Consider the following 230686-nt stretch of genomic DNA (forward strand, 5'->3'; position numbering starts at 1 on the left):
TCATTACATACCTCCTAATGATGTTTCTACCTGATGACACTGATATTAGCTTATCGACAAAAGTTTTTGCCCTGATCTACGATAGTTTTTCTGAAGGGAATCAATATTTTCTTTGGATTACAAATGATGTAATGGATGAGTGCGTCTTCATTACTATCATTATCGGGGGACTACTCACCGGATTTTCTCGTGTTAAGCATGAAGATGAATATACCTATATGCTCAGGACAGAATCACTTGTATGGTCATTTTATGTTAATTTTGGTCTTTTACTATTCCTGACTATTTTTACCTACGGAATGATATATCTATCAATAATTACCTTTAACCTTTTTTCATGCCTATTGTTTTTTATTATCCGATTTCACTATTTACTTTATAAATCGAAAAAGACCTTGAAAAATGAAGAATAACCTTAAGGTACATCGCGCTATAAAAGATATTACCCAAGCTGAGTTAGCTGAAGAAATAAATGTCAGCAGACAGACTATCAATGCAATGGAGAAAGGCAAATATGTTCCTTCTACCGTACTAGCTCTAAAGCTTGCCCGGTTTTTTGAAAAACCAGTTGAGGAATTATTTATTCTGGAAGAAGAAGATTAAAAAAGGCTGCCAATTGGCAGCCTTTGTATTTATTTCTTATAATTTGATATTCCATCTTTAAGCCACGCTTCATAGTCGTCGACATCCGGAGTATATCCAACCGGATCATTCAGGTTGTTGCCATCATTATCTACAAGCACATAATATGGTTGTGCATTGGCTTTATATTTGGTAATCTGGAAATCACTCCATTTGTTACCGATCGTCTTAATATTTTTACCGGTTACATCAGAAACGTATTGTTCACTTTCAGGAAGCGGGCGTTTATCATCTACATATAAAGAAATAAGGACAATATCATTATTCAAAATATTTAAGATCTGATCTTCGCTCCACACGCGTTCTTCCATTTTTCTACAATTGACACAAGCATGTCCTGTAAAATCAATCATTACTGGTTTTCCTACTTCTTTAGCATAAGCCATTCCTTTATCATAATCAAGGAAAGCTACAATATCCTGAGGACCATGATGTGCACCTTCCGGAAGTTCTGCATGCGCAGCACCGCCACCTCCGGTTTTGGTAAATCCGACCCCATAAGGTGATTCACTATAATGCATTGGTGGAGGGAATCCACTTATTAATTTCAACGGCGCTCCCCAAAGTCCTGGAATTAAGTATATCGTAAATGACAATACCAACAACCCAAGACCTAGTCGTCCTACTGAAATGTGTTGCAAAGGTGAATCATGCGGTAAGCTGATCTTTCCAAAGAGATACATTGCCAACACTCCAAATACTGCGATCCAAATAGCGATAAACACTTCTCTTTCTAACCAGTGTAATTGTAATACAAGATCTGCATTGGACAAGAATTTAAACGCCAGCGCCAATTCTAAAAATCCTAAAAATACTTTAACTGAATTCAGCCATCCTCCTGATTTAGGTAATGAATTCAACCATCCAGGGAACATGGCAAACAACATAAATGGCAATGCCAAGGCTAAAGAAAATCCTAGCATACCTATGATCGGTGCTGCTCCCCCTTTGCTGGCTGCTTCTACTAATAAAGTACCTACGATTGGTCCTGTACATGAAAAAGAAACTATTGCCAAAGCCAAAGCCATAAAAAGAATTCCTATAATACCACCTCTATCGGCTTGTCTGTCTACTTTATTTGCCCATGAATTTGGTAATACGATTTCAAAAGCTCCTAAGAAAGATGCTGCAAAAACCACCAGCAGGATAAAGAATATAATATTAAACCAAACGTTGGTAGATAATGCATTTAATGAATCTGCCCCAAAAACAGCTGTTACGAGTGATCCCAGAAGAACGTAAATAACAACGATTGAAATCCCGTAAATAATAGCATTTTTAATACCTGCTGCTCTTGTTTTACTCTGTTTGGTAAAGAAACTTACCGTCATAGGTATCATTGGGAATACACATGGTGTTAAGAGTGCTGCAAACCCAGAGAAAAATGCAATTAAAAAGATCGTTAGCAGTCCTTTCTTCTTTTCTTTTTTATCCTTGGTCGCAACCTGGCCTTCATTGGCATCAGACTTTTCAGTAGCTGTTTTAGCGGCTACTTCAGTTGATTGCTCATCTACAGCATTCTCATTTACTACAAAAGACAGTTCCGTGCTATCAAAGATACAACTCTCATCATCGCAGGCCTGAAATTCAATTGCAGCATTAATGGTTGCTAATGAAGCATCCTTTAATTTGATTTTTTGAGTAAAAGTTGCCTCTTCGTCAAAATAAGACAGCTCCATCTCAAATACTTTATCATATTCTGTAATGGATGGGCTTTCTTCTGTTTTTCCAATTAATTCGTAACCTTCTCCCGCACCTTCAAAACTAAAGGTAGTTGGCAGAGCACCTCCTTCAGGCAATTCTTGCGAATACAAATGCCAATGAGGTTCAATAGCAGCTTTAAAGACTAAATTATACTCTGATTCTGATATTTTTTCAACCTCCGTAGTCCATTTAACGGGGTCTTTAATTTGGGCAGTAAGAGAAACTACTGATGCTAAGGTTAATAAAAAAAATAAGTAAAGTCGGTTCATGTTAAGTACTCTAATTTTAATATGTGTTTTGTTTTTGGGGTTACCTTAAATCTATCATCTAACCGATGGCTAATAACCCAAATTATTTCGTCTCCAGAACACAGAATCCATGTGTTTTCTTTAGCTACGATGGAAAACTTTTCATCCTTAAAAAATTTCGACAAAAGCTTCTTATTCCGCATTCCGAGGGGATAAAAATAATCGCCTTTTTTCCATTTCCTAATGATCAATGGATACTTTAACAAATCTTTATCTATATACGCTATTTCATTTTTTAGATCCCCGATTTGAGCAACATCACAAACATCTAGTTTTAAGGGTTTTACAATTGTTTTTTCATTTTCTTTCAGCTCATAATAGTCCTCTATTTCAATAGGGTTTATGGATGTTATTAATAGTTCTTTACGATTTTTTAACATTCGATGCGAATGGGAAAATATTCGTTTACCACTCATGGCAAAAAGCAAATTTTCTACATCATCCCAGGCTGTAAATCCAAATTCGTTAAACAATTCATACAGATAATCTTTTCTGGGATTTAGATTGATGAGTTCATCAATAGCAATACTTATTTGTTCTTTTTCTCTTTTGAATAAGACTGCCTTTAAATTGGCTATATGATGATTTACAATTCCCCGTGTCCCATTGAGGTGGGCTATTGTTTTATTAAAATTATCCATAAAGGTTGGATTCACCTCTTTAAGGGCAGGTAATACCTCGAGTCGTAGTTTATTTCTAAGATACTTAGCTTCCTTATTACTACTATCCTCCCTCCAATCAATTTTATTTTCAGTGGCATATATTTTAATTTGATCCCTGGTAAAGGGAAGCAATGGACGGACCACATTATTATTCACTTCTGGTATTCCTGTAAGCCCCTCAATACCAGTACCTCTTGACAGATTAATTAAAAAAGTTTCCAGATTATCATCTGCCTGATGTGCGGTGAGTACATAATCTATTTTAAATGCCTCCTGAAGTGATTTAAACCAATTGTATCTTAATTCTCTGGCTGCTATTTGGGTTGATAATTTATGAGAATGTTTATAAGCCTTCGTATCAAAACTTTCAATATAGACCGGAACATCTAATTTATCAGCTAAGTCTTTCACAAACTGCTCATCTGCATCACTTTCTTTACCCCTTAGGTTAAAATTACAGTGCGCCAGACTTAGGTTGAGTCCAATTTCTTTACACAAAGAAGTTAAAACTACACTATCTATTCCTCCACTGATGGCAATTAGAATTTTAGCTTTAACCAAAAAAGGGAAATTATCTTTAATATGTTTTTCAAACAATGCTACCATACCGCAAAAGTATCTTATAGTTTAGATTCCATCCAATTCGTTATGTAGTTCATCACTTCGTGCTTATCAAGGTCATTGTGTAATTCATGGTATCCTCCTTCCATTAGTTTTAAATCTGTATAATTTTCAGCTTGTTTAGCAAAAGCCTTACTTGCATAATGACTTGTTATATAGTCGTCTGTTCCGTGAAGTAATAAAAGGGGATGGTGAAATTTTGAAGCTAAACCAATAATGTTTTCACCTGCTTCGATAAACGGAAACGTAAAATTAGGGCTTACCCGATCATGAACTAATTTATCTTCTTTATAGCGTTTAACCTCTTTCTCATCTCGTGAAATATACCGGGCCTCAATGCCACTGGAGAAAGTAACATGGGGAGCAATTCGATAAAAAATCTTTCCTAAAGTCATTTTCCAAACCGGGGTAGGAAATGCAATTCTTAAAAAAGGACTGGTTGCCACGACCCCTGCCACTTCAGGATTTCTATGTGCTACGTAGTTCAGTACGACATTACCTCCCATACTATGTCCATATAAAAATTTTGGGTAGTCTTTAAAAAACTCGTCTGCCTTTTGGAAAATTTCAGAAACGCTATCAAGAACAGCTTCATATCCAGGACAGGTTCCTCGTTTTCCTTCAGAATGCCCATGTCCAAAGTGATCAAAACTTATTACCGCAAATCCCTTATCGATAAACTCAGGAACTACAAATGATGAGTAACGGCCACTGTGGGATCCCATTCCGTGAACCAACACAATCACCGCTCTTATTTCCTGTGGTTTCCACCACTGTCCAAAGAGCTTTTTCTCATGACAGTTAAAATAAAATTCGCTATGCTGCATTTTGAAGATTTAAGGTTCGTGTAAAGTTAAACTTTTTCGCCTTTATCCTTTCCTTCCAAAACTTCGCGCATCGCTTTTGCCTTAATAAGGCATTCTTCGTATTCATTTTCAGGAATTGATTCTGCTGTAATTGCGCCTCCCACAGAAAAGGATATGTACTTTTTACCAGCATTGTAAAGGATGCTTCTTATCACCACATTAAAATCGAAATCTCCCACAGGGGTAAAATATCCAACGGCTCCGCTATACAAACCTCTTTTGGTTTCTTCCAGTTCTTCTATGATTTTCATTGCGGATATTTTAGGAGCACCGGTCATGCTTCCCATTGGGAATGAAGCTTTTATAATATCGATGGGATTCATATCATCAGTTACAGTTGCTTTTACGGTTGAAATTAATTGATGTACCTGTTCGAAGGTATACACCTTGCACAATTCCTCTACTTTTACTGAGCCCTTGACGGCTACCCGTGAAAGATCATTACGCACCAAATCTACAATCATGATATTCTCAGAACGCTCTTTAGGATTATTTCGCAACGAGTTAACCAACTGTACATCGGCTTTTAAAAAAGGAGCGCGTTTAGCAGTTCCTTTTATGGGTTGTGATAGTATATTTAGTCCTTCTTTACGAAGATAACGTTCGGGAGAAGCGGACATCAAATACTTATCCCGAATTTTTAAAAACGTAGCAAACGGAGGTTTCGAGATTTCATTTAAATGCCTATAACTCTTTAAAGGAGCTAGTTCAGTGTTTTCGGCATAGAACTCCTGACAAAAATTAGCTTCATAAATATCACCCCGATGAATATGATCTAACATCTTTTGAACCTTATGAAGGTATTCATCTTTATGTATGCGTAATTTTATCTTTATGGCATTCTGTTCATTTGCGCGATTGGGATCATCTGTTGTAAAATTTGTAATTAAATTGAAGTCTTCCTCCACTTCATCATCTACCATGGGCAAGTAATGAAATTCTACTTTAGTCCCTTTTATTGTGATGATTTTTTTCGGTTGAAAAAAATACAGATCCGGAAATTCTAATCCATCATAATTATTTGATTCCAGACGCTCCACATCATTTTTAAGATCATAAGTCAGATAGCCAAACAACCAATCATGGGTAACTGACTGGTATTCTTTAAGTTTATCAAACGCATCAAACGCATCTGTTTGAATTGATGTTAAAGCATCGAACGCTAAGATACTATCAAAAGAGCTGTACCTGCGATTATAGTTATTACTGTCTAACCAGGTTACCTCTTCAAATTGTTGCGACCAAGACAATAGCTTATCTTTAAATATCTCTATATCCTTTGGTTCGAATACTACAGTTTTCCTATACATGCACAGAAATTAATAATTCATTGTTACAAATTTAACAAAGATTGGAGATTATAATTCATTTATATTTTCTAATATTGTACCCATAAAACAAAGGACAAACATTTATCAATAAAATGCAAAACAATCAAAACATACAATTCTTTCCAGGGCTAAAAGCTCCTAGGGTTGTTTTTGCGATTACTCCAGTTCGTCCTATTCGCCGCCGTCGCCCGTAAGGGTGCACAGTAGTTATTGGAGTTAGGTGTGTCCAACTCCCCCTTGAGAAACCCAATTGTATTTTAATTCAAGAATTTAATTTTTTTAGAACACTATGCAGGTAGTTATTGCCAACAACTCGCATATTCAATACGCACAAATTATTTGTGACACCATTGAAGATTCCGCTAAGCAGAGAGGAACAGGGATTGCTAAGCGAACCACTGAGTATATCGTTACCAAAATAGAAAACGGTAATGCTGTAATTGCTTTAGACGGTGAAACTTTTGCTGGATTTTGTTATATCGAAACCTGGGGCCATGGTAAATATGTTGCCAATTCCGGGTTGATTGTCCATCCTGATTACAGAGGACAAGGACTTGCCACAGAGATCAAGAAAAAGGTTTTTGAATACAGTAGAAAGAAATTCCCAGATGCCAAAATCTTTGGTATTACCACCGGATTAGCGGTAATGAAAATCAATTATGATTTAGGGTATGAACCTGTAACCTTTTCTGAGTTAACAGACGATCCAGCCTTTTGGAGTGGATGTCAGACCTGTAAAAACTACGACATTCTTTCCAGAACTGATAAAAAAATGTGTTTGTGTACCGGTATGCTTTATGACCCTGCGGTTAAGGAACATACTCATAAGCATAGTTACAACAAAAAAGTTTTTAAAAGATTAAAAAGTATTAAACAGAATATTTTCCTGAAAAAAGAAAAAAAGAAAAAATGAAGAAATTAGTTTTAGCTTACAGCGGTGGTTTAGATACTTCGTATTGTGCCAAATATTTAACGGAAGAAGAAGGTTTTGAAGTTCATGCAGTTAGCGTTAACACTGGAGGTTTTACTGGTGAAGAAATTGCTGAAATTGAAAAAAAGGCTAAAATTCTAGGGGTAACTTCTTACACTTCTATTGATGCCGTTCAAACTTTTTATGATGAAGTTGTAAAGTATCTTATATACGGAAATGTTCTCAAGAACAACACCTATCCTCTTTCTGTAAGTGCTGAAAGAATTGTACAAGCTATTGAAATTATTAAGCACGCTAAAAAAATTGGTGCTAAATATATTGCTCATGGTAGTACGGGTGCCGGTAATGACCAGGTACGATTCGATATGATTTTTCAAATCATAGCACCGGAGATTGAAATCATCACTCCAATCAGAGATAAGAAGCTTTCCAGACAGGAGGAAATTGATTATTTGAAAAATAAAGGAATCAACCAGGAATGGTCTAAAGCCAAATATTCTATAAATAAAGGATTATGGGGTACCAGTGTTGGTGGAGACGAGACCCTCACTTCTCAACTACCCTTACCTAATGAAGCCTATCCGAGTCAATTAACCAATATGGGATCGCAAAAGGTAAAACTGACCTTCAAAAAAGGAGAGTTAACAGCTATTGACGGGAAAAAGGGAAAACCTGTAGAAAATATTGAAAAGCTTAACAATATAGCTTCTTCTTATGCTATTGGGAGAGATATTCATGTGGGTGACACTATTATTGGAATTAAAGGAAGAGTTGGTTTTGAAGCAGCCGCTCCCCTAATAATCATCAAAGCGCACCATACACTTGAAAAGCATGTTCTTACCAAATGGCAACAACATCATAAAGAATACCTGGCAAACTGGTACGGAATGCTTCTTCATGAAGGGCAGTATTTAGATGAAGCGATGAGAAATATCGAGGCTTTCCTAATTGACTCTCAAAAGAATGTATCCGGAGATGTATGGGTAAGTCTTCACCCGTACAGATTTGTAATCGACGGTATTAAATCTGAGCACGATTTAATGAGTGCAAAATTCGGTGCCTATGGTGAAATGAATAAAGGATGGACTGCAGAGGACGCTAAAGGGTTTATTAAAATAATGTCGAATTCAGCTAAAATACACCAGGCGGTAAACAAGAAAAGTTATGATTAAAGTAGGTATTATAGGAGGCTCGGGATATACCGGGGGCGAACTAATCAGGTTATTGTTAAATCATCCGAAAACAAGCATCGACTTTGTATACAGTACAACAAGAGCCGGTAAGGCTTTGAGCGATGCACATGAAGATTTATTAGGGCTAACAGATTTAACCTTTACAGGAAATGTAAATCCTGAGGTAGATGTACTTTTTTTGTGTTTAGGACATGGTAATTCATCTAACTTTTTAAATGAAAATGAGTTTTCGACAAACACCAAAATCATTGACCTAAGTAATGATTTCAGGCTTGAAAATGATTCTAATTTCAACGGGATGGAGTTCGTGTATGGTTTGCCTGAACTGAACAAAGAAAAAATAAAACAAGCTAATTACATTGCGAACCCCGGGTGTTTTGCTACGGCTATTCAATTAGCATTATTGCCACTGGCTGCTTCAAAGAAATTACAGAAAGATGTACATGTTAATGCCATTACAGGTAGTACCGGTGCCGGTGTGAGTCCTTCAGCCACATCACATTTTAGCTGGAGAAACAATAACATTTCCTGGTATAAACCCTTTACGCATCAACACCTTGGAGAGATTGGAGAAAGCTTAAAGTCTTTACAGGGAGCAGAGACTTCTCTTATTTTCATGCCGCAGCGTGGAAATTTCGCCAGAGGGATCTTTGTAACGGCTTATACAAAATTTGAAGGAACTCTTGAGGAGGCGAAAAAAATCTATCAGGATTTTTACAAGGATGCTCCATTTACCCAAGTATCAGACAAGGAAATTCATTTAAAGCAAGTTGTCAACACCAACATGTGTCATGTCCACCTTCATAAACACGAAGACCTCCTGTTGATCACTACTGCAGAAGATAATCTTTTAAAAGGTGCCAGCGGCCAGGCCATTCAAAATATGAACTTACAATTTGGATTTCCGGAAACAGAAGGATTGAATTTAAAAGCAAGTTACTTTTAAGCATCAGGAATCTTTTAAAACCAGAACGTAACCATTAACACTTTTAAAATAATTTTAATAACCAACCACAATAATGAAAGTAGCAATCATAGGTGCAGGAAACCTGGGACTATCAATCGCTAAAGGATTGATAACCACCAATGCCATCACCACTTTGTATCTTACGAGGAGAAACAAGGAAGGCATTAAGAGCTATGAAGAATACAAAAATGTATTTGTAACTGATGACAATAAATTAGCTGTTCAGCAATCGGATATTATTATTTTCGCTGTACAACCTGCTCAGTTTGAATCCATTTTACTGGATATTAAGGATCTACTTCATCAAAATCATGTGTTGATTTCCACCATTACAGGTTTTAAAATTCCAAGAATGGAGTCCGTGATCGGTTCAGACCATTATATCATAAGAAGTATGCCTAATACAGCAATTTCTGTTGGTAAATCGATGACTTGTTTATGTGCCAATGAAAAAGGTGAAAAACGTATTGACCTTGCGAAAGCAATTTTTAACCGACTAGGGACTACCATTTCTATTCCTGAGAAACAAATGCAGGCTGCAACAGTGATTTGTGCCAGTGGTATTGCATTCTGGATGCGCTTAATACGAGCCACTACCCAAGGTGCTATCCAGTTAGGCTTTGATGCAGCTGAAGCCCAGGAAATGGCGATGCAAACCTGTTCCGGAGCTGCTAGTTTACTCATTCAGAGCGGAAGTCATCCCGAACAGGAAATTGACAAGGTAACCACGCCAAAGGGATGTACTATTGAAGGCCTCAATGAAATGGAACATCAGGGACTCAGTTCATCTTTAATTAAAGGGATTGTAAGCTCTTATGAGAAGATCAATCAAATTGCTAAATAAAAACATAGTATTTAAGAATACGTAATGTATAGCTGGCAGGATTCATATCATAAAGTTTTAAAGGGTTTATATAAACCTCATACCAGCTCATAACAATATAATATTTACATCTAATGAAATTATTCGACGTATATCCACTTTATAACACCACTCCTGTAAAGGGAGAAGACCTTTATATCTATGATGATCAAGGCATAAAGTATCTCGATCTTTATGGCGGGCACGCTGTTATTTCTATAGGTCATTCACATCCGCATTATGTAAAAATGATAAGCGATCAGGTACAGGCTTTAGGATTTTATTCTAATGCGGTTCAGAATCCGTTACAACAGGAACTTGCGGACAAGCTGGGTGCAATATCCGGTTGTGATGATTACAATTTATTTTTATGCAACTCTGGAGCAGAGGCCAATGAAAATGCATTAAAGCTGGCTTCTTTTGTTACAGGGAAAAGCAGGGTAATTGCTTTTGAGAATGGCTTCCACGGCAGAACTTCAGCAGCAGTTGCTGCGACTGATAATAAAAGCATTAACGCACCATTGAATAACCAGCACGACGTCTCCTTCCTACCTTTAAACCAACTTCACTCTTTAGATTATGAATTAGTCAAAGGGGACGTATGTGCGGTTATTATAGAACCTATTCAAGGTGTAGGTGGTTTGGATGAACCAACAACCGAATTCCTTCAGGGAGCTCAGGAACTCTGCAAAAAACATGGTGTACTTTTTATTTTAGACGAGGTGCAATCGGGATATGGTCGAAGTGGAAAGTTTTTTGCTTTTCAGCACCATAACATCAAACCTGATATAATCTCAATGGCTAAAGGCATGGGGAATGGTTTTCCTATTGGTGGAATTCTTGTTCATCCCTCAATAGAAGCCAAGTACGGTATGTTAGGCACCACCTTTGGAGGGAATCATTTAGCATGTGCCGCCGGAATTGCCGTTTTAGACGTCATTAAAGAGCAAAACCTGATGCACCATGCCCAGGAGATTTCTGCGTATTTTACAGCACAAGTAAAATCGATTCCACAAGTTAAGCAAATCAAAGGTCGTGGTCTTATGGCAGGGCTCGAGTTTGACTTTGAGGTTGGTGAGTTACGTAAAAAACTTATTTACGAAAAACGTATCTTTACAGGAGGTTCCAGCAATAAGAAGTTACTTCGAATCCTCCCTCCTCTTACCATACAGAAAGAACATATAGATGTATTTATCGGGGCTTTAAAAGAAGCTCTGGAAGAAATCTAATGAAGTTATCAAAAAAATAAAATTGAAATATTAAAATGAAACAATTTATAGATCTGGAAGATATTCCAAACGTTAACGAATTAATTAAAGAAGCCATCTGTTTAAAGAAAGAATCCCTTGAATATCAATACCTGGGGAAAAATAAGACGCTTGGATTACTGTTCTTTAATTCAAGTTTACGTACACGTTTAAGCACCCAAAAGGCTGCTCAACTTCTTGGAATGGAAACCATGATCTTAAACATAAATTCTGATAGCTGGGGACTTGAATTTGAGGATGGTACCGTAATGAATGCAAAAACTGCCGAACATGTAAAAGAGGCAGCTGCAGTAATATCACAATATGTGGATATTATGGCTATCCGCGCTTTCCCAACGCTAAACGATAAAGAGAAAGATGAGAAAGAACAGGTAATCAGAAGTTTTCAACAATATGCAACGGTACCGATCGTTAATATGGAAAGTGCTACAGCGCATCCATTACAGGCGTTAGCCGATGCAATTACCATAACGGAACAAAAACAAAAACCCAGACCAAAAGTGGTGCTTTCATGGGCTCCTCATCCTCGAGCATTGCCTCATGCCGTTCCCAATTCATTTGCTAAAATGATGCAATTGTTAGACGTTGATTTTGTTATCACCCACCCTAAAGGTTATGAGCTGAATCCTGAAATCACCAAAGACACACCGATTGAATATGATCAGGAAAAGGCGCTTGTTGACGCGGACTTTGTCTATGTAAAAAACTGGAGTTCCTATATAAATTATGGAGAAATTGAGTGCACTGATGAAAAATGGATGATGACCTCTGAAAAACTAGGTGAAGCCAAGTTTATGCACTGTTTACCAGTAAGAAGAAATGTAATCGTTTCTGATGAAGTATTAGACAGCGAACAATCATTAGTGATTGAACAGGCCAATAACAGAACCTTTTCGGCCCAGGTGATTTTAAAGAATATTTTAGAAAGTTTATAAAATGCAGGAAAAAGTTTCTATAGTAAAGATAGGTGGCAACCTTATCGAGAATGAAGCCGTTTTAGATGAATTTATTGAAGGGTTTTCTAAATTAGAAGGATTAAAAATTTTGGTTCACGGAGGTGGAAAGCTCGCCACGCAATTAGCGGAGAAACTGGGTATTGAAACAAAAATGGTTGACGGCCGCCGAATAACAGATGCGGAAACCTTAAAAATCATTACCAAAGTTTATGGAGGTTATGCCAATAAAACCATTGTTGCCAAATTACAAGCAAGGAATTGCAATGCCATAGGTTTATCAGGTGCCGATCTCAACCTTATACGTTCCGTTAAGCGTCCGGTTAAAACCCATGATTTTGGATTTGTAGGTGATGTGGAAGCGGTGAATGCAGCAGCATTAAAACTATTACTTGACCACCAAATAACTCCGGTATGCTGTGCGATCACACATGATAAAGAAGGACAGTTGTTTAATACCAATGCAGATACCATCGCTTCAGAAATTGCTAAAGCTATCAGTAAAGATTTTGAAACCCATTTATATTATTGTTTTGAGAAAAATGGTGTGCTCAGAGATATCAATGATGACACTTCTGTTATCGAAGAGATCGACACCAATTCATATCAAAAGTTATTAGAAGAAAAAATTATCGCCGATGGTATGCTTCCTAAACTTTTCAACTGCTTTAATGCCCTGGAGCACGAGGTAGCGAAAGTATATATTGGAAGCATCAAAATGATAACCGACCCGCAAACCAAAAAAACAACCATCACCTTATGACAACAAACGAGCTTTCAAATCAGGCTATTGAGCTCTTGAAGAACCTCATTGCGACTCCTTCATTTTCAACGGAGGAAGAAGGAACAGCAAAACATATTGAAAATTGGTTTCAATCTCATGATATACCGTTTAAGAGGGAAAATAACAACATTTGGGCTTTTAACAAGTATTTTGAGGAAGGTAAACCTTTACTATTGCTTAATTCACATCACGATACAGTAAAGCCCAATAATGCCTATACCAAAGATCCTTTCGATCCACATATTGAGGATGGAAAGCTATATGGATTAGGCAGTAATGATGCCGGAGGTTGCCTTGTTTCGTTATTGGCTACTTTTGCTCATTTTTACGATAAAAAAGATTTAAAATACAACATCGTTATTGTGGCATCGGCCGAAGAAGAAAACTCGGGGCCGAACGGTTTAAATTCGGTTTTGAAAAGTTTACCTGAGGTAGCTGTTGCTATTGTTGGGGAGCCTACCCTGATGAATTTGGCTATAGCTGAAAAAGGACTGGTAGTATTTGATGGAATCATAAAAGGAACTCCAAGTCATGCTGCCCATCCGAATGATGATAATGCCATTTACAATAGCATTGATGTTTTGCAATGGTTCAAAGATTTTGAATTTAAAAAGGAATCTGAGGTACTGGGCAAAGTAAAAATGACAGTGACCCAGGTGAATGCGGGGAAACAACACAACGTAGTTCCTTCTGAAGTAGCTATCGTGGTGGATGTTCGTGTTAATGATTGTTACAGTAATGGAGAAATTAATACTATTTTACAAGAGCAGGCACCTTGTGAAATGACTGCCCGATCACTCCGATTGAATTCGTCTTCAATACCAGCTGATCATGCCCTGGTAAAAGCAGGGATTGAAATTGGCAGAGAAACCTATGGTTCTCCAACACTTTCAGACCAGGCCGTATTGTATTGTTCATCATTAAAGCTTGGACCGGGCGATTCAACACGTTCGCACTCGGCAAATGAATTTATTTATGTAAACGAAATTCACCAAGGAATTGAAATTTATATTAAAATATTAGATAAAGTATTATAATGAGGTTGTCTTGAAGATCGAATATTAAGGTAAGAAGTCATCCAACTTTATATCTTTAAATGCTCGATCTAACAGGTTCAATGCAGGAAATATAATTTTAAAAAATCAGATCAAAAACAACAGAAAAATGAAACTCTGGGACAAAGGTTTTTCAACAGACAAAAAGATAGACATCTTTACCGTTGGTTCGGATAGAGAACTCGATTTAGTCATTGCCAAATATGATGTTATAGCATCAAAGGCTCATGCTAAAATGCTCGGTGAAATTGGATTATTGAGTGCAAATGAAGTTAACAACCTGGTTGATGCCTTGGAGGCTATAGGCAAAACGATTGAAGCGGGTACTTTTACTATCGAAGATTCATTTGAAGATGTTCATAGTAAAATAGAGTTCTTACTCACTGAGAAGTTAGGTGATACAGGAAAAAAGATTCATACGGCACGTTCCAGAAATGATCAGGTGCTCGTAGCTGTAAATCTTTATTTAAAGAATGAATTACAGGAAATAAAGAAGCAATCTAAGGAGCTTTTTGACATCTTAATTACGCTAGCCGATCAATACAAAGAGGTTTTATTACCGGGTTATACTCATTTACAGATTGCAATGCCTTCATCGTTCGGGTTATGGTTTTCAGCTTATGCCGAAAGCCTCATTGATGACTTATATTTTGTTGAGGCAGCTTATCGTGTTGTAGATCAAAATCCACTGGGAAGTGCTGCGGGATATGGTAGCTCATTCCCTATTGACCGAGAATTCACTACAAAAGAATTAGATTTCACGAGTCAGAAATACAATGTTGTCGCCGCTCAAATGAGCAGGGGTAAATCAGAAAAGGCCACAGCTATGGCATTGAGTGGTATAGCCGCTACATTATCTAAGTTTGCCATGGACATTTGCTTGTATATGAGTCAAAATTTTGATTTCATTACATTTCCGAACGAATTAACTACCGGTTCGAGTATCATGCCTCATAAAAAGAATCCTGACGTATTTGAACTTATACGAGGTAAGTGCAATAAGATACAGGCAGTTCCTAACCAGTTGGCCATGCTCTCTACTAATTTGCCTAGCGGATACCACAGAGATCTGCAACTAACTAAAGAAATTATTGTTCCGGCCATTCAGGAGTTAAAATCATGTTTGGAAATGATGAGTTTCTCTATAAAGAATGTTATTGTAAAAGACCATATTATTGAGGATCAAAAGTATGATTATCTCTTTAGCGTAGATACGTTAAATGATCTGGTTCTAGGTGGAATGCCATTCAGGGATGCCTATAAAAAAATGGGAGAAGAAATTGAAAACGGCACTTTTACACCAAAAAGAGATATTAAACACACCCATGATGGAAGTTTAGGGAATTTATGCCTCGACAAAATCAAAGAGAAATTGAATAATATCGACAAGAAATAGTCATAAAAAAAACGCCAAGTTTCAAATAAACCTGGCGTTTTTTTATTATGAATATTTTTTAACCTGCATTCCTTCGCAACACATTCAACTGTGTCAAGGAATCGGCTTGTCTTTGTTTCACAATACTTTTTAATCGTTTCACCGCACTGGATCTACTTTGCAAACGATCTCTATTTTTCTTTAAGGCATAGCACACCACACATAATAAAGCAATTGACAAAGCAAATACACCAATTAACTCGAGATAGCCTATTTCACCGGCCATTAATACGATAAAGGAAATAAATAAAAAGTTAAGTACACTTATAAAAAAGCTAGCTCTTCTGTGTGAGAGTAACAATCCGTCAATAAATAAATGATGGATATGATTTCTATCTGCGGAGAAGGGTGATCTTTTCTGTAGAAGTCGTACCGTAAAAACCCTTGCTGTATCAAACAGGGGAACGATCAGAATACTTATAGCTACAATTGGAGCATTTTCCATTATAAAAGGCAGTTCAGACATAGTTGAAGGATTCATAGCCAGCAACCTAACAGTTAAAGCACTGATGATAAATCCAACAATGAGCGAACCTGTATCTCCCATAAAAATTTTACGCTTAATGGAAAGATTATAATATAGGAAAGCAAGCAAGCAGCCTTGTAAAGCCAGGCATAGCAGCATATAGAAATGTTGATCTATAAGGTAAAAAATAGTTCCATAGGCTCCCAATATAACTAACCCTACCATAGAGGCCAGGCCATCAATTCCATCAATAAGGTTAAAGGCATTTATCACCACGATCATTAAAAACCCTGACAGCAGCACTCCCAACCACACGGGAATATCGTGAATACCTAAAAAGCCGTTAAGACTTTGAATTTGAAAACCACTATTGTACAAAATAAAGCCAATAGCACAAAGTTGTGCAAGCAATTTAGCTCTCGGACTAATGGAAACCAGATCATCTTTTAAACCTGCTATAAAGATTACAGTAAGCGCTGGAACAAAATAAATGGCTTCTTCAAATTGATCAAAATCCCGAATAAAAAATAACACGCCAATGAGTGCTAAGAAGAAAGACACACCACCAAGCGTTGGTGTTTTGGTTTCATGAGAACTACGACTACCGGGGTCGTCCATTAAGTTTTTGTGAGTAACAACTCTAATTATCTTCGGAACCGTCCAGATTGTTAATATAAAACAACCCAGAAAAACTCCTATAGCATACAGCATAAGTTATTTGTTTATTCTGTTAATTTCGTCTTTATCAAAGCTAAAGACATGCTCCTAAAACCACTTACGTTTTTTACGTAATTACACATCTGTTAAAAAAATTGCTATTCTTTTTTTACCAGTTTGGGGAAAATGTAACCTTACAAAAACTCATCAAAAGTATCCATAAAATATTTTCTATGCAAATTAGAAAAGTCTTTATTGGGATTAAGCATTCCATTCTTAATAATTTCTTATTAAACGGTACCTAATTTTAACATTTACATAATTTAATTATTTCACGGAACCTGTTGCTACATAGTAAACACCTAGTATATAAAACGTATAGGTGCATAGAACCTTTATCTTCTAGATGTTAATTTTTGTTAAAGGTTGCGTCGGAAAACCAATTTATATTCAGATAATACCATAACTCTATTAAATTATCCCACTAAATTACCACATTACCACACCTTAAATTGTTCCTGGTCTTCCAAATTTATTTATGAATTATCGATGAATAATATAACTACTTACCTCATGGTATGCATTTAGAATTAACTATTATTATTTTTCCAAATAAACAAAGAGGTAATGCATTACTGTAAATGACATTACCTCCTGTAATTATATTGGTTTAAGCCTGTATAATAAAATTACGCGAACCTACTGGTTTTTGTTATTTTTTAATTTTATTACTACAGGCCCGGACTCTTCCTTATTCAATTTAAAATTTAGACTATTCTACCCATGAACGGATCTGTTTTAGACGATTTTCCAGTTTCTACTCTTCCGGCATATCTCACACCATAGTCATCAAAACCGTCCACCTGAACTGAATAGTCATACCAACCAAAACTTTTAGCTGCCTCCAGTGTAATTAATTCTTCTTTATTTGCTGCAACCGAAATTGATTTAGTTCTGTTTTTATATGCATTATCTTTAATGGTAATCTTTTTCTTTTCTTTTGAAAAGTTGGCTATTTTGAGCGTCACATTACCCGTAAGCTTACTTAGTAAACGACCTTTGTACTCATAGGTACAATTGAGCTGAATTTCCGGATCATTAAGATTCCCTAAGAATTCACGATAGAACCCATTTGGTCCGTAAACCCTTAGATGATATTGTTTATTCTCAAAATGATCTACAGGCCAACTATTTGTGATCTCATCACCTGATTTTACTGCAAAAGCCCATGTCTTTACATCCTGGAAAGTATCGAGTCCGTTTTTATTTTTCTGAAGATATTTACCGGGAGCATAAACATTAAATGGAGCTCCCACCGCTCTTTCTCCAAAATACTCATTGGATGCTTCCATGGCTATTTTGAATTCCTTTGTTTTTGGATCTAAAATACCATCTACGTGTAATTGGTAGTTGAGCGGACATGAATTTTTAATTCCAACTTCTTGCCGCGGTAAAAATTCCAATGCTTCCTCACCCCGCTTTGCCAGTTCAATCTGACTATTTGACAATGCCTTGAAATTTGCAGGAGGTGCTTTAAAACTGGCATTATTAATTTCTTCCATAAACTTATTTCTATCAACAAAATCTGCAAAGATCAAAGCGGATTCTGTATAAGGTCTGAAAGCAGAAGTTAAATCGCCAGAAATGGTACGACGCCAGCTACTAATATTTGTTTCTTTAAGTTCCTTTCCTTTTTTATTACTTATAAATTTTTCCAGGAACTGTATCGTGGAAGTTATATCCGAAACTTCCGAATTCACCCAACCACCTCGAGTCCACGGTGACGCGACTATCAAAGGAACACGGTATCCTAAACCAATAGCACCCGCACGGGCATTCTTTGGATCTACGCCTTTTAAATTAATTTCATCATCCATGGTTACAAACTCTGTGGCTGTATCTATACCTTCAGATAGTGCATGCTTATTATTTGGATCAGGTGCAACAAATGGTGGCACATGATCGAAATAGCCATCATTTTCATCGTAGGTTAGAATAAAGATGGTTTTTTTCCAGATTTCCGGGTTTTTTGTGAGTATATCCAAAACTTCAGAAACATACCAGGCGCCATACCATGGAGCACTTGGATGATCTGAAAACTTTTGAGGGGCCACTAACCACGACACGGTTGGCATTTTCCCATTATCAACATCCTTCCTGAATTGGTGTAAAATGTCACCTTTAGGAACTTTCAATTCTCTTTTTTCACCTTGTTCATCGTATTCAAGGGTTTCTGTTTGATGATAATGAGGATCATCTATATTGGTTGTAAACGCTTTTTCGTGAATGTTTTTTTGAAACTGTGACAGTTTCTCATAATTTTCAGGATTCCAAAGGTTCAGCTCCTCCTCTATCTTTTGAAGTTGTTTTTCTTTTTTACCTAAAGTATTTCTCAAGTTTTGAGTTTTAGCTTTTGGTAAACGTACTATTTCTTCTTTTAACGCTGCTATTTCCCCTGGTAATTCTAATCGTCTTTTCTTGAGGAATCTTTGATGTCCTTTTGCGTATCGAATATTAAACTGAGAGAACCACTCCAGGGGATTATCTGTAAAATTCCCAAGTAAAGAGGTATCATCTCCTTTAAGGTCTGTTTGTATACTTACTTCATTCTGATAGATTCTCCAGGAGATATCCATTTCTTCAAGGCGTTCCGGGAATGTTTTCCAGTTTGCCTCCTTGTTGTAATATACTTCTGAGTTACGAACATTAGAAGGATCGTCTTTACTTCCCTTGTTTGATCCTGTCCAGAAATAAAGTCTATTGGTCGTAGTTCCGGTTAAAGCAGAGCAAAAATGCTGATCAAATACGGTAAAGGCATCAGCAAACGCATAATAGAACGGTATATCCTGGCGGTTATAATACCCCAGTGTAAAGGGAATATCCTTATATGCTTTTCTCCATACCTTTTTGGCTTCCAACCATTTGTCATACTTTCCATCATTCCTGGCATCTACCTGGTTTTCCCATGAATGCGGTAGATCTCCCATCCATGTGGCATTGGTATCTTTTATATTCAACCTGAATGGAGTAAAAGTCTGGCCTTTTTCATTGGTCTGTAACCAAACTGGATTTTTATCAGGCAGGGAAATTGCTCTCGGGTCATTAAATCCCCTGACACCTTTTAAGGTTCCAAAGCAATGATCGAACGATCTGTTTTCTTGCATCAGGAGCACTACGTGTTCTGCATCTTCAAAGGTAGAGCCTTCTTCCGGATTTATAGCTAATGCCTTTTTTATTGATGGAGGAAAGGCCATTGATACACCCAACCCGCCGCTTACCATTGCAGCTTTCTTTAAAAAATCTCTTCTATTGTCCATGAGTAATTTTGTGCTAACATATCAAAAGTTCGGGTGGTAAAAATTATTTACCACCCGCTTTTTATGAAATTTATTTCATAACTACATTCCTGGGGAATGCGCAATCAACCAAATAAACAAAAACTCTAAGGAGTTCATGTTATTTTATTATGAAGTTTATTTAGTCTTTTCGAAAACGATCAAACTAATTATATAATGCTCCTACCTGTTCAGCTGTTAATGCATGATTAAAAATAGTACTATTTGCCAGTTTACCTTCAAACCAATATCCGTAGCTATAATTTCCGGTACCATCCTGACCAAGTCGAATAGGGTATCCACTTGTAATATCACCAATACCTGACATATCTGCACTACCTACTTCTACACCATCCTGGTATGCAACAGCATCACCATCCCGGTCGAAGGTAACGACCAACTGATGCCATTCACCATCATTTACAGGACCTAATCCATTGATATCAATCCGGTTAGACCCATCACCAACGTTCAACTTCCAGGTACCACCGGTATATGCCAGAATAAAACCGGGGTTTCCTCCGCTTCCCCAATCTTTATCAGCAATTATTGATGGATCATCATTTGTAGAGGTTGTATTTACCCAAACGGATATTGAAAAATCTTCGGTTCCTCTAAAATCAAGGCTCGATGGATTGCTCCAGGTAGTTAAATCGTCTATACCATCATAAGTAAATACTGTTTTATTTCCTTCCATGGTAGTTACAACACCGCCATCATTAGTAACATTAATATTGGTAATCGCACCGTTTTCATTTGTTAATTGGGCTCCTGTAGGAAGTTCCGCATCGTATAATTCAGCTGCATCCTGACTTGTTAAAGCATAATCAAAAATATAAGCTTGTCCTAGCATTCCTTCATACCAGTAACCATAACTATAATTCCCTGTACCGTCCTGACCGAGATAAATAGGTAAGCTACTGGTCATATCACCTAAAGAAGACATATCTGCACTACCAACTTCAACCCCATCCTGATAAGCGGTAGCGTTTCCATCACGATCGAATGAAACTAACAGGAAGTGCCACTCTCCGTCATTTACCGGTCCTAAATCGTTTATATCAATACGATTCGATCCATCTGCGGCATTTAATTTCCAGGTTCCTCCGGTGAAAGAAAACACAAATCCAGGATTGGATCCACTTCCCCAGTCTTTATCAGATATGATAGCAGGATCACTAATCGAAGATGTTGTATTCACCCAAATACCAACAGAAAAATCTTCTGTTCCTCTAAAATTCAATTCGTTATTATTTAGGATACGTACTCTATCGTCTATACCATCAAAAGTTAGTATTGACCCTCTTTGCCCATCACTGGAAACTGAGGTTAATTCCTCCTCTACCAGTAAGCCAAGCGTTTCCCCTGTTGCTTTTTTGAGAAAAGTATAAAATGTTGACTGTTCAGCTGCCTCAGCGATTCTTTTCACTTCAAAGGTTGTCACCACCGGTGGTCCTCCAGGGTACGTTACCTTAAAGAATATCTTAGCTTTTTGATCCGGTTCCGTAAGTCCGAGTTCTTCTAATGAACTTTGAAAATTTCTGGCATGGAATACGCCATCCGATTCAGAAAAATCGGTAATAGTTTCAATTATTGCATCATTTTCTCCGACCACTTTTACCTCAGATGGCAAACTTGCAGAAACCAATGTTAAATCTACCATTTGTCCTTCAAGGTATGATTCCTTTTTTAGAGGGTCGTAGGTTAATTCCGTTAATTCTTCTTCGGTATAAGGGTTACCGGTATTTGGATTTGGATGTGAAACATACACATCTAAATTCACCAAATACTTTCCATCGTAATAATAGCTGTTTTCATCTTCTTTACATCCATTAACCAATACAAATAACAGGCCGAGAGATAGGTATAGAAGGTGTTTATTTCGAAAGTTAAATATACTTTTCATCTTTTTAATTTTTTGTAATCGTGTTTTTAAAACTTGAATCCAAACAAAACGTTGAATTATTTACAAGGTTGAGACTTACTGCAAAATCCACATTACTCCATTATTATCATCTGTCCCATTGTACTGCCTGTTCAAAGCCTCATCGAGATTGCTTTTATTGTAATCTACTTCATCAGAAGGGTACATCCAGCGTACCGGCAACTTATCTGATGGTATATTCTCATTACTTGCGGGATTAATTGGGAATTCCGGGTAACCTGTTCTTCTATTTTCGAAAAATGCATTGTTTAATGACTGTAAGAAGGTACTTAGGTATTTTTGAGTGATGATCTGCTCTATTTGTTCTTCAGCACTTGACAAAAACTGTACTTCAGGTCCTTGCAAATAATTATTGATATAGGCATCGTCAATAATCATGTTATGATGAAATATTTCTTCATCAGGAGTTTGATCGGCCACAAAGTGCATTGCTGCTCTTACACCTTCATTATAATAGGTTTCTGCATTTCCTGAGATCCAACCTCTAACTGCTGCTTCGGCAAGCACAAATTGAATTTCCGCGTAACTTAAAAGGTATACCGGTTCTCCTTCGGCTATTTCTTTATAGCGCTGATTTATATCTGAATAATCTTTTGAAGAAGCTATGGAGCTCACATCTGAATAAACTGCTGAAGGATCTACACCTACATAGGCGTCATATTCAGAGGCTGTATAGCCTTCATCGATCTTCACTTCTGAAGGTGCTGCGTAGTAAAACAATCGATAATCGTTATAGTTTTTTAGTTTATTAATGATGACATCAGAAACCATTGGGTAAATTACGAACTGATTACCCTCTTTAAAAAACGGATATCTTTGATTTTCCACATCCGAATACACTAAACTAAAGTTGTCATTATTGCTTTCAAAAATGGGTCTGTTATTAATGATTTGATTAAATCTTGCAATCACATTTAAATCACCATCTCCTGTCTTTTTATATAGGTTTATCAGCACTTTCAAGGCGAAAGAGTTGACCATTTTACGCCATTGCAGCGGGTCGCCTCCATAAATGATATCGCCATCAAATTGTGAAGCACTTGCGAAGAGTTGATCAGCTTGATCAAGTTCATTTAATACCCCGAGAAAAACTTCTTTTTGGGTATCATATACCGGTTTCACATTTCCATCAGATTCTCCTTTTAAAGCATCACTATATGGGATGTCTCCAACCTCCATGGTCGTTCTGAAAAAGGTATAAGCTCTTAAAAAGTGTCCCAAGGCTTTATATGCATTTTTTTCAGTTTCCTCTTTACCTTCTGTTAATTCAATCATTTTTTGAACATCAATAAGCCTGGTAAACCTTCCAAAACCTGTTCTTCCTAAATCATTGTACTGAGGACTTTCGGGAAATTCGCTCCACAAAATATACTTATTAAGCATATGTGGACGCATGAAGCCTTTGGTTCCACTTATATCATCCCTGGTTATATTAAGAATCAGTTTTGTTGCCAACATTTGTGGAGTGGCTGTAGTAATGCCATCAGGGTTGGTATTAATCTTATCGAGATCAGCACAACTATATATTAACAATATACTTGTAAAAGCGAGTATGTATCTTTTAAATAACTTCATAATTATCCTTTTAAATTATTTTGAGGTATTACCTGCATGAAACCTAATATTTAAACCAACAAAACGCTGGGAAGGTGACGACAGGTCGCTGTCAGAATTCCAATCAGGATCTGCAAATTCGAATTCTTTGGTCCACATAAAAACATTTTGAGCGGTTAGAGCAATACTAGCCCTGCTTAATCCGAATTTTTCACTAACATTCTTTGGCAGTGTATATCCTATTGACAATTCTCTTAGTTTAATAAAGGTTGGATCCTTAACACCCAAAGAACCATCACCGAATCGACGTGCATAAGTTTCATAAGAAACTGGAGTGTCATTGGCTTCATAGGTTCTGGTATCCTCTTCTATACGACCATATTCGTCGTAGGTTACACTACCAGAAAGCACTCGTACTCCTTTACCTATATAAGATGTATTTCCGTTTACCACCTCGTCATATCTCCATGCATTATCAGTATCGGGGTGTGCACCGGTATCCCACATCTTATAAGAAGTATAATTAAATAACTTCCCGCCAACTCTTCCATCAAAACTTAAATGAAGATTAAAGTTTTTATAGGTGAAATTATTGGTGAATCCCCATAAAAAGTCAGGATCGCTGTAATCTAAAAACGAAGCATAATCACTTCTAACAGGGAGGCCACCACTGCTGTGAATCACATTTCCATTAGGATCTCTTAGCCAATCATAGATTGTATAGTTATCTATTCTTCCTCCTGGTTTCGCCCATAAGTTATCTGGTGAATACACATCATCCAGTTCTTTGTAATAGGCGTGTGTTTTAGACCAGTTGATAGCTGCATCCCAGCTAAAATTCTCCTTTTTGATAATCCCCATATTCAAGGTTAACTCTAATCCTCTACGTTCTCTCGTTTCATCAGTATTAATCAAAGTGGAGGTAAAACCAGATGAAGAAGGGACTCTGGTTGAAACCTGGCGATTATAGGTATAGATGTTATAGTAGGCCACATCTAACATCAGTCTGTTTTCGAACAAGTAAGCTGCTGTTCCAACCTCCCAGGTTCTGCTTGTTTCAGGTGCTACAGAAGTGTTTTTTATAGTAGAAGGATATGCAGCAGTATTATAATCGTTCCAAACCCCCTGGCTCACGCTATAATTCACATTGGTTGCATAAACCCCTAAATCATCTTTAGACAAGGTCCATGAACCTCTTGTTTTCCATAGGTCTAACCATTTTGGCTTGGTAAATAATTCACTTAAAATTAAACTACCTGCCAACGACGGATAGAAATAAGAGCGTTCATCAGATGGTAAAGTTGAGCTCCAGTCATTACGTCCGGTAACATCAACGAAAAATGCATCTTTATAGGAGAATGACGCTAGCCCTAATAAACTATTCACCTGCTTTCTGGTTACATAAGAAGATACGTTGGGTCTTTCAACGGAATTGTTTAAGGAGTATATCCCAGGTACAATGATTCCACCCCTGGTCGAGGCTCCAATTCCCTGGTCTTCCCATTTATAAACGGATCCACCTACAGTAAAATCAAAGTCAAATCCATCCAGCAAGACATCTCTTTTGCCATATTTGAACAAAAGGTCTGAGTTTAAACTGTAACCTCTATATTGATTTTGACTGTATAATCCATTTACATTCCAACCTCTTGTAGAGTTTATTCCAGGAGGGTTTTGACTAGTTGATTCATTCGAATAAAAATCGTACCCCACCCTTGCGGTTAATTTCGCGTCTTTAAAAAGTTTATAATTGGCGGTTAAATTAACGTTGGTAATATTTTGCTCATCGCTTCTTAATTTTTCATGAGCTATTAAATATGGATTATCATACCAGGCCTTGTAATGCCAGTTTTGGGTTTCATTTGGCACCACCCAATAATCTCTGTACTTTCTTAGATCATATTCCGGTCCGGTCCACAGTAGTATTTGATAGATATACCCCTGATTACCATAACCGGATCCTGTAGTCTGAGGGGTCATACTTCGATTATATCCAAGGTTAGCCTGAAGATCGAAATTATCACCTAAATTCAATTTACCCGCAACATTTACATTAAACTTATTCTGCTTTAAGTTAGGGTACTGCCCTTTATTCATAATATGCGTAAATGAAGATCGGATGGAACCGATTTCTCCTGAACGAGCAAAGCTAATGTTGTTGTTTACGATTACACCTGGCTCAAGAAAGTTTTTAAAGTTGTTACTTCCTCTTGAGGTAAGCGGCATGTCTTCATAGGTCTTTGTTTCAGGGTTCCACTGTTCTGCTATGGTACCGATATCGAGTTTATCACCCCATACGTAATCGGTGGCACTATAAGTCCCTCCTAACCCGGCACTATAAGAGGACTGTACTTCAGGAAGCGAAAGATAGCCGGCAAAAAACATTTGATTGCTATTTACACTTACTCCGTTCCCTCCGCTTTTGGTAGTTATGATTACAGCTCCTCCACTACCTCTGGCACCATAGAGAGCCGAAGCTGTTGCTCCTTTTAATACATCCATACTCTGGATGTCATCGGAGGCCACATCACTCAATGACATATTTCCATAAGGTACGCCATCAATAACCAATAAAGGGTTTGAAGAACCTCCTCTTAATCGAATATCAGGAGCTTCATTAAACTCTGTACTATTTTGAATCCATAAACCTGCTACCTTACCTGTTAAAGAAGTAGCTACATCAACACCTTTTACGGCCTGGACTTGATCTCCCGATACTTTTTGAACGGCATACCCTAATGACTTTTCCTCACGTTTAATTCCCAGTGCCGTTACCACTACTTCATCCAACTCTTCAGTATCCTCAAGAAGTACAACATCAATGGATCGTTTTTGTCCTACTACCTGCTCTATGGCTTTAAAACCCAGGTAATTGAATGTAATAATTGCCTGCGAATCGGATACATTAATTTCATAATTACCATCAAAATCCGTAGTGACTCCATTACTGGTTCCTTTCTCCATAACCGTAACTCCCGGCATTCCGAGGCCATCGGAGGATGACGTTACTTTTCCGGTAATCTTTATACCTTGCTGTACTGTTCTTTTTTCAATTATATTTACATTGATTACATTATCAACCTGCTTAAATTTAAGTCCTAATTTTTCAGAAAGTTCCAGCAATACCTTTTTCAAGGAAGTACGATTTTTAGCAATAGAAACCTTTTGCTGGTCATTAACTATTTTATTATCGTAAAAGAAATTGAAATCGGTTTTTGCTTCAATTGTTTTAAAGACCTTCTTCAAAGAGCTGTTTTGCTCCTTTATGGAAATATAAATATTGTCTAAATCCATGTTGCCCTGTACATTTTTTATACCTGCATAGGCACAAACCTGAATCAGCAATAATGAAAGGAATATTCCTTTCCGAAATAAAAGATTTGTTGTGTTTTGCTTCATAGTTAATTATTTGATTGGTTAGTTTTTTAAATCGGTATAAATCGTTATTTGATTTTCTTTGATGGTATATTTTACTTTTCTGGCGAACTCAAGACTTTCGAGTACATTTTGCAGACTTTGTTTTTTGAACATTCCATTTATTTCCCAGTCATGATCATTTCTTCCCACCACACTGATATCTACATTGTACCATCTTTCCAGTTTACCTATAAACTCTTCTATTCCTGCATCTTTAAACACAAGGATGCCATCCTTCCAGCCAAACTCCTCGATGTAATTGAATTCGTCGACCAAAGAATTTTCAAACTGTTCCTCTACAATTATTTTCTCTCCGGGTTTTATAAAAATGGTTGTGCTATCTGATTTATGCAGTAAAGATTGAACAGCCACCGAACCTCGCTCCAGTGCAACACTCAAAGGGCCTTCATTGGGATATGCTTTAACATTAAAAGAGGTGCCGTGAACAACGGTAGCAATCCCATTGGATTTAACAATAAATTTTTTCTCAGGGTTGTGTGTGACATCGAAATAGGCTTCACCCACAAGAGTTACTTCCCTGGTATCGCCAGTAAAGTTTTCGTAATAAGACAAGGAACTACCTGCATTCAAAATCACCTTAGAACCATCTGGTAAAAACATGGCCTTTTGTTTTCCACGTTCAGCTGTTTTGGTTATTAATGCAGATTGCGTTTTAATTTCAGACTCTTTAACTCCTTCATTATTGTATTGATTAAGGAATGATACAGAAACTATCAATATAACTATGGCTGCCGCAACACCGCCATATACAGTTCTATGAAGTTTAAATATCCTTTTTTGAGGTTTTTCAAAAGAGATTTCTTTCGACGTAGAGTTTTGAAGAATTTTATTTAAGACCTCTTCCTTATCCTTTTCTGTTACGTTTGCCTTTTTAAAATCTATTCTTTCTATGGTAGCTTTCGCTGCATAGAAACTTTCTCTGCTCTGGGGATTATTTTCAATCCATTTTTTCCAAAAGTAGTTACTGTCAGGATTTGGATTCTTCACCCAAGTAACAAAAGAACGATTCGTTAGAAAATAGGCTATGTCGTGATTATCTTTTTTCAATGTATCTATAGTTTTCATCCTATAGACAACCGAAACATTAAAACGACATCAGTTTTTTTTAAAAAAAGTATAAAAAAGTTTGTTTGAGTTTCTTAACGATCTTATAAATCAGGTTCCGAGCCGACTTTACATTATCAAACCCCATTAGATCCTGAACCTCTTCATAACTCATTTCCTTGTAGAAATAATAATAGATCGCTTCTCGCTGTTTGGCATTCAATTTTCCCAGGGCCCTATTGAGTCTTTCAAGTTTTACCTTGTGTTCCTGATTCAGGATAATTGCAGATTCATGCGATACAGCTATTTCAAAAATATCCTCAGTAAGTTTAAAATTACTCTTTGCTGCTTTCTTATTGAGGTTAAACAAATGTCTTTTTAAGCACTGGAATAAAAATGGTTGAATCGAATTTTTTAATGCGGGTAATTGCGCTCGTTTAGTTCTTAAATGTATAAATACATCCTGGACAGCATCCTTGACAGTAGATAAAGCAGCGAATTGAATTCCAAAATCACAAAGGGATTCAAAATAATCATTATATATTTTTATAAAAGCTGTTTCATCACCTTCTTTAAAAGCCTCCCATAATTCAGAATCAGTCTGAAAACGCACCTCCTCTACAGTTGGATTCTTTACCGATACTGTAGTGGTATTGTTAAAATCTAAAGCTTCCGAAACAACTTTCAAGATATATTATTTATAATTTATGAATTCAACTTAAATTCTGAAATAATAACAAAACAAAGAAAAATTATTATAAATAAAAAACAAATGAAAGTTTTAAATTTTCTTTTTATTTAAAAATATATCCAGATAACCAACATGGTTTAGCACTTAACTAAAGACTACTAAAAATCTAACACTAAACCAATTACGGGGATAATAGTTCCTGAATCGGTGGTTATTTCTGTAAGTGTTCTCGGTGTAAGCGGTTGGCCAGATTCGTCTCTTGCCAGTCCATATTCCGGAGGTTGTGGCAAATCTTCGGCGAGCACATTCTGTACTTCAAAAAATAAATCCAGAGAGATCTTTTTAAAGTTCCATTTTTTATCAATTCTAATATCAAGTTGCGAGAAACTTTTCAGCTTTTCTTCACCTAATCTGTTGTAGTCATAAATAAGATCAGGGTAAGATGCTGTACTCGATTGGATATCAATAGGAACAAACGGTGTTTTTCCGCTAAAACGATAACGTGTACTTACCTCCCAAAGTTTTGGTAACTGATAACCTCCTGTGAAAGAGATCAAATGTCTGCTATCCCATACAGAAGGGAGATATTGACTTTCATCAAACCCGGTGAATTCACTAAAGAAATACGTATAAGAGAAAATACCATAGAAGTTTTTCGTAAGTTTTTGCTGGAACATCAATTCGGCTCCATAGGATCTGCCTTTACCCACGGACTTTACCGGTTCATTCCCTAAAACTTCAAATCCACCTCCCTTGTTGGCTAAAGAAACGCTATCTCTAACTGAAACCGGATAATCTGCATATTTTTTATAGAATGCTTCGACAGCTATACTACTGGATCCAGAAAGGATTTTTTCAATTCCTATCACATAATGATCTGATCGGGTATAATTAACATTCTTATTGATCAACTCCGAATCATTATTTCTAAAACCTAAAATCGTATAAGGAGGTAATTTAAAATATCTGCCTACGGTAGCATTCAATTTCCAGCTTGGCATGAATTCATATGAAACGGCCATTCTGGGTGAAAATGTATTCAATAAATTGTTTTCGGAAGTAAAAGAGTCATCATCCATTCTAAATCCTGCTGACAGATCTATGCGCCCTTCTAAGAATGATTTTGTAACATTCGCATAATACCCATATTTAAAGAAGTCAATTTCAGTAATATAGGCTGCATCATTTTTCAAATCGACCGTACTATTTTTATAATTGGATAGTTGCGTATTGATTCCACCCTCTAATTTCCATCCGTCAAAAAACTTATTATAACTAAACCGCAATTTGGTTTCTGCTTCCTTTGAATCGTTTATAAAAAAAGGATTCGACTGCGTTTCATTGTCCTCATACCTTGTAAAGTTATTTTCCAGGGTATTATTACTAAGGACTGTTCTGATATATCCTTTACTATTTTTAAAGCGATGTTTCCAGGATATACCAATAGTATTGGTCTGCTGTTCAATAAACGGTGTTTGTTCAAAAGTAGCTTGTTGCTCTTCATCAAAATCCTCAGGTGATTCTAATGAGAAATCATCAATACTTCCCAATCCCAGGATATTAATTTCATCATAATCCCCTATTCTATGCGTCAGTTTGTATTGATAATCCCAGTAATCAGGGCGAATTGGCAATCCAATAAATTTAAATAAAAACTGAAGGTAGCTTCGTCGAACAGATAGCATAAAACTGGTATTACTTTCTTCATTCCGGCCTTTAAATAAAGGACCTTCTACAGTGAGAGCCGCATCACTAGCGCTCAATCGAAAATTTCCCCTAAAATCTTTACGATTTCCATCGCGTTGGTTAAACTGTAAAACACCCGAGAGTGGATTATCGTAGACGGCTCCAAATGAAGAGGTGGCTAAATTCACGTCTTCAATAAATGACACATTCAACATTCCTACCGGACCTCCTGAACTCCCCTGTGTACTGAAGTGATTAATATTAGGAATCTCTACCCCATCTAAATAATACACTGTTTCGTTGGGTGCTCCACCCCTTATTATTAAATCATTTCTAAAGCCTCCAACCGAAGGTGAAACCCCTGGAAATGATTGAGCCACACGAACTACATCATTATTCCCCCCGGGATATGTGGCTATTTCAACCGCCGAGAGTTGCTGATATGACAATGGAGTTTCTTTTGGCCGTGATGTTGGTTGTTTCTGAACTATTACGGCTTCTAAAGTCTCCTCTTGAGTCATCAACGAAAAATTCAGTGGTACGGTTCCTACCGATTTAACCACAACATTATATATGGTTTCAGACTTATACCCTAAAAAGGAGGCCGTTACCTGATATGAGCCCGGCTGTAGATTTTCAAGACTATATTTACCATTTTGATTTGTTACCGTACCCTGAGAAGTTCCTTGTATTACAACCGTGGCTCCCTCCAACGGATACCCCAACATATCTGTTACATACCCTGTTAAGGTTCCTTTTGCTTGTTGGGCGAAAGTGTAGGAAATACTAAATAATAAAAGAATTACAATATGTATATGCCTTGTACGGAGATCTATCATAGCGGGATAATTGTTTAACAAAGGCAAAAATATATTAAACAAAATTATTATCATCCTCTTTTCAAAATAAATTTCAATATCCGATAATTTGTTATCCCGACTCTCCGTAAAAGGTTATTTTTGTGGTATCAATTCAATGTATCGATGGATTCCCTGACTCAAATCGTACTTGGTGCTTCTGTAGGAGAGGTTGCCTTAGGCAAGAAAGTTGGTAATAAAGCTATGCTCTATGGGGCTATTGGCGGTACCATTCCCGATCTTGACGTTTATATTGGTAAATTTTATGACACGGTAACCGCTCTGGAGATACATCGTGGATTTACCCATTCCATACTGTTTTCCATACTCTTTGGTTTGCTATTTGGCTGGTTAATTTCACTTTGGGAAAAGGGAGCCACCTGGAAAGAGTGGTCGAAACTCATGTTTTTAGCGTTGTTTACTCACCCATTACTGGATGCGCATACCACCTGGGGGACACAGCTTTTCTGGCCTCTGGATCTGCGTTTAGCCTATAAAAATATTTTTGTGATCGATCCGTTATACACCCTTCCTTTTATGGGGTTTCTTTTATGGGCTATGTTTTTCAAGAAAGACCATGCGAAACGAAGACGATTAAATAACATCGGTTTGTTTGTGAGTAGTTCTTATTTGGTTTTAACGATTATTTTAAAAGGAATCGTTTATACTAAATTTACCGAGGCTCTTGATCAACAACAGCTTAGCTATACACAAATTGAAACTCGTCCTAGCCCGTTAAACAGTATTTTGTGGACCGCCAATGTGGAAACCGATGATCATTATCTCATTGGGTATTATTCATTTTTCGACTCTAAACCTATACATTTTACGGCCCATCCAAAAAATCATCACCTACTGGGAGCCTTAAAAGATAACGACAAATTAAGGCGATTGATTAAAATCACCAATGGGTGGTACTCTATTGTGAAGAAGGATAAATTGCTCTATATAAATGATCTTAGGTTCGGAACCTTAAGTGTGGACCCCTCCAGCCAAAATTTTGTATTTAGTTATTTGTTAACTAAAACCGATCATACCATACAAATAACCGAGGTACCTAAAGACCGTAGTAATGCCAAGAAACTTCTGAATGATTTATGGTTACGTATTAAAGGGAATTGATAATTGATAGTTGATAATTGATAATGAATAATGAATAATGAATAATGAATAATGGATAATGGATAATGGATAATGGATAATGGATAATGGATAATGGATAATGGATAATGGATAATGGATAATGGATAATGGATAATGGATAATGGATTTATGATTATTCAATGGTTTTATATCATTTTTCCTATGTTTTAATTAGATGAGTTAAAACACAACAAACCTATGGTGGTACGGATATTACTAAATACTTTTGCAGTCATTTAATAAATATTAAAAACAGCTGCATATTTGAAACCAAAGATTATCCGCATTATCTCATTTTCATTAATTGCTTTTTTTCATCTTATATTCTTAGTGGCTTTAATTTTAGAAAAGAAGAATGCGTTCCCCATCAGTTTTCTGCTCATACTGTTCTTATTTTTAACTACAGTGACCTATTACAAAGCTCCCCTAATTCATGAAGAACATTTTATTGAAGATTTCATAGCAATTGTATTCGTAACCTTAGGTGCCATCTCCACCTACACTGTTACTCATTATTTAAAAACAGGCCCTGTATTGGCTGCAGGAATTATCGGCACCATGGCCTCATTTATTCCTACTATTAATCGTGACTCAAGATTGTTTAAGCTTGCTCCGGCTTCCATCTATTGTGGCTGTTTTGTCGGAATGTCTCATCAAGATGTAGCTCCGAATTATAGTTTCATCATAATTGCTGGTGTAATTACAGGATTATTTATGGTTATTTCAAAGGGTGTTTTTCACGGATTTGGCGGTAAATTAGGTACCATAGCTTTTGGTGGTGTTGCCTTCACTTCATTTCTCTTATTTTTGCTTTACTAATGTTTATAGAAAAACTTATCATCGTATGTTTTGGAATCATCGGAGCCCTGTTAACTTATATCATAAATACCAAACTTAAACAAGGTCCTGTTCGGGCATCGGCTTTATCGGCCCTATTGGTTGGTGGTTTCTTTTATTTATTCCCTTCTGTTTTAAGTGAGCACTTAACGAATAATATTCCAGTTGTTTTTATAGGCGGATCATTCATCGGAATGGTTTCTTCGCGTATTATTTCAAACTACTGGCTCATTACTTTTTCAGGGATTATTTTCTCATTTTTTTATATTAACACAAGTGACTTCTTTAACGGTTATGGCGGGGCATTAGGTACTGCAGCATGTATCTCCATACTTGCTACGCTATCTATTCCTATTTTAACTAAAAAGCGAAAAGTCACCAATGGTATTTTAATATTGAGAAAACTACTTTACAGGAAAAAATAGGTTGCCATACTACTTATACGGAATAAGCATACATGCTACAAAAATTATTCTGGCACGACTATTGAATGGACTTCAGTGAACATTAAAATTAAATCTTATGAAAGCGAAATTATTATTTATAGTCACTGTAGTCTTTTCCGCTCTTGTTGCCCATGGACAACCCCCTCATGCTAAGAGTCATAAGCATAAAAATAAAATACACAAGAAACACCACAAATGGGAAAAAGAGCGTAGAAAAGAGATTGCTAAATATAACAAGGAGCGTCGAAAGGCTGAAGCACATTATTATCGTGAAATGGCAAAAGCCGAAAGAGCATATTATAAAGTTTTAAGGGAGCGTGAACTTCAACATTTGGAAGCATGCAGAAGATGTAATCATGAATTTTACCACAATGATGATTACTATTACGAGGATGATGTATACTACTCGAGAAGAACTCGTAATCCCATAAACATTGATGCAGAACTTTTCTTTAGAAATGGTTCCATTAGAATTTCTATCTAAATTAAAAGAGGTTGTGAGTAGGTTCGCAACCTCTCTTGTTTTCAGCCATCTTGGTTGACCTTCATTACATCAGGGTTTTCATTTCAATAACGTGAATCGCAGATTATCGACTTATAATAAGTGAAGATTCAAGCCTCCCAATCGCCAAATATTCTTTTTAGAATTTCACCTTATTAAAAGTAGGCTGAATACTATGGACTTTAGGTTTAGGTATTTTGTTCGACTTCATAATTCACTAGGGTAATAAGGGTAATAAAAATCTCAACCTTCCTGCGATTATTTTAAGAATTCCCTAATAATTACCCTTGCGAAAACCTTTATATTGCAGAACTTTTAAAAAATCTATCCATGAAATACATAAAACTACTGTTTTTACTAGCAGTTTTCCCACTATTTGCGCAACAAGGTGGCATGTGGATTCCTTCTCTATTAGAAGGAATGAATGAAAAAGAAATGAAAGAATTAGGCATGCAGATGTCAGCAAAAGACATCTATGATGTGAACAATTCCAGTTTAAAAGATGCGGTTCCTCATTTTAATGGAGGTTGCACTTCAGAGGTAATTTCTCCTAAGGGGCTTCTTCTAACAAATCATCATTGTGGTTATAGTATGATTCAATCGCACTCCACGCTAGAAAACGATTACTTAACTGATGGCTTTTGGGCTAAGGACTTAAATGAAGAGCTTCCAAATCCGGGTACTTCCGTCACCTTTATTGTGAAAATTGCAGATGTAACCAAGCAGGTTCTTGAAGGAACTCATCACCTTAATACAGAAAGTGAAATACAACAAAAGATCCAGACGAACATTAGTCAATTGGTCAACAACTATCCCAAGGAAGATTGGCAAGAAAATAGAGTTAAGACTTTTTATGAAGGAAACCAATACATGCTTTTTGTGGTGGAAACCTTTAAGGATATCCGATTGGTTGGAGCACCGCCATCATCCATAGGTAAGTTCGGTTCTGATACTGACAACTGGGTTTGGCCAAGACATACCGGTGATTTTTCTCTATTTAGAATTTATGCGGATAAAAACAATCGTCCTGCTGAATATGCTGCTGATAATGTTCCTTATACACCAAAGCATTATTTACCCATTTCTTTAGATGGTATCGCTGAAGACGACTTTACTTTGGTGTTTGGTTTCCCGGGGCGTACTCAAGAATATTTACCTGCGGTTGCGGTAGAACAGATTGTGAACGAACTTAACCCTGCTAAAATAGCCATAAGAGATGCTGCCCTTAAAGTTCAGGATGAGTTCATGCGAAATGATCAACAAATTAAAATACAATATGCCTCTAAATATGCCCGTATTGCGAATTATTGGAAAAAATGGATTGGTGAAAATCAGGGCTTAACAAAGTCAAATGCCATTGCTGTTAAGAAAGCCCATGAACAGGTTTTTCAGGAATGGATCAAGAAAGCCGGAAAAGATGAAATGTATGGGCATTTGATTCCTGATTTTGAAAAATACTACGATGAAATCGGCCCTTATGCCCTAAGTAGAGATTACTTTTATGAGATTGTAAACAGGAACGTAGAATTATTAAAAATCGGTTATCAATTAGTCCAGCTTGAACTTGTTTTGAATAGCAAGGGTGAGCAAGCGTTCATGGCCAGGAAGGGTAACCTTATTAATCGCCTGGCAGCTACTTATAAAGATTACAATAAAAACGTGGATGAGAATGTTTTTAAAGCATTGATCGATATTTATGCCAAGGATGCCCCTAAAAATTTTCTACCTAACTCATTAAAAAACATTGATCCTTCAGCGCTTACTACTAAAGTATATTTAACCTCCGCACTAACAAGTTATGATTCGTTAAAAACCTTACTGGAAGGGAATCCGGAAGAAGTTATAGGTAAGTTACAAAACGACCCGGGTTATTCGCTGGTTTATGATATTGCCAAGACCTATCATATGCAGGTTGAACCTGTTTATAATCAATTAAATCTTGAAATTCAGGCCCTACAGCGTACTTATATGAAGGCATTACTGGAATTAAGCCCTCAGGACGCCAGAATATTTCCTGATGCTAACAGTACTTTGCGTGTTACCTATGGGACGGTAAAAGGATATAGTCCAAAGGACGCTGTTTATTACGAACCTGTTACCTATCTTGAGGGGGTAATAGAGAAATACGTACCTAATGATTACGAATTCGATGTACCTGAAAAGCTTCTTGAGTTATACAATAAGAAAGATTATGGTGCCTATTCGGAAAATGGAAAGCTTCCGGTATGCTTTATTGGGACTAATCATACTACAGGTGGAAATTCCGGCAGCCCTGCTATTGATTCGAATGGTAATCTTATAGGGCTTAATTTTGATCGTGTATGGGAAGGGACCATGAGTGATATCTATTATGATCCTGCTATTTGTCGAAACATTATGGTCGATATTCGCTATGTCTTATTCATCATCGATAAATATGCTGAAGCAGATAATTTAATCGCCGAAATGACATTGGTTCATCCAAAAAAGAATAAAAATAAAAAACGATCCAGGAAGCGAAATTAACCTGGAAATCTAAATATTCAAAAAAGCTGCTTGTTCTCAAGCAGCTTTTTTATTCAGTCTCATAGTTAAAGATTGTTCATTCCTATTTAAAAACGTAACTTTAACTACCTCCAGATCTGACTTTCATCTACTTAAGAGTATAACGACATGAAAAGTCAAATTTTAACATTAGGTTTTACGTTATTGATATCTATTTGTTGTCAAGGCCAAATTCATGAAATTGATAGCCTTAAAAATGTGCTACAGCAAACCCAATCAGATACTGCCAGAATCTTAATCTTAAAAAATATCTCATGGGCCTATTTGAATACCAGGTCTAATACTGATACTGCCGAAAAATATATAGATTCCGTGTACCTCCTCAGTAATGCTACCAACTTTCAGAAAGGAATTGATATCTCAAACTATCAATACGGAGTATTACATCGACAAAAAGGAACCTTTGATTCTGCGCTTGTTTTTTTTGATAAATATCTTAAATCGATAGCTCCAAAAAATGATTCAATTGCTATTGCCAATGCGCTTTATCAGAAGGCTATTGTATATGACTATATTGGGGACGTTGATAAAAGTCTTGAACTCTATCACACCATTTTAAGTATTTATCAGAATCAGAATGATCGCTATAGTATAGCCACAGTTTTAAACAGTTTAGGCCAGATCTATAAATTAAATAAAAAATATGACGAGGCTATGAAAAGCTATCAGGATGCTTTAAAGATTTACCAGGATCTTGAAATGACTTCCGATGTAGCTAATTGTTATTATAACATTGGTGATGCCTATTCACTGCAAAACGAATATGCAAAAGCACTGAACTATTTTAATCTTGCTTTAGAAATTGACCATAGTGAAAAAAACATGTGGGGAATTGCCTATGATTATGAGGCTATGGGAAAAGTTTACAGCAATCAAGGATTTCATGATGAAGCTCTTGAAGCCCACCTAAAAGCACTAAAAATCAGGTCAGAGCTGAACCAAAAAAAAGAATTGGCATTCAGTCATATTTTGGTGGCTATTGATTACGAGCGCACGAACCAAAGTTCTCTGGCTCTTGATCATCTTGAGAAGGCAGTTACGATAGCTGATGAAATTGGGGCTAAGGCTGAAAGTCAGCAAGCCTATGAAGAGCTATCGAAGATTTATAAAAAGAAGGGAGATTTTCAGCAAGCGCTTATCTATAAAGAAAGGGCTATTGTTTTAAAAGACAGCCTTTTCAACGAAACTAAATCCAGACAAATTCAAGAATTACAAACAAAGTTTGAAACTCAAAAAAAACAAGATGCCATTACTACCCTCCAAAAAGATGCAGAAATAAAAAACCTCAGATTAAAAAGACAGACAACACTAAGAAATATCACTATAGGAACTACCATTGGAGTCCTCTTATTTTTCCTGGTCCTTTTTAATCGTTACAAACATAAACAGCGGGCCAAACAAGAAGCCGAAGAAAAGAAAAGAATGTTGGCTGATGAGCGTAGAAAAACTGCCATTGAGAAACAGCGTGTCACCGAATTACAAAAAATAGATAAATTAAAAGATGAATTCCTTGCCAACACCTCCCATGAATTAAGAACTCCACTTAACGGAATCATTGGAATCACTGAATCTCTAAAAGATGGAGTTGCCGGTCCTTTATCGCCTGAAGCCATAGAGAACCTGTGTCTCATTGAAAACAGCGGGAAACGTTTAGCGCATCTGGTTAATGATATTCTTGATTTTTCAAAACTAAAAAACAAGGATCTCACCCTCTCCATAAATGCTGTTGACCTTTACCCTATTTCTAACCTGGTTCTCAAACTAATGACACCTTTATTGAATGGAAAATCGGTAGAAATAATCAATAAAATCAACAAGGAAGTTCCTTTAATCAACGCCGATGAGAATCGATTGCAACAAATTTTGTATAACCTTATCGGAAACGCCATAAAGTTTACGGAATCAGGGACGATCACGATAAGTACAGAGGAACGTGATAAATTTCTCGTCATCCATGTAGAAGATACGGGTATAGGCATACCCGACGACAAAATCAATACCATTTTCAATTCCTTCGAACAAGTAGATAGTTCCTCCGAGCGAAAATATGGAGGAACCGGATTAGGGCTTGCGGTTACCAAGCAACTGGTAGCATTACACGGAGGTGATATTTGGGTAAAATCGTCCTTAAATAAGGGGTCCCGTTTTTCTTTTACGATACCTATCTCTCCGGAAACTAAATCCCTTACCCATTCGACGGATCACATACAAGCAGACACCATCCAGTCGCAACTTTACGCTGATATCAAGGAAGAACCAGTACTCCATAGTGACCCTAAAGACACTAATTCGTCTAACGAACCTATAAAAATTCTTATTGTTGATGATGAAGTGATTAACCGTAAGGTTTTACATAATCATTTAAGTTTTGCAGGCTACGAAATATCGGAGGTATCGAATGGAACACAAGCCTTATCTGTTCTCGAAAAAGAAAAAGACTTTGATCTTATATTACTGGATATCATGATGCCCGGAATCTCCGGATATGAAGTATGTCAGAGAATCAGAGAAGAACATCTTCCGAATGATCTTCCCATTATCTTATTAACTGCCAAGAACAGAATCAGCGATCTTGTAAACGGATTTCAGGTGGGTGCGAATGACTACCTTACGAAGCCATTTTCGAAAAATGAATTATTGAGCAGAATTAAGACACACTTAAATCTGAAAGGAATTCACCGTGCTACATCGAAGTTCGTGCCAACAGAATTTCTAAAATCGGTCGGAAGAGAAATTATCACCGAAGTTAAATTGGGAGATCATATTCAAAAAAACATTACAGTCTTATTTTCAGATATAAGAGACTATACTACGCTTGCTGAAACCATGTCACCGAAGCAAAACTTTAAATTCGTGAATGCATATGTTGGCCGCATGGGGCCCATCGTTAAAAAGTATGAGGGTTTTGTCAATCAATATATGGGTGATGGTATTATGGCTTTATTTCCTGACAATGCCTCTTTAGCTCTTTCTGCTTCTATAGAGATGCAACGATGCATTATTGAATATAATAAAAGACGTGTACAAGAAGGCTTTAAACCTATTAGTGCCGGTGTTGGACTTCATACCGGACCTTTAATTATGGGTGTTATAGGCGACTCTCATCGTAATGACACTGCGATTATCGCGGATACGGTTAATACGGCTTCCCGAATGGAAGGTGTTACTAAATTTTACGGTGCCAAAATAATTCTGAGTGAAAATAGTTTACAAACCATTGAAAATCAAGATCAATTTAATTTAAGATACCTTGGTAAGGTGCGGGTAAAGGGTAAAATTAAAGCTATTGGAATCTATGAATGTTTTGATGGTGACGCAGAAGAACAAGTTGCGCTAAAACTAGCTACTCTCACCACATTTAATAATGGTATGCAACATTATTTCAACCAGGAATTTCCTAAAGCAACTTCTTTATTTGATGCCGTGCTTTCAGAAAATCCAAATGATCAAGTCGCTAAGTACTTTTTGACAATTTCTGCTGAATACACTATAAATGGAGTACCTGATAACTGGGAAGATGTTAATATCCTTACTGAAAAATAATATGAGGATACGACTTTATAAATGATGTATCGAGTCATATCCCCTTGGACTCATGTTATAAAACATAACTATGATTATTTAATATTGATGTACGTCGTAAATAATTCACATAACGTTGATCCTGCTGTCTTTGAAGTTCATCCACTAAGTTACCTGCGTCTTTATGCCTCAACAAATTGTCAAACCTACCTTCCATTTTAAGGTAATTTTCAATGGTTTTATCGGTGATCTTTGAATCTAGGATCATCGGGCTCTCTCCCAATTCTTTATTTCTGGGGTCGAATCTATACAACAGCCATTGGCCACTGGCGACTTTAGCCTTATGGTACTGGGATGGATGTTTCATATCTACTTCCTGGGAAACACTATGACAATAAGCTATAATTACTGATGGTCCATCATAGCTTTCTGCTTCTAAAAAAGCCTGTAAGGTTTGTTCCTTATCTGCACCTATCGATACGGAGGCTATATATACATCTTCATAAGCAGTTAGCATAAGTCCTAAATCCTTTTTCTTTCTGTATTTACCTTTACTGGCAAATTTTGCAGAGGCTCCGAAAGGAGTTGCTTTTGACATTTGTCCACCTGTATTATCATAGACCTCATTATCTAAAATTAAGATATTTACATTTTCACCTGAAGCCACTACATGATCGAGGCCACCATACCCAATATCATAGGCCCATCCATCACCTCCAACGATCCAGATAGCTGGCTTTAATAAATAGTCGGCTACCTTAAAAAGGTCTTTTGCCTGTTTACTTTCAATGGCCTTTAATGCTTCTTTTAGGTTACTAATTCGTGTGCGTTGATCCTGAACATTTTTATCTGATTGTTTTTGATCAGAAAGAAGGTCTTCTACAAGACCAGGATTTAACTGACTTTTCAGTTTTCTTAAAAGGTGTTCTGCCTTTTTCCTATTAAAATCATAGGTCAGTCTAAAACCTAAACCAAATTCTGCATTATCTTCAAATAAAGAGTTAGCCCAGGCCGGTCCTCTTCCATCATTATTTTTATACCATGGGGTTTGTGGTAAAGCTCCTCCAATAATAGAACTTGCTCCGGTAGCGTTTGCTACCAGCATACGATCTCCAAATAACTGTGTTAGCAACTTCAGGTAAGGAGCTTCACCACATCCCTCAACACCATATGGATACCTGAATAAGGGTTCCTGTAATTGTTGTTGCCCTAAGGACTCAACATCGATTTTAGACCTGTCAAATTCCGGGAGTTCATCGAACAGTTCCCATCGCACTCTTTCTAATTCAATGGTTTCTTTATCTGATTTAGGAATTAAGGCTTTTACCGGACAACTATCTATACAGTTATTACATCCATTACACTGATCCGGATTCACTTGAATAGTTAATTGAAAATCTTCTTCCTTCCATTCATGTACTGAAGGCTCTGCACTATTTAATTGCATGACCTCCATGGGGAGCTTTTCCGCTTGAAAAACTTTCATTCTCAATGCAGCCTGCGGACAACTCATAGTACAGGCTCCACATTGAATACAATCTGATGCCTCCCAAACAGGTATGAATTCAGAAATTCTGGGTTGTCCATATACTTTATCATTGATTTGATAGCTCCCATTTGCGGGAAAGTCGCCTACGCTAAGTTGATTTCCTTTATTCAATACAAGTGCCTTAGTGAGGGATAAATGCTGATGGTTTATTCCTGTAAAAGGGACGTCTTCTTCTGAAGGAGCTAAAGATATGTGGCTTAAGGTATCGGCCAAGCCCTCCTCCCAACCAGAGGTGTCGGTTGTTTTAAAAATTTCAAGAACCAGATGGTGTAAAGGAGTTAAGAAACCTTGCTGCAAATCATTTTCCGAAAACGAATAGATGGCAATATTGTTATCTATTATTAATTGTTTTTGCGAACTCGTTAGCCTTTGAAGTAATTCTTGTTCATCGAGTTTCGTATTAATAATTAAACTGGAGGCTTTGTGAAGTAATTCTATAAACCGCTCATTGCTAAAATGCTTTAAGGAGTCACATAAAATAACATCCGGATGATCTATGAGATAAGGAGCTTCGAGTTTGTTATCTGAAACCCGAAGGTGGCACACACTTTCGGTCTCACTTTTTTTATAACTACATTCAGTATAGGCCTGTATATTTTTACCACGATTATTCAATTCCTGAAAAAGCTGACTCAGGCTTTTACGATCTGTTGTTGATTTATCTTCATAAATAATGAATTCTTTAGCAAATTTTTGAAGTTGAAAACCGGTATCTGTTTTCAGGCTTAAATTCGTTACATCGTCATTTATTCCAACGGTAAAATTATTTATCAGGCTATTGGTTTCTAACGCCTTATAAATCGCATGTACCATAGCCGGATTAAATTCTTTTGAAGACAATCCATATCTACCTCCATATACCTTGGGAGGTTTTGTAAACTTTACTGTTGCTTTTTGAATTGTTAAAGCCTGTAATACATCCAGATACAAAGGTTCGCCAGATGCTCCCGGTTCTTTTGTTCTATCCAGAACCGCGATAGATTTACAAGTTGATGGAATGGCATTAACTAAGTACTCCGCACTGAATGGTCTGTAAAGTCTGACATTGATCAATCCGAGCTTTTTACCTTTTCTATTTAATTCATGTACAACCGCTGCAATAGTACTGGTAGATGAAGCCATCGATATGATAACGTGGTTTGCATCAGGATCTCCAATAAATTCGAAAGGCTTATACGAACGTCCTGTTAATGTTTTAAATTGCTCCATCAAACCTGAAACTATTTTCGGACATTCGTTATAATAAGTATTGATTCGTTCCCTTCCCTGAAAAAATATATCCGGCCCCTGTGCGGACCCTCTCACGGTAGGGTTATTAAAACTTAAAGCCTTGTCTTTATGAGCCTCAATAGCATCTGAAGGCATCATTTGTTTTATAACTTTATCTTCAATTAGTGAAATCGTATTGGTTTCATGTGAAGTTCGAAATCCATCAAAAAAATGAACAAAAGGTACCTTGGATACCAACGTCGCTGCTTGCGCAATTAATGCCATATCCATTGATTCCTGAACAGATGAAGAGCTCAACATTGCATATCCTGTGCTTCGAACGGCCATAACATCACTATGATCTCCAAAAACAGATAAGGCGTGAGTCGCAATCGACCTGGTGGCTACATGAATAACATTCGGCAATAATTGTCCTGCTATTTTAAACATATTTGGCATCATTAATAATAAGCCCTGGGAGGCAGTAAATGTTGTAGCCAGGGCTCCTGTTTGTAATGCTCCATGCATAGTTCCTGCTGCTCCCGCTTCACTTTGGAGCTGATAGACCACTGGAGTATTTTCCCATACATTTGTATATCCGGCAGCACTCCATTCTTCAGCTAATTCTGCCATACCAGAGGCAGGAGTTATAGGATAAATAGAGCAAATCTCGTTCGTTTTAAAAGCTATGCAGGCAACGGCCTGATTTGCGGTAATACTATTCGTTTGTAGAAGTGCCATGAGTTGTTCGCGTTTTGATTAAAAAGAAAAAGTCCATAAAGTGATTTATGGACTTTTCTGAGGTTTAGCGTTCAAATACAATTTGAACCGGTGTTGGATTAACGATCATGTCAAATACTGGAGAATATTTGGCTAATTCTTCCAATTGCTCATCAGTTGCTTCAGATTTTACTTTAATCTTAAATGTAATACCGTTAAATCCTTTTCGAACCTCGGGTTTCAGACCCAGGAACCCTTGAAGATCCATATCACCTTCCATGCTGGATTCTGCGGCATCGATATCTATTCCTTGAGCAGCAGCATGATATACCATCGCCCCGGTTAAACAAGATCCTAAAGCATGTAGAATTACCTCTGGTGGTGTTGGTGCCTTATCCTTACCCAGTAATACCTGAGGATGATCACACTCTAAGGTAAAAGTTTTATCACGGGTAGTATCTTCTTCTCCAACCCCATAAAAACTTTTAATACTGGAAACACAATTTCCTCCTTCGATCCAATTGTTTTTTGATCTGAATTTAAACTTTGCTAATTCAGGATTTCCTTGAACTGCTTCGATAGTAGCCATTAATTGATCTACGTTCACTCCGTTTTTTACATTTTCTGTAGTAATCATTTTAGTATGTATTTAGTTAAACATTTTTGATGTCTAACTTTATACACACCCCGTGCCAAAACTTATAAAACACTGTCTATCAAGTATTTATGAGGTTTATGCGATTTTAAACACTAACGAGATTTCGTTATAAAATGATTTTTCGTTGTAGAAAACACGAAATATAGTGATAATTATAGCGGACGTTCAATTTTCAGGCTCTTAATTTTGGAAGCTAAAGTCGTTGGCGGGATATTCAATAGCGCTGCAGCTCCGTTACTACCATAAATTTTCCAACGCGTAATTTTAAGCGCCTTAACAATGTTTTCTTTTTCCAATTCCTGCATTTCCTGAGTGGTATATATTTTCTGGTTATCCAGGGGTTTAGAGGCTTCTTCTTCCTTATTTTTCATTGGAATAATATCTGACCAATCTATTTTGCCATTCTTAGAAATTATCACAGCTCTTTCTATGAGGTTCTGAAGTTCTCTTACATTTCCTGGCCAGTCATAATTTTTGAAATAGATCTTATCGGTCTCGGACAGGGTTACATGATTCTTATTCAACTCTTTGCTGAATCTCTCTATCATACTTTGTGCAATAAGGCAAACGTCGTCTCCTCTTTCTTTCAGGGATGGCACGTTAATTGGAAATACATTCAAACGATAATACAGATCTTCCCTGAACTGTCCTTTAGAAATTGACTTTTTAAGGTCTCTGTGTGTCGCAGCAATAATGCGCACTTCTACTTTTATGGTTTCTGAACTACCTACAGGTTCAAATTCACCTTCCTGAATGACTCTTAAAAGCTTTGGTTGCAATTCGATAGGGAGTTCTCCGATTTCATCGAGAAATATAGTCCCGCCATCGGCTAGCAGAAAGCGTCCTTTTCTACTGGTAACTGCCCCGGTGAATGCCCCTTTTTCGTGTCCAAAAAGTTCACTTTCGATTAAATTGCCAGGTATCGCTCCGCAATTGACCCGTATCATTGGCTTATTGGCTCTATTACTTGAATTGTGAATTGCCCAGGCCACCAATTCTTTCCCAGTTCCTGTTTCTCCATGAATGAGCACAGTCGCCTTCGTTTGGGCTACTTGTTCAATTTGTTTCAACACTTGCATCATGCTTTGGTCGTTGGCTATAATTCCAAACGACCTGGTAAGCTCTTTTACCTCTTCTTCCAAATAGGCGGTTTGGGTTTGAAGGGCTGTAATTTTGTTTTCTGCAATAAGACGTTCTTCGATATTCCTGAGGATCAAAAGGTAAAAGTGTTCTCCTTCATGATCATAACTGCTAAGTGTTCCCTCATGATTAGATTCCTTTCCTTCAGAGCCAATCACCTTTATAACATCATCAATAAAAGTTTGTTTTTGAATACCCTCTTTGAGGAATTGATGAGACACCAGATGCTCAATTTTTGAAGCAGATGGTTCATCTAAAAAAAATAAAACGTTTCTTTTAAGGGCATCCTTATTCTCAAGAATTTGATGCGCAGAAGGGTTTGCCAAAATAATTTTAAATGATTTATCGAACATAATAATGGCATCGGTGGCTCCCATTATCAAACCATTCAGCTTATCATTAAGTTCCTGAAGTTCTTTTCTGGATTGCATTAATTGCTCCTGGGTTTCATCGAGCTTCCTATGCCTTTTGATCATTACTGATAAGATACCCTTTGCAAATCCAATGTCTGTTGATAATAGTTCGTAAAAATATTTTCGGTCTATTTTTAATACCTGGGTTTCCTCGAGCGCGGCAATGGCGGCAGATCGTTTTTTACTGTCAATAAGGGCATATTCTCCAAAACACTCTCCTTTTTCCAGGATGCCATAGGTATGATCTCTTTCGTATACCTTCACTTTTCCGTCAAGAATAACATACATGGAATCGCCGATTTCATCTTTTTCAAAAATCACCTCACCTTTTCTAAAAACTTCTATGGTTAATTTTGCCGCAAAATTTTTAAGTGATTTTTGACTTACCTCCGAAAAGAATAAAACTTCGGCGAGGAAGTCGACGATTTCGACCTCTTTAGATGTATCCATATCAATCTAATAATTAGCATCTTGTAATATAAATATAATGAATAATCTAAAGAGGTCGGCAATTTTAAATATCCATAGGGACTTCCATCAGAAGTACTTCAGCATCGGTATTTGCTTTTAAAGTGAATATATCCGTTTCCCAGATACCAAATCCATCTCTTTTGTGAAGCTTTTGATCTCCAATGGTTATTTCTCCTTCCAAAACAAATATATAAACCCCATTGGTATCCTTTTTTAAGTGATATTCCTGCGTATTATCGGTGTCGAGCTTACCAAGGTAGAACCATGCATCTTGATGTAACCATAAGCCTTTATCAAAACCCGGGGAAATGACTTCCTGTAGGGTATTATGTCTGTCATCATCATTTAAGGTCATTTGATCATATCTTGGTTCAACCCCTCTTTTATCGGGAAAAACCCATATCTGAAGAAACTTGACCTCTTCATCTTTATTCTTATTGTATTCACTATGATATACGCCTGTACCGGCACTCATAACCTGAATATCTCCCTTATTAATCACGCCGATATTCCCCATACTATCCTTATGCTCCAAAGCTCCCTTGAGGGGGATAGATACTATTTCCATATTTTCATGAGGATGGGTACCAAACCCCATTCCACCGGCTACCGTATCGTCATTCAATACTCTTAAAGCTCCAAAATGGATTCTTTCCGGATTGTGGTAATTGGCAAAACTAAAAGTGTGATAGCTGTTTAACCAGCCATGATCTGCATGTCCTCTTGTTTCACTTTTATGCAATATCGTTTTCATTGTTTATCCTTTCCAATAATTAATTATTATTTATGTTTCAAGCCATTTGTTTTTTCCGGAGGTAACGGCACTAAAGCTCCATCATCATTTGGAATTACCGGAAATCGCTCTGATCTCCAATCTTCCTTTGCTTTTTCGATGGTTTCCTTTTCAGAGGCGACGAAGTTCCAATAAATATGTCTTTCTTCGGGAAATGGAACACCTCCAAAAATGTAAACAGTAGTGTTGTCTGCCATTTCAAATTCGCAAAGGGTACTGTCTTTAGCGACCAAAATTTGCTTTGGTTCAAATACATTTCCTTCACTGATTACGCTTCCTTCCAAAATGTACAGTGCGCTTTCTCCAAATAAATGGTTCCCTATATTTATAGTTGAATGCTTTTTCGTTTTAATTTCAACAAAATAGAGTTCACTGTGTACCGGAACTGGTGATTCTTTATCGAAGGCTTTCCCTGCTATAAGTTTATAGTGCACCCCTTCGGAAGTCCATGCCGGCAGGTCTTCTTTTTCTACATGAGTAAAAGTAGGATCCATAAATTCCAGTGCTTTTGGCAAGGCCACCCAAATTTGTAATCCATGCATACTTTTCTCCGATGTCCTGAGGTATTCCGGGGTTCGTTCGGAATGAACAATTCCTTTGCCCGCCGTCATCCAGTTCACAGCACCAGGTGTTATTTCTATTTCAGTACCCAGGCTATCCCGGTGCATCATACTTCCTTCAAACAAATACGTAAGGGTAGACAAGCCGATATGTGGATGTGGTCCTACATCTATATTCTGGTGTTCTTTTAAAGCAGCTGGCCCCATGTGGTCGATAAAAATAAAGGGGCCGACCATTCGCTTCTTCCTGAATGGTAACAACCTACCTACCAGAAAATTGCCTATATCCGCAGCACGTTCTTCAATAATTAATTGAATATTAGACATGATTGCATGTATTAATGTTTTTAAAAAATCAAACTATTAATCTTCAAGATACCCAAATTTCCCCAGATTGAAGTCTTCAAAAGCCTGTAATATTTCAGCTTTATAGTTCATTACAAAGGGGCCATGGGCTGCGATAGGTTCATTTAGGGGCTCTCCGCTTAAAATCAGTATTTTAGCATCTTCTGATGCTTTAATAGTGAAGGTTTCGCCTTCATTTTCAAACAACACAAAACGGTCGGTTTCGGCCTGTTCCGATCCATTTACCATAATGTTACCTTCCAAAACCAATAACCCGGTGTTATAATGTGCGGGAAAGGAAAATTGAGCTTCTCCATTTTTGTTTAATGATACATTGTACATCTGTACCGGTGAAAAAGTAGTAGCAGGGCCTTTCACATCCATGTATTCTCCGGCTATTACCGCTACCTCCCCTTGATCATCCGGAAGTTGAAATCTTCCCATTTGGTCACTTTTAATCCCCTGATATTTTGGATCAGACATTTTGAATGCTGCGGGAAGATTAACCCATAATTGTACCATTTGGAAATCACCACCCTCCTTACTAAAATGCTCTTCGTGATATTCTTTATGTAAAACACCTGAGGCCGCTGTCATCCACTGTACATCACCTTCACCTATAACTCCGCTGTTGCCCGCACTATCGTGGTGTGCTACTTTTCCTTTATAAGCAATTGTAACAGTTTCAAACCCTCTATGTGGATGAACCCCTACTCCTTTCGGTTGATCGCTTGGTGGAAAGTAAAACTTAGAATTATAATCGAACATAATAAACGGGTCCATTCGCTGCATATCTAAATGGTATCCACCGGGTATAAAATTATGCACCCTAAAACCATCGCCAACGAAATGCGGTGCTGGTGGTGCTACTACCAATTCTACTTTTTTTGTCTTCATTATAAATCTCCTTTTAATTACACTGTAAAATTAAACTAAGGTAAGGGCCTATGCATTGATGTATGGTAAGAAGTATAAAAACCACAGGCGCATTGAGGAGATATTTACAACCTTGAAGTCAACGAGTTTTATGGCTTGAAATTCTTTTTTGCCAACTCCTTCCGAACCCTGCTTAAACTTTCGGGGGTAATCCCTAAATATGATGCAATCATCCACTGTGGTACCCTCAGGGTTAAATCGTAATGCATTTGAACGAAATCGAGGTATCTGCTTTCAGCAGATGCTCCCAAAAGCATGTTGATTCTTTTCTGAAGATGTCTGATGTGGTTATGTAAGAGTTTATTATTGTGTCTCCTAAAAGATTCACTTTGTTTTGACAAAGCATTGATCAGCTCTTTATCGATTAAAATAACCGTTGTATCTTCAATAGCTTCAATGAAATAATCTGCCGGTTCATTAAAATAAGCACTGCTTCGATCGGACATCAGCCAACTTTCCGGGGCAAATTGAATGATATGCTCTTTTCCTTGTTCGTCGACCGTATAAGATCTGAGGAGTCCTTTTTCGACAAAAAATGTATGATGGCATATCTCGCCAGGCCGTAATAAGTATGATCCTTTTTTAAAATCTAAGGATTTTACCGTTCTCGACAGCGCTTCACATTTTGACGATTCAATTCCCGATTTATCTACCAGGTAGGCTTTAAAATTTTCGAACATTAATGAGGTCGTTATATACACAGTAACTTAAAACTTAAATATAGTCAGTTTAAATCACAATATGTAGTCGTATTTTGTAATTTTGAAGATAGTAATAATGATCGAAATGAATCTTGAGAATGCATTAAATAAACATCAGATCAAACCTACTTCCATGCGGATCTTAGTTTTAAAGCAGCTTATATCCTCAAAAAGTGCTATGAGCCTAAGTGATCTGGAAGCCTGTTTTGATCGCGTGGATAAAACCACATTATATCGTACTTTAAAGACATTTGAAGAAAAAAAGCTTATCCATAGTATTGAAGACGGTACCGGTTCTTTAAAGTACGCCATGTGCGAAGAAAATTGTAACTGTGAACCGCAAGATCAGCATATACATTTTCACTGCTCTGTTTGTGAAGAAACCTTTTGCTTTATGAAGTCCAAGATTCCCTCCACCAATATCCCGTCTGGTTTTAAGGTTACGAGTGCCACCATGGTTTATACAGGGGTATGTCCTAATTGTGAATCTTAACTTTTGCAAATTGGTTGCATAAATTAATTACTATATTTACCATGTGAAAACGATAGCATTCATACTCGCAATTTTTCTAATCAGCTTATCCATGGCTCCCTGCTCTGATGCAGAAGTTAAGGCGGATTGTGAAATGCAGGTTGCCTCTGACCACAGTGATCACGAACAACATGTAGACTTATGTTCTCCGTTTTGTGTATGTCAGTGTTGCCATTCTCACACTACTTTTCCTACGCAACTTTTTGAAACCAAAGGTTCCACTATCATATTGTCTTTTACGAGTATTTATATTGACTTAGTGATGGACTCACACCTAAACAGGTTACTTCGACCACCACAGGTTTAATTCAATATTTTAAATAACGTATTATTTTATAATCTTCTGAAATACACAGACAGATTACCAATACCCTATAATTAAGTTGAATTAAAACCATAATCATGATTAACAGAATCATTGATTTCTCAATCAATAATAAATTTATAATTGGGTTGTTCACCCTGGCTATTATTGGAACGGGCATATGGAGTATGACCAAAGTTCCGATAGATGCAGTACCCGATATTACCAATAACCAGGTACAAATAATTACCCAGGCCCCTAATTTAGGTACCGAAGAAATTGAACAATTTGTAACCTACCCCGTGGAATTAGCAATGAGCAACCTACCCGAGGTGGAAGAGATACGCTCTATCTCACGTTTTGGACTATCTGTCGTAACCATTGTTTTCAATGATAATATGGGAACTTACCTGCCACGACAGTTGGTATCTGAAAAGTTACCCGAAATTCAGGAACAAATTCCGGAGGGATTTGGAAAACCGACAATGGGTCCGATTTCGACCGGGTTGGGTGAAATCTACCAATACACCCTTGAGGTAGACAGCTCTTACGCAGACCGATACAATGAAACCGAATTGCGCACTATTCAAGACTGGATTATCAGAAGGCAAATGGCTATGGTACCGGGCGTTATCGAGGTAAATGCCTTTGGAGGTAACAAGAAACAATATGAAATTGCAGTTAAACCAGATGAACTCAGGGCTATCGGACTATCCATTTCGGATGTATTCAAAGCGCTGGAAAATAACAATCAGAATACTGGTGGTGCATATATTGAAAAGAACCATCAGGCAAATTTTATCAGGGGTGAAGGTTTAGTAAAATCTGTTTCTGATATAGAAAACATTGTTGTCAAGAATGTCAACAATATTCCCATACGTATCAAGGACATCAGCAATGTTACTATTGGCAACGCCGTTAGATATGGAGCTCTTACAAAAGATGGTAAAGGTGAAGTAGTCGGTGGAATGATCTTAATGTTAAAAGGTGCCAACTCTAATAACGTCATCAATCATGTTAAGGATCGTATGCAGCAAATTCAGCAATCCTTACCCGAAGGAGTTTCGGTAAAACCATTTTTGGATAGAAGTGAGCTGATCAGTGAAACTACAGGTACCGTCACGAATAACCTGCTGGAGGGTGGTCTTATTGTAATTTTTGTACTTGTTCTTTTATTAGGAAATTGGAGGGGTGGACTTATTGTGGCTTCCACTATTCCGTTATCGTTATTGTTTGCCTTTATTCTAATGCACCTATTCGGGGTTTGGGCCAATTTAATGAGTCTTGGTGCCATTGACTTTGGAATTATCGTTGATGGTGCGGTGATCATTGTAGAAAGTACTGTATTCTTAATTGTCACTAAAGCCAACAGTAATAAAGAACTCTCAGAAAAGCAACGCGATAAAATCGCAGCATCTGCATCCAAAAAAATGATGAATTCTGCCTTCTTCGGCCAGCTCATCATCCTTATTGTTTTCATACCTATTCTAGCATTAGAAGGTGTTGAAGGTAAAATGTTCCAACCCATGGCTCTTACTTTTATATTTGCCATGGTGGGTGCTATGATCCTTTGTTTGACTTACGTGCCAATGGTCTCTGCCTTGTTTTTAAGGGGGTCAAAAACTCAGAAACAATCTTATGGGGATCGTTTTGTTCATTGGATTGAAAGTAAATATGAACCGATCTTATCAAAGGCTTTAGAAAAAGGTAAATACATTGTTGGAGGTGCGGTGGTTATTTTTGCTTTCATCGTTTTCCTTTTCAGTAGAATGGGTGGTGAATTCATTCCACAGCTCGATGAGGGAGATATTGCCTTTCACGCTATCTTAAAACCCGGCAGTTCACTTTCTGAGACCATTGAAACCACCACAAAAATAGAGCGCATCATTAAAGCTGATTTTCCCGAAGTAACATCAGTTATAAGCAGGATTGGTGTTGCGGACGTTCCTACCGATCCAATGCCGATGGATATAGCCGATGTCTTTGTTATTTTAAAAGACCCTTCCGAATTTGTTTCTGCACCTAATAAAGCAGCGCTGGTGGATCGAATAAAAGAGGCAGTTAGCATTGTACCCGGTGTAAATTACGAATTTACCCAACCTATAGAAATGCGTTTTAATGAGCTGTTAACAGGAGTACGTGAAGATGTTGCCATTAAACTCTTCGGTGAAGACCTGGAGGTACTGGCTGCAAAGGCCGAAGAAATCGGTAAACTCATTGCCAACATTCCAGGCGTGGCCGATATGAAAGTAGAAGCAACCACTGGTCAGCCGCAAATTTCTGTAGCTTATACCCGAAGTAAACTTGCACAATATGGCTTACAAATCAATGAACTTAATACCATTGTAGAAGCTGCTTTCGCAGGAGCTAATGCCGGGGTTATCTTTGAGGGTGAAAAGCGCTTCGATCTTGTGGTGCGTTTACAGAAAAACAGTCGTACGGATATTTCCGATCTCAAAAACCTATTTGTTACCCTGCCATCCGGTAGTCAGATTCCCTTGAGGGAGGTGGCGGAGATAAGCTATCGACCGGGTCCCATGCAAATAAGCAGAGACAACACTAACCGTCGTACCTATGTAGGGATTAACATCAGGGACCGGGATGTTAAATCGGTGGTAGAAGACATACAACAAAAATTACAAGAAAGCTTTCAGCTGCCTCCTGGTTATTATATTCGTTACGGGGGAGCCTTCGAAAATCTCGAGCGAGCCAGCAACCGACTACAGACGGTGGTTCCCATAGCACTATTCCTGATATTCATTCTTATCTATTTTGCGTTAAAATCATTTCCTCAGACTTTAATGATCTACGTTGCCATTCCTATGGCTACGATCGGTGGGGTACTCGCCTTATGGTTCCGCGATTTACCATTCAGTATTTCCGCTGGTGTTGGATTCATCGTGCTATTTGGGGTAGCGGTATTAAATGGTTTGGTAATGATTAGCGGATTAAATGAATTAAAGGAAGAAGGAGTTACCAACCTGAGAGAACGAATCCTGAAAGGAACGAAAAGACGTATTCGTCCTATTATGCTTACTGCATTTACGGATGTGCTTGGATTTTTACCAATGGCCCTATCTGCTTCGGCTGGAGCTGAAGTGCAAAGACCCCTTGCAACCGTGGTTATTGGAGGATTAATCACTTCTACTCTACTCACCTTATTCATTCTACCGATATTATATCATTGGGTTGAAAACAAATCGAAACCGATGAAAGTACCTAAGAAACAACTAGCTACCATTACAGCTGTTATCTTCATCATTATTGTTCCTAATAGCATTAATGCACAAAACCAACCATATCCTCAGATCGGTTTAGAAGAGGCTATACAATTAGCCGAAAGAAACTATCCGTTGCTACAACAGCAATTACTGGAAATGGAAAAACAGGAAGCATTGCAAGGCACGGCGTTCGACCTTGGAACTACCCAGGTTTTTACCGGAGGGGAAGAAATAAATGAGGAAGCCGGTATATATACGACCGTTGGTATCAGTCAATCGAATATTGATCTCCTTGGTATTTTTTCCAAAAAGCGACTGCAACAAAAAAGGATCGAATTGGCGGAAAACATTTATCAGTTAACACAACTGGAGGTTTCTACCGAAGTGAAAAAAGCATGGGCCCATACTTTGCAACAAAAAAGGAAACTTAATCTGTATGTTGAACTGGACTCCATTTATAAGAATTTCTCAAAAGCAGTTACCTTAAATTATGAGGTAGAGGCTATTTCTAAACTGGAATATTTAGCAGCGAGAAATCAAGCCTTGAAAATACAGAACCAATTAGCTCAAACGAAAAAGGATTATGAGATTTCCTTGCAGCAATTGAATCTATGGCTCGGTGCAGACACGGTATATACGGTTACTGATGATTTAACTATACCTGTTATAGATGTAAAGGAAATGCATCTTGAGAGTCACCCGGCATTTTTAACGAATGAGAAACGTGTCGAACTGGCTGAATCGAATTATAAAAATGCCAAGGCCGGGATGCTACCTAAATTTAATCTTCAGGGAGGGCTGCAGGAGGTTAATAATAATACGGGGTTTTATAGTTACCAGGCCGGAATCTCGGTGCCTTTTCTTTCGGGAAAAGATCGGGCTAAAATCAAGAAAGCTAAATATGATGCCGCTATTGTAAAATCGGAAGTAAATTATCAAAATCGAGTGATCAGATCTGAAATGGTTCAGGCAGTTGCCAATTTTGAAAAATGGGCACAATCGTGGGAATTTTATGCTAATGAAGTTTTACCTCTGGCCAAAGAACAACGATCCGGAGCCTTAATGGCTTATAAGGAAGGAGCCATTGACTATAGTGGTTTTTCACAGATGATCAAAGATGCTATTGCTTCTGAGGTTGCCGCTCAGGAAGCTTTGGCCAACTATTTAAACAGCATGTTTCAATTACAATATTTCAAACAATAATATGATGAAAAAGTTAATATATAAAAGCCTCTTTTTAATCCTGTCCGTCTTCACAATTGTCGGTTGTGGAACTAATAAAAGTGATAACGATGGTCATGGCCATGAACATAACGAAGATGCTGAACAGGAGACTCATAATGATAAAGTAACCCTGTCTAACAGTCAATTTGAAGCGTTACAAATGAAGGTAGACACACTTCATAACAGAAACATGAGTGGTTATGTTGAAGCCAATGGAACGCTTGAAGTTCCTCCTCAGAATGAAGCCTCTGTAACTGCCGTTATTGGAGCCAATGTTACCGATATCGAGGTTATTGAGGGAGATGAAGTTAAAAAGGGTCAGATAATAGCTTACCTGGCGCATCCAAACATTATAAATATACAGACTGACTATTTAAACGCTTTCAGCGATGGGGAGTTCTTAAAAAAAGACTACGAGCGACAAAAGAAACTATATGATGCGGGGGTCGGTTCCGGAATGAATTATCAAAAAGCTGAAGCCGCCTATTTAGCCTCGAAAGCGCGCATTAATGGATTAGAAGCACAATTAAAGATCTTAAACATTAATGCTGCGGCAGTGCGTAATGGAAACATACAACAAAAGGTAGGGCTGCGAAGTCCGATAGAAGGTTTCATTCAAAAGGTAGAGGTAAAAACAGGCCAATATGTAGCGCCGCAAACGGAACTTTTTGAGGTGGTAAATACGCATCATGTTCATGCAGATTTAATGGTCTTTGAGAAAGACGTTCAAAAAGTGAAGAAAGGGCAAAAAGTTCGCTTCCAGGTTCAGTCTTTACCTGATGAAGAGCTTTCTGCTGAGATTTACTCTGTGGGTAAAACTTTTGAAGAAAGTCCGAAGGCCGTCCATATACATGCTGAGATCGAAAATAAAAAGGGACATTTAATTCCAGGGATGTATATACAGGGTCGCGTAGAGATCGATAATACCCGAGTAATTGCCATTCCTACTTCAGGAATTGTTAAAGACGGGGATACATTTTATGCATTTACTGCAGAAAAAGAAGAAAACGGCTGGAGTTTCGCACCTGTAAAGCTCATTAAAACAGGTGAAGACCTGAAATGGAGTGCGGTTAACTTTATTGATTCTATACCTCCCGGTTCCAGGTTTGCGTTTAACAATGCTTATTATTTATTAGCGGAAATGAAAAAAGGAGAAGCAGAACATAGTCATTAATTATTCTTTTAATTAAATAATATATCAATGCCATGGAGACTAGCAATCATCATCATCACGATAAAGGAATTTTCGGAAAGCATACAGAGCTTATTTTTTCGATCATTAGTGGCGTTGTCCTCGGACTAGGGTTTACTTTGAGTTATATAGTAACTGTTCCTTTGTGGTGTAGTTTTGCTCTTTACCTGCTGGCATACTTCTTTGGTGGTTTTTACACCACCAAAGAAGCTATTGAAGCGGTTGTCAAGGGAGGGTTTGAAATTGACTTTTTAATGCTTGTAGCGGCAATCGGAGCGGCCATATTAGGTGAATGGGCAGAAGGAGCTCTTTTACTTTTCTTATTTAGTCTTGGGCATTCTTTAGAGCATTTCGCTATGCACAAAGCCAAAAGTTCGATCGCAGCACTCGCTGAGATCTCTCCTAAAACTGCCTTTTTAAAATTAAATGGAGAAACAACAGAAGTTGCTATTGATACCCTTAAACCCGGAGATATCATCTTCATAAAACCACATACTAAGATAGCTGCGGATGGTGTTGTCATTAAGGGTAATAGCAGTGTAAACCAGGCTTCAATTACCGGGGAGAGTATTCCGGTAGATAAAGTTGCTATGGAAGGATCGGTCAATGAATTGTTACAGGCGAAGACTATCCCTTTGGAACACCAGGTTTTTTCAGGAACACTGAACGGGAGTAATTCGATGGAAGTGCTCGTCCTTAAAAAGTCGACCGATACCACACTGGCCAAACTTATAACACTGGTTAAAGAGGCCCAAACGCAAAAATCACCCACACAATTGTTTACAGACAAATTCGAAAAATACTTTGTTCCATCTGTTTTAATTCTAGTGGTAGCTTTACATTTTGCTTTTTTAGTCATTGATGAAAGCTTCAGTGAGAGTTTTTATCGAGCCATGGCTGTTTTGGTAGCCGCCAGTCCGTGTGCCTTAGCTATTTCAACACCCAGTGCCGTGCTAAGTGGCGTAGCTCGGGCAGCCAGGAGTGGCGTGCTCATTAAAGGGGGTAAACCTTTGGAAGATTTAGGAGTTCTTAAAGCCATAGCTTTCGATAAGACAGGTACACTGACGGAAGGAAAACCAAAATTAATTGATGTACTTCCATTATCAGCAACTACTGAAAATGAACTGTTACAAACGGTAATTGCCGTAGAAAAGTTAAGTGATCATCCCCTTGCCAAAGCAATTGTAAAAGATGGATTGCAACGAATTGGCGATTTAAAACTTCCAAAAGCACAAGATCTGGAAGCTTATATGGGACAAGGAATAAAAGCTATCTTAAATAAGGAATCCGTCTATATTGGTAATATAGAGTTGTTTCAGGCTATTGACCTGGCCCCTCCGGAACATATTTCATCAAAAATAAACGCCCTGGCTAAAGAAGGAAAAACGACCATGCTTGTTTGTAAAAATAATTCTTTTATCGGCATTATTACTGTTATGGATACGCCAAGGGAAGAAGCCGGGGAAACATTAGAGCAACTCAAGGATATTGGCATTGAACAAATGATCATGATTTCGGGGGATCATCAGCTCGTCGCTAAAACTATTGCTCAAAAGATCGGACTCACTGACGCCTGGGGCGAACTATTACCTGAAGACAAAGTTACTGCAATTAAAAAGCTTAAAGAACAACATAGAAAAGTAGCTATGGTTGGTGATGGAGTTAATGATGCTCCGGCCATGGCACATAGTACAGTTGGCATTGCCATGGGTGCTGCCGGTAGTGAGGTGGCCCTGGAAACTGCTGATATTGCACTGATGGGAAACAAACTCAACAAATTACCTTTTGCCATTGCCTTAAGCAGGAAGGCAAAAAATATCATCAGGCAAAACCTTTTCATTAGTTTGGGCATGGTTGCAATTTTAATACCATTAACCGTTGCAGGGATTGCTACTATAGGTCCGGCTGTATTAATGCATGAGGGTTCAACTCTTGTTGTCGTATTCAATGCCTTACGTTTATTGAGGTTTGATTATAAAGTGTAAAACGATTAGCTATAATGGTGTTAGATTATTTTACAGATCTACCCCTGTATATATATAAGATAAAACTTACTAAAAATAAGGCTTTTTCCTTTTTTAACACATGCTTTTTCAATCATGATCTTTATTTTATATCTTCGAACGATCAAATCTATTTAATAACCTAAAAACAGGGTGTCATGAAACCAAAAAATATCTGGGCAAATTTTGGCGTAGCAAACACAGAAAGAACACAAGCCTTCTATTCTTCATTAGGTTTTAAACAAAACGGCTATGCCACTAAAGAATTGGTCAGTTTTTTATTTGGTGAGGATGAATTTGTAATTCATTTTTTTCATAGGGATCAACTGAGCAATAGTATTGAGGGGGCCATAGCTGATTTAAATGAAGGAAATGAAATCATGTTTACCCTATCGGTCGAAACCATGGATGAATTTATTACTTGGATTGATGAAGTAAAAAATGCCGGGGGCAAAATTTTCTTTAATTCGCTGAAGGACAGAAAGAAATTTTACGATGAAAATGGGTATTATGTTTGCGTTTTTGCCGATCCGGATGGACACAAATTTAATTTATTCTACAACGCTAACTAGATTCTTCTTTTATAACCACTCCTTATGAATTCTATTCGCTAATAAAAGGATATTTAAAGTTATCTTAAAGGTGATTTTTCTCCACTTATTTTTTTACATCTTTGTCTGACGACATGAAAAAACACACGAAATATATAAAGCAATTATTAAGAGGAGGCACCGCCCTACTCTTTTTTGTGTTGGTTTTGTTGTCTTCGTGTTCCCTACGCAAACCGGTACAACACTTTTTAGATCTCTCTGTTGCTAAACAGCTCAATGTTGGTAAATCAACTTTTAACACGGTAGCATCCTGTTATGATTATAGTGAAAAAGTCGCCTTAACCAAGTCTGGGCATTCCAAAACAAAAATAGTTCTCAGCCTTCCGTTTATTTCCCCTAACGAATTAAATTATCGTAGCCGGGAAGGTGAAGATATACTTCTAAAAGGCCATAATAAATCAGGATGGCCTGCAATGACGAAAATACCGGGCTATATTTTATTCAAAAAGCTTCGACTTCATCTGTAATGTTTTCGTTACATCAACAAACATAAGACTTGTAGTTCGAACCGGTACTACAGGCATTTTTTTTAAATAATCAATATTTAACTTATTAATTAAAATGGAAAACATTCAGTATAAAAATAAACTGGAAGCATATCAGCTATCCGGATTATTCACTACCGCCTTGCGTTTGGTTGTAGGGTGGACCTATTTTTCAGCTTTTTGGCGACGCCTGTTTTTAGCCAATAAACTCGATCCGAATACTACAGGCTATATCGGGGAGAAATTCAATCATTTTTTACCAAATGCATTAGGGATACAGGGCTTTATCGAGTATCTCGTTACGCATCCGGAAACTTTATGGTGGACCATGGTGATTTTTACCATTATAGAAGGGATTGTAGGCTTGCTGTTTATGTTTGGGTTTCTAACGCGACTCATGAGCATAGGCGTTTTTGGTTTGGCCATGGGTATTTTACTCGGTGCAGGATGGATAGGCACCACCTGCCTTGATGAATGGCAAATAGGTGTTTTGGGAATCGCTGCCGGATTTACCATATTTATGAGTGGTGGAGGTACCTTTTCATTGGATTCATTTATAATCCGGAACCATGCGTCGATTGCTCAAAGAAAATGGTTCTCACCGCTAGGATCAGGTATCCTTCCCGTTAAATCGAAAAAACTACCTCGAGTTGTTGCCATAGGTTCGGGAATCATCTTATTTATAACCTTGTTTACCAATCAATATTTCCACGGTGGTGTTTGGGGAGACCTCCATAACAAATCGGTAAAACCAAAAATTGAAATAGCAGATGCTCAAATTAATGAGAACCAATTATCATTTGAAATGTACAGAACCCAAGGGGTCGATGTATACGGTTCATTTTTAATTGGAATAAGCCTGAGAGATGAACAAAACCAAACCATTATTCATTTAGATGGGAAGGCTCTATCCCAAAAAGAATCTATTGAAATAAACAATCGTTATATCGCTAAGATAAAGCCAGGTGCACACAGCCTGATAGTTCCTTTGGGGGCAAAGGCAATTATAAACCTCCAACTCCCTGAATATCTGAAACATACAAACAAGGCCTATACGTTAATTCTTACGGATATCAGTGGTATAACATGGGAGCAGGTTATTCGTCCATAATATACGGTATGTAAAGAATGCTTATTTCTAACTTTAAAAAAGCATGGTTTTTCAACCATGCTTTTAAATTTTACTCTTTGACTACAGCCAGGAGATTTATCGTTATATTTTTATTCAATTTATCCTTGCTGAGTTTTAATTGATATTCGCGCTTTACAATATCATTATCGCTGTATTGATTGATATACTTATCAGCTACAATTGCCCAACCGGGATGTTCTTCGCAAACCATTTCCATTACTGCTGCCGGAAGTGCAATATTTTTAAAACGCTCAACGGCTGATATGATGTACCCTTCTTCGCTGTAAACGGCCTTAATCTTTCCGTGTGATCCATAAAACTCTACAGCAAATGGAGACAATCCATCTTTAAATTCTTCCGTATCCCTGATATCAAAACGAGCGGCTCGTTCTTGTAATTGCAATGCTTTCTTTGGAGTCCATTCATCGCGAACCGTGTTTAAATAATCCATGTTCAAGGGAGTAACTACCACATCCTCCAAAATAATCCCATCAAAAATACCATGATTAGACTGTGCAAATCCGAGGCTGGTCAGACCAAATAATAAAACCATTATTAAAGCTTTCATAATTCATTGTTTTTAAGGTTAAACATCTACTATTATTGTATTTATTGGAATACAATTCATATCTAAAACTTATTTAATGAGCGTTTTTGTGGAGTACTTATAGGTACTAGAAAAACCTATTCAAAATTGCAATAATTATGAAAGTTGCACTTAACAAGTATGTTGTAGAAAAATGTAATTTTTTGAAAAATTATGTTGCAGAGGGAATCAGGTTGCATGAGTGGTAACTTATGGTGCTATTGAATGTAGTTACCATCTTTATCGTAGTAAAATTTATATAATTTCTTTTTCTTCACAATGGCCTTAAAACGTGGGTTGTTCACATACTCTTTATAACAAGGTCTATATACGAAATAGTTATTCAGTAGATTTTCATCCAAGGCCTTTTCTAAGGTACGTATGGCCATTTCTTCATTTTCCAGAGCTGCATATAATTCCGACTGATATTGAGGGAAATTGGTTTTTGGTATTTGCCATTCCAAAAGTCCCTTATACCCACTAATTGCATATATACTGTCAATTTCTTTGGAATAATCAGCTCCAAAAGCAACTTTAGCATAGGCTTTTAATGCAACAACGGCTTCATGGTCATTACCAAAATAATGGTTGATATGACTTTTCCCTAACAGCATCCATGGTTGATTTTTATTGAGTTCTTCACATATGATCAGTTCTTCCATGGCCTTTTCATATTGTTCTTCGTTGGCATAAATAAAGGCACTAAAATGATGATTTAAAAAGGATAATGGATCGTATTTAATGGCTCTATCGATGTATAACCGAGCATCTTGCTTTTTCCTGGTCAAATACGAAAACTGAGAATAAGGTCTAAGAATTCTGGGATTATTAGGTTCTAAATTTATAGCCTTCATGTACTCAGTTGCAGCGGCTTTCCAGTTTTTTTCCGCTTCAAAACACTCAGCAAGAATAGCATACGCTTCACCTAAACTTTTGTCTAAAGACAAAGCTTTTAACGCCAATTCTCTTTTTAATTTAACATTAGGAACATAAGGTTCGGCGGGCAGCATGCTGTAAGCGTCAGCCAACCCTATATAAGCCCTGGCAAATGTTGAGTCTTCCTCGATGGCTTCCTTAAAATATGAAATCCCCTTCCCTACACTCTCGGTAGTCATTTTATCATGATGAAACCTCCCTAACTGATAGTGTTCCAAGGCCTTTAAATTCATAGTTCCAGAACTCGATAATTCTTTAGTTTGTTCAGGGGTAAGCACGAGGTGCATGGCAGAGGTTACCATCATCGCAATCTCGGTTTGGGTAGAAAATATATCATTGAGCTCCCTGTCATAAATATGAGACCACACTTGTTCATCATTTTTAGCGTCGTTCAGTTGAACGTTAATCCGAATATTATTGGCATCCCGCTGTACACTACCTTCTATTAAATAAGCGACCCCTAATTCTCGGGCAATTTGTGGTACTGTTTTGGTACCTCGCTCCCGATACAAATCTGATGAAGTACTGGAAATCACGCTGATACCTTCCACTTTTGAAAGTCTATTGATCAGATCGTCCACCAGGCCATCTACGAAGTATTGGTTGCTTGCATCCGAGCTTAAGTTTTGAAAAGGTAAAATGGCTATGGACTTTTCCAATTCAATTTCCCCGGTTGAACTTTGAGTGTTATCAGTATTCAGCAAGGTATATCCCACCCCAAAAATGATTATAAGAAGAATAACCACGGGATAAACAATTCTTGATATAATCCACGGTCTACCAGGCTTTACCACCTTTTGACTTTTTATTCTCTTATACAAAATGTCTGCAGATTGGTCTTTGGCGTCAGCAGGATGAAAGCCATAATATTTATAGAAACATTTGTGAAAATAGGAAGGACTGTTAAAGCCTACTTTATAAGCGATCTCAGATGCTGTATCGGAGCTATTTAATAAAAGTTCAAGGCTTTTTTCTAACCTGATTTCCCTAATAAAACAACTTATTGACTTTCCTGTTAGTTGCTTTAATTTCCTAAAAAGATTTGAGCGACTCATTCCGATATGTTCAGACAGCTGAGAAACTCCAAAATTCTCATTTTCCAGATTGTCTAAAACAATCTGTCTGAGTTTTTGGAGTAAATCTTCATGACCCATATCATATGCAGACTTATACATCTTCGCTTCCTCATTTTAGATCGCTCCATTTTTAATACGTTGTACAAAGATACAAAAGACTTAACCCTAAAAAGTTAAACAGTTAAAAATCAGTTAATTAAAATCTTTAAGATCTTAATAAGATTTATGGGTATGTAATCCTCCAGGCCTCCTAAAACTTTTTATTACAAAACTGATTGTACATGTCTATTCAAAGTCTCTATTGTTCCTGTTTTTAAAAGCATTCAGCTTTATTACGTAGTAGTTTTAAACTCATATAATAATACACTTTTAAGCGAAAAGCGTTACATCATTCCAACTTTCATCTGTTACAATTTCCTTGGAGTTTTCATAAAGTGCTGCCAGGCGGCTTTTGTCTACATCATAGACTCCTTTCATGATGCGCGGTAAGTAAAAGGTTCCATGATCGAGGATTTCCTTTTCCTTAATAATTTGTGCTTCCTGAGCCTGATCATTCTTAGATACTTCGGCATTGGTGATTGATACATAGCGCTCCAATATTTTAAGAAGATTGCGAGGAAGAAAATCGAATGGGCTCAAAATATCATACAAACTTTCCGGTCTGGAAAAGATGGTACAGGTTTCTGTGATATTAAAATTGGGATTCGTACTATTCAGGATCTTTGCACTCGGACTATGGTCTCTGACACCTCCGTCAAACAACAGCACCTTATCGTGGGCATTAGAAACTCCTTCGAAATCAGTTATTTTCGTATTGAATTTCACTCCGGGCGTAAATATTGGCAGGGATGCCGAAGCATTTACAAACTTCGGAAAGTCGTCGTAGCTCACCTCTTTAAGATTGATATAAAAACGTTTTCCCGTATAAAAATCGACAGCTCCGACAATACAAATGGGTAGATTATCAGCTGTCTTATAATGCTCAAACTCTTCTCTTGAAACTATTTGTTTCAATAATCTTTCAAGGTTCTTTTGTTCTCCCAGATAAGGTTTACCTGCTATTATCTTTCCTATGGCATTGAATAGTCTTATTTTACCATTTTCCTTAACGGGCGGTACATTAAAAAATGTTTTCAGATTAAAATCAAGAACCATTTCTTTTATCAAATCTCGTTTCCCCAATGCCAATGGAAGTGATAGCACCGCTCCTGCCGAAATTCCACTTATAATATCAGGTTGATATCCCCTTTCAAAGATGATGGATTCGGCGACTCCAAAAAGGCCTCCAATTTTAGTACCTCCGCCAGATATACCCAGATGTTTCATTGCCATAGATTTAAGGTTAATACGTCCCTCTTCTCAAATAAAGTTACAAAATCTAAAAGCGTAAAAACAGGGGTTTTTCACCCAATTCAGGCGGTATTATTCCGGATTAACTTTAATTTTGGAGTCCTTGCAGGCAGTTGCCTAAAATTTAATTTGAAATCGGGTAGCTCCATTATCACTACTCAAACGGTATTGAAACCCGTGCTTTTCGAGGATATCACGCACCATGGTTAGTCCGATTCCCTGTCCTTTAGGTTTGGTGGTAAAAAAGGGTGTGAAAAGTTCTTTTTGCAATTCTTCAGGAATTCCAATTCCAAAATCTGTAACGATTAACTGATTTTTAGTTAGTTCGACTTTTACTTCCTTTTGGGCTGCATTTTCCGAGGCATCTATTGCATTGAGTAATACATTAATAAGCACTTGTTCCAAGAGGGTCGCATCGATATATTGATACACTTTAAATCCTGGATTTATAAACCTCATCGAAACCCCTTTAGCTTCAGCTTTAGGCTTCATCAGGATCAATACCTCTTCAATCCAGGTCCCTAATTCTATTGGTTCTTTATGAGCTTCAGGAATACGAACCACCCTGGCAAAATTATTAATGAATTGATTCAGGGCCTTATTTCTTCGAACACTTATCTCTAAAAGGTTGGCCTCTTCGGTATCCAGATCATTCTTTAATTCCTCCAATATTGAGTTTACGGCTCCCACCGAATTCTTAACCTCATGGGCCATCATTCGTATCACCTTATCGTAGGCCTTTTTTTCGATAGCAAAGACTTCCTTACTCACTTCTTCGAGCATGATGATCTTTCTATGAAATCCTTTATGAACAAAGGTGTTTGCTATTACCCGGTAATAATTGTTCTGATATCTTTTTATCGGAAATGTTGTAGTGGCTTCCGTGCTATTTACAAAAGGTAATACTTTCGATATTGGAGCTCCTATATCGGTTTTCTCAAGATTAAAAAATTTAGATGCTGCAGGATTGTATTCGGCAATCTGATCGTCGTAATCTAAAATAAGGACCCCAATCGGGAGGCTCTCCAGTAATTGCGAGAGAAAGAAATGTTGTTCTTTTTGAAACCGTCGTTCATTCCTGATGTTTTCAATGAGTGAATTATAAACTTTAATCATCTCATCCACTTCTTTCATTCCTGTTTCACTGATCTTAACTGTAAAATCCTGATCTTTTATGGTATCGATCCCCAGATTAATCTGTTCGATAGGCAAGAACAATGACTTGAAGAGGTAAAATGATAAAACGATGAGCACGAACACCATGATTTCGGCTATCATTAGGTACAACAATCGATCGTGAAAGGTATATATCACCAGGGCGGTGAACAAAGAGAACACTACCCCATGATATAAGCGGTATCGCCATTTAAGCGTCATAATTTATATTGTATTTTTCGATTCGGCGATATAGGGCGCTACGGGTTATTCCGAGGGACCGTGCGGCATCGGTAATATTTCCGGCATAAAACTCTAAAGCATTTGCTATTAGTGTCTTCTCCATTTCATCGAGGGTAAGTTCGCCCACCTTTGGGAATTTATTACTTCCCCCAGGTTTTGCTTCTAAATGAGGTTTAAAATCTTTGATACCCAAACTATTCTTTGCAGTTAATAACACCGTCCGTTCGATACAGTTCTTAAGCTGACGAATATTACCCGGGTATACCTGCTTTTCTAACCATTCCAGCGCATGAGACTCTACTTTCACCTTTTTATTCTGAGTTGCATTGAACTGTTGAATAAAATGATTTACCAAAAGCGGAATGTCTTCACGACGTTCTGATAAGGCAGGGAGATGTATATGCAACAGGTTGATTCGATAGAACAAGTCTTCTCTAAAAGTTTCGCGTACCACCATATCTGAAAGATCTTTATGCGTGGCGGAGATGATGCGAACATCTGTTTTGATCGGTTTCGAACCTCCCAGGGGTTCAAAGGTTTTTTCCTGAAGGACCCTTAAAAGCTTTACTTGTGAGGCCAGGGCTAAATCTCCGATCTCATCGAGAAACAGGGTTCCCTTCTCAGCCAATTTAAAACGTCCTTCCCGATCAGAAACAGCCGAAGTAAAGGCCCCCTTTTTATGACCGAAGAGTTCGCTTTCAAAAAGAGAATCAGGAATGGCTCCCAGGTTGACTGAGACAAAAGCCTGATCTTGTCGTTTGCTAAGGTCATGGATGGCTTTAGCCACCAATTCTTTTCCGGTACCACTCTCTCCTGAAATTAAAACGGTAGCATCGGTGGGTGCAGCTTTAACGATCCATTCTTTAATTGCCTTAATGGTTTCAGAAGTTCCAATAATAGCATCCAGGCTGGAATGTGACGTTGGTCGATCTTCATTTTTACCTCTTAGCTGTAATTGTGTACGAATGGCAGCAATCAGGTTTTCATTATCCCAGGGTTTGGTTAAAAAGTCAGCAGCCCCCAGCTTCATTCCATCAATCGCTAACTGCATGCTCCCCCAGGCGGTAAATAAAATGACCGGTACCTCCTTCGTATGACTTTTAATTTCTTTTAATATCCCCAGGCCTTCCTTTCCATCGGTTCCCACTCTAAAGTTCAGATCCAGCAAAATCAGATCGGCAGGGTTATTTTTCAGGAAAGCCACTGCATTAAGCGGGTTGGTAAGTGTTTGCACCTCCCAACCCTGTTTGATAAACAAATATCGGAGTGATTGACAAACGGTTTCGTCGTCGTCAAGCACGAGTATTTTATATGGGTGTTTTGTATTACTCTTCATGTAAAGCTACCGCTGGCATAAGTTTAGAAGCTCTTTGGCTTGGTATAATACTACAAATTAACACCAAAATAAGAATTAAAAGCAAGCTCAAAGCAATAGATGTTATAAAAGTACTGTAATCGGTGATCAGGTTTCCAAATTCAAATATCTGGACAGCAGGAATCAAGGCTACGAAAAAAGCTAATATCATAAGTAATATTACCTCTCCGACTACCTGAAAACGAATATTTCTCGTGGTGGCTCCCAGTACTTTTCTCAATCCGATCTCTGATTTTCTTTTATTGATAGCATATCGCAGGGTTCCGAATAACCCCATTGCTATATTAATGATCAAAAACAGACTCACGCTGAGCATTCCTATCAATGGCACCCAAAAACGGTTATTAAACGTTTGCTTTAGGTCGTCTAAGGTGGTTAGAGAAAAGTTCTCGTGTTTGAGTTCTTTTTTAAGGATTTCATGCATTTCCTTTTGCACGGTTGCGGGCGTACCCGGTTTCATATCTATGACCAAGGCCGCCGAATTGCCCCAGCTGTAATTCAGCGGGTAAAAGGTAAAAGGTTCACCTTCCAAAAAGATTCCATTATATTTGAAAGCTTCGGTTACTCCAATTATTTCTGCATCCTCGCCATGTAGGGTAAGTACAAACCCCACCGGATCTTTTCCTTCCATAAAGGTATCCACAAATGCCTGGTTAACCACGATAGGCACTTTCTTTCTGATGTAATCTGCTTTGGTATAGAATCGTCCTGCCACCATATTCAAATTATAAGCATTAATTGCTTCTTCATCGACCTGGGTATAAGATGTTCTATACGAAAAGTTATCAGATTCATTATTGGTATACCATTCTGCATTTCCGTAGGGATATACATAATTAGAGACACTTACGGTCTCTACTTCCGGAAGGGATTTTAATCCTAATTTTAGTTTATTGGTAAGGTTAAAGAAGCCCGCAGAGTCTTTCAAAAGTTCTCTGTCAAATTGTATATTGGCAATATATTGGTTCTCGGAATCAAACCCCATCGGTTCATTCATGTATTTTACCTTATTCAAAGTATAGTGCAGTACTGCAATCAGAATAAAAAAGGTAAATACAAACTCCAGGAACAGAAGGGTGTGTCTTCTGCGACGTTTCCACAATAATTTTAAATAATGAACTATCATAATGAGGCAGTTTTTAAAGCGTTGGAAATAGCAATTCTAGAAATTCTGTAGGCAGGAATGATTCCTGACAGAAATGAAAAAACGATCATGATAACCAACCCGATAAAGGCAACCATCGGATTGATGGCCAAATGGGTTTCTCCCAGCCACTGGTTTGCGTTAAATAGTCCTAATAAGAGTTGACTAAGAATCAGGCCAATAAAACCTCCGATAAGGGTTAAGATCAGGTTCTCAAACAGGAACTGTACCAGCACATCTTTTGTTTGTGCCCCAAAGGCTTTTCGAACTCCGATTTCGGCCGATCTTTCAAGGACCCGGGTGCTATTCAGGTTGATAAGGTTAATAAGAGGAATGAGCAAAAAGAGTCCGAGGCCCGTGAAAATATACCCTAATAGTTTACTACCAAATCGTTGCGTTTGATTTCCTATAAAGCCCCAAGCGTACATATCCTCCAGCGTTTTTTCATTAAAAATGAACTCGTCGAAATCATCGACTGGCTGAATGTTGTTTTCCACCTTATCGAGCTCCGCAGATATTTTATCGAAATCATTATGGTTATGAGCCATCAGGACCACGTGACCGGATCCGAGGTGACCAAAGCTGTAGTTAAGGTCGTCGCTGTTGGTAAATGTAACCGGGAAAAACAAATCGACACTTACTGCTTCATTGGAGGACACGGATTTATCTACAATCCCCACTACCTTAAAAGTACCATTGGAACCCCAGGTAAATTCACTCCCCAGATAAGAATCCTTATTTCCGAAATAAGCTTTAGCGGCCTCTTTTTTCATGACCACTTCTCTAACCCTATTTTCTACAGCCATTTCGGAAAATGCTTTACCCTCGAGGAATTTAAAGTCAAAGATCTTCCAGAACTCCGCATCCACCAGATTAGCCTCTAATTCTAATTTGGCATTCGATGGATATACATTGATCGGTATTTTAGGAAAATATACTGATTTAAACCTGGGGGTCGTCATGGTTTTAAGTCTATCGTTAAACACCGAATAAGACAAGCCTGCATTCGATTCATTAACCACATTGGCCCTATTGATCTTGGTGGTGGTAATGGTATCTATTTTCAGGGTATCGTCTACCCAAATACTATCGTATTTTGTTTCTTTTTGTCGTTCGTACCCTTTGGCGGTCATACTCGGAATAAACATGAGTTTATCTGAGTTTGTCATGGGTTTATTGCTTCCTAATTCATTTTCCAGCACGGCCACCGCAAATATGAGTACCATAAGGGTAAAACTAATCCCAAAGAGGGTTACCCCGGTGTACAACACATTCTTCCGAAGGCTGTTTAGTGCTATTTTTAAATAGTTCTTTAACATCTCAGTAGTTTTTAGTTGACGATGTTTCCATCAAATAATCGTACAATACGATTGGTTCGCTGCGCAATGGCTTCATCGTGTGTAACCATTACGATGGTTACTTTTGAAGCGCTGTTGAGCTCCATTAACAGGTCCATTACCTGTATTCCCAATACACTATCGAGGTTTCCGGTAGGCTCATCCGCTAATAATACAGAAGGCTGACCGATAATCGCCCTGGCAATGGCCACTCGTTGTCGTTGTCCACCCGAGAGTTGATTTGGGTAATGATTCTTACGATGCAGCAATCCGACCTTTTCCAAAGCCGCCTCAGCCATTTCTTTGCGTTTCTTAGCATTTACTTTTCTGTAAAGAAGCGGGAGTTCCACATTATCAATTACGGACAAATCCGAGATTAGGTGAAAGCTCTGAAAGATAAAACCGAGGTGTTGGTTTCTAAACTCGGCCAGTTTCTTTTCCGGTAGGGCTTCCAGTTGCATTTGATTGATGAATATCTGTCCGTCGGTTGGTTGATCGATTAAACCGATCATATTTAATAAGGTGGATTTCCCGCATCCTGAAGGGCCCATTATTGAAATGAATTCCCCTTCAGCTATATCTAAATTGATATTTTGCAGTGCTTGTGTTTCCAGTGTATCTGTGAAATACGATTTGTTAAGGTTTTCTATCTTTATCATTGGTATAAATAATTAGATGTTTCAAAATTGTATAGCGTTAATTCTCTTATGGTGTAATAGAGGGTCCAATAGCTTTGCAAAAGGATAATATGATTGCGCCATGTGGTATCCCGTTCTGCAAAGGCCAGGGTTAGATCGGTTACGCTGATCCCGTTCAGGACATACCGTTGATTGGCTATTTCATAGCGTTTCTGTGCCAGATCTAAATTCTTCTGACTCCACTCCAGTTCCTCCTGGATCTCATTGAATTGAATGACCAATTGTCGTACTCTTTGCTTAAAACTTTGTTCTCTAAAGGTATTTTCGGCCTGGTTGAAGGCTAGCTGGGTTTTACGCTTTTCGATGGCGATACGGCGTTGCCCTCCGTCAAAAATAGGCACTTCCAGTCCTAATTGCACCAATACATCAGCTTTTGAGTTTTGATAAGCCGTACTTATATCCATTCCGGAACCTATTACCCCTACACTTCCGTAAAGTTGCATCTGGAGGCCACGAGTTTTTCTTTCTTGTTCCAAAACCATTTCCGCTTCCATAAGGGCCCGTTCATTTTCGAGTTGCTCCGGTCGGTTGTTCCATGCCAGAGTAACCGCTTTATCCGGATCGATAAAGAAATGGTTTACTTGTTGAGGAACCAGTACTTTGAATAAGTTATCCTGATCAGAGAATACATTCACTGCACGTCTGAGGGCGCTATCAGAACTTAATAACTGTCTTTTTGCACTGATCAACTGTTCCTCCGATTTATTCAATTGCAATTCCAACTGGTACAGATCTGCCTTCGAAAGCACTCCCAAACTATAGCGTTCTTTTGCGATGTTATAGATTTTCTCATTACTATCGCGATTGGTTTCTGCTATTTCGTGACTCACCTGGGCCAATAGTAAGTTAAAAAAACCGGAAACCACTTCGAGGGCTACCTTTTCCATGTTCACCTCTGAGTTTTTTAAGGCGATCTGATAATCGATCTGATTCAGTGATTTATCCCATTTAAACCTGTTAAAGGTATTGATTCCCTGTTGTATACCCACTCTAAAGGGCACACTATTGTAAAGTACCGCATCGGCCGTAAAGTTTTCATAGCGCTGCAGGTTCACCTCGGTAAACAGGCGGGTATTGGTGGGGCCTATTTGTTTAGACAGCTGCAATTGCAAATCGCTGTCATCCTGAGAGATTGGAAGGAAGCTAATACTTCCGTCCGGTTGTGTAACGGCTGAAGAACTTTTATAGAAATTAGGTAATTGTGCTTTCAGATTAAGTTGCGGTTTTAATGCAGCTTTAATCGCTTCATAATCCAACGCCGCTTCTCTAAGGGTAAGGACGGCCTCTTTCTGGCTCATCGCATTTCCCTGTGCCAGGTTGATAAGCTGTTCCAGAGTATAGTTGGATTGTTGTGCCAGTCCTATCCCGCAAATCAATAACATTATGCCTATTAAAAGCTTCTTCATCGGATATTGACTTTAGATTTATTCTTGTAATTTTCCATATCAGAAATAATTACCTGATCACCTTCTTCCAGTCCGCTTAAGATCTCTACTTTTCCATCGGCCTGTATGCCCAGTTCCACCTCTTTAGCTATTGCTTTATCATCATTTAACACAAAGACCTTTTGTGTTTTGGCACCTTTAAAAGCAGCTCCATCCGGCAAGAACAAGGTATTTTCCTTATTCCCGATTACCACAGAAACCGGAACAGAGAGGTTTGGTTTAAGCATATCCTGACTATTGGCTTCCAGTCGTACCTTAAAATTAACGGCATTATTTTCAACGGTTGGTGAAATTTGATCGATTTCTCCTTTAGCTACTTCACTGTTAACCGTAACCAGTACCGGTAATCCTATTTGCAATTGTTGCATATAGCGGTCAGAGATCCTGGCGGTTAAGATAAAGGAAGAAACGTTTGCTATTTTAGCCAAGGGTTCCCCTTCCTGTACTTGTACTCCGATGCGTTTTTCTACCCAGGTAAGCATTCCTGCCTGCTGTGCTTTTAAGGAAGCATCTTCGAGTTTCTTGCCGAGTTCTTCCAGCTTTTGACGCTGAATAGAAGACAAAATACTTTCGTTGGCCAACTCCTGTCCGAAGGATGCCTTTTTATATTCGTATTCACTCTGTAGCTTCTCTTTTTCTAAACGGGCAATCTCAAGGTTTTGTTTGCTTTCGTTTAAGGCCTCTTTGGTAGCACCTCCAATTTCATACAGGCGTTCCATACGATCTACTGCAGCTATAAAGTTCTTAACCTGCAGTTCTTTTATTTCGTTTTCTAATTTTATCTGGCGTAAATTCTTTTGAAGTTCAAGTCTTAATTTCTGTACGTTATTATCCTTCAATTTTAATTCGTCTTCCAGGCGCTTGTATTCTCTTGCCATAAACTCAGCATCGAGCTGAAGGATGGCTTGTCCGGAATCGATCACTGCCCCGGCTTCCCGGAACACACTTTTAATTTTTGCGGTTGCCGGACTTACCAGGACCACTTCACCAAAAGGTTCCACGATCCCTTCCGCAGAAAGCGTATTGGCAACGCTCCCTCTTTTTACTGTTTCTATAATTACTGCATCTCTTTCCAGAGAAGATCTGAAAAATTGTGGCAACCCTATCAGCAGGAAAATAACCACGCCTCCAATTCCCATAGGAACCTTAAGTCGCTTTAACTTATTAGTACGTTGACTTTTCTTATCAATAATTTTATCCATGCCAGGGTATGTGCCAATTGCATACCAAAGTCATAAACACCTCATAATCAAATCTTTATGTTTTATAAAGAAATAAGAATGTGTTCGATTTCGAACACTTATGTTCGTTTTCGACAAGTAACGAACATTTCGCTATCATACACATTTTCAACTTTTGGTCATGAAGGTTATGGGTTCTGGTATGGCAGGATCAATCGATTCTTTGAGGACTTGAGGCCGCTTTGCTCATTAAATAAAAAATGTTGGAATTGAATTGTTCTGTTCTTCAAACCACAAGTTTACTGGGCTTAAAATCTCAAAAAACAAAAATGTCATGGGTATTCAACGACCAATTCCCCGTTTTTTTAGCCATAAATCACGCTCTTTATATCACTAAAAACCACACCAATAAAACTGATAAACTTTTAAACTTTATCTATTATGAAAACATTACTATCAACAATTACTTTTCGCCTGCCCCACCTGATAGGTGCGGTCATTTTGTTTACACTGTGTTACGCATGCAGTGAATATGACACTTCGGAGACGTTGACCTACGAGCATTTAAAAGGTACTGAAGATCCTGAACCGGATTATCGTTCGGATATGCCTTATAACCTTAACGTGGTCTATTTTTATCCTAAAGGCACCCAGCCCCATCCAAAGTATCAGAAGCGACTTTCGGGGGTATTAACATTTTGGCAGGAACACCTGGCTGACGAATTAGCGAGTTATGGCTATGAAAGAAGAAAGTTTGGATTACTCAGGGATGTTTACAATGACTCATTGGTGAAAATCATTCCTATTGAGGGGCAGTACGAAGACTACCGTAGTGGTTCACAAAATATAAAATACATTGCAGAAGAAGTAAACGCTTATTTTGCGGAGCATCCTGATGAGAAAGCCGGTCCTCATACTGCCATTTTCCAACGCGGTACCGGCAACGGATCAGGCTGTGATTTTAATCCAGATCCCAAGCTCTTTTTCACAGGTATAAACAACCTGGCCTATTTAATAGATTACGAGAAGTTAGACATGAAATACTTTAGAAACGGAACTACTGAGGGCGATTGTTTAAAAGTGGGGTCGAATATGCACGAACTACTGCATTCCTTAAATGTACCTCATGATCGCGAGCGTTATAACGATCCTGATAATTTCAGAGAATGTATTATGAGTGGCGGTGGTGGCCGATTGTCGAGACAAGAATATGCGGGGAAGGTTCATATCACTAAGGCAGCTTGCGCTATCCTGGATAAGAACCCGATCTTTCAGACTACTGCCAGTCCGTACTATACCTCACCTGAATTTGGTTTGGACAATTTCGAATTCACTTCGGACGAGGAAAACATCTATATCAAGGCGCACCTGGCAGCTACCGGGGCCAAGCCGGCTCATTTGGCGGTTTATCACGATAAGTACCCTGCATGGGTGAATAACGATTACGATGCTATTAACTGGACCACCGCCTTCGATGAGAACGGTAATGCAGAATTAACGATGCCACTGGCCGGGTTTTACCCTGATATGCTTGAAGACTGGGCCTTTATCCGACTAAAACTTCGTATCGTCTTTGAGGACGGAACCCTGGAGAGTTTAGACAATTTCGGGTATTTCATGCTCAACGGGAAACCTCGTCTGGATATGCACTTAAATGAAACCATCAATGAAATGGATAAATCGGACTGGCAGGTGACCTATATAAAATCGGAACAAGCCGGCAAAGGAAAAGAAAACCTAATCGATAACGATCGTAATACCTTATGGCACAGCGAATGGTGGGGTTCGCCTCAGATCGGTAAGATTCCACAAGACTTTATTGTAGACCTCGGCGCTGTTAAAACGGTAAACGGTTTCACATTTGCGCAACGACAGCAAACCGACCCGAACAACAGTGGTCCGTTACAAGTACATATTAAAAATTACACCATCGAGATCAGTAACGACCAGACGAACTGGACGAAGTTAGGTGATTATAGCTTGCAGCAAATACAGGAGCGACAGATCAGAACTTTTGCCGATCCGCTCAGTCTGCGCTATGTTAGAATAACGATGAACAGTACCTACAATAAAGATGTGTGTGCACTTGCGGAATTCGGTGCCTTTTGAAAAGCAGGTAGCACCTCATCTTTAATCAGGCAACAAGCATATTGACGCTCTTATTTGAAAATAAGATCAGTTGATTAATTTGGTTGATAACCTCGCTCATTCGGGCGGGGTTTCTTTTTTTATTTACCCTTTCTCCCGCTATTTCCTTACCGATCGTATTAATTTTGGTTTATTTCCGTTTTACCGTTAACTTTAAGATTATTATTACCAATACTTTAGCAACCATCACTTATGAAAAAGATTGAAAAGAAAGACATCGACCAAAAGGTATTCGACTTATATGATGCCTATGCACACAATAAAATGGATCGTAAGGAATTCATTGAAAAGTTATCGCTGTATGCTGTAGGTGGCCTTACCATTTCATCGTTATTGAGCTTTGTGCTTCCTAATTACGAAAATACCATACAGGTGGCGGCGGAAAGCCAGGAGCTTCATACGGAGACCATCGAATACGAGTCGCCTAAGGGCGGTGGTACGATCAAGGCTCAATTATCGCGCCCCAAGGGTGCGACCGGGAAGTTACCGGGGATTGTGGTGGTACATGAAAACCGCGGATTAAATCCGCATATAGCCGATGTGGCTCGTCGTGGGGCACTGGCTGGATTTATCACCATTGCACCCGATGCGTTGTCGCCTTTGGGCGGTTACCCGGGTAATGATGATGATGGAAGAGCTATGCAGCGCAAACGGGACCGGAATGAGATGCTGGAGGACTTTATAGCTGCATTTGAGTATTTAAGGAATCATAAGGAATGTACAGGCCATGTGGGGGTTGTAGGGTTTTGTTTTGGAGGTTGGATCTCGAATATGATGGCTGTAAAGTTAAAAGACCTTAAAGCTGCTGTTCCGTTCTATGGAAGTCAGCCCCCACTGGAACTGGTTCCGGATATCAATGCCCCTTTATTATTACACTATGCTGAATTGGACGAACGTGTCAATGCCGGTTGGCCTGCTTATGAAAAAGCGTTGAACCAATACGATAAGGAATATATTGCTTATATCTATCAGAATACCAACCATGGATTTCATAACGACTCAACACCTCGTTATGATGAAGCTGCTGCCAAATTAGCCTGGAGCCGAACCATTGAATTTTTTAAAGAGGAGTTGGCTTAGAACCACTTGATTCATGATTTCAATAGGGTTATTTAGTCTGCTCATCGACATAATCTTTTATCGGCTTACTGACATTACGTTCATAAGCATCTTTGTCTTTGGCATGTTCCTTCCCTTCAAATTCAATAACGGTTGTAAGGTAGCGTACCACCAATTTTAAATGGTCGCTCGATGGTAAGAGGTTATGTAAGTTGATCATGAATAAACTACAAGCAATAGCGATCAGGATCATAAAGCCGTAGTACATCAGCGGTGGATAATCTTGTACCGACGGAATAATAGCCCATGAGATAAAGTAAAAACCAATAGACATTACGACAATGGATATTAATTGAAAGGTAGCTCTCAGCTCTTCGAGTTTATAGCTGATAAAATTGAGAATAAAGCCATAACAAACGGCCAGGACGGGAAAACCTATGGCAAATAAGAAGGACGACATTTCTTTAAATCCGAAAATGCCTTCTGCGTCAGAACTTGCATAGAATATATGTAAAAAGGGAGCAATAGCCCCTATAAAGGCTATTACTCCAATAAGAATAACATCTTTTTTAGCCTTGTTCTCCTTTTTTGATTGGAGGTACGACTTTGTCTTTATCGATTCCATAGACTTCTTGTTGTTTTCCTTTGTTAATCGGAGGTACGACTTTGTCTTTGTCAATTCCGTACAACTCCTGGGTTTCTTCATGCGATGTATCTGGGGTACATGCGTAGGTTAAAACTCCTAAAACTGCTACTAACAATAATAATACTTTTTTCATTTGTAAATGATTTATAAGTTAATAATTAATTAAAAACCTAAAAATACATCAAAAATGAGCATCCCACCTCACCATTAAACGATTATATAAGGTGGTTATCAGTGTGTTATCATCAGTAAACACAGGTAATAATATCCTTTTAAAATGGCGTATTATGGTGTGTTACAGCCATAAAACAATGAAAATTGACAAGCATTTTGATTGATTTGCTGCAATTTTCAGTGTTTGAAAATACTTATTTTTTTGGAAAATTATTGTAATTATAATTAGCCATTTACTTACTTTATTCATCGTTGTTCCATTTATTCCCAAGCAAAGAGGTATGGTTATAGGTATTTTTGGTTGCTCCGCCAAGCAGGAATCTCACTGAGAGGTGGAAAATAAAACTTGTTTTCCTGTTAATCTGTAATATATTCCTGAACGACTTCTTTTTTGATCCCCATATACAAAGCAAACTCATGAACCGTTACCATCTGATGGGGTTCTTTTTCAAAATATTCTCTTATCCTTTTATAGATCGCTCTTGAATTCCGGATACTTTTTCCGGTAATTCGCTGGATATCTTTTGGATAAATACACACTCTTTTAATTCCTCTCATACTTTAAATATAAAGGAACCCCCACTATACCCCCTAATTTTTAAGCCGAAAATCGACCAACTTCAAGGCCAAAGAAACATTTTAATACGATCTGTACGGATTTATACTTAGCGGCAAAAACCTGCAAAAACGGCTATTTAGGATGATCAGGGTTCTTCAAATTTTCGATCGGCTCATCTTTCCTATATGTTTGGACATGAAATGAAAAAGTACTGCAGGAAACCATTCATTTTCAATCGCTATGGGAAGGTCTCATAGGATTTTATTCTTTAAAAATTTAAATCATGCCACAACAAAAAGGAATCATTAAACTAAAAGGCACCATGGGAGGTATTACCTTTTATAAAACCGCCGACGGCTATTTAGCTCGTGAAAAAGGAGGAATTGAAAAATCCAGGATGGAAAGTGATCCTGCTTTTCAGCGTACCCGGGAAAACGGATTTGAATTTGGTCGGGCAGGTAAAGGAAGTAAACTCCTTCGCATGGCATTGCGCACCCTGATGCGTGATGCCAAAGACAGACGCGTAACCAGCAGGTTGTTAAAAATCCTTGTGAGCATCGTTAAAACAGACACTACGAATGCTCGCGGGCAAAGAACTGTACAAGATGGTGAATTAGCTCTTCTTAAAGGTTTCGATTTTAATATCAAAGGAAAACTGAATACTACCTTGTTTGTCCCTTATTCAACGAATATTGATCGTGCAGCAGGAAGCATGCAAGTACAATTACCTGCTTTAACTCCCTCTATTGGTATAGAGGCTCCTGAAGGGACCACCCATTTTAAGCTAATCATTGGTTTAACGGAGTTGGATTTTGAGAACGAAACTTTCATTTTCGACGGTAATGAAACCGGTATTCTTCCATGGAATGCAGAAGAAATCCCGGCTACAGACCTATCGGCTTCGGTAACCGCTAACAGCACCCTGCCACTATTTCAGGTAATGGGGATTAGCTTTTACCAGGAGGTTAACGGGCAAATGTACCCGCTTAAAAATGGTGCTTTTAATGCGCTTAATGTTATTGGGATCGATACACCTTAAGCAATGGAATTGGTTTTATTAAGAACCCATTTTAAAGAGAGCACCCTGGGTGCTCTCTATTACCGAGGGAATTTTATTTGTTTCACCATAGAATTGCCCTGGAAGGATAACCAGCGGAATATTTCATGTATCCCTGATGGAAACTATCTATTAAAGCATCGAAACACCTATAGACTAGGGCCTCATTTTCGGGTGGAACAGGTATCGGAAAGGGATGGCATCTTAATTCATCCGGCTAACAATGCCCAGGAAGAATTGCAAGGATGCATTGCTCCTGTAAGCCAGTTAACAGGGCTTGGGAAAGGGATTTTTTCTAAGAATGCCCTGGATAAGTTGTTTTTGTATTATGAACGATCTCGAAATCTAGAAGAAGATTTGTTTTTGAGAATTGAATCCAAGGATCATTCTGATGCACTTATGCCTTCATAATTAATCTTAAATATCTAAAATCATGAAAATTACAGAACGTTTTAGTAAACCTACCCCTAAGTTTTTCAGGGTATTACGAAATTTCGGAGTTGCCCTTGCTGCTGCCGGCGGTGCCATTGTTGCTGCGCCCATTTCGTTACCTGCTATTGTGGTTACCATTGCTTCGTACCTGGCAGTTGCGGGTACGGTGGCTACTGCGGTGAGCCAGGCGGTAGTTAGTGATGAAACTGAAATACCCACACAAACATGGCTAGAATAATGGACGGTAATACGGTTTATAAGCTTAGTTTTACCGGCGGTACCGTTTTCGGGATGATCCCGGGCATACGGTACGACGACCTTGTATTGACCCTAATTATGGCTACTACAGGTGCCATTGCCAGTTTTTTGGTTAGTTTATTACTGAAATGGGTGATGGAGCAGTTGAAGAAGTAATATGAAGGAGCCCGGCTGTGAGCCGGGTTTTTTTATAAATTGTTTTTTACAATTCAAAAATTGAGAATTTAATAAGTTATGCTTATATATGGAAAAGCAATAAAATATTACAACATAGTAATTAGCTGCCATTACCCTAATACCAAATTCATTTTATTTTATTTTATTTTATTTTATTTTATTTCCTTTCCTTTCCTTTCTTTTGCCTTGACGCAAAAGAAACAAAAAGTCAAGCCGGCATTAATTAGTATCACCCATTTCGCTTCATAACCTATACAAAAAGAACTCACACTGTTTAGCAACAGTGTTCAAACAGCTTTTTGTCCTTAACGGTTATTTCAGCTATGGGTACCCGATAAAATTAATGATGGCGGCTAAAGTGATACTATGAAAGCTTTTTAATTATTAAAGTAACCGAATGAAAAAATACAATAGGTAGTAAACTTAATTAATTGCCCAAAAATTTGCTAGTAAGAACCCGGTTGTGAGCCGGGTTATTTGAAATTTATCTCAGATGTCATCAATTTCAATTTATTAATTACAATACTGGTGTTCTCAATCCTTATCTTTTACCATCAAATATCCAATCACTAATTTATTCACTTCCTTCCCCACTCTTATGATCCTTTTAAATCCACCGGATTTCTTGGATTAAAATTTAGGCAGGTTAAAAATTAATATTAGTTTTACCCACCAAAAACTAAACTAAATCAACCCAAACTATGAGAAAATCACTACTAATTTTTTGTTTGATCGTATTCAGTCAATTCGGTATTTCGCAGGAATTTATATGGGATCAGGCAACTTACAAACCCGGTGTTTATAAAACATATGGCGAATTTATCACCAATGCTCCTACCCTGGAGCTCTCTCAATTTGATATCCAGGATAAAAAAGCTTCGCACGGACTTATGGGACTTGAAGGGCATCCGGTAAAACGTTTTAAGCTAAAGCGTAAGGAAGCAGAAAAGATCGGTGGCATCATCGGCTTCAGCGATGGGACACATGTCTATATCAATCCCGCTGCCATGAAAGAATTTGACTCTAAGACCAATTTCTATGAGGTTGAATTCTACGGTCAGTTCTGTTACCTGGAATTTCTTCAAAAATCTACCGTTCGAAACGGTTCTCACACCAGTAGTTCCTATAACAAAACACATGGCTTCTTTAACCTGGCCAATGGTAAGTTCATGGAATTGAACAGATACACCATGCATGATTTATTGGAGGCTACTGATCCTGAGTTACTGGAGAAATTTGAAAAGGAAAAGGGGAAAAACAAAAAGGTTAAAGACTACTTTATCGAGTTTGTGGAAAGAAGGGAAGCCCGGGAGACTTCGGAGAAGTAATATCCCGACAGGCTTTAATAGCTTATCCTGTTATGATACCATGCCAGGTGGTGGTCCGGGTACTATAAAATTATAAAGGCTAAAGAAAAGACCGAGATAAAGGTCCATAAAAACAGTGCGAGAACCACCGGTTTCATACCTGCCTTCTTCAGATCTTTTAAAGAAATAGTACTCCCTACTACAAACAGGCTAAATACCAGTAATCTTTTTGAGACCAAAACGATGGTAAGGGACAGCTCTGCCGGGATGATATGGTAGCTATTGGCTATGATGGCCCCTATAAACAGGAGTATAAAATATGGGAATTTAATCTTCTCCTTTTTGGTACGAAAATAAAACATGGAAAAGATCGCCATCGGAATTATCCACAGGGTTCTTGACAGTTTAACGGTGGTGGCAATTTTTAAGGCTTCATCTCCATAACTCATGGCAGCTCCTACTACAGAGCTGGTATCGTGGATGGCTATGGCACACCACATTCCGAATTGCTGTTGACTCAAATGAAACCAATGCCCTATTGATGGAAAAATAAATAAGGCTAAGGCATTTAAAAAGAACACGACCCCCAGGGCCATACTAATGATCCCGGCTTCCGCCTTGATTACCGGGGCAATAGCTGCAATGGCACTACCTCCACAAATGGAGGTTCCCGAGGTAATTAAATGCCCCAGTTTAAGGTCGAGATTCAATAGGCGTGTCAGCAATAATCCCAGGCCAACGGTTAGCACAATAGATAACAGGGTAAGCTGCAGTCCTTCCCCACTCACTTGGATCGTTTCTTTGATGAACATTCCAAAACCCAGGCCGATAACCGCTATTTTGAGGAGTACACTAACAAGGGTATGCGTATATTTTTTAAAAGGGTTCTCTAAAAAAACAGAAGATAAAAAACCTAGTACCAGGGCCACCCCACTATTGATAATACCGAAGAGGATCAATATTACCAGGGTTGTATAAACTAAAGGTGATAAAACTGCTTTCATGTTATTCATATGTACCTGCAAAGGTATGGTCGAACAATAACATTTAAGCACAGTAATTAGCTATGTTACATAACTAAAAGTTATAGTTGTTATGTATGAAATTTTCCAATGCATCCATAGTTCCTGACTGATAGCCTGTACGACAAACAAAATAGAACCATCGTTCGATCGCAATACCTTTAATGTCAATAACCTTGAGTTTATTATTTAGCAAGTCTTCTGTGACGGAATGTATCGATAGCAGGGCGTAGTCATTTGAATAATACAGGTAATTTTTGATGGCTTCGGTACTATTAAAACTCACCACCGTATGAAGTTGATCAACCTGATGGTCTCGTAAGGCACTTGCGATGATATCTTTTGTTCCGGAGCCGGATTCCCTGCCAACCATGTTGATTTCCTTTAAAGTTTCGATAGTGATGGTTTCGTTTTTAAAGCTTCGATTAGCCGCATTGGTAACCAGTACAATTTCATCTTTGATCAGCTTCTTGAAATGTAGTTTCGGATTGGTATTTTTTCCTTCCGTAATACCATAATCCAGTTGTTGGTTTAGTATTAACTGTTCGATGTTCTCCGAATTATCGGAGGTTATTTTAAAGTTTGTCTGAGGAAATTGAGTTTTAAATTTAGCGATTACGCCAGGTAAAATATAATTCCCCACGGTGGTGCTTACTCCCATTTGTATACGTTCGGGAAACAATTCTTTTTTGGTTAAAAATTGTTCTTCAATTTTAGCATAGACATCCAGTATTTTATTCACATATACTAAAAACGCTTTGCCTTCGTCGGTAAGCTCAATAGCGTTCCTGTTTCTAACAAAGAAGGTGGTTTTATAGGTGTCTTCGAGGGTTCGAACCGCTTTGGAAATGGCGGGTTGTGAAATGGACAATTGCTCTGCCGCTTTGGTAAAGCTATTGTAATGCGCTACTGTTTTAAAAATGTGTAATTTATTTTTCATCTGTATGTCGTAGGAACCAAAAAGACAAGCTAGTGATGCAGTGGCTTTTTGGGAAGCATGGTAAAATTACAAAATCAAAACCTGAAGACTGTAATGGTCTGCTAGTCTTTTATTCTCAAAGAAAAAGATTTGATACCATGATTCGCACTCATGATTCGATTAGAGTGTAAAGTTATCCGGGTCGAGTTTGTGGGCTCTGTTCTTGTCTTCCAGAGCCGCCGCGATATTTCCAAGTTTCATATGTACTTCGCTTCTGTAATGGTAGGCTGCCGCTTCCTCATCCTCCATTTCAATAAATTTATTAAAATCTGAAAGGGCGTCTTTATAATTCTTTCTAATTAAATGAATAAAACCTCTATAGTAGTATGCCTCCATACAATAAGGGTCTATATGTAAACAAGTATTTAAATCATTTAATGCCAGACTCGTCTCTTTACGAAGCAACATTAGCTTTGAACGTTTATAAAAAGCATCCGCATTTTGATTATTAATCAATATTGCCCTGTTGAAACATGCTAAGGCCTTTTCAGTCATAGTCAATTCCAGGTAAACAGCTCCTTTATTTACATAAGCAATATCATTATTCGGATTTAACTCCAATAATTGATCGTATACATTTAATGCATCAGAGTGTTTCCCTATGGTTGCTAGTAAATTTGCAAGATTCAAAATAGCAATGGCATAACAAGGATTAATTTCAATAGCTTTTTTATAATGATTTATGGCTATAGTGAACTTATTAAGTTCTTCATAGACAATCCCTTTTAAATAATAGAATAATGGTTTTTCAGGGGATAACATCAATCCTTTATTCAGGTGATCAAACGCTTTCTTATAATTATTATTGGCATACTCCCAAAAAGCCAGGTGTTTGTATACTTTGGGATAGTTCGGGTTAATATCAACGCAATGCTGAAGATGAAGTTTAGCCAAATCGTATTTATTTTTTTCTGTGAATATAAATCCCATTAAACTATAGGCCTTATAATACTTCGGATCAATATTAATACAGGTATTAAGATCTTTTAAGGCGCTCCTGTACCACCACAGTTTGCTATAACATTTAGCCCTGTGGTAATAAAGACTTGCATGACTTGGATTACTTGCGATTAATAAGGTATAGACTTGAGCAGCTTTTCTGAAGTTTTTTATTTTATAATATTGCTTAGCTCTGTTTATGTATGATTTTACACGAAACTCAGTTTGCATGTTGAATAGTTTTAAATTATTTTAAATTAAGATTGTCATTCTATGCTTCTTCAAAGGATATATTTACTCCTAAAAGTTGGGCAATCGCTTTTCTATCATGGAAATATATGCCTCCAATTTTAGTGCAAGGCAGGGTCCCGTTGGCTCTCATTTTACATAAAGTACTATGACTTATTCCGAGTAATTTCCGTACTTCTGCCGATTTAATCCAATTCGTGGTGGAAGTATGCAAGGCTTCCTTAACAAGCATTTTAACTTCATTAATTAATTCATCTTTAAATCCTTCAAGGTCTTCTGCGGTAAGTAAAATTTGGGTCATAGTTTTAATATTTAGTTTTACTGGTAAGTTTCTGGAGCTTTTTTCTATATGATGTAGGTGTTAGATTGGTTTTAGATTTAAAAAAAATATTGAAGCAGCTTGGATTCTTAAAGCCTAATTTCTCTGAAATCTCAATAATAGATAAAGAGCCGGATAATGCAATTTCCGCTCGTTGTAACAGGACTTCACTTAAATAATATTTAGCAGTTTTACCACTTATTTTTTTAAGTTTTAAAGACAGGGTTTGTGGAGTAACACAAAGGCGATCTGCATAAAACTGCACCTGATGTTCGCTAGAAATGTGTTGATTCACTAATTTTAAAAAGTCTATGAAAATTTGGTGATCAACCAGTATATAATGCTCTGAAACAGGGAGTATCTTTTCTACCTCCATAAAAAAGATTACAAAGGCCAACTGTTTCAAATTACTTTCTAAAGAATTAAATGTCTGTGAGTTTGATTTATACCATATATAACTCGTTAATATTTTTAATATGATATATGTTCTATTACTTAATCTTAAATTGAAGGACTTTTCTTTTTCAATCGAATGAAAATATAATTGAGCCAAGCCCGAAGCATTATACTTTCCGAGAACAGTTAAGTTAATTTGAATAAGCCAAGCCTTAAAATCGGTACCGACTATGTTTAAGGATACCGGAAGTTTAGTTCCGATTAGAAATAGCGCTTTTTGATGCAAACTAGAATTGACATACCCACCAGACACTTGTAGTATTCCATATTGAATAATGATCAGGTATAAATTACTTGTTTGTAACCTTATATGCTCCGATCTATCTATGGATCTCATATTGTAATCAACATCCATAACTTAAATCATCATTAAATAAAAGCTTCTTTAATTTAATTAAAAGAGAGGTGCCCTGTGAATGACCCCTCCCTTTCTCCGAGGTTTATTCGGGGATTATTTTAACTGTTGAATTAGTGTTTCTAAAGCTGCCTCCTCATTGCTTTCCAGGGCGCTATTAATCCAGGAAGCTATATGACCGACGGCTATATCCCAATCTTCATCTTCACGTTCTTCGTCATCGCCATAGGTTGTCAACATTGCCATATCTGAGGTGGTATTTAACACCTGTATATCATAGCTATTAAACTGGTTGTCTGTTAGTACATTGTATTGATATTGAATTAAATAATCATAAAGTTCAGGATCCGGTTGGTACTGGACCATCAATATGGTATTAGCAAAGTTTGACAAACTGTTTTTCGCGGCAGTACTTAAATCTGAATTCTCGATGAGTTGCCGAAGCTCCTGCCTGGTAATATCCTCATAACTAATTCTCAAAGAGATACCTGTATTAGTATAGGTGTTTAATCCATATTTATCCGAGAGTTTGTGAATTAAGGCACTTCTTTGCGCAGTGCTTAACGGACGATCTACTTGTTTTAAGTAATCGGCTTTAATTGATGTATAAAGCGATTTAGTTTCATTGGTTATTATAGATCTAGAGGCCTTATGTTCCGGATTATCAGTATAGTCTCCTTCATTATTGCTACAGGAAACAAAAAGAATGCATATAAAGTATTTGAATAAATTTTTCATGATTTTGATTTAATGTTGTTTTAATCTGTGAATCAGTTCAGTATTCCGGAAAAGTTGAACCAAAGCCCTGTTTATGGGCCTATTTGGCTTTTGAATTCGAATCAAAGCTAGAAGAGAATCATACATCAATCAAATGACTACAAATGCATTTTCGTAAATTTAAATACGTATTTTCTGTAAATAATTAATCTTTTTACCGCTATTTTTAGCAATAATTCAATACATTTATAAAGATTACAGATATAAGTAAATACCCTGTATTCGATATCATTTATTTTGAAAATATCAGTTCAAATATTACTTTATATACTGTTGTGGCCTTTACACTTCGTAACCGCCAGTGCACAAACACAGGGTCTAAACAACCTCGATAGTTTAGTGTCAAACGACTACGCTACCTTAGCTCATAAAATTAAACTTTCGTCCAAAGGCAGTATTTCACAGCAAGCGTATTTAAAGGCCTATTTAATGAAGGCCAGAGCAGAAAAAAACGATACTGAAGAATTTTATGCCTACAAATACTACCTCCATCGCACCGATCATGTTCAAAAAATCCGATTTTCAGATAGTATGCTCATGGTCGCCAAACGTATTCAAGACAGTAGTTTAATTGCGAGTAGTTACCTCACCCGAGGAATTGTTCATTATGGAGCGAAAGACCATACTGCAGCTCTTAATAGCTACCTCAAAGCAACAGAGTATCTTACCCTGGATAAAACACCCTATTTATATTACAAGAACCAATACCTCATCGCACAGGTTAAGTACTATCTGGGCTATTATATGGAAGCATTGTCATTACTCAATGAATGCCTTCCTTATTTTAAGCATCATAAAGAAAGAGCCTACCTGAACACCTTACACCAAATAAGTCTATGCCAGAATCGCATGGGAAATTACGGGGATTGTTCTGAGACTAACAAAGTAGGACTAGAAGCATCCAGGCGATTGGGTATGGCAACCATGGAAATCTATTTTAAACTTTCGGAAGGGGTTAATCAATACTCCAGAGACAATTACCACAATGCCCTTACCTTACTTAATGAAGTATTACCAGGTATTGCTAAAAGGGATGACTTCGCTAATAGTGCTATCGGGTATTTTTATCGTGGAAAAAGTTACTTGGCACTGGGTAAAAAGGATAAGGCTATGGATGATTTCAAAACCGTTGATGAAAACTTTAATGCGCATCATTATATCCGGGCAGACCTAAGAGAAAGTTTTGAGATCCTGCTAAAGCAGGCTATTTCTTCTGATGATACCGAGCAACAACTTTATTATATTGATCAGTTGGAGCGCCTAGATAGTGTTCTTAACCAACATAACTACTACCTCTACAAAAAAATATTCAAGGAGTACGATACCAAAGCACTGGAGCGCACGAAATCTAATTTGGAAATACAGCTCCGCAAGGAACACAAAAGAACAGGATACCTAACTGCAGGGTTGGGGATCGTTTTTTCGCTATTAGGTTTGTTTGTGGTTAGGCATTTAAAAATCAGAAAACGCTATGAGGAGCAGTTTAAAAAACTGATGGATGAGGAACCGAAGGAATCTGTAGTATCTCCTGTTGCCCCCCTTAACTATTCGGATCTAAATATTAGTGAAGATGTTTTGAGTACAGTCATCAAGCAGCTAAAAACTTTTGAGGAGAAGCAGCAGTTCCTGGATGAAAATTTATCTGTAAGTAAATTAGCCGCTCAACTTGATGTAAACTCCAAGTACCTATCTAAAATTATAGCTCGTTTCCGAGGTAAAAGTTTTGCCAACTACATCAATGACCTCAAAATAGATTTTATCGTGGCGAGATTAAAAAAGGAACCCATTTTAAGAAAATACACCAATGCTGCCCTGGCCAAAGAAGCTTGTTTTAGCACTACACAACGGTTTACGAGAGCCTTTAAATCAAAAACGGGGATTAGCACCTCCTACTTTCTCGAAGAACTTAAACGGGGTCTTTAATGAATGACTGTCTGTTTGGAACCATTTAATGTTCAATAAATGAATTTTAGCACGTTCAAAACCTCCTCCACTTGAATTTCAAAACATATAAAATCCAACTTTTATAGTATTCTTATCTATTTAAAGGTTTTTTAAAAGTGTCTATTCAATCCTTTGCAATACTTTAGCAATGGTTTCAAAAGCTACACTTACAAGGCATAATAATTAAAATATACACTACTAATGCCTGAAAAATGAAACTAAAAGCCACTATTATTGATATCATCTGCCTCTTCTACATCCTGTTGTTTGTATATGCTGCGGTAAGTAAGCTATTGGATTTTGAAACCTTCAGGGTGCAGTTGGGGCAGTCTCCCATGCTCACCAATTTTAAGGGGCTGGTGGCCTATGGTGTTCCTTCTATTGAACTTGCACTTGCGCTGCTACTCATAGTCAAAAAATTTCGCATCCCAGCTTTATATGCGAGTCTTGGTCTTATGATGGCTTTCAGTATGTACATCATAGCCATTTTAAACTTTAGTGACCATATCCCTTGTTCATGTGGCGGGGTGCTCGAACAACTGGGGTGGACGGAACACTTGGTATTTAATATAGTATTTATGTTTCTGGCAGTAATCGCAATAATCCTTGAATCAAATAATATCTCTACAATACATGAGAAAAATATCAAACAATACATAAAAACTTAATTGCGCAATTAAGGAAGGGGAAGCCGAAAACCTTAAAGAGTAGGCATTATTTAAAATTTATAAAAATGAAGACAAAAGTTTTTAAAACCGTCCTACCAGCCTTTGCTTTTTTAGTAGCAATAGGTATTGCATTTGCAGCAGATGCAAACAGTAGTAGTCAGATTGGTTATTACGACGATCCTTTTATTCCCGGAATTCAGCAAGTGCAAACTCAATGTTCGCCAATGGCAACGGGTGAATTATGTACTCATAATGGTTACCAATTGTACGACGAGCCATCACTGGAGAATCCTTTAAAAAGGGTTGAATAGTAGTTTATTTTAAATTAAAAGGCTGCCTTTTAATTTAAGGCAGCCTATTTATATTACACTTACTAATCTAACTCTAAATATTTACGTATTAAAGGTTCCAACCTTTCTCCCCTGGCATTTCTATCTACTATTCTTCCTTCTTTATCCAATAACCAAACTGTCGGCAAACTATTGATGTTATATAGTGAATGATAACTAACCGACACATTTGAAGCTTTATCTAAACGCTGCGGCCAGGTAGCCCCGGTTTTTTCCATAATCTTCATTATCTGTTCTCGGGATTCTTCTCCATTGGCTATAATCCCAATTACTTCAAACCCATTGTCTTTATACCTGTCATAAAGTTCTTTCACATGGGGCATTTCTTTAATGCACGGAGGACAGTAAGTTGACCAAAAATCAATTAATACCACCTTTCCTCTCAAATTCTTCAGGTTTACCTTCGTACCATCCATAGCAGTAAAACTCATTTCTAAAGCCTTTGATTTGGCATTATTATCGTTCATATCCTGGGTGTTTAGTGCCTTTATATTCTCAAGGGCCACTTTTTGCAATGCCTTTATTCCTTTATGCTTCGCTATTTGGTTTTCATTAGTAAATTCATAAAAGCGTTGCCAATAATATTTCCTAAGAGAAGGAACCTTTGAGTGATCTGTTACATATTTCACAAACCGATTTGCATAGTGAGTCATGGATTCCAATTCGGAATATTTGTAAAATAATTGTTCTATGCGCTGATAAATACTTTCCCAATAGAATTGATAAAATTGTTCCCAAAAATCCTCTTCAAGTGATTCTCTCTCCAATCCAACAAACCACCTATTGGCTATAAAAACATCCCGATTAATCAGTGACTGTTCGATTTCAAACTTATCCTGTGGCGAGGCATTTGATGCTAAAAATTTTTCTACATACTTGTTTCCTTTCTCCAACCACAACTCCATTGCGCTTTTGTTAATGGGTAGGACCCTTCGAAAACGGTCAGCTCCTTTCCATTTATCAGGACCATAGAATGCATTAAGAATTTCAAGTCGCTCTTTTTCTATAGTTTCCGGGATAAATACCGGTAAAAAGAATGCGCTTAAATACCACTGCAGTACCTCTTTATAATACTTCGACTCCGGGTAATTATTCATAAATTTTTCAGCCATAACAGACCTTTTGCTATACACTTCATCTTCATATCTCTTATATACCAATAAACTTGGGCTTTTGGCTTTAGCTTCCTGCTCCGGGGTATTGTAATACAGGAGCTTTAGTTCATTAAATTCTTTCCAGTCCTTTTCCTCCTGGCTACTTTGCGATTGAGGGTATCCCCTGTTATGCATCAGTATCAATGAAAGTATGATGAATAATATTGAATGTAATTTCATGGTCCTTTTTTATATTTATTTAATGAAATTGGTTTTTAGTAACCACTATTCTGTGGTTGTAGTTTCGGATTCATTTCCAATTCATTAATGGGAATTGGGAATAAAGTATCAGTACTTCTCCAATTAGGCTTCAGATTCTCAAGAACCTGATTGGCCTTCTTTAATCTTTTAAGATCGAACCAGCGGTGTCCGTGTTCTGTAAACAGTTCTACCCGCCGCTCCCTGGTAATAGCTTCTATGAGTCCAATTGAACTTCCAATATTCACTGGCGGTAAGCCTGCCCTTTCTCTAATCGTGTTCAAATCATTCTGTGCTCCCACTATATTATTTAAATGCGCCCTGGCCTCGGCGCGAATTAAGTGTTGTTCCGCCATTCGGAATACGATGGAGAATTCTAAAGATTCATTGGTAGTATTTATTGTTTGCTTGTATTTATATGGAAAATACAAGGTGATATCGCCTGCTGTACTTGAAATACTATTAACCCAATGAACTCTTCTTAAATCGTCTTGTTCGAAAGCAGCTAATAAATTGTTATGTAATGAATAGGATTGTCCCGGAATAAACTCTATAATTAACTGAGCTGCTTCATAGGTGTTTAACTGGATAATACCTTCAGGTTTAAACTGCCAGATGGTTTCCGGTGAATTCTTTAAAAATACTTTGTCGAGATCCTCCTGTAAATAATATCCTGTTGTATTAATTACTTCAGTGGCTATCGTTTGTGCCTGTTCCCAATTACCCCTATACATATGCATTCTTGAAAGCAAGGCTTTTGCCACTATTTGATTGGGGATCACTCGCTCACCACTCTCATCTTCAACGGGTAATAATTCAGAGGCCTTTTTTAAATCTTCAATAATATGCTCGTACACCTCATTTTCATCATCCCTTGCCACCTTGTTATTCAAAAGGTAATCGGTAGAAGTTATATAGGGAACGTCTCCATACATGGTTACCAATAAACTGTGAAGGTAAGCGCGTACAAAATAGGCCTGCCCCATAAATCTTTCTTTATCGTTTGAACTAAGTTCTGTTGCATTATTGACCCCTTCCAGGATATTATTTGCCAGGTAAATTATTTGATAAGCGTTACGCCACCATTCATCTACCAGGCCGTTCGAGGCGTTTACATTATGCGTATACATGGCCAAATAATCATTACTAAAGCCATAGTAATCGAGTTCATCGGAATAAATCCCCATAACGATACTCAAACCGTTCAGTCCGGAAACCATTCCTTGCTCACGCATTTGATAATACATATTTGCAATAGTGGAGGCTACCGTGTTAGGATCTTGAAAAACTTCCTCTGCGATCAATACATTTTTAGGGGGATCCACTTCGACGAACTTCTCACATCCTATCATTATCAGTGCCAACAGGCTGATAATTCCTATTTTTAATGTACTGTTACGATCCGGCAGAAAAACGCTTAGTATCCTGCTCTTTTTATTTATATATCTATGCTTTTTCATCATTCGAAATATTAATGGTTAAAATCTAAGTTGCCCCCCTAAGGTGATTTGTCTCAGCGGTGGTAAAATATAATTTCGGGGTTGTTCAGGGTCGGGTCCGCCATAGTTGGTGATGGTGAGCAGATTCTGACCCTGTATATATAATGTCACATCCATTACTTTACTAAGTGATCCAGGAAGTTGATAAGACAAGGTTACATTCCTCATACGAAGAAAAGAGGCATCAGAAACTGCTTTATTGCTATCACTTTGCCTTTGCCCTGCCTCCCAGACTCCGGGAAATTGACCGAATGTGGCTCGCTGAATCGAAGCATCATCACCTTCATTTCTCCAGCGATCGTATAATTCAACCGGCATATTATAGTTATACCCGGGGGTTGGATAAGATCTATAGAAATTATAGGCCTTTTGTTTCTTGAATTGAAAGAATACCTCTAAAGAAAGATTCTTGTAGGTAAAAGTATTCCCAATCCCCCCATAGAGTTCCGGTGCTAAATCCTCTATCCATTGTTTATCATCAATAGCATTGATAACACCATCATCATTAAAGTCTCTGAACCGATAGATTCCTGTTTGAGAATCCACACCCAGGGATTCATAAAGTTTAACAATGGTCAACGGTTTTCCTATCACATATTTATTGGCATAGGTAGAGGTAGCAAGGTCGGGAAACGCTACTAAATTGTTTTTAGGTAGTGTCAGGTTAAGTGTAGTTGTCCAATTAAAATCCTCCCCGGCAATATTTACCGTTCTTAGATCGAATTCCCAGCCTGTATTTTCAACGGTTGCTTGAAAGTTACCTGTCAAAGATTGAAAACCGGTAGTAGCTGCCAATGGTATTCCTACCAACTGATCGGAGGAGCGATTTTGATACCATGCTGAATTCAGTACAATACGATCTTTAAAGAAATTGAGGTCTAAAGCTAATTCAAGCTTTTTATTAGTTTCCCAACCAAAAACCGGGTTATATATACCTGTAGGGTATAGCAGGGTAATTCCATTGTAATCATTTCCCGATACCCCGAAGGTATTCAAGAACTTATAATCTCCAATATTATCGCTCCCTGTTGTCCCGTAACTCCCTCTTAGTTTACCATAATTCAGAAATCCATTTTCATCTAAGGACAACGAGTTACTAAAGATCCAAGCCAAGCCTAAAGACCAGAAATTACCAAACTGTTTGCCCGACCCAAACCTCGATGATCCATCTCTTCGACCGGTTAGGTTGAGGATATAACTGTTTCTCCAATTAAAGTTCAGCCTGCTAAAAATTGACTGGTAATGATATTCGCTTTGGCCATCATTTAAAATTTCTATGGTATTGGCGGCAGCAAGGTTTTCCAACATCAGATTATTAGGAAACCCTGTTGCTTTAAGCACCGTTTGATCGGTTGTTTGTTGTTGAAAGGTAGCCCCTGCCAAAACACCGAAACTGGCGTCATCCCATTGATGGTTCCAACTTAATTGCGGTTCTATGATCCAGGAAGTATTGGTAGCCCTTTTGCGGGTTTGAGAGGAATAATTCTCAGGGGTGAATCCATATTTCGGATTCCTGGCGGTACTAGGCATGAGCTTATACGAATCCATCTGATAGTTATTATAGCCAAGGTTGGTTTTAACCTGCAGTGCTGGTAAGATCTGATAAGACACCTGGGCATTCGCCATGAGGGTATTACTTTGTGTCTTGTACTTCTCTAATAACATGGCCAATGGATTATCCCAGGAATTATCCTCCCAGTTTAGCTGTCCTTCGTCGTCATATAACGCTGGGGCATTTGGAGCCAATTTGTAAGCGGAAAGGGTTAGGTCAGTACGAGGTAAATTGTTGGTTTCAACAGTATAGTTCGAGGTTAAGTTCAAAGCAAATCGTTTGTTCTTTGAACGGTGATTCAGGTTACTGTGTACTGCAGTATTCCGATACTTTGAATCTCCGGGAAAAACTGTAGTTTCATTTAAATGAGCACCACTGATCCGGAATCGAGTCTGATCACTACCTCCTGAAACTGATAGTTGTAGTTTCGTTCGATAGGCGGTACCCCCCAATAAGGTTTGTTGCCAATCGGTATATCGGTCCTGATCCCATGTTTTTAGATCGGGCCATACAAAATCAAAGGCCGGGTTTTCTAAAAAGCTACCAAATCCGTCATTCTCCACCCCTTCTTTCCTTATTTCCAGGTATTGTGGGGTATTCATCAGCTCGAGAAAATGAGAAACATGTCCCATGCCACTATTAATAGTTGCCTGAAACTGTGTGGGACCGGATTTTCCTTTCCTGGTGGTAATTAATACCACTCCATTTGCCGCTCTTGAACCGTAGATAGCGGTAGCATCGGCATCTTTTAACACCTCTATACTTTCGATATCTGATGGATTTAATGCATTAAGCGGACTCACATTACCATTATTGATACTTCCGGATACACTGGCTGATGCCAGTGAATTTGCATTGAATGGAACCCCATCTATGATGTATAGTGGATTGGTATTTCCGTTTATAAAATTCTTACCTCGTATCTCAATGTTATATCCTCCTCCGGGTACTCCGGTAGTCTGTTGAATATTAACCCCGGACATATAACCTTGCATGGCCCCGAGCGGATTGTTGACGGGCTGTTTCTCAATTACGCCTGATTTAATGGTACTGATACTCCCTGTACGCTCCTTTTCAGATACGGTATAATACCCTGCATTTACTGTAACCTCCCCAAGAGCGGTTACATCTTCGGTAAGGATTACATCGAGTTGTAATTGATTTTCTACCGGGACCTCTTCGGTTTTAAATCCTATAAATGTAAATACCAGGACATCATTGGGCGTTGCCGTAATATTATAAACTCCTTTATCATTAGTAAAGGTGCCATCCGTAGATCCCTTAATAATTACTGTAGCTCCCGGAATGGGTTTACCCTGCTTATCGGTTACGAGGCCGGTTATTTGTTGCTGGACTATAGGTAAGGGAGTCCTGGGTTTGCCAAAAGCGGTATAGCCTAATAGCATGATACATAAAAACAGGATAAGTAACAGCACGATCCTGGTCTTGTTCAAGAAATTATTTTCCATAATTTTGAATGGTTTAATTAAACTTGGTTTTAATTGAATTTACCCTCTGCCTCCACGCCAATGTTGTCAGAGGGTTTTTTAATTCTTTGTCATTCCGTACTTGTTACGGAATCCATATGTAATGGTGCTAACAATGTCTTACCCCTGCACCCCTAAAGGGGACATTGTTTATTACTCTCTTGTCATTCCGTACTTGTTACGGAATCCATATGCAATGGTGCTAACAATGCCTTTCCCCTGTACCCCTAAAAGGGCGACCAAGCGTTTAAAATTAGTCCAGTGGTCTGATTTAGCGATGGGGCGAGCTGGCGCGTTGGATGATTTGGATAAATTGATTTTTCCAATCTGTCATTCCGCGCTTGTTGCGGAATCCATTTACTTTGAGTGTTTCTTTCATATATATTTCATTTTTTAGTAACAATTCTTACTTTATTTGTTGGTTTAATTTTCATATCTTTATGATGAACATTATGATCAATGCTTAATTGTTCGTTTACCCAAACAAGATCTATCCCCTTGGGAATAGATTTTTTTAATCCGATTACAACCTGCCCTACGGCAGGTTTTTTTAGTTTATGAGTTCCTTAGTTTTCTCAAATAGTAACCAGGTGGACAAGCCTGCGGAACAATTAATTATCTTCTAAACAAACCACAGGCCTGGTTGACATCCATCGACTAACTCAATTATTTATTATGTTCATTTTTGTAAAGGCAAAAGATATTCACCCCATACCAAACATAACATTCGGACGGATCTATTGATTCATTTCTTATGCTCACGTTGTTATCCATTTTATACAAATACTCATGAATGCAATGCATTTGGACAAGCAAAAGAAATGAACAATAATTCAGTAAATAATCTATTTGAACACGCACAGCCGGATACTGTGTTATATGTAGTCGTCAGTTACAGGAGAAAAAGAGTTTCGAATTTCCGGGACACAGCATGATAAATTTCTGTATCTGGATTCTGCGACATACTGAAACGAGTTCAGCAAAAGGGTGCAGAATTATAGTTTAGCGTCACTCCTGTAACTATAATAATCTTAAACCGGGTTCTTCGGTTTCTTTTTAAATAATATATAAAATACAGTAAGCTGCAATTCATATACGGTAGTCATCCTTTGTTTTGTTTGTTGTTTCATCCTATCCTTTAATATTTTCCAAATAATCATTTCGACTAAGAATTAACATCTTAATGCAAAACCTCGAACGAAAACCAAGAAACCAAAACTTAGAAGTAAAGTAACACGGACTGTTTTAAACTGATGGGCGTGGAACTCTACCTACCGAACTGAGGTACTGGTATACCCGCACACGAATAAGTGAGCCCACACCCGGGTTGTGAGCTAATGTACTTATTGTCTTGTGTGCAAAAATTACCAGTTTTCAGTTCAAGACTCTAAGCAATTGCCTCTAATATTTTTCTTATAGAAGAATCGCAAAAATATGTAATACGTAGCTAATATAATAAATTTTCTTACATATTGTCAAACTTGACAATTATTTTCGATTAAAAGCCATGATCTTGTTGTTATGAAAGAACTAAAGGCTGCTTACACAAAGAAATTCGGAGAACATTTAAAGGAATTGATTCAACGCCATAATACCGATGTACAGACCGTTGCCTCTATTGGTAATATCGAAAGTAAACAAGTATACCGAATCATCAGTGCTGAAAATGAACCCAAGATCACTACCCTCCTACCCATCGCCAAAGGCCTGGGAATCGAAATGAAAGATCTTTTTGATTTTGATTTCGATTTTTCTGTGGAAGGTTTTGTTGAGGAATAACTTAATTTCTTATAAAATCAAAAAGCCATTCATAATGAATGGCTGTTTTTGGTTGAATTTTTATAATGTAATGACTTTGGCTTGATTCCAGTTTATTTGTTTATCTGCTTCGGATGCATGAATATTGGTAAAGCCGTCCTATTAAAAAGCTATTACTTCTTCTTCTCCATTAATCGCTTTAATGCTTCGGACTTTTCTTCATAGCGGTCCCTGTTCCTTTTAAGAGGAATGCAATACATTACCAATAAAAAGACGGTAATTATAAAAACAGGCAACAACCACTTATAGTTTAAATAATTAGCCAATACTACCATAAAACCTACAAATAACAAGTTGAGCACACTGATAAACAGACTGGCTCTTTTATGTGACAATAAGAGTCCGTCAGTAAATAAGTGATGTAAATGGTTTCTATCTGCAGAAAATGGTGATCGCTTCTCCAAAACCCTCAACACAAAAACTCTGGCTGTGTCTAATAAGGGAACAATTAATATGCTAACAACAATAATTGGTGTATTCTCCTTAAGAAATGGTAATTCCGCCACTTTTATAGTATTGAGAGACAATAACTTTATACTCAACACACTAATTATAAAGCCTAATAACAACGAGCCCGTGTCGCCCATGAAAATCTTACGGTTTACTGAGAGGTTATAATAAAGAAACCCTAAGAGGGAACCTAACAAAGCAAAGCATAAGAGCATAAAAAATGGAGCATCCACACTGTAAAATATATACGCATACACTCCTGAAATTACCATACCGACCATGGAAGCGAGCCCATCTATACCATCTACGAGATTAAAAGCATTGATGACAACAATCATAAAAACAGCAGCCAAGATCATTCCTAAACTAAATGGTATATTATCTATCCCCATAAATCCGTTCAGAGAATTTATTGATAAGGCCGGGATGAACAATATGAAAGCTATAGCGCAAAATTGAGCTAACAGCTTTGCCTTTGGACTTATAGATACCAGGTCGTCTTTCAAACCCGATATAAACATAACTGTAATTGCCGGCATAAAATAAATCGCCTCTTCATTAGGACCAAAAGACCTGATAAAAAACAGCGTCCCTATTAAGGATAAGTAAAAGGAAATTCCTCCCAGGGTTGGTGTTTTCCTATTATGGGAACTCCTCACATTGGGATCATCCATTAGGTTTTTATCCCTAACCACCTTAATAATTTTAGGGATGGTCAACAAGGTAAAAACAAAACAGCCTAGAAAGATTGCTATGGTGTATAATAGCATGTGGTTGTCTTGGTTAGGTTATTGGGGTAAATATAAGAGGATAATATTAAAATCTATTCTTTAAGGTTTTATAAATTAACGACCTTAACCTTATCCCAATTAATCTTCTTTTCTGCCGATGCTATATCCATAAAGTTGAAATCATTCAACCATCTTTGTAGTTTTGGTTTTGCTTGCTTTAAGCCATAATACGATTTGAACTTTCGCGTTAGAGACAACCCAGGCAACATAGGTTGATCAAAATCAAAATCACGTGGATGGAAATAAGTCATTACATAATCGGACTTTTGTGTAAAGCTTTTAATTGCCCCATATGGGAATAATCTAAAATACCCTCCTCCTGAAAAAACAAGCTTCTTTCCTCCTATTTCATGAGTATTAATAGGTAGTTCTTTTAACCGCATTCCGTTTAACTCAATATAAGCAGGTTCTGCATGTCCAAAAGAATTAAATCCTCCATGTGCACGTGATGCCGGAAATACAGAACAATCTATTTCAATGCCATTCTTCAATAAAGTCTCAAATGCCCAAGGAGTTTCAGAAGTTATTGAAAATCCGGGGGCTCTAAAACTTCTTACTTTTTGTCCAGAAGCATCTTCCAGGGTTTGAATAGAACGTTTTAAATCCTCTTCAAACTGTTTAGGCGATTGGTCATAAACTAACTGATGTAAATGCGTATGAGAACCTACCTCAAAACCTCTGCTTATAATTTCTTTAATTACTTCGGGATATTTCTCAGCTATCCATCCCACGCAGAAAAATGTAGCTTTTTGTTTAGAGTTATCTAGCAATTCAAAAATAGTATTCATATTTTGATGAATACGTGATTCGAAATTACTCCAATCCTTTTCAGTCTTGGTATGGTTGTTATCCAGGACGTGGAACCATTCTTCTATGTCGAAGGTTAATATATTCATTTTTTCCACGAATTTAATGACTTGCCAATCAGGACCTCTGTTTTCTCAATATCCTCTTTAAAAATTTCATTAAGCTGCTTTTTAAGCATATTGTCCAAATCATCTTTAGCATAAAAACCTTTCGCAATTTTCTCTAAAACGCTGCGTGGTATAATATTCATTACAGAATTCCTCACCCCATTAATAACTTTTGAATTTCTTGAGGAAATTAATTTAATTAATTTATTTTTTGGACTTCCAGAAGGGCTATACTTAACTGAAGTATCATAATCGTTATACGCTTCTATATCTAAAAACTGCTCAATGTCATTTAAAACTTTAGCTGGGTTTTCTTGTATTTCATCAAAGAGCACCACTTTAACTTTGGAAAAATTTTCCTGAAATGCCTTAATTCCTTCAGCATATAGACTGCCTTGAGTATAAGCCCACATCCAATCCCATCCTGCACTCGATCTTTCATCCTCTTTTTCTAAGGCTAAACTAAAAGAGAGGTTTTCTCTCCCATCTCTAACCAAATTATTATAGGCAGAAAAACTACGTTCTATAGGGTTTCGAATAGAGATAATAATAGGGACATCACCAAGCGTTCGCTTAATTTCTGGAATTGTATTTTTATGATAATAGAAATAATCTGAACTTGCTTCACCTAATAATGGAAAATCTTTCAGTCCATTAAATAAATTAGTGTAAGTGTTTAGATCCTTTACTATCTTATTATCAACAGTGGAATCACCAATTCCTTTCTGAGGAAAATTAATATGTAAACTACTAAAATACTTAGGTTCCTTTTTAACAGGAAAACCAATCTTAGGATGTTGATTTAAATAATGAAATAAAGAGGTAGTGCCACAGCGCGCCACACCCACAATTAAAAAATCCGGAAGTTGTTTTTGTTTCCCTCTCATTTTTTAATGGTTATAAGTCTTAAAGTAGGATATCTAAAAAAATATTTAATCATACTTTTTAAATTCATCAAAAAATGTTTACTAAACAATTTTCTTCCTTCGCGCTGAGCTTCATGTACTATATAAAAGCCAGGATTATAAATTAATTTCATTCCATATTTTCTTTTTGCCCTTCGACAAATATCTACGTCTTCATAGTACATAAAAAAACTTTCATCAAATCCTTCTAATTTTCTATATGATTCAGATTTAAAAATCATAAAAGCTCCACCAATCCAATCTGGATAAGCGATAATATTTGGATCCAAAGCAAAAAGTTTTACTTTAAATAACAACGAAACCAAAGGGTCTAATAATGCTGGATACTTTCTGTTATGCGAAGAAAAAGTACTTAAATCTATACTTTCATAAACCTTAACTCCAAAAATATCAGCATTACTATTTTCAAAGGTTGTCAAAAGTTCTTCAAACTGATCAGGTTGAATTGTAACATCTGGATTACATACAATAAAAATATCCTCGCTATCAGGAGATATTATCTCATAATTCTTATTGTTATTACCACCATAACCTCTTGTCTCCATATCGGAGTAATAATTAACATCATTTTGCTTACATAATGACTTGAATTGTGTTGACCCTAAATTATCTATTACATAAATATTTAATTTAAAGCCCCCGTATATCCTTGGTAATTTGAAAAAATTATCTATAATTAGTTCTTCATTATTATGGGATACAACAGAAAGGTGTACATTTTTCATATTATTATTTCTAATAATTCATTATTTTGGAATCCTCACTTAATTTTATATTTCTTTGTTTAGAAGTTATATTAGATCGGAATTTATTATTATTCAACTGTATCTGCCCTCCATTTCGAACGTCAAATCCTACATTATTGAGTTCATTATTTTTAAAAATTATTCGAACATTTGAAGGAATTTCAATTGAAGAATTTTTAATAAATACTCTCGCATTTCTCTTATCTATAATTCTATTATCATTAAATTCCATATAATTGTTTAGATATTCAATATCACTATTACCATCCCGTATAAACACAATGTTATTATGTTTATTATAATTTTCCATATATATATTGTTATGTTTGAAAATAACATTTTTTGACCCATTAAGAGTAACAAGAGCTCCACCACGAGAATTTTTAACCGTATTGTTATACATTACAACATCCTGACAACCTTCAACATCTAAAGCAACATCTTGATTATTTATCGTCAAATTGTCATAAACTTCTACATTTTTTGTCCTACTAAACCATATTGGAGAATATGTTTCTTCGATATGGTTATTATTTACTTTTATATTCTTCGAAAGAATATTATTTTTAGATAATTTATTCCCATTCCTGGATTTAGATGCTCCTCCATAACTCCAGATTCCAAACCTATAATTTGAAATAATATTAAACTCAATTAGCATATTATTAGAATAAAGCATGGTAATCGCAGAAATAGAGCTACCTCTAAAATTTCCTGAATAAAAGGTCTTATCACCAATACACTTATTATTCTTGATTTTTATATTTGACACCCAATTATTTGTGTTAATTGGTCCGGATTGAGCCCAATTCTCATATTCTTCATGTAATCTATTAAATGTAAATCCATTTTTAGGACCTATCCAAACTAACCCTAATTCAGAAACTGAATTATTTTCAATAGTTACATTCGTTTTATTATTTGGACTATCATACAAGGATTGTTGTAGAGATATAGCTGTAGCCACATTAAATTTACCAGTAAATGATATTTCATGTATATATACATCTTCTGGATTAATAATTTCAAAAATCGCCAAGGGCTTCAATGAATTAAATTTTGCATTACCAATACCTTCAATGACAGTTCCTTTCTCACCACATAATTCGATACTACCAGTGGTTTTCAACTTGTCATACTCTAAATAGTATTTACCTTTGGGTATAAATATTTTATCACTTTTTTCAATAGCATTTCTAAACACCTCTGTATGATTGGTGGTATTGCTATCTATTTCGATATAATAATAAACGGAATTTTGCCCTAACAAATTATTTGTTATCAAGATTAATAACCACATTGTGAAAAATTGTCGTATCATATCAAATTTTAGTTCTTACTTAGTCTTTCTATTAATTTATTAATAAAATCCTTGGAAGAATCTGCAACAGATAGGTAATCATTAGGTTCTATTCCTTCAGCTCCAACTGTTGTTGCAATTGTCGGAATTTTAGCTGTTATTGTTTCCAGTGTCTTAATTTTAATACCTGCACCATATCGCAAAGGCACGACTGCTACGCCTGATTTTTCAAAATATGGTTTCAAATTCTCGACAAACCCTGTTATTTTAATATTGTTAGATGCTAATCTTTTAATTTTATCTGGAACTCCTCCTCCAACAACATATAAAATTGTATTGGGATACTTAATGCATATTTCAGGAAAAATTTCCTTTGTGAACCACAGTATGGCATCTTGATTTTCCTCTCTGTGCATGGCTCCTAGAAAAAGAATTGTGTTTATCTCAGGTATTCTTTTTACCTTACAAATCCAATCATCTACCTTTGGATATAATACATGTGTATCTTTAATATTGGCCTGTTCCAGAAGCTTTTTATCTTTCCTATTTAAAGTATAAACTTTATTAAAGAACTTTAGGCTCTCTATTTCAAACTTTTTCATTCTTCTATATTCGAATTTATAAAAATACTTAAATAGTAAATTATTTTTCTTCGAAAGCCTCTCAAATGCTTGGTAAGTTACATCATGTTCAACAAACTCAATATTAATTTCTTTATATATATCTTTTACTTTTCTTGCATATAACATGGAAGATGTAAACTCAAAGAACATATTTTTTATTCCATAACGTTTTATTGTATTTGTAAGATCGTTCATTATATTATACTGAAAACGACCTGACACTTTTAACGGAAAATTAATGCTAAATAAATGATTAATCACCTTCCTGTATTTATTAAGTCTGTAAAAGTTCGTTTCTAAGCAGAAACTATAAATTTTAGGATCGAAAAAAGGCTCTTCTGTTTTATTAATGAAAGAAAACAAAATAATATCATATTTCTTAGATAATTCAGTGAGATGAGAATAAGCTACTTTTTGTCCAGCAATTGGGATATCTTTAGATGGTAACTGAGCCGAAAAATATAATAACAACTGCTTATTAGGGCTTTTATCTTTCATATTTAAATATTATATTATTTAAGGCCAAATATATCTACTGCTCTCTTTTTTTTGGTATGATATATTTAAAAATATTCCAAAATAAATACTTGAAACTATGAGAATTCCTTTGTCCAAAATTGCCGAATTTAAAACTGAATAAGGTAAAATTGTAATGATTAAAATAAATTGAGGAGAAAAGTTCTTATTTGATACATATATATATTTAATGCGATTTACTAACATAATATATGCAATAATTAAAATAATGAATCCTAAAGAGCCAAAATGTAATAATCCAATGAATATAGCCCCATCCGTAATAATATTTTGACTAATTTCCTGATCAGGAGAAATCCCCAAAATTGGATTTTCTAAAAAAGTATAATAGGCATTTTGATAGTCTTTAAAATGTTCCTCTGTTGAAGCAGATGCATATGTTTCTTCTCCAGTAAATCTATCAACCGCGTAAGTTACGTATCGGTTTTTACCGTACATCAATGCAATGGTGCTAAAAAATAATATTAATATCACAAGTGACCGCAAAACAGATTTTATAACTCCTTTTGTTAAGAGAATATTTCCATATATTAAACTAAGAGCTAAAAGAATATTTGCTCTTGAAAAAAGTAGAAATATCATCGACCCTAGAATAATTAGTTTTATTAACGTCTTTTTAGATCGTGTATTATTCCAAAAAAGTAACTCTATACTTAATAACAAATTTAAAAAATACCCCAAATTTATAGGATTACCAATTAGAGCATTAGGTCTATAAATAATAAAATCCTCTAATTCCCTTGTATATCGTTCAACTCCAGCTTCAATAAATAGGTTTGGAATTTCGGTAAATGCTTCAGGTAAAACAGCATGAAAAAAATATTGAATAAAATATATAGATCCTATTATGAAAAATGATTTTCTAAAAATGTTAATTAATTTAGGTATAACATTTGTATTAATACTTATAAAAAAAAACATAGAAAATAATGCACATAAATAAACAAAATAGACCATTATATCTGTAAATGAGATTACTGATATAAACGATAATGATATAAGTTTAAATAAAATGAATATAAAAAGGGCAAAAGTAATTGCTGCAAAATTTGATATTACATTTTTCTTTTGCGTAAGAAAAGTAATTAATAATATTGGTAAAAAAAGAAGAACAGTAATATTAATAGGACTAATTCTCAAATCAATATTTAAGAACTTTACAATAGCTACAAGTAGACCATTATAAATACACAGCGATAATAAAATACTTGCAACCCTACTTTTAGAAATAACAAAACCCATAAAAATATACTATAAAGACCTGAATACTAACAACATATTTTTCATATCCATTTTTATAAAAAATTTAATTCCCTTCATTAGCAAAAATAAATATGCAGCATATTTAAGCCGTGGAAAATTTTTATCATAAAATAATTTAATTCCTTTATATTTATATATTTCAGTTTTCGGATTCATTCTTTTTTGTTTTTCATCTGATTTAGTAGATGCGCCTTGATGATGATATACAATAGATTTTTCTGCAATTCCAATCTTATACCCCAATTTCTTAACCTTAGTTGACATATCTAATTCTTCGAAATACAAAAAATAATCTTCATCCATGTAACCAATTTCCTTTATTATTTTTGAATTGGTAAAAATTGAAGCTCCTATTGGATAGGATATTCTTTTTCCGAATTCCTTTTTAACGATAACCCTTCCAGTATATTTATTAAAACTCCCATAAAGTGATTGAACTTCATGTGGTGGTTCAAAATTTAATATTTTAGACCCCACTAAACCATAATTCTCAGACACAAAATACTTTTTTAAATTGGTAAGTGCTTCCTTATCTACAACAGTATCATTATTTAATAACCATATAAAACATTTACCATGGCTTAATTCAATAGCTTTCTTTATACCTATATTATTACCGTAGGAAAAACCTCCATTAACACTTGTAGGAATAACCAAAACTTTATCTCGAAAATTCGTGACATTCTTATCCCTTTCGTTCCATTTAGGTATCAAATAATTAATATCTTCTTCTTCAAGTTGATTAGATATATATTTATTAAGAATAATTAAGGAATTATCCGTAGATCCATTATCTACAACTATAATGTTGTTATTATCAAAACTGTGACGTAATAAATCTTCAACACATACAATAGTATCCTTCCAATTATTGTAATTAACAATTATAGTATAAATTGGGTCATTCATTTAAATAAATTTATTTAATAATCTATTTCAATTCTAACAAGTTATTCCATTTGTCAAAGATAATTCTTGGTGAATAGTTTTGCCCTTTTTTGAAAGCTTCCTTCTTCATTCGAATCAACTCTGGATTATTTTCAAAAAAATTCTGTAAATTCTGAATTGTACTTTGTACAAATTCATTTTCCGAAAAATATAATCCATTAATACCATTATCAATAATTTCTGTAGGGCCGGTATGATTAGTACTAAATGGTACTACACCCCTTGACATAGCTTCAATTAATACCATTCCAAATAATTCCTCCCATGCTCCTTTTCTTACAGAAGGTAATAACAAAATATCAGAAGCATCATATATCAATTTTAATTCTGAAGAAGATTTATATCCTCTAAAATTACAATTAGATCTTTCTCTACAAAATTTTTCAACTTCATCTTCTAACTCACCTTTACCAACAAATTCAAAATAAAACCTTTTAGGGTCAATTGATTTGATTAATTCGAATATTGATTTAATTCCTTTTGACTCAGACATACGTCCTACATAAAGACATTTAATGAAGTCACTATTACTGTTGTTCATTAATGAAATCTTTTTAGACACATATGTGTCCGGAATAGAATGATTAACAACACTACTACCATTAATAGAATAGTGCAACCCAATTTCATTTCTTGTCTTTTCTGAAACACAAAAAACACCTTTAGAGCTTTCTATAAATTTTCTCCAAATTTCCTTACTTATTTGTGTGCTGGCAAAAAGCTTTTTAGGATAATTCAAATATCCCCAACTAGTAAAAGAAGTATGATAATAAAATTTATGCCTTTTAAAAATTGGATAATAAATTAATAACCGCCAATCATAAGGAGCTATACCTACAATTATTGTTTTAGATTTGGAAAAAATCAATTCAATGAAAAAGTATATATTTTTTAATTGCTTTAAAAATAAAGCATAATTGAGAGTCATTAATGACTTAAATAAATTTTTAGAAACGGAAAATTCTCGATAAATAATCTTAACATTTTCTTTTTTAATTGAATACCACTCTAAAGCCCTATAATGACTATTACTACCATATTCATGATATATATATATACACTTTTTACTCATTCTAATAACCCAATTCTTTAAGTAACTCTATCGCTTTATGATTCTGATAAAATTCATTAATCCTTTCTTTATGTTCCTCTTTTTCCCATTTTTTTATAGAATCAGCACTTATTTTTCTTACTTGACCCTTCCATGCCCTATCCTTTTTAACATTTGTGTGTAAATGATAGTCTCTTACCTCTGTAACATAATCTTCATCAATAAAATCCATTATTGCTTTACATGTTTGGTTAAAATTGATAATTAAATCTTCATATTTAATCAGTAGTACATTTTTATTGTCTCTATAATTCAATCCAGCCTGCACATCATTAACCCACCTATCAACAGAAACCCAGTATTCATTCTCTAAAAGTGGGTGTCTTGATGTTACTACATCCCTACCATCCCTAACCAAATGAATAAATTTATAATTTTCATCAAAAAAGCGTTCTATTTGATTTATATACAAAATATTTGAAGGTGTTTTTTCGCACCAACGATGTGCTGTTTTCTTTATTGGATTTTGAATTATATTGTATTCAATTCTTCTTCTTCGCACCCAATCATTAATCACACCCTCTCTAAATTTATTAAAAAAATAGGCCTCATGATCAATCGCTTGAATTCTCGGATGGGCACCTAAAACAGATAACAATAATGTTGTTCCTGATCTACCGCAACCTCCAATAAAAATTGGATCCACATTCAACTTTTTTAAACTAATAATTCTAGGAGATTTAACAATAAAATCTATACTTTTAGAAAAAATATGCTTCTTTATCATTCTTAATTTTATTAAATCCTATGCGTTAGTCGACCAAAATTAATCTTAAACTTTTCAAAAGTAGAAAGTTCATTTCTTTTATCTTCGTATTTATATTTTAACATCTGAATATCTAAAGAATATTTATCTTTTATTAATTCAATATCCTCTCCATTAAAAAAATGAGAATAATGGGATACAGCTTTTTTACGTTCTTTTCTATGCGGAAGTTCGAAAGATGTTAAACCTAGATTTTTAACTAATTCAAAAAAATCAATTTTTAAATTTTCAAATGGAATAATTTTATCAACCATTATTTGATCATTTATAGTTATAAATTCATATTGGGATAATAAATGATCACCCCTATACTCTTTAACTGAAAAGTCTGTCAAAGTCTTTTTATACAATCCTTCTTTATTTAAAAAATTTCTAAAACTACTTTTAATAACTTTATTACCATTAAACCAAAAATAAGCTGATAATATGCGCTCCCAAGGATTTCTTACAACAGTAAATTTATAATACGAGTTCCATATCTTTTCGTCTACTAATTCCAATTCTAGTAACTGTTTAGCCGTAGCATGTTGTAAATGTATTTTCCTTTTAGGACACCAACCCGTTAGCGTTTCATAGTTCGGTGTCTTCCAATCGAAAGGATGCACTCCAAAATAGTTTTCAATACTAGACCCGGCACATTTGGGTATATGAATATAGATTACTTTACTTTTGTGACAAATCATTGAATTTATTTTTAATAATTATATTAGGAAATGTACTTACACCAATATACCTCTTAGCTAAGACCGTTTTAGCGATGTTGATAAACGCAATTGAAATAGCTGTTCCTATGGCAGCTCCTAGCGCACCATAGGATTGTATTAAAATGTAATTAAGTATTATATTTAAAATAACTGATAATATAGAAATATATGCATGTAATTTTTCATAACCACACATCATAAGAATTAAACCTGAAGCACCAGTAGCTATATTGACAAACTGTCCAATACTTAACACCACTAAAATTAAATAGCCCTCCTTAAACTCATGTCCCCACAATGACAAGACGTCAGTCCCAAAAACGAAAAAAAAGATCAATGGTAATAATCCGATAACCCATAATCCTAATGTTACCTTTTGAACCATCTTATTCATTTCTTCTATTTCATTTCCTGCATATAAGGCAGCAAGTTTAGGTGACAAAGCAGAATTGGTTACCTGTAAAAAGAATACTGTTAATAGAGCAACTCTTGATGCTACAGAATACAATCCAACATCCCGTGTACCACTTAACCAGCCTATCATAACACTATCAATACTTGAAGCTATTACACCTACCCCAGTTATTAATAAAAACGGTCTTCCCGACTTAAACAGCTCTTTTGTTTTGTTAGATACTGGAGTTTTATGTGAATACAATTTTTTCCAGTACAAACCTACGCTAAATGTTACAAATACACGACCTATAGCATAAGCAATAGCTGTCCGGACTATAGTTATTTCTATGTTTAGAGCCCACATTATTGCCAAAACTATCCCTATAACTGCAAAACTGAAGGTTTCATTCACTAAATTACTTTGCCAAATTTTTCGGTAACCTATAAGTGCAGATGAAAATATTCTTGAAAAGACCTGAAAAATCATCGCCACTAAAGCTATAGTAAGTGGAATGCTAAGCTTTGGATCTTTAAATACTGTTTCAGATAAGTATGGGGCAAATGCAATAAAAATGAGCACTATTATAATAGCCACTCCTCCACATAATTTATATGCAGAAAGCATATAGCCCCCTACCTTCCCCCATTCTTTCTTATGGTATGCTATCGCAATTTCTTTTATTAATAATTGTGGTAACCCTAATAGCGAAAAAATCAATAAAATAGACACAATTTTATTTGACAAGTTTATAATCCCCAATCCTTCAGCACCCAAAGTATGTCCCAAAAAAACACTCACCAACAGCCCAATTACCATTCCAGAAGCCTTAACCAAAGTTGAGGCTCCCGACTTTTTAACAACTTCTAGGGTATGAGCATCTAACGAGTATAATTTATTTTTAAGTTTTTGTATCAATTATTTTTATTGGTTTTATGCTATAGGCTTTAAGCACTATACGTATTATTTTAATGATTTGCTATTTCCTTAATTCCTCTTAAACAAGCCTTTAAGGCTTCCTTCCAATGTGGAATTACTAAGTTAAATTGATTTTTAATATCATCTTTACACAACACCGAATAATACGGCCTTGGCGCAGGGGTTGGGTATTGTTCGGTCGGAATGGCATTCACTTTACAATCTAAACCTGTAATATCCATGATTTCCTTAGCAAAATCATACCAGGAACATACCCCTTCGTTACTATAGTGATAAGTATTAATTTTATCGTTATTCAATTGTGGTATAATTTTTAAAACAGCTCCAGCCAAATCCCTGGCATAAGTCGGCGTACCAACCTGATCAACAATTACATTTAAACTTTCTCTTTCCTTACCCAAACGCAACATGGTCTTTACAAAATTATTCCCAAAAGACGAGTATACCCATGAGGTTCGGAGAATGATACTATTTAAAGGATTAATTTCCTTCATTACCTGTTCTCCTGCAAGTTTCGTTCTTCCATATATATTTACAGGATCAACCGGATGGTTAGGTTTATAGGGTTTGTAATGTTTGCCATTAAACACATAATCTGTAGAAATATGTATCATTTTTATATTATGCTTTTTGCAAGCTTCTGCCAGATAACCAACCGCTTTATGATTAACAAAGTCTGCCAATACTTCCTCAGATTCAGCCTTATCAACTGCCGTATAAGCGGCACAGTTAATCAAAACATCGAGAGTATTTTGCTTAAAAAAAGAAACTACAGCTTCTCTATCTGTTATATCCAACTCTGCCCTGTCCGTAAAAATAAACTGATCGGAATGACCCTCCGACAATACTCTTAATTCTGAACCTAATTGTCCTGAGGCTCCTGTCACCAATATCTTACTCATATAAATTCATTTCTATATCAAAAACGTCAGCATCTTTTAACAGTGGTTGCTTAGTATCTTTATCGGATAATTGTAGTATTTCTTCTGGTAGTTGCCAGTCGATCGCTAATGCCGGATCGTTATATAAAACCCCCCTGTCGTTTTCCGGACTGTAGTAGTTATCTACCTTATATGCAAAAACTGCTTCCTCGCTCAATACGATGAATCCATGGGCAAAGCCTCGAGGTACTATTAATTGCCTTTTATTATCTTCTGATAATTCTACTGCTACATGCTGACCAAATGTCGATGATCCTTTGCGGATATCTAATGCTACATCCAACACCTTACCGCTTATTACCCTTACCAGTTTGGTTTGCGCAGAAGGAGCTAATTGATAGTGTAACCCTCTTAATACGCCTTTGGTTGATTTAGATTCATTATCCTGACAAAAATTAATCTTATAGCCTAAAAATTCGGTTAATAGATCTTCTCTAAAGGTTTCTGTAAAATACCCACGATGATCTCCAAAAACTTTTGGTTCACAAATAATAACATCAGGAATTTGGGTTCTTATAAAGTTCATTTTCTCTCTTACGTTTATTCATTTCTTTGCTCGCCCAAAGAAACGAATCAAAGAAAAGGCGCCTTTTCCAAGGGATTTCAGTCAAAACAAACTTGATAATAGTATTAAGCATATTTGAAACTGACTGAACCGATTTGTAAACTCCGCGTTTCGCTATGCTCCACTGAATCTCGGAGCTTTACTGAATCTATCCTGCAGAAAAGGAATATTTTTTCATAAATTATTTAAACTATCAATTTTTATTATCTCTTTTTCTCAGCTCTTTTTAATAAATATTGTCCGTAGCCGTTTTTCTTTAAAGGTTCGGCTAATGCTTTTAGCTGCGCTTTGCTTATATATCCTTTTTCAAAAGCAATTTCTTCTAAACAGGCTATTTTTAATCCTTGTCTCTTTTCTATAGTATGGATATAATTTGAAGCCTCCAACATCGATTCATGGGTACCGGTATCTAACCATGCGTATCCTCGTCCCATTAATTCTACTTTGAGATTACCTTGCTTTAAATAGGCTTCATTCACTGATGTAATCTCCAGTTCTCCCCTACCACTCGGCTTTACATTCTTAGCAATCTCCACAACGGAATTTGGATAAAAATATAAACCTACTACTGCGTAATTACTCTTTGGTTCACTCGGTTTTTCTTCAATACTCGTTACATTACCTTTTTCGTCAAATTCTGCTACTCCATAGCGCTCAGGATCATTAACATAATAACCGAACACGGTAGCTTTACCTTCTTCTTCTACATTTTGCACTGATTGCTTTAATAAATAGGTAAAACCATGTCCGTAAAAAATATTATCTCCTAACACCAAACACACATCATCATCTCCTATAAACTCTTCACCAATAATAAAGGCCTGTGCCAATCCATCAGGACTGGGTTGCTCTTTATATAAAAGCTTCATACCCAACTCTGATCCATCACCCAATAACTTTTCAAAATTCGGAAGATCCTGAGGGGTGGAAATAATCAATACTTCTCTAATACCCGCCAACATCAAAACCGATAAAGGATAATAGATCATAGGTTTATCATAAACGTTCAATAATTGCTTAGACACGCCTTTGGTAATTGGATATAGTCGAGTGCCGGAGCCGCCGGCGAGAATAATTCCCTTCATATTTTCACTGATTAAACTGATTATTGTTAATTACGCGGATTTGTATTAATAAACCGTTTCCATTTTAAACTTGTTTCTCCGAAATTAACTAACAATCCTAATACTTTATTTGTTGACTTTAAATAGTTTATTACTTGTGCTTCATTTGACTGATGTATAAAATTAGAAGCTTTTATTTCGAGAATAATTTTGTCATAACAAACAAAGTCTGCTATAAAAAACTTGTTCATCGGTTCTCCTTTGTAATAAAGTTCTAATTTATCTTTCGTCCTAAAATGTACTTCATTATCATAAAACTCCTTCCCTAAAGCCTCATGATAAACAGATTCCAAAAATCCCGGACCCAATTCTTTATGGACGCTCATGCAACAGCCGATAATCTTATATGTTTCATCTTCAAAAAGCAGTTTTCCCATATCAGAGTAATCCGTTTATAATCCGTGTAATCCTTATTGATACTGCTCTTTATAATAATCTTGATACGATCCTGAGGTTACATGTTTTAACCATTCCTCGTTATCCAAATACCAATCAATGGTTTTATCAAGTCCTTCTTCGAAAGTTACAGATGGAGCCCAACCCAACTCTTTATTGATCTTTGAAGCATCTATTGCATATCGCAAATCGTGCCCGGGTCTGTCTTTCACAAAAGTTATAAGCTTTTCTGAAGTACCCTCTACTCTACCTAATTTTTGATCCATCAGTTTACATAATAGTTTAACCAGATCAATATTCTTCCATTCATTAAAACCTCCAATATTATAGGTCTCATGATTGCCTCCTTTATGGAATACCAAGTCAATAGCCCTGGCATGATCAATAACATACAACCAATCGCGGGTATAATTACCATCACCATAGACCGGAAGCGATTTGTTATTGATAATATTATTGATAAACAACGGAATTAATTTTTCGGGAAAATGATTCGGACCGTAATTGTTTGAACAGTTAGAAATAATATACGGCATACCGTAAGTCTCCCCATAGGCTCTTACAAAGTGATCGGAACTCGCCTTTGAGGCCGAATACGGTGAATTTGGATCATAAGATGTAGTCTCAGTAAACAATCCCGTCTCACCCAATGCACCATATACCTCATCGGTACTTACATGATAGAAACGTTTTCCTTCCCAATTGTTATTCCAAAGGTTTTTAAAAGCATTTAAAAGTACCATGGTACCCAAAATATTGGTTTTGGCAAAGGCCAAAGGGTCTGTTATCGATCGATCCACATGACTCTCTGCAGCTAAATGGACCACACCATCGAACTTATATGTTTCAAATAATTTATTTATAAAAATCTCATCAGTGATATCACCTTTTACAAAGGTATAATTAGGCTGATCTTCGAGATCCTTTAAGTTTTCTAAATTACCGGCATAAGTAAGTGCATCTAAATTAAAAATCTTAAAATCAGGATAATTATTCACAAATTGTCTAACGACGTGTGAGCCAATAAATCCAGCTCCTCCGGTAATTAGTATATTTTTCATAATGTATTATATAGTTTATTTTTATTCTCCGATTATGTAATATACAAATCCTATTTCTTTTAATTGCTCCTTGTTCAGAATTCCCCGACCGTCAAATACAAAAGCAGGTTTTTGCATTTGATCATAGATCTTTTTCCAGTCGTAAGTTTTAAACTCATCCCATTCCGTAAGCACTGCAATGGCATGTGCGCCTTCACAGGCCTGATATGGATCTTTGCACACCTCTAAACCTTCTCTGTTTTCTTCTGCTGTACGAGTATTTAGGTAATCCAGATCCGCATACATGCGTTCTGCCACTACTTTCGGGTCGTACACACTCACTTTAGCTTGTTCGTTCAAAAGATCGTCAGCAACATAGATTGCTGCAGACTCCCGGGTATCGTTGGTATCCTTTTTAAATGCCCATCCTAAAAAGGCTATCTTTTTTCCTGAAACGGTATTATAGAGCGTACTTACGATATTATCGGCAAAACGTCTTTTCTGATGGTCGTTCATTATAATTACCTGTTCCCAGTAATCAGCTACTTCATCCAAGCCATAGGTTTTGGCAATATACACCAGGTTTAAGATATCCTTCTGAAAACAAGACCCTCCAAAACCAACAGATGCCTTAAGAAATTTAGGTCCGATACGGCTATCCATTCCGATGGCCTTAGCCACCTCATTGACATCGGCTCCTGTCTTTTCACATAGTTCAGACATCGCATTAATTGATGATACCCGTTGTGCTAAAAAGGCATTGGCCGTTAATTTTGAAAGCTCCGACGACCAAACATTGGTTGTCAGGATCTGTTCTTGTGGAACCCAGTTGGCATACACATCAACCAGCGCCTGAATTGCTTCTTGGCCTTCCGGGGTTGTATCACCTCCAATAAGGACTCTGTCTGGGTTCATTAAATCAGCTATGGCTGTACCTTCAGCTAAGAACTCCGGATTTGATAAGATCTGAAACTTAATTCCATTCCCGTTTCCAGTGTTATCCAGAATATTCTTAATCGCCGAGGCCGTACGTACCGGTAGCGTAGATTTCTCTACAACGATTTTATCGTCTTTAGCTACGCGTGCTATCTGGCGTGCACACAGCTCAATATATTTTAAATCGGCTGCCATCCCTTTACCTTTACCATAGGTTTTGGTAGGAGTGTTTACAGACATAAAGATCATTTCTGCCTCGTCGATCGCTTTATCGACATCGGTAGAGAAGAAGAGGTTTCTTCCTCGGGCTTCCGCTACTACGGTATCTAATCCCGGTTCATATACCGGCAATTTGCTGACATCTTCATCATTCCATGCCGCAATTCGATCGGCATTGATATCTACTACGGTTACATTTATGTCTGGACATTTTTCTGCAATCACCGCCATGGTAGGTCCTCCAACATATCCGGCTCCAATACAACAAATGTTTTTTATTTCTTTCATCAATTACAAAAAACTATTTAACCAAAAACCAATTATTCAATAACTCTTCACGGTTATACAACATCTGGGCTTTGGTTTTATAGTCCATTACAGTAAAACCGGCATGTTCACAGATAGCCTGCCCTGCTGCTGTATCCCATTCCATGGTAGGGGCAAAACGCGGGTAACAATCGGCTACTCCTTCGGCTACCATACAGAGTTTTAACGAACTTCCCTTCGAAATAGCTTCAACTTCACCATGCTTAGTTTTTAACTCGTCAATATACTCCTGCGTCTCCGGTGATAAATGCGACTTACTGGCTACAACGGTATATTTTTCTTTTGGAACGTCTAATGGAAGTTTTTCTCCCAGCTGTATCAATTCATTAACCTTAGTATAAATAGATACATTTCTCACTTTAAATGCACCATCCTCCACTGTTGAAAAATACAATTCATTTAAAGCCGGTACAAAGATGACACCTAGAATTGGTTTTTGTTCCTCTACCAAAGCAATGTTTACTGTAAACTCTCCATTTCGCTTAATAAACTCTTTGGTTCCATCAATTGGGTCTACAATCCATAAGCGATTCCAGGTTTTACGTTCTTCGTAAGGCAGATGCTTCCCTTCTTCCGACAATACAGGAATATCGGTTTTCTCTAAAAAACTCATAATCACCTGGTGCGATGCAAGATCAGCTTTCGTTAAGGGTGAATCATCAGATTTAAAGTCTACTTCAAAGTCTTCATTCTCGTAGATATGCATTATTTTTTCTCCTGCGGAGAGGGCTGCTGTTATGGCGGTATGGAGTAGGTCTTTCATTTTTATCATTCCTGCAAAAGCAGGAATCTAATTTTATCTTATTAAATCATTTTATTCAACTTATTCTTTTTTGCATTGCCCAAAAAAGAATCAAAAAACGCTAGCCCGAACTGTTCGGCGATCCACTAGTTCTCGGTCTCTAAACCACCCGAACTCACTTCACTAAGGCGAAGCTCAAACAGCGTCTGGTTATTTACGCTCCCTGCGAAAGTGGATCCACGCCTGCCACAGTCTATGGCGGTTTTTTTTATAATCATTCTGAATTTATTTCAGAAGCTTTTTAAATTGTCACTTAACATTCTTAATCAGAACATACTGGTAACAAATTCCGAAACAACCCTTCGACTGTGCTTCGACAAACTCAGCATGACGCTCAGGGTGACAGTTCGGAATGACTTGTTATACTATCATTCCCGCTGCTACGGTTTCGTTGGTGGTATCGTCAACTAAAATGATACTACCCGTGGTACGGTTTTCCCTGTATGAATCGAACATTAATGGTTTGGTTGTTCTGATCTTTACTTTACAGATATCGTTCATTCCTATTTCCTTATCGTCTTCATTACGCTCTAAAGTATTGATATCGATCTTGTACACTACTTCCTTAATCATTGCCTTTTGATCGTTAGAAGTATGTTTGATTGTATATTTTGCTCTTGGCTTAGCAGCACCATCATTCAACCAACATAACATCACCTCTACATCTTGCGAAGCTTCAGGCTTGTTATTTGATCGAACGATCATATCACCTCTACTGATGTCAATATCATCTTCCAAGGTTATTGAAACCGACTGCGGTGCAAAAGCTTCTTCCAGCTCACCATTTAAGGTATCAATGGTTTTAATCTTGGAAGTGAATCCGGATGGCATTACTGTAACTTCATCACCTTTTCTTAATACCCCACTAGCAATTCTGCCGGCATAACCTCTATAGTCAATGTAGCCTTCACGCTGTGGTCTTAATACTGTTTGTACGGGAAAACGAGCATCTACTTTATTCACATCACTACTAATATGCATGGTTTCCAAAGTGTGTAATAATGGAGCTCCCTGGTACCATTCCATATTTTCAGATCGATTCACCACATTATCGCCCAACAAGGCACTAATCGGGATAAAACGAACATCTTTCACCAACATTTTTGAAGAGATATCCTCAAACTGACTAATTATATCATTGTACACTTCTTCTTTAAAGTCTACCAAATCCATTTTATTGATACATACGATAATATGCGGAATTTGAAGCAATGAAGCGATAAAAGCATGACGACGCGTTTGCTCAATCACCCCATGTCGCGCATCTATCAAAATAATTGCCGCATTAGCTGTTGACGCTCCTGTCACCATATTTCGAGTATACTGAATATGACCGGGAGTATCAGCTATAATAAATTTACGTTTAGGGGTAGTAAAATAACGATACGCCACATCTATAGTAATCCCTTGCTCGCGCTCATCTCTTAGACCGTCGGTAAACAACGCCAAGTCTACACCTTCATGTCCTTTCTTTTTACTGGTAGTTTCTATGGCTTCCAGTTGATCTTCGAAAATTGATTTTGAATCGTATAATAAACGACCGATAAGTGTACTTTTTCCATCATCTACACTTCCGGCTGTGGTGAATCTTAGTAATTGATTATTATCTAGTTCCATTTTGTTTTTCTTGCTTAATTGTTAGCGATTTCTAGGTTACTTCTTTCCAATTTAGTCTAAAAATAACCTTGCTTTTTACGGTCCTCCATTGCTGTTTCTGAACGTTTGTCATCACTACGATTACCACGCTCTGTTTGTCGCATAGCAGATACTTCCAAAGCAATCTTCTCCACCGTATCAGCCTCCGATTCTATCCCTCCAGTAATCGTAATATCACCCAGGGTTCTAAAACGGATCTTTTTAGTAACTACCGCTTCATTTTCATCGAGCCTTAAAAACTCCGAATTCGGAATCCACGAATTATTTCTCCATACGACTTCCCTTTCATGTGCATAATAAAGTGAAGGAATTTGTATATTCTCTCTTTGAATATAATTCCACACATCCATTTCTGTCCAGTTACTGATCGGGAAAGCTCTGAAATGCTCCCCTTCAAAATACTGTCCATTAAAAATATTCCACAATTCCGGACGTTGGTTTTTCGGATCCCACTGTCCAAAATCATCTCGATGTGAAAAGAAACGCTCTTTAGCCCTGGCCTTTTCTTCATCACGACGTCCACCACCGATAGCACAGTCTATTTTATTATTTTCTATTGCATCCAATAGGGTCGTTATCTGTAACGCATTACGCGTAGCATTTTTACCCTTTTCTTCCGCTACTCGTCCCTGATCGATAGATTCCTGTACTGATCCTACGATCAATTGCACTCCTAATTCCTTTATCAAGTCATCACGAAATTGAATCGTCTCCGGAAAATTATGGCCAGTATCTACATGCATCAGAGCAAACGGTATTTTACTTGGCCAAAAGGCTTTTCTTGCCAAATGGGTCACGACAATCGAATCCTTTCCTCCTGAAAATAAAATTACGGGATTCTGGAATTGTGCCCATACTTCCCTCAATACATAAATCGCTTCCGATTCTAACTCATCTAAATAATTTAAATAATACTTGCTACTCATGGCTATCTAATTGTATCTTCTCTTTAATTACGTTATATATACTTTCTACAGATACTTTCACACTTTGAATATGCGTCACCTCAACATCTGGGTTTTCAGGAATCTCATAAGGTGCAGAAATTCCAGTAAGGTTTTTAATTTCACCTTTACGAGCTTTAGCATACAATCCTTTAACATCACGACGTTCGCATTCTTCCAGGCTTGCATTTACAAATACTTCCACATAATTATCTGCCCCTACAATTTCCTTAACATGTTCCCGATCCTCTTTATAAGGAGATACAAAAGCCGCTAACACAATTACTCCGGCATCAATAAACAAATTGGCGATCTCCCCAATTCTACGGATATTTTCAGAACGGTCTTCCGGGCTAAACGACAGGTTTTTATTAATTCCTCTTCGGATATTATCACCGTCTAGCACATAGGTCTTAAGATCTTGCTCATGTAGCCTTTGTTCTAAAGCACAGGCAATAGTCGATTTTCCGGAACCCGACAAACCTGTTAGCCAGATCAGGAAAGATCGATGTTTGTTTTGCTCATTGCGCACTTCTTTGGAAATCTTAAAAGTATGTGGAATGATATTCTTTTCCATTTATTTCTTGTTTTCTTTTTTTCGTCTTCTAAATGACAAACCAAAATTTAATTTATACCAGGCTTTTTCATGCAAGTAATATAACAACATTTTAGTTATTACCTCGGCTCCTCCTATCTTAAGTCCCATCATCGGGTCACCCGAAATCACCCATGCTAGCAACATAGTATCGATGGTTCCTACCACACGCCAACTTATGGTCTTTAAAATATGTCGTGTATTTGAATTGGATAGGTTTACCTTAAACCAAATTCTTTCGTGTAGGTAATACAATAACATTTTGGTAATCACCTCAGACACTCCAATTTTTAAACCCGTAAAAGGATTGCCCGTAATAATCCATGACAAAATAATGGTATCAAGCGTACCTATAATACGCCAGGTAATAGCTTTGGCGATATGCCGCTTATGGGAGTAGTCCTTTAGTTCTTCTACTTGCATCTTTGCCATTATTCTACTAAACTCCTATCGTTTTCTTTTATACTATTGTAAACACTTTTCACCCTGTTACTTTCTCCAATTGGCAACACCAGCATTACATCTTTTGTTTCAACCAACATAATATTATCTACCCCATTAGCCACCACCTTTTTATTTGTAAAAGCATAAGCATTACTACAACCTTCTACCGGCCTTAACATATCTACCCGATTTTGATTAAGCTGGGCATAATTAATCAAAGCATCAAAAGTACCTAAATCTGTCCAATAAAAGGATGATGGTACCACCTTTACCCTATCAGATTTTTCCAAGACCGCATAATCAATACTATCAGCAGGTATGGTTAACATGGATTCTAAATCAACAAACCCATTTTCAATCGTTGAATAAGCCTGCTTACAAGCCTTTAACATCTCATAGTGATGTTTCTCTAACTCTTCTAAAAACACCCCTGCTTTAAAACAAAACATCCCTGAATTCCATAAAAAATTTCCGGAAGCTAAAAATTCTTTTGCCGTTTTTAGATCTGGTTTTTCCCGAAATGACACAACGGATTCGCCACGAGCCTCGATATAGCCAAAGCCGGTTTCAGGCCCGAGAGGATCGATACCAAACGTAACGACGTTTCCTTCTTGCGCTAATTCAACAGCTCTATTAATAGCATTTTGATAAGCCTGCCCGCCGTCAATCATATGATCAGATGGAGTTACAAACATAACAGCCTCAGGGTCTACACTTAAACATGCTAAGGCAATTGCGGGGGCTGTATTTCGCCCCACTGGCTCTATAACTTTTTGGTTTAGGCTTATCTCCATTTCGGCAGCCTGCGTCTCTGCCATAACTTTTTGCGTCACATTGGTAATCAACATATAACTATCACAAAACCCTTGATTTCTTTTCAACGTATGCTGAAACAAGGACTGCTTATTGAAAACCTTCAGAAATTGTTTTGGATTGGATTGGCGGGATAGTGGCCACAAGCGTGTGCCTGAACCTCCGCTTAATATGACATTAATACATTGATGCATTTAATTGCTTTTCTAAAACCTAATTTTTACCACATAAAAAACAACGACTCACCACAGCATCTATTATTCATTTCTGTCATTATTTTCAAACAGCCCCAAAATTACATAATATTTTAGAAAAGTTGTAAGGGAAACCGTAATATTTATAGTGCTTTATTAACAGGGTGGGGTTAAATTGTTAATGATTTTTGGTATGATAATGTTGGGGTAATGTTGGGGTAATGTGTTGGTGGGTTTTGATGTTGATTGGCTGAACTGTTAGGTTTGGTTTGTGAAGTGGAGCGTATAATTTTAGTTTTCATTTAACTTCTGTTCTTTCATTTATCTTCTATTCATTTTTTGCTTGATAAAAAAACGAACCAAAAAAATCAAGCCTTGGGTTTTCGGCGATCCACTAGATTCTTGGTCGCTAAACCACCCGAACTCACCACGCTTAGGCGTGGCTCAAACAGCGTCTAGTTCTTAACGCTCCCCGCGAATAGTGGATCCTCACCTGCCAAACCCTAGGGCGGAGTGCCTTCTAATAAAATTTTAATGAAGTTCAGCATTATATTATAGTTTCATCTGTCAAAATATCGAGTTATGAAGTTATCTTGTTATGGAGTAATGAAGTTGGAAGGTTTTTGATTTATGATTGATCTCCATCAACAACACCCGCCTTAGGATGTGGCAAAATATTTAGTGAATTAAAGGCCTTTACTTTTTTTACATTGCCAAAAAAAAGTAACAAAAAAAGTCTAGCCTGCATTAATTTCTATCACCCACCACGCTTCATAACCTAAACAAAAAGAACTCACTCCGTTTACCAACGGAGCTCAAACAGCTTTTTGATTTTAACGGTGATTTCAGCTATGGGTCCCGATGAAATTACTGAGGGCGGGGTTTTATCAAAAAAATATTTAACAAAGTTCAGCACAAGAGCACTAGTGACATGTGAATGTCTAATTCGAGTTCCTTCTCTAATGGATTCCGTAATAAATGCGGAATGACAAGGGAATGATAATAGAATGACAGTAAAACCTTAGATATTTGCTTAAGATTATTTACAAATTATTCTCTTAAAATCGTTTTACCATATGAAGACCTAGAGCAAACTTGGGCTTGGAGACTTCCGAAAAATCTGAAGCCATGATAAATTTTAACTCAGCGAAACTTATAGGGATATTCAAATCAAAACGAGTAGAAAACACATTATAGCCTCGAGGCTTGAAGTACTCTAACTCCTGGTGAATTCCTCCTTGAAAGGAATTATATTTCATCCCATAGTTTCTAGTATAAGTTAATAACAATCGATACCGGAAGTCCTTAATAACCCCCCCAATACCTAGATGATGTGCTGTAAACCTGGTATTTATTATACTATAATATTCATTATAAGGTGAACCCTCATCAAACCTTAAAGAATTTTCTATAAACAAGGGAGAACCGACAGTATTCATATGATATGTCCAACCTGATTTATAAAACCCATTATTAAAATAGTTATCATTCTGACTAAGAGGCGGAGAAGTATCACTTTGATTTTTCATATAGTAAAATTCATATAAAAAGTTTTGAAAAACTCCTTTTGACTGCTTCTTCTCAAAAAAAACACCATAGCGACCATCGGGCAGATTACTGAGTTCTCGACCAGAACGATCATCAAATACACTATTCCAAAACAACTCCATATTATAGCCGTCATTTTTTTTTCTATAACGGATCCGATATGAACCGAGTGAATTCCCCAAAGCATTGATCTGATCTCCAGCAGTAGCGCCATCACCTCCAGACGCCCCAGTAACAACCCTTAAATAATCTTTAAATCCAGATGGTTGCTTCCCCTGTCTTGGATGTGTCCCAGCCCACTGAACCACATGTTCTAAACCTACCAAAATTTCTGTACTTGGATTAAAACGATAGACAAAGGTCAAGCCCTTACTATGAACCCGGGTATTGTCCACATAGCGCTCATCATCCATTAAATACTCCCCCCAATACCCATCGAATAAAAACTTCCTGGAACGCACCAAAGATATCGGTTCGGTCGTATATAAATAAATCCCCGGCAAGGGTCTTGCATTGTCACTCCACAAGATACTTTCACCACTGGTGGACAATCCGCCATAGGTCATTGGCCGTTGTTTCTTTCCTCCAATTACTCCAATCCATTTATTCTGGTATTGAGCATACCAGCTATCTCCTCGTAACACAGGGGCTACAGCATCATTGAATAATAGTCCGCCACCGGCTTCTAGAAAGGATTGTTCTCCTAACCTATGCTGTACCCTGGCTTCTGCCAAACCAATTGCTCTAGTATCGGGTTCCATTCTTCCGTAGGTATTGGACACCATCCAGAATGGTAAAGAATCACGGACCGAGGCATATCCGCCGAGTTCTATTCGGCCGGAGATTTCTGTGTTTTGAGCATTAGATAATATTGGCAGGGTAATAAGTAGTAAAACTAACGGAAACTTATAGTTCATATCTGTTTTTTGAGCTAAATATTATTATTCTCCTTAAAACAACGCAAGATATACTACTTCCGTATTTCTCTTCTGTTTTAAAAACATCAAAAGTAAGCATAATTTTACTTTTCTTCTTCTCTATTCTGTTGGAATACTTAGAAGGTAATAACACTCTGGTTAATCAATGATATTTTAGGTTCCACAACAAGAATGGATTCCGCAATAAATGCGGAATGACAAAGAATAATGAATGCTGCAATGATTGCGGAATGACTGGGGAGGATTTCAACTTACTTCTCTGATAGATTCCGTAATATACTGGAACAAGTTCAGCACAAGAGTGTGAAATGACAAGAAATTAGTGAAATAACCGAAATATTTATTTTTTATAAATCATCCATAAAACACTTCGAAGATAACCTTAAACATCTGTTCATTTTGTATTCGTAAACTTACTTATTGTTCTAAAGGTACTCATGATGTGCTTTGCAGTTCTTGACACAAAACGAACCAAAAAGTCAAGAAGGTTTAAAGGAAATTTTCACTAACGTAAAACCACTGATACCTCTAGCGTTCCATGCTTTGTCAGCTACGCAGACGCAATTTCACTTGAGCTACAGTTATTTCTTCAAAACCTTCAATAAAACTAGACCAACAAAACACATAAATAAGAGCCATGTTGCTAGTACAGCGGTAATGGTATTTCATATTTTGCGTGAAATTTCATAATAAATACGGAATAACATACTCTAATAATGATTTCTTTGAAGATGGATTCCGTAACAAGTACGGAATGACAAAGAATAATGAATTCTGCAACGGGTATGGAATGACAGGTAGAAATAAAAAAAGCCTGCTCCTGGCAGGCTTTTTTGTTTATTGATAAAATCATGGTTATGATCTTATGAACACTTTCTTAATCTTGGTTAACATACTATCCTTTTCACCTCCATAGTTGTAACCATATTTGTTACCATAACCGAAGTTCGCCATGCTTACATCATTCAATACCATCGCTACTTTATCCAATTTCTTTTGCTTGATGGTATCGGCTACGAAATCAGTGAACTTACTTTCCGCATAGCCGGAACGCATTACATATACCGTTACATCTGCATATTTGTTAATCAGGAAGGTATCGGTAACTAACAGTAGTGGCGCTGAGTCGATCACTACATAGTCATATCGCTTTTTCAATTCTTCAAAAAAGACGCCAATTTTTTCACCCATTAACAATTCTGCAGGATTTGGCGGAATACTTCCTGAAGATATCATATCCAAATTCTGTTTCAAACCGGATGGGTTGATGATCTCATCCAACTCAATATCTTCATTATACAGATAATTCGACAAACCGGTCTGACGCTTATTATGTTGAATATACTGCTTTAGCTGTGGATTTCTCAAGTCCGCCCCTATCAAGACCACTTTCTTTTTCGTATCCGCCAGTGTTACTGCCAAATTGGAAGAAACCAATGACTTCCCCTCTCCTTTGGTGGTAGAGGTTACCAAAATCGTTTTAGCACCATCTTCCTTGTGGTGGTTCACAAACATATATTGTAGGTTCGTACGAAGAATACGGAAAGCTTCTGCTAATACCGAACGATCGTCTTCTGCAATGGTTTTATCTTCCTTATCACCTAAACTTGGTAACTCCCCAATAATCGGTAAGCTCGGTAAGGCACGTTCAATATCCTTGCGGGTCACGATCTTATTATTCAACACATCTCCCACATAGATCACCAAGAACGGGATTAATAAACCCATCAAGAAAGCTCCACCCAAGACAATCATTTTCTTTGGAGCTACCGGTTTAATGGTACTATTAGCATAGTCTACTATCTTAGCTTTCGGAGCCGTTACCGCCATATTAATGGATGCCTCTTCACGCTTTTGCAATAAGTACAAATACAATGCCTCTTTAATACTCTGTTGTCGTTCTATCCCTCTAAATTCCTTTTCCTTACCAGGGACCTTAGCTATTTTTTTATCCATCATCGCTTCCTGACGTCTAAGGTCGCTCATAGCAATACGCAAGCCTGTTTTTTGGGTTTCCAAGCCGTTTAATACCGTAGAACGCAACTGATCGATTTGACTATTGATATTCTTGACCACCGGGTTTTTCTCCGAAGAGTTCTTCAACATTTCATTGTGCTGAATCACCAATGTATTATAGGTATTAATCAACTCTGACATCCCTTCACTCTCCTGTCCACTTAGATTTGTAGGCAAAAGCTTTGAATTATCCCCTTCCTGCAGATAAGCAATCATAGTATTCGTCACTTCCATCTGGGTAGCTAATTCCAAATGCCTTTTACTTACTTCATTTACATTCTCCAAGAACAATACCGACTCCGCTTCAATATCCGTCAGTTTATTCTCTGTTTTAAAACTCACCTTATTTGTCTCCACTGAATCAAGTTCACTCCCTATAATTTTTAAACGCTCGTCAATGAATTCAGCAGTGTTCTTAGAAACCAGGTTATTATCGATGATTGCATCTTCATTGTATTGATTCACCAATTCATTGAGAATATCTTGTGCCTTTCGTTTTACAGGATGCTCTAAGCCTAAATTGATCACCGTCGCATTTTTATCGGCCAAACTAACCTGAATAGTTTCTTCCAAACCAATCGCTGCGCCCTCAATGGTATTAAATCTCACTAAAAATCGATTCGAATCTACCATTAATTGCTTTTTCTTGACAATATTAGGCACCACCATGATCTCAGCAAAGGGTAAGATAATTTTTGAACCTAATTGGTATTTTTGTTGTTCTTCACCATTATCAATTTTTATCTCATTATCATTAATAAGGGTAAAAACATAAGGCTCCTCCGGCATCACCTCTGGCAGGTTCACCTGATCGTTATACTTTAACACTTTTACATAAAAAGGAATATTACTATATACCTCCTTCGTTTTAATTCCATCTTCGACATAATAACTCACGTTCAAGCCTAACTCTTTAACTACTTTTTGCAGCAAGCGTTTTGACCTTAAGATCTCTACCTCATTTTCAACACTGGCACCACCCATACTCCCTAACATCCCTATATCCTGCAAAGCAGACAACTGAGAAGCCATACCACCATTGTCTTCTTCTTTTATTACAATACTAGCCTCCGTACGAAATACTGGGATTGAGTATTTTAAGTAAAAGAATGCCGCTATCACACTAACAAAAACACCGACAACAAACCATTTCCAATGGCGTAGGTATTTCTCTACGAGGTCTCGTAAGTGGATATCGTCTTCCAGCTGGTCATCTAAATAAACAGGTTCTTTACTCATAAGTTCTTTACTTGGTAATTAAAATAGCTATGGAAATTAAAACCGAAGCTACGGATATAAAAATGGGGATGTTACGGTTATAAGCAGATGCCTGCATCTGTGCCTTATTTGGTTCTATATACACCACGTCGTTTTGCTGTAGGTAATAATATGGAGAATCGATAAAATCACTTTTAGTCAGATCAAGGTATGCGTACTTTTTAATCCCTTCTGTTTCTCTGATGACCAACACATTATCGCGTCGACCGTAAATCGTCATGTCCCCGGCCAAAGCCAATGCTTCGGGTAAAGTAATACGTTCGTCTTCGATCTGATAGGAACCTGGCATCTTTACCTCTCCCAAGACAGATACTTTAAAATTGTCAATACGGACGTTGATGATCGGGTTGTTTACATATTCCGAAATGCGGGTCTTCAACAACTCAATCAACGCCTGACGGGTCAAGCCTGCTACATGCAATTGCCCCAATACCGGGAAATCGATGTTACCCTTATTATCCACCAAATACGATTGCAGACGAGGTTGCCCGGTAATGGTACCTGTAACATTAGGAGCAGGTGTAACCGGTAAATTAAAAGGCTGAACCAACTTCAAATCCATTTCCGTAGCCCCTGATGGGGATACCGTAATGTTCAATAGGTCGTTGTTTTCAATAACGGTTGTATAGTAATTCGGGGTAGTATTCCCGTCGATACGCTCCATATTCTGGAAATAGGCCAGTTTCTGTCGCGATACGCAGGAAGATAAAACTAATGCGACTAAACCACAAATCACACCAATTTTCATCGTATTGCTTTTGATCATTTGAATTAAATTTCGGCAAATATAAAGAATGCTTTTAAAAATCAATAACGGCGTATAGGTTATTTTCTTACGTGACGCAGAGCAAAAGTTCCTTTTTTAATGGTTTTAGGCTTAAAGTTAATAAGTTAGTGAATAAGTTTTTGGGTTTGTACTATTGATAAAAGTGTTTTTACTATTTGTAAAACTTTGGGTGAGGGATTCCTTAACGAGTATGGAATGACATAAAGCAACAAAAACAATTTCGCCCCTTTAGGGGTGCAGGGGGCAGGAATTGTTTGCGCCATTAGAAATGGATTCCGCAATAAATGCGGAATGACAGACAAATGCGGAATGACAGGAATGACTAGAACTCCAGGGCGAAAAGAAAGTCTTGTAATCGCTCGTGGTGATCTGTTTTATAAGGTTCTTCGGTTATGCCTTCTTCCTTAGAGAAAAAATGATTGAAGGAAGGTAGCGAAAAGGTGGTTATAATTTCTGCTCCAAAACGGGGTAAGAGATCTTTGGTGACCGCCAATGAACCGGCACCACCTCTTCTACCCGGAGAGGTACTCATTAAAAAGACCTTCGTGTCTTCCAGAAAATCTCTGTCTACCCTCGATAACCAATCGATAAGGTTTTTGAAATACGCGGACGGATTTCCGTTGTGTTCATTTACTGATAAAATCAAGGCATCGGCTTTCTGAATTTCATCCTTTAATTCCAATAATGAATTCTTATAACCTTCCTCCCGCTCCAGATCTTCACTGAATAACGGAAAAGGCATCTTACTCATATTAAGTACCTGAACATCATACCCTTCTATTAAAGAAACCGTATGCTGGATCAATTGAAAATTCTTGGAGGTGGAAGAATTACTTCCGGCAAAAGCTAAGATTTTTATCATGGTTGTCGTTTTCAAAGTTGGTTAATGGCTATTAACAAATATAACTAACCGGCTTGAGATATCATACCTGTTTTATTTTTCACCCCTTATTGTAACCGGCCGGAACCCTTTATTTTAGGCATTATTACAATCTACACCCCGTTTGAAACAAAAAATTTTTGATATAAAAATTTAAAAATCAATTGTTTATAACTTGTTAATAAATATTTTTTTGTAAATTTAAAAGACCTAACCAATCCAACTAAACCACTATGAAAAGAACGCCCCTATATATTATAGGTGTACTTTTCTTTTTACTTTCCTGTAAAAAAGAATCCAAGAGTAGTGAAGACGTAGCCACCGTCGAAGAACAGGTTACTTCAAAATACGGTTGTGCGCCTAAAACTACGGATGCGGATTGGTATACTACTAACAACAAGGCTCCACTTATTGAAGGCCTTGATGTTTTAAATTACCCGATTACCACCAAAAACGAAAAAGCTCAACAATACTTTAACCAGGGATTGGTATTAGCTTATGGATTCAATCATGCCGAAGCTGCACGATCGTTCTACTATGCTACCCAACTCGATCCGGATTGCGCCATGTGCTATTGGGGCTATGCCTATGTGCTTGGACCGAATTACAACGCCGGGATGGAGCCTGATAACTACGAACGTGCCTATAAGGCCATTCAAAAAGCTAAAGAACTGGCAGCTAATGCCTCTGCCAAAGAAAAAGATCTCATTGCTGCCCTAGCCGAAAGATATGTAGCTGAACCTATTGATGATCGCAGTCACCTGGATATCGCCTATTCGGACGCCATGAAGGAACTATACGGTAAATACCCGGAAGATCCTGAGATCGCTGCACTCTATGCAGAGTCGGTTATGGATCTGCATCCGTGGGATCTATATACCAAAGACGGGTTTCCTAAATCGTGGACCCCGGAAATAGTGGCATTGCTCGAAGATATAATGACAAAAAACCCAAACCATCCTGGCGCACATCACTTTTATATTCATGCCGTCGAGGCCTCTACCAACCCAGAAAGATCGCTTAAAAGTGCTGCTATGTTCGATAACGGACTTGTGCCAGGATCCGGACACCTGACCCATATGCCTTCGCATACCTACATTCGTACGGGGCATTACCATAAGGGAACGGTGGCTAATATTAATGCGGTAGCGGTAGACAGCGCCTATGTAACGGCTTGTCACGCCCAGGGAATTTATCCGCTAGCCTACTACCCGCATAACTATCACTTCCTGGCTGCAACGGCTACCCTTGAAGGGAATAGTCATTGGGCCATGGTAGGTGCCCAAAAACTGGCTGAACAAATTCATCCGGATATTATGAAACAACCGGAATGGTTCACCCTGCAACACTTTTATATGATACCGTATTATGTGGCAGTGAAATTAGGAAAATGGGATGATATCCTCGCCATGGAATTGGTTACAGATACCCTGAAATACCCTAATGCAGTACAAAATTACGCCAGAGGAATGGCTTATTTAGGAAAAGGGAATTTGGATGAGGCTAAGAAAGAACTGGCCGCTCTTAAGCTGAAAGCACAGGATGAATCGCTGGAAGATATGACCATCTGGGGCATCAACTCTATGTCTAACATAGTTCAAATTGCTGAAAAGGTTTTGGAGGCTGAACTTTTAGCCAGTGAAGAAAAATACGATGAAAGTATCGCCCTGCTTAAAGAAGCGGTAGCTATCGAAGATGCCCTGAATTACCAGGAACCGCCTGATTGGTTCTTTTCTGTTCGCCATCACCTGGGGGCTGTGCAAATTGAGGCGGGGGCTTATGAAGATGCCATAGCTACTTATGAAGCGGACTTGAAGATACTCCCTAGAAATGGTTGGGCGCAACAGGGGATGAAACTGGCGTATGAAAAAATGAACAATAAAGATAAAGTATCGGAGCTTGAAAAATTATTAGCAGATAGCTGGGCCACTGCCGATATTACGATAACAACATCAAGAATAAAATAAACCACTCGAAGGAAACTTACGAGTATCAATAAATAAAAATAATTAATAATAAAGCGTATGAGAAGAATAAATCAAACTGGACATGTATACATATTTTTAGATCCACTAAACAAAAAAATGTTCTCACACATCATGCCCAGTTTGATTTTTAAAAACATTTGGTAAACCTAGCCGTTTACCAGAATTTGAGTTAGTTAGTTTAGATTGAAAAGGAGGTGAACACATCACCTCTTTTTTATTTAGATGCCACTTCTGTCTAAAGGTTGCGTTCAAGATACGCACTTAATTTAAAAGCAAACCCATATTTATAACTTTAACATGTTCAAAGCTCCTATAAGTTATTAACAATCAGGAAGCGAAATACCCTAAGCCATGGCGAGCTGATTTCACTATAACTTTGTTTGTTGGTGTCGGATAGTTCATGCGCAAGGATTCTATGTTAATTCCTTAATCGTTCCATTTTTTCCAATTATCTTTGCGAAACTTTGAATGAAGATTTCCCCAAATCTATATTTTAAAACAACAAAACAAACATTTTATGCTATCAATATTTTCTTCAAAACATTTTGTTGCAGACCTGCTTGAGGATTTTACAGATATCCATTGTCACCTGTTACCATCTCTTGATGATGGTGCCAAGGATGTGAATGTAAGCCTCAAAATGCTCGAGCTCTATAAATCGCTTGGTTTTAAGAATATTATTGCTACCCCTCATATGATGGAGGACTACTATAAGTTGGATGCTCATAAGATCAATAATGCCCTGGAAACACTTTCATCGGACAAAAACTTTGATGACCATGGCATTCAAGTGATGGCTGCTGCCGAACATTTAATGGATCAGCAATTCATGAATATGACAGCCAACAAAACCTTGTTACCACTGAAAGGAAATACCGTTTTGGTTGAAACGGGATTTATTTCAAAACCGATGCAATTCGACGATATGCTTTTTGAAATGGGGAACCAGGGATATGAAATGGTCTTTGCTCACCCGGAACGCTATATGTATATCAGCGGACTAAAAAGTTATGAGCGCATTAAAGAAAGAGGATGTGCCTTTCAACTGAACATACTTTCGCTTAGCGGAAATTACGGATCGGGAGTGCAGAAAAAAGCAGAGCAATTGCTTACGAACGGCATGATCGATTATATTGCTACCGATGCACACCACGAACGTCACCTTAAACAATTAAAAGAGTTGAAGGTTTCTAAGAAACTAATTCCTTATTTAGAACGCGCAGTCATCAATACCAAACGTGATTTTGAGTTTTAAGACTCAATTATAAGAACCATATAAAAAAAGGAGGTGAATATTCACCTCCTTTTTTATTTATGTTATACATCAATGCTTTTAAACATGCAATGGTCTGTTGTCTGTTGCCATTAAAGCAGCTTCTTTTACCGCTTCAGCATAGGTTGGATGCGCATGACTCATACGTGATATATCTTCAGCACTTGCACGAAATTCCATAGCGGTTACTGCTTCTGCAATTAAATCAGCTACACGAGCGCCTACCATGTGTACACCTAATACTTCATCAGTTTCAGCGTCGGCAAGGATCTTTACGAATCCATCGATATCCATACTGGCTCTTGCACGTCCTAAGGCACGCATCGGGAATTTCCCTGCCTTGTACTTCACCCCTGCTTCTTTAAGCTCAGCCTCGGTTTTCCCTACTGCTGCTACTTCCGGCCAGGTATAAACCACTCCAGGAATCAGGTTGTAATCGATATGTGGTTTTTGTCCTGCTAAGATCTCAGCAACCATCACTCCTTCTTCTTCCGCTTTATGCGCTAACATCGCTCCTTTTACCACATCACCGATCGCATAGATATTAGAAACATTGGTCTGTAAATGATCATTTACTTCTACTTGTCCTCTTTCATTAAGCTTCACGCCTGCTTTATCTGCATTCAAACCATCTGTATACGGACGTCTACCAACAGAAACCAAACAGTAATCAGCTTCAAATACTACTTCTTTACCCTTCTTGTCGTCTGCTTTTACGATCACCTTATCTCCGTCTCTGGTCACCTCTTTTACCTTATGACTGGCATTGATCTTAAAGCCTTGCTTTTTAAGAACCTTATTCAATTCTTTAGAAAGATCTGCATCCATGGTAGGGATAATTCGATCCATAAATTCTATCACAGTTACCTCTGAACCTAAACGACGATACACCTGACCAAGCTCTAATCCGATTACCCCTCCACCAATTACTACAAGGTGCTTAGGGATCTCTTTTAACTTTAAAGCTTCCGTTGATGTTATGATACGTTCCTTATCGATTTCAATAAATGGAAGGGTCGACGGCTTCGAACCGGTAGCAATGATGATATTCTTAGCTTCTATCTGCTCCGTAGAACCATCATTTTTATTGATATCAATGTGCGTAGCATCTGCAAAACTCCCCAGACCTTCGTACACATCAATCTTGTTTTTATCCATTAAAAACTTCACCCCTGATGATGTCTGCTCAACAACTGATTGCTTACGAGCGATCATTTTTTCAAGGTTCACTTTTACCTCACCCGGAATTTCAATACCGTGCTCTTCAAAGTGTTTAACAGCATCGTGATAATGATGAGAAGAATCTAATAGGGCTTTAGAAGGAATACATCCAACATTTAAACATGTACCTCCAAGGGTTGAATACTTTTCAATGATAGCAGTTTTCATTCCTAATTGAGCGCAACGAATTGCTGCTACATACCCACCCGGACCTGAGCCAATTATGGCCACATCGTATTGGTTCATAATATATTTTGTTGTAAGTTTTAAACATTTAAAGAACTCATTTTATCTTTATTAGCAAAGATCAAACGAGTTCAAACCGGAAACAAAAATACAAATGTTTTACGGGACAGCCATAATGTTTACATTTTCTTAGTATAAAGTTACTTTTGTCCTGGTTAAACCTAAACCTTTAAGATATTTAACAAGCTCCTGGTTTTCATCTCCTCCCCGCTCTGCATGATGCAATAGGGTAAATCCGTGAGGTCCCAAAGCATGAAGGGTATCGGGAAATAATTGAATCAATGACTTTACCACTTCTAACTGTCCGAACAGGCATGCAGTAAATATATTGGTCTGGGCGCCAGAAGCTATTAAAAAATTCACAATCTCTTTGTTTCCTACATGAGAAGCGGCCCCCAAAGCGGTTTCAAAATCACCTCTTTTCCAGTCATGAGCAGCGTTTAACAAGGTAGGATGATTTGCTAACAAGACTTTAACCCGATCGATATCGGTATGAGCCTTCCCAACAAATTCTTTCACCAATAACGGATCTAACTTTTCATCAGTACCCATCTGGGTACCCGCCCGCAAGGTCATAGCAGGAAATAAAGCCGTAACAATACCGGTTCTCATAAATTGTTTTCTATTCATAACGATTTACTTAAACTCTTAAGTTACGCTATTAATGAACAAGCTCCCGATTCCTTAACATAGTTTTAGACTATACCTCCACAATGGTCGTATTCTTAACCTCTCCAATCGTGAAGATACTGTGGGTACTTCCAATGTACTCTATCGTGGTTAATTTATTGATCATGAACTCCCGATAGGCATCCATATCGTCGACAACAATTTTCAGTATATAGTCATAATCACCACTTACGTGATAACACTCCAGCACCTCGGTAAGCTTTGCCACCTTTGCTTCAAATACTTTTATATAGTCACGTGAATGCTGAATGAGCTTAATATGACAAAAAACGGAAAACCCCTTGCGAACCTTGGCTCTGTCTACCAGCGCCACATAGCGATCTATCACCCCGTTACGCTCCAGCTTACGTATCCGCTCATAGATCGCAGTAACCGACAATCCTAACTTAACAGACAGCTCTTTGTTTGTTTTTTTAGCATCGGTTTGCAGCAACTTCAATAATTTTTTATCGGTGGCATCCAACATAGCTGAAATATTTTAATCGTTTCAAAACACTTTTATCAAAAATATGAATATATATCTACCATATTAATAATTTAAAGATTTATTTTCTAAATAACACACATACTATTGATTATTTAACCAATTATAATTCAATTTGATGAAAAATAGATGCGTTAGCTCATCATAATTGGCCTCCGCATTATAAGACCTAATTATTGATCATTTTAAACACACACATATGAAATTCAAACCGGCAGATAAAATACAAGACTTGCAATATTTTGGTGAATTCGGAGGGGTCAATCCATCGATTTCCGATTCTTCCACCTATACCTTTTTATCGGCAAAAACCATGTTCGATACCTTTGAAGGAAATACGGAAGGATGTTACCTATATTCTCGTCACTCCTCGCCTTCTAACCTATACCTGGGTGAGGCTCTTGCGGCCATGGAAGGTACCGAAACGGCCAATGTTACCGCCAGTGGTATGGGAGCTATTACTGCTGTGATCATGCAGCTATGCGGCACAGGTGATCATATCGTTACCAGTCGAACAATATATGGGGGGACTTATGCCTTTATGAAAAATTTCCTGCCAAAACTCAACATTAACACCTCCTTTGTTGATATCACTAAACTTGATACAGTTGAGGCGGCTATTACCCCGGAAACAAAAGTTTTGTATTGCGAAGCCATCAGTAATCCGCTTTTGGAAGTAGCAGACATTCAAGGACTTTCTGAAATTGCTAAGAAACATAATATTCCACTGGTTGTAGACAATACCTTTTCACCGCTTAATATCTCTCCGGCAAAACTTGGGGCAGATGTAGTAATCCATAGCTTAACAAAATTTATTAACGGAAGTAGTGATTGTGTCGGCGGTGTGGTTTGTGGTACTACCGAATTCTGTTTAAGCTTAAAAGACGTAAATGACGGAGCAGGTATGTTGCTAGGAAGCACTATGGACAGCTACAGAGCAGCTTCTATTTTGAAAAACATGCGTACGCTACACATTCGTGTCAAAAAGCATAGTGAAAATGCTCATTACCTGGCAGAGCGATTCGAACAAGACGGTTTAAAAGTAAGCTATCCCGGTTTGAGCTCTCATCCGGGGCATACCCTCATGGAAAAACAAGTAAACAAAGAATATGGCTATGGAGGAATGGTCACCATAGATGTTGGTTCATTAGAAAAAGCTAATGACCTCATGGAACTTATGCAAGACAGAAACCTGGGCTACCTTGCTGTAAGTTTAGGTTTCTATAAGACTTTGTTCAGTGCACCCGGAACTTCAACTTCTTCTGAAATACCAGAGGAAGAGCAAGTAGAAATGGGACTTACCGATGGGTTGATCAGATTTTCTATCGGCTTAGATAACGATATAGAACGTACATATTCACTCATGAAACAATGCATGATTGAGTTGAATATTCTTTAGTTTAACACACACTAAAAACCAAGAGCCTGAAGAAATCTTCAGGCTTTTTTCTATTTGCAGAACATCAAATATTATTGTATAATTACGGCTTTATAATTTCGAAACATACATGGAAAGCAAAGACATAAAACCCCAAAAACCTCAAGACGAGGAAGTTATCACGAATAAGGAATTAAATATATGGGAAGCGTTAATTCCTGTCTTTGCACTTATCGGAATGCTGGCCTATAATGTTTTTGTCTATGGAGGCGATGCATTGAGTGGTTCGAACCAATTTATTTTATTGATGGGAGGTGCTGTGGCTGCCATTGTGGGATTCTTTAATAAGGTCCCTTATGACACCATGATCGAAGAGGTGGCGCAAAATGTGAAGTCAACCACCGGAGCCATCCTCATTTTACTCTTTGTTGGAGCTCTTTCCGGAACCTGGCTTATCAGCGGTATTATTCCATCGATGATCTATTACGGCCTTCAGATATTAAATCCGACTATTTTCCTGGCAGCCTGCGTAATCATTTGTGCGATCATTTCGATCGCAACAGGAAGCAGCTGGACCACCTCTGCTACCGTGGGTATTGCACTGATCGGAATTGGAGATGCTTTGGGAATCTCTTTAGGTATGACTGCCGGTGCTGTACTATCGGGTGCTTATTTCGGGGATAAGATGTCGCCTTTAAGTGATACGACTAACTTGGCACCTGCTATGGCCGGAACGGACTTATTTACCCACATCCGTTATATGTCACTTACCACTGTTCCCACCATTACCGTTACAATTATCATATTCATTATACTTGGATTCACCATTGATACATCGGGTGCACCGGACACGGCAGGGATACTAAGTTCTATAGAAGAATCTTTTTATATAACCCCATGGCTATTTCTGGTACCCGTACTGGTCATCTTTATGATTATAAGAAAAACGCAACCACTGATAGCCTTACTCATTGGTACTTTGTTAGGAGGCCTTTTTGCTATCATTTTCCAACCGGACGTAGTGGCTACAATTGGAGGTGGTGATCAGTTAAACTTTAGAAGTGCTTATGTTGGGATCATGAATTCCATGACGGTAGATACCGCTATCGAAACTACCAATGCAGATCTGAACGATTTGTTCTCGGCAGGTGGAATGTATGGTATGCTGGGCACCATCTGGCTTATTATATGTGCCATGGTTTTTGGTGGTGTCATGGAAGCAATTGGAGCACTAAGCAAAATAACAGAGGCGTTATTGAAATTATTCCATACCACTTTTGGATTGTTTGCAAGTACAGTAACCTCTTGTCTTGCTCTAAATGCCACTGCCTCTGATCAGTATCTGGCTATTGTAGTACCTGGTAAAATGTTTGCACAGGCCTATAAAGACAAAGGACTGGCGCCTGAAAACTTAAGTAGAACGCTTGAAGATTCAGGAACCGTAACGTCAGTATTAATACCCTGGAATACTTGCGGAGCCTACCATAGTAAAGTTTTAGGGGTTGACACCTTCGCCTTTGCAGGTTATGCCTTCTTCAACTACCTGAGTCCGTTTATGACCTTACTCTATGCGGCTTTGAATATTAAAATAAGAAGGCTGGCTGGACAAAAAGAGGCTAAACTCGAAGATGTGCTTTCATAACTGTAAACTATCTGATTTTCAGACTCCATATACAAAACTTATAATTAAATAAGCGAATACAATTCAAAAAGGTTTTCAATAACGAAAACCTTTTTAATTTTGCCCTCGAATTATTAACCCATAAAAACAACAAAAGAATATGGCATTCGTAGGTAAAAAATTCCCAAACATAGCTGTTAACGCTATGAACGAAATGGGAGACACTTTTAAACTAAACGTATTAGAAGAAGCAAAAAAGAACAACAAAAAAGTATTGCTTTTCTGGTACCCAAAAGACTTCACTTTTGTTTGTCCTACTGAGTTACATGCATTTCAGGAAGCTTTAAGCGAATTCGAAAAGAGAGATACAATTGTTATCGGTGCTTCTTGTGATACTGCTGAAGTTCACTTTGCATGGTTAAACACAGAAAAAGACAATGGTGGTATCGAAGGTGTTACTTACCCACTATTAGCTGACAGTAACCGTAACCTTGCCAACGTACTTGGTATTTTAGATCTTACCAATGAGACTTTTGACGAGGAAACAAACACTTACCTTTACGAAGGTGACAACGTAACTTACAGAGCTACTTACCTTATTGACGAGGAAGGAACTGTATTCCACGAAAGCATCAACCATATGCCATTAGGTAGAAACGTAAACGAATACCTAAGATTAATTGACGCTTACACTCATGTTCAGAAAAACGGTGAAGTATGTCCTGCAAACTGGGAAGAAGGTAAAACTGCTATGACTGCGGACAGAAAAGGTGTTGCTGATTACCTAAGTTTAAACTAAAAAAAGAAAAAGATCATGATACAGGAATTATCGCAAGACAACTTGCAGGATATAGTAGCTGAAAACGATAACGTATTAGTGCAGTTCTCTGCCGGGTGGTGCGGTAACTGCCGTATTATGAAGCCCAAATTTAAAAAGTTTTCACAGGAGCACGAAAATGCTGTATTTGTTATCGTTGATGCGGAGAAGTTTCCGGAGTCCAGAAAACTGGCTAAAGTTGACAACTTACCAACGTTTGCTGCTTTTAAAGGTGGTGAATTGGTAAACCAGGTACAAACAAATAAAACAGACGTATTAAAAGCCTTTGTAGATGAAGCTGCCAATAATTAAACACCTCACTAATTTTATTGAGGAAAACGACGAAGATTTTGTCATCGAAGCAATTGAAACGTTAGAGTCGATCACTGAAGTATCTTCTTTAAAAGATGAAGAGCTCGACGTAATTGGCGAACTCATCTCAAACATGTATGGAGCCATCGAAGTTGATAAAATGAAGAAAGATGGTATGTCACAAAAAGAAGCTCTTAATACTTTTATGGAACGTGTGCTTGGGTCCATAGACAAATAAGGGAAAAATGCTATAGAAAAAGAAAATCCCCGAATGGAAACATTCGGGGATTTTTCTTTCCATAAAATTTATTTCCTTCGTATTAATTTCTACCTTTAAAGGGAATTAAAAAAAATGAAAATTATGGCATCAGTATACTTTAAAGGTTCGCCTATACATACAGAAGGTGAATTGCCGAAAAAAGGAGAAACAGCTCCGAACTTCAGCCTGGTTAACGGAGATCTTGAGGAAGTAACTCTGGATACTTATAAAGGCTCTAAAGTGGTCTTAAACATTTTCCACAGTCTTGACACAGGCACTTGCGCGGCTTCCATGCACCGATTTAATAAAATAGCAAGTGAATCAGACAACACAAAAGTGCTATGCATCTCCAAAGACCTCCCATTTGCGATGTCTCGATTTTGTGCCGCTGAAGGTTTGAACAATGTGATTACCCTTTCTGATTTCAGAAATGGATTCGGGCAAAACTACAAGCTGACCTATACCGATGGCATTATTAAAGGACTATTGGCCAGGGCTATTGTTATTATCGATGAAAATGGTAAAGTGACGTATACCGAACAAGTTCAGGAAGTTACTGAAGAACCTGACTATGATAGTGCGATTGAAGCTTTAAAGAATTCATGAATCACTTTATAAAAGATCGGATAAAAAGTATTGGATACGCCTTTCGCGGGGCGTATCTTTTAGTTAAAACCGAATCCAGTATTCAAATACAAACAGGCATTGCCATTCTGGTAACTATAGCCGGATTCTTTTTTGAAATTTCAGCCTCTGAATGGGCCATTCAAATTTTAACCATTGGTCTTATCATGGGTGTAGAAGGAGTGAACACGTCGATTGAGAAAATGGCTGATTTTGTACATCCTGAGCACCATAAAAAAATCGGTTTTATAAAAGACATAGCTGCCGGAGCGGTTTTCATGACTGCCATTGCCGCTATTGTTGTAGGACTGATCATCTACCTCCCTAAAATATTTTAAAAATATAAATTGATTCTATACGTTTGTAATTTGTATTTTTGTTACAAACCTAACTTTGCTAATGGCTAGAAAAAAATCGAAACCAAAGACTAAAAAAGCTACTACTACTACGCTTCCCAAATTTACATTCTCTAATAAGCAAAAAATTATTTTTGGTAGCCTTCTCATGCTGTTGAGTATAGCCTTCCTCATGGCTTTTGTTTCTTATTTTTTTACATGGCAGCAAGATCAAAGCATACTCTCTGAGTTTAGTAACAGGAATGCCGAAGCCAAAAACTGGCTGAGCAAATTTGGCGCTTCTATCAGTCACCTTTTCATCTATAAAGGTTTTGGTATTACTGCCATTGTAATCCCTGTACTCATGTTTATTACAGGCGGCTTCTATTTTTTAAACCTAGAGAAGAAAAAACTATACAACCGATGGTTCTGGGGCATCTTAATCATTTTATGGTTCTCTATCCTTCTTGGATTCTTTGCCCAACAGGAACCCTTATTAGGTGGTGTCATCGGATATGAACTCAATGACTTCTTACAGTCATATATCGGTAAGTTAGGGATTGTTCTCCTACTGACCTTCACCTTTGTAATTTACGCAGTAACACGCTGGGGAGCAACACCGGAAAAAGTGCTCAATTTCTTTAAGTCTGCCAAAAAGGACCTTGCCTCGGAATTGGCCAGTAAAAAACCATCGTCCAATAACGAGGATGTTGAAGAAAATACAGATACGGTTGAAGACAACGAAATTGCTGCCACCACTTCCATTGTGAATGATACCAAAGCCTCTGAAATTTCGGATGTAGACATCGAAAACTCTTTTGAGGTTAAACTTGCTAAAGACGATGCTCCTGTTGCTACCGCTAAACCTGAACCGGCGACAGCGTCAAGCGATGAGCTTCAAATACAGGTAGAAAAAGTAGAAGAAGAAAAAGAAGAAACTGATATTCTTTCTGACAGGCTGGTAAAAGATTTTGGTGAGTTTGATCCTAAACTGGATCTAAGTCATTACAAATTTCCGACGCTGGAACTCCTGAAAGATTATGGGGGTAATACCGGTATTACCATCAACCAGGAAGAACTGGAAGAAAATAAAAATACGATTGTACGCACCCTAAAGGATTATAAAATTGAGATTTCGCAGATAAAGGCTACTATCGGGCCTACGGTTACTTTATATGAAATTGTACCTTCGGCCGGAGTGCGAATCTCTAAAATCAAAAACCTCGAAGACGATATTGCATTGTCTTTAGCAGCTTTAGGTATCCGAATAATTGCTCCTATCCCGGGTAAAGGAACCATAGGGATCGAAGTACCAAATAAGAACCCATCTATTGTATCAATGCGTTCGGTGATCGCTTCCTCCAGATACCAAAAGGCAGAAATGGAACTTCCGATTGCATTTGGTAAAAATGTGAGTAACGAAACTTTCGTGGTCGATCTGGCTAAAATGCCTCACTTACTGATGGCTGGTGCTACAGGACAAGGTAAATCGGTTGGTTTGAATGCCATCCTGACCTCCCTCCTGTACAAAAAACACCCTGCCGAAATTAAATTCGTACTGGTAGATCCTAAGAAAGTAGAACTTACCTTATTCAATAAGATCGAAAGACATTTTCTGGCCAAACTACCGGATAGTGAAGATGCCATTATCACCGACAATACTAAGGTTATAAATACACTAAACTCTCTGTGTATTGAAATGGATAACCGTTACGAGCTCTTGAAAAATGCCATGGTTCGTAACATTAAAGAATACAACGCCAAATTCAAGGCTCGAAAACTCAACCCTAATGATGGACATAAATTCTTGCCTTATATCGTTTTGGTGGTAGATGAATTTGCTGATTTAATTATGACCGCGGGAAAAGAGGTTGAAACTCCTATTGCGCGACTTGCACAGTTAGCAAGGGCTATCGGTATTCACCTGATTATTGCAACCCAACGTCCGTCAGTAAATGTTATTACCGGTATAATTAAAGCTAACTTCCCTGCGAGGGTGGCCTTTAGAGTAACTTCGAAAATAGACTCAAGAACCATTTTAGATTCACCTGGGGCCGATCAATTAATCGGTCGTGGAGACATGCTTTACACCCAGGGGAATGATATCGTTCGTTTGCAATGTGCCTTCGTCGACACGCCTGAAGTAGAAAAAATAACAGATTATATCGGATCGCAACGTGCTTACCCTGAAGCCCTTTTACTTCCTGAGTATGTTGGGGAAGATTCTGGCACGGGGATTGATGTAGATATCTCTGATCGCGACAAACTATTTAATGAGGCGGCCGAAGTAATTGTAACTGCACAGCAGGGTTCTGCTTCTTTGCTACAGCGTAAACTAAAACTAGGCTATAATCGCGCCGGTAGAATTATCGATCAATTAGAAGCTGCCGGTATCGTTGGTCCGTTCGAAGGAAGCAAAGCTCGTCAGGTATTAGTACCAGATATTGTATCTTTGCAAGAATTATTAGAAAACGAACAAAATAATAATTAAATGACAATGAAGAAAATTGCACTTTTTGTATCGATAGTAATGTTTACATTAACAGGGTTTGCTCAGAACAGTGGTAAAGCTAAATCGCTTTTGGATGAAGTATACAATAAGGTGAAAAGTTACGATAATATATACGTGGACTTTAAATACGTACTCGAAAATAAAAAGGAAAGTATACACCAGGAAACTCGTGGCAATGTAACCATCGCGGGTGATAAATATCTTTTTAATTACCTTGGAGCAACAAAAATGTTCGATGGACAAAAGATTTATACCGTTATTCCTGAAAATGAAGAGGTAGTTATCGAAAGTAAGGATGCTGAAGAAGAAGGAACCATTACTCCTTCGAAGATGCTTACTTTTTACAGAGATGGCTATCGCTATGCCTGGGATGCTGCAAAAAATGTGAAGGGAAGACAAATTCAATACGTAAAACTTACCCCTATTGATTCAAACTCGGAAACACAAACAATCCTTTTGGGTATAGACGCACAGACTAAGCACATCTACAACCTTATTGAGACTGGTAAAAACGGAACGGAAACAACGATAACTGTTAATTCTTTTAAAACGAACCAGCCTCTTTCAAAATCGTTATTTACCTTTAACGAGGCTAAATATGAGGATGAAGGATATTATATCATAAAGAACTAATTATTTAGCAGCGCTGTTGAGCTATATTTATATAGCACTCAACCATAGTTTAGGATTGTTTTAAATGAAAATATTAGACCGTTATATTCTAGCGAGGTTTTTATTCAACTTTACTAGTTCGTTTGTTATCCTGATGTTCATATTCGTCTTCCAGACCATATGGATGTTTATTGATGAACTGGCTGGTAAAGGGCTTGATCTTGTCATTATTGGCAAGTTCTTATTCTATTTTATGCCTAATTTGGTACCGCAAGTACTTCCGCTAACGGTGTTATTGGCTTCTATAATGACCTTCGGAGCCTTAGCTGAAAACTATGAATTTGCTGCCATGAAGGCTTCAGGGATCTCTTTACAGCGAGCCATGAAACCTCTTATTATATTTATATTATTTTTAGCGGTCGGAACTTTCTTCTTTGCTAACAATGTCATTCCTGCAGCGGAATACAAGTCGTATAACCTGAGACGGAATATTGCGAAAGTAAAACCTGCTTTGGCCATCACCGAAGGTGTCTTCTCGGATATTGGTGAATCAAACATGAACATCAAAGTGGATGATAAATACGGTGAGGATGACCGGATGCTAAAATCCATCATTATCCATAAACGGAATAATTCCGGTGATAATATTAACGTGATTAAAGCAAAAGAAGGGGAATTGGTGAGTAGTGAAAAATCGGATATCCTACAATTGGTTTTAAAGGATGGAAACTATTACGAAGACATCAAACCCAAGAATAATAGAAGTACAAACTATCCGCATGCCAAGGCGCATTTTGAAACCTACACCATTAATGTAGACCTTTCTGAATTAAACAATGAAGATCTGGAGGAGGGTGATGTGAATAACACCCATAAAATGCTTACGGTTCCTGAACTTAGAAAGGCTATAGACTCCCTTAAGGATCAAAACAATAAAATAATTACCAAATTTGGTGACAATATCTATAAAAGATCGGGAATCATATACCTGAACAAATCTGTGAATGCTGCTCCGGTGGAGGAAAAGGACAGTTTAAATTTAAATATTTCCCTACCTAAGGAGGAAATAAAAGATACGGTAGCGATTAATTCAGTAGAAGATATTGTCAATCAATACGAAGACTACAGGAGAGTACAATTATTTGAGTACGCCTTGAATAATATCTCCAATTCCGTTACCACCATTAGTAATAAAAAATTTGATCTGAACAGAAGAAATAAAATTTACATGCTTCACCGGATTGCGATCAACGATAAATTCGCGTTGGCATTAGGGTGTATTATTTTATTCTTTGTTGGAGCCCCTTTAGGTGCTATCATCCGTAAAGGAGGTATCGGCTTGCCTATGGTGGTTGCCATCCTGCTATTTTTGGCTTATCACTTTATCGGCATTTTTGCCAAGAACTATGCTGAGGATGGAAGCATCCCTCCTTTTGTTGGTTCGTGGTTAGCAACCGCTATAATGCTTCCGTTAGGCATCTTGTTTACCCGAAGAGCAACGGCTGATAAAGCAGTAATGAGTATGGACAGGCTTTTCTCTAATAAAATATTTCTAAAAATAGTTGGCTTTTTTAATGCCACGAAAAACTTCTTTAAAAAGGATACTGCCTAATATTGCAGTAATACTTAATTTTGTACAAAATTTGTTATGGCAACTACAATTTCTGAAAATACGATAAAACTCAATACGATAGAAGAAGCTATTGAGGATATAAGAAATGGAAAAGTGATTATTGTTGTAGATGATGAAGATCGCGAGAATGAGGGTGATTTTGTTGCTGCAGCTGATAAGATTTCTCCGGAAATGATCAATTTCATGGCTACTCATGGCCGGGGATTAATTTGTGCTCCGCTCACCGAAAAAAGATGTCGTGAGCTCGAATTACAACCCATGGTACAGAATAATACAGATGCCATGGAAACTGCTTTTACCATATCTGTCGACTTAAAAGGTGAAGGTGTTACTACCGGGATCTCGGCTTCTGACCGTGCTAAAACCATAAAAGCCTTAGTAAACAAGGAAACCAAACCGCACGCACTTACACGTCCGGGGCATATATTTCCACTTACTGCCAAAGAAGGTGGTGTTTTACGTAGAACCGGGCACACGGAAGCAGCCATTGATTTTGCTCGTCTTGCAGGGTTTCAACCAGCTGGAGTTATCTGCGAAATCATGAATGAAGATGGTACCATGGCCCGCTTGCCGGAATTAGTAGAGGTGGCTAAAAAGTTTGACCTTAAACTGGTTTCTATCGAAGACCTGGTAGGTTATAGAATGCAACACGACAGTCTGATCGACAAAAAAGAAGACTTCGACATTGAAACACGTTTCGGTACATACAGACTAAGAGCTTACCAACAAACCACCAACAAACACATACACATCGCTCTAACGAAGGGTAGCTGGAAGCTTGGAGACCCGATACTTACACGTATTAACTCTACGCTTGTAAACAATGATATTTTAGGAACGCTTACCAATGATGCTGACAAGAAGTTAGACAGCATGTTTAAGCAAATAAATGAAGAAGGCAAAGGAGCCATCTTATTTATTAACCAGGAAGTTCGTGCATTAGACTTGTTAAGACGTTTAAAAGAATTAAAGTCGCTTCAAGCCGAAGGTGAAATGAAAGCTCCTAAAATTAAAATGGACAGTAAAGATTTTGGTATAGGTGCTCAGATCTTACACGATATTGATATCTCTAAAATTATTTTAATGAGCAACTCAGAACACACAAAACGTGTGGGTATGATTGGGTATGGTTTAGAGATTGTTGACTATAAAAATTATTAATACTTCATGTTAGAAATAAAAATGGCAGCTTATCGCTGCCTTTTTTATTTCTATTGTTATTCTCCTGTCATTCCGCACTTGTTTCGGAATCTATTTAATCAGAATCAGAACGAGATATTGTCACCCCCTGTCATTCCGCATTTATTGCGGAATCCATGTCAAAATGAAAACGAATACTCTTCCTTTGTCATTCCGCACTTGTTCCAGAATCCATTTGAAGGCTGTCAACTACAATTGATGAGACTGCCACGTCGGATTATTATCCTCCTCGCAGTGACGTTATACAAAACAATTCCTTGCCTCCTGCACCCCTAATGGGGCGAATTGTTTTTTTCTCTTCCTGTCATTCCGCATTTATTGCGGAATCCATGTCAAAATGAACACGAATACTCCTCCTTTGTCATTCCGTACTCGTTGCGGAATCCATTTGTGGGCTGTCAACTACAATTGATGAGACTGCCACGTCGGATTATTATCCTCCTCGCAGTGACGTTATACAAAACAATTCCTTGCCCCCTGTACCCCTAAAGGGCGAATTGTTTTTTTCTCTTCCTGTCATTCCGCATTTATTGCGGAATCCATGTCAAAATGAACACGAATACTCCTCCTTTGTCATTCCGTACTCGTTGCGGAATCCATTTGTAGGCTGTCAACTACAATTGATGAGACTGCCACGTCGGATTATTATCCTCCTCGCAGTGACGTTATACAAAACAATTCCTTGCCCCCTGTACCCCTAAAGGGAGAATTGTTTTTTTCTCTTCCTGTCATTCCGCATTTATTGCGGAATCCATGTCAAAATGAACACGAATACTCCTCCTTTGTCATTCCGTACTCGTTGCGGAATCCATGATAGTAGGGAGTCAAAACTTCCTCTCCGTTTTCTATTGTCCTTATAACTTCAACTTATACCCAATAAACGTTTCCTTAGCCTCCAATATGCCCTTTACGTACTCTTTAAAGGCTAAATAATCATCCGTAGCTATTTCTTTGCGATCTACCTTAGCCACCATTTTCACTTCGAGGACTGCGTCTGAGATTTGCTTATAAGTAATATTAAAACGGTGATCCTGAAATTGAAATGATTTGTTTTGAGGAATCTCCACAAATTGACCACCTTGCGGCAGACTTATATGATATTCGGTGATGTATTCATCCGTGTTTTCATATTGTATATAATCGATTGGATATTGCCTCTCCTTTTCGTCTACAATACTGGTAGTATACGCATTGGCCAGGGTAGGTAATTTAAATATTTTAACTTCTCCTATCTTATTATCTGTTTCATTAACTGTTATATTAGAATCAAAGCTCAAGGATGCTGACTTACTTTCATTCTGAACATTCGTAATCTCATTTAAAACTAGGTCTATCCCCATTCGCTTTTTGAAATCTGATTGAATTTGCTGTTTTAAAATTTCATCACCATTTGAGGCAAATAAATCGGCATAACTGGATTTCAAGCTCCCGGAAACTTTCGTTGTGATATCATATGTTTTTTGATCTTCTGTGATCTTAATATCAGCCGCATTATAAAAAACAGTTGCTGCGCGCTTAACATCCCCGAGGTTATACAATTCACTCTCTTTACCCGCTTCCGACTTTCTGGGTATATCAAGAGCACTAGCACATATTAAAGAGTTCGGAAGGGCTTGAAACGGCAGGTTTTTGTCTGTTAACTCCAAATATTGATATGCCCCATCGAATTTAACTTTGACGATACAATGATTGAAGTTTTTATTCGGTAACACCATAGCTCTTTTACCATAATCGGAGGTAAGGATCAGCACCATTATGCTCTCGAGTTCTGCCATCTCCCCCAACGTAACAAATAAAGACGAAAAGTCTTTACAGTCTCCTAATTTGGTTTTTAAGGTTTTGGACGGGGTTTGAGGTACATATCCACTTTGTCTGAAGCTCACATGACTATAATTTAAATTAGCAGTCATATATGCATATATTCTCTCAGCTCTCTCCTTTTCTGTGAGTCCTTTATATCCGTTCGGGAAGATCTCTTTAAAGGTCTGGGAAACGACGTCATTAATTTCCATTGTAGACCTTACCAGATCCGAATACCAGTTAGCAATAACACTCCAATCTTTTACGGTGCTTAGATGCAATGTTCGATACACATCTGATGAAGGTGGCATATACGATTCTTCGCGGGGCTTACTTTCATTATTTTCAAGGGTCCATTCAATCAGTTTATAATCGCCATACTTTTTGGTATGTTCCTTCAAGCTACCGTTCACAACTTTATAACCTAACGAGATGGAATTAGGAACAAGGATTTTATATGATTGTTTTACTACCGGGTGTGAAGCATCTATTTGAAAAGTATCAATAAAATCTTTATAAAACCTACCATACTCACTGAAGATATATTCACAATCTATATACACTACGTCACCTATACCCAAACCTTCAAAGACTAAATTAGCTCCACTCCTATCGGCTGGCACTAAAGATCCGTCTTTTTTAACAATTTCTGAATTATGCACCGTAAAGCTACCGGTTAGTCCTATATTATACTCTTTAAAGGTATCGATCCCATTTTGACCCGTAATCTCATAAGCCATTCTAAATCGATACTTTCCGCCTCCTTCCTCAAACAGGTGAACTGCGACTTCATCTAATAAAATATTATACCCGTAATGATTCTCTGATATCTTATTTCTTTCTTCCGCTAAAAGCTCATATACCCCTTCACTTACCAGGTCGTTGATTGGATCACCAACTTTTTTAATGTTATTTATTTTCGTTCGTAATGCAGCGCTGCTACTATTATGGGAAAGTGATTTTTGAAACCATTTGATTGCCTCCTCCTTTTTGCCCAGTTGCAGGTAGGCATCACCAAGTTCTTCCATGGCGGTAAATGCATAGGGAAAGTTATACAGGGATCGTTCCAGATAAGGTATGGCCTCCTTATACATTTCATACTTCAACAGGCGTGCTACATAGTCTGAAATAATAGTATTATCGGTTTTAAAGTATTCGTATTTATCTTCAAACAGCTGCAGTGCTTTATCCTTTTTATTCTCCTTCTGATAATAATTAGAAAGACTGAGTAATGCACTATAGTCAAAATAATTACGATTCACTTCTTCTAAAATTCCAATGGCCCGCTCTTTATCATTAAACACCTGTTCGTACGCAGGAGCAAAGGTTACTCTTAAACTTATTCTGTCTTTGGTTATTTCAAGCAGATCATCAAGATTCTTTTTCATTGCCGATTTATCAAGTCTCTTGGCGTTTAGCATAAATTCGGCAGTCTTTGCAATGATGGGAGATTTACAGCTATTCTGAAAACGCACTAAAAAATCTTCCAATTCGTTCACATCCATCCTGGTTAACTCCCCTTGGTCTGTAAACTTGAACAGTAGTGGCAAATAATAATTCGGATCGTCTTTATCCAAATTCTCTTTGATCTTATTTACTGAAGAAGCATCGCCTTCTATCGTATAGCAGTTTATAAGTGTTTTTCTGAGGAATGAACTTCGTGGATAGGCCTCAATAAATGGCTTGATCACCCTTTTTGCATCTTCATATTTCGAAACCCTTAAGTAAGCATTTGCCAGGCAAAATGCATAGAACATATTATTGGGATCTTCAGCTAATTTGTTTTCAAAAAAAGCATGGTACTTATTTGGTAACACTTTTGCCTCGAGGGAAGATTGTGTACTTCTGTTATATTCCTTGTATGCAGGAGCAGATGTTATTCCTGAAACCGGATTTCCCGAAGTATCAGTCAAACGGGCGATAAAATAAGTTTGATCGTTACTTTCAGATAACTTTATGAGTAAGCGGTTGGTTCCTGATGGTAACTCAAAAGCTACCTGAGCATCATCCATCTCTCGCTGAACATCTTTATTATTCTCCAATAATAATACATCATTCACCCATACTTTATAACTCGATCCACTTCCCAATCGCAAGGTCACTCTTTTAGTTTCATTAGAAGTGATAAATGTCTGGGCATAACTTACGCCAGCTCCATACTCATTGTGATTAATAAAAAACTGATATGCTTCTCTTGGGTCGGTTTTAGCATCATACCAATTTATAAACCCATTGCTGTTCGCATTAAAATCTGTGGTGGTATGTGCTATGGATTCCGGAGGATACACCACCTCATGACCACTTTGATTGAGATTCTCAAAAACTCCACAATATTGCCATCCTCTAATAGCATTTACACTATTATTTGATGCGTAATAAGCCTCCCATTCATTATTATTACGATGAATGATTGCATTCAAATACTTCAATGCCTCTTTAACCGTTCCTGCCGGGAAGTTCAATTTACTCAGGGTAAGTACGGCATTGGCGTTATATTTAGAAAAGCCCTGTTCGAGATAATTGTCAAAGAAGTATGGCTGGTTCCAGAGTGCGTATAAATAATACTCCAATTCTTCCAGATCGTACTTAGCAATAGCTTTATAAAAAGTATTTTCCGGAAGTATATTTCCTTTTTCAATACTTAATAATTGCTTTTGAAGTGCCTTTTCAATATCTGATTTCCCTAAAGAATTTATATGTTTTTCGGCCTGATCTCTATTGTTTTGTAGTATGGCATCCCAGAACTTATTGGGTTTTACCTGGGCATGAAGCGATAAACTAATGAATAGGAAAAACAAAAGGTAGGAGATTGATTTTTTCATTGATGTATTATTTGGGTATTGGTCTGTTCTGATTTACCCACCTAAATAACTAAAAAAAAATCAATCTGAGGAAATATTCGACAATTTTACTTAAATAATCTCCTCAATAGCTTCTGAAAGTTCCTTCCTTACTTTCTTAAAATCTGCAAACATATCATCTGCAGCTCTATAACCAACAGGCATTACTAAGACCGATTTTAAATTCTTTGCTTGAAGCTCCAGAATTTCATCATATTTTTCTGAAACAAATCCTTCCATTGGACAAGAGTCAATGTCTTCAGCTGCACAAACGGTTAACAGATTACCCATGCTTAAATAGGCCTGTTTAATCGCCCATGTATCAATCTCCTCTTGTGTTTTACTTCCAAAGTCATCGATCAGGAAATTTCTAAAAGGCTCTAAAACATCATCCGGAGTTTCTCTTACCTGTTTAACCCTGTTAAAATACGTTTTGATATAGTTTTCATCAACATCATTATGAATGCAAAACACCAACAAATGCGAGGCATCCGCCACCTGAGGCTGGTTCCAGGAATGAGCTACCAGTTGATCTTTTAGTTTCTGGTTTTCAATAATTAATAATTTAACAGGTTGTAAACCATAGGAAGTGGCTGTTAAATTGAAAGCCTGCTTTAGTACTTCCAGTTTCTCTGCCGGTAACTTTTTATCCGAATCAAATTTTTTAACAGCATAACGCCATTGTAATTTATTTAAGATATCCATGATATAGTGTTCTATATTAAATGTTCTGCTGAAGTCTCTTTAATGTTTTCTCCCTCAAAATGACTTCTCTTTATTTAAAACAAAATAAGGGCTTCGCCGAGAATATAACTAATTTAATAAATAGGTTTTTGTTATCCGGCTATTAGAAAAACCAAAGTTTAACAGCCATTACAATCACCATTAAGATAAGAAAAAGCTTCACAAATCCATCACCTTTATTTACAGACCATCTACTGCTCAGCCATCCACCGGCGGCTTGACCAATAGCCATGAGAAGTCCGTATTTAAAGTTTAGATTATCGGTTAACCAAAATACCATGAGTGTGGCTATCGTATAGATCAACATGGTTACGGCCTTTACGACATTGGTTTTTACCAAACTCATATTATTGATAAAAGAAAGTGCTAACATCATTAGTATACCGGTACCCGCCTGAATAAAACCTCCATATATCCCTATAAAAAAGAAAGCAACAAGCGACATCCAAAAATATTTCCCGGTTAAGCGCTCCGCAATTTCATCAAGGCTTCTTTTGGGTTTAAAAACCATTAGACCAACAATAAAAATCATCACCACGGCAAGTATTCTGTTGAAGGTTTCATCTTTAACGTCAATTGCTATTTTAGCACCGATCAAAGATCCTATCAAAGCTGACACTCCGAGCCACCAACTAATTTTACTCACTTTAATTCCTTTACTCTTAAAGCCGGCTATTGCAGTGATATTTTGTGTTAATATGGCAATCCGGTTCGTTCCGTTAGCCGTAGGAGCATCTAAACCTAAAAATATAAGTATCGGAAGGGTAAGGGTCGAACCTCCACCCGAAATGGTATTTATAATCCCGACAATAAAACCTATTGCTATCAGTAAGCCTGCTTCTAATAAAGGTGACATAAATATTATTTGCTTGCAAATGTACATTATTAGTCAAAACTCTTCCTATTATAATTTTTTTTGAATTGTATAAAACTGATCCAAAGACACATACAAATTGATTTAAAAAAAGGTGTATTTTTACTTTTGAGAAATAAAAAAGGTTTTTATATTTGCAACCGCAAAGGAGAAATGGCAGAGTGGTCGAATGCGGCAGTCTTGAAAACTGTTGAGGGTCACACCTCCGGGGGTTCGAATCCCTCTTTCTCCGCAAAGAAAACCGGAACGGCAACGTTCCGGTTTTTTTATGCCCTAAAGCCAAGCGAAGCTCGCTTCAGCGAAGGCAAAAGGGCATAAAAAACAGAGGGGCTTGCCATGCAAGATCCGGTTTTCTTTGCAAGGACCCCCCACCTGGGATCATGAGGAACGTGTCAACGTTCCGAATAACCCCTTTTATATTTTAATCAAAGCTCGCTTCAGCGAAGGCAAAAGGGCATAAAAAACAGAGGGGCTTGCCATGCAAGATCCGGTTTTCTTTGCTTGCCATCGCGCCAGCTGGCCCCATCGCTAAAAAGGTCCACTAGACCTTTTTTCAACGCTCGGTCCTCCTTTAGGATCATGCCTAATCGTTGTGTTCATGTAAAAACTGTGATTGATGTTTGAAAGAATAACCAATTAAGCATAGCATCATGAGATTCGGTAATGCATGTGCAATGACATTGGGAATGATGAGTGAAGTGTGGATTCCGCAATAAATGCGGAATGACACTGGGTGCGGAATGACAATGGAAAAGCATAGGCTGGTTCCAGTTACTATATTTACGGATTAGGGTTAGCATCAAGAGGTTCCGCAATGCATGCGTCATGATATTGGGAATGATGAGTGGAGCGTGGATTCCGCAATAGATGTGGAATTACATTGGTGCGGAATGACATTGGAATAAAATGGTCTGATTCCAGTTAACATATTAATGGATTAAGCATAGCATCAAGAGATTCCGCAATGCCTGTGCAATAACATTGGGAGTGATGAGTGGAGCGAGGATTCCGTAATAAATGCGGAATGACATTGGGCGAAATGACTAAGGCTACAGAGGTTACAAAGACTCCAAGGGCTACAAACCTCCTCTCCAAGCTTGCTTATGGGTTAGGTAATAAAAAAGATATTCTTTAATTCAATACAGATAACGCTATGTCAACTGTTTTTGAGATTTTACCTTTATCAGGAGCTACCTTTCCAATTACTCTTATTCCGCTGTATAAAGTGTATAAAAAGGAGGCGATTGACTTTAAATCTTTACCACGCCCAAACTGCTGTTCTTCTTCACCTAGCTGAAGATAATTAAAAAACAGATTTTCAAGGGTGATTTTATTTTCGGATAAAATATGAAGTATTTCAGTATCACCAGGAATAAGCTCAGTGGTGGTATTGACTACAAAACATCCTTTCCGGGCGGGATCGTTCACAGCTTCATCAACAGCTATATTAAAAAGCGTTTTAAATCCCTCTTTAACATCAGGATGCACTTTAAAAAAGGCCTTCAACCCGGAAATATTCTTATTTCGATAATAAGCAAACGATTTTAAAAACAGCTCCTTTTTACCTCCATAGGTATCGTAAAGACTTGCGCGGTTAATTCCCAGGTGATTCACCAAATCCTGAATGGATGTAGCTGCATACCCCTTTTCCCAAAAGAGGTTCATGGCATTTTCCAGGACTTCCTGCTCATTAAATGTTTTAACTCTAGGCATAAAAATGGGAGTATTTAGATACTCCCACAAAGATACCATATCAGAACATACGTTCCAAAATTGGTTAAAAAAATTAGCTTAAAATTGGATTCACATTAATCCCCCCATCAATATTATACTCTCCTCCGGTAATAAATGAAGCCTCATCAGATGCCAGGAAAGCAACCAGATTAGCTACATCTTCAGGTTCACCAAAGCGTTTTAACGGTATACGATTTTGAATCGCATTAGAAAATCCGTTTAATTGTTCTGCAGACATCCCTGTTTTTTGAAAAATTGGCGTGGATACCGGACCCGGATTCACAGCATTTATACGAATTTTTCGTGCTGCCAATTCTGATGCGGCAGTCCTGGTATACGAATTTAAAGCAGCCTTGGATGCCGCATATATAGCTGTGTTTGGCATTCCGGTATAAGCATTAATCGACGAAAGATTAATTATGCTGGCTCCATCGTTAAGGATTGGAAGAAATTTTTCAATAGTAAAAACCGCCCCCTTAAAATTGATATCCATTTGATGATCAAATTGATCTTCTGTAATCTGACCTATCCCTGCTGGTTGAAAAATACCGGCATTCACAAATAAAATATCTACTTTACCATAGTTGGCCTCTACACTTATTACCAGAGCATCAATTGCGGTTAAATCGCTAACATCGGCGACGAATCCCTCAACACCCAATTCTGTGGCTGCAGCTTTTACACGCTCGGGAGACCTGCCTGTAATAATAACTTTGGCCCCCTGTTCTTTTAACTTAAGAGCGGATGCATATCCGATACCGCTATTACCTCCCGTAACAACCGCAACTTTCTCATTTAATGTACTCATAGTCTTTAATTTTTGATTATTATTTTATATTAGAACGATCATTCTGTAAACAAATATAGCGATATCAGAATGATTGTTCCAAATAAAAACAAACATTTAAATAATGAACAATGCTAATTGATTCTTTTAAAGACTGGAAAAAATCTGGGACATCTTTCTTAAATAAAGTTACCTCCATACGAATATGGTCGCAGACCACAGAAGCTTTTTACCTCTGAATCTTGACCGTTAAATTAAAGTACTCCTTCCAATTTAAACACTGCGGCATACCTATTTGGTCGATCTTCAGGCACGTTAAGTTTCAGCCCCTTATTCAATTGTTTATATGTAACAGGCTTCTGCTTGCCGATTAAACTAATGGCTGTAATCTTTCCAGGTTTTTGCTTCGATCCCAAACCTAATGACGGAATATCGATAATACCTGCCTGTGGATTTAAAACGATCATATAAAGCTTGTTTCCTTTAGTTACAAAGCGAACTTCATCAGGACCATATTCCGGACTATTCAAGGTTCTTTCATTAAAATGGGCCGCCTTTTTTTGGTCTTTTAATGCCTGTAGATCGGTCTCTGTGGTTCCGTCTTCCGTTCGTTTTAAATAAGAATTAAGGTTATCGCCATAGATCAACCAAGGCTTCGTTTCATAGATCGCTTCGCTATTAAGGTTCACCCACTCCCCAATTTCATCAAGCATCTGCTTTTGCTTTGGAGGTATGGTTCCATCCGGTAACAGTTCTACATTTAAAAGCAGGTTTCCGTTTTTACTCATGTAATCTGAAAGTAACTCTATAACGGTACGGGTATTATGTGTGTAAGCTAAACGCTCCTTATCCTCTTTATAAAACCAAGTGCGAAACGTTGTAATCCCCTGCCATGGGTATGGCAGAATTTCATGTGCACCTCCTCGTTCGATGTCTTTAACCGTCGAAGGTTCTCCAGTATACTTACCAACCACCACTGCATCTATCTTGCCATTACCCGTTTTCATCTTATGGTTAAAAAAAGTTTGACAGACTTGTTTACCATAATCACCATATGGAAATCCATAACCATCAAACCAAAGCATATCAATATCATACCTGGTAACTAATTCTTTATGGCGTCTCATCCAGTTTTCTTTAACACTCTTAATGTATTCAGGAGTACGCTGTTCTGGTGGCAATCCGTACAAATCTGCCGGATCGAGTCCTTCCCACCATGTACCTTTACCATCTTCACGGGTCATATAGCCATCGTAACGTTTACCTTTGTATACCCCTGAGGTATCCGACCCGAAAGCAGGTAACCACCACGACAAAAAGCGATCATCATGAGAGCTTACACCATATGGAATGTCATATTTTTTACATGAAACTTCAAACTCCTTGATTATATCTCGCTTAGGACCTATTTCAACTGAATTCCATGGATGATGGCTCGAATCAAAATTATCAAAATGATCATGGTGATTGGCCAATGCGACAAAATACATAGCTCCAATACTTTTAAAATACTTCACCAAATTATCTGTATCAAGATTTTTTGCCTTCCATTCATTGAGAACATCTTTATAACCTTTCTCAGAGGGATGACCATATGTTTTAAGATGGTATTCATACGCAGCCGAACCCCATTTTTCATTCCCCACATCCTGCATGTACATATGCCTGGCATACCATCCACCTCCTTCTTTAGGCTCCGTTTGTGCTCCCCAATGCACCCAAATTCCAAACCTGGCACCGGTATACCATTCAGGAAATTCATACCCCTCCCTGATGTCTTCCCATGAAACTTCTTCAGTCTGAGCGTAAGCTCCCAGACCTAGAATAAAAATGAATATACTGCAGAATCTTAATTTTTTCATTACCTCCATTTTTTAATTAAATACACCTAACCTAATAATTTTACATCACTACATTAGGCCTTATGCCCAAAAATATAAAATTAATTAACACAGATCATTACTATTCATTATCTTATTACCTATTTAATTTGAAAATCGACAAAAATGTCATCCAATTAAATTACCCTTATACATTTTTATATCCTGTTAGAAATCGTGGAGTATTTAAGTTTTTTAGTATGAAAAAAGGCATAACTCCAAATAAGGGTTATGCCTTTCAGCTAACTTAAAAACCTTCCAACGCCACGCCTACTCATCAAGCGCCTCTATCGTAAAGGTTTCCTCTAAAACTGTATCAGAGCTTCCTCCGACAAAAACTGTGAAATCGCCAGGCTCGAGAATGAAGGAACCGTCGTTTAAATAATATCCCAATTCATTTTTAGTAAGATTGAATTGTAACTGTCGTTCCTCTCCCGGAGCCAAGGACACTAATTCAAAAGCTTTCAATTCTTTAACAGGCCGCGTAACCGTAGCGAAATGATCACGTATATACACCTGAACTACCTCTTTTCCAACTACTTCACCATTATTCTTAACTGTTAAAGTTAACTGTACTCCATCTGTATGCTTATTTACTTTTAGAGTGTCATAAGTAAACTCGGTATAACTTAAACCATGTCCGAACGGATACAATGGCGTATTCTCTTCATCTATATAATGCGACCAGAACACGACTCCTTCTCCCGGTAATGTTGGCCTTCCTGTATTCTTATAATTGTAATAAAGCGGCATCTGTCCGACACTTCTTGGGAAACTTACCGGGAGTTTACCACTTGGATTATAATCTCCATAAAGTACCTGCGCAATGGCATGACCACTTTGGGTACCTAGCTGCCAGGCTTCAACTATCGCAGGTATATGTTGATCGGCCCATTCGATAGCCAGGGGTCTTCCGTTATGTAATACCAACACAACATTCTTATTTACCTTATAAACCTCCTCTAATAGTTCCTGCTGTAAACCTGGAAGTCCGAGCTCGGCCCGACTTCTTCCTTCTCCACTCTGAAATCCATCCTCTCCAAGGGCCATAACCACTACATCTGCTTCTTTAGCTACTTTTACAGCTTCATCAAAACCACTCCTGTCTCTGGAATTAACTTTGACTTCCATAGGGAATGAATTAGAACCATTTGAAAGCTTAACACCTTCGGATACCCTTACAGTATTGTCTTCATAAGAAGCCATGCCCTCGGCTAAAGAAATTGCTGTTCCGTCTTCTGCTGCAAGACGCCAACTCCCCAGCGGACTTGTCTTATCTGATACAAAAGGGCCTATTAAGGCAACTTTTTGTCCTTTTCTTTTTAGCGGCAACAGGTTGTTTTTATTCTTTAGTAATACGATTGACTTTCTGGCCATATCAAGAGCTGCATCATTGATCTCCTTACTTCCAACAATAGCATCCTCTCGTTCTTCATTTAAATATTTATAAGGATCTTCGAACAACCCTAATTCAAATTTCACCCTGAGAATTCGACGAACCGAATCGTCCAGATCCGATTCCTGTACTTTGCCTTGCTTTACCAGGTCAACAAGTTCATTGACATAGGCATACGACTCCATATCCATATCCGAACCAGCATTTGCAGCCAGCTCAGCGGCATGCTTTCTGTCTCTCGCATATCCATGAGCCTGCATTTCAATCATAGAACCCCAATCTGACACCACAAATCCATCAAAGTTCCATTGATCTTTAAGAAGTTCTCTTTGCAAAAATCGATCTGCCGTAGCCGGGATGCCATTTAATTCATTAAAAGCGTTCATAAAAGTACGAACCCCTGCTTCTTTCGCTGCTTTAAACGGAGGAAGAATGGTATTGTACAAAGTTGATGTACCCACATCAACCGTATTATAATCGCGTCCACCTTCAGCAAAGCCATAACCTGCGAAATGTTTTGCGCATGCCGCTACGGTATATGGGCTTGCCAGGTCACTTCCCTGGAATCCCTCTACTCTTGCCACCGCAATTTTACTTCCTAAATAAGGGTCTTCTCCGGCACCTTCCATTACTCTTCCCCAGCGAGCATCCCTTGAGATATCAACCATGGGAGCAAAAGTCCAGTTTATTCCCGATGCTGCGGCTTCTTTTGCTGCCATCGCAGCAGAGTTCTTAATAGCCTCCAAATCCCAACTTGCAGACTCAGCTAACGGGATCGGGCTTATGGTTCTAAAACCATGAATAACATCAAAACCTATAATTAAGGGAATCCCCAGACGGGTCTCCTCTACTGCTATTTTTTGAACCGAACGAACTTCTTCGACCCCGGTGACATTCAGCATAGAACCTACAAGACCACTTTTTAAATGATCGTATTTTTTAGCTGCATCTCCCTCCTTGGGAGCTGGCCCCGTTAAATCCCAAAAACCATTATACTGATTCATCTGACCCACCTTTTCTTCCAGCGTCATCAGTGAAAGCAGGGAATCTATTTTTCGTTCCACCTCCTGATTAAGATGGGTACTTTTACTTGCCTTTTGATCCATTCCCCCCTCTGATTTAGAGCTGCAGGATCCCGCTGTTACCAAAACAAGTAACAGTAAACTGTTCTTTAAAATGTTCATTTTATTGATAGAGTTTTACATAATCAACCACCATCTCAGCTTCATTAAAAGAAGAAGGTATTTCACCTCCTAACGTACCCCCCATGGCAATATTTAGAATTATGAACTGATTTTTATTAAAAGGCCATGAAGCCTCAGTTTTCGTAGATGGCTGATAGGTATAAAACAATTTATTATCTACATAAAAATCGATTTTCTCCTCCGTCCATTCTATAGCGTACAAATGAAATTCACCCGAAACATTATCCACCTTAACTTCACCTTTGTTATTGGTATTCCCATAACTACTCTCGGTGTGTAGTGCACAAGAAACCTGTCCTGGATAATTCCCCCTGTGTTCCATGATATCAATTTCTCCACATTGAGGCCATCCTACACTGCTAATATTTTCACCCAACATCCATAAGGCCGGCCAGGTGCCTCCACCATTAGGTAGTTTGGCTAAAATTTCAAGCTTTCCATAAGTAAAACTGAATTTCCCCTGAGTTTTAATGCGAGCCGAGGTGTAGCTTTTTCCTCCATATGTTTCTTTTTTAGCCGTAATTTTCAAAAATCCGTCTTCAACTTTTACATTGTCACTACGATCTGTATAATACTGCTGCTCTCCATTTCCCCAACCACATAAGGAAGGACAACCATCTCCAAGGTCATAGTTCCATTTTGAAGCATCCAGCCTACCACTACCACCATCAAAATCATCAGACCAAACCAATTCCGAAAATCCATTTTCATTAACATGAATGGTTACCGTCTCTTGTTGCTTAGCGGCATGGTTTGTTTCCGAATAGGCTATCACTTCTACCTTATATTCATCAAGGCCTTCTTTTTTAAATTGATATTCAAAATATCCCTCTGTATTGGTTTCAATAGTGGTATTATTATAGGTCAATTCATATTTAATCGCATTGTCTGCGCTTACGTTAAAAACTACCACTCCAGTTCCATCACCATAAGGGTGATAATCATCCTGCCCCGCTAAACTAATATCCACTTTTAGATTGGTCGGATATACAACCTCCTCCTCCGTTGGTGAACCCTGTTCTTTACTGCAGGCGATTGCCGTACCTAAAAACAACATCCATATCGTAATGTTAGATATTACCGTTCTTATTTTATTGTTTTCCATATTAAATGAGATCGTAAAGCAAAAGGGGTAACCCCTTTTGCTTTAATGATTTAAGTATATTAATCTTCAGCAATCAGTATAAAGAACCAGGCATTTCCATCATTACCTATCGTCTTCACTAACATCTCATTTTCAGAACGCGAAATGATCTGGTAATTATGAGAACCTCCAACATAGAATCCGAAGAATGCAGTTCCGGTTAAAGAAATAGTCTCTTGTCCACCGGGTGCGGATAGCGACCATGATTCGGTGTAATCCTCCAACGGATAATTCTCAAACTCATTATTGCTATTGGCCGTCTGACCTTTGTCGCCTCCAAAATCTTCTGTTAATGGCGCCGCCTGACCAAATACGGTCCCTTGTGTTAAATGTTGGAAATCACCTTCCTGGGTAAACACATATCGGTCGTCGTACATTCCTGTCACACTCTTTTCATCCGGGGATGCAGCATACCATATAGGAGAAGTTTCTTCTGCCGGTCCTACTCCAAAATGTCCGGCTGCTTCATTTTTAATTCTCCAGGTACGTGAACCATCACCATAAAGCATATCAAGAAGATCTTGTGGTGGAGCATATAGTGCTAACACCTCCACTTCTACCGCCTGACTGGTGGCAACACCACCTGTGCCAATGGCTATAACCGTTACCGTATAAACGTGCGTACCTGTTTTACTAAAATTATAAGTATACTCACCAGAGGTAGCAACCGCTTCTGAACCCTCAAAAGCGAACTTATAAGACAACGCATTATCAGCATTCACTGAAAAATTCACAACGCCACTCCCATCTCCGTAAGGATTTTCACTATCTGCCCCTACAATATCTATTTCAATATTCAGGTTTGAAGGAGAAACAATATCTCCAAATTCATAATTGTCCTCATCACAACTACTAAAGGATAGTAGTGTCAATAACAAAAGACTTGATATATATGCTATTCTTTTCATATTCTGATTATTATAAATATTATTTAACGAGCTTGTAAGTCCAGAATACACCGGTACCAGCCTCAATGGTAACAATCATGGTATTACTATCTGTCATATTCACATCATAGCTGATCGATGCAGGGACGGCTACATTTGGTAATTCCCCATCGTTATTCACTTTTGGAAGTCCTAAATACGCTCCGGTACCATTGAGAGTGATGGTTCCGTTGGTTTCATCGTACCCATAAGTATAAGTTACTGATCCATCATGAGGAGCTACCGGAGTGCCGCATTGTTCACTTGCCACGCCTTGCCATGTCTCTAACCAGGTTTCAGTTCCCTGTACATTCTTAAATGATCCGTCTGAACCAAATTCATAAGAATCATCAAAATAACAAGCTCTGTCTATAACTGTTTGGGCATCACTAGACCACCATTCTCCACTTCCGGGGCTCGGTCCTACCATCAAGGCTCCTGCCTCAGGAGCTAACTGCCAGGTTCCTGCAACCGGAGGAATATATCTGATAAGTTTAAACGTCCAGAATACGCCGGATCCTGATTCAATTCCAATAGTCATTGTATTATTATCATCAGATAAACTGACGTCATATGTAATTGATGTTGGTACAGAAACATTTGGTAATTCTCCTTCGTTATTCACCTTCGGAAGTCCGATATACGCTCCTGAACCATCAAGGGTTAATGTACCCATATTGGCATCGTACACAAAAGTAGCATCTCCTGATCCATCATGTGGTGCTACAGGAGTTCCACACTGCTCTGCAGCAACTCCCTGCCAGGTTTCCAACCAGGTCTCTTCCCCTAAAACATTTGCGAAGGAACCATCTAAAGAGAATACATAGGTATCATCGAAATAGCATGCTCTGTCAGTAACTGTTTGAGCGTCATTTGACCACCATTCACCACTACCAGGGCTCGGTCCGACCTTTAAGGCTCCGGCTTCCGGTGCTATTTGCCAGATTCCCTCTAAACCTGAAGCAGGTTCCGGAGATTTCCAGAAATAGATATTATCTATAAATACAGTTCCTGCAGCCCATGGTTCTCCCTCAAACTTCATTTGGAAAATTTCAGTAACCGTTAAGCCCTGATCAATATAGTCTGAAATCGGAATATCTATACTTGTCCATTCATTAGGTGTTAAGATACTGGTTACCGGAGCTTCCGTAACAACCCCTGAGGCATTATTAATGATTGAAGTCTTAATACTATTAACATCTTCTGCAGTCCACACATCGAGGTGTAAATACTCCATATTAGATACGTCAATTGAATTTTCCAATTGAATTCCCTGATAGCTTAAATTGACGTATTGTAACATCTGGTCTCCATTTAGTTCAAACATTGCCCAGCTACTTCCTTGTCCGCCTTGTCCCCAATCAGGGAAATAATCAGTTCCGGGAACATCTTCATAAGCAGCACTAAAAATAGAGATTACATCACCTCCGAACCTTGCAGGAGGCATTGGTGCTGAAGCTAATGGTTGTAGAATTGCAGTAACTTCAAATTCTTCAGTATACTCTGTCGTAGCAATCGCAGCACCTTTTACTACTACCCGAACGGTATAGGTACCAGGCTCCTGATAAACATAGGACGCCGTTTCTCCAATATTTGCCATAACAGGTTCATCATTTCCGGCCTCTCCAAAATAAACATCGAAAGAAACCGCAAAATCTGCATTGACCGTTACATTAACTTGTTTTGAAATCGCTTCATCATTGGTGATTGCAACTTCAAGGTTTTCTGGCGCTTTAAAAGAAACTATCAATGGTAACTCCTCTATCGTTTCCAGTCCCGTAAGACTGTATGCCATTACATTAACACTGTATTCTCCTTCGGGATATACGTGAGTAATATTTTCACCAGCCTTCAACACCTCACTAACAGTTTCACCATCTCCAAAATCAACCTTAAAAGAAGTTGCTCCATCAGCCGATGGCGTTATGGTTACGGTTCCGGTATTATCTTGAGTTACACTAAAAAGTGCTTTAACATTGGTAGGAGCTACATCCGACTTTAAGGCGTCGAGATTTCCATATTCGTCGTCATTACATGCAAAAAATAATCCTGCCGTAATGAAAAGTATTATGATGTTTTTAAATGTTTTCATCTTTTTAAATATTAACATTAGTACCCAGGATTTTGTTCCCATCTGTTACCTGCCAATTCAATTTCGATTGAAGGAATAGGAAACAACTCGTGTTTTCCAGATTGAAAGCCATCAATTTCAGACGCTGCCCTTCCTGTTCTCACTAAATCGAAAAAGTGATGTCCTTCACCTACAAGCTCTACTCTTCTTTCTTGATAAATAGCATCTGTTAGTGATGATCCTGAGTCTGTAACATCAGGTAGTTCTGCTCTGTTTCTAACCCTGTTGAGATACGCTCTGGCCTGTGAATCATCTGCTGATGGCTTTCTGTTATGAGCTTCAGCTGCCATTAACAAGACATCTGCGAAACGAATAGCTCTGTAGTTATTAGGGTTTGTAAGATTAGCATCTCCTGTATTGAGATCACCTTGACGTGAAATATATTTTCTATTAAAATACCCCGTATGCTCGAAACCGGTTGCATAGGTTGCTCCTGTTTCTGCTGCCCAAGCCTCTATATCCAATATAGCAACATCTTTTCTGATATCACCATCTTCAAAAGCATCAACAACTTCCTGAACCGGCACGTTAAAGCTAAATCCAGATTCGAAAACCGGACCCGAATAATTTCTGATTCCATTAAATCCAACTGCTACATTACCTTCGCTACATTGTAAACATCCGAAGCCAGCACCTTCTTCATCTGAATATTGTACCTCGAAAACAGACTCAATATTATTTTCATTGTCGTTTTCAAACATGGTGGTATAATCAGCCAATAAATCGTATTGACCACTGTTGATTACTTGATCTAAAACAGCAGCAGCTTCTGCGAACTTATTTTGAAAGAGATACGCTTTTCCCAGTAACGCTTGTGCAGCTCCCTTGGTGATTCGTCCGGCTTCAGTTTGTACTGCAGGTAAATTATCTGATGCATAGATTAAATCTTGCTCGATTTGTCCATATACCTCAGCTTTAGGTGTTCTGTCAATATTGAATTGCTCACCAAACTGTATTCTTTTATCTACAGCTAATGGAACATCACCAAACCATTTTACCAATTCAAAATAATAGTATGCTCTTAAGAACCGAGCCTGCCCTATAACCTCATTTTTAGTTGGAAAGTCCGTTTTATCTTGAAATTCAAGTATATAATTAGCTCTGTTTACTCCTGCATACATCCAGGACCAAATATCGCGCAATTGCTGATTAACGGGGGTATGTCTCATGTCGTCAATTTCCTGAATACCCGGAACATCCGTAGCACTCTCACCACCAGCTAATGTATTATCTGAAGCGATTTCTCCTAACATTACATTAAGGTATGTAGACTGTAAAAGATCGTAAGCAGCAATAAGTGCATCTTGATAATCCTCTTCTGAATTAAAGAAATCTTCAGAGTTCTGATCAGGAGAAGAAACATCTACAAAGTCATCACTGCACGCCACTGCTATCGTTAAGATCACAGCAGCCGCTAATAGGTATTTTATATTTTTTTTCATGGTCGTCAGTTTAAAATTTAGCATTGATTCCTATCATATATACCCTTGGTACAGGATAAAATCCTTGATCAATTCCTCCTCCTATTGGCGCTCCTGATGAAGCTGAAGGATCATATCCTTTATAATCGGTAAGTGTAAATGCATTATTTACAGCAAGGTATAAACGAAGCTTATTTAGGCCAATTCCTCTTAAATCATCAGGCGATAAAGAATATCCTAATTGTATATTCTGCATTCTTAAATAAGACCCATCCTCAACATAAAAATCTGAAAATTGAATATTCGAATTTGCCGCAGTAGTAACCCTTGGGAATTCGCTTGTAGAGCCTGTTCCGGTCCATCGGTCTAAATAATATACACTTTTATTGGTCAGCGATTGATTACGTTCATAATTACGAACAATATCATTTCCGATGGAAGCGAATAAATAAGATGTAAAATCAAACTTTTTATAGGTAAATCCTATATTAAGTCCCATAGTTACATCGGGCAGAGGATCTCCAATGTAGGTCCTGTCATCCGGATCGATTATTCCATCTCCATTTTGATCTACAAACCTCAAATCGCCGGGAGCCGCATTCGTTTGATCTGCATGAGCGTCCACTTCCGCTTGTGTCTGGAAGATGCCATCCGTCTCAAGGCCATAAAAATATCCGATTGGCTGACCTACCTCCATACGAGCTGGTGGGTCCTGACCAACTCCAAAACTACCCCCCGGAATGAACCCATTATCACTGTTTACAAATAACACTTCATTTTCTAAAGTAGTAAAGTTATAACTCATGTTAAACTTGAAATCGTCAGAAAAGGATTTGCTATAACCTATTTGAAACTCAAATCCTTTATTCTCTACAATACCTGCATTGATAATAGGGGGTGATGATCCTGGTGCTCCGGCACCTAAGACTCCGGAAACCTGTGATACCACCAGTAGGTCTTCAGTTCTTTTTTGAAAGTAATCGAAGGTCAGGTCGATGGTATTATTAAACAATTTAGCATCTAAACCTACATCAAATGTTTTTTGTCGCTCCCATTTAATCTCAGGGTTTGCCAATGCACCTGCCGCAGTTCCGAATACAAGTTCGTTATCAATAACATAGGTACCTTCTCCATTTAATAAGGATACAAATCTAAAGTCAGGTATACGGTCATTACCAATAATACCATAACTACCTCTTAACTTCATAAAATTAAGCGTACTACTTTCATTTAAGAATTCTTCTTCTGTTAACACCCATCCAACTGAAACTGAAGGGAAATAACCAAACTTGTTAGCAGGTCCGAATTTGCTTGATCCGTCGCGTCTAAGCACTCCGGAAATTAAATATTTGCCGTCGTAATCGTATTGAAGTCTTGTAAAATAGGACAGTAATCGAGTATCGAATGTATTGCCTCCATTTCGGTAATTATCTACCACATCAGAAGCATTATCTATACTTGCATTACCATAGGAATTATCCGGAATGTCATACCCCGTAAAGCTTGAAAACTCTCCGGTAGTTTTAAAAACAGACATTCCCAATAAGGCTTTAAAATTATGGATATCATTGATACTGTTTTCATAGGTCAAAAAGTTATCCCATGTATAATCTCTGTAAATATCTTTAGATTCAGTAACATTGTTTCTATCTACATTAAAAACTTTACCACTTCCATAAAATGCTACAGGAGCAAATGATTTTCCTTGCACCTCAGAATAATTAAACTGATAACGGGTTTCTATATTGAAATGCTCTAAGAAGTTATACTTAAGTCCCAAAGCACCTCCGATTTTATCGACTTGCGTATTGTTGTAGTTATTCGCAATTTGAGCCAATGGGTTAATAACCTCATTCCCCAAACCTTCCGCCAGGGTGTAATCACCATTTTCATCCCTGACACCAAGCGTTGGTGCCATATTTAAGGCATTAAACAATACTGAACCCAAAGCATTCTCCGAAAGGTTATTTTTATGCGTAAGCGCATATAAACCAGACGCATTAAAGGTGAAGTTCTTCAGAAAATCTAACGAATAATTAATTCTTCCTGTTAGTCTGTTAAAGTTGGAGGCACTTCCTCCTACGATACCGTCCTGATCTAAATACGATATTCCCGCAGAATAAGTTGATTTCTCCGTCCCTCCAGTCATAGATACATTTAAGTTCGACATTGGTGCAGTTCTAAAAACTTCATCTTGCCAATTGGTTCCTCTTCCCAGGTTGTTTACATTAGGAAAAGGTAAATCATCTCCGCCGGCAGCAAAGGCCTCATTGGCAAGCAATGCATACTCTGTGGCATTCAGAACTGGTATTTCTCTTGAAGTTTCTTGAACACCGGTATACATATCCACATCAAACTTAAGTGCTGTATTCTTACGACCGGATTTCGTACTTATTAAAATAACTCCATTTGCAGCACGCACTCCATAGATTCCGGCAGTGGCATCTTTTAATACATTAACACTTTCTATATCTGAAGGGTTAATGGTACTGAGGTCTTCTATTACAATACCATCCACTAAAATTAACGGACGACTATCTCCATTGGTAGTAATACCTCTTATACTAATGGTGGAAGCACTACCAGGTGAACCTGATTGCGAAGTAATATTCACCCCTGCCACCTGACCCTGCAAGGCTTGCTCCACTCTGACTGGATTTAGCTTTTCAATAGTTTCAGAGCCAACTACCGAAACGGCTCCTGTTATTTCTTTCTTCGTTTGCGTACCGTAACCAATTACAACTACCTCATCTAAACTCTGTAAATCTTCTTCCAGAGCAACAGACAAACTTTGCTGATTATTGATTACTACTTCTTTTGTCTTAAATCCTATATAGGAAAAAACAAGGGTTGATCCGGGGGTTATATTATCTAAGGTGAATAGTCCATCAAAATCAGTAGTTGTTCCTTTTGAGGTACCTTTTAAAATAATACTCACACCCGGCAAGGGGTCGTTTGTGTTAGCATCGTATACTGTTCCTTTAATTTGAATGTTTTGACTAAAACCCAAATAAAAACTGAGTACACAAATTGTTAAAGTTAGCTTAGTTCTCATATATTTTTAAATTGATGTTTCAAATTACATTTAGTAAAGCAACAAACCTGAAAAAAGACCTCTACAAAAATTATACATGCATAAAATAAACAGCTTATTTTATGAATTATCTAAATAAAACCCATGTATATTGCGAAATTGAAAGATTCATAGCCAATAATTTTACTTATAAAAAAATACTGATTTTCAATAAAATATCGGCTATGTTGTGGTAATGTTGAGGTGATTTTATTAAATGGTGAGTTGATCTAAATCTCTAAAATGTACTCAACAAGGCTTTTTTCTCGTGGTAGATCCATTTTTTTACGCAAACGATATCGTTTAATCTCCACACTTCTTACAGAAATATTTAAAAGTGGTGCTATTTCTTTAGATGATAAATTTAGTCTGAGGTAAGCACATAGTCTTAAATCATTCGGAGTTAACTCTCCATGCAATTCCTTAACCTTTTTGAGAAAGTCACTATCAGCGTTATTAAAGGCCTCTTTAAAGATATTCCAGTTATCTTCCTCACGGGTATTAACCTTTATTGTTTTTATTACGGATTTGACATTTTTCTCTAAATCACCATCCTTGGTAAGATCCTGTTTGATCTGGGATAAAATTTCATTCTTACTTATTAACCCCATGGCTGAAGCTGCAAGCTCCCGGTTTTTACTTTCTACATCTTGCCTTAACTTTTCATTTTTAAGCTCCATTAACTGCTGCTTGTTTTCCAGGTTTTGGATCTCTAATTGTTTTTTGTTTTCCTCAATTAACTTTTGCTCTTTCTTTTCATAATAAACCTTATAAATTCTATGTATAACGAATCCTGAAAAGATAAACACAACCAAATACACTGCAATCATAGCATTTGACAAATACCATGGCCGGTTTATTGTAAATTCGTAAGAGGCTACATTATCGATAAGGGTATTGCCTATTCGGGCTCTAACGAAAAAAGTATAGGTCCCAAAGGGAAGGTTTTCAAAGCCTATAGTCGTATTGGTTGTCCACGGACTCCAGTAATCTGCAAATCCCCCCAGTTTATATTGGTACTCTGGAATTATAAATTTTTCAAATTCAGGAACGCTGAATGATATATTAATATTGTTCTTTTTATATTCAAGTGCTGTTTCACCCTCAATAGGTAAGCTGTGCCGGGCTAGCCGTTCATCATTATAATAAACACCTTTAATACCCACCTCATAATTTTGATATGATAACTTATCTGTATTAATGATAAAATAACCATTGGTAGCTCCAAAAAGAAAATTATTCTCGGACAAATGCGTGACATTTTCAAAACCATTGATCGTATTTCGCAGGTTGAGGGGTATCGGAATTTTATTGATCACCGGATTGGTCGTTAACTTTCCGGTAGATACGTAATTAATATTGTTCGTCGTGAAAATCCACAGCTTTCCGGTTTCGTCAATAACCAGTTTTCCTGAACAATAAGTGTCGTTTTCAAATAATGTGCTTAATAAACTATCCTTACTAAATTCACCACCCTCTGTGGGAGCAGCAAACACCCCATCTTTACTGGCATAATATATATGACGATTGAATGTAGCTAAGCCCGCATTTTTACCTTTTTCAGGTACTGACAATCGCTCAACCTTATCAAACTTTTTTAAGGACTTATCCAAGGTTAGAAGAAACACCCCTTTATACTCATGACTCACTATGACTTCAGAATCGTTTCTAACTTCAAAATACCTGGACGAATAATCAAAACCTTCTATTTTATGACTAAGTTGCCAATTATTGGATTCGTTTTTTCGAAGGACATAAATTCCCTGATAATTTCCTTGTAACAGCATGTTCTCTTTTCCTGGCATTTGACTATACTTCCAGGCACCTTGAACATCCGATATCAAATCAGCCCGATCACCTTTAATTATAAACGTACCTATGTTATGCCCACAAAACAAGGTGTCGTCATACACGTATAAAGACCAGACCTGTCCCTTGGTACCTTCTATGAGCTTATAGCTGTCTGTGTTTTTTCCTTTATAGAATAAACCCTGATTTGTACCTACATATAACTTATCATTATAAGAAGTAGCCGCATAAACCGTTCCCAGCATTCCGGCACCGTCATAATGGGTTACAATAGGGGAATTAAAGTTTAAACAATCAACACCATTATCCAATCCTAACCAGAGATGATTTTTATGGTCTTCATAAAGAGAAAGTACAGTGTTATTTCCCAATCCCTTATTTTGATCGATGTGGTACTTCTTAACCCCCTCCTTGGAAAGTAAAATGATCCCATGAGAAATGGTACCCAGGGCTATTTCGCCATTGGATAGCTGAATAGCTTTATAAATACTCCAGTTCTTTATTAAATCGCCCACGGGAATGCTCCATCGCTTTAAAACATCGTTTGAAAAGATATAAAGTCCCTCAGACTCCGTAACAAGTACAAGTCCCATTTCATTAGAGAACATCCCCACAACGCGCTCCTCATTAATTTCAGGGGCATCGATCAGCAGCCTCGATTTCCCATTTTTTATTTCATAAATACCCAGTCCCGGCGATTGATAATATATATTACCTGCCACTTCGTAAGCATATATTATTCCATTCTCAGGCGTAATGATATTGAACGATTCTGTTTTAACATTATATACATATATCTGATCCAACGACTGGAAGATGATCCAATCCTCATAAGGTATTATTTTCCAAAATTGTTCATCTTCCTTCAGTTGATCCTTTACCTTACTACTCAGCGAGGTATATACCAAATTATTAAGTTCATTTTTCACCCAATACCCGAACTCCATATAGCAACCTGTATATATACGGTCATCCTTTGCTGCCACTGAACGCATTATTGTTTCGTTAGGACTGGAATAAATTTGCCAGCTTGACCCGTCAAACTCTAAAAGCCCCTCATTATTGGCTATATAAATATGTTCGTCCTCTCCCTGAGAGACACCCCAGTTCTGATTAGCGCCTTGATATTCTTCCGGAGTAAATCTTAAAATAGGGGGTTGTTCCTGACCTATAGATAGCCAGGATAGTAATAAGAATGAAAAGAATAATATTCGTGTCAAATTAGTTCGTTGTTAGTTGGATATCTAGTAAATATAGATAAGTTTTGGCACGAAACAAAAGCACCGGGATTCAGGAACCTCTAAAAAAGAAAACCTCCTTTGGTAAGAAAAATTACTTATATTTTAATTAATTTTATAGAATTGAATAGTGTTATTAATTTGGTTTTGAATTAAATAGTATAAAATATGATATTAGGAGTTTGCGAATGGCTTAGTGGGAAACTAGGGTGGAATGTATTGAATATTCGAATTGCATTTGTTGTTTTATTCTTTGTTTTTGGAACTGGTTTAGGACTTTATTTGATTTTATGGATTGTAAAGCTCTTCTCTAAATAAAAGAACTTTTCAAATTGGAAATCAGCACCAATTACAAGGTAGGTAACCATTAAATTAAACCATAATAATAGATACATTAAAGCTTCACCGAAATACGTTACACTAATTTAAGTTCAACTATCCACTTAATTTTTATGAAGAATTTCTGTTTATTATATTTCATCATTTGCTTCTTCTCAATAAGTGCGCAAAATAATCCGGTTTTCCCTGGTTGGTATGCTGATCCTGAAGGTATTATTTTCGAGAATACATACTGGGTTTACCCAACTTATTCAGCCCCTTATGACCAACAAGTCTTTTTTGATGCTTTTTCTTCCGACGATCTGGTTAACTGGACAAAACACGAGCGCATAGTAGACACTTCTGCCATTAAATGGGCAAAACGTGCTGTTTGGGCTCCTTCAATTATAAAGAACCAAGATCAATATTTTCTATTTTTTGGAGCAAATGACATTCAGCACGATAACGAAGTCGGAGGTATCGGAGTTGCTGTTGCCAGTGTTCCGGAAGGACCTTATAAAGACCATCTGGGTAAACCGCTGATCGATAAATTTCACAATGGCGCCCAGCCAATCGATCAATTTGTTTTTAAGGATAAAGATGGCTCCTTCTATCTCTACTACGGTGGCTGGAGGCATTGTAATGTAGCAAAGCTTAAGGATGATTTTACCGGATTTATTCCTTTTGAAGACGGTCGTATATTTAAAGAAGTAACTCCAGAAAATTATGTAGAGGGTCCCTTTATGTTTATCCGTAATGATAAATATTATTTTATGTGGTCTGAAGGTGGTTGGGGAGGTCCGGACTATAGCGTAGCCTATGCCATTTCAGAGTCTCCGCTGGGGCCATTTAAGCGTATTGGAAAAATACTAAAGCAAGATCCTGAAGTAGCAACCGGAGCAGGTCACCACAGTGTCATTCATCCAGAAGGAACTGATAAATACTTTATTGTTTACCATCGTCGACCTTTAACAGAAACGGATCCTAACTCTAGAGAAACGTGTATCGATCTCATGGAGTTTGATGATACAGGTTTGATTAAACCTGTAAAAATCACCAGGCAAGGAGTAACTGCATACCCTTTAAAATAAAAAAAGCCCTATTTAAAATAAGGCTTTCAAAAAAAATAAAACAATCCGACATTAATTATTTATAACTAACATCGGATCAATATGATACTAAAATTCTCTGTAATCTCCTGCTAAATATTGATTAGCCTTTTCTTCTTTGAACCTTGCTGATTCAGCATCCCAATGTAAAGTCTCACCCGGGAATCTTCCGGCAATGGTTCCTAACAAAATTGTTTCTGTTAATCGCGCAGCATAATCAAATGGTGCAGTGGTTTCACCTTTACCTAAACACGCATCAACAAACTGATGGTAATGTTTAGGCCCTTCTGATTGATAGTTTCGGATAGGTGCACCTAAATTATGCTTTTTACTTACCTTTTCTATTTCTTTAGAAATATCTACATACTTCCCTTTTACTATTTTTCTAGGCAATTGCATAAAGTGTGGCAATAATAAACGTCCTTTTTCTCCAACGAACATTGCTCCTTGTTGTGGCAACTCATTCTGAGCAGCAACCTTGGCATCTAAAGACATTTTTTCTTCAACACTAGCTTCCCTGTCATTCTTTTTAGTTTTTTTGGCAGGTTCAGCCCCCGGCAGTACCAAGTCTTCATGCATAGCAGGAGCTCCCTTTCCATCATACCAAATCCATTTTAGAGATTTTGTAGTATGCTTTGTTCCTGGAAATTCATAGGTTACCGTGTTGTGTTCAGGATATCCAAAACCATTTGAAGGTCTGCATTCCGTCATAATAGTACGCGGAACGTCTAGTTCCAGTGCATTATAAGGGGTATCAAAAATATGAACTCCCATATCTCCTAAAGTACCGCAGCCATAATCCATTAATTTTCTCCAGTTCCCCGGATGATATACCCCTTCTTTATAAGGTCTTTTAGCAGATGTTCCTAACCATAAATTCCAATCTAATTGTGGTGGTACAGGATCCTCTCCTTCCGGAACTGGACCGTCATAGCCCCAGTTCTTAGGAGACCATGCATGTACGGTATGTACTTTCCCAATAATTCCAGACTGAATTAAAAGTGTTGCCAACTTATAATCATAAAAAGAATGTACCTGAATTCCCATCTGCGTAACCAATCCTTTTTCTGCAGCCAGCTTTTTCATTTCCCTGGATTCCGACACATAATGTGATAATGGCTTTTGGCAATAAACCGGTTTATCCATTTCCATAGCCATCATTGATGCAGGAGCATGTGTATGGTCTGGAGTTGATACGACTACAGCATCAATTTCATCCTTCATTTCCTCCAACATCACGCGATAATCAAAAAATACCCGTGCGTTTGGATGAAGTTTACGCGCCTTAGATAGATTAACCGCATCTACATCACATAACGCTACTACATCAACAGCACTGTGCGATGAAATAGAATTCAGGTCCTCAAACCCCATATTTCCCACTCCAATATGAGCCGTACGTAAACGGTCTTTAGTACTTGATCCTCTTAATATTGATGGTGCAAGCATTATGCCCAGGGCACCAACAGTCGTGGTTTTTATAAACTCTCTTTTATTCATGTTAGGTAATTAAGGAATTATAATTTTTTAATTTTAATGTTTCGGAACCAAATTGGACTCGCATGGTCTTGCAAGGCAATATAACCTGACTTAAATTTCCCATAATCAGGACTGTTCTTCCATTTATCTGAATTTTTCTTTTCTTCCCAAGCCTCATCCCAAGGCACGAAAGAAAGTATCATCTTTCCATTTAACCAATGCTCTACCTTTTCCGGAGTAAACACAATTTTTGTGCTATTCCATTCTCCAACAGGATTTAAAATTTTATCCGGACTCGGAGGATGCATTGCATAATCTGCTCCGGTTTGCTGTAATGGCTTCAACTCTTCCGGTTTATCGGTATATCCTAAACTTAAATTGTAGTCTGTAAGATCGTGAATGCTCGCATAATTCTCATCATCTATAAGTTGATACTCAGGTGCAACAACAGGGGGTCCGGCATATCCTTCTTTTACATGATAAAAGATACCACTATTTCCTCCTTTTGGTAGTTTCCACTCTATATATAATTCAAAATTATCAAACTCTTCTGCTCCATATAAAATATCTTTACCTCCTTTATAATTCTGCTCCAATCCTAATTTAGTATCAAAGGTTAAAACGCTATCCTTAACCGTCCACCCCGGAGGAAGAGAATCCATATTATAACCTCGCCACCCTTCGGTGCTGGTTCCGTCAAAAAGGTAGATCCATTCATCAGAAGATGCCACCTCATCTTTCGCTGGTTCTTCTTCAGCTGTTTTATTAGCGGTATTGTTTTTACATGATAAAGCAAATACAGCCAATCCTAAAAGGATAAAATGAATTCTTCGTTTCATTACTTTTTTCATCATTTTTATATAAATATTAGGTTTAATTAATGCTCAGTTAATCATAAAATGCCCTTATACTACAAAACCTATCGACGGCTTCATCTAATTAACCTGACTAAACAAATAATCTGGCATGGTAAAATAAACAATATTATACTAATATAACAGTGAAACGAGACAGTTTATGAGAATTGTGTTTGTTTGCAAACAATTCTATTATCATTTTATTAATTTATAACAAACTACTCAAACCCTTCAAAACACAAAAAACCGTAACATTTATGTTTACGGTTTGGTTTATTAAATGATACTAATGCTAAAGTTTATTCCTCCAATAATGGCATAATAGTTCCTTCGTATCTTATGGAGTTCCGTTCTGTACTGGTAACAATAATACTTGTTTTCTTATTAGAAAAAATCTCTATTACTACATTATAGGATTCATTCGTATCCACATTTCCCGCTTTGAACGACATTTTATACTTCTTTTTACTATCGAGATAATGCAATTCCATGTCTCTGGCGACCTCATCGATCTTTATACCTATATCATTAGTATTATATCCTCCTCCCATTTGCCGTTCACCAAAATAAGGAAGGTCTGATTTCACCGAATCTCCACGTACTTCCAGGTAGTTATCATTGCCAATTAAATTAATCCTTGCCACACTATTCTGCGGACCTAAAATAGCACCTACCTGCATCATAGCCCTGGTTACAGTCGGGTCTGCCCAATCACTCTCAATTCTGAATTTCCGCCCTTCAACAAGATCAGACAAGGCGGCCATATCGGATTCAGAAACAGCACTTTGGGTACTTCCACAACTATATACTAAAACGAGGGTTATCAACCCTACTATATAACTAATACTTTTCATGAGATCATAAATTTTAGTTACATACAAGTTATAAAATTTATTGCATTGATTGGCATATGAGGCGATTAAAAAATGATCCTTTACATATATCATAGCTTCTATATTCCACAACTATTCTATTTGCATATCAATACTTTAAATTGGATGAGCAAATGATCGACATCTCATATTCAAACCAGCTATTAATAGCAAATTGAGTAGTTCCTATGCATTTGAGACTTCTTTCTCAAATTCCAACACAAAGGTTTTAACAGCTTCCCAATCGGTATACTCATAATCTTGCGCAGTATCCGTAGTACGACCTTCCTTTTTAGCTATCATCTTCATGAGCAACCGCTTAAAAAAGTTATACTGGGTATACTTTAAGGCCCCGGCGATCTGAATTACACTATTTGGCCTCCACCCCACTTTGTCTAAATAGGTTTTTGTAATTCGCGCTACCTCCTGATGCTCATCTTCTATATCTGATGCGATAGCCAGACAGACAGAAAAAAAAGCTCCAGGTGTTGTATTGAGTATATTCAAATAATTTTTGATATAGTGCGTTACAGCACTTTGATAAGCTCCTATATGAATGGAAGCTCCAATTAATACCGCATCAAATTCAATAGGTGATGGCGGCTCTTCTATGGCTTCCGCGACCAAAACATTATGACCCGAATTTTGAAGAACCTTAGCCATGTAATAAGCTATCTTGCGCGTTTGTCCTTCAGTAGTACCGTAAACAATCAGGAATTTCATTTTTACTTCAAAATAAAACACAATACCCTGAATATCAAATGATAAAAATCACAAAACGCTTATAATCAATCAAGAAGATAATCAGAAATATAATAAAATGAAGAAACTGTTATTGATCAATAAATCCCTCGCGTAGCTTTTTCATGGCTAAATACATCTGCGACTCTACGGTTTTTATGGAAACATCAAGTCTAATGGCAATCTCCTTGTATTTCAATCCTTCCCGTTTACTTAACAAAAAGATTTCTTTACACTTAGGTGGCAAGTCTTCTATTAACTCCCTCAGTCTAAGTAAATCAGACTCTAACTGCTCTTGATTCTTAATCTCTTGCTCATCATTAGTCAGGGATGAAATCTGTAAATAATCTCTTTGCATAATTCGTTCCCGTTCCAAATCCCTGAAATGATCCATAAAACTATTATAGGCTGTACTAAACAGATACTTTTTTAGCGAAGTATGTATTTGCAAAGATTTTCGTTTGGTCCATAGCTTTAGAAAGACTCCCTGAGCCAGATCTTCCGATAACGACAAATCGCCACTGAGCTTAATCAGATAAGCGAGAACAATTTTGTAATACTTCATAAAAATATTACGATAAGCCTCCTTACTCCCTTTTTTAAGCTCCGATAAAAGCCAATTTTCCATCATTTAATTCAGTAATCTTCCCTGCTATTCATGAATTTTGCACAAATTTTAAAAAAAAATTAAAAAATAGTTAAGGGTTTTTAAACATTTTTCCGTCTCGGTTGTAAACTGAGATTATTTAGGTTTGGAACATTTAATTATTAAATACATAAATAAAGAGATTTCTGAAGAAGAATTGGCTCTTCTAAAAGAAGGTTTAAAAAATCCGGAAGTCAAAAAACAACTGAAGGAATACATAGACCTCGAAAGTTCTATTCAATTAGGATTAAAGAAAATTGATATGGAGCGTGTTTATAATTCATTAGACGCCCCGTTATCTTCTGAGGACAATCTGGAAAAACGCGCTGCAAGATTAAGTTATTTGAAATACGCTGCAGCGATCACCATAATTATTGCATTAGCGGCTTCATTTCAATTATTTATTAATCGGGATATCAATGAATTTACACCAAATGCTACTACCATAACGCTTAAATTAGAAGATGGTTCCATTAAAGAATTTGACGAGACAGAGGCTATAATATCGGTAGATGACTTTGTTGCCGGATCAGAGCCAAAGAATTCCAACAACAAAACTGACATAGCCTACAACGAGATCAATGTACCTTATGGTAAAAAGGCCACTATTAAATTATCAGACAATTCTCAGGTTATTCTTAATTCCGGAAGTGTTTTCAAATACCCTACTTCTTTTGATGGTTCTGATTTAAGATCAGTGACCCTTGAAGGAGAAGCGTATTTTGCCGTAAGTAAAAATGCTCAAAAACCTTTTATTGTTCAGACAGCCGAAATGGATGTCGAAGTTTTGGGAACGGAATTTAATGTCAGTTGTTTTAAAGACGATAAACAAACTTTAGCTATTCTGGTTGAAGGAAGTATTAAAGCAAAAAACACTTTAAGCAATACCTCTGTCATTGTAAAACCCGGACAGGCAGCAACACTTAAAGATAAAAACTTAACTGTACAACCTGTAGACATTCAAAAATATACGGCTTGGTTACATGGTGACCTCCTATTTATTGACGACACCTTTGAAACGGTATTAAAAAAATTAGAACGACATTTTAATGTGGTTATCATCAATAATAATCCTGCCTTAAATGAGGTGCGTTACAATGGAAGATTTAATACAGAAACACTTGAACAGATATTAGAAGCTTTTCAAGTAAACACAACTTTTGAGTATACCTTGAAAAACAATCAAATCATTATAAAAAATGAAACGCCAATGAAATAATACCAACAAACAAAAAAGGGAAACGCGCCAACGTCTCCCTCACTACCTTAATCTAAAATTAAAATAGTTTAAACCATTTCAAAATTATGAAAAAAACACTTACGAAGGGATTCGTCTGTCCTGGAATTACCAAAATCAGCTTAAAAATGAAGCTTTCCTTAATGCTGTTTATTATTTCCTTATTCCAAATACAGGCTCATTCTTATTCACAAAAGTCGACCATTTCACTCGATGTGAATAAAGCCGAAATCAAGGAAATATTTAACGAAATCGAAAAACAATCTGCTTACAAAGTACTCTATAAAACTGAGGACATCACCCCTTTACCTCCTGTAAGTTTACATGTAAACGATGTTACTATTGAGGCTATCATGAATACCTTGTTAGATAGTAGCTCTTTATACTACAAAGTACTGGACACGCAAATTGTTATTTATCAAAAACCGACCGAAACCAAACCTGATTCAAAGTTACAAGTACCAATTCAGGATCAAATTACTATACAAGGGCTGGTAACCGATGTGAATGGAATTCCTTTACCTGGAGTAACCGTGATGGTCAAAGAAACGGGTAAAGGAGCTTTTACTGACAGTGATGGTACTTTTACCATAAAGGCACTGAAAGATCAAAGCCTTTCTTTTAGCTTCATTGGGATGGAAACTGTGGTGACCGAAATTAAAGAAAGAACTACCATAGATATCATTCTTAAAGAAGATACTCAATCGCTCGAAGAAGTGGTTCTGGTGGGTTACGGTACCCAAAAAAGAAAAGACATTACTGGTTCTGTTTCTAAAATCGATGCCACCGAGTTAAACAAAATGGCTCCGGTAAATTTCGATAATGCGATCGTTGGTAGAGCACCAGGTGTATATGCTGTTCCTTCATCAGGTGCCCCGGGTGCACCAGCTACCATTCGAATCAGAGGTATTACCTCTGTACTCGGAAACAATGAACCTCTTTATGTAATTGATGGAGTTCCAATCGAAATCGGTCAGGGGCAGGGAAATTCATTCTATTCGGAAAGTTTTTCTAACTCCATCTCACCTCTTGCTTCTATAAACCCACAAGACATAGAAAGCATTGATATCCTTAAAGATGCTTCTGCTACAGCAATATATGGTTCCAGAGGTGCCAATGGGGTTATTATTATTAACACAAAGAAAGGAAGCTACTCATCTGTACCTAGTATTAGCTTTAGTACCATGACTAGTATTTCAAGCTTCTTCAACAAGTATGATATGCTAAATAGTAATGGCTATCATAATACAGTTGAACAGGCTTATACAAATGCTGGAAGAACTATTCCTGACGATGAAGACTTATATCCTTTTGGCCCTGATGTTAATACCAACTGGCAAAAAGAAACTGATCAGGCGGCTGTGAACATGAACTACTATTTGAATATGAATGGTGGATCTCTAAATGGGAATACACTTTATTCCGTTTCAGCCGGTATCACAGATCAAAAAGGTCCTATTTACAACACCTCATACCGTAGAAACAATATCAGAACCAAATTAGAAACAAAAGCTTCTGATAAGCTGCGTATAGGAGTTAATTTCAATTATACCGATTCAAAAAATGAAGGTAGTGGTACTACCTTTTATTATCAGACAATTCGGTACAGACCCGACATTCCTATCTATGATGAAGATGGAAACTTTGCAGCTGCTCCGGGAAGCATCTATTCCAATCCTTACGCGAAAGTTCGCTTCCCATCATATGTAGACTCTAAAAATCTGTTGCTTTCTCTTTTTGGAGAATACCAACTAACGAATGGCCTGGTATTTAAATCGACCTATTCCTATACGGAAGGGGATAATTTTAGTTTCAGATATACTCCTAGTTATGATGTTTTCGAGATGAGAAACAATCGTAAAGGAACTTTAAGGCAAAACGAATCTGGCTTCACCTCGCGTATATTTGATAATACACTAACTTACAACAGAAGCTTTAACAAGCACAGTGTCAACTCAGTATTAGGGGTTTCCTATACACAAAACAAAAGCAATTATCAGAATATCGATGCCACTGATTTCCCGGATGACTTTGTAATGGTAACTCCGGGCGCGGCTTCCAACCAATCTATTGAGAGCGGAGGTACTATCAGCGGACTTTCTTCTTACTTTCTAAGAGCCAATTATAACTACGATGATATTATGTATCTTACGTTTACCGGTCGTGCCGATAAATCAACAAAGTTTGGTCCTGAAAACCGCTGGGGTTATTTCCCTTCAGGGGCAGTAGCATGGAGAATATCGCGTATGAATTTTATGGAGGGTGCTGCTTTCGTAGATGATCTTAAATTAAGAACCTCCTATGGTAAAACCGGTTCTGCTAATTTCTCAGACTTTCAATATGATACCTTCTTTGGTGCAGGAAGTTTTTATAATAATAATAACGGTGTAGTTTCTAACACCATTCCGAACCCCGCCATTAAATGGGAAACTACAAACCAGTTAGATATTGCAATCGATTATTCATTGTTTGACAGAAGAGTTAATGGTACGTTTGGATACTTTAACAAGAAAACTTCAGATCAAATTTTATCAAGAGATGTTACCCTCGAGACCGGAGGTAGAAGCCAATTCGCTAATATTGGAGATTTCCAGAATAAAGGATTTGAATTCCAAATTGGCATCGATGTTGTAAGAGAGGGTGCCTTTCAATGGACTACAGAACTAAATATGTCTTCTATAAGCAGTAAAGTACTGCGTTTGAATGGTGGTTATTACAGAAACCTTGCCGAAGGAGAATCTCTTAGTTATTTTTCAGGTTACAAAGTGGCAGGCATATTTCAATCTCAAGACGAAATCGATCAGCTGGATGCAGCTTCACCTACAGGGGTATATCAGTCAGGAAATACTGCTCCCGGTGATTTCAAATACATGGATGTCAATGAAGATGGATTTATTGGGTCTGATGATATGGATATCATTGGAAAAGCTGAACCTGACTTCTTTGGTGGATGGAACAATATTTTACGGTATGGAAATTTTGAGCTTTCTACCCTCTTCAATTTCAGTGTAGGTAACTACTTGTTCAATAGCAATAAAAGAGATTTATTAATCTTTAGTAATGAAGGTTCAAATTACGGAACAGGAATACAGAATGCCTGGAGCCCTGACAACACTAACAGTACAATTCCGCGATTAGTAGCAGGAGACCCAAATTTCAACCGAAGAGATTCAGATTTCTTTGTGGAGGACGCCTCTTTTTTGAAGTTAAAAAACATTCACCTAACCTATAAGTTTAATCCAGAACTCCTTCAAAAAATGTTTATCCAACGGGCTAGCATCTCACTGTCAGCAACCAATGTTTTTGTGATTACTTCTTATAGCGGATTAGATCCTGAAGTAAATTACAGTGCAGCTAATAATTTTAACCAGGGCTATGATAGTGCAACCTACCCACCGGTTAGAACATTTACACTTGGCTTAAACCTAAACTTATAATGATTATGCAAAAATTATATAAAAACATATTTATAACCCTCACGCTAATAGGAGTATTAACTACTTCTTGTGAAATTACAGATGTTACGGATGTAGATCCGGTATATCAGGTATCAGAAGATAAAGTAATTACAAATGTTGATCAGGCGCAGACCGTATTGTATGGGGTTTATGGCGTGCTTATTGACGGACTTGACTATATTGTTTATATGCCCGCTGTTACTTCAATGATGGGAACGACAATGAAACCCGGAGTATGGGGTGGCGGAGCTGAAAATGCCTTTTTCACAAACAATGTTACTTCCGATAATTATTACCTGGAGTATATGTATACAAAAATGTATTTTCTTATTAATAATGCCAACCATGTAATTACTAAAACTGAAGCTTTACAAACTGAAGATGTTCGTAAACAAGAAATTATAGGTGAAGCTAAATTCTTAAGAGCCCAATCTAATTTTTACCTACTAAGATTATTTGGAGAGTTTTTCGATATGGATTCAGCATATGGAATTGTTCTTAAAACACAACCCATCTCAAACGCCGATCCGCAAGCAAGAGCTAATGTAAATGATGTTTATGACCTGATAATTGACGATTTGGATTTTGCTATTGAAAATGCTCCTGATTTTTCTAATACCTTTTACGGTTCAAAACTTGCTGCAAAAGCTTTAAGAAGTAAGGTTGCGCTTTACCAAAAAGACTATGTAACTGCAGCTACACTTGCAAAAGAAGTTATTGATGCGAACGAACGTCAGTTAGAGGAAAGTTTTGGTGACATTTTTACCAAAAAGATTGACAATCCTAATGAAGTTCTTTTTCAAACACCATTCGATAATTTGAATGACAGAAATAATAAAGCGTTTATGCTACGTGCATATTTTGGTCTTTCAGACGATTATGTAGCACTTATGGAAACGGATGCCCGATATGAAGACGCCATTGCCTTTACTGCTTCGGGAAGCATCAGAAATAATAAATTTAACGGATCTACCTATAACGGAGTGCCGCTTACCGCCGATACGCAATATTTTATGCGTCTTGCTGAAACTTATTTAATATATGCTGAAGCTATATTGCGTTCAAACAATGATATTGAGGCTGCCAAAGGAGCTGTAAACACTATCAGAGAACGTAGTGGCAACCCCCTGCTAACCACAAATGATCCTCAAGAATTATTAAATGCTATTCGCATTGAGAAAATACTTGAACTTGGTACTGAGGCCGGTGAAGAATGGTTCGATTTGGTTCGTTTCCACAAAGAGGGCGACATTAATATTAACGACTATAAAGAACTACCATCAGAAACACGTTTAATCCTTCCACTTCCAAATCAAACGGTAGAATTATCAGAAGGTATCATCAAACAAAACCCCGGATACTAATGAAAAAAATAGTAATACTTCTAAGTATAAGCATGATTTCTCTTTCCTGCAAACAAAAGCAGGAAGAGAAAAAAGAAACATATAATGCCATTCACTTTTCAGAAGGCTCTTTTCAAGAGATTTTGGATCTGGGAGCAAAAGAAAACAAGCTGATATTTATCGATTGTTACACCTCTTGGTGTGCTCCTTGTAAGTGGATGGAAAAGTATGTGTTCGTAAAGGAAGAGGTTCATTCCTTTTACAACGAAAATTTCATAAACTATAAGATCGATATGGAAAAAGGAGAAGGCCCTGAACTGGCTAAGCGTTATCAGGTATCTTCTTACCCTACGTATCTTTTTATTGATGGTAAAGGTAAACTGATCCATCTGGCTAAATCGAAAATGGAAGCTGAAGCCTTTATTAATGAAGGTAAAAAGGCGCTTAATCCCCAAAATGCCTATGGAAATCTTGTGAAAAAATATGAAACAGGTACCATGAGTGTGGAGGAACTTACAAATTATGCAATTCAACTCAATAAATTCAGAGATCCCAAAGCAAATGAAGTGCTTACTGAGATTATGGAAAAGATTGATGACCAATTCCTTAAAAGCCCTGCCGGTTGGAAACTGATCCAAAGCTTCGCTAATAATGATGAAGACACATTGTTTCTGTTCATGAACAATAATAAATCATATTTTACAACAAATTATGGTGCGGATGAAGTAAATGTTATTTACCGTAAAGCACTACAGCGTAAAATGTATTCGTACAGTAGAAACAATGAACGTGTTCTATTCTTTGAAGGCCTCGATTCATTAAAAAACTTAAATGCCAGTCCAAGGGACCTATCTATAATGCATTGCCAATTTTATTTGGTTAATTTGGATGAGGAAGAATTTATTAAAACCTCTGATTTCTATGTAAATGATCTTATTAAAGGTGATGAGGAAACCATTGCCTTTATAGCGCGATCTGTATTACTTTATCATAAAGAAAACAAGACTCTTTTGTCTCAGGCATCAAAGCTTATCAAAAATGCCTATGCACTGAACCCTGACAGTTATGGTATTGTAAGTACCTATGCGCAAATATTAGGTCGTACAGGTGAAAAAGAGGAGGCCATTGCAGCAGGTGAAAAAGCAGTTGCTATGGCAGATACTATAAGTAGTAAGGTTAAAAAACGTGCTATCCAGAATCTTGAAGAAATAAAGGGGTTGAACTAAACATTTGTTTGAGTTTTGAATTTGCAGTTAGTTAGTTTTAAAATCGCCCTCAACTGACCCCAGAGGGCGATTTTGTTTTCCATAAAAAATCACTCATGCTTAAGAAAATTATATTAATTTCAGGATTATTCACATTGCTTAATAGCTGTGAAACAGAAATTCCCAAATCTAAAACCGTTATCTCCGGTACAATAACCAACCCGAATAATGCTCTATTGCTTATTGCAGGAAATGATTACTTTCGGGACACCATCCAGGTAGATGAATCAGGAAACTTTAAAGATACCCTTGATATATTGCCAGGCTCATATCTGCTTTCCTATGGGAAACTATTCTGGAGAACTTATTTACAAAATGGATATGATCTGGAGATTGTATTTGACTCCAATAACTTTCGAAATACCCTATCTTATAAAGGTGAGGGTGGTGTTGAAAACAATTACTTATTTCAAAAAATATCGAAGCAACGCGAGGCTATGACTAAGAGACAGGAAGCAATGAAAATGCGGAACGATTCAAGTCTTTTACTTTTAAATGACCTGAAAGAAGCCATGCATCAGTTCCTTAGTTCATACCCTGCTCTTCCCCCTGCTTTTAAAGGTCTGGAAAAACGAAGTATCACCTATGGATATATTGCAGATTTACATAGACTTCACTCTAAAGATACCCTTGGTGTAATTTCAGGATTAACCTCGAAGTTAAATGCATTGGAAGAAAATATGGATTTCAACAGTGGTATGGATTACCTGTTTTCTAATCGTTACAGAAGAATGATAGAAGATACGTATCGCGAAAAAGCTCAAATATCTGCCAAAACATCAAATCTGGCAGAAGATATTGCATTTTTAAAAGAAATATCCAACATTAAAAACGACACCATTAGAAACAGCTTAGCATTCAACCATGCAAAATACGGTATTACCTATACCAAAGACCTCAATACATTTTATAGCCTTTTCCTTAAAAGTTCTACAAATCCAATTCATAATGAAGATATTAAAGCTAGTTATGAAATCTTAAAAAAAGTGGCTAAAGGCGCTCCATCTCCAGGTTTTGAAGACTATGAAAATCATCAAGGTGGTACTACCTCTCTTAAAGATTTAGCTGGTTCATACCTGTTTATAGACGTATGGGCAACCTGGTGTGGACCATGTAGAAAAGAGATTCCTTATTTAAAAGAGCTCGAAACCAAATACCATGATAAAAATATAAAATTTGTAAGCATTTCTATTGATAGACAAAAAGATCGGGACAAATGGAAGCAAATGATCAAAGATGAAAATCTGGGTGGTGTTCAGTTATTGGCTGATAAAGACTGGGAGTCCTCATTTGTTCAGAACTACCTGATTAAAGGTATACCGCGATTTATTATACTCGATCCCCAGGGAAATATTATCGATTATAATGCGCCGGTCCCTTCATCTGGCAAACTCGAATCCATCTTTGATGAATTCAATTTATAAAATTAAAAGGATCGTTAAATTGTAGGTCTTTAACATCCGGGTCGGCCTGATCGCAGTCGAAACTTTTATTTAACCATCTAAGGGCTCGACTGCCTGGCCGTTCCTTTTGGAAATCTCCGAATACTACTTTTTTAACATCATCCTGTTTACTTAAAGAATTTTCACTTGTTGACTTCTTTGACAAACTTTATTAATCCGTCAAAATAAGTCTCCTGATCATCATACATTGCCAAGTGACTTCCCTTTGGGCAAAGTAGATAACTTCCATTCTGAACCATGGAAGCAATCTTTTCCATATGTCTAGGGTCCATAGTATCGTAAGTGGCTCCTATTACCAATGTGGGCACACTGATTTCAGGAAGGCGATTTGTGACATCCCAATCTTTTAACTTCGCATCTCCCGCTACTCCAAACTCACTGGGTCCCTGCATGGTGATATATAAATCATGATTGATATTTGCAAAGGCCCTGTTGACAGGGTTGGGCCATTTTTCAAGAGGCATCCTTAATATATGTTCCGGGTAATAATGAGTAAAAACCAATTCTGAATATTTGGGATTACTATAATCATTTGAGGCCTCCAGAGCTTTAATCTCTTTGAGTACCTCTGGATCTAACTGCGGACCCAAAACCTCATTAGCGTAAGAGATATAATCGGGTATTGAAGCCATCATATTAGAAATAACCAACCCCTTTAAATGCTGTTGATATTTCAAAGCGTATTCCATGGCCAGAATACCTCCCCAGGAATGACCATAAAGATAAAAGTTAGTACCATCCAGATTCAGTGCTTTTCGAACTTGTTCAACCTCATCAACATAACGGTCTACACTCCATAACAAACTATCATTTGGTTGGTCAGAATAGAATGACTCCAGTTGATCATAATAATAATATTCTATTTCCGCCTTCGGAAAATACGAATCAAAACACTCAAAATATTCATGTGTAGCACCTGGCCCTCCATGAAGTAATAATACCTTAATAGAAGCGTTATTTCCTGTTCGTTTTGTCCACACTTTATAAGTACCTTTTTTTGTACTAACAGGAATCATCTTCACCCCGCCGCTTAAGCGATCGTTGCGTTCTGAATAATCTAAATAACTGCTAAATGAATTTAACTGATCAATAGGTTCATCTCCGAATTTGCATGAAACTAACAGTAGTGAGAAACACACTACAAATAATATTGATTTCATATGGCTAAACATTTGATTTGCTCAACTTCCGAGAGCATAATGCAGGAATATGAATACGCTCACTGATTATGAGACAGGTACAAATGGAGTAAGCCCTTGAGCTATTTTAAATATAGCTATAATTAGGACTGCCTGCATTTTCGGAGCTCCTATTTCGTCTAAATGAACAAAAGCACCTTCAAGGTGCATAAACCTACATAATCGCTACTAATCAAATAAGATTTTTCCTTATATTTGACGCATATAAAACCAACCAACTATGACATAAATTTGCCATGGGATAATGATATGTAAACATGCTATTGAGATATCTATTTAAAGACAAAATTTAATTCAGCTTATAACTTTACAACTTTAATAAAGCCAAAATTTAGCTACAGATTTTTTGGAAATTTAGCCTTCTGAAAAACACCCAACCACTTGAAACGACCCGCTGTAAATTTTTAATTTTGCATAATGACTACACCAAAAGCCATATACTTCTTTATTCTTATCATTATACTTGGAACCGTCTCATGCAATAACCAAAAAGATCACCCATCAGAAAATGATACCTTTCTGAATCAAATCGATTCGCTGTATGATAGCGTTGAGCAATTAAAAGAGAAAAAGTTGATCGATATGGCTTTGTCTAAAAACAATACAGCATTGCAGCTTGCCAAATCCAAAAATGTTCCTGAAATATATCAGAACTTACTTCGACAGCGTATCGTACTTTTAGGTAGGAAACGCCCCTTAGACAGTACATTTCATTATTCTGATATATTATTAAACGATTATACCAGAGCAAAGGATACTGCTAATATTGCCTATATAAAGTATTTAAAGGGATTCTATTTTAAAAAAGACAATCAGATAGATAGTGCAATCGGCAATTATTATCAGGCAGTGCAACTTTACAAGTATTTAAATGATAGCCTGAATGTGGCCAAAAGGTCATTGGATTTGGTAAAAATATTAAACGATAAGGCGAATTATCAGGTGGCAGAAAAGACCGCCATCGACGGCTTAAAGTATCTCAATAAAAAGACCGCCAATAAACTTTACATAAATTTAAAAAATCATCTGGCGATTATTTCCAAGAATAAAGGACAATACAAGGAAGCTTTATATTGGTATAATCGAGCTCTGAGCATTGCTAAAGACTCTTTGAGCGTTATATCTATTAAGAACAATATGGCCGTGGTATATTTGAAGCAAGAGCATTTTACCAAAGCATTCAATACCCTGTCGTCCATAGTCTACGATACCCTATTACGTAATCCCAAGAACATAACCTTAAACGCACGAGTTATTGACAATTGGGCCTTTGCCAAAAGTAAATTAGGTCATATTGATGCTGAAAAATACCTTCTGGAGGCATTGGAATTAAGAAAACAGAAGAACGTACCGGAAAACCTTAATGCAAGTTATATTCATTTAGCTGAACACTATGCGGATAAAAATAACCGAATGGCATTTAAAATGGCGCAAAAAGCATATGAAACGGCCAAAACATACCAAAATGTAGACGACCAACTTCTGGCCCTTTCAATGATCATAGCCACCTCTGAAACGCCTCGTCAATATGCACTGAAGTACCATCGCCTAAGCGATAGTCTCCATAAAGCGAGAGAACAGGCCAATATCAGTTATGCTAAAATAATTTATGACACGGAAAGGAACCGCAATGAAAATGCACTACTAAAATCAAATGCCCAACTGAACGCCTTGGAAATAAGCAAGGTAAAAACCAGAAATATTGCTTTAGGCCTTATACTCATCATTGTAATCGGGGCAGTAATTTGGAGGTATCATCTTATAAAAAACAAACATCAGCGAGAAAAAGAGTTAGCAACCTATGAAACTGAGCGTTTAATTTCGAAACGCGTACACGATGAAGTTGCGAATGATGTATTCCATACCCTTACCTCGTTACAGAATGAACCGAAGGTCTCACCTGTTTTAGAACAACTCGAAAATCAACTGGATAAACTATACCATAAAACAAGAGATATTTCTAAAGAGTATGGTGACATTGATACCGGAACTAATTTCGCTGTGGGACTTAAAGACATGCTAGCCTCCTACCACTCTGAACATGCAAATGTCATCATACGGAATATTGATACTATCCCCTGGAGACGTCTAAACCACTCAAAAAAGGTGGCTATATATCGATGTGTACAAGAGTTAATGGTCAATATGAAAAAACATAGTCAGGCAACATTGGTTGCCCTGATGTTCGAATCAGATCCAAACCTGTTAACTGTTAAATATTCTGATAATGGTATTGGATTAGACCTCTCTATAACGCCTCGAGCTGGAGGATTAAAAAATGTGGAAAACCGTATAGAAGCTGCTAATGGAACCGTTACTTTTGCTAATTCATCTACTCAGGGATTAGTAATAATCATAGAAATCCCCTTCTAAGAAAACAACTTTAAAGATGTTCAGGAAAGTACTCATAGCGGAAGATATTGATAGTATCAACTTAGGAATCGTAACCAATTTAAAAAAGAGTTTTGATTTTGAAATAGCACATGTTAAATATTGTGATGATGCCATTCTAAAGGTTAAAAAAGCATTATTGGAGGCGCTCCCCTATGATTTACTAATTACTGACCTGTCATTTAAACCAGACCATAGGAACTGCAACATATGCTCAGGGGATGAACTGGCCAGGGAAGTCTTAAAATTACATCCTCCAACCAAAATCATCATGTACTCCATCGAAGATCGACCGCTGAAAATAAAAAACTTTTTCAATGAACCCGGAATACACGGTTATGTATGCAAAGGGAGAGAAAGTGCCATAGAAATAAATAAGGCCATAGAAACCGTCTACAAAAACGAGTACTATCTTTCCCATTCCCTCGATTATGCAATCAAGGGTACCCCTGTTATGGAAATAGACGATTATGATATCCGATTAATCAATGAGCTAGCCAATGGCTTATTACAAGATGAAATAGCCAAGAAATTTAAAGCTGAAGGTGTTTTTCCAGCAAGCTTAAGTAGTATAGAAAAACGCCTGAATAAGCTAAAAATATATTTTAAAGCTAAAAATTCTACCCATCTGGTGGCTATTGTAAAAGACCTCGGACTTATTTAAAAACCAACTTTATACTTTTTCATCTTAAAAATTTGCTGACTACGGTTTTCCGTAAGTAAAAAATGAGTTTTAAAACGATTTTTGTCTCATCAATCATTAAAAAGTGTGGTGAATGAAAGACTTCTTACATAGCTCATGTTTCCCTGTTCGTCTATTCACCCTATTAAATTCAATAAAAATCCCGTTTTTATGCAACCAAACAATACCAATACATACGGAAATCCATGGTCATTGGAAACCCGTATTGCCGTTTGGCAAAAAGCTAAAAAAATAGAAGGAACCAACCCAAATTTCGTTCGCTTAGATGCTTATGGAGCAGTAATTGAATGGAAAAGGTTTGGTAAAAATTCCCCGAATGGAACCGGATGGTACATTGAACATATTGTACCCATCTCACAGGGTGGTACTGATAGTATAAACAATTTACATGCCGTACAATGGATACCTACAGAGTCTGATGAAATTGAAAAGGTTCAAGAAATAACAAGATTCTAATACCAATCTATCCAACCATAAAAAGTAATTAAATCCGCAATTTTGTCGGCCAATACCTTATCTATTTACGGGTTGCCGTAAGAAATAAAAATGACAACTTCATATTTTTGAGTATCCCGATAGACCATGCCACCTAATTAGGCTATTTGATTAAAAACCAATTAAATCTAATTATTATGGCTATTTGTTATGTATATACTGCTGTTGAAAGGAAAATTCTTTTTCTTTTCAGAGTTAAAACAAAAAAGAAACTCAGCGGACTCATTCCATTCGAAGAGGCAAAACAAATAAAATCGCAATTCAAAGACGCACAAATATGTGTGCATGCACTAGCAGTATAGTGTTGATTAATAGCAAGGTGGCTATGTTACTGTCAAGCCACCTAATTTTACTCATTTAACCATAGCTTCTGTAAGCTCATACATTTGATTGTATATCCCGAATTCCTGAAACAGAGCTGATTTGGAATACAATTAAATCTTTTTCGTTCTGAATACCTTAATCACGATGAACAGAACAATGGCTATTATAAGTACAAAAAAGAAGGCTTTTCCGAGAATCCTTCCAAACTTGTACCCCATTTTATATGCAGAAGACGGGTTTTAAACTGAGTCACCTACCACCGCACTTGTAGGTAAGCTTCCCTCAACTATTTGTTGAGGATTTTTGGTCATATCAATAGTTAATGAACTTAAAAAGTTGTCCTTATTAAAGAAATCGAAATGCTCTCTACTTGCATAAGTAGCACTATAAATACTTTTATTTAACAAAATCACCTTCGATTCGGCACATTTCTTACCTGATTTAAGGTCTTCGTAAGTCAACGAATAAGCCTTAAATTCTCCTTGTTTTATTTGAGTGGAATCTCTGAACAAATACCCATTTCGTTCCATGCCCTTAATAAGCCCCGCCAAAATTTCTTTATAAAAATCATCAAGTTGCTTTGCGGAAGCTGGCAATCGTTTAAGGTCCTCTTCCCGATATATCGCCAGGCGCTGCAGCAAATATAGCTCATCACCCTTTTTTGTATAAACTTTAAGTACCTTGGGCTTATACTGAGTGGTATCGTTTCGAAGAACAGTTCCGGGAAATTCAATAGAAACTAAATCATCTACCTTGGTTTGTCCGTAAAAATTTCCTCCATATAATAAGGTAGCTAAAAGTATAAGTAAAGTTTTTCTCATGGCATAGTTTGGTTTTTCGGCATCTAAAGTAAACTTCCTCAAGACAAGTTCAAAGTCAATTAAATGAAAAAACCTGGCAATTTATAATCATATGAAAACATATAATTAGAAAACACTTAAATCGAGTAACGTCATTTGCATCATCCTTTTTTTCTTCCTGACACAATCATTAAATAATATACAAACAAGGATAACTCTGGAAAAGCCACTGTAATTATTATATACTCCAATATTTCTTTCACCTTGAAAAACTAAAACTGAGTATTTTTAAAACTCTTCTTTTCTCTTTCCATTATCATATAATCGATAATACACACCATCCTGAATTAATAAACCCTCAGAATGGGTTACGGGCCAATACTTCTGATAATCTTTTGGATGCTTTACATCAATTGCAATTACTTTACCATTATACTGACGATTCACCTTAGACTGGAGGGTATGTCCTACCACTACCGCATTAGCATTTAAAAGCTCCAGAGTTTTATCAACTTGTTCCTGTTGCAGGTCCTCTTTAAAATAGCCTCGGTACCAGCTAATTCCGGTTCTATTCGAATTTAATAAAGTCGCATTCGACTTTGAGGGTTTAGGATAATAGATATTTCTGTAATTACCTCGTACCAAATCATTCATTGATTTCAAATCTAATCCGGTGTTCGCTATTTCCGGATGCAATCCACCATGGGTAAAAAGTATTCCGTTAATCCGTTCAATTGCATTTTTACTACCTAACCAACGCCCTAAAAAGGCTTGATGATCGTAGAGTTGGTGTTGTTGCTTACCGAGAATGGCTGCTATGGCATGATACTTTAAGGAAGAAGCCTCATACATGCCTTGCATAACCTTTAGTTCATGGTTTCCAAGTATATAATGAACGGTTCCGCCATGTTTTTCAGCATCTTGTTCCAGCTTATATATAAACCACAATACCTGCGTGGTTGAAAATCCCCGATCTACAAAATCCCCAACTAAAACTAAATGTCCCCTGCCAAAGTTCCAGTGAAGATCGGCATCAATCACATGAGAATTGATAAGGAAATCACGAAAAGCCCTGTAACCACTTTCTATATCAGAAACAGCAACAATAGGCTCTCCATCAGCATAAATTGCATCAGGAATTTCAATAGTAGGGTCAATAGTAAAATCAAAAGAGGTATCATCTAACGGAATATAACAGCATGCATTAATAAATGAATGAATTGGATAATCGTTTTGCTCGGTGTAAAAGCCATCGTCTTTATTCCCTTTTAAATAGGAAACTTGTAAAACACTATCGTTCTTGTAAAAAACATAAGGTCCTTCTTTTTCCAGAATAAGACGTTTTGGGTCGTCCCCATAATGCAATCCCGCCCCGATAGAAAGTCCAAAAATAACAGCAATTATAAATAATAGTAAAAAGGTAATCCCGATGTGCTTAAAGTAGCGCCAAATTTGTTTTTTCATATGTATAAAATTTTTTGACAAACCTAAATGCTAATAATACCTCCTGAAACTAATTGTGATAAACACACCTAAAGTCACCATGGAAAAACAATCACTATATACAAAGAATATTCGTCCCTGTTACTTATAATTTCAGCCCGGCATCCTGGTTGTTTATCAACTTCTTTGGTAGATTTAAGAGTTCAGTTTACTTTTATACAATGATCCTAAAGCTAAATACCAACAAATGGCTTCCTTTAAAACTATTTATCGCAATAACGGCTGCCATACCAGTTTTTATTACAGCCTATGAGCTGATAACCACGCAAAAAGATTCAGTGATCTTCCTGGGGAACTTTCATCCATTGGCAGGGGTATTCGCGATAATATATTATGCACTCTTGATGCTTACCGTTTTTACTTTCGGTATCATTTGGCTCATTAAACAGTTAAAGGCTTTAATGCGATTAAAACACGAAAAGGCACAAACAGAGTTACTCCACTTGAAAAGTCAGGTGAACCCGCATTTTTTCTTCAATACCCTGAATAATCTTTATGGTTTGGCAGGGAAAGATCCTGCCAAAGCCCAAAACATGATTCTTAAACTTTCTGATATGATGCGGTATAGTATTTATGAGGGTCAGGCTTCGTATGTTCCTATGGTTGATGAAATCACTTATATAAAAAACTATATTGCTCTTAACAAAGCGAGATATCACAAGGAGATCGATGTGAAACTTTCTGCTGATATCGATGATAACTATCCTATAATGCCCTTGTTACTAATTATTCTTGTTGAAAATGCCTTTAAGCATGGAGTCGAAAATCTCGGTTCAGAGGCTTTTGTTCATATCCATTTACAAACCAAACAGGATAGGATTCATTTCTCAGTTTTAAATAACTATGATACATTGGAGGCTACTACAAAAACAGGGATTGGAATCAAAAACCTTAAACGTCGCCTTCAACTGGTCTATCCTGACCAACACGATTTGATACTTAAAGCAAATAATGGCATATACAAAGCTCAATTAATCATTAAGCAATGATAATTAATTATATAATAGTAGATGACGAACATATAGCTCACGATATCATTAAAGATTACTGTGACAGACTTCCCAATATGAAGCTTCAAAAGCATTGTTATGATGCTTTAGAGGCATTTAATTTTTTACAAAATCGTAGAGTTGACCTTATTTTTCTTGATATTAACATGCCCAAACTCAAGGGGTTCGATCTATTGAAAACCTTAAGAAATCCACCAAATGTTATAGTTACTACAGCCTATAAAGAGTTTGCCCTTGAAGGCTATGAACTCAATATATCCGATTACCTGCTCAAGCCCTTTAGTTTTGAACGTTTTTTAAAAGCCGTTCATAACACCTTTGATACCGCTAAGGAGTCATTCGCATACAGTAAAATTACATCGACAACTTCCAATCGTATCTTTTTAAAATGTAATAAAAAGTATGTGCAACTAAGCACAGATAAGATACTGTACCTTGAAAGTGCCGGCAATTATACCAAGATCGTTACTTTAGACGATACTATGAGCATTCGAGAAAAATTATCTGAGTTATTAGCCATATTACCCTTGACAGATTTTGTAAGGGTTCACAGATCATTTGTGGTTTCTAAAATACATATAAAAACTATTGAAGGGAATAGAATTACGATTGCACAATACACCATTCCCATTGGGAAAATATATAAAAACAATGTAATTCAGTGGTTAGGCGATTCCTAATTCACCCTTTAACCACTCGCTACCTCTTACATTTTCGTCATAACTTCACAAAAGACATAGATAATCTGATATTATCACAATGTCAATCCAGGTATTATTCAGCCTTAAAAACATACAAGCCAAATTCCACATCACTCACACTTATATAACCTGATTCGGAAAATGGATAAACCCCAAAAGCGCCTGTCGTTGAAGTAGCATTATTTGTATCAAATTCATAATACAAAATAGGATCTGTAGGATTGGTAATATCATACACCCGCAAACCTGCTCTGTAAAAAGAAGTGTAAGCCAGGTTTCCTATTACGTATAAATTATGAACCGTAAACGCGGTATCGTGAATTGCCCCTGAAATACTTATATCTGTTGGATCTGATATATTCAGTATTATAATATCTTCATCTCCGGCAGCTTCCTCCAGACAGACATACAAGTATTGTTCGGATGTAGAAGGCCATCCACTATGAACATTACTCTCATCAGTAAATTGATAAGTCCCTAATAGTACAGGAGCTTTCCGATCAGTCACATCATAGATATCCACCTTATGTAATTCGATATCAAAAGCATAAAGCGTATTATTTATTACTGCCATATCATGAACAGGAACAGATGGTTGACCAGGTGCTGTCCATATAAGTTCAGGAGTTTCCGGGGTATTATTGAGGTCGTAAATACTCATATTAAGTCCTTCGGAACCAGTTATGGACGAATTCGGATGATAGCCGGATACATATAAATACCCGAAATCATCAATAAATATATTATGAACCGCAGGAAATGTTCCTACTAAAACAGGAGATTCGAGGTTCGAAATATTATAGATTGTACTAGGAGGATCTCCTTCAAGATGTCCACCCTCAGCTATATATAAATAGTTCTCCCAAACCTTAACGTCGAATCCGGCAGAAGAAATTATAGAAACCTCTTCAGGATCTGATGGATCTTCTATATTTACAATGGCTGTATTTTGCGTACCGGTTATGACAACATGCTCCTCGCCATTTTTGGTAAATCCCCAAAGATCAAGGCTGTTTCCCGGAATATCTGTCTGTGAAAGGAAAGTCAGATCAGGAAGCGATTCATTAGGTACAGGGTCTTCAATAGGATCATCGGTACCTCCATTTGAAGAATCATTGGAATCGTCATCATTTGAGCAAGACATCAGGCATGCCAACATTCCAATAAAAAACACCAGCTCCCATTTTGCAGATATCATCATAACACATCAAACTATTTCCATTAACTGCTCACTTCTATAATGACTGCTAATAAACAATGCTTTTATTTACGTTCTTCGTTTAGGTTTTCAATAACGTTTAATGTCAATCTTAAAGATACGCGAATAATATGTAAAAGGAAATAGGGAGAACTTGAGATTATGCTGACAGAGGTCCTCCCATTATAATATGTACTTTTCCTATAAAAAAAGGAAAGAGAAAATTTTATAAATAAAAATTAAGACTTTAAATTCTACCTTCCGCTGCCCGCTTCCTTCTTCGCAAGAATCTCAATAATTTTTTCAGATACTGCTTTGGAAGAAAGGTGATTTTGACCGGTAATTATACGTCCATCAACTTCAACATGCACCGAGTTCCTTGGAGAATATTTGAAATTTCCACCATGCTGCTCAATAGTTTCTCTAATTAAAAAGGGGAACTGTTTAAAATAAGCCGCTTCCTTACGTTCATAATCCTCCGGATATCCATTAACGGCCTTTCCCTTTACTAAATACTGACCATCACTGGTTTTTAAATAAACAATCCCTGCAGTTCCATGACATATAGATGATACAATTCCTCCATGTTTTTCATAGATAGTCATCACCATCTTTTGGATATTTTTATCTTCCGGTACGCCAAACATAGCACTACCTCCTCCTATATACTGAACGGCACTGTACGATTCCGGATTTATCATTTCCGGTGTTTTAGTATTCTTTAGAGCATACATTAAATCCATATCATAAATGTACTTTTTATGTAAGGCATGAGAAGTGTTGATATATGCTAATGGTATACTCCCTCCATCCGGACTCACAAAATCTACAGTAAACCCCGCGTTAATGAAGGTATCATATGCTATTACTATCTCAGAAAAACTGTTACCTGTGGTCAGATCTGAAGTGCCGTAATAATGTGCATTAGAAACGATAAACAACACCTTCTTTGAGGTATGATGTGTATTGGAAGCGGTGGCTGATTTGCTGATAATCTTCCATTGGCCGGAAACACGTTTAAGCAGAAATAGATCTATATAACGAACATTGCGATTTGGAATTAAAATTTCAGCTTTAGCGATGGCAATGTCATTAGACTGCTCTACAAATAAAATACGACCTACACGTCCGTTAAAACTTCCCTCCGGCCCTTTACTAAACCAGCTTATATAATCTTTCGAAGGCACTTTCCATATCTCTTGCTCCTTTTTCTGCAGAAACAGGTCTGCTTCAGAATAAAAGGCCTTTTCAATTTTTCCGGGTAAATTATAAGAGGTGCCTTCAATATAATTGTTCAAGGCCTTTAGGATTCCCTCATCTGTTACCTGTGAAAACGAAAAATTGTTTAATAAAATACTAATGAATAAAAATAAATAACGTTGCATAATTGTCTGCTTTTAATGGATTTTTAAGATTCCACAATAATACAGACTACCAAAAATTAACCCCTTAAAGATGTATAAGTTAAGACTCTTATATTATACATCAGGAGTCTTAATCAACTGTGATTTAGCATATTTAGCAGGGGTGGTTTGCTCCAGCTTTTTAAAAGCGGCATAAAATGTACTCGTTGAATTAAACCCACATTCCTCAGCAATAATTTCCATCTTTAAATTAGGTGAAGTTTGTAATCGCTGCTTGGCCTCATCGATACGATAAGAATTAATAAATAACGGGAAATTAGTTTTTAAATGGTCATTAACCACCTGTGATATTATATGCGGACGCATATGAAGCTTTTTTGCTAATTGTACTAAGGTTAAATTAGAGTTTCTATATAAAGCTTCCGTTCTCAAAACCGCATCAATCTCATTAATGAGCTTATTTGCCGTTTCTTCATCAATTTTTTGATTGGCATATTTCTCTTTCTTTTCTTCCAGTTTAAAGCTTTTTTTTCGTTTGTTATAAATAAGTAAGATTGATAAGTATAATACAAATGAGAAAGAAATGGCTCCTATAATATAGGAAGTATAATACGAGGTATAGTAGGCAACCCAGATTATAAAGACTCCAGATATCACACTTACTACCCAAACCTCCTGATAACTTAATTCTTTTTTAATAAGTTTTGAAAATTGGTTTCTAAACAAAAAAACGGATGCCACAATGAATAGGAACCACTGATAATTAATAGCTTTATAAAAATAACCACCCCATAACTCAGGATATGACCCATACGGATATAAAACTCCAATTACAGTTATAAAAATAGCTAACAAACCAAGCAATAGTAAATCTTTGAAACCTATTGATTTTATTGGAGAAACCATTGCTTTAACATATAAATACAAAAACGGTCCAATCAAAAAACACGCGGATAATCCGATTTGTAAGTAAACTTTAGATAGTTCGGGATTGAAATAAAAGAAAACTGATTTCCAGATGCGAATACTTAAAACAAATAATAGCCCCCCAAGAAAATAATTTGATACCTGCCTGGGTTTCCCGAAAATGAAAAAATAAATGCTTAATAACAAACTATTAAAAGCTCCCAGAGCACTAAAAAAAAATATAAATTGATTGTCGAGCATCATTACATAAAAATAAAACTTTATTTGTATAACCCGGTTTCGCTAAACTCAATTTTTAAATATATTCATTCTGAATTCAATTGATCACCGGTTATTCGTCCTTCCAATTACACTAAAATCGATTTTAAATGCTCATAAATCAATGAATGCCCCTCAGCATTTGGATGTACACCGTCGAAAGTAAAGTACGATGCAGTATCTGCTTCAAACAAACTGTGGAGATCCACATAGGTTACATTTTTTTCCTTAGCTAGCCTTTGAAGTAATTTATTATAAAGAATAATATCTTTCAGCATACGAGGTTTTCCTGTGTTTAAGTCAGTTATAACTGGAATGATACTCAATAAATAGACCCTGGCATTTTTAGCATGAGCATAGTCGATGCATTGAGCCAGATTAGCTGTATATTCTTCGATACTTACCTGATGCTTATCGCCAACCAAAGCAATATCATTAGCTCCATAACCCAAGGTTACAAGATTCGTCTCTTCTTCAAGAAGACGAGCATCCAATTCTTGCCTAAATCTGTTAGACAACCCCACTGTAGTTTCACCACCTATTCCCATATTGAACACGCATACTTCATTATCCTTTTCGTACAGGAATTGTTCCATATAAAATGATTTCAATCGATCTGCCCAACCTCCTCTTTCTCGGTCGTTTTCGCCTCTGGTAATACTATCTCCAAAGCAAATTATATGTTTCATTAATATTATTATGTTTGTTTTTTAAAAGTTAGTTTCAATGCTTAAAATTAAAAGAAAATTTCTAAGAGATCATATGACTTTTAAATTGATATTTGAAAGAAACACAAACTGGTTGGTATCAGTCGGATACACCATAACATTTTGTTATATTTAGCAGCCGTTGATACGGAATAACCCTTAACACCATAAATAAACGTTATAATGCAAACGAAAAACCAACTTCGAAAGTTAACCGGTCTTAAAAAGCTGGGCCTGGGTTTATTAACCCTAACTTGCCTGGCCAATCTGGCTTGTAAATCTGAAGAAAAGAAAAAAGATATCGCTGCTGTCAGTGAAACAAAAAAGACGCCTAATGTTGTTGTCATATATCTGGATGATCTTGGCTATGGCGACGTTGGTGCTTATGGAGCAACCGAAATTGAAACCCCGAATATGGATGCTTTAGCTTCGGGAGGAGTCCGATTCACTAACGGATATGCAACATCTGCTACCTGTACACCAAGCCGTTTCGGGCTATTAACCGGCGTGTACCCATGGAGAAATGAAAAGGCACGTATTTTATCAGGAAGTGCTCCGTTATTAATTGATACAGCTCAATATACTTTACCTAAAATGCTGAAAGAGCATGGATATCATACTGGTATTGTTGGAAAATGGCATCTAGGCTTAGGATCCGGAAATATGAATTGGAATGAAAGTATTAAACCCGGTCCAAATGAAGTTGGTTTTGACGAATCGTATATTCTGGCAGCTACACAAGATCGCGTACCAACCGTGTATATTGAAAATGATAAAGTAGATGGATTAGACCCTAAAGATCCTATTGAAGTTAGTTACAGTAAGAATTTTGAAGGAGAACCTACTGGAAAAGACAACCCTGAAATGCTGACCATGAAATGGGAACACGGACACAATAACAGTATCGTTAATGGTATTCCAAGAATTGGATTTATGAAAGGTGGAGATGCTGCCAAATGGAGTGATGTAGATATGGCTGATCACTTTTTGGCAAAAGCTCAGGCCTATGTAAAAGAACATAAAAATGAGCCGTTCTTCCTTTATTACGCCTTACAACAACCTCATGTTCCTAGAACACCGCACCCTCGTTTTGTAGGAAGTTCAGGTATGGGACCAAGAGGTGATGTGATTGTAGAAGCAGATTGGTGTATTGGAGAGTTTATAAAAACCCTTGAAGAAGAAGGAGTTCTGGAAAACACTTTAATTATATTTTCAAGTGATAATGGACCTGTATTAAATGACGGTTATTATGATGATGCAGTTGAAAAGTTAGGTGATCATGATCCTAATGGTCCCCTTAGAGGAGGTAAGTATAGTTTGTTTGAAGCAGGAACACGTGTTCCGTTTATCACCTATTGGAAAGGGACCATAACGCCTGGTGTTTCTGACGCCATAGTTTGCCAAATGGATTTACTTTCCTCATTAGCCGCTCTTAACGGAGATGATCAAACCTATGGTGACAGCCAAAATCTATTGGATGTCCTATTAGGAAAATCTGAAACAGGAAGAAACAAATTGATGTTACAAGCGGGCTCAAAAACATTTTTAAGAAAAGATAATTGGGTTATGATCCCTCCTTATAAAGGAAGTTTTGTAGCAAAAAGCGTGAATATTGAAATCGGTTCTATGCCGGATTTTCAACTTTATAATCTGAATGAAGATTTAGAACAACAAAAGAATTTAGCAAAAGAAAACCCTGAAAAACTTCAGGAAATGATTAAGGAATACACGAAAATAAGAGGTGTGGAACCTAAAGTTCCGGAAGTAAGTAAGTAAGTAAGCAATCAACCAAGTTTTTCTATTTTTATAATCGCGAGGTGATCCCTATAGCTCCCTCGCGATTTTTTTATTCATTATTCGTGCTTCTGAAAAAACTATCGCATTGCTACTCCTAATCTGCTCGTCGTTAAATATTATGAGCTTGACGTAAACCCCCTCTTTTCTGACATCATTTACACGGTTGATATAAATTCGTTCTGACTATCTTTACCATATTCTAACCATGATAGATCATGAACCCTTAACCAAAAAAACAACCTCACAATGGAAGCAACAAAAATTAAGGTATCAACTACAATAAATACAGATATAGAAAAAGTGTGGAACTTTTGGACTAATCCTGAATACATTACGCAATGGAATTTTGCAACGGATAGCTGGCACTGTCCGGAGGCTAAGGTTAACCTGCAAGTTGGCGGTAAATATTATACCCGCATGGAAGCCAAAGACGGAAGTTTTGGTTTTGATTTTGAAGCGGTTTATAATGAAATTAAAAAGAATGATACAATAACCTACACCATGACAGATGGAAGAAAAGCCACTACACGATTTGAAACTGAACATCAAAAAACAAAAGTGACCACCGTCTTCGATGCCGAATCTTCTAATCCTATAGCTCTGCAACGTGATGGATGGCAAGCTATCCTAAATAATTTTAAGAAATTTACCGAAACCCATTAATTTTACTCTTCATCATACAATAAGTTACCCGAATCCATAGCCTGATAACTTATATGGCTTAAGGTTTGTATATTAGGTACTAATCAATTAATGATAAGGATCAAAAACACCGTATAAATTGTGGACGAATTTAAGGTTAATCGACCTGTAAGCTAATCTTATTATCCCTCGTCAGTTAGCAATAACTTAAGCTGATTTCTGTAATTTGATGGCGACTTACCGGTGTATTGTTTAAAGGTTTTATTAAAATGGGAGAAATTATTAAATCCGCTTTCCAGGCATACTTCCGTAATCGGAATTGGCTTTTCAGCCAGTAATTTACAAGCATGTACCACCCGGTACTCATTCACAAATTTCGTAAAGGTCTTGCCCGAAATCTTTTTAAAGTATCTACAAAATGAAGGGATCGTCATACTTACCAAATGTGCGATCTCCTCAAGGGCAATAGAACTCGTATAATACGATCTAACATAATTAAATATTAAATTAATCCGTTCATTATCCTGCATTTCCGTTTCCACGGAAAATCCGGAGGCATTTAACAACTGGTAATCCTCTGATAAATTTAATTCATTCAAGACCTCCAAAATCCCCAAAAGGCGTTGAAAAGGAGGTTTAAACTCCAACAAAGATATCTTTTCTCCTATTCTTTCTTTTGTTCTTCCATGAAAGGCCATTCCTTTTTTACATCGTTCGAATAATCTTGCAATATTTGCCATTTCCGGTCGGGTTAATATTTCTTTACCTAAAAAATCAGGAGTCATCTGTATCACGTACTCACGCTTATTTCCCGTGAGACGATCGGTAAACCCACAATGAGGTAAATTAGGACCGATCAAAAGAAGATCTCCACTAGTAAAATAAGATACATGACTACCGATTTGCCGCTTCCCTGCTCCTTCATCCACATATACCAACTCAATCTCAGGATGATAGTGCCAGTACGTAGTGTTATTCTCTTTGTTTTGTGTGTATTTGACGAAAGAATAAGAAGTGCCAAATTCTGGCTGAATAATCTCGAACTCTGGTTTTTTATAATTCATCAACAAGGTATTTGAATTTAAAATTACAATGATAATAGCAATCAAGTATGTTCAAAATTAACCTAATTATATGTTTTTTTACCATAATTAACATCATGAAGATATATCTGTGGTAATAAAGCATATAAAATAGAAAATCCTGTGGTAGTAAAAAGATCTCCCCTATCCTATCTTTGAGTTATAAAATCAGGTATAACACTAAAACACAAAAAACTATGAATACATTTTCAAATTACAGCGTTTTGGTTATGGTTGTGCTAATAATGGTGACAGCTAATGCAAATGCTAACGAATACTTCAGTTTTGTAGCGTCAGGAAATGAAATAGGTTGGGGAACTTCTATAAGCGAGAATACAAAAAAATCAGACAAAAATTCTTCTAAAGATGATGCAACGGAAGCAAAAGTTCATGAACCCCATTTCAGGGTAGACCATAAACTGGTAAGTTTTAACCTCTTGAGTCTTGATGAATCTCCGGCGAAGGTGATGGTCTACAATAATGATTATATTCTGCTCTATACCACCACCGTTAGCGGTAGTAAAAACCTTGGCAAGAGATTCGATTTCTCCAATGTTGAAAAAGGAAGCTACTATATCGTAGTTAAACATAAAAAGAATATCTATAGCAAGACCATTGAAATGTAATTGGTTATTATATTGAAAGTTGGTGGATTACAGATAGTTTAGTTAGAAATTAAAAAGGCCCGAAACGGGCCTTTTTATATATGCAATAAAAGAAGAAAATCACCGGATTTTTCACATTTTCCTTAAATTAAAGGTCTAAAATGATTTCTTATGAAAATGGAGACCTTAAAATACTTGGTGTATCTTTTAATAATTGTTTTTGGCCATAATTTCAAGGCAAAGGCTCAAGAGATACCCACCGCTATGATTCAAAATGAAATAAACGATCAAATTTGGAGTCCATTTAAAAAAGCCTTTTCAGATCGTGACTGGAACTTATTCAACAGTATACATGCAGATGACATTCTGCGTATTAATAAATGGGGCATACGCAAGGGAAGTGAATACAAGAATTCCATAGAAACTTCTTACAGCCAAAATTCTTCGACAAAAAGAAGCATTGACTTTTGCTTTTCAGAACGTATAACAAATAGTTCAACTTCTTATGAAGTAGGGTTATACAAAATAACAAGTCAAAAAGATCAAGGTGATATTCATTACAGTTATGCTCAGTTTCATGTATTACTCAAAAAAATTAACAATCGATGGAAGATCGTTCAATATTGGGATAGTGACTTAATACATGGAAATAAAATAACAAAGGAAATGTTTAATGAATGTAAATCTACCAGTCCTTATGAAGTCGAATAAAACATTTTATCTGGAGGAAGATTTGGAAAACATACGTCATTACTTTCATGCGCATCCAGAACTATCAGCAGAAGAGTCACACACTGCAAAAAGGGTTACAGAATTCCTCCAACTATGTCACCCTGATAAAATCATCACTAAACTGGGAGGAAATGGGATAGCAGCAATATTTTGTAGTAAAAATCCCGGTAAAACAATCCTTTATCGCTGTGAAATGGATGCACTGCCTATTGAAGAAAGTAATCATTTTAGACATCGATCTAAAGTGCCTGGTGTATCTCATAAATGCGGACATGATGGACATTTAACAGTCATGTTAGGCTTGGCAAGACTATTTAAGATAAACCCCATAGATAAAGGTACTTGTATTCTTTTGTTCCAACCCGCGGAAGAAATTGGTTTAGGAGCAGAAAAAGTTTTAAATGATCCAAAATTCCAGCTAATAAACCCGGACTATGTTTATGCCTTTCACAATCTACCCGGTTATCCCCTCAATAAAGTTGTTCTCAAAGAAGGAGCATTCTCAGCCGCGGTTAAAAGCCTCATTATCCAATTGAAGGGCAAGACGGCCCATGCCGGAGAACCTGAAAAGGGTATCAATCCAGCTTTGGCTGTATCAGAAATTATCAGTCAGGCAATGAAATTATCTCATAATCATCCGGATCAAAAAGGTTTTAAAGTGGTTACTCCAGTACACATGAAAATGGGAGAAGTAGCCTATGGCATCGCCCCGGGAGATGCTGAAATTCATTTCACTTTAAGAACATGGCAAGAACATTTACTCGATGAGCTGACTGATGATATCATAGAATTATCAAAAAACATTGCACAAAAATACGAACTAAAAATAAATACTAAATGTCTACAACACTTCAGAGCAAACGAAAATAAAAAAGAAGCAATCGCATATCTAAAAAGGACTTTGAACACTATTAATCAAGATTTTATCGAACGTTCACTGCCTTTTAAATGGGGAGAGGATTTTGGATTATTTACCCAAAGATTTAATGGAGCTATGTTCGGAATTGGTGCGGGTATAAATTGTCCGGCATTGCATAACCCTGATTATGATTTTCCTGATGAAATAACTCCTAAGGCCATCGATACGTTTTATAATCTTATGCTAGAAATACAGAAATAATATGCTACATACTTCATATATAGAAATAAGTAAATCAGCTCTTAAACACAATATAAAGTTCATTAAGGAACACTTGCATGACAATGTGCTGCTTTCCTCAGTGGTAAAGGGAAATGCTTATGGTCATGGAATTGAACAGTTCATACCGATAGCTGAGGATTGTGGTGTTAATCATTTCTCCGTATTTAGTGCAGATGAGGCTCAACGTGTCAAACAAGTACTTCAAACAAACAGTGACATAATGATTATGGGGATGCTGGATACTGATCAGCTTGAATGGGCCATTTCTAATGAAATTTCCTTTTTCGTCTTTAACTTTGAAAGAATCGAAAACACACTGAAAACCGCCAAAAGACTTAACAAAAAAGCCCGAATACATATCGAGATTGAAACCGGAATGAACAGAACCGGATTCCTGAAAAAAAACATAAACAAACTCCTGTCTTATATTACACAGAACCTGGACTATCTGAATATTGAAGGGTTCTGCACACACTTTGCCGGAGCCGAAAGTATCTCCAATTTTTACCGTGTACAAAAACAAATAAAGCTTTTTAAGAATATTAAAAAAGAGATGAATCTTCCTGAATTTTCAGATTTAAAATTTCATGCTGCTTGTTCGGCAGCGGCAATCAGATACCCTAAAACACAAATGGACATGGTACGCATAGGTATTCTTCAATATGGTTTCTTTCCAACAAAGGAAGTCCTTATCGACTTTTTATCTAAATCCAAATCCAAAAACAATCCTTTAAAACGGATCATTTCTTGGAAAAGTGAAGTCATGGATGTTAAGAAAATCAAGATGGGTGAATTTATAGGATATGGCGCCTCCTATTTTGCCAATAACAATATGAAGATTGCTATTGTACCTGTGGGCTATGGGCATGGATTTAGCAGGTCTTTAAGTAACAGAGGTCGAGTTATCATAAACGGTCATCTCGTAAATGTAGTCGGTATTGTAAACATGAACATGATGTCTGTAGATGTAACTGACTTAAATGAAGTTAAAGTTGGCGACCAGGTAGTTATAATCGGAAAACAAGGGAATTTTGAAATTTCAGTGGGCTCATTTAGTGATTATAGTGAACAGGTTAATTATGAACTTTTAACCCGTTTACCTGGAAATCTACCCAGAATCGTTGTAGAATAGACTTTATGATTTAATTTATATGACTCCAGTTATCTTAAAAATATTCTTACTTTTATCGATAAGTTAAACCTACACCCCAAACTTTTATGCTCAAAAAAAATACGGCCCTCCTTATCGCACTAATAATTATTACTGGGATTTTACTCATAAAAGTATTTAGTAACGATAGTAGTTATAGACAAATACAAGATGAGCTAAACCAATCCCGAATAGCCCTTGAGAAGGCTATTCGACAAAATTCAGTTGCTCAAAAAGAAATTCACTCTTTACAACAAGAACTCAATACCTTCAAACTTAAAAATGAAATTCTTCTTGCCGAAAAAGATTCACTTGTGCTTCTATACAAGCGCAAAAAAGCTCAAAATTGGAGTGAGCTACAGGAGATCAAAAAGGAGCAAACCTTAGTATTAGAAAAACTAAAGAGCCTAAGAGAAGAAAACATAAAATTCAAGTAATGAAAATAAATTACTATTTATCAATCCTCATAATGTTGAGCTTTTACGTAAGTATGGCACAATCTAATAGCGACACACTTATCATAAAAAGTGATTACGCGAAATCTTATAACCAACCCATTTTAGCCACCAAAGGCACCATCATAATAAACCAAATTGACAGCCTACACCTGGTAAACAACATAAGACTAAAACATTACGAGGAAATACGTTCAGTATTGGGGGATAGTTTAGACCTAAAATTAAACACCATTCTATTGAGATATGAAAATGTAATTAGAGAAAACGACTCCGAATATAATAAGCTATTGGAAAGTTACAATAAGCTTGCCCTGATTAACAAGGAATATATAAAAAGAACAGATACTTCACTACAGGTTACAGCCGCGCATTTAGACACCCTTAATACCTCATTGGTAAAAACAGATAAACATTTGACCAAGACGAAAAAAATGTTGAAAAAAAACAAAAGAAGTCAAACATGGCAAAATCTCGGGATTGGATTTGGTGGAGTGGCTCTGGGTATTTTGCTGGGGATCTTTTTAAATTAAAAAGGTTGACTATTTAAGTCAACCTTTTGAACAAAGTTTTGGTGGTTACCTTTTGAGGTAGTGAACCTCAGAAAGTGCGTTTAATGTATTTGCTGCCTGCTCGGCTGTAATATCGCGTTGTGGATTGGCAAACATCTCATATCCTACCATGAACTTCTTTACTGTTGATGAACGCAGAAGTGGGGGATAAAAAGACATGTGAAAATGCCATTCAGGGTGCTCCTTTCCATCAGTCGGTTTTTGATGTATTCCTGCTGAATAAGGAAATGAAGTTTCAAATAAATTATCAAACTTTATGGTGAGCTTTTTAATAATCGAAGCAAATGCTTTTTCTTCCTCCTCCTGAAGTTGATCAATACTTTGAATATGTCTTTTTGGTACTATCATAGCCTCATAAGGCCATACCGCCCAATAAGGTACCAAAGCAACAAAATATTCATTCTCAACTAAAATTCGTTCATTTACCTCCTTCTCTTGCTCTATATAGGCTTGCAACAAACTCTTATTATGCTGTTCCCAATATACTTTTTGATTTTCCGTTTTTTTGATAATTTCTTCAGGAATAGATCGCTGTGCCCAGATTTGACCATGAGGGTGAGGGTTACTACACCCCATTATAGCCCCTTTGTTTTCAAAAATCTGAACATTATTAATACCATCCTTACCCCCTAACTCAATATATTCCTCTTTCCATTTTTGTACTACCCTGGTAATATCTTCCTCTTTCATCAAAGGTAAAGTCAGTGAATGGTCTGGCGAAAAACAGACAACCTTACATATACCTTCCTCGGTTGCCGCTTTAAACAAGCCCTCATTTACTTCTTCTGCTTCCACATCAGGTAATAAGGCTGCGAAATCATTTGTGAAAGTATAGACATGTTCATAATTTGGATTTTTATCACCTGAAGCTCTTTCATTACCCGGACATAGATAACAAGAAGGATCATAGGTAACTGTCTTGACCTCAACCTTATCCTCTGTTTTCCCCTGCCATGGTCTTTTAGTTCTGTGTGGCGAAACTAAAATCCATTCTCCGGTTAATATATTATACCTCCTATGAGGCTTATTGTAAATCGCATCTTCCATCTTAATCTAAAATATATGTTCCTTTATCTATATTTACTTTCAACGGGGTAAGGGCAATCTGAAACTCTTTTTCATAAGCCGTTGCAATATCATTAACATAAGATTCCGCTATATCTTTATGAATCAAATTAATAGTACAACCGCCAAAACCACCTCCCATCATCCTGGAGCCCAGCACTTCTGAAACCTCTCTGGAGTAATCTACTAAAAAGTCCAACTCCCTACAGCTTACTTCATATTTATTTTGCTGCCCTTCATGAGCTTCGTAAAGCATTTTACCGAAGGTAACCAGATCATTATCTTTAAGAGCAGTAGCAGCTTTTACAACTCTTTCATTTTCTTCTATTACATACGAAACCCTTTTAAAAAGAATTTCTGGTAAAATTTTCTCGAGATTCGGAATATCCTCAATGGTCAGATCTCTAAAACTATCAATTGTCTTAAACTTTTCATTAATTAATTGAATAGCCGCTCTGCACTCTTGCCTCCTGATATTATATTCGCTTTCAGCAAGATTATGGGAAACATTCGTATTTAACAACCAAAGCTCATACGGCTCAAATATTGCGGGTATATCTTCCGAACTGATACTTTGACAATCTAGCATCAATAGGTGGTCTTCCTTACCAAAAGCAGAAGAATATTGATCCATGATTCCGCATTCTACCAGCGCATACGTATGTTCTGCCTCCTGAGATATATATATAAGCTTTTCTTTCGGTATCGCCAGTTTAAACATCCGGTTTAAGCCAAATGCTATAGCGTTTTCGAGAGCTGCTGATGAAGAAAGGCCAGCTCCTAAAGGCAAATCACTATCTATTAAAATATCAAATCCTGCATCGAGCTTATGCTCTTTACGAATAATGGCGACAACGCCAATTATATAATTAATCCAATTCGTTGATTCATTCCTTTCTATCGCATCCAGCTTAAAACTAAAACTATCGTTTAAACTTAATGAATTTATGGTACATTGGTCTGAGGTACCATTCTTTGCCATTGCACAATAAATCTTTTTATCTATGGCTGCCGGCATTACAAAACCATTATTATAATCAGTATGTTCACCTATTAAATTTATTCTCCCTGGTGATGCTATTACAATTGGTTCATTACCAAACCGGGCTATAAATTCAGTTTGTAATCTAGAGGTAATTGTTTGGTTCAATTTTTGTTATTTATGTTTATAATGAGTTTCTGTTTATAACGATATTCCTGTTTTCAATTTGCATCCTCTGATTTCTCATAATCATTTCTGCCATAGTCTTCCCCATATGTTTAAAGTCAGTAGAAAATGTAGTAATACCGTTAGCGACAACTTCCTTCAATGGAGCCTCGTTATAGGAGATAATGCCAAGGTCCTGCCCGATATTTAGGGAGCCTATTTTTGCGATTTTGACAGCTTCAATTAAATCCTTATCATCGAGGACAAGAACGGCATCTTTATAACTGAGTTTAGCTTCTTCGACAGAGTTATAATGAGAATAATGAAGTCCGAATCCTTTACAAAACAATTCGAATCCTTCGAGCATTCCCAAAGGCTGTTTTTTAGGGTCGAATACAAGTTTCAATTGTTGATACCTTTTCAACTGCTTGCTTAACTTTTCCAATCCGAAATACATGTCTTTTTTAAAGTTTTGATACACCGATGGATAATCTGAAAGTTCTTCAGATAACTGATCGACAATAAAAACTTTATCATGTGGCAACAACTGAATGACATCAGCTATTTCCTTGAAGTTTGCAGGCATAATGATATAGTAACTATAATTACCCAAACTATCATTAATCAGTTTAGAAAAAAGCTTTTTATTGAAATGATGAAAATAAATATCAACCTCTACGTTGTCCTCTATATTCTGTAAAAACGAATTATACAAATCTTCCTTAAAAGCATTTAATTCATCAAATAACAAAAAGACGCGGCGTGTTACATCTAAAGTTGTTTTAGCAACATAATATCCCTTTCCCGGAATTGATTGAATTATGCCCCGGGTCTTTAAATCATTAAATGCCAACAATACTGTATCGCGTGAAAGCGAAAATTTATGCTTTACGTTATTGATTGACGGCAACTTATCGCCCTTAACTAACTCCTTCGCTAATATGGCGCTTTCTATAGACCTGATGATCTGTTGATACTTTGGTATCCCTATATCATTCTTTACCCTTATGACTTCCATATCTCAAAAATACAAAAAGAAAGCAACTAGTAGCAACTGGTAGGGTCAATTGAGATAAAAACCAGCAAGGATGGAAATTAGACTATACTTTGATAGCATAGAAATAGTAACCACAGCGTACAAAAGCTAACTTCTACACCTCAGCAACCATTTTAGGTTTAGCAGGAGTAACATGATCACTAACCGAATTGAAATACTCACGTGTTTCCATAGGTCAGAATTAAAAAATGGATCATTGAACCTGCAAATATAGTATTATGAAGATCTGTTAATCTTTTCTAACTTATCTGAAGAAGGTATAAAGCCATAAAGCCAAATGGTAAATACACTGCACACAATTGCTATTAGAACAATTGCTATGTAATAGGCCCAACTCGGAAAGTCTGATATCGATGGGATAAAAATCCAAACAATAAAATAAAACCCAACACATAAAGCCAAATGGGAAATCAACTTAAATGGTTTTTCTAAGTCCCCTAACCTGTCAGAAACATGATGAAGGATTAAACCATAACATATAACCATAATTGGAAAACCAGCAGCATACCAGAATGACTCCATGGTAGGAAATCCAAAAATTCCTTCGATACCTGATTTAATATAAAATATATGTATAAAAGGCGCAATAGAACCTATGGTTGCTATTACGCCTAATACAATTACTTCTAATTTAAATGTTTTAATCTCTCCCTCCTGGAGTAACAATTGAGTCTTTGTCGATGGCATATCCGTATGTTTCATTTGTTTCTTGAACATTGCTGTCAGGGGTACAAGAAATTACAAGTCCTCCGATGATTAAAGCAACTAAAAATAATTTTTTCATGATTTGATTAATTTAAAAAGTTAATATTAATAAGCGTTTAAAGCCTAAAAATACTTTGTAAATCAATCAGTTATATCTTAACTTTATAGAAGTTTTAAACTACTTTTTAACATTATTGAAGCTCATGATTTTAAGCTAATATATAATAAAAAGAATGCTTTTTACCCTTTAAATCGAAATTCTTACCATGAATAAAAGTGTTACCCCAATACAAAGTAACTTACAGGAGCCTTTGTATAGAACTGAAAAAATTTATTACCAATTACCCCATTGATGATTATCATATAATTGCTTTAAAAACGAGCGTAACTTTACCCTACCCGTGCCAACTAGTATACAATCAACAACAATTATAAAAATGTCTGAAATAACAACCTATATTGATCCGTTTATTTTGGGTATTCTCATTAGTACGGGAATAGGTTTGATTATTGGACTGGAGCGGGAATATGATAAATTAAAAGAAGAGAAAAAGGTTTTTGCCGGAATTCGCACCTTTCCCATAGTGGCAATATTGGGTTACATTCTTGGTATATTATCTTCTACATACTCTAGTTGGTTGGTAATTATCGCCCTGGCCGCTTTTTTAATTTTTCTTGCCATAAGCCATGTGGCTGTCATCAGTAAAAATATTATGATGGGTATAACCACCATATTAGCACTCACCTCTACTTTCATTTTGGGCGTTATGGTTGCCAATCATCTGGAAAAGGAAGCCATTGCGACTGCTGTCATTATTGTTACTCTACTATCCCTGAAAACTACTTTCCGGTCATTTATTAAAAATATCACCTCAGAAGAATTATTTGCATTTATAAAGTTCTCTATCATATCCTTATTAATTCTTCCTTTTTTACCCAATCAAAACTACGGACCACAAGACCTGTTAAATCCTTTTGAAATTGGAACCATCGTGGTAATAATTTCATTTATCAATTTCATTGGTTATTTTTTGGTAAAATATCGAGGAGCCAAAAAAGGAATCTTACTTACCGCAATTTTAGGAGGAATGGTTTCCAGTACTGCGGTTACCTGGATGTATGCATCCCGAAGTAAAGAAACTCCAGGACTATCTAAAAAATATGCGGCCGGAATAATAATCGCTACAGGAATTATGTTTGTCAGACTTATCGTTATTGCCTCCATTTTCAACAAAGCAATATTAGGCTATATTATAATTCCGTTCGGACTCTTGACCATAATTTGCTCCATTTCTTCCATTATACTGATCAAAAAGCCTGGCGAAGAGCCAAATTCAGAAATTAACATCGGTAACCCCCTGAATATAATAAGTGCCATCGGATTCGGTCTACTCTATGTAATTATACTTTATTTAGTACACTATAGTAATAAGATTTTTGGTGACACCGGGTTGTACTACTCTGCAATTGTAGCCGGTCTTGCTGATACCGATGCCATAACAATTAGTTTGGCAAAATTTTATCTTGGAACTGATAAATTACAGCTAGCCACTTTTGTAATAATTACTGCCGCCCTAAGCAACCTGATCGTAAAATTGATAATCACTATGATAAGAGGCTCCAACTCAACTAAAAAAATAGTGGCATACGCATTTGGGCTTATACTTTTAATCGGCATTCTGTACATTCTTATTGGATCCTTTATTTAAACTACTGATAGATTACTTTATCTGATATTAAAATAATTCCTTGTAAATAAATCAACAATCAGTACCTTGTGATTAAATCTAGAATCAGCAAAACATGAACATAGCTACATGGAATGTAAATGGTATAAGGGCCATTCTTAAAAAAGAATTTATGAATTCAGTAGAGGAATTATCTGCTGATATTATTTGCCTTCAAGAAACCAAAGCGCAAACTGATGAAGTAGAAAAAGCACTGGCAGGTCTCTCATCGTTTAATATTTACAGTAATGCTGCCGATCAAAAAGGTTATTCCGGAACCGTAATACTTTCGAAAACAAAACCTTTAAATGTTACCTACGATATGGGCATTGAAGAACACGATCGGGAAGGCAGAATAATATGTGCCGAATATCCAGATTTTTATGTGGTGAATGTTTATGTACCAAATTCCGGAAGAGGACTCGTTCGTTTAGATTACAGACAAAAATGGGATGCCGACTTTTTAAGCTATTTAAAAAATCTAAATAAAACGAAACCTGTGATTGCCTGTGGGGATTTTAATGTAGCCCATAGAGCTATTGATCTCAAAAACGACAAGTCAAATTATAACAAAACAGCCGGTTATACACAGATTGAAATAGATGGTATGGATAATTTCTTAAACGAGGGATTTGTCGATAGCTTCAGAGAACTTTATCCGGACGAAGTTGCCTACACCTATTGGAGCTATAGGTTTAATTCCCGTGCGAAAAACACAGGCTGGCGCCTGGATTATTTTTTAATTCCTCATAACTTTTTTGATCACATTAAGGATGTTAAAATACATAATGATATAATGGGATCTGATCATTGCCCTGTTAGTTTGCAATTAAACACCAAAAAAACATAAAATAAACGCTCTCCTAACACTAGAACTTATATTGCAAGGTCAGGAAAATTTCAAATTCATCTTGTCGTTGTTTATCAATGTATTCTTGATTATTATAAACAGCCTGAAGACCCGTAATAAAACGATCGTTCAGCAATCTGTAATAACCAGCGCCAAACCGATACGAGTTTAGTGTTAACCTCTGATCAATTTGTCCTTGAATCGAACGCTCATCAGGAGAGCTTCCATAGCCGGTAATTAAGGTAAAATAATCAAACCTGGAATTCATATAATAACGAGCTGTTAATGTCAATGCAGGATACCAGTTGCTTTCTTGCTCTTGAATGTAAGACCTCAAATTTATCCAATAAGAACCTAAATATTTTCCAAGACCCAATACACCGGAAACAATATTCTGATTATTGTTTCTGGTATATCTAACACCTATTTCAGATTCCCAACCCTTCCTGTAATTATGATAATATGAGTAATTAAGGCGTAACTCAGGAAATGCATCGTCGGATGAAAATGAAATACCAGCATTGGAATAGTTCAATTTCTTTTTCCCCATAAAAAAGTAAGATGCCAATTCATATTGGATACCATTCACAACACTTTCTCCATTCGATAATCGCTCGGCATAATTTAACCGTCCTATTAATGAGCCCCATGACCTTTCCCTGATGAACTGTAAACTTCCTAAATGCCATGGTCCAACTTCATCCCTACTAATAGAGGTAAATGTATAGTTAATCCCAAAACGGTCACTTTTACTTTTGGTTTCCAATATCAGTTTACGTTGTTGAAGCTCAGAATCATTAGGGTATTTTATTAAAAGTTCTTGAAGGTACTCCTTCTCCCCTTTGTCATCGTTTTGCAATTGATAGATCTGAAGTTTTTTACCATAGAACATGCGGTTATCCGGATGTGCACTTATGGCCTTATCAACCACCAACATCGCATCCTTATAACGTTGGTCTTCCAACTCCAGATTCAACAAATAAATGAAAGAAGACTCATAGTTTGTATTATGATCAATAACATAATTTAATTGATATCTGGCACTATCCTTCTGCTGTGTCATCTGGTATGCTCTTCCCAAAAATATTCTAAAATCTAAGTAATCTGGAGCTAACGAGATTCCTTTCCGGGATTGCAGTATCGCTTTTTGATAATCCTCGGCACGTATACTTTCTATTGTTTTATTTAATAAACTATCCAGGTTTATTTCCTGTGCAATAATTGCTGATATATTACACATAATTAATCCTAAGATGAAAAATAGCTTCCCTAAGCTTTTATTTATCATTATCTGTTATTTTTGAATACTAAATCCTTTTCGTTGCATATCCCCCCAACGTTGTTCCTTTCTGCCAAAAAAATGCCAATACCCCTTTAACGAAGAGTAAACACTAACCGGATGATATACGACAGGCTCAATAATAGCCATCCCTATTAAGATCAACAGTTCCTTTAGGCTTGCATAATTCTTGTACAGTAACTCGTCTAATAAAATAGACACCATAGTTGTATTTATGTAAAAGACATATACCGCCAACAAAGACCACAACAAAAATTCAACATTCAAATCACCTAAAAAATAAGCAGCAACAATAATAATTAGTCCTAAAACCTCAATGATCGGAACTAAAAATTCGAATCCGAAAAAATAGGGTAATACTAAGAATCCCGTTCTGCCATATTTAGGATTAAAAAGCATCGATTTATGTAGTTGAAGTGTTTGAATTAACCCTCTGGACCATCTGGTTCGCTGCCTGATAAAAACTTCCCTGGTAGCAGGAACCTCTGTCCAGCAAAGAGATTCTGGAATATACTTAATTAAAAATTTCTGCTTCGTATCATACATATATTTACGCATGCGCGTAACCAACTCCATATCTTCACCTAAAGATTTATGCCAATACCCCCCTGCAGCAATTGCCACTTCTTTATCAAACATACCCAAACCTCCAGACACTAACAACAATCCGTTCAGTTGACTCCAGGCCATTCTTCCAAAAATAAAAGCCCGGATGTATTCTAATTCCTGAAACCTGGGATACCAACCTTTCGGGAAATGCACCTTCATTAAAAACCCATCCTTAATTTCACATGAATTGGATATCCTGATGGCTGCACCTGTAGCAATTACCCGCTTTTTATAAGTTAAAAAAGGTTTAACAAGTTTTATAATTGTATCCTTTTTCAAGATACAATCTACATCAGTACAAATGAAGAGGGGATATTTCGATGAATTTATACCTGCATTAGAGGCATCAGCTTTACTTTTGCCATTCTCCTTATCCACCACTAAAAGTTTTGCATAAATAGGGTTTGTAGATTTATAATGACCTCTAACCTTTTGGGTTTTAATCTGTTCACGATAATAAAAATCGACCTTAACCAGTTCAAACTCGCGAATTAATTTTTTTAAAGTATCGTCAGAACTTCCATCGTTAACAATAATGATTTCACTTTTTGGATAATTTAATGACAACAGTGATTTAACATTATCGACAATAGTTAATCCTTCATTATACGCAGGAGCAATAACCGAAACTCCTTTGACATATTTTGCTTTCAATAACAGGTCTTCGTGAACATAATATTTTGAGTTAATATATTTTTTTATGGCATAATAGGAAAGGAATGCTAAAAACAAATAAAACAAAATATAAGACACGGAAAAAAAACCAATAAAAACCTCAAAACTCTTATAAAATTGATGGAACACTTCTTTCATACACTAAGGATATAAGGACTTTTAATATGGTTTTTAATGCGCTGGATTTCTTCATTACGACGAAATGAATGATTAAGATAATCTGTATTAATTTCATGAAGGCATCGAACAGCAGCTAGTTTTAAATCGCCGTCAATTGCATCCTTTTTAATGAAATCATGTAAAAACACCAAAGAGAAATCAGTGCCTACTACCGCCAAAGCTTCAAGTAAAGCTAAAACATTCTTTTTTTCTTTTTCGCTTTTCAACCTGTCCGTCAAAGAAACCTCAGCCTCAAAAAGATACAATTCCTTTACCGCTATGTAGGCTTCAAACCTTATTGTATCAAATACTGAATTGAGCAACTTTATAATCTTTTCTGAAGCTCCTGTATAATTATAAAAAACCATGATCTTAATTCCCAACTTTACAATCGAAGGATTACCTGCCCCTAACCAATCGTCAATATTATTAGGCATAGGGGGCTTTTTTTCATATAAAATATTAACAACCTTATGTTCGCTGGCTTCTAAAATCGGATACTTATAATCTATTAAAAAGTCTAAAGGCTCAGTATTCAAATACAAAAATGTGATATAGGCATTTGATCTTAGTTTATTGTTTTTATGCTCTAAATAAGGCTTAACATAGCGTTGTCCGTGAGAAAAACCCATCGCCTGAAAATGATAAAACCCAATACTCTTTTTGTACCAGCTGCTACTTTGAATAAATCCTAAACTATACTTGTGAAGATTTGTAAACACATAAATATCCAATAATTTGTTGGCAACTTCTCCTTTTACATTTTCCCCAAAATCAATTAATTTTTTCAAGAAAATATCCTTACACCAATTTTTATCAAATGGTATGGTAGACAAGAAATGATGTAAACTATTTTTAAGCTCCCCTTCGTTAGTACTATTGAAAACATCAATAGCCAGAAAAGTTTCTATTTCATCTTTTACTTTCTGTCGTGTTTTTAATCGTTTACTATAAATAATTCTGGAATAAATTATTAGCAAAACAACCCCTATAAAAAATATAAATAAAAGAGGAATAATAATATATATTATACTATCAAGCAGGTTCATAAATGGGGTAAGTTGGGCGTTTCTATGAATTTGTAGTGTTATTAATTTTCGCCAGTAATCTTTTAATTCGCAATACCAGTTCCCCGGGATTGAAAGGTTTAGGTACAAAATCATCTGCACCTAAATTAAAGGCTCTGGTTACGGCTCCCTCTTCTTCTCCTAGGGCTGACAATACAATTATTGGAATATGAGTAAAATTTCGTTTTGCATAAACAACCACCTCTAATCCGTTTTTAACCGGAAGCATAATGTCGGTAATAATAATATCAGGATTAAACTCTGCGATTGCAGCTATTCCTTCATTACCATCGTTGGCTATTCTGTATTGATAACCTTCTTTTTTTAATATATGTTCCAGAATTTTCTTGGTAAGGGTGTTATCTTCTACCAAAAGAACTTTACGTAAGCCTTTACTTTCATTTTGTTCACTTCTCATAAATTTGGGGGTTTACTACATTAAATCAACTTCATACCTTAAAGTTATAATTTCATTGTGTAATAAAATAATTTTGGCATTATAAATAATAGAAATCCGTGATATTTTAACAAAAAAACAGATTAAGCTTACATATAATTGTAATCATTTTCAATATAGTTTATAATCTCTTCCCACTTCAATTACTTTTACCATACCAGTATAACTCCCTGTTCATTGATTATTTGATTAGACACAAAAACTTAATTTGGTCACTGGTATCGAATAATTTTCAATAACGATTATTGAACACACAAAACACAGCATACTTAAAATCAAAAAGTTACTGATTGAATTTTGGAATCATTAAAAATTGACAAAAAATCATTTTAGATATTTATAATGAAATCGAATTTTCTTCGTTCTACCTACTACACTCAAAAAAAAGTATCGATGAAAATAAAAAACTTTATCACCATGGTAACGGTTATGGTGACATTTCTAGCTTGTGGAACCTATGATGATGATGGTGATTTCAATGCGATCCCGGATGGCAGTAATAATGTAGATAAATGTTTGAACTTCGGTGAGGCTCAGTTAGAATTAACGATTCAGGACAAATACACTACCCTGCCGGGTAAAGTTTCTGTTTTTTTTAAAGTAAATGATCTACAAGGCAACCCGGTTCCTGGCCTAACAGCTAACAACTTTACGATATACGAACAAGGACGCAATGACGATTGCTTTAACACGATTTCCTCTTCAGAGTCTCAGGCCAGAATATCACCAAATACACAAATTTTTAATAACAATACCTTACTGGTACTGGATCTTAGTAATAGTGTTTTAAGTACCAGCCTGCAAGAGTTAAAGGAAGCCTCGATTAGTTTTGTAAATAGTGTGATGCCTGCATCACCAAGTGAAAATTTCAAAATGGCTATTTATTGGTTTGATGGTGAAGACGAACTACATTTATTGAACGATCTCACTGCTGATGCTGGTCAATTGGTAAGCTCTATCGAAGGAATCACCAGCGATATCAGTAATGATCCTTCTACAGATCTTTATGGAGCAGTTATAAAATCAACAAACAAAGCAGAGGATTTGATTAATGAGTATGAAGGGCAGTCTATAATCTCAGCAGCTTCTGTGGTTATTTTTACAGATGGAACGGATCAGGCCTCGCGATATACCGAAAGTGATGCCCTAAAAAAAGTTAACAATGCCGATGAAAATGTATCCTACTTCACTATCGGTTTGGGAGGTGAAATTGATGAAGAAGTTTTAAAAAGTATTGGGAAAACCAGTAGTGCTTTCGCCGGAAATAAGGAAGAGTTAGTTACTACTTTTAATGAAATATCAGTTAAGGTATCAGGACAAGCAAATAGCTATTACTTATTTGAATATTGTAGCCCGAAAAGAGATGGTAGTGGCACTAATAATTTGGTTATTCAAGCTAGAAGCGGCACCATGCAGGGAGCAGTTCAGACAAAATTCGACGCTACTGGTTTTACAGGTGGGTGTGAATAACAATAATACATATATACCTAATAAAAAAAGAACGCTAAAGCGTTCTTTTTTTATTCTACATATCTAATCTGATAGTTTTCTATATTGAGGTATATCTTTCCTTTTTTAACTTCTTCTTCTCGCATTGATTTTTTATCTACATCAATATCTTTTCCCATATAGTTTAAAGGTATCTTCATACGCTCTACCTCAAAAGCAACTTCTACCTTTTCAGGCAATGGCATTTTATTGCTCGCATATTGCAGAGATAACTGATAAGTACCTTCCTTTTTTGTACTGATTTCAGAACCTACAATTCTATCATTTTCAGTATCCAGTAAAAGCATGGCTATTGAAAAGTCTGCCTTCTTATCTGTGGGAATGATATTTATAGCCTTATATTTCTTGCCTTCAATCATCTCAAACCCCCTATCGACCGTGATAAAAGAATACTTGAAAAGATTACTAAAAGAGAAATCCAGCCCCCTTTTTGGCAACATTACAAAATCATCCGATTCGAACTGAATACGTTCTCCTCGCTCATATGAAATGTCTGCATACTTTTTGGGCATTTTAATAAAACTTATATCGACATCTAATTCTATGGTAGCCTTAAAACTCGATAAAGAATCCAACCGTTCTCTAATACGCATCAAGTCTTCATCCGGCTCTTGCGCTCCCAGTAATTGGATTCCAAGAAATATAATACCAAAAATTATATTTTTCATTCTATATCCGTCTTTTTAAAATAATTTATACCGAGTATTGTAAAAATAGTACTGTAAACTATTAGAAGAAAAACATTAATCGAAATTTTCTTCCAATCAATTTCATAATAAAATAAATACTGCCAGGTATCATTCAATTTTACAAAAAATACATCATTAAACCAGTTATTTCCAAAATCTACTTTAAGGAGCAGATTACATAAGATCAAGAAAAAAACAGAAATAATCCATGTTTTAGTAGCCTCCTTAAAAAATACAGCCAGGGTAAGACTGGCCAATGAAAAGAACACCATCGAAAACATACCCACAATAAATGCCCATATCAACCTGTTAAAAGCATCTTTATTCTCAAAAAAGTTAAGAGTATCCAGGTAAACTATCAAATCTCCGCTGCCGAAAATTAAGTAAGATAAACAAAATGAAGTTATTGCCAATACCAGCACAACCAACACAGTAAATAAAGTGGCAACAACGTATTTACTTAGTAGAAATTTAACTTTACTAACAGGTTGCATCATGACAGCCTGTAAGGTTCGATCTTTATATTCAGAGGTGAGCGTTCCTGAAACAATAATCATTAAAATGAGGGGAAGATGAAACCATAACGTATTCAAGATAAGATAAATTAACAAATTACCATTCAGTAAGTCCCCTTCAAAATAAAAAGACTCCTTAAGATTATCCAACAAAACATCTATTATCGTACTACCCTGATAATAAGCACTAAACATAACTATTGCCTCTATGACAAATAGGGCAGCGAGCGCATAATATGTTTTAGCTTGTTTAAATAACTTGTAAAATTCGGCGTATATAAGGTATTTCATTGAGCACTTATTTCAAATAATCTATCCATATCGATCTCTGGACTAAATGAAGTTACAACAACTCCTTCAGCATATAACTTTTTAATTAAATCCGGAACTTCCTTAAAATCCAGTGTCACCTTAGCAGTATTTTGGTTATATAATGGATGGTAGGATTGCAGTACTTTTGACTCTTGAATATTCTTGGCATAAATGGTATAATATTTAACATTTTGTGCTATTATTTCCGAAGTTACACCCTGATTAACAACACAACCTTCCTTCAAAACATAAAGATAATCGCAGGATTTTTGTAACTGATCTATGATATGAGAAGATATAAGGATCCCAATGTTATTTTCTTTGGCCAATTTTAAAATAAGTGATCTTAATTCTTCAATCCCCATAGGATCAAGGCCCGAAAATGGCTCGTCAAGGATTAAACAAGAAGGATTATTTAATAAGGCTATAGCGATACTTAACCGCTGCTTCATTCCCATAGAAAAGTTTTTAACAGCATCCTTTCTTTCCACTGGCAATCCCACAGCAACTAAAGAAGCGCGTATTTGTTCCTTAGTTAAATTAAGGCTTTGTATTCGGGCAAACAATTTGAGATTATCGTGGGCATTCAAATACTCATATAAAGCAGGCTTTTCTATAATTCCCCCAAGAGGTTTTACACTTTTTGATAAAACTTCTACACTGCCTTCATCGGGTGTAACTAAATTCATCAAAATCCGAAACAGGGTTGTTTTACCAGCCCCATTGGCACCCAATACTCCAATAATACTTCCCTCTGAGCAAGAAATAGATACCCGATCTAAAACAGTGATTCCATTATAGATCTTGGTGAGTTGTTTAGCAGAAATAATCATCAGGAAAACTCAAGTTGAATTTTTTTATAATCAAATTTAGGTTGGTAGTTTTTTTCCAGAAAGGTTCTGGACCAAAACTTTTTTCGAAACATAAAAAGGGGATCTTTCACCATGAAATACGGAACAAAGTGATACCACTTAACATTCATGTCCTTATAATATTCTATAATCTCCTTCTCCAGTCCAAGCTCTTTTGCAGCTACAATTGCAGCATTTCTCTGGCATTTTGATCCAATATAAGTGTTCGCTATTCGCCGGTTAAATCCATGCATATAAAATTGATCTTTCGCTCTTTTATAATTCTGAAATCTCGACCACCCATCCATAATTACCAAAAAAATATGAAGAAAGGAAAAAAGAAAAAAAGAAATCCAAAAAACAATCCAAAATGTGCTTTCCTTTTCAATAGATTTAATAAGTTGAACACCATAAATCCAGGCTTCTAAAATAAATAAAATAAGAGAATAGTGTAATAATCTACCTACATGGAAATAGGAGACAATAGTGTTTGGTTGGGTTGGTAAAGGTGTAATATTCATCTTTTATATAATAAATCATGGCTGATTTTTCCCTCGAAAAATTAAGGAACCTTTAAATTACAAAGAAATACTATAATGGCTATCAAAAAAATGAAAAATTAGTGTTTCATCATATAAATCAATAATTTTACTGCCACTAAATTCTCTATCTACCGTGAACACTTCAAATAAAGAATCCATTAACCTCAACAAATTCATCAGTAGTACAGGTATCTGTTCTAGAAGAGAGGCCGATAAGCTCATAGAAAATGGTAGGGTTACCATTAATAATGAACCGACCCAGTTAGGGAATCGCGTATTTGAGGGTGATATCGTAAAAGTAGATGGTAAACCCATTAAGGCTAAACCAAAAGCTTTATATATTGCCTTCAATAAACCCATTGGCATTGTTTGCACCACCGATAAAAAAGAAAAAAATAATATTGTAGATTATATCAACCATTCTGAACGGCTCTTCCCTATTGGCCGATTAGACAAGCCATCAGAAGGACTAATCTTCCTAACCAATGATGGTGATATTGTGAACAAAATACTGAGAGCAGGCAACAACCATGAGAAAGAATACCTGGTTAGAGTGGATAAACCCATAACGGAGGAATTTATTAAAAAAATGAGTAACGGTATTCCTATTTTGGGAACCGTCACTAAAAAATGTAAAGTTTCGAAAATTAATGAACGAACTTTTAAAATCATTCTGGTTCAAGGACTCAATCGACAGATTAGGCGCATGTGTGAATACCTTGGTTATGAGGTTAAAAAACTCAAGCGTATTCGCATTATGAATGTCCCACTCGGAAACTTAAAAACAGGAAGCTGGCGACCTTTAACTCAGGGTGAAATGAACGAAATTAACCTGCTTTTGAAAGCATCTTCCAAAACGGAAGAGGCTTCCAAAAACGTAGGAGCTAAAATGCGACCAAAACGTTTTAAAGGTAAAAAACACTAAGCGCATTTCTACTATTTTTATTCACAACCTTGCTCTTTTTGCTTTAACTCCATTTCTTTTTTAGTAACAAAATCCTTCCATCCCGTTTCATAGGAGTTTACGGTACATTCGTTTAATTTATAATAGCCTACACTGGTTTTGTAATCTTTACATCCACAATCATTATCATCATCCGAGCATGCCATTAACAACAACCCAACACATCCAAAAACAATCTTTTTCATTCTAAAATTTTAATATGTTATTCATTCAAAAAAACCTTCTTAAGAAAGGCTTTACCTTCACTTTAAATTCTTCTGCAATGAAATAAATAACCCATAATTAAATGTTAAGTCGTTTTTATTTAAAGGTTAATTCTCCTGAGAGTCGCCATTAAAAAATTGGATTTTACTAAATTAATAGGTTTTTAAAATCTAAAAAGTCCGCCCTTCAGAAATAACTGAAAGAACGGACTTCACCCCCAACCAAAATATTATTAATCTACCTTTTGGGCATCACTTAATATTCTATCTATAAATTCAGTATTGATGTAGAGTATGCGAGCCAGATTATAAAGAACTCCCACCTCTGAGTCATCTATTTCTCCATCAGCATAACTAATGATAGACAAATCTCTTAAAACATTCAACTTTTGCATAACCGGCAGCGCAACATCTAAATCTTTAGCCAATTCCTGCAATTCAACAATAATCTCTTCATCAGACAAACTTTTTATTGTTAACATACACTCAGCAAATACTTCTGAAATCACAATACTACTTAAGGCATGAATCTCCGAATCATCAACGGTTCCATCAGCTTTTGAGATCATATACCCTCCCAAAAACATAAAGCGTTGAATTTTTACTGAATGTTCGGAGGCATTTTCTAAATCTTCAGGCTCCATAAGCGACATAATACGCTTAATTTCAGCTTCCATTTCTTCTTCTGTAATTTCACCGACAACCTCAGGCTTAAACAATTTATAGGTCTCACTTTTATTAAAAAGCTCTAAAGCTTTTATCCTTAACGGACTAAAAGGATGGGTTGTATACCAATCTGACGGATCGTGATCTGAATCGTTTAAAACTTTTTCTAAATCAACAAATTGCTGGATATACTCATTTAATTGGAACGCTAATGAATCGGTGGTTACTCCAGATGATAATTTAAAAAATGTCCTGCCTGCAGCCTCAAAATCCTGACAACACAAAAGTCCCGCTCTGTCTGCACTTATTTCCGCATTCCTATTCCACGCATAAAGCTTCATAGCATGAATTGGAGCTAAATCATTTCTCCCCTCGTCAAGAATATATTTTACTGGATATTTAAAATGTTCAAATAGTACATGTCCAATCTCATGACCTATAACAAAGGCTAATTCTTCCTTTTCAAAGCGTTCTAAGATCCCTGAACTTAAAATAATATAGAGCTTATCATCATCCGGTGGATAACAGGAGGCATTAAACTGATCACTTTGATATACGAAAAACTCAATAGTGGCTTTTAACTTTAATATCTCAATACAATGTTGACCTATTTCATGAAGAACCGGTGCTAAGGTAGGAGTCAGTCTTAAGCTTGATTTTAAAAGATGACGACGTGATTTAAAAACAGGGTTATTCGCTTTAATCAGGTTTAATACTTTTTGCACATGTTGATCATCATCGAATTCCAAAACATAATCACGATCACCATCGTAAACAAGCATATCCAAATCTATGTCACTTCGCTTATTGCCATAAACAACATTAACCGCAACTTCATCGTTGTTTAGGTTTGCTTCATTTAAGGCATGAATCTCCTCCATTCGTAAATTATATGCGGAAGCAAGGTCTGTAGTAACCTCCTGAAATCTAATACTTGCGGTTTGAATTTGAGAAGTATCTCCGGAAACTTGAGCATCAGATACACGCTGCATCATTTCTTGCTGAGCCCTGGCTAAAGCTTCCTGGTGTTCTACCTGTAAGGCCTCTATGGTTTCTGCCTGGTAAGTCATGTTCATACTATTTAAAGTTTTAAGGTTAATTTATTGTTGTTCAGGTTTTAAATATTGTCGATTAAATAGACCTGAGAGCTACCACTATTTCTATTCCTCCTAAAATGACCTCTTGTTTGTGTTACATTTAAACTTTTGTCTTTTTAATCGTAATAAAATGCCTGTTTATAACTGAATCCTATAATGGCAGTCGTTATCATAATTTAAAAAACTTAATTCGTGTAGGTTCTTATTTGATAAGCCTCAGGAAGCCTTCCTTCCAAAAACTGAACTATTCCACGCTTTGAAATAGATGCATAATTAAAAAAACGAAGCTTATCCACTTTAAAATCTTTCGCATTCCATTTGGCCAGATAAACCCCATAAGAGGTAGGTAGGTTTTTAGGCGCCCTGGGATTTTGCTTTTCTACTTCCACTGCTACATATAAATCATTCAGATTTTGTTGATTAATCCACATTTTTAACATTTGTCTGGAACGTGTTCTTTTTTCTAGTGTCTTAAAAATTTTTTGGGTGACATCGGTAGCCTTTTCAGAACCAAAAGCATTCACCAGAACAGCATTGGGCTTAAATTGTTCTTTTAGATTAGAATCGTCATAATGCTTTGGTTTTACTATTAACTGTAAAAAACCAGTCTCATTTTTAGAAGTACTAATATTGACTCTTGCCTCGGTATTCCATTCTTGAGGATATTGCTCTAAAACATTTTTAATTTGAATTGATAAGCTGTCTATGAAATCTATTTCTGGTTCCCTATCAAGACAAAGGTTTATATAAGATCTGTCGATACTTATATTAAGCGCATTACTTCCTAAGGACTTTTTTAGATCGCTAACCATCCTTTCTCGTGATAATTTCTTCCTTGCTATACTATCTATTGATGCTACTTCATGCTTACCTTTAGGCAAGTAAAGGGCTTTTCGATTCGCATCCCATTGAAAGCTAATTATCACATTAGAATTTTCCTTCAACTCCAACTCCACCCAGAACATATCAGGTTCCAATGAAATCTCTTTCACCTGCTTTTTAAAAGTCTTAATTTGATATTTGCCCTGATGATTTTCCTGAAGGAACTTTACTAAACCTTGCTTGGCCTGTTCATTGGAAATACCACAAGAGAACAGTACAGCACACAGCAGGAATACCGTTATTTGTAATTTTCTATAAATCATAAGAATAGCAGTTAAATAAAATGATATAGTGATTAGAGGGGTATCTCCTGTTAAAGATTATTTTCCAACAATTCAACGAGAACTTCAACGCGTTCCTCTACCTTATCGGCATTCAAAACAGGACTATGATCTATGGTGAGTACACCATCCTTAAGTCTAAATGCCGAATTAGGGTTGTGATGATCATGCCGATTATCGATAACCACTTTTTGAAGGGATTCTTGCAATGCTTTTTTTCCCAGATCATCAGAAGAAATAGACTTGAATGCCTGGATTAAAGGTTGAAAATATATTTTAGGATAAGTGTCGTTATATAAATGCATAAATTGCTCATTAAATAACGAATCCCATTCTATTAAAATTTCTACATCAAATCCGGCTGCAGTATCAATTTGTCTTTTTAATTCCGGGTATGCCTCCTCTAGAAATGCTTTTGTAAACCTTTTTTTCTTTAATCCCATAACTATTTACCTTTGAGTTTTCTAAATATTCAACCCAAAACTACCGAGGTTACAACTGCTCGCAAAAATGGTTTTAAAAGCGATCACGTTGATTTTATATTTGCATTATTGTTCCGCTAAAAACTGCTTAAGTAAGGCGCGTTTTCGGGTGGCAATCGGAATTTCAGTACCATCTTTTAATCGTAAGGAACTGCTGTTACTAACAGATTCAATATACCTACTGTTTATTAAATGTGACTGATGGACTCTGATAAAAGCATGTGCACTTAATAATCCTTCATAATACTTTAAATTTCTGGAGCACATGATTTTATGTTCATCAGTGTAAAATATGGTGTAACTACCATCAGACTGACAACGAATAATATCATCAATCTTAAGAAGGAATTGCTGGTCAGTGGTTTTTAAAAGCAAGGTGCTTTGTTGCTGTTTCCTATCAATCTCGCTTATTTTCTCTACCGCTTCTTTATATTTTTTTTCTTTATTATAAACCTCTCTGAAACGCTTCAAACATTCAGAAAGCTCATCCGCATCAATTGGTTTCAACAAATAATCTACTGTATCAAACTTAATCGCCTTAATAGCAAATTCATCATAAGCCGTTGTAAAAACTATTTTAAAATCTGTAGTATCAATGGCATCTAAAATGTCAAAAGCACTTCCTCCCAATAACTCAATATCTAAAAACACTAAAGATGGTTTAATCACTGGCAATTGCTCTATGGCCTCACTTACATTATCAATCTTAGCAACTACGCTAATTTCCTTTTGAGTATATTTAATTAACTTTTCCAAAGAATTCATAGCGTTGAATTCATCTTCTACAATTACCGCTTTAATCATAAAACTTGAAGTTTAAATGTAACTCTGGTTCCCATTGGAGCCCCTTCGGGACTATAGAGATCTTCAATTTTAAATGTTTTTTCCTCGCCCTTACCCCGTCGCTTTAATCGCTCTTTAAAAATATCTGTTGCATGTAAACCTTCACTTACTTTAAGCTGCCTGGCTACAATCGAACGACCAACCCCATTATCTTCCACCGTAAATATTAAATGCTTATTATCCTTAGAAATAAATACTTTTAAAACCCCCTTTCCCTGCTTATGTTTCAAACCATACTCAATGGCATTCTCTACAAATGGCTGTAATAACATTGGAGGAACCAATATTGCAGACTTTTGGATATTAGCATCTACCTTGATCTGATAATCAAATTTCTCATTAAAACGAAGTTGTTGTGTTTGAATATAGTTGGTTATCATGGCCATTTCTTTATCCAAAGAAATCTTTTCCTTCCTTACATAATCAAAGTTTTGTCTGATGAGTTTTGAAAATTTTGCGATATGATTCGACGAGCGTATCGAATTCCCCTCCAAAGTAATATTTTGAATGGCTGCAAGTGTGTTAAAGATAAAATGAGGATTCATCTGCGCTCGTAATAAGCGTTGCTCAAGCTCAGAAGCCTTATGAGCAGATCGCAACTTCAAATTGTAAAAGAAAAATCCCAGGGCAATCAATAATAAAATCAAGGATATAATCGCACTACTGAATAATAAACGATTAGTTTCATTAATTTCCCTCTGATGAATCAATTGCGACTCCTGTTCCTTCACCTCATACTTAACGTTGGCAAAAGATAATAGCTGATCTTTTTCAATATTATTAACCAACTTTTGAATGCTATCACGTCGCATCTGCTCTTCTAAAGCCTCGTGATAATCACCCAGCATAATTGATATGGAAATTAACTTGTCGGAGACGGCTATAATTTCTTTATGATTCTTTTTAAGATCAAATATTTTTAATGCTTTTTGATAGTTAATCTTTGCAGAGTCTGTTTGATTCCTGATCAAAAAAAGATTTCCTAAACCTTTAAAAGGAGCTGCGTTAATGGCGTTTATATTTTTATTGACTGTTATGGCACCTCTCAAAAACTTTTCAGCACTATCGTAATCCTGAGCCTCTATATAAGCATATCCAATATTATTTAACAACCTTACCAATGTTGGAGTATCATTAGAATGTTGACTTAAGGTTAGAGCTTCAGAATAATTTTTTAAAGCCTTGTTATATGATTTGAGTTGTAAATGAGCACTGGCTATGTTAGATTTGATAGCTATAATTGATGTGGTGTCTTTCGAGTCCTTAAAAAGCGAATCACTTTTATGAATATAAGTTAGAGCCTTTTTATAATCTTTCAATAAAAAATGCAAATGAAATAACTGATTATAGGCTTTAGCCTCTATCCGATGATTCTGTATCAACTGTGCTATATGTAACGCTTCAAGAGCATATTCCTGAGCGATCTCATAATCTTTTAAATGAATATGTGCTGCACTCAGTGTAATTAAACACCTGCCCTTATTATATGGATCTCCCAACTTATTAAAAAGGTCATAAGTTTTTTTATGAACCTGAATAGCATCAAAAAATTGATCATTCAAATAATAATCTTCTCCTTTATAAAACCATGCCATTGCCATTTCTGCATCGTTAATATTAGAAGTGTTTGTAATTAAACTATCAATTCGAAAAATGGTATATTGAGGATCTACATACGATGCTGAATCAATCTTTGCCAATTCATTTTCAATAGAAGTTCTTATTTCTACATCATTTTTACAAGATAAAAACATTACTAAAACCACAAATGTAATTACAGAATAAGTAAGGCTATATAGTCGGTTCATTCCTAAGAGCACTAAAAAATTTTAAAACCAAAATTAAGAAAATGATTACAAACAAATATAACCACCTAACTTATTAAAGGTTAAAACAGTGATTGATTAAAATAATTAGACGTGCAAACTCATATATATTACCTATTTATATATATTTGAGAAAAGTAAATCCATGAAAAAAATTTTATATCTGGCCATTGCATTAGCCCTCTCTTGCAATACGGCGCAAAAAGGAATAAACGAAAATGTTTCTACAGCTAAGAGTGATCTTACTGACCCTTCTGTAACCTTTGCATCTTCTATCTCGGAAGAAGAATTGAAAACGCATTTATACACTTATGCCTCTGATGAATTTGAAGGTAGAGAAACCGGTGAACCAGGGCAAAAGAAAGCCGTTGAATACTTGCGAAAACAATATCAGATGATGGGAATTCCCGCAGCCCAAGCGAATGGTGATTATTTCCAAAAAGTTCCACTACAGGTTGCAGGTGCCCCAAAAGGAAATATCCTAATTAATAATACGAATTATGCAATTGGAGAACACCTAATTACATTTTCTAACCCAATCTCAGGTGACTACGATATTATTTATGCAGGATATGGTATTGAAACCGATACATATTCCGACTACAAAAACATGGATGTATCTGGTAAATTCGTACTGATTAAATCTGGTGAACCTAAAAATTCTGATGGCACTTACACGCTAAGCAATTCAAACAAGCCAACAGACTGGTCTAACTGGAGAGAAAGTTTAGCTAATAGATTTGAAATAGCAAAGAGCAAAGGAGCAGTTGGTATCTTATATTATGATGATTCTTACTTTTCTCGAGTGAAACGCAGATATGATTATTATACAAAATCCAACCATTCTGGTAGTATGAGCTTTAAATCTGAAGAGCAAGAACCTGTTGGAATTATTATAGATAAAAGCCTCGCAGAATCACTAATCTCAGATATTAGCACAAACAACCAAGTTAAAGACTTAAATGTTAACATCACTTTAGACTACAATGCCTCAATTAAAGATGTAGACACTGAAAATGTGGTGAGCGTAATTAAGGGAAGTGAAAAACCTAATGAATATATTGTGATATCTTCACACCTAGATCATATAGGTATTTCTGGTGATGGTGAAATAAATAATGGTGCCGATGATGATGGTAGCGGATCTGTTGCTATGTTAGAAATTGCTGAAGCCTTTAAAAAAGCGGAAATGGATGGATTTACACCAAAGCGCTCCATTGTGTTTTTACATGTAACAGGTGAGGAAAAAGGATTGTTTGGGTCTGCCTACTATGCAGAGCATCCAATCTTCCCGTTAGAGCAAACAGTAGCCGACCTTAATATTGATATGATTGGACGTATTGACCCTAAAAGAGAAGGAGACAGAAACTATATTTATTTAATTGGAGCTGATAAATTAAGTTCTGAACTTCACGAGATTTCAGAAGCTACCAACGAAAAGTATTGTAAAATTGAATTAGATTACAAATACAATGATGAAAATGATCCTAATCGATTTTATTACAGAAGTGATCATTACAACTTTGCTAAAAACAATGTTCCTGTAATTTTTTATTTCAATGGAACCCATGATGATTACCACCGCCCTAGCGATACACCCGATAAAATCAATTATGACCTGTTAGCTAACAGAGCCAAATTAGTATTTCATACAGCCTGGGAGTTGGCGAACAGAGAAGAAAGAATTGTGGTTGACAAAATAACTAAATAATTACTTAGAACAAACGACCCAATTAATATACACGTGAGGTATATAGTTTCAAAAAATATTGAGATTGATTTTCGAAGTAATTGTTATCTCTCCTAACAATAAAAGAGGTTGCCTAAATAGGCAACCTCTTTTATTTTAGTAAATCTTATTAATGACGTAGGCAGGGGCGTTATGAAAACAAAAGCACCCTAAACTCATCATTTAAAGCAGCGACTAAGTCCACTAATTCCTTCTAATATAGAAAACGAAGAATTATAATATTCTGAATTCATTCAGCAAACCAAACTAAAAAAACATCCAAACAAAATCTTAAAATCAATTAGATATCCTGT

191 protein-coding genes and 1 tRNA gene (1 of these 192 running past the window's edge) are annotated in these 230686 nt (G+C 36.8%); 76 read left to right on the forward strand and 116 right to left on the reverse strand.

Annotated features, from left to right (window positions below):
• Window positions 1-413, forward strand: the 3' portion of a protein-coding gene (locus tag P278_RS06955; protein WP_038264245.1) for a hypothetical protein. The gene continues 67 nt to the left of window position 1, outside the view; only the last 413 of its 480 coding nucleotides appear in the window; its start codon lies beyond the left edge, outside the window; it ends in the stop codon at window positions 411-413.
• Window positions 403-603 carry a helix-turn-helix transcriptional regulator gene (locus P278_RS06960; protein ID WP_038264248.1) on the forward strand — a complete coding sequence of 67 codons (201 nt, stop codon included), beginning with the start codon at window positions 403-405 and terminating at the stop codon, window positions 601-603. The genes P278_RS06955 and P278_RS06960 overlap by 11 nt, the downstream gene beginning before the upstream one ends.
• Before the next feature lie 29 nt (window positions 604-632).
• On the opposite strand, the gene P278_RS06965 is transcribed toward P278_RS06960, so the two are convergent.
• Genes P278_RS06965 through pabB form a run of 4 tightly spaced genes read right to left on the reverse strand, consistent with a single transcriptional unit; the run spans window position 633 to window position 6113 of the window.
• Window positions 633-2615, reverse strand: coding sequence for a protein-disulfide reductase DsbD family protein (locus tag P278_RS06965; protein ID WP_038264251.1), 1983 nt, complete (start codon window positions 2613-2615; stop codon window positions 633-635).
• A complete protein-coding gene (gene tilS / locus P278_RS06970; RefSeq protein ID WP_038264254.1) occupies window positions 2612-3922 on the reverse strand; it encodes a tRNA lysidine(34) synthetase TilS in 1311 nt (436 codons plus the stop codon). The genes P278_RS06965 and tilS overlap by 4 nt, the downstream gene beginning before the upstream one ends.
• A gap of 14 nt (window positions 3923-3936) precedes the next feature.
• The gene (locus P278_RS06975) at window positions 3937-4764 is read right to left on the reverse strand and encodes an alpha/beta hydrolase (RefSeq protein WP_038264257.1); all 828 of its coding nucleotides are present in this window, start codon (window positions 4762-4764) and stop codon (window positions 3937-3939) included.
• Between the two features lie 26 nt (window positions 4765-4790).
• Entirely contained in the window at window positions 4791-6113 is a 1323-nt protein-coding gene (gene pabB / locus P278_RS06980) for an aminodeoxychorismate synthase component I (RefSeq protein ID WP_038264260.1), read from the reverse strand.
• A 310-nt stretch (window positions 6114-6423) separates the two neighbouring features.
• Here pabB and P278_RS06985 point away from each other — a divergent pair, with 310 nt between their 5' ends.
• The 9 genes from P278_RS06985 to argH all read left to right on the forward strand — a co-directional run bounded on the left by P278_RS06985 (window position 6424) and on the right by argH (window position 15543).
• Window positions 6424-7047, forward strand: a complete 624-nt coding sequence (locus P278_RS06985) for a GNAT family N-acetyltransferase (protein ID WP_038264264.1) — start codon at window positions 6424-6426, stop codon at window positions 7045-7047.
• Window positions 7044-8237 carry an argininosuccinate synthase gene (gene argG / locus P278_RS06990; RefSeq protein ID WP_038264268.1) on the forward strand — a complete coding sequence of 398 codons (1194 nt, stop codon included), beginning with the start codon at window positions 7044-7046 and terminating at the stop codon, window positions 8235-8237. The genes P278_RS06985 and argG overlap by 4 nt, the downstream gene beginning before the upstream one ends.
• Window positions 8230-9204 carry an N-acetyl-gamma-glutamyl-phosphate reductase gene (gene argC, locus P278_RS06995; RefSeq protein ID WP_038264271.1) on the forward strand — a complete coding sequence of 325 codons (975 nt, stop codon included), beginning with the start codon at window positions 8230-8232 and terminating at the stop codon, window positions 9202-9204. The genes argG and argC overlap by 8 nt, the downstream gene beginning before the upstream one ends.
• Before the next feature lie 73 nt (window positions 9205-9277).
• Window positions 9278-10069 carry a pyrroline-5-carboxylate reductase gene (gene proC, locus P278_RS07000; protein WP_038264274.1) on the forward strand — a complete coding sequence of 264 codons (792 nt, stop codon included), beginning with the start codon at window positions 9278-9280 and terminating at the stop codon, window positions 10067-10069.
• A 113-nt stretch (window positions 10070-10182) separates the two neighbouring features.
• Window positions 10183-11316 carry an aspartate aminotransferase family protein gene (locus P278_RS07005; protein WP_038264277.1) on the forward strand — a complete coding sequence of 378 codons (1134 nt, stop codon included), beginning with the start codon at window positions 10183-10185 and terminating at the stop codon, window positions 11314-11316.
• 35 nt (window positions 11317-11351) lie between these two features.
• Window positions 11352-12290, forward strand: coding sequence for a Rossmann-fold NAD(P)-binding domain-containing protein (locus P278_RS07010; RefSeq protein WP_038264280.1), 939 nt, complete (start codon window positions 11352-11354; stop codon window positions 12288-12290).
• Window position 12291: 1 nt separating this feature from the next.
• The gene (argB, locus tag P278_RS07015; protein WP_038264283.1) at window positions 12292-13071 is read left to right on the forward strand and encodes an acetylglutamate kinase; all 780 of its coding nucleotides are present in this window, start codon (window positions 12292-12294) and stop codon (window positions 13069-13071) included.
• Window positions 13068-14129 (forward strand): M20 family metallo-hydrolase, encoded by a 1062-nt coding sequence (locus tag P278_RS07020; RefSeq protein WP_038264286.1) that lies wholly within the window; start codon window positions 13068-13070, stop codon window positions 14127-14129. The genes argB and P278_RS07020 overlap by 4 nt, the downstream gene beginning before the upstream one ends.
• Before the next feature lie 127 nt (window positions 14130-14256).
• Entirely contained in the window at window positions 14257-15543 is a 1287-nt protein-coding gene (gene argH / locus P278_RS07025; RefSeq protein ID WP_038264289.1) for an argininosuccinate lyase, read from the forward strand.
• A 58-nt stretch (window positions 15544-15601) separates the two neighbouring features.
• Here the strand turns inward: argH and P278_RS07030 are convergent, their stop codons facing one another.
• The 8 genes from P278_RS07030 to P278_RS07065 all read right to left on the reverse strand — a co-directional run bounded on the left by P278_RS07030 (window position 15602) and on the right by P278_RS07065 (window position 31237).
• Window positions 15602-16759, reverse strand: coding sequence for an MraY family glycosyltransferase (locus P278_RS07030; protein WP_051413448.1), 1158 nt, complete (start codon window positions 16757-16759; stop codon window positions 15602-15604).
• 713 nt (window positions 16760-17472) lie between these two features.
• Entirely contained in the window at window positions 17473-20022 is a 2550-nt protein-coding gene (locus tag P278_RS07035) for a phosphocholine-specific phospholipase C (RefSeq protein WP_038264292.1), read from the reverse strand.
• 184 nt (window positions 20023-20206) lie between these two features.
• Window positions 20207-21946, reverse strand: coding sequence for a LamG domain-containing protein (locus P278_RS07040; RefSeq protein WP_038264295.1), 1740 nt, complete (start codon window positions 21944-21946; stop codon window positions 20207-20209).
• A 75-nt stretch (window positions 21947-22021) separates the two neighbouring features.
• A complete protein-coding gene (locus tag P278_RS07045) occupies window positions 22022-23560 on the reverse strand; it encodes a SusD/RagB family nutrient-binding outer membrane lipoprotein (RefSeq protein WP_038264297.1) in 1539 nt (512 codons plus the stop codon).
• 15 nt (window positions 23561-23575) lie between these two features.
• Complete coding sequence (locus P278_RS07050; RefSeq protein ID WP_051413449.1) at window positions 23576-26938, reverse strand: SusC/RagA family TonB-linked outer membrane protein; 3363 nt, start codon at window positions 26936-26938, stop codon at window positions 23576-23578.
• An 18-nt stretch (window positions 26939-26956) separates the two neighbouring features.
• Window positions 26957-28042, reverse strand: a complete 1086-nt coding sequence (locus P278_RS07055; protein WP_038264298.1) for a FecR family protein — start codon at window positions 28040-28042, stop codon at window positions 26957-26959.
• Window positions 28043-28082: 40 nt separating this feature from the next.
• Complete coding sequence (locus P278_RS07060) at window positions 28083-28709, reverse strand: RNA polymerase sigma factor (protein ID WP_051413450.1); 627 nt, start codon at window positions 28707-28709, stop codon at window positions 28083-28085.
• A 161-nt stretch (window positions 28710-28870) separates the two neighbouring features.
• Window positions 28871-31237 (reverse strand): TonB-dependent receptor, encoded by a 2367-nt coding sequence (locus P278_RS07065; RefSeq protein ID WP_038264301.1) that lies wholly within the window; start codon window positions 31235-31237, stop codon window positions 28871-28873.
• A gap of 144 nt (window positions 31238-31381) precedes the next feature.
• On the opposite strand from P278_RS07065, the gene P278_RS07070 reads away from it, so the two are divergent.
• The 6 genes from P278_RS07070 to P278_RS07095 all read left to right on the forward strand — a co-directional run bounded on the left by P278_RS07070 (window position 31382) and on the right by P278_RS07095 (window position 40270).
• Window positions 31382-32377: a metal-dependent hydrolase gene (locus P278_RS07070; protein WP_038264305.1), complete on the forward strand. Its 996-nt coding sequence runs from the start codon at window positions 31382-31384 to the stop codon at window positions 32375-32377.
• A 285-nt stretch (window positions 32378-32662) separates the two neighbouring features.
• Window positions 32663-33217: a hypothetical protein gene (locus tag P278_RS07075; RefSeq protein ID WP_051413451.1), complete on the forward strand. Its 555-nt coding sequence runs from the start codon at window positions 32663-32665 to the stop codon at window positions 33215-33217.
• Window positions 33217-33660 (forward strand): hypothetical protein, encoded by a 444-nt coding sequence (locus P278_RS07080; protein ID WP_038264307.1) that lies wholly within the window; start codon window positions 33217-33219, stop codon window positions 33658-33660. Before P278_RS07075 ends, P278_RS07080 begins: the two co-directional genes overlap by 1 nt.
• A 97-nt stretch (window positions 33661-33757) precedes the next feature.
• Complete coding sequence (locus tag P278_RS07085; protein WP_038264310.1) at window positions 33758-34165, forward strand: hypothetical protein; 408 nt, start codon at window positions 33758-33760, stop codon at window positions 34163-34165.
• 348 nt (window positions 34166-34513) lie between these two features.
• On the forward strand, window positions 34514-36688 hold the full coding sequence (locus P278_RS07090; RefSeq protein ID WP_038264312.1) for a S46 family peptidase: 2175 nt from the start codon (window positions 34514-34516) through the stop codon (window positions 36686-36688).
• 147 nt (window positions 36689-36835) lie between these two features.
• Window positions 36836-40270: a tetratricopeptide repeat protein gene (locus P278_RS07095; protein ID WP_051413452.1), complete on the forward strand. Its 3435-nt coding sequence runs from the start codon at window positions 36836-36838 to the stop codon at window positions 40268-40270.
• A gap of 55 nt (window positions 40271-40325) precedes the next feature.
• Here P278_RS07095 and P278_RS07100 read toward each other — a convergent pair whose 3' ends face one another.
• The 7 genes from P278_RS07100 to P278_RS07130 form a co-directional block, all read right to left on the reverse strand.
• Window positions 40326-43748 carry a 4Fe-4S binding protein gene (locus P278_RS07100; protein ID WP_051413453.1) on the reverse strand — a complete coding sequence of 1141 codons (3423 nt, stop codon included), beginning with the start codon at window positions 43746-43748 and terminating at the stop codon, window positions 40326-40328.
• A gap of 64 nt (window positions 43749-43812) precedes the next feature.
• A complete protein-coding gene (locus P278_RS07105) occupies window positions 43813-44364 on the reverse strand; it encodes an OsmC family protein (protein WP_038264314.1) in 552 nt (183 codons plus the stop codon).
• A 173-nt stretch (window positions 44365-44537) separates the two neighbouring features.
• Entirely contained in the window at window positions 44538-46388 is a 1851-nt protein-coding gene (locus P278_RS07110) for a sigma 54-interacting transcriptional regulator (protein ID WP_051413454.1), read from the reverse strand.
• Between the two features lie 64 nt (window positions 46389-46452).
• Window positions 46453-47163 carry a pirin family protein gene (locus P278_RS07115; protein ID WP_038264317.1) on the reverse strand — a complete coding sequence of 237 codons (711 nt, stop codon included), beginning with the start codon at window positions 47161-47163 and terminating at the stop codon, window positions 46453-46455.
• 26 nt (window positions 47164-47189) lie between these two features.
• Window positions 47190-48089 (reverse strand): pirin family protein, encoded by a 900-nt coding sequence (locus tag P278_RS07120; protein WP_038264319.1) that lies wholly within the window; start codon window positions 48087-48089, stop codon window positions 47190-47192.
• Window positions 48090-48125: 36 nt separating this feature from the next.
• Window positions 48126-49004 carry a pirin family protein gene (locus tag P278_RS07125; RefSeq protein WP_038264321.1) on the reverse strand — a complete coding sequence of 293 codons (879 nt, stop codon included), beginning with the start codon at window positions 49002-49004 and terminating at the stop codon, window positions 48126-48128.
• Window positions 49005-49132: 128 nt separating this feature from the next.
• Window positions 49133-49723, reverse strand: coding sequence for a Crp/Fnr family transcriptional regulator (locus P278_RS07130; RefSeq protein ID WP_038264323.1), 591 nt, complete (start codon window positions 49721-49723; stop codon window positions 49133-49135).
• 106 nt (window positions 49724-49829) lie between these two features.
• Here P278_RS07130 and P278_RS07135 point away from each other — a divergent pair, with 106 nt between their 5' ends.
• From P278_RS07135 to P278_RS07165, 8 genes are all read left to right on the forward strand, one after another.
• Window positions 49830-50237 carry a Fur family transcriptional regulator gene (locus P278_RS07135; protein ID WP_038265398.1) on the forward strand — a complete coding sequence of 136 codons (408 nt, stop codon included), beginning with the start codon at window positions 49830-49832 and terminating at the stop codon, window positions 50235-50237.
• Between the two features lie 43 nt (window positions 50238-50280).
• Window positions 50281-50583 carry a DUF6660 family protein gene (locus P278_RS16900; RefSeq protein WP_394331292.1) on the forward strand — a complete coding sequence of 101 codons (303 nt, stop codon included), beginning with the start codon at window positions 50281-50283 and terminating at the stop codon, window positions 50581-50583.
• Window positions 50584-50678: 95 nt separating this feature from the next.
• Window positions 50679-55004, forward strand: coding sequence for a CusA/CzcA family heavy metal efflux RND transporter (locus P278_RS07140; RefSeq protein ID WP_038264326.1), 4326 nt, complete (start codon window positions 50679-50681; stop codon window positions 55002-55004).
• Between the two features lie 4 nt (window positions 55005-55008).
• Window positions 55009-56199 (forward strand): efflux RND transporter periplasmic adaptor subunit, encoded by a 1191-nt coding sequence (locus P278_RS07145; RefSeq protein ID WP_038265401.1) that lies wholly within the window; start codon window positions 55009-55011, stop codon window positions 56197-56199.
• A gap of 32 nt (window positions 56200-56231) precedes the next feature.
• The gene (locus P278_RS07150) at window positions 56232-58202 is read left to right on the forward strand and encodes a heavy metal translocating P-type ATPase (RefSeq protein ID WP_051413455.1); all 1971 of its coding nucleotides are present in this window, start codon (window positions 56232-56234) and stop codon (window positions 58200-58202) included.
• A 176-nt stretch (window positions 58203-58378) separates the two neighbouring features.
• Window positions 58379-58792, forward strand: coding sequence for a VOC family protein (locus tag P278_RS07155; RefSeq protein WP_038264328.1), 414 nt, complete (start codon window positions 58379-58381; stop codon window positions 58790-58792).
• 113 nt (window positions 58793-58905) lie between these two features.
• Window positions 58906-59298, forward strand: a complete 393-nt coding sequence (locus P278_RS07160) for a hypothetical protein (protein ID WP_038264330.1) — start codon at window positions 58906-58908, stop codon at window positions 59296-59298.
• Window positions 59299-59392: 94 nt separating this feature from the next.
• A complete protein-coding gene (locus P278_RS07165; RefSeq protein WP_038264333.1) occupies window positions 59393-60427 on the forward strand; it encodes a TQO small subunit DoxD in 1035 nt (344 codons plus the stop codon).
• 70 nt (window positions 60428-60497) lie between these two features.
• Here the strand turns inward: P278_RS07165 and P278_RS07170 are convergent, their stop codons facing one another.
• The 10 genes from P278_RS07170 to P278_RS07215 form a co-directional block, all read right to left on the reverse strand.
• Window positions 60498-61016: a hypothetical protein gene (locus P278_RS07170; protein ID WP_038264335.1), complete on the reverse strand. Its 519-nt coding sequence runs from the start codon at window positions 61014-61016 to the stop codon at window positions 60498-60500.
• 236 nt (window positions 61017-61252) lie between these two features.
• Complete coding sequence (locus P278_RS07175) at window positions 61253-63145, reverse strand: helix-turn-helix domain-containing protein (protein WP_051413456.1); 1893 nt, start codon at window positions 63143-63145, stop codon at window positions 61253-61255.
• A gap of 270 nt (window positions 63146-63415) precedes the next feature.
• The gene (locus P278_RS07180) at window positions 63416-64378 is read right to left on the reverse strand and encodes a patatin-like phospholipase family protein (RefSeq protein WP_038264338.1); all 963 of its coding nucleotides are present in this window, start codon (window positions 64376-64378) and stop codon (window positions 63416-63418) included.
• Between the two features lie 135 nt (window positions 64379-64513).
• Entirely contained in the window at window positions 64514-65773 is a 1260-nt protein-coding gene (locus tag P278_RS07185) for a sensor histidine kinase (RefSeq protein WP_038264340.1), read from the reverse strand.
• On the reverse strand, window positions 65763-67130 hold the full coding sequence (locus P278_RS07190; RefSeq protein WP_038264343.1) for a sigma-54-dependent transcriptional regulator: 1368 nt from the start codon (window positions 67128-67130) through the stop codon (window positions 65763-65765). The genes P278_RS07185 and P278_RS07190 overlap by 11 nt, the downstream gene beginning before the upstream one ends.
• Window positions 67120-68295 carry an ABC transporter permease gene (locus P278_RS07195; protein WP_038264346.1) on the reverse strand — a complete coding sequence of 392 codons (1176 nt, stop codon included), beginning with the start codon at window positions 68293-68295 and terminating at the stop codon, window positions 67120-67122. Before P278_RS07195 ends, P278_RS07190 begins: the two co-directional genes overlap by 11 nt.
• Complete coding sequence (locus P278_RS07200) at window positions 68292-69632, reverse strand: ABC transporter permease (RefSeq protein ID WP_038264348.1); 1341 nt, start codon at window positions 69630-69632, stop codon at window positions 68292-68294. Before P278_RS07200 ends, P278_RS07195 begins: the two co-directional genes overlap by 4 nt.
• A gap of 11 nt (window positions 69633-69643) precedes the next feature.
• Complete coding sequence (locus P278_RS07205) at window positions 69644-70309, reverse strand: ABC transporter ATP-binding protein (protein WP_038264351.1); 666 nt, start codon at window positions 70307-70309, stop codon at window positions 69644-69646.
• The gene (locus P278_RS07210; RefSeq protein WP_055725812.1) at window positions 70306-71754 is read right to left on the reverse strand and encodes a TolC family protein; all 1449 of its coding nucleotides are present in this window, start codon (window positions 71752-71754) and stop codon (window positions 70306-70308) included. The genes P278_RS07205 and P278_RS07210 overlap by 4 nt, the downstream gene beginning before the upstream one ends.
• Entirely contained in the window at window positions 71751-72995 is a 1245-nt protein-coding gene (locus P278_RS07215) for an efflux RND transporter periplasmic adaptor subunit (RefSeq protein WP_038264356.1), read from the reverse strand. The genes P278_RS07210 and P278_RS07215 overlap by 4 nt, the downstream gene beginning before the upstream one ends.
• A 420-nt stretch (window positions 72996-73415) precedes the next feature.
• Here P278_RS07215 and P278_RS07225 point away from each other — a divergent pair, with 420 nt between their 5' ends.
• Both P278_RS07225 and P278_RS07230 read left to right on the forward strand, forming a co-directional pair.
• Window positions 73416-75083 (forward strand): discoidin domain-containing protein, encoded by a 1668-nt coding sequence (locus P278_RS07225; RefSeq protein WP_082436104.1) that lies wholly within the window; start codon window positions 73416-73418, stop codon window positions 75081-75083.
• A gap of 231 nt (window positions 75084-75314) precedes the next feature.
• Complete coding sequence (locus tag P278_RS07230; protein WP_038264365.1) at window positions 75315-76202, forward strand: dienelactone hydrolase family protein; 888 nt, start codon at window positions 75315-75317, stop codon at window positions 76200-76202.
• Between the two features lie 28 nt (window positions 76203-76230).
• On the opposite strand, the gene P278_RS07235 is transcribed toward P278_RS07230, so the two are convergent.
• The 3 genes from P278_RS07235 to P278_RS07245 form a co-directional block, all read right to left on the reverse strand.
• The gene (locus P278_RS07235; protein ID WP_152973904.1) at window positions 76231-76806 is read right to left on the reverse strand and encodes a hypothetical protein; all 576 of its coding nucleotides are present in this window, start codon (window positions 76804-76806) and stop codon (window positions 76231-76233) included.
• The gene (locus P278_RS07240) at window positions 76751-76960 is read right to left on the reverse strand and encodes a hypothetical protein (RefSeq protein WP_038264371.1); all 210 of its coding nucleotides are present in this window, start codon (window positions 76958-76960) and stop codon (window positions 76751-76753) included. The genes P278_RS07235 and P278_RS07240 overlap by 56 nt, the downstream gene beginning before the upstream one ends.
• A 398-nt stretch (window positions 76961-77358) precedes the next feature.
• Entirely contained in the window at window positions 77359-77559 is a 201-nt protein-coding gene (locus P278_RS07245) for a hypothetical protein (protein ID WP_038264374.1), read from the reverse strand.
• A 284-nt stretch (window positions 77560-77843) separates the two neighbouring features.
• On the opposite strand from P278_RS07245, the gene P278_RS07250 reads away from it, so the two are divergent.
• The 5 genes from P278_RS07250 to P278_RS07270 all read left to right on the forward strand — a co-directional run bounded on the left by P278_RS07250 (window position 77844) and on the right by P278_RS07270 (window position 80812).
• A complete protein-coding gene (locus P278_RS07250) occupies window positions 77844-78599 on the forward strand; it encodes a hypothetical protein (protein ID WP_038264376.1) in 756 nt (251 codons plus the stop codon).
• Window positions 78600-78602: 3 nt separating this feature from the next.
• On the forward strand, window positions 78603-79028 hold the full coding sequence (locus P278_RS07255; protein WP_038264379.1) for a DUF5675 family protein: 426 nt from the start codon (window positions 78603-78605) through the stop codon (window positions 79026-79028).
• A gap of 22 nt (window positions 79029-79050) precedes the next feature.
• Complete coding sequence (locus P278_RS07260) at window positions 79051-79287, forward strand: hypothetical protein (protein ID WP_038264381.1); 237 nt, start codon at window positions 79051-79053, stop codon at window positions 79285-79287.
• Window positions 79275-79463 carry a hypothetical protein gene (locus tag P278_RS16635; protein ID WP_038264384.1) on the forward strand — a complete coding sequence of 63 codons (189 nt, stop codon included), beginning with the start codon at window positions 79275-79277 and terminating at the stop codon, window positions 79461-79463. Before P278_RS07260 ends, P278_RS16635 begins: the two co-directional genes overlap by 13 nt.
• Before the next feature lie 722 nt (window positions 79464-80185).
• The gene (locus P278_RS07270; protein WP_038264388.1) at window positions 80186-80812 is read left to right on the forward strand and encodes a hypothetical protein; all 627 of its coding nucleotides are present in this window, start codon (window positions 80186-80188) and stop codon (window positions 80810-80812) included.
• A gap of 62 nt (window positions 80813-80874) precedes the next feature.
• On the opposite strand, the gene P278_RS07275 is transcribed toward P278_RS07270, so the two are convergent.
• The 6 genes from P278_RS07275 to P278_RS07300 form a co-directional block, all read right to left on the reverse strand.
• The gene (locus tag P278_RS07275) at window positions 80875-81795 is read right to left on the reverse strand and encodes a YeiH family protein (protein WP_038264390.1); all 921 of its coding nucleotides are present in this window, start codon (window positions 81793-81795) and stop codon (window positions 80875-80877) included.
• 73 nt (window positions 81796-81868) lie between these two features.
• Window positions 81869-82753, reverse strand: a complete 885-nt coding sequence (locus P278_RS07280) for a LysR family transcriptional regulator (RefSeq protein WP_038264393.1) — start codon at window positions 82751-82753, stop codon at window positions 81869-81871.
• A gap of 159 nt (window positions 82754-82912) precedes the next feature.
• Window positions 82913-83962: a tetratricopeptide repeat protein gene (locus tag P278_RS07285; RefSeq protein WP_038264396.1), complete on the reverse strand. Its 1050-nt coding sequence runs from the start codon at window positions 83960-83962 to the stop codon at window positions 82913-82915.
• 40 nt (window positions 83963-84002) lie between these two features.
• Window positions 84003-84281 carry a helix-turn-helix domain-containing protein gene (locus P278_RS07290; RefSeq protein WP_038264399.1) on the reverse strand — a complete coding sequence of 93 codons (279 nt, stop codon included), beginning with the start codon at window positions 84279-84281 and terminating at the stop codon, window positions 84003-84005.
• Between the two features lie 4 nt (window positions 84282-84285).
• The gene (locus P278_RS07295) at window positions 84286-85092 is read right to left on the reverse strand and encodes a helix-turn-helix domain-containing protein (protein ID WP_161808348.1); all 807 of its coding nucleotides are present in this window, start codon (window positions 85090-85092) and stop codon (window positions 84286-84288) included.
• Between the two features lie 114 nt (window positions 85093-85206).
• Window positions 85207-85848, reverse strand: a complete 642-nt coding sequence (locus tag P278_RS07300) for a hypothetical protein (protein ID WP_038264406.1) — start codon at window positions 85846-85848, stop codon at window positions 85207-85209.
• A 276-nt stretch (window positions 85849-86124) separates the two neighbouring features.
• Between P278_RS07300 and P278_RS07305 the strand changes: the two genes are divergently transcribed.
• From P278_RS07305 to P278_RS07315, 3 genes are all read left to right on the forward strand, one after another.
• The gene (locus P278_RS07305) at window positions 86125-87810 is read left to right on the forward strand and encodes a helix-turn-helix domain-containing protein (RefSeq protein WP_152973905.1); all 1686 of its coding nucleotides are present in this window, start codon (window positions 86125-86127) and stop codon (window positions 87808-87810) included.
• Between the two features lie 233 nt (window positions 87811-88043).
• Complete coding sequence (locus P278_RS07310) at window positions 88044-88499, forward strand: MauE/DoxX family redox-associated membrane protein (RefSeq protein WP_038264409.1); 456 nt, start codon at window positions 88044-88046, stop codon at window positions 88497-88499.
• Window positions 88500-88564: 65 nt separating this feature from the next.
• Window positions 88565-88810 (forward strand): DUF6520 family protein, encoded by a 246-nt coding sequence (locus P278_RS07315; RefSeq protein WP_038264412.1) that lies wholly within the window; start codon window positions 88565-88567, stop codon window positions 88808-88810.
• A gap of 62 nt (window positions 88811-88872) precedes the next feature.
• Here P278_RS07315 and P278_RS07320 read toward each other — a convergent pair whose 3' ends face one another.
• Genes P278_RS07320 through P278_RS07330 form a run of 3 tightly spaced genes read right to left on the reverse strand, consistent with a single transcriptional unit; the run spans window position 88873 to window position 94721 of the window.
• The gene (locus P278_RS07320) at window positions 88873-90183 is read right to left on the reverse strand and encodes a TlpA family protein disulfide reductase (protein WP_082436105.1); all 1311 of its coding nucleotides are present in this window, start codon (window positions 90181-90183) and stop codon (window positions 88873-88875) included.
• A gap of 35 nt (window positions 90184-90218) precedes the next feature.
• Window positions 90219-91661 carry a RagB/SusD family nutrient uptake outer membrane protein gene (locus P278_RS07325; RefSeq protein ID WP_051413460.1) on the reverse strand — a complete coding sequence of 481 codons (1443 nt, stop codon included), beginning with the start codon at window positions 91659-91661 and terminating at the stop codon, window positions 90219-90221.
• A gap of 18 nt (window positions 91662-91679) precedes the next feature.
• Window positions 91680-94721 carry a SusC/RagA family TonB-linked outer membrane protein gene (locus tag P278_RS07330; RefSeq protein WP_038264415.1) on the reverse strand — a complete coding sequence of 1014 codons (3042 nt, stop codon included), beginning with the start codon at window positions 94719-94721 and terminating at the stop codon, window positions 91680-91682.
• 1539 nt (window positions 94722-96260) lie between these two features.
• On the opposite strand from P278_RS07330, the gene P278_RS07335 reads away from it, so the two are divergent.
• Window positions 96261-96518 (forward strand): helix-turn-helix domain-containing protein, encoded by a 258-nt coding sequence (locus tag P278_RS07335; RefSeq protein WP_038264418.1) that lies wholly within the window; start codon window positions 96261-96263, stop codon window positions 96516-96518.
• Window positions 96519-96670: 152 nt separating this feature from the next.
• Here the strand turns inward: P278_RS07335 and P278_RS07340 are convergent, their stop codons facing one another.
• The 28 genes from P278_RS07340 to P278_RS07480 all read right to left on the reverse strand — a co-directional run bounded on the left by P278_RS07340 (window position 96671) and on the right by P278_RS07480 (window position 127394).
• Window positions 96671-97777 carry a glycosyltransferase family 4 protein gene (locus tag P278_RS07340; RefSeq protein ID WP_038264421.1) on the reverse strand — a complete coding sequence of 369 codons (1107 nt, stop codon included), beginning with the start codon at window positions 97775-97777 and terminating at the stop codon, window positions 96671-96673.
• A gap of 68 nt (window positions 97778-97845) precedes the next feature.
• Complete coding sequence (locus P278_RS07345) at window positions 97846-98694, reverse strand: polysaccharide deacetylase family protein (RefSeq protein WP_038264424.1); 849 nt, start codon at window positions 98692-98694, stop codon at window positions 97846-97848.
• Window positions 98691-99599, reverse strand: a complete 909-nt coding sequence (locus P278_RS07350) for a sulfotransferase (RefSeq protein ID WP_038264427.1) — start codon at window positions 99597-99599, stop codon at window positions 98691-98693. Before P278_RS07350 ends, P278_RS07345 begins: the two co-directional genes overlap by 4 nt.
• Entirely contained in the window at window positions 99596-100363 is a 768-nt protein-coding gene (locus tag P278_RS07355; RefSeq protein WP_038264430.1) for a glycosyltransferase, read from the reverse strand. Before P278_RS07355 ends, P278_RS07350 begins: the two co-directional genes overlap by 4 nt.
• A gap of 10 nt (window positions 100364-100373) precedes the next feature.
• Window positions 100374-101705 (reverse strand): right-handed parallel beta-helix repeat-containing protein, encoded by a 1332-nt coding sequence (locus tag P278_RS07360; protein ID WP_082436107.1) that lies wholly within the window; start codon window positions 101703-101705, stop codon window positions 100374-100376.
• Window positions 101706-101713: 8 nt separating this feature from the next.
• A complete protein-coding gene (locus P278_RS07365) occupies window positions 101714-102805 on the reverse strand; it encodes a glycosyltransferase (RefSeq protein ID WP_038264438.1) in 1092 nt (363 codons plus the stop codon).
• A gap of 18 nt (window positions 102806-102823) precedes the next feature.
• Window positions 102824-104086, reverse strand: a complete 1263-nt coding sequence (locus P278_RS07370; RefSeq protein WP_038264441.1) for a hypothetical protein — start codon at window positions 104084-104086, stop codon at window positions 102824-102826.
• A gap of 9 nt (window positions 104087-104095) precedes the next feature.
• On the reverse strand, window positions 104096-105016 hold the full coding sequence (locus P278_RS07375; protein WP_038264446.1) for a glycosyltransferase family 2 protein: 921 nt from the start codon (window positions 105014-105016) through the stop codon (window positions 104096-104098).
• A 22-nt stretch (window positions 105017-105038) separates the two neighbouring features.
• On the reverse strand, window positions 105039-106127 hold the full coding sequence (locus P278_RS07380) for a glycosyltransferase family 4 protein (RefSeq protein WP_051413461.1): 1089 nt from the start codon (window positions 106125-106127) through the stop codon (window positions 105039-105041).
• A gap of 1 nt (window position 106128) precedes the next feature.
• Entirely contained in the window at window positions 106129-106893 is a 765-nt protein-coding gene (locus P278_RS07385; protein ID WP_038264448.1) for a sulfotransferase family protein, read from the reverse strand.
• Window positions 106894-106904: 11 nt separating this feature from the next.
• On the reverse strand, window positions 106905-107615 hold the full coding sequence (locus tag P278_RS07390) for a sulfotransferase family 2 domain-containing protein (protein ID WP_038264451.1): 711 nt from the start codon (window positions 107613-107615) through the stop codon (window positions 106905-106907).
• Window positions 107596-108948 carry a flippase gene (locus P278_RS07395; protein WP_051413462.1) on the reverse strand — a complete coding sequence of 451 codons (1353 nt, stop codon included), beginning with the start codon at window positions 108946-108948 and terminating at the stop codon, window positions 107596-107598. The genes P278_RS07390 and P278_RS07395 overlap by 20 nt, the downstream gene beginning before the upstream one ends.
• Window positions 108949-108998: 50 nt before the next feature.
• Window positions 108999-109871 (reverse strand): dTDP-4-dehydrorhamnose reductase, encoded by an 873-nt coding sequence (rfbD, locus tag P278_RS07400; RefSeq protein ID WP_038264454.1) that lies wholly within the window; start codon window positions 109869-109871, stop codon window positions 108999-109001.
• Complete coding sequence (rfbC, locus tag P278_RS07405; protein WP_038264456.1) at window positions 109864-110436, reverse strand: dTDP-4-dehydrorhamnose 3,5-epimerase; 573 nt, start codon at window positions 110434-110436, stop codon at window positions 109864-109866. Before rfbC ends, rfbD begins: the two co-directional genes overlap by 8 nt.
• A 242-nt stretch (window positions 110437-110678) precedes the next feature.
• Window positions 110679-111560, reverse strand: coding sequence for a glucose-1-phosphate thymidylyltransferase RfbA (rfbA, locus tag P278_RS07410; protein WP_038264459.1), 882 nt, complete (start codon window positions 111558-111560; stop codon window positions 110679-110681).
• Between the two features lie 26 nt (window positions 111561-111586).
• The gene (locus P278_RS07415) at window positions 111587-111976 is read right to left on the reverse strand and encodes a GxxExxY protein (protein ID WP_038264461.1); all 390 of its coding nucleotides are present in this window, start codon (window positions 111974-111976) and stop codon (window positions 111587-111589) included.
• A gap of 33 nt (window positions 111977-112009) precedes the next feature.
• The gene (gene rfbB, locus P278_RS07420) at window positions 112010-113056 is read right to left on the reverse strand and encodes a dTDP-glucose 4,6-dehydratase (protein ID WP_038264464.1); all 1047 of its coding nucleotides are present in this window, start codon (window positions 113054-113056) and stop codon (window positions 112010-112012) included.
• A 21-nt stretch (window positions 113057-113077) separates the two neighbouring features.
• Window positions 113078-114478, reverse strand: coding sequence for a UDP-glucose 6-dehydrogenase (locus P278_RS07425; RefSeq protein WP_038264466.1), 1401 nt, complete (start codon window positions 114476-114478; stop codon window positions 113078-113080).
• A gap of 13 nt (window positions 114479-114491) precedes the next feature.
• Window positions 114492-115280 (reverse strand): 3'(2'),5'-bisphosphate nucleotidase CysQ, encoded by a 789-nt coding sequence (gene cysQ / locus P278_RS07430; protein WP_038265424.1) that lies wholly within the window; start codon window positions 115278-115280, stop codon window positions 114492-114494.
• Window positions 115281-115679: 399 nt separating this feature from the next.
• Window positions 115680-116936 carry a sulfate adenylyltransferase subunit CysN gene (gene cysN / locus P278_RS07435; protein ID WP_038264468.1) on the reverse strand — a complete coding sequence of 419 codons (1257 nt, stop codon included), beginning with the start codon at window positions 116934-116936 and terminating at the stop codon, window positions 115680-115682.
• Between the two features lie 56 nt (window positions 116937-116992).
• Window positions 116993-117901, reverse strand: a complete 909-nt coding sequence (gene cysD / locus P278_RS07440) for a sulfate adenylyltransferase subunit CysD (RefSeq protein WP_038264471.1) — start codon at window positions 117899-117901, stop codon at window positions 116993-116995.
• Complete coding sequence (cysC, locus tag P278_RS07445) at window positions 117894-118496, reverse strand: adenylyl-sulfate kinase (RefSeq protein WP_038264473.1); 603 nt, start codon at window positions 118494-118496, stop codon at window positions 117894-117896. The genes cysD and cysC overlap by 8 nt, the downstream gene beginning before the upstream one ends.
• The gene (locus P278_RS07450) at window positions 118497-118937 is read right to left on the reverse strand and encodes a DUF2061 domain-containing protein (protein ID WP_038265425.1); all 441 of its coding nucleotides are present in this window, start codon (window positions 118935-118937) and stop codon (window positions 118497-118499) included.
• 8 nt (window positions 118938-118945) lie between these two features.
• Window positions 118946-119965 (reverse strand): mannose-1-phosphate guanylyltransferase, encoded by a 1020-nt coding sequence (locus P278_RS07455; RefSeq protein WP_038264476.1) that lies wholly within the window; start codon window positions 119963-119965, stop codon window positions 118946-118948.
• A 1058-nt stretch (window positions 119966-121023) separates the two neighbouring features.
• Window positions 121024-122430 carry a capsule assembly Wzi family protein gene (locus P278_RS07460; protein ID WP_051413463.1) on the reverse strand — a complete coding sequence of 469 codons (1407 nt, stop codon included), beginning with the start codon at window positions 122428-122430 and terminating at the stop codon, window positions 121024-121026.
• An 876-nt stretch (window positions 122431-123306) separates the two neighbouring features.
• Window positions 123307-125706, reverse strand: coding sequence for a GumC family protein (locus P278_RS07470; protein WP_038264479.1), 2400 nt, complete (start codon window positions 125704-125706; stop codon window positions 123307-123309).
• Between the two features lie 7 nt (window positions 125707-125713).
• Window positions 125714-126511 carry a polysaccharide biosynthesis/export family protein gene (locus P278_RS07475; protein WP_051413464.1) on the reverse strand — a complete coding sequence of 266 codons (798 nt, stop codon included), beginning with the start codon at window positions 126509-126511 and terminating at the stop codon, window positions 125714-125716.
• A gap of 343 nt (window positions 126512-126854) precedes the next feature.
• A complete protein-coding gene (locus P278_RS07480) occupies window positions 126855-127394 on the reverse strand; it encodes an NADPH-dependent FMN reductase (RefSeq protein WP_038264482.1) in 540 nt (179 codons plus the stop codon).
• A gap of 251 nt (window positions 127395-127645) precedes the next feature.
• Between P278_RS07480 and P278_RS07485 the strand changes: the two genes are divergently transcribed.
• Together P278_RS07485 and P278_RS07490 are read left to right on the forward strand one after the other, a co-directional pair.
• Window positions 127646-129379 carry a tetratricopeptide repeat protein gene (locus P278_RS07485; protein WP_038264485.1) on the forward strand — a complete coding sequence of 578 codons (1734 nt, stop codon included), beginning with the start codon at window positions 127646-127648 and terminating at the stop codon, window positions 129377-129379.
• 538 nt (window positions 129380-129917) lie between these two features.
• Entirely contained in the window at window positions 129918-130655 is a 738-nt protein-coding gene (locus P278_RS07490; RefSeq protein WP_038264488.1) for a tyrosine-protein phosphatase, read from the forward strand.
• Between the two features lie 78 nt (window positions 130656-130733).
• Here the strand turns inward: P278_RS07490 and lpdA are convergent, their stop codons facing one another.
• The 3 genes from lpdA to P278_RS07505 all read right to left on the reverse strand — a co-directional run bounded on the left by lpdA (window position 130734) and on the right by P278_RS07505 (window position 133296).
• Entirely contained in the window at window positions 130734-132140 is a 1407-nt protein-coding gene (lpdA, locus tag P278_RS07495) for a dihydrolipoyl dehydrogenase (protein WP_038264490.1), read from the reverse strand.
• Between the two features lie 129 nt (window positions 132141-132269).
• The gene (locus P278_RS07500) at window positions 132270-132770 is read right to left on the reverse strand and encodes an ankyrin repeat domain-containing protein (protein WP_200909606.1); all 501 of its coding nucleotides are present in this window, start codon (window positions 132768-132770) and stop codon (window positions 132270-132272) included.
• A gap of 70 nt (window positions 132771-132840) precedes the next feature.
• On the reverse strand, window positions 132841-133296 hold the full coding sequence (locus P278_RS07505; protein ID WP_038264492.1) for an Lrp/AsnC family transcriptional regulator: 456 nt from the start codon (window positions 133294-133296) through the stop codon (window positions 132841-132843).
• Between the two features lie 217 nt (window positions 133297-133513).
• On the opposite strand from P278_RS07505, the gene P278_RS07510 reads away from it, so the two are divergent.
• From P278_RS07510 to ribB, 11 genes are all read left to right on the forward strand, one after another.
• Window positions 133514-134713 (forward strand): aminotransferase class I/II-fold pyridoxal phosphate-dependent enzyme, encoded by a 1200-nt coding sequence (locus P278_RS07510; RefSeq protein WP_038264494.1) that lies wholly within the window; start codon window positions 133514-133516, stop codon window positions 134711-134713.
• 109 nt (window positions 134714-134822) lie between these two features.
• Window positions 134823-136334, forward strand: coding sequence for a Na+/H+ antiporter NhaC (gene nhaC, locus P278_RS07515; RefSeq protein ID WP_038264497.1), 1512 nt, complete (start codon window positions 134823-134825; stop codon window positions 136332-136334).
• Between the two features lie 139 nt (window positions 136335-136473).
• Window positions 136474-137112, forward strand: a complete 639-nt coding sequence (locus tag P278_RS07520; RefSeq protein ID WP_038264500.1) for a peroxiredoxin — start codon at window positions 136474-136476, stop codon at window positions 137110-137112.
• A gap of 15 nt (window positions 137113-137127) precedes the next feature.
• Window positions 137128-137442 carry a thioredoxin family protein gene (locus tag P278_RS07525; RefSeq protein WP_038264501.1) on the forward strand — a complete coding sequence of 105 codons (315 nt, stop codon included), beginning with the start codon at window positions 137128-137130 and terminating at the stop codon, window positions 137440-137442.
• Window positions 137423-137680 carry a DUF6952 family protein gene (locus P278_RS07530; RefSeq protein WP_038264504.1) on the forward strand — a complete coding sequence of 86 codons (258 nt, stop codon included), beginning with the start codon at window positions 137423-137425 and terminating at the stop codon, window positions 137678-137680. Before P278_RS07525 ends, P278_RS07530 begins: the two co-directional genes overlap by 20 nt.
• Window positions 137681-137803: 123 nt before the next feature.
• Window positions 137804-138307, forward strand: coding sequence for a thiol peroxidase (gene tpx, locus P278_RS07535; protein ID WP_038265438.1), 504 nt, complete (start codon window positions 137804-137806; stop codon window positions 138305-138307).
• Complete coding sequence (locus P278_RS07540; RefSeq protein WP_038264506.1) at window positions 138304-138663, forward strand: diacylglycerol kinase; 360 nt, start codon at window positions 138304-138306, stop codon at window positions 138661-138663. The genes tpx and P278_RS07540 overlap by 4 nt, the downstream gene beginning before the upstream one ends.
• 61 nt (window positions 138664-138724) lie before the next feature.
• On the forward strand, window positions 138725-141151 hold the full coding sequence (locus P278_RS07545; RefSeq protein WP_038264510.1) for a DNA translocase FtsK: 2427 nt from the start codon (window positions 138725-138727) through the stop codon (window positions 141149-141151).
• Window positions 141152-141157: 6 nt separating this feature from the next.
• The gene (locus P278_RS07550) at window positions 141158-141805 is read left to right on the forward strand and encodes a LolA family protein (RefSeq protein WP_038265441.1); all 648 of its coding nucleotides are present in this window, start codon (window positions 141158-141160) and stop codon (window positions 141803-141805) included.
• Between the two features lie 64 nt (window positions 141806-141869).
• A complete protein-coding gene (locus P278_RS07555; protein ID WP_074977050.1) occupies window positions 141870-143396 on the forward strand; it encodes an LptF/LptG family permease in 1527 nt (508 codons plus the stop codon).
• Between the two features lie 36 nt (window positions 143397-143432).
• The gene (ribB, locus tag P278_RS07560) at window positions 143433-144578 is read left to right on the forward strand and encodes a 3,4-dihydroxy-2-butanone-4-phosphate synthase (RefSeq protein ID WP_152973906.1); all 1146 of its coding nucleotides are present in this window, start codon (window positions 143433-143435) and stop codon (window positions 144576-144578) included.
• Between the two features lie 893 nt (window positions 144579-145471).
• Here ribB and P278_RS07565 read toward each other — a convergent pair.
• From P278_RS07565 to P278_RS07575, 3 genes are all read right to left on the reverse strand, one after another.
• On the reverse strand, window positions 145472-149239 hold the full coding sequence (locus P278_RS07565; RefSeq protein ID WP_038264516.1) for a transglutaminase domain-containing protein: 3768 nt from the start codon (window positions 149237-149239) through the stop codon (window positions 145472-145474).
• A 90-nt stretch (window positions 149240-149329) separates the two neighbouring features.
• Entirely contained in the window at window positions 149330-149962 is a 633-nt protein-coding gene (locus P278_RS07570) for an NAD(P)H-dependent oxidoreductase (protein ID WP_038264518.1), read from the reverse strand.
• A gap of 142 nt (window positions 149963-150104) precedes the next feature.
• Window positions 150105-150857 carry a sulfite exporter TauE/SafE family protein gene (locus P278_RS07575; RefSeq protein ID WP_038264521.1) on the reverse strand — a complete coding sequence of 251 codons (753 nt, stop codon included), beginning with the start codon at window positions 150855-150857 and terminating at the stop codon, window positions 150105-150107.
• 165 nt (window positions 150858-151022) lie between these two features.
• Between P278_RS07575 and P278_RS07580 the strand changes: the two genes are divergently transcribed.
• Window positions 151023-151107 (forward strand) — tRNA-Ser (locus P278_RS07580).
• A gap of 899 nt (window positions 151108-152006) precedes the next feature.
• Here P278_RS07580 and P278_RS07585 read toward each other — a convergent pair.
• The 10 genes from P278_RS07585 to P278_RS07635 form a co-directional block, all read right to left on the reverse strand.
• Entirely contained in the window at window positions 152007-152588 is a 582-nt protein-coding gene (locus P278_RS07585; RefSeq protein ID WP_038264524.1) for a TetR/AcrR family transcriptional regulator, read from the reverse strand.
• A 73-nt stretch (window positions 152589-152661) separates the two neighbouring features.
• Entirely contained in the window at window positions 152662-153417 is a 756-nt protein-coding gene (locus P278_RS07590) for an SDR family NAD(P)-dependent oxidoreductase (protein ID WP_038264526.1), read from the reverse strand.
• A gap of 233 nt (window positions 153418-153650) precedes the next feature.
• Window positions 153651-155258: an alpha-L-fucosidase gene (locus P278_RS07595; protein ID WP_161808349.1), complete on the reverse strand. Its 1608-nt coding sequence runs from the start codon at window positions 155256-155258 to the stop codon at window positions 153651-153653.
• Window positions 155259-155546: 288 nt separating this feature from the next.
• Window positions 155547-157856: a beta-glucosidase BglX gene (gene bglX, locus P278_RS07605; protein ID WP_038264536.1), complete on the reverse strand. Its 2310-nt coding sequence runs from the start codon at window positions 157854-157856 to the stop codon at window positions 155547-155549.
• 1 nt (window position 157857) lies between these two features.
• Window positions 157858-158982 carry a glycoside hydrolase family 16 protein gene (locus P278_RS07610; RefSeq protein WP_051413465.1) on the reverse strand — a complete coding sequence of 375 codons (1125 nt, stop codon included), beginning with the start codon at window positions 158980-158982 and terminating at the stop codon, window positions 157858-157860.
• Window positions 158983-159041: 59 nt separating this feature from the next.
• Window positions 159042-159929: a hypothetical protein gene (locus P278_RS07615; protein ID WP_038264539.1), complete on the reverse strand. Its 888-nt coding sequence runs from the start codon at window positions 159927-159929 to the stop codon at window positions 159042-159044.
• A gap of 19 nt (window positions 159930-159948) precedes the next feature.
• Entirely contained in the window at window positions 159949-162039 is a 2091-nt protein-coding gene (locus P278_RS07620; protein WP_051413466.1) for a PKD domain-containing protein, read from the reverse strand.
• Window positions 162040-162056: 17 nt separating this feature from the next.
• Window positions 162057-163520, reverse strand: a complete 1464-nt coding sequence (locus P278_RS07625) for a RagB/SusD family nutrient uptake outer membrane protein (protein WP_038265456.1) — start codon at window positions 163518-163520, stop codon at window positions 162057-162059.
• A gap of 10 nt (window positions 163521-163530) precedes the next feature.
• On the reverse strand, window positions 163531-166554 hold the full coding sequence (locus tag P278_RS07630; RefSeq protein WP_038264542.1) for a SusC/RagA family TonB-linked outer membrane protein: 3024 nt from the start codon (window positions 166552-166554) through the stop codon (window positions 163531-163533).
• A gap of 248 nt (window positions 166555-166802) precedes the next feature.
• Window positions 166803-169601: a helix-turn-helix and ligand-binding sensor domain-containing protein gene (locus P278_RS07635; protein ID WP_235444261.1), complete on the reverse strand. Its 2799-nt coding sequence runs from the start codon at window positions 169599-169601 to the stop codon at window positions 166803-166805.
• Window positions 169602-169787: 186 nt separating this feature from the next.
• On the opposite strand from P278_RS07635, the gene P278_RS16415 reads away from it, so the two are divergent.
• Window positions 169788-169937 carry a PspC domain-containing protein gene (locus P278_RS16415; RefSeq protein ID WP_082436108.1) on the forward strand — a complete coding sequence of 50 codons (150 nt, stop codon included), beginning with the start codon at window positions 169788-169790 and terminating at the stop codon, window positions 169935-169937.
• 134 nt (window positions 169938-170071) lie between these two features.
• Window positions 170072-171028 (forward strand): glycoside hydrolase family 43 protein, encoded by a 957-nt coding sequence (locus tag P278_RS07640; protein ID WP_038264546.1) that lies wholly within the window; start codon window positions 170072-170074, stop codon window positions 171026-171028.
• A gap of 87 nt (window positions 171029-171115) precedes the next feature.
• On the opposite strand, the gene P278_RS07645 is transcribed toward P278_RS07640, so the two are convergent.
• From P278_RS07645 to P278_RS07665, 5 genes are all read right to left on the reverse strand, one after another.
• Window positions 171116-172546: a Gfo/Idh/MocA family protein gene (locus P278_RS07645; protein WP_038264549.1), complete on the reverse strand. Its 1431-nt coding sequence runs from the start codon at window positions 172544-172546 to the stop codon at window positions 171116-171118.
• A gap of 17 nt (window positions 172547-172563) precedes the next feature.
• Window positions 172564-173364: a 3-keto-disaccharide hydrolase gene (locus P278_RS07650; RefSeq protein ID WP_038265462.1), complete on the reverse strand. Its 801-nt coding sequence runs from the start codon at window positions 173362-173364 to the stop codon at window positions 172564-172566.
• Window positions 173365-173681: 317 nt separating this feature from the next.
• On the reverse strand, window positions 173682-174236 hold the full coding sequence (locus P278_RS07655) for a DUF4251 domain-containing protein (protein ID WP_038265464.1): 555 nt from the start codon (window positions 174234-174236) through the stop codon (window positions 173682-173684).
• Window positions 174237-174440: 204 nt separating this feature from the next.
• Window positions 174441-174977 (reverse strand): flavodoxin domain-containing protein, encoded by a 537-nt coding sequence (locus P278_RS07660; RefSeq protein ID WP_038265467.1) that lies wholly within the window; start codon window positions 174975-174977, stop codon window positions 174441-174443.
• A 109-nt stretch (window positions 174978-175086) separates the two neighbouring features.
• A complete protein-coding gene (locus tag P278_RS07665) occupies window positions 175087-175623 on the reverse strand; it encodes an RNA polymerase sigma-70 factor (protein ID WP_161808350.1) in 537 nt (178 codons plus the stop codon).
• A 124-nt stretch (window positions 175624-175747) separates the two neighbouring features.
• Between P278_RS07665 and P278_RS07670 the strand changes: the two genes are divergently transcribed.
• From P278_RS07670 to P278_RS07690, 5 genes are all read left to right on the forward strand, one after another.
• Entirely contained in the window at window positions 175748-176860 is a 1113-nt protein-coding gene (locus tag P278_RS07670; RefSeq protein ID WP_038264552.1) for a FecR family protein, read from the forward strand.
• A gap of 86 nt (window positions 176861-176946) precedes the next feature.
• Entirely contained in the window at window positions 176947-180315 is a 3369-nt protein-coding gene (locus tag P278_RS07675) for a TonB-dependent receptor (protein ID WP_038264555.1), read from the forward strand.
• A 5-nt stretch (window positions 180316-180320) separates the two neighbouring features.
• Window positions 180321-181700 (forward strand): RagB/SusD family nutrient uptake outer membrane protein, encoded by a 1380-nt coding sequence (locus tag P278_RS07680; RefSeq protein WP_161808351.1) that lies wholly within the window; start codon window positions 180321-180323, stop codon window positions 181698-181700.
• Window positions 181700-182905 (forward strand): thioredoxin domain-containing protein, encoded by a 1206-nt coding sequence (locus P278_RS07685; protein WP_051413468.1) that lies wholly within the window; start codon window positions 181700-181702, stop codon window positions 182903-182905. The genes P278_RS07680 and P278_RS07685 overlap by 1 nt, the downstream gene beginning before the upstream one ends.
• Before the next feature lie 95 nt (window positions 182906-183000).
• The gene (locus P278_RS07690; RefSeq protein WP_051413469.1) at window positions 183001-184368 is read left to right on the forward strand and encodes a TlpA family protein disulfide reductase; all 1368 of its coding nucleotides are present in this window, start codon (window positions 183001-183003) and stop codon (window positions 184366-184368) included.
• A 161-nt stretch (window positions 184369-184529) separates the two neighbouring features.
• Here the strand turns inward: P278_RS07690 and P278_RS07700 are convergent, their stop codons facing one another.
• Window positions 184530-185567 (reverse strand): proline iminopeptidase-family hydrolase, encoded by a 1038-nt coding sequence (locus tag P278_RS07700; RefSeq protein ID WP_038264563.1) that lies wholly within the window; start codon window positions 185565-185567, stop codon window positions 184530-184532.
• A gap of 456 nt (window positions 185568-186023) precedes the next feature.
• Here P278_RS07700 and P278_RS07705 point away from each other — a divergent pair, with 456 nt between their 5' ends.
• The 4 genes from P278_RS07705 to P278_RS16595 all read left to right on the forward strand — a co-directional run bounded on the left by P278_RS07705 (window position 186024) and on the right by P278_RS16595 (window position 189497).
• Window positions 186024-187979, forward strand: a complete 1956-nt coding sequence (locus P278_RS07705; RefSeq protein ID WP_038264566.1) for a tetratricopeptide repeat-containing sensor histidine kinase — start codon at window positions 186024-186026, stop codon at window positions 187977-187979.
• Between the two features lie 16 nt (window positions 187980-187995).
• Entirely contained in the window at window positions 187996-188661 is a 666-nt protein-coding gene (locus P278_RS07710) for a response regulator (RefSeq protein WP_038264569.1), read from the forward strand.
• A 189-nt stretch (window positions 188662-188850) separates the two neighbouring features.
• Complete coding sequence (locus tag P278_RS07715) at window positions 188851-189156, forward strand: HNH endonuclease (protein WP_038264572.1); 306 nt, start codon at window positions 188851-188853, stop codon at window positions 189154-189156.
• A gap of 176 nt (window positions 189157-189332) precedes the next feature.
• Entirely contained in the window at window positions 189333-189497 is a 165-nt protein-coding gene (locus P278_RS16595; RefSeq protein WP_161808352.1) for a hypothetical protein, read from the forward strand.
• A 261-nt stretch (window positions 189498-189758) separates the two neighbouring features.
• On the opposite strand, the gene P278_RS07720 is transcribed toward P278_RS16595, so the two are convergent.
• On the reverse strand, window positions 189759-190340 hold the full coding sequence (locus P278_RS07720) for a hypothetical protein (RefSeq protein WP_152973909.1): 582 nt from the start codon (window positions 190338-190340) through the stop codon (window positions 189759-189761).
• Between the two features lie 267 nt (window positions 190341-190607).
• On the reverse strand, window positions 190608-191783 hold the full coding sequence (locus P278_RS07725; protein WP_038264578.1) for a metallophosphoesterase: 1176 nt from the start codon (window positions 191781-191783) through the stop codon (window positions 190608-190610).
• Window positions 191784-191983: 200 nt separating this feature from the next.
• Between P278_RS07725 and P278_RS07730 the strand changes: the two genes are divergently transcribed.
• On the forward strand, window positions 191984-192811 hold the full coding sequence (locus P278_RS07730) for a sensor histidine kinase (RefSeq protein ID WP_038264580.1): 828 nt from the start codon (window positions 191984-191986) through the stop codon (window positions 192809-192811).
• On the forward strand, window positions 192808-193512 hold the full coding sequence (locus P278_RS07735) for a LytR/AlgR family response regulator transcription factor (protein ID WP_316930406.1): 705 nt from the start codon (window positions 192808-192810) through the stop codon (window positions 193510-193512). Before P278_RS07730 ends, P278_RS07735 begins: the two co-directional genes overlap by 4 nt.
• A gap of 94 nt (window positions 193513-193606) precedes the next feature.
• Here P278_RS07735 and P278_RS07740 read toward each other — a convergent pair whose 3' ends face one another.
• The 4 genes from P278_RS07740 to P278_RS07755 form a co-directional block, all read right to left on the reverse strand.
• The gene (locus tag P278_RS07740) at window positions 193607-194734 is read right to left on the reverse strand and encodes an LVIVD repeat-containing protein (RefSeq protein ID WP_082436109.1); all 1128 of its coding nucleotides are present in this window, start codon (window positions 194732-194734) and stop codon (window positions 193607-193609) included.
• A 251-nt stretch (window positions 194735-194985) separates the two neighbouring features.
• A complete protein-coding gene (locus tag P278_RS07745; protein ID WP_038264587.1) occupies window positions 194986-196116 on the reverse strand; it encodes a nuclear transport factor 2 family protein in 1131 nt (376 codons plus the stop codon).
• A 93-nt stretch (window positions 196117-196209) separates the two neighbouring features.
• The gene (locus P278_RS07750) at window positions 196210-197001 is read right to left on the reverse strand and encodes a helix-turn-helix domain-containing protein (RefSeq protein WP_161808353.1); all 792 of its coding nucleotides are present in this window, start codon (window positions 196999-197001) and stop codon (window positions 196210-196212) included.
• A 368-nt stretch (window positions 197002-197369) separates the two neighbouring features.
• Window positions 197370-197969 carry an SGNH/GDSL hydrolase family protein gene (locus P278_RS07755; RefSeq protein WP_038264593.1) on the reverse strand — a complete coding sequence of 200 codons (600 nt, stop codon included), beginning with the start codon at window positions 197967-197969 and terminating at the stop codon, window positions 197370-197372.
• Between the two features lie 201 nt (window positions 197970-198170).
• On the opposite strand from P278_RS07755, the gene P278_RS07760 reads away from it, so the two are divergent.
• Together P278_RS07760 and P278_RS07765 are read left to right on the forward strand one after the other, a co-directional pair.
• The gene (locus P278_RS07760) at window positions 198171-199763 is read left to right on the forward strand and encodes a sulfatase family protein (protein WP_051413470.1); all 1593 of its coding nucleotides are present in this window, start codon (window positions 198171-198173) and stop codon (window positions 199761-199763) included.
• Window positions 199764-200030: 267 nt separating this feature from the next.
• Window positions 200031-200447 (forward strand): SRPBCC family protein, encoded by a 417-nt coding sequence (locus P278_RS07765; protein WP_038264596.1) that lies wholly within the window; start codon window positions 200031-200033, stop codon window positions 200445-200447.
• A 161-nt stretch (window positions 200448-200608) separates the two neighbouring features.
• Here the strand turns inward: P278_RS07765 and P278_RS07770 are convergent, their stop codons facing one another.
• The gene (locus P278_RS07770; protein WP_038264599.1) at window positions 200609-201490 is read right to left on the reverse strand and encodes an AraC family transcriptional regulator; all 882 of its coding nucleotides are present in this window, start codon (window positions 201488-201490) and stop codon (window positions 200609-200611) included.
• A gap of 215 nt (window positions 201491-201705) precedes the next feature.
• Between P278_RS07770 and P278_RS07775 the strand changes: the two genes are divergently transcribed.
• The 6 genes from P278_RS07775 to P278_RS07800 all read left to right on the forward strand — a co-directional run bounded on the left by P278_RS07775 (window position 201706) and on the right by P278_RS07800 (window position 206124).
• The gene (locus tag P278_RS07775) at window positions 201706-202134 is read left to right on the forward strand and encodes a hypothetical protein (RefSeq protein WP_152973910.1); all 429 of its coding nucleotides are present in this window, start codon (window positions 201706-201708) and stop codon (window positions 202132-202134) included.
• Window positions 202135-202284: 150 nt separating this feature from the next.
• A complete protein-coding gene (locus P278_RS07780; RefSeq protein ID WP_038264602.1) occupies window positions 202285-202824 on the forward strand; it encodes a nuclear transport factor 2 family protein in 540 nt (179 codons plus the stop codon).
• Window positions 202811-203965 carry an amidohydrolase gene (locus P278_RS07785; RefSeq protein WP_038264605.1) on the forward strand — a complete coding sequence of 385 codons (1155 nt, stop codon included), beginning with the start codon at window positions 202811-202813 and terminating at the stop codon, window positions 203963-203965. Before P278_RS07780 ends, P278_RS07785 begins: the two co-directional genes overlap by 14 nt.
• 1 nt (window position 203966) lies before the next feature.
• Window positions 203967-205118 carry an alanine racemase gene (gene alr / locus P278_RS07790; RefSeq protein ID WP_038264607.1) on the forward strand — a complete coding sequence of 384 codons (1152 nt, stop codon included), beginning with the start codon at window positions 203967-203969 and terminating at the stop codon, window positions 205116-205118.
• An 86-nt stretch (window positions 205119-205204) separates the two neighbouring features.
• Window positions 205205-205573 carry a hypothetical protein gene (locus P278_RS07795; RefSeq protein WP_038264609.1) on the forward strand — a complete coding sequence of 123 codons (369 nt, stop codon included), beginning with the start codon at window positions 205205-205207 and terminating at the stop codon, window positions 205571-205573.
• Entirely contained in the window at window positions 205573-206124 is a 552-nt protein-coding gene (locus tag P278_RS07800; protein WP_152973911.1) for a hypothetical protein, read from the forward strand. The genes P278_RS07795 and P278_RS07800 overlap by 1 nt, the downstream gene beginning before the upstream one ends.
• Window positions 206125-206169: 45 nt before the next feature.
• Here P278_RS07800 and P278_RS07805 read toward each other — a convergent pair whose 3' ends face one another.
• The 4 genes from P278_RS07805 to P278_RS07820 all read right to left on the reverse strand — a co-directional run bounded on the left by P278_RS07805 (window position 206170) and on the right by P278_RS07820 (window position 210134).
• Window positions 206170-207210, reverse strand: coding sequence for a UDP-glucose--hexose-1-phosphate uridylyltransferase (locus P278_RS07805; protein WP_038264615.1), 1041 nt, complete (start codon window positions 207208-207210; stop codon window positions 206170-206172).
• A 1-nt stretch (window position 207211) separates the two neighbouring features.
• Entirely contained in the window at window positions 207212-208378 is a 1167-nt protein-coding gene (gene galK / locus P278_RS07810) for a galactokinase (RefSeq protein WP_235444262.1), read from the reverse strand.
• A gap of 16 nt (window positions 208379-208394) precedes the next feature.
• On the reverse strand, window positions 208395-209393 hold the full coding sequence (locus tag P278_RS07815) for a GntR family transcriptional regulator (RefSeq protein ID WP_038264618.1): 999 nt from the start codon (window positions 209391-209393) through the stop codon (window positions 208395-208397).
• A 255-nt stretch (window positions 209394-209648) separates the two neighbouring features.
• Complete coding sequence (locus P278_RS07820) at window positions 209649-210134, reverse strand: hypothetical protein (RefSeq protein WP_038264621.1); 486 nt, start codon at window positions 210132-210134, stop codon at window positions 209649-209651.
• 440 nt (window positions 210135-210574) lie between these two features.
• On the opposite strand from P278_RS07820, the gene P278_RS07825 reads away from it, so the two are divergent.
• Both P278_RS07825 and P278_RS07830 read left to right on the forward strand, forming a co-directional pair.
• Window positions 210575-211846 carry an MgtC/SapB family protein gene (locus P278_RS07825; RefSeq protein WP_038264624.1) on the forward strand — a complete coding sequence of 424 codons (1272 nt, stop codon included), beginning with the start codon at window positions 210575-210577 and terminating at the stop codon, window positions 211844-211846.
• Window positions 211847-211940: 94 nt separating this feature from the next.
• On the forward strand, window positions 211941-212714 hold the full coding sequence (locus P278_RS07830; RefSeq protein WP_038264627.1) for an exodeoxyribonuclease III: 774 nt from the start codon (window positions 211941-211943) through the stop codon (window positions 212712-212714).
• 19 nt (window positions 212715-212733) lie between these two features.
• On the opposite strand, the gene P278_RS07835 is transcribed toward P278_RS07830, so the two are convergent.
• The 4 genes from P278_RS07835 to P278_RS07850 all read right to left on the reverse strand — a co-directional run bounded on the left by P278_RS07835 (window position 212734) and on the right by P278_RS07850 (window position 216942).
• The gene (locus P278_RS07835) at window positions 212734-214002 is read right to left on the reverse strand and encodes a YaiO family outer membrane beta-barrel protein (RefSeq protein WP_051413472.1); all 1269 of its coding nucleotides are present in this window, start codon (window positions 214000-214002) and stop codon (window positions 212734-212736) included.
• Window positions 214003-214008: 6 nt separating this feature from the next.
• Complete coding sequence (locus P278_RS07840) at window positions 214009-215436, reverse strand: glycosyltransferase (RefSeq protein ID WP_038264630.1); 1428 nt, start codon at window positions 215434-215436, stop codon at window positions 214009-214011.
• Window positions 215433-216437 (reverse strand): hypothetical protein, encoded by a 1005-nt coding sequence (locus tag P278_RS07845; protein ID WP_152973912.1) that lies wholly within the window; start codon window positions 216435-216437, stop codon window positions 215433-215435. The genes P278_RS07840 and P278_RS07845 overlap by 4 nt, the downstream gene beginning before the upstream one ends.
• A 91-nt stretch (window positions 216438-216528) precedes the next feature.
• The gene (locus tag P278_RS07850) at window positions 216529-216942 is read right to left on the reverse strand and encodes a response regulator transcription factor (RefSeq protein ID WP_038264635.1); all 414 of its coding nucleotides are present in this window, start codon (window positions 216940-216942) and stop codon (window positions 216529-216531) included.
• Between the two features lie 432 nt (window positions 216943-217374).
• Here P278_RS07850 and P278_RS07855 point away from each other — a divergent pair, with 432 nt between their 5' ends.
• Window positions 217375-218451, forward strand: a complete 1077-nt coding sequence (locus P278_RS07855) for a vWA domain-containing protein (RefSeq protein WP_038265488.1) — start codon at window positions 217375-217377, stop codon at window positions 218449-218451.
• A 50-nt stretch (window positions 218452-218501) separates the two neighbouring features.
• Here P278_RS07855 and P278_RS07860 read toward each other — a convergent pair whose 3' ends face one another.
• The 4 genes from P278_RS07860 to P278_RS07875 are packed head-to-tail and all read right to left on the reverse strand — an operon-like array spanning window position 218502 to window position 221378.
• Window positions 218502-219158, reverse strand: a complete 657-nt coding sequence (locus tag P278_RS07860; RefSeq protein WP_038264637.1) for a hypothetical protein — start codon at window positions 219156-219158, stop codon at window positions 218502-218504.
• Window positions 219155-219985, reverse strand: coding sequence for a DUF2705 family protein (locus tag P278_RS07865; RefSeq protein ID WP_038264639.1), 831 nt, complete (start codon window positions 219983-219985; stop codon window positions 219155-219157). The genes P278_RS07860 and P278_RS07865 overlap by 4 nt, the downstream gene beginning before the upstream one ends.
• The gene (locus tag P278_RS07870) at window positions 219982-220839 is read right to left on the reverse strand and encodes an ABC transporter ATP-binding protein (RefSeq protein WP_038264642.1); all 858 of its coding nucleotides are present in this window, start codon (window positions 220837-220839) and stop codon (window positions 219982-219984) included. The genes P278_RS07865 and P278_RS07870 overlap by 4 nt, the downstream gene beginning before the upstream one ends.
• Window positions 220839-221378 (reverse strand): hypothetical protein, encoded by a 540-nt coding sequence (locus P278_RS07875; protein WP_038264645.1) that lies wholly within the window; start codon window positions 221376-221378, stop codon window positions 220839-220841. The genes P278_RS07870 and P278_RS07875 overlap by 1 nt, the downstream gene beginning before the upstream one ends.
• A 154-nt stretch (window positions 221379-221532) precedes the next feature.
• Here P278_RS07875 and rluF point away from each other — a divergent pair, with 154 nt between their 5' ends.
• Window positions 221533-222324 carry a 23S rRNA pseudouridine(2604) synthase RluF gene (gene rluF, locus P278_RS07880; RefSeq protein ID WP_074976969.1) on the forward strand — a complete coding sequence of 264 codons (792 nt, stop codon included), beginning with the start codon at window positions 221533-221535 and terminating at the stop codon, window positions 222322-222324.
• Window positions 222325-222341: 17 nt separating this feature from the next.
• On the opposite strand, the gene P278_RS07885 is transcribed toward rluF, so the two are convergent.
• The 6 genes from P278_RS07885 to P278_RS07910 form a co-directional block, all read right to left on the reverse strand.
• Entirely contained in the window at window positions 222342-222548 is a 207-nt protein-coding gene (locus P278_RS07885) for a hypothetical protein (protein ID WP_038264647.1), read from the reverse strand.
• A 251-nt stretch (window positions 222549-222799) separates the two neighbouring features.
• Window positions 222800-224308 carry a M48 family metallopeptidase gene (locus P278_RS07890; protein ID WP_235444263.1) on the reverse strand — a complete coding sequence of 503 codons (1509 nt, stop codon included), beginning with the start codon at window positions 224306-224308 and terminating at the stop codon, window positions 222800-222802.
• 206 nt (window positions 224309-224514) lie between these two features.
• A complete protein-coding gene (locus P278_RS07895; protein WP_038264652.1) occupies window positions 224515-225474 on the reverse strand; it encodes a hypothetical protein in 960 nt (319 codons plus the stop codon).
• A gap of 50 nt (window positions 225475-225524) precedes the next feature.
• Window positions 225525-225935, reverse strand: a complete 411-nt coding sequence (locus P278_RS07900; RefSeq protein ID WP_038264655.1) for a hypothetical protein — start codon at window positions 225933-225935, stop codon at window positions 225525-225527.
• A gap of 105 nt (window positions 225936-226040) precedes the next feature.
• Window positions 226041-226778: a LytR/AlgR family response regulator transcription factor gene (locus P278_RS07905; RefSeq protein ID WP_038264658.1), complete on the reverse strand. Its 738-nt coding sequence runs from the start codon at window positions 226776-226778 to the stop codon at window positions 226041-226043.
• On the reverse strand, window positions 226775-228625 hold the full coding sequence (locus P278_RS07910) for a tetratricopeptide repeat-containing sensor histidine kinase (RefSeq protein WP_038264663.1): 1851 nt from the start codon (window positions 228623-228625) through the stop codon (window positions 226775-226777). Before P278_RS07910 ends, P278_RS07905 begins: the two co-directional genes overlap by 4 nt.
• 163 nt (window positions 228626-228788) lie before the next feature.
• Here P278_RS07910 and P278_RS07915 point away from each other — a divergent pair, with 163 nt between their 5' ends.
• Entirely contained in the window at window positions 228789-230354 is a 1566-nt protein-coding gene (locus P278_RS07915; protein ID WP_038264666.1) for a M28 family peptidase, read from the forward strand.
• The last annotated feature ends 332 nt before the right edge of the window (window positions 230355-230686 follow it).

This window comes from Zhouia amylolytica AD3, from assembly GCF_000511935.2.
GTDB lineage: Bacteria > Bacteroidota > Bacteroidia > Flavobacteriales > Flavobacteriaceae > Zhouia > Zhouia amylolytica.

Excerpts from the sequence above, each read along its gene's own strand:
- P278_RS06960 (WP_038264248.1), top strand. The coding sequence starts at position 403 with ATGAAGAATAACCTTAAGGTACATCGCGCTATAAAAGATATTACCCAA.
- P278_RS06965 (WP_038264251.1), bottom strand. The coding sequence starts at position 2,615 with ATGAACCGACTTTACTTATTTTTTTTATTAACCTTAGCATCAGTAGTT.
- tilS (WP_038264254.1), bottom strand. The coding sequence starts at position 3,922 with ATGGTAGCATTGTTTGAAAAACATATTAAAGATAATTTCCCTTTTTTG.
- P278_RS06975 (WP_038264257.1), bottom strand. The coding sequence starts at position 4,764 with ATGCAGCATAGCGAATTTTATTTTAACTGTCATGAGAAAAAGCTCTTT.
- pabB (WP_038264260.1), bottom strand. The coding sequence starts at position 6,113 with ATGTATAGGAAAACTGTAGTATTCGAACCAAAGGATATAGAGATATTT.
- P278_RS06985 (WP_038264264.1), top strand. The coding sequence starts at position 6,424 with ATGCAGGTAGTTATTGCCAACAACTCGCATATTCAATACGCACAAATT.
- argG (WP_038264268.1), top strand. The coding sequence starts at position 7,044 with ATGAAGAAATTAGTTTTAGCTTACAGCGGTGGTTTAGATACTTCGTAT.
- argC (WP_038264271.1), top strand. The coding sequence starts at position 8,230 with ATGATTAAAGTAGGTATTATAGGAGGCTCGGGATATACCGGGGGCGAA.
- proC (WP_038264274.1), top strand. The coding sequence starts at position 9,278 with ATGAAAGTAGCAATCATAGGTGCAGGAAACCTGGGACTATCAATCGCT.
- P278_RS07005 (WP_038264277.1), top strand. The coding sequence starts at position 10,183 with ATGAAATTATTCGACGTATATCCACTTTATAACACCACTCCTGTAAAG.
- P278_RS07010 (WP_038264280.1), top strand. The coding sequence starts at position 11,352 with ATGAAACAATTTATAGATCTGGAAGATATTCCAAACGTTAACGAATTA.
- argB (WP_038264283.1), top strand. The coding sequence starts at position 12,292 with ATGCAGGAAAAAGTTTCTATAGTAAAGATAGGTGGCAACCTTATCGAG.
- P278_RS07020 (WP_038264286.1), top strand. The coding sequence starts at position 13,068 with ATGACAACAAACGAGCTTTCAAATCAGGCTATTGAGCTCTTGAAGAAC.
- argH (WP_038264289.1), top strand. The coding sequence starts at position 14,257 with ATGAAACTCTGGGACAAAGGTTTTTCAACAGACAAAAAGATAGACATC.
- P278_RS07030 (WP_051413448.1), bottom strand. The coding sequence starts at position 16,759 with ATGCTGTATGCTATAGGAGTTTTTCTGGGTTGTTTTATATTAACAATC.
- P278_RS07035 (WP_038264292.1), bottom strand. The coding sequence starts at position 20,022 with ATGGACAATAGAAGAGATTTTTTAAAGAAAGCTGCAATGGTAAGCGGC.
- P278_RS07040 (WP_038264295.1), bottom strand. The coding sequence starts at position 21,946 with ATGAAAAGTATATTTAACTTTCGAAATAAACACCTTCTATACCTATCT.
- P278_RS07045 (WP_038264297.1), bottom strand. The coding sequence starts at position 23,560 with ATGAAGTTATTTAAAAGATACATACTCGCTTTTACAAGTATATTGTTA.
- P278_RS07050 (WP_051413449.1), bottom strand. The coding sequence starts at position 26,938 with ATGAAGCAAAACACAACAAATCTTTTATTTCGGAAAGGAATATTCCTT.
- P278_RS07055 (WP_038264298.1), bottom strand. The coding sequence starts at position 28,042 with ATGAAAACTATAGATACATTGAAAAAAGATAATCACGACATAGCCTAT.
- P278_RS07065 (WP_038264301.1), bottom strand. The coding sequence starts at position 31,237 with ATGATAGATCTCCGTACAAGGCATATACATATTGTAATTCTTTTATTA.
- P278_RS07070 (WP_038264305.1), top strand. The coding sequence starts at position 31,382 with ATGGATTCCCTGACTCAAATCGTACTTGGTGCTTCTGTAGGAGAGGTT.
- P278_RS07080 (WP_038264307.1), top strand. The coding sequence starts at position 33,217 with ATGTTTATAGAAAAACTTATCATCGTATGTTTTGGAATCATCGGAGCC.
- P278_RS07085 (WP_038264310.1), top strand. The coding sequence starts at position 33,758 with ATGAAAGCGAAATTATTATTTATAGTCACTGTAGTCTTTTCCGCTCTT.
- P278_RS07090 (WP_038264312.1), top strand. The coding sequence starts at position 34,514 with ATGAAATACATAAAACTACTGTTTTTACTAGCAGTTTTCCCACTATTT.
- P278_RS07095 (WP_051413452.1), top strand. The coding sequence starts at position 36,836 with ATGAAAAGTCAAATTTTAACATTAGGTTTTACGTTATTGATATCTATT.
- P278_RS07100 (WP_051413453.1), bottom strand. The coding sequence starts at position 43,748 with ATGGCACTTCTACAAACGAATAGTATTACCGCAAATCAGGCCGTTGCC.
- P278_RS07105 (WP_038264314.1), bottom strand. The coding sequence starts at position 44,364 with ATGATTACTACAGAAAATGTAAAAAACGGAGTGAACGTAGATCAATTA.
- P278_RS07110 (WP_051413454.1), bottom strand. The coding sequence starts at position 46,388 with ATGGATACATCTAAAGAGGTCGAAATCGTCGACTTCCTCGCCGAAGTT.
- P278_RS07115 (WP_038264317.1), bottom strand. The coding sequence starts at position 47,163 with ATGAAAACGATATTGCATAAAAGTGAAACAAGAGGACATGCAGATCAT.
- P278_RS07120 (WP_038264319.1), bottom strand. The coding sequence starts at position 48,089 with ATGTCTAATATTCAATTAATTATTGAAGAACGTGCTGCGGATATAGGC.
- P278_RS07125 (WP_038264321.1), bottom strand. The coding sequence starts at position 49,004 with ATGAAGACAAAAAAAGTAGAATTGGTAGTAGCACCACCAGCACCGCAT.
- P278_RS07130 (WP_038264323.1), bottom strand. The coding sequence starts at position 49,723 with ATGTTCGAAAATTTTAAAGCCTACCTGGTAGATAAATCGGGAATTGAA.
- P278_RS07135 (WP_038265398.1), top strand. The coding sequence starts at position 49,830 with ATGAATCTTGAGAATGCATTAAATAAACATCAGATCAAACCTACTTCC.
- P278_RS07140 (WP_038264326.1), top strand. The coding sequence starts at position 50,679 with ATGATTAACAGAATCATTGATTTCTCAATCAATAATAAATTTATAATT.
- P278_RS07145 (WP_038265401.1), top strand. The coding sequence starts at position 55,009 with ATGAAAAAGTTAATATATAAAAGCCTCTTTTTAATCCTGTCCGTCTTC.
- P278_RS07150 (WP_051413455.1), top strand. The coding sequence starts at position 56,232 with ATGGAGACTAGCAATCATCATCATCACGATAAAGGAATTTTCGGAAAG.
- P278_RS07155 (WP_038264328.1), top strand. The coding sequence starts at position 58,379 with ATGAAACCAAAAAATATCTGGGCAAATTTTGGCGTAGCAAACACAGAA.
- P278_RS07160 (WP_038264330.1), top strand. The coding sequence starts at position 58,906 with ATGAAAAAACACACGAAATATATAAAGCAATTATTAAGAGGAGGCACC.
- P278_RS07165 (WP_038264333.1), top strand. The coding sequence starts at position 59,393 with ATGGAAAACATTCAGTATAAAAATAAACTGGAAGCATATCAGCTATCC.
- P278_RS07170 (WP_038264335.1), bottom strand. The coding sequence starts at position 61,016 with ATGAAAGCTTTAATAATGGTTTTATTATTTGGTCTGACCAGCCTCGGA.
- P278_RS07175 (WP_051413456.1), bottom strand. The coding sequence starts at position 63,145 with ATGTATAAGTCTGCATATGATATGGGTCATGAAGATTTACTCCAAAAA.
- P278_RS07180 (WP_038264338.1), bottom strand. The coding sequence starts at position 64,378 with ATGGCAATGAAACATCTGGGTATATCTGGCGGAGGTACTAAAATTGGA.
- P278_RS07185 (WP_038264340.1), bottom strand. The coding sequence starts at position 65,773 with ATGACGCTTAAATGGCGATACCGCTTATATCATGGGGTAGTGTTCTCT.
- P278_RS07190 (WP_038264343.1), bottom strand. The coding sequence starts at position 67,130 with ATGAAGAGTAATACAAAACACCCATATAAAATACTCGTGCTTGACGAC.
- P278_RS07195 (WP_038264346.1), bottom strand. The coding sequence starts at position 68,295 with ATGATAGTTCATTATTTAAAATTATTGTGGAAACGTCGCAGAAGACAC.
- P278_RS07200 (WP_038264348.1), bottom strand. The coding sequence starts at position 69,632 with ATGTTAAAGAACTATTTAAAAATAGCACTAAACAGCCTTCGGAAGAAT.
- P278_RS07205 (WP_038264351.1), bottom strand. The coding sequence starts at position 70,309 with ATGATAAAGATAGAAAACCTTAACAAATCGTATTTCACAGATACACTG.
- P278_RS07210 (WP_055725812.1), bottom strand. The coding sequence starts at position 71,754 with ATGAAGAAGCTTTTAATAGGCATAATGTTATTGATTTGCGGGATAGGA.
- P278_RS07215 (WP_038264356.1), bottom strand. The coding sequence starts at position 72,995 with ATGGATAAAATTATTGATAAGAAAAGTCAACGTACTAATAAGTTAAAG.
- P278_RS07225 (WP_082436104.1), top strand. The coding sequence starts at position 73,416 with ATGAAAACATTACTATCAACAATTACTTTTCGCCTGCCCCACCTGATA.
- P278_RS07230 (WP_038264365.1), top strand. The coding sequence starts at position 75,315 with ATGAAAAAGATTGAAAAGAAAGACATCGACCAAAAGGTATTCGACTTA.
- P278_RS07235 (WP_152973904.1), bottom strand. The coding sequence starts at position 76,806 with ATGGAATCGATAAAGACAAAGTCGTACCTCCAATCAAAAAAGGAGAAC.
- P278_RS07240 (WP_038264371.1), bottom strand. The coding sequence starts at position 76,960 with ATGAAAAAAGTATTATTATTGTTAGTAGCAGTTTTAGGAGTTTTAACC.
- P278_RS07245 (WP_038264374.1), bottom strand. The coding sequence starts at position 77,559 with ATGAGAGGAATTAAAAGAGTGTGTATTTATCCAAAAGATATCCAGCGA.
- P278_RS07250 (WP_038264376.1), top strand. The coding sequence starts at position 77,844 with ATGCCACAACAAAAAGGAATCATTAAACTAAAAGGCACCATGGGAGGT.
- P278_RS07255 (WP_038264379.1), top strand. The coding sequence starts at position 78,603 with ATGGAATTGGTTTTATTAAGAACCCATTTTAAAGAGAGCACCCTGGGT.
- P278_RS07260 (WP_038264381.1), top strand. The coding sequence starts at position 79,051 with ATGAAAATTACAGAACGTTTTAGTAAACCTACCCCTAAGTTTTTCAGG.
- P278_RS16635 (WP_038264384.1), top strand. The coding sequence starts at position 79,275 with ATGGCTAGAATAATGGACGGTAATACGGTTTATAAGCTTAGTTTTACC.
- P278_RS07270 (WP_038264388.1), top strand. The coding sequence starts at position 80,186 with ATGAGAAAATCACTACTAATTTTTTGTTTGATCGTATTCAGTCAATTC.
- P278_RS07275 (WP_038264390.1), bottom strand. The coding sequence starts at position 81,795 with ATGAAAGCAGTTTTATCACCTTTAGTTTATACAACCCTGGTAATATTG.
- P278_RS07280 (WP_038264393.1), bottom strand. The coding sequence starts at position 82,753 with ATGAAAAATAAATTACACATTTTTAAAACAGTAGCGCATTACAATAGC.
- P278_RS07285 (WP_038264396.1), bottom strand. The coding sequence starts at position 83,962 with ATGCAAACTGAGTTTCGTGTAAAATCATACATAAACAGAGCTAAGCAA.
- P278_RS07290 (WP_038264399.1), bottom strand. The coding sequence starts at position 84,281 with ATGACCCAAATTTTACTTACCGCAGAAGACCTTGAAGGATTTAAAGAT.
- P278_RS07295 (WP_161808348.1), bottom strand. The coding sequence starts at position 85,092 with ATGAGATCCATAGATAGATCGGAGCATATAAGGTTACAAACAAGTAAT.
- P278_RS07300 (WP_038264406.1), bottom strand. The coding sequence starts at position 85,848 with ATGAAAAATTTATTCAAATACTTTATATGCATTCTTTTTGTTTCCTGT.
- P278_RS07310 (WP_038264409.1), top strand. The coding sequence starts at position 88,044 with ATGAAACTAAAAGCCACTATTATTGATATCATCTGCCTCTTCTACATC.
- P278_RS07315 (WP_038264412.1), top strand. The coding sequence starts at position 88,565 with ATGAAGACAAAAGTTTTTAAAACCGTCCTACCAGCCTTTGCTTTTTTA.
- P278_RS07320 (WP_082436105.1), bottom strand. The coding sequence starts at position 90,183 with ATGAAATTACATTCAATATTATTCATCATACTTTCATTGATACTGATG.
- P278_RS07325 (WP_051413460.1), bottom strand. The coding sequence starts at position 91,661 with ATGAAAAAGCATAGATATATAAATAAAAAGAGCAGGATACTAAGCGTT.
- P278_RS07330 (WP_038264415.1), bottom strand. The coding sequence starts at position 94,721 with ATGGAAAATAATTTCTTGAACAAGACCAGGATCGTGCTGTTACTTATC.
- P278_RS07335 (WP_038264418.1), top strand. The coding sequence starts at position 96,261 with ATGAAAGAACTAAAGGCTGCTTACACAAAGAAATTCGGAGAACATTTA.
- P278_RS07340 (WP_038264421.1), bottom strand. The coding sequence starts at position 97,777 with ATGCTATTATACACCATAGCAATCTTTCTAGGCTGTTTTGTTTTTACC.
- P278_RS07345 (WP_038264424.1), bottom strand. The coding sequence starts at position 98,694 with ATGAATATATTAACCTTCGACATAGAAGAATGGTTCCACGTCCTGGAT.
- P278_RS07350 (WP_038264427.1), bottom strand. The coding sequence starts at position 99,599 with ATGAGAGGGAAACAAAAACAACTTCCGGATTTTTTAATTGTGGGTGTG.
- P278_RS07355 (WP_038264430.1), bottom strand. The coding sequence starts at position 100,363 with ATGAAAAATGTACACCTTTCTGTTGTATCCCATAATAATGAAGAACTA.
- P278_RS07360 (WP_082436107.1), bottom strand. The coding sequence starts at position 101,705 with ATGATACGACAATTTTTCACAATGTGGTTATTAATCTTGATAACAAAT.
- P278_RS07365 (WP_038264438.1), bottom strand. The coding sequence starts at position 102,805 with ATGAAAGATAAAAGCCCTAATAAGCAGTTGTTATTATATTTTTCGGCT.
- P278_RS07370 (WP_038264441.1), bottom strand. The coding sequence starts at position 104,086 with ATGGGTTTTGTTATTTCTAAAAGTAGGGTTGCAAGTATTTTATTATCG.
- P278_RS07375 (WP_038264446.1), bottom strand. The coding sequence starts at position 105,016 with ATGAATGACCCAATTTATACTATAATTGTTAATTACAATAATTGGAAG.
- P278_RS07380 (WP_051413461.1), bottom strand. The coding sequence starts at position 106,127 with ATGAGTAAAAAGTGTATATATATATATCATGAATATGGTAGTAATAGT.
- P278_RS07385 (WP_038264448.1), bottom strand. The coding sequence starts at position 106,893 with ATGATAAAGAAGCATATTTTTTCTAAAAGTATAGATTTTATTGTTAAA.
- P278_RS07390 (WP_038264451.1), bottom strand. The coding sequence starts at position 107,615 with ATGATTTGTCACAAAAGTAAAGTAATCTATATTCATATACCCAAATGT.
- rfbD (WP_038264454.1), bottom strand. The coding sequence starts at position 109,871 with ATGAGTAAGATATTGGTGACAGGAGCCTCAGGACAATTAGGTTCAGAA.
- rfbC (WP_038264456.1), bottom strand. The coding sequence starts at position 110,436 with ATGAACTTTATAAGAACCCAAATTCCTGATGTTATTATTTGTGAACCA.
- rfbA (WP_038264459.1), bottom strand. The coding sequence starts at position 111,560 with ATGAAGGGAATTATTCTCGCCGGCGGCTCCGGCACTCGACTATATCCA.
- P278_RS07415 (WP_038264461.1), bottom strand. The coding sequence starts at position 111,976 with ATGGGAAAACTGCTTTTTGAAGATGAAACATATAAGATTATCGGCTGT.
- rfbB (WP_038264464.1), bottom strand. The coding sequence starts at position 113,056 with ATGAAAAATATACTAATTACCGGAGGAGCTGGATTTATTGGCTCACAC.
- P278_RS07425 (WP_038264466.1), bottom strand. The coding sequence starts at position 114,478 with ATGAAAGAAATAAAAAACATTTGTTGTATTGGAGCCGGATATGTTGGA.
- cysQ (WP_038265424.1), bottom strand. The coding sequence starts at position 115,280 with ATGAAAGACCTACTCCATACCGCCATAACAGCAGCCCTCTCCGCAGGA.
- cysN (WP_038264468.1), bottom strand. The coding sequence starts at position 116,936 with ATGGAACTAGATAATAATCAATTACTAAGATTCACCACAGCCGGAAGT.
- cysD (WP_038264471.1), bottom strand. The coding sequence starts at position 117,901 with ATGAGTAGCAAGTATTATTTAAATTATTTAGATGAGTTAGAATCGGAA.
- cysC (WP_038264473.1), bottom strand. The coding sequence starts at position 118,496 with ATGGAAAAGAATATCATTCCACATACTTTTAAGATTTCCAAAGAAGTG.
- P278_RS07450 (WP_038265425.1), bottom strand. The coding sequence starts at position 118,937 with ATGCAAGTAGAAGAACTAAAGGACTACTCCCATAAGCGGCATATCGCC.
- P278_RS07455 (WP_038264476.1), bottom strand. The coding sequence starts at position 119,965 with ATGCATCAATGTATTAATGTCATATTAAGCGGAGGTTCAGGCACACGC.
- P278_RS07460 (WP_051413463.1), bottom strand. The coding sequence starts at position 122,430 with ATGAACTATAAGTTTCCGTTAGTTTTACTACTTATTACCCTGCCAATA.
- P278_RS07470 (WP_038264479.1), bottom strand. The coding sequence starts at position 125,706 with ATGAGTAAAGAACCTGTTTATTTAGATGACCAGCTGGAAGACGATATC.
- P278_RS07475 (WP_051413464.1), bottom strand. The coding sequence starts at position 126,511 with ATGATCAAAAGCAATACGATGAAAATTGGTGTGATTTGTGGTTTAGTC.
- P278_RS07480 (WP_038264482.1), bottom strand. The coding sequence starts at position 127,394 with ATGATAAAAATCTTAGCTTTTGCCGGAAGTAATTCTTCCACCTCCAAG.
- P278_RS07485 (WP_038264485.1), top strand. The coding sequence starts at position 127,646 with ATGAAAAGAACGCCCCTATATATTATAGGTGTACTTTTCTTTTTACTT.
- P278_RS07490 (WP_038264488.1), top strand. The coding sequence starts at position 129,918 with ATGCTATCAATATTTTCTTCAAAACATTTTGTTGCAGACCTGCTTGAG.
- lpdA (WP_038264490.1), bottom strand. The coding sequence starts at position 132,140 with ATGAACCAATACGATGTGGCCATAATTGGCTCAGGTCCGGGTGGGTAT.
- P278_RS07500 (WP_200909606.1), bottom strand. The coding sequence starts at position 132,770 with ATGAATAGAAAACAATTTATGAGAACCGGTATTGTTACGGCTTTATTT.
- P278_RS07505 (WP_038264492.1), bottom strand. The coding sequence starts at position 133,296 with ATGTTGGATGCCACCGATAAAAAATTATTGAAGTTGCTGCAAACCGAT.
- P278_RS07510 (WP_038264494.1), top strand. The coding sequence starts at position 133,514 with ATGAAATTCAAACCGGCAGATAAAATACAAGACTTGCAATATTTTGGT.
- nhaC (WP_038264497.1), top strand. The coding sequence starts at position 134,823 with ATGGAAAGCAAAGACATAAAACCCCAAAAACCTCAAGACGAGGAAGTT.
- P278_RS07520 (WP_038264500.1), top strand. The coding sequence starts at position 136,474 with ATGGCATTCGTAGGTAAAAAATTCCCAAACATAGCTGTTAACGCTATG.
- P278_RS07525 (WP_038264501.1), top strand. The coding sequence starts at position 137,128 with ATGATACAGGAATTATCGCAAGACAACTTGCAGGATATAGTAGCTGAA.
- P278_RS07530 (WP_038264504.1), top strand. The coding sequence starts at position 137,423 with ATGAAGCTGCCAATAATTAAACACCTCACTAATTTTATTGAGGAAAAC.
- tpx (WP_038265438.1), top strand. The coding sequence starts at position 137,804 with ATGGCATCAGTATACTTTAAAGGTTCGCCTATACATACAGAAGGTGAA.
- P278_RS07540 (WP_038264506.1), top strand. The coding sequence starts at position 138,304 with ATGAATCACTTTATAAAAGATCGGATAAAAAGTATTGGATACGCCTTT.
- P278_RS07545 (WP_038264510.1), top strand. The coding sequence starts at position 138,725 with ATGGCTAGAAAAAAATCGAAACCAAAGACTAAAAAAGCTACTACTACT.
- P278_RS07550 (WP_038265441.1), top strand. The coding sequence starts at position 141,158 with ATGAAGAAAATTGCACTTTTTGTATCGATAGTAATGTTTACATTAACA.
- P278_RS07555 (WP_074977050.1), top strand. The coding sequence starts at position 141,870 with ATGAAAATATTAGACCGTTATATTCTAGCGAGGTTTTTATTCAACTTT.
- ribB (WP_152973906.1), top strand. The coding sequence starts at position 143,433 with ATGGCAACTACAATTTCTGAAAATACGATAAAACTCAATACGATAGAA.
- P278_RS07565 (WP_038264516.1), bottom strand. The coding sequence starts at position 149,239 with ATGAAAAAATCAATCTCCTACCTTTTGTTTTTCCTATTCATTAGTTTA.
- P278_RS07570 (WP_038264518.1), bottom strand. The coding sequence starts at position 149,962 with ATGGATATCTTAAATAAATTACAATGGCGTTATGCTGTTAAAAAATTT.
- P278_RS07575 (WP_038264521.1), bottom strand. The coding sequence starts at position 150,857 with ATGTCACCTTTATTAGAAGCAGGCTTACTGATAGCAATAGGTTTTATT.
- P278_RS07585 (WP_038264524.1), bottom strand. The coding sequence starts at position 152,588 with ATGCCTAGAGTTAAAACATTTAATGAGCAGGAAGTCCTGGAAAATGCC.
- P278_RS07590 (WP_038264526.1), bottom strand. The coding sequence starts at position 153,417 with ATGAGTACATTAAATGAGAAAGTTGCGGTTGTTACGGGAGGTAATAGC.
- P278_RS07595 (WP_161808349.1), bottom strand. The coding sequence starts at position 155,258 with ATGAAAAAATTAAGATTCTGCAGTATATTCATTTTTATTCTAGGTCTG.
- bglX (WP_038264536.1), bottom strand. The coding sequence starts at position 157,856 with ATGAACATTTTAAAGAACAGTTTACTGTTACTTGTTTTGGTAACAGCG.
- P278_RS07610 (WP_051413465.1), bottom strand. The coding sequence starts at position 158,982 with ATGGAAAACAATAAAATAAGAACGGTAATATCTAACATTACGATATGG.
- P278_RS07615 (WP_038264539.1), bottom strand. The coding sequence starts at position 159,929 with ATGAAAAGAATAGCATATATATCAAGTCTTTTGTTATTGACACTACTA.
- P278_RS07620 (WP_051413466.1), bottom strand. The coding sequence starts at position 162,039 with ATGAAAACATTTAAAAACATCATAATACTTTTCATTACGGCAGGATTA.
- P278_RS07625 (WP_038265456.1), bottom strand. The coding sequence starts at position 163,520 with ATGAAAAAAAATATAAAATACCTATTAGCGGCTGCTGTGATCTTAACG.
- P278_RS07630 (WP_038264542.1), bottom strand. The coding sequence starts at position 166,554 with ATGAGAACTAAGCTAACTTTAACAATTTGTGTACTCAGTTTTTATTTG.
- P278_RS16415 (WP_082436108.1), top strand. The coding sequence starts at position 169,788 with ATGATATTAGGAGTTTGCGAATGGCTTAGTGGGAAACTAGGGTGGAAT.
- P278_RS07640 (WP_038264546.1), top strand. The coding sequence starts at position 170,072 with ATGAAGAATTTCTGTTTATTATATTTCATCATTTGCTTCTTCTCAATA.
- P278_RS07645 (WP_038264549.1), bottom strand. The coding sequence starts at position 172,546 with ATGAATAAAAGAGAGTTTATAAAAACCACGACTGTTGGTGCCCTGGGC.
- P278_RS07650 (WP_038265462.1), bottom strand. The coding sequence starts at position 173,364 with ATGAAACGAAGAATTCATTTTATCCTTTTAGGATTGGCTGTATTTGCT.
- P278_RS07655 (WP_038265464.1), bottom strand. The coding sequence starts at position 174,236 with ATGAAAAGTATTAGTTATATAGTAGGGTTGATAACCCTCGTTTTAGTA.
- P278_RS07660 (WP_038265467.1), bottom strand. The coding sequence starts at position 174,977 with ATGAAATTCCTGATTGTTTACGGTACTACTGAAGGACAAACGCGCAAG.
- P278_RS07665 (WP_161808350.1), bottom strand. The coding sequence starts at position 175,623 with ATGGAAAATTGGCTTTTATCGGAGCTTAAAAAAGGGAGTAAGGAGGCT.
- P278_RS07675 (WP_038264555.1), top strand. The coding sequence starts at position 176,947 with ATGAAAAAAACACTTACGAAGGGATTCGTCTGTCCTGGAATTACCAAA.
- P278_RS07680 (WP_161808351.1), top strand. The coding sequence starts at position 180,321 with ATGCAAAAATTATATAAAAACATATTTATAACCCTCACGCTAATAGGA.
- P278_RS07685 (WP_051413468.1), top strand. The coding sequence starts at position 181,700 with ATGAAAAAAATAGTAATACTTCTAAGTATAAGCATGATTTCTCTTTCC.
- P278_RS07690 (WP_051413469.1), top strand. The coding sequence starts at position 183,001 with ATGCTTAAGAAAATTATATTAATTTCAGGATTATTCACATTGCTTAAT.
- P278_RS07700 (WP_038264563.1), bottom strand. The coding sequence starts at position 185,567 with ATGAAATCAATATTATTTGTAGTGTGTTTCTCACTACTGTTAGTTTCA.
- P278_RS07705 (WP_038264566.1), top strand. The coding sequence starts at position 186,024 with ATGACTACACCAAAAGCCATATACTTCTTTATTCTTATCATTATACTT.
- P278_RS07710 (WP_038264569.1), top strand. The coding sequence starts at position 187,996 with ATGTTCAGGAAAGTACTCATAGCGGAAGATATTGATAGTATCAACTTA.
- P278_RS07715 (WP_038264572.1), top strand. The coding sequence starts at position 188,851 with ATGCAACCAAACAATACCAATACATACGGAAATCCATGGTCATTGGAA.
- P278_RS16595 (WP_161808352.1), top strand. The coding sequence starts at position 189,333 with ATGGCTATTTGTTATGTATATACTGCTGTTGAAAGGAAAATTCTTTTT.
- P278_RS07720 (WP_152973909.1), bottom strand. The coding sequence starts at position 190,340 with ATGAGAAAAACTTTACTTATACTTTTAGCTACCTTATTATATGGAGGA.
- P278_RS07725 (WP_038264578.1), bottom strand. The coding sequence starts at position 191,783 with ATGAAAAAACAAATTTGGCGCTACTTTAAGCACATCGGGATTACCTTT.
- P278_RS07730 (WP_038264580.1), top strand. The coding sequence starts at position 191,984 with ATGATCCTAAAGCTAAATACCAACAAATGGCTTCCTTTAAAACTATTT.
- P278_RS07735 (WP_316930406.1), top strand. The coding sequence starts at position 192,808 with ATGATAATTAATTATATAATAGTAGATGACGAACATATAGCTCACGAT.
- P278_RS07740 (WP_082436109.1), bottom strand. The coding sequence starts at position 194,734 with ATGATGATATCTGCAAAATGGGAGCTGGTGTTTTTTATTGGAATGTTG.
- P278_RS07745 (WP_038264587.1), bottom strand. The coding sequence starts at position 196,116 with ATGCAACGTTATTTATTTTTATTCATTAGTATTTTATTAAACAATTTT.
- P278_RS07750 (WP_161808353.1), bottom strand. The coding sequence starts at position 197,001 with ATGGTTTCTCCAATAAAATCAATAGGTTTCAAAGATTTACTATTGCTT.
- P278_RS07755 (WP_038264593.1), bottom strand. The coding sequence starts at position 197,969 with ATGAAACATATAATTTGCTTTGGAGATAGTATTACCAGAGGCGAAAAC.
- P278_RS07760 (WP_051413470.1), top strand. The coding sequence starts at position 198,171 with ATGCAAACGAAAAACCAACTTCGAAAGTTAACCGGTCTTAAAAAGCTG.
- P278_RS07765 (WP_038264596.1), top strand. The coding sequence starts at position 200,031 with ATGGAAGCAACAAAAATTAAGGTATCAACTACAATAAATACAGATATA.
- P278_RS07770 (WP_038264599.1), bottom strand. The coding sequence starts at position 201,490 with ATGAATTATAAAAAACCAGAGTTCGAGATTATTCAGCCAGAATTTGGC.
- P278_RS07775 (WP_152973910.1), top strand. The coding sequence starts at position 201,706 with ATGAATACATTTTCAAATTACAGCGTTTTGGTTATGGTTGTGCTAATA.
- P278_RS07780 (WP_038264602.1), top strand. The coding sequence starts at position 202,285 with ATGAAAATGGAGACCTTAAAATACTTGGTGTATCTTTTAATAATTGTT.
- P278_RS07785 (WP_038264605.1), top strand. The coding sequence starts at position 202,811 with ATGAAGTCGAATAAAACATTTTATCTGGAGGAAGATTTGGAAAACATA.
- alr (WP_038264607.1), top strand. The coding sequence starts at position 203,967 with ATGCTACATACTTCATATATAGAAATAAGTAAATCAGCTCTTAAACAC.
- P278_RS07795 (WP_038264609.1), top strand. The coding sequence starts at position 205,205 with ATGCTCAAAAAAAATACGGCCCTCCTTATCGCACTAATAATTATTACT.
- P278_RS07800 (WP_152973911.1), top strand. The coding sequence starts at position 205,573 with ATGAAAATAAATTACTATTTATCAATCCTCATAATGTTGAGCTTTTAC.
- P278_RS07805 (WP_038264615.1), bottom strand. The coding sequence starts at position 207,210 with ATGGAAGATGCGATTTACAATAAGCCTCATAGGAGGTATAATATATTA.
- P278_RS07815 (WP_038264618.1), bottom strand. The coding sequence starts at position 209,393 with ATGGAAGTCATAAGGGTAAAGAATGATATAGGGATACCAAAGTATCAA.
- P278_RS07820 (WP_038264621.1), bottom strand. The coding sequence starts at position 210,134 with ATGAAACATACGGATATGCCATCGACAAAGACTCAATTGTTACTCCAG.
- P278_RS07825 (WP_038264624.1), top strand. The coding sequence starts at position 210,575 with ATGTCTGAAATAACAACCTATATTGATCCGTTTATTTTGGGTATTCTC.
- P278_RS07830 (WP_038264627.1), top strand. The coding sequence starts at position 211,941 with ATGAACATAGCTACATGGAATGTAAATGGTATAAGGGCCATTCTTAAA.
- P278_RS07835 (WP_051413472.1), bottom strand. The coding sequence starts at position 214,002 with ATGATAAATAAAAGCTTAGGGAAGCTATTTTTCATCTTAGGATTAATT.
- P278_RS07840 (WP_038264630.1), bottom strand. The coding sequence starts at position 215,436 with ATGAAAGAAGTGTTCCATCAATTTTATAAGAGTTTTGAGGTTTTTATT.
- P278_RS07850 (WP_038264635.1), bottom strand. The coding sequence starts at position 216,942 with ATGAGAAGTGAACAAAATGAAAGTAAAGGCTTACGTAAAGTTCTTTTG.
- P278_RS07855 (WP_038265488.1), top strand. The coding sequence starts at position 217,375 with ATGAAAATAAAAAACTTTATCACCATGGTAACGGTTATGGTGACATTT.
- P278_RS07860 (WP_038264637.1), bottom strand. The coding sequence starts at position 219,158 with ATGAAAAATATAATTTTTGGTATTATATTTCTTGGAATCCAATTACTG.
- P278_RS07865 (WP_038264639.1), bottom strand. The coding sequence starts at position 219,985 with ATGAAATACCTTATATACGCCGAATTTTACAAGTTATTTAAACAAGCT.
- P278_RS07870 (WP_038264642.1), bottom strand. The coding sequence starts at position 220,839 with ATGATTATTTCTGCTAAACAACTCACCAAGATCTATAATGGAATCACT.
- P278_RS07875 (WP_038264645.1), bottom strand. The coding sequence starts at position 221,378 with ATGAATATTACACCTTTACCAACCCAACCAAACACTATTGTCTCCTAT.
- P278_RS07885 (WP_038264647.1), bottom strand. The coding sequence starts at position 222,548 with ATGAAAAAGATTGTTTTTGGATGTGTTGGGTTGTTGTTAATGGCATGC.
- P278_RS07890 (WP_235444263.1), bottom strand. The coding sequence starts at position 224,308 with ATGAACATGACTTACCAGGCAGAAACCATAGAGGCCTTACAGGTAGAA.
- P278_RS07895 (WP_038264652.1), bottom strand. The coding sequence starts at position 225,474 with ATGATTTATAGAAAATTACAAATAACGGTATTCCTGCTGTGTGCTGTA.
- P278_RS07900 (WP_038264655.1), bottom strand. The coding sequence starts at position 225,935 with ATGGGATTAAAGAAAAAAAGGTTTACAAAAGCATTTCTAGAGGAGGCA.
- P278_RS07905 (WP_038264658.1), bottom strand. The coding sequence starts at position 226,778 with ATGATTAAAGCGGTAATTGTAGAAGATGAATTCAACGCTATGAATTCT.
- P278_RS07910 (WP_038264663.1), bottom strand. The coding sequence starts at position 228,625 with ATGAACCGACTATATAGCCTTACTTATTCTGTAATTACATTTGTGGTT.
- P278_RS07915 (WP_038264666.1), top strand. The coding sequence starts at position 228,789 with ATGAAAAAAATTTTATATCTGGCCATTGCATTAGCCCTCTCTTGCAAT.